This window comes from Sphingobacterium sp. ML3W, assembly GCF_000747525.1.
GTDB lineage: Bacteria > Bacteroidota > Bacteroidia > Sphingobacteriales > Sphingobacteriaceae > Sphingobacterium.
Window position 1 is genome coordinate 1209577 of record NZ_CP009278.1, and the last position, 230686, is coordinate 1440262.

The 230686-nt window shown below is 36.9% G+C and carries 182 protein-coding genes, 14 tRNA genes, 3 rRNA genes, 1 other RNA gene and 1 riboswitch (2 of these 201 running past the window's edge); of the genes, 119 read left to right on the forward strand and 81 right to left on the reverse strand.

Translation table 11 applies throughout. The features are described from left to right. On the reverse strand, positions 1–403 hold the 5' end (the start) of the coding sequence (locus KO02_RS05235) for an ankyrin repeat domain-containing protein (RefSeq protein WP_038696449.1). Its footprint begins 1106 nt before the window's first position; 403 of the gene's 1509 nt are visible here — the first part of the coding sequence; its start codon is at positions 401–403; the stop codon falls past the left edge of the window. A gap of 1726 nt (positions 404–2129) precedes the next feature. On the opposite strand from KO02_RS05235, the gene KO02_RS05240 reads away from it, so the two are divergent. The 11 genes from KO02_RS05240 (at position 2130) to KO02_RS05290 (ending at position 13508) form a co-directional block, all read left to right on the forward strand. After that, positions 2130–3659 (forward strand): 16S ribosomal RNA (locus KO02_RS05240). A gap of 121 nt (positions 3660–3780) precedes the next feature. Further along, positions 3781–3857 (forward strand) — tRNA-Ile (locus KO02_RS05245). An 11-nt stretch (positions 3858–3868) separates the two neighbouring features. After that, positions 3869–3942: transfer RNA gene (locus KO02_RS05250), tRNA-Ala, on the forward strand. A gap of 225 nt (positions 3943–4167) precedes the next feature. After that, positions 4168–7054 (forward strand): 23S ribosomal RNA (locus tag KO02_RS05255). Between the two features lie 112 nt (positions 7055–7166). Next, positions 7167–7278, forward strand: a 5S ribosomal RNA gene (gene rrf / locus KO02_RS05260). The 16S, 23S and 5S rRNA genes sit together here with 2 tRNA genes alongside, the layout of an rRNA operon. Before the next feature lie 465 nt (positions 7279–7743). Beyond that, complete coding sequence (gene ccoN, locus KO02_RS05265) at positions 7744–9882, forward strand: cytochrome-c oxidase, cbb3-type subunit I (protein WP_038696451.1); 2139 nt, start codon at positions 7744–7746, stop codon at positions 9880–9882. A 14-nt stretch (positions 9883–9896) separates the two neighbouring features. Then, complete coding sequence (locus KO02_RS05270) at positions 9897–10088, forward strand: hypothetical protein (protein WP_038696453.1); 192 nt, start codon at positions 9897–9899, stop codon at positions 10086–10088. Positions 10089–10090: 2 nt separating this feature from the next. Beyond that, positions 10091–10960, forward strand: coding sequence for a cbb3-type cytochrome c oxidase N-terminal domain-containing protein (locus KO02_RS05275; RefSeq protein ID WP_038696455.1), 870 nt, complete (start codon positions 10091–10093; stop codon positions 10958–10960). Between the two features lie 11 nt (positions 10961–10971). Beyond that, a complete protein-coding gene (gene ccoG, locus KO02_RS05280; RefSeq protein ID WP_038696457.1) occupies positions 10972–12354 on the forward strand; it encodes a cytochrome c oxidase accessory protein CcoG in 1383 nt (460 codons plus the stop codon). A gap of 31 nt (positions 12355–12385) precedes the next feature. Next, positions 12386–12808: a FixH family protein gene (locus KO02_RS05285; protein ID WP_038696459.1), complete on the forward strand. Its 423-nt coding sequence runs from the start codon at positions 12386–12388 to the stop codon at positions 12806–12808. 1 nt (position 12809) lies between these two features. Then, the gene (locus tag KO02_RS05290) at positions 12810–13508 is read left to right on the forward strand and encodes a sulfite exporter TauE/SafE family protein (RefSeq protein ID WP_038696461.1); all 699 of its coding nucleotides are present in this window, start codon (positions 12810–12812) and stop codon (positions 13506–13508) included. On the opposite strand, the gene KO02_RS05295 is transcribed toward KO02_RS05290, so the two are convergent. The 3 genes from KO02_RS05295 to KO02_RS05305 are packed head-to-tail and all read right to left on the reverse strand — an operon-like array spanning position 13501 to position 19315. Beyond that, complete coding sequence (locus KO02_RS05295; RefSeq protein WP_038696463.1) at positions 13501–14955, reverse strand: efflux transporter outer membrane subunit; 1455 nt, start codon at positions 14953–14955, stop codon at positions 13501–13503. The genes KO02_RS05290 and KO02_RS05295 overlap by 8 nt on opposite strands. Positions 14956–14964: 9 nt before the next feature. Next, positions 14965–18120, reverse strand: a complete 3156-nt coding sequence (locus tag KO02_RS05300) for an efflux RND transporter permease subunit (protein WP_038696465.1) — start codon at positions 18118–18120, stop codon at positions 14965–14967. A gap of 34 nt (positions 18121–18154) precedes the next feature. Then, positions 18155–19315 (reverse strand): efflux RND transporter periplasmic adaptor subunit, encoded by a 1161-nt coding sequence (locus KO02_RS05305; protein ID WP_038696467.1) that lies wholly within the window; start codon positions 19313–19315, stop codon positions 18155–18157. Positions 19316–19560: 245 nt separating this feature from the next. On the opposite strand from KO02_RS05305, the gene cls reads away from it, so the two are divergent. Both cls and KO02_RS05315 read left to right on the forward strand, forming a co-directional pair. Further along, positions 19561–21048 carry a cardiolipin synthase gene (gene cls, locus KO02_RS05310; protein WP_235212353.1) on the forward strand — a complete coding sequence of 496 codons (1488 nt, stop codon included), beginning with the start codon at positions 19561–19563 and terminating at the stop codon, positions 21046–21048. Between the two features lie 91 nt (positions 21049–21139). After that, positions 21140–23869 carry a hypothetical protein gene (locus tag KO02_RS05315; protein WP_038696469.1) on the forward strand — a complete coding sequence of 910 codons (2730 nt, stop codon included), beginning with the start codon at positions 21140–21142 and terminating at the stop codon, positions 23867–23869. A 58-nt stretch (positions 23870–23927) separates the two neighbouring features. On the opposite strand, the gene KO02_RS05320 is transcribed toward KO02_RS05315, so the two are convergent. Next, on the reverse strand, positions 23928–24929 hold the full coding sequence (locus KO02_RS05320) for a YihY/virulence factor BrkB family protein (RefSeq protein WP_038696471.1): 1002 nt from the start codon (positions 24927–24929) through the stop codon (positions 23928–23930). Between the two features lie 67 nt (positions 24930–24996). Then, positions 24997–26766, reverse strand: coding sequence for an AMP-dependent synthetase/ligase (locus KO02_RS05325; RefSeq protein ID WP_038696473.1), 1770 nt, complete (start codon positions 26764–26766; stop codon positions 24997–24999). 190 nt (positions 26767–26956) lie between these two features. Here KO02_RS05325 and KO02_RS05330 point away from each other — a divergent pair, with 190 nt between their 5' ends. Beyond that, on the forward strand, positions 26957–27457 hold the full coding sequence (locus KO02_RS05330; RefSeq protein WP_038696475.1) for a hypothetical protein: 501 nt from the start codon (positions 26957–26959) through the stop codon (positions 27455–27457). 57 nt (positions 27458–27514) lie between these two features. Here the strand turns inward: KO02_RS05330 and KO02_RS05335 are convergent, their stop codons facing one another. Beyond that, positions 27515–29248 carry a M61 family metallopeptidase gene (locus KO02_RS05335; RefSeq protein ID WP_038696477.1) on the reverse strand — a complete coding sequence of 578 codons (1734 nt, stop codon included), beginning with the start codon at positions 29246–29248 and terminating at the stop codon, positions 27515–27517. Between the two features lie 347 nt (positions 29249–29595). Here KO02_RS05335 and KO02_RS05340 point away from each other — a divergent pair, with 347 nt between their 5' ends. Together KO02_RS05340 and KO02_RS05345 are read left to right on the forward strand one after the other, a co-directional pair. Next, positions 29596–30462, forward strand: a complete 867-nt coding sequence (locus tag KO02_RS05340) for an N-acetylglucosamine kinase (protein ID WP_038696479.1) — start codon at positions 29596–29598, stop codon at positions 30460–30462. A gap of 10 nt (positions 30463–30472) precedes the next feature. Continuing rightward, positions 30473–30991, forward strand: coding sequence for a glutathione peroxidase (locus KO02_RS05345; RefSeq protein WP_038702166.1), 519 nt, complete (start codon positions 30473–30475; stop codon positions 30989–30991). Positions 30992–31200: 209 nt separating this feature from the next. On the opposite strand, the gene KO02_RS05350 is transcribed toward KO02_RS05345, so the two are convergent. After that, on the reverse strand, positions 31201–31785 hold the full coding sequence (locus tag KO02_RS05350; RefSeq protein WP_038696481.1) for a thymidine kinase: 585 nt from the start codon (positions 31783–31785) through the stop codon (positions 31201–31203). 238 nt (positions 31786–32023) lie between these two features. Here KO02_RS05350 and KO02_RS05355 point away from each other — a divergent pair, with 238 nt between their 5' ends. Then, positions 32024–33004, forward strand: a complete 981-nt coding sequence (locus KO02_RS05355) for a hypothetical protein (protein WP_038696483.1) — start codon at positions 32024–32026, stop codon at positions 33002–33004. Positions 33005–33112: 108 nt separating this feature from the next. Here KO02_RS05355 and KO02_RS05360 read toward each other — a convergent pair whose 3' ends face one another. Then, on the reverse strand, positions 33113–33739 hold the full coding sequence (locus KO02_RS05360) for a hypothetical protein (RefSeq protein ID WP_038696485.1): 627 nt from the start codon (positions 33737–33739) through the stop codon (positions 33113–33115). Positions 33740–33864: 125 nt separating this feature from the next. On the opposite strand from KO02_RS05360, the gene KO02_RS05365 reads away from it, so the two are divergent. Next, positions 33865–34170: a YbaB/EbfC family nucleoid-associated protein gene (locus KO02_RS05365; RefSeq protein WP_038696487.1), complete on the forward strand. Its 306-nt coding sequence runs from the start codon at positions 33865–33867 to the stop codon at positions 34168–34170. Between the two features lie 4 nt (positions 34171–34174). Further along, positions 34175–34858, forward strand: coding sequence for a metal-dependent hydrolase (locus KO02_RS05370; RefSeq protein WP_038696489.1), 684 nt, complete (start codon positions 34175–34177; stop codon positions 34856–34858). A 35-nt stretch (positions 34859–34893) separates the two neighbouring features. Here the strand turns inward: KO02_RS05370 and KO02_RS05375 are convergent, their stop codons facing one another. The 3 genes from KO02_RS05375 to KO02_RS05385 form a co-directional block, all read right to left on the reverse strand. Continuing rightward, entirely contained in the window at positions 34894–35712 is an 819-nt protein-coding gene (locus tag KO02_RS05375) for a UDP-2,3-diacylglucosamine diphosphatase (protein WP_038696491.1), read from the reverse strand. Positions 35713–35843: 131 nt separating this feature from the next. Continuing rightward, positions 35844–36698, reverse strand: a complete 855-nt coding sequence (locus KO02_RS05380) for an N-acetylglucosamine kinase (RefSeq protein WP_038696493.1) — start codon at positions 36696–36698, stop codon at positions 35844–35846. A 243-nt stretch (positions 36699–36941) separates the two neighbouring features. Beyond that, positions 36942–38669, reverse strand: coding sequence for a glucose transporter (locus KO02_RS05385; protein ID WP_038696495.1), 1728 nt, complete (start codon positions 38667–38669; stop codon positions 36942–36944). Positions 38670–39001: 332 nt separating this feature from the next. On the opposite strand from KO02_RS05385, the gene rho reads away from it, so the two are divergent. After that, positions 39002–40492 (forward strand): transcription termination factor Rho, encoded by a 1491-nt coding sequence (gene rho, locus KO02_RS05390; RefSeq protein WP_038696497.1) that lies wholly within the window; start codon positions 39002–39004, stop codon positions 40490–40492. 68 nt (positions 40493–40560) lie between these two features. Further along, complete coding sequence (locus tag KO02_RS05395; protein ID WP_038696499.1) at positions 40561–41238, forward strand: CDP-alcohol phosphatidyltransferase family protein; 678 nt, start codon at positions 40561–40563, stop codon at positions 41236–41238. 3 nt (positions 41239–41241) lie between these two features. Here the strand turns inward: KO02_RS05395 and KO02_RS05400 are convergent, their stop codons facing one another. Together KO02_RS05400 and folK are read right to left on the reverse strand one after the other, a co-directional pair. Next, a complete protein-coding gene (locus tag KO02_RS05400) occupies positions 41242–41589 on the reverse strand; it encodes an Hpt domain-containing protein (protein ID WP_051959766.1) in 348 nt (115 codons plus the stop codon). Then, positions 41582–42073 (reverse strand): 2-amino-4-hydroxy-6-hydroxymethyldihydropteridine diphosphokinase, encoded by a 492-nt coding sequence (gene folK / locus KO02_RS05405; protein ID WP_038696501.1) that lies wholly within the window; start codon positions 42071–42073, stop codon positions 41582–41584. Before folK ends, KO02_RS05400 begins: the two co-directional genes overlap by 8 nt. Before the next feature lie 111 nt (positions 42074–42184). On the opposite strand from folK, the gene sppA reads away from it, so the two are divergent. Together sppA and KO02_RS05415 are read left to right on the forward strand one after the other, a co-directional pair. Further along, positions 42185–43948, forward strand: a complete 1764-nt coding sequence (gene sppA / locus KO02_RS05410) for a signal peptide peptidase SppA (RefSeq protein WP_038696503.1) — start codon at positions 42185–42187, stop codon at positions 43946–43948. 112 nt (positions 43949–44060) lie between these two features. Further along, positions 44061–45251, forward strand: a complete 1191-nt coding sequence (locus KO02_RS05415; RefSeq protein ID WP_038696505.1) for a phosphoglycerate kinase — start codon at positions 44061–44063, stop codon at positions 45249–45251. 59 nt (positions 45252–45310) lie between these two features. Here KO02_RS05415 and KO02_RS05420 read toward each other — a convergent pair whose 3' ends face one another. Further along, positions 45311–48121 carry a TolB family protein gene (locus tag KO02_RS05420; RefSeq protein WP_038696507.1) on the reverse strand — a complete coding sequence of 937 codons (2811 nt, stop codon included), beginning with the start codon at positions 48119–48121 and terminating at the stop codon, positions 45311–45313. Between the two features lie 510 nt (positions 48122–48631). On the opposite strand from KO02_RS05420, the gene mgtE reads away from it, so the two are divergent. The 5 genes from mgtE (at position 48632) to KO02_RS05445 (ending at position 52097) form a co-directional block, all read left to right on the forward strand. Further along, the gene (gene mgtE / locus KO02_RS05425; protein WP_038696508.1) at positions 48632–50014 is read left to right on the forward strand and encodes a magnesium transporter; all 1383 of its coding nucleotides are present in this window, start codon (positions 48632–48634) and stop codon (positions 50012–50014) included. A gap of 133 nt (positions 50015–50147) precedes the next feature. Beyond that, a tRNA-Asn gene (locus KO02_RS05430) sits at positions 50148–50221 on the forward strand. A 120-nt stretch (positions 50222–50341) separates the two neighbouring features. Beyond that, positions 50342–50415, forward strand: a tRNA-Asn gene (locus KO02_RS05435). A 632-nt stretch (positions 50416–51047) separates the two neighbouring features. After that, a tRNA-Asn gene (locus tag KO02_RS05440) sits at positions 51048–51121 on the forward strand. A gap of 61 nt (positions 51122–51182) precedes the next feature. Further along, a complete protein-coding gene (locus tag KO02_RS05445; RefSeq protein WP_038696510.1) occupies positions 51183–52097 on the forward strand; it encodes a PfkB family carbohydrate kinase in 915 nt (304 codons plus the stop codon). Here KO02_RS05445 and KO02_RS05450 read toward each other — a convergent pair whose 3' ends face one another. The 3 genes from KO02_RS05450 to murB form a co-directional block, all read right to left on the reverse strand. Then, positions 52098–52343 (reverse strand): cytochrome b5 domain-containing protein, encoded by a 246-nt coding sequence (locus KO02_RS05450; RefSeq protein ID WP_038696512.1) that lies wholly within the window; start codon positions 52341–52343, stop codon positions 52098–52100. 18 nt (positions 52344–52361) lie between these two features. Next, positions 52362–52874: an RNA polymerase sigma factor gene (locus tag KO02_RS05455; protein WP_038696514.1), complete on the reverse strand. Its 513-nt coding sequence runs from the start codon at positions 52872–52874 to the stop codon at positions 52362–52364. Between the two features lie 259 nt (positions 52875–53133). Then, the gene (gene murB, locus KO02_RS05460; RefSeq protein WP_038696516.1) at positions 53134–54150 is read right to left on the reverse strand and encodes a UDP-N-acetylmuramate dehydrogenase; all 1017 of its coding nucleotides are present in this window, start codon (positions 54148–54150) and stop codon (positions 53134–53136) included. A 104-nt stretch (positions 54151–54254) separates the two neighbouring features. Here murB and KO02_RS05465 point away from each other — a divergent pair, with 104 nt between their 5' ends. Further along, positions 54255–54860 (forward strand): TetR/AcrR family transcriptional regulator, encoded by a 606-nt coding sequence (locus KO02_RS05465; RefSeq protein ID WP_038696518.1) that lies wholly within the window; start codon positions 54255–54257, stop codon positions 54858–54860. Here the strand turns inward: KO02_RS05465 and KO02_RS05470 are convergent. The 3 genes from KO02_RS05470 to KO02_RS05480 all read right to left on the reverse strand — a co-directional run bounded on the left by KO02_RS05470 (position 54849) and on the right by KO02_RS05480 (position 58554). Continuing rightward, positions 54849–55835, reverse strand: coding sequence for a YpdA family putative bacillithiol disulfide reductase (locus KO02_RS05470; RefSeq protein ID WP_038696520.1), 987 nt, complete (start codon positions 55833–55835; stop codon positions 54849–54851). The genes KO02_RS05465 and KO02_RS05470 overlap by 12 nt on opposite strands. 19 nt (positions 55836–55854) lie before the next feature. After that, positions 55855–58050, reverse strand: coding sequence for an FUSC family protein (locus KO02_RS05475; RefSeq protein ID WP_038696522.1), 2196 nt, complete (start codon positions 58048–58050; stop codon positions 55855–55857). A 93-nt stretch (positions 58051–58143) separates the two neighbouring features. Next, positions 58144–58554: an organic hydroperoxide resistance protein gene (locus tag KO02_RS05480; RefSeq protein WP_038696524.1), complete on the reverse strand. Its 411-nt coding sequence runs from the start codon at positions 58552–58554 to the stop codon at positions 58144–58146. Between the two features lie 191 nt (positions 58555–58745). Between KO02_RS05480 and KO02_RS05485 the strand changes: the two genes are divergently transcribed. From KO02_RS05485 to KO02_RS05505, 5 genes are all read left to right on the forward strand, one after another. Continuing rightward, complete coding sequence (locus KO02_RS05485; RefSeq protein ID WP_038696526.1) at positions 58746–61322, forward strand: phosphoenolpyruvate carboxylase; 2577 nt, start codon at positions 58746–58748, stop codon at positions 61320–61322. Positions 61323–61396: 74 nt separating this feature from the next. Then, positions 61397–61948 (forward strand): hypothetical protein, encoded by a 552-nt coding sequence (locus tag KO02_RS05490; protein ID WP_038696528.1) that lies wholly within the window; start codon positions 61397–61399, stop codon positions 61946–61948. A 15-nt stretch (positions 61949–61963) separates the two neighbouring features. Then, positions 61964–62989 (forward strand): Gfo/Idh/MocA family oxidoreductase, encoded by a 1026-nt coding sequence (locus KO02_RS05495; RefSeq protein WP_038696530.1) that lies wholly within the window; start codon positions 61964–61966, stop codon positions 62987–62989. 159 nt (positions 62990–63148) lie between these two features. After that, positions 63149–64027: an exopolyphosphatase gene (locus tag KO02_RS05500; RefSeq protein ID WP_038696532.1), complete on the forward strand. Its 879-nt coding sequence runs from the start codon at positions 63149–63151 to the stop codon at positions 64025–64027. An 88-nt stretch (positions 64028–64115) separates the two neighbouring features. After that, positions 64116–64199: transfer RNA gene (locus tag KO02_RS05505), tRNA-Leu, on the forward strand. A 45-nt stretch (positions 64200–64244) separates the two neighbouring features. Here KO02_RS05505 and KO02_RS05510 read toward each other — a convergent pair. The 8 genes from KO02_RS05510 to KO02_RS05545 all read right to left on the reverse strand — a co-directional run bounded on the left by KO02_RS05510 (position 64245) and on the right by KO02_RS05545 (position 73960). Continuing rightward, complete coding sequence (locus KO02_RS05510) at positions 64245–65039, reverse strand: (Fe-S)-binding protein (protein WP_038696534.1); 795 nt, start codon at positions 65037–65039, stop codon at positions 64245–64247. Between the two features lie 21 nt (positions 65040–65060). After that, entirely contained in the window at positions 65061–66359 is a 1299-nt protein-coding gene (locus KO02_RS05515) for a (Fe-S)-binding protein (protein WP_038696536.1), read from the reverse strand. Positions 66360–67241: 882 nt separating this feature from the next. Further along, positions 67242–67802 carry an OmpH family outer membrane protein gene (locus tag KO02_RS05520; RefSeq protein ID WP_038702170.1) on the reverse strand — a complete coding sequence of 187 codons (561 nt, stop codon included), beginning with the start codon at positions 67800–67802 and terminating at the stop codon, positions 67242–67244. 116 nt (positions 67803–67918) lie between these two features. After that, the gene (locus KO02_RS05525; protein ID WP_038696538.1) at positions 67919–68452 is read right to left on the reverse strand and encodes an OmpH family outer membrane protein; all 534 of its coding nucleotides are present in this window, start codon (positions 68450–68452) and stop codon (positions 67919–67921) included. Between the two features lie 77 nt (positions 68453–68529). Beyond that, entirely contained in the window at positions 68530–71097 is a 2568-nt protein-coding gene (gene bamA / locus KO02_RS05530) for an outer membrane protein assembly factor BamA (RefSeq protein ID WP_038696540.1), read from the reverse strand. Between the two features lie 121 nt (positions 71098–71218). Continuing rightward, positions 71219–71956 (reverse strand): isoprenyl transferase, encoded by a 738-nt coding sequence (locus tag KO02_RS05535; protein WP_038696542.1) that lies wholly within the window; start codon positions 71954–71956, stop codon positions 71219–71221. 380 nt (positions 71957–72336) lie between these two features. Beyond that, positions 72337–73224, reverse strand: a complete 888-nt coding sequence (locus tag KO02_RS05540; RefSeq protein ID WP_038696545.1) for an NAD kinase — start codon at positions 73222–73224, stop codon at positions 72337–72339. A gap of 73 nt (positions 73225–73297) precedes the next feature. Beyond that, positions 73298–73960, reverse strand: a complete 663-nt coding sequence (locus KO02_RS05545) for a CBS domain-containing protein (RefSeq protein WP_038696547.1) — start codon at positions 73958–73960, stop codon at positions 73298–73300. Positions 73961–74190: 230 nt separating this feature from the next. Here KO02_RS05545 and KO02_RS05550 point away from each other — a divergent pair, with 230 nt between their 5' ends. Beyond that, complete coding sequence (locus KO02_RS05550) at positions 74191–75024, forward strand: 1-acyl-sn-glycerol-3-phosphate acyltransferase (protein WP_038696549.1); 834 nt, start codon at positions 74191–74193, stop codon at positions 75022–75024. A gap of 4 nt (positions 75025–75028) precedes the next feature. Then, positions 75029–75988 carry a GNAT family N-acetyltransferase gene (locus KO02_RS05555; RefSeq protein WP_038696551.1) on the forward strand — a complete coding sequence of 320 codons (960 nt, stop codon included), beginning with the start codon at positions 75029–75031 and terminating at the stop codon, positions 75986–75988. Between the two features lie 30 nt (positions 75989–76018). Here KO02_RS05555 and KO02_RS05560 read toward each other — a convergent pair whose 3' ends face one another. Further along, on the reverse strand, positions 76019–77320 hold the full coding sequence (locus KO02_RS05560; RefSeq protein WP_038696553.1) for a DEAD/DEAH box helicase: 1302 nt from the start codon (positions 77318–77320) through the stop codon (positions 76019–76021). Positions 77321–77674: 354 nt separating this feature from the next. Then, entirely contained in the window at positions 77675–79066 is a 1392-nt protein-coding gene (locus KO02_RS05565; protein ID WP_038696556.1) for an arginine decarboxylase, read from the reverse strand. Between the two features lie 109 nt (positions 79067–79175). Between KO02_RS05565 and argS the strand changes: the two genes are divergently transcribed. The 5 genes from argS to KO02_RS05585 all read left to right on the forward strand — a co-directional run bounded on the left by argS (position 79176) and on the right by KO02_RS05585 (position 85178). Next, a complete protein-coding gene (gene argS, locus KO02_RS05570) occupies positions 79176–80960 on the forward strand; it encodes an arginine--tRNA ligase (protein WP_038696557.1) in 1785 nt (594 codons plus the stop codon). Positions 80961–80971: 11 nt separating this feature from the next. Further along, positions 80972–82051 (forward strand): oxidoreductase, encoded by a 1080-nt coding sequence (locus tag KO02_RS05575; RefSeq protein ID WP_038702171.1) that lies wholly within the window; start codon positions 80972–80974, stop codon positions 82049–82051. 11 nt (positions 82052–82062) lie between these two features. After that, complete coding sequence (locus tag KO02_RS05580) at positions 82063–83256, forward strand: NAD(P)/FAD-dependent oxidoreductase (RefSeq protein WP_038696559.1); 1194 nt, start codon at positions 82063–82065, stop codon at positions 83254–83256. Positions 83257–83324: 68 nt separating this feature from the next. Next, positions 83325–83705: RNase P RNA component class A (rnpB, locus tag KO02_RS23095), an RNA gene on the forward strand. A 57-nt stretch (positions 83706–83762) separates the two neighbouring features. Next, complete coding sequence (locus tag KO02_RS05585) at positions 83763–85178, forward strand: sigma-54-dependent transcriptional regulator (protein ID WP_038696561.1); 1416 nt, start codon at positions 83763–83765, stop codon at positions 85176–85178. A 15-nt stretch (positions 85179–85193) separates the two neighbouring features. Here the strand turns inward: KO02_RS05585 and KO02_RS05590 are convergent, their stop codons facing one another. From KO02_RS05590 to KO02_RS05600, 3 genes are all read right to left on the reverse strand, one after another. Next, entirely contained in the window at positions 85194–85862 is a 669-nt protein-coding gene (locus KO02_RS05590; RefSeq protein WP_038696563.1) for an HAD family hydrolase, read from the reverse strand. A gap of 76 nt (positions 85863–85938) precedes the next feature. After that, on the reverse strand, positions 85939–86943 hold the full coding sequence (locus tag KO02_RS05595; protein WP_158500265.1) for an acyltransferase family protein: 1005 nt from the start codon (positions 86941–86943) through the stop codon (positions 85939–85941). 159 nt (positions 86944–87102) lie between these two features. Then, a complete protein-coding gene (locus KO02_RS05600) occupies positions 87103–87477 on the reverse strand; it encodes a hypothetical protein (protein WP_038696567.1) in 375 nt (124 codons plus the stop codon). Positions 87478–87713: 236 nt separating this feature from the next. Between KO02_RS05600 and KO02_RS05605 the strand changes: the two genes are divergently transcribed. Together KO02_RS05605 and KO02_RS05610 are read left to right on the forward strand one after the other, a co-directional pair. Next, complete coding sequence (locus tag KO02_RS05605) at positions 87714–88211, forward strand: hypothetical protein (protein WP_038696569.1); 498 nt, start codon at positions 87714–87716, stop codon at positions 88209–88211. Positions 88212–88377: 166 nt separating this feature from the next. Then, positions 88378–89037 carry a sterol desaturase family protein gene (locus tag KO02_RS05610; protein WP_235212354.1) on the forward strand — a complete coding sequence of 220 codons (660 nt, stop codon included), beginning with the start codon at positions 88378–88380 and terminating at the stop codon, positions 89035–89037. A gap of 260 nt (positions 89038–89297) precedes the next feature. Here the strand turns inward: KO02_RS05610 and KO02_RS05615 are convergent. Beyond that, a tRNA-Ser gene (locus tag KO02_RS05615) sits at positions 89298–89385 on the reverse strand. A gap of 275 nt (positions 89386–89660) precedes the next feature. Here KO02_RS05615 and KO02_RS05620 point away from each other — a divergent pair. The 3 genes from KO02_RS05620 to trxA are packed head-to-tail and all read left to right on the forward strand — an operon-like array spanning position 89661 to position 91546. Further along, positions 89661–90515, forward strand: coding sequence for a glycoside hydrolase family 25 protein (locus KO02_RS05620; protein WP_038696573.1), 855 nt, complete (start codon positions 89661–89663; stop codon positions 90513–90515). Between the two features lie 3 nt (positions 90516–90518). After that, positions 90519–91250, forward strand: coding sequence for a rhodanese-like domain-containing protein (locus KO02_RS05625; RefSeq protein WP_051959767.1), 732 nt, complete (start codon positions 90519–90521; stop codon positions 91248–91250). After that, positions 91250–91546 carry a thioredoxin gene (trxA, locus tag KO02_RS05630; protein WP_038696576.1) on the forward strand — a complete coding sequence of 99 codons (297 nt, stop codon included), beginning with the start codon at positions 91250–91252 and terminating at the stop codon, positions 91544–91546. The genes KO02_RS05625 and trxA overlap by 1 nt, the downstream gene beginning before the upstream one ends. Positions 91547–91558: 12 nt before the next feature. Here trxA and KO02_RS05635 read toward each other — a convergent pair whose 3' ends face one another. Next, a complete protein-coding gene (locus KO02_RS05635; protein WP_038696577.1) occupies positions 91559–92857 on the reverse strand; it encodes a hemolysin family protein in 1299 nt (432 codons plus the stop codon). Between the two features lie 136 nt (positions 92858–92993). Then, a complete protein-coding gene (locus tag KO02_RS05640) occupies positions 92994–94337 on the reverse strand; it encodes a Gfo/Idh/MocA family protein (RefSeq protein ID WP_038696579.1) in 1344 nt (447 codons plus the stop codon). 252 nt (positions 94338–94589) lie between these two features. Between KO02_RS05640 and KO02_RS05645 the strand changes: the two genes are divergently transcribed. After that, the gene (locus KO02_RS05645) at positions 94590–95702 is read left to right on the forward strand and encodes a phosphotransferase enzyme family protein (RefSeq protein WP_038696581.1); all 1113 of its coding nucleotides are present in this window, start codon (positions 94590–94592) and stop codon (positions 95700–95702) included. A 62-nt stretch (positions 95703–95764) separates the two neighbouring features. Continuing rightward, positions 95765–96415 carry a carbohydrate-binding family 9-like protein gene (locus KO02_RS05650; protein ID WP_038696583.1) on the forward strand — a complete coding sequence of 217 codons (651 nt, stop codon included), beginning with the start codon at positions 95765–95767 and terminating at the stop codon, positions 96413–96415. Positions 96416–96438: 23 nt separating this feature from the next. Here KO02_RS05650 and KO02_RS05655 read toward each other — a convergent pair whose 3' ends face one another. Continuing rightward, positions 96439–96777 carry a DUF2853 family protein gene (locus tag KO02_RS05655; RefSeq protein ID WP_038696586.1) on the reverse strand — a complete coding sequence of 113 codons (339 nt, stop codon included), beginning with the start codon at positions 96775–96777 and terminating at the stop codon, positions 96439–96441. A 238-nt stretch (positions 96778–97015) separates the two neighbouring features. On the opposite strand from KO02_RS05655, the gene KO02_RS05660 reads away from it, so the two are divergent. The 6 genes from KO02_RS05660 to KO02_RS05685 all read left to right on the forward strand — a co-directional run bounded on the left by KO02_RS05660 (position 97016) and on the right by KO02_RS05685 (position 101967). After that, complete coding sequence (locus KO02_RS05660; protein WP_021189727.1) at positions 97016–97264, forward strand: type B 50S ribosomal protein L31; 249 nt, start codon at positions 97016–97018, stop codon at positions 97262–97264. A gap of 78 nt (positions 97265–97342) precedes the next feature. Then, positions 97343–98563: a putative sugar nucleotidyl transferase gene (locus tag KO02_RS05665; protein WP_051959768.1), complete on the forward strand. Its 1221-nt coding sequence runs from the start codon at positions 97343–97345 to the stop codon at positions 98561–98563. A 6-nt stretch (positions 98564–98569) separates the two neighbouring features. After that, positions 98570–99337 (forward strand): triose-phosphate isomerase, encoded by a 768-nt coding sequence (tpiA, locus tag KO02_RS05670; protein ID WP_038696590.1) that lies wholly within the window; start codon positions 98570–98572, stop codon positions 99335–99337. A 9-nt stretch (positions 99338–99346) separates the two neighbouring features. Further along, entirely contained in the window at positions 99347–100189 is an 843-nt protein-coding gene (gene prmA, locus KO02_RS05675) for a 50S ribosomal protein L11 methyltransferase (RefSeq protein ID WP_038696592.1), read from the forward strand. A 4-nt stretch (positions 100190–100193) separates the two neighbouring features. Next, a complete protein-coding gene (locus KO02_RS05680; protein WP_038696594.1) occupies positions 100194–101564 on the forward strand; it encodes a Mur ligase family protein in 1371 nt (456 codons plus the stop codon). A 73-nt stretch (positions 101565–101637) separates the two neighbouring features. Further along, positions 101638–101967 carry a helix-turn-helix domain-containing protein gene (locus KO02_RS05685; protein WP_038696596.1) on the forward strand — a complete coding sequence of 110 codons (330 nt, stop codon included), beginning with the start codon at positions 101638–101640 and terminating at the stop codon, positions 101965–101967. 110 nt (positions 101968–102077) lie between these two features. Here the strand turns inward: KO02_RS05685 and KO02_RS23730 are convergent, their stop codons facing one another. The 3 genes from KO02_RS23730 to KO02_RS05695 all read right to left on the reverse strand — a co-directional run bounded on the left by KO02_RS23730 (position 102078) and on the right by KO02_RS05695 (position 104094). After that, complete coding sequence (locus tag KO02_RS23730; protein ID WP_158500266.1) at positions 102078–102251, reverse strand: hypothetical protein; 174 nt, start codon at positions 102249–102251, stop codon at positions 102078–102080. A gap of 154 nt (positions 102252–102405) precedes the next feature. Further along, a complete protein-coding gene (gene scpB / locus KO02_RS05690) occupies positions 102406–102966 on the reverse strand; it encodes an SMC-Scp complex subunit ScpB (RefSeq protein ID WP_038696597.1) in 561 nt (186 codons plus the stop codon). A gap of 3 nt (positions 102967–102969) precedes the next feature. Then, positions 102970–104094 carry a CofH family radical SAM protein gene (locus KO02_RS05695; RefSeq protein WP_038696599.1) on the reverse strand — a complete coding sequence of 375 codons (1125 nt, stop codon included), beginning with the start codon at positions 104092–104094 and terminating at the stop codon, positions 102970–102972. 286 nt (positions 104095–104380) lie between these two features. Between KO02_RS05695 and KO02_RS05700 the strand changes: the two genes are divergently transcribed. From KO02_RS05700 to KO02_RS05735, 8 genes are all read left to right on the forward strand, one after another. Continuing rightward, entirely contained in the window at positions 104381–105697 is a 1317-nt protein-coding gene (locus KO02_RS05700) for a D-alanyl-D-alanine carboxypeptidase (protein WP_038696601.1), read from the forward strand. Positions 105698–105749: 52 nt separating this feature from the next. Next, positions 105750–107048 (forward strand): MFS transporter, encoded by a 1299-nt coding sequence (locus tag KO02_RS05705; protein ID WP_038696603.1) that lies wholly within the window; start codon positions 105750–105752, stop codon positions 107046–107048. Between the two features lie 24 nt (positions 107049–107072). Next, positions 107073–107801, forward strand: a complete 729-nt coding sequence (locus tag KO02_RS05710; protein WP_038696605.1) for a (Fe-S)-binding protein — start codon at positions 107073–107075, stop codon at positions 107799–107801. 30 nt (positions 107802–107831) lie between these two features. Beyond that, on the forward strand, positions 107832–108719 hold the full coding sequence (locus tag KO02_RS05715; RefSeq protein ID WP_038696607.1) for a sugar phosphate isomerase/epimerase family protein: 888 nt from the start codon (positions 107832–107834) through the stop codon (positions 108717–108719). Positions 108720–109074: 355 nt separating this feature from the next. Continuing rightward, the gene (locus tag KO02_RS05720) at positions 109075–110658 is read left to right on the forward strand and encodes a peptide MFS transporter (protein ID WP_081918310.1); all 1584 of its coding nucleotides are present in this window, start codon (positions 109075–109077) and stop codon (positions 110656–110658) included. Between the two features lie 59 nt (positions 110659–110717). Continuing rightward, positions 110718–112310, forward strand: coding sequence for a peptide MFS transporter (locus tag KO02_RS05725; protein WP_051959769.1), 1593 nt, complete (start codon positions 110718–110720; stop codon positions 112308–112310). Positions 112311–112493: 183 nt separating this feature from the next. Continuing rightward, positions 112494–114260: a peptide MFS transporter gene (locus tag KO02_RS05730; protein WP_038696609.1), complete on the forward strand. Its 1767-nt coding sequence runs from the start codon at positions 112494–112496 to the stop codon at positions 114258–114260. 52 nt (positions 114261–114312) lie between these two features. Continuing rightward, entirely contained in the window at positions 114313–115845 is a 1533-nt protein-coding gene (locus KO02_RS05735) for a peptide MFS transporter (protein WP_038696611.1), read from the forward strand. A 62-nt stretch (positions 115846–115907) separates the two neighbouring features. Here the strand turns inward: KO02_RS05735 and KO02_RS05740 are convergent, their stop codons facing one another. Continuing rightward, entirely contained in the window at positions 115908–116909 is a 1002-nt protein-coding gene (locus tag KO02_RS05740) for an acyl-ACP desaturase (RefSeq protein ID WP_038696613.1), read from the reverse strand. 183 nt (positions 116910–117092) lie between these two features. Between KO02_RS05740 and KO02_RS05745 the strand changes: the two genes are divergently transcribed. Next, on the forward strand, positions 117093–118331 hold the full coding sequence (locus KO02_RS05745) for a cysteine desulfurase (protein ID WP_051959770.1): 1239 nt from the start codon (positions 117093–117095) through the stop codon (positions 118329–118331). A 15-nt stretch (positions 118332–118346) separates the two neighbouring features. Further along, on the forward strand, positions 118347–118766 hold the full coding sequence (locus KO02_RS05750) for a SufE family protein (RefSeq protein WP_038696615.1): 420 nt from the start codon (positions 118347–118349) through the stop codon (positions 118764–118766). A 70-nt stretch (positions 118767–118836) separates the two neighbouring features. Here the strand turns inward: KO02_RS05750 and odhB are convergent, their stop codons facing one another. From odhB to KO02_RS05765, 3 genes are all read right to left on the reverse strand, one after another. Further along, positions 118837–120066, reverse strand: coding sequence for a 2-oxoglutarate dehydrogenase complex dihydrolipoyllysine-residue succinyltransferase (gene odhB, locus KO02_RS05755; RefSeq protein WP_038696617.1), 1230 nt, complete (start codon positions 120064–120066; stop codon positions 118837–118839). Between the two features lie 64 nt (positions 120067–120130). Further along, positions 120131–122869, reverse strand: a complete 2739-nt coding sequence (locus KO02_RS05760; protein ID WP_038696619.1) for a 2-oxoglutarate dehydrogenase E1 component — start codon at positions 122867–122869, stop codon at positions 120131–120133. Between the two features lie 173 nt (positions 122870–123042). Further along, positions 123043–124302, reverse strand: coding sequence for a deoxyribodipyrimidine photo-lyase (locus KO02_RS05765; RefSeq protein ID WP_038696621.1), 1260 nt, complete (start codon positions 124300–124302; stop codon positions 123043–123045). Positions 124303–124506: 204 nt separating this feature from the next. Between KO02_RS05765 and KO02_RS05770 the strand changes: the two genes are divergently transcribed. The 5 genes from KO02_RS05770 (at position 124507) to KO02_RS22695 (ending at position 131669) form a co-directional block, all read left to right on the forward strand. Further along, entirely contained in the window at positions 124507–125376 is an 870-nt protein-coding gene (locus KO02_RS05770) for a hypothetical protein (RefSeq protein ID WP_038696623.1), read from the forward strand. Between the two features lie 77 nt (positions 125377–125453). Beyond that, positions 125454–127292, forward strand: a complete 1839-nt coding sequence (locus KO02_RS05775) for a UbiD family decarboxylase (protein WP_038696625.1) — start codon at positions 125454–125456, stop codon at positions 127290–127292. 318 nt (positions 127293–127610) lie between these two features. Beyond that, positions 127611–128954: an alkaline phosphatase family protein gene (locus tag KO02_RS05780; RefSeq protein WP_038696627.1), complete on the forward strand. Its 1344-nt coding sequence runs from the start codon at positions 127611–127613 to the stop codon at positions 128952–128954. Between the two features lie 29 nt (positions 128955–128983). Beyond that, complete coding sequence (locus tag KO02_RS05785; RefSeq protein WP_038696629.1) at positions 128984–130837, forward strand: cytochrome-c peroxidase; 1854 nt, start codon at positions 128984–128986, stop codon at positions 130835–130837. A 160-nt stretch (positions 130838–130997) separates the two neighbouring features. Continuing rightward, positions 130998–131669, forward strand: coding sequence for a hypothetical protein (locus KO02_RS22695; protein WP_051959771.1), 672 nt, complete (start codon positions 130998–131000; stop codon positions 131667–131669). 139 nt (positions 131670–131808) lie between these two features. Here KO02_RS22695 and KO02_RS05795 read toward each other — a convergent pair whose 3' ends face one another. The 4 genes from KO02_RS05795 to KO02_RS05810 all read right to left on the reverse strand — a co-directional run bounded on the left by KO02_RS05795 (position 131809) and on the right by KO02_RS05810 (position 137920). Continuing rightward, on the reverse strand, positions 131809–132987 hold the full coding sequence (locus KO02_RS05795) for a TolC family protein (protein ID WP_038696631.1): 1179 nt from the start codon (positions 132985–132987) through the stop codon (positions 131809–131811). 10 nt (positions 132988–132997) lie between these two features. Next, positions 132998–136093 (reverse strand): efflux RND transporter permease subunit, encoded by a 3096-nt coding sequence (locus KO02_RS05800; protein WP_038696633.1) that lies wholly within the window; start codon positions 136091–136093, stop codon positions 132998–133000. Positions 136094–136109: 16 nt separating this feature from the next. Continuing rightward, positions 136110–137393: an efflux RND transporter periplasmic adaptor subunit gene (locus tag KO02_RS05805; RefSeq protein WP_081918311.1), complete on the reverse strand. Its 1284-nt coding sequence runs from the start codon at positions 137391–137393 to the stop codon at positions 136110–136112. 122 nt (positions 137394–137515) lie between these two features. Further along, positions 137516–137920, reverse strand: coding sequence for a hypothetical protein (locus tag KO02_RS05810; protein WP_038696635.1), 405 nt, complete (start codon positions 137918–137920; stop codon positions 137516–137518). A 372-nt stretch (positions 137921–138292) separates the two neighbouring features. Between KO02_RS05810 and KO02_RS05815 the strand changes: the two genes are divergently transcribed. After that, a complete protein-coding gene (locus KO02_RS05815; RefSeq protein ID WP_038696638.1) occupies positions 138293–138517 on the forward strand; it encodes a CDGSH iron-sulfur domain-containing protein in 225 nt (74 codons plus the stop codon). Between the two features lie 515 nt (positions 138518–139032). Beyond that, positions 139033–139821, forward strand: coding sequence for an NIPSNAP family protein (locus tag KO02_RS05820; protein WP_038696640.1), 789 nt, complete (start codon positions 139033–139035; stop codon positions 139819–139821). 580 nt (positions 139822–140401) lie between these two features. On the opposite strand, the gene KO02_RS05830 is transcribed toward KO02_RS05820, so the two are convergent. Continuing rightward, positions 140402–140489, reverse strand: a tRNA-Ser gene (locus KO02_RS05830). A 146-nt stretch (positions 140490–140635) separates the two neighbouring features. On the opposite strand from KO02_RS05830, the gene KO02_RS05835 reads away from it, so the two are divergent. The 4 genes from KO02_RS05835 to KO02_RS05850 all read left to right on the forward strand — a co-directional run bounded on the left by KO02_RS05835 (position 140636) and on the right by KO02_RS05850 (position 143740). After that, on the forward strand, positions 140636–141100 hold the full coding sequence (locus KO02_RS05835; RefSeq protein ID WP_235212355.1) for a GreA/GreB family elongation factor: 465 nt from the start codon (positions 140636–140638) through the stop codon (positions 141098–141100). Positions 141101–141188: 88 nt separating this feature from the next. Beyond that, positions 141189–141683: a BON domain-containing protein gene (locus KO02_RS05840; protein ID WP_038696644.1), complete on the forward strand. Its 495-nt coding sequence runs from the start codon at positions 141189–141191 to the stop codon at positions 141681–141683. A 20-nt stretch (positions 141684–141703) separates the two neighbouring features. Continuing rightward, positions 141704–142123, forward strand: a complete 420-nt coding sequence (locus KO02_RS05845) for an SH3 domain-containing protein (RefSeq protein ID WP_038696646.1) — start codon at positions 141704–141706, stop codon at positions 142121–142123. Positions 142124–142285: 162 nt separating this feature from the next. Beyond that, positions 142286–143740 carry a L,D-transpeptidase family protein gene (locus tag KO02_RS05850; RefSeq protein WP_038696648.1) on the forward strand — a complete coding sequence of 485 codons (1455 nt, stop codon included), beginning with the start codon at positions 142286–142288 and terminating at the stop codon, positions 143738–143740. A 50-nt stretch (positions 143741–143790) separates the two neighbouring features. Here the strand turns inward: KO02_RS05850 and KO02_RS05855 are convergent, their stop codons facing one another. Next, complete coding sequence (locus KO02_RS05855) at positions 143791–143982, reverse strand: hypothetical protein (protein ID WP_038696650.1); 192 nt, start codon at positions 143980–143982, stop codon at positions 143791–143793. 138 nt (positions 143983–144120) lie between these two features. Between KO02_RS05855 and KO02_RS05860 the strand changes: the two genes are divergently transcribed. The 10 genes from KO02_RS05860 (at position 144121) to KO02_RS05905 (ending at position 159262) form a co-directional block, all read left to right on the forward strand. Beyond that, on the forward strand, positions 144121–144495 hold the full coding sequence (locus KO02_RS05860; protein WP_051959773.1) for a YkvA family protein: 375 nt from the start codon (positions 144121–144123) through the stop codon (positions 144493–144495). A 264-nt stretch (positions 144496–144759) separates the two neighbouring features. After that, on the forward strand, positions 144760–146328 hold the full coding sequence (gene pckA / locus KO02_RS05865; protein ID WP_038696652.1) for a phosphoenolpyruvate carboxykinase (ATP): 1569 nt from the start codon (positions 144760–144762) through the stop codon (positions 146326–146328). 32 nt (positions 146329–146360) lie between these two features. Then, on the forward strand, positions 146361–147377 hold the full coding sequence (gene fbp, locus KO02_RS05870) for a class 1 fructose-bisphosphatase (RefSeq protein WP_038696653.1): 1017 nt from the start codon (positions 146361–146363) through the stop codon (positions 147375–147377). Between the two features lie 79 nt (positions 147378–147456). Continuing rightward, positions 147457–147954 (forward strand): thioredoxin family protein, encoded by a 498-nt coding sequence (locus KO02_RS05875; protein ID WP_038696655.1) that lies wholly within the window; start codon positions 147457–147459, stop codon positions 147952–147954. Between the two features lie 222 nt (positions 147955–148176). Further along, on the forward strand, positions 148177–149955 hold the full coding sequence (locus tag KO02_RS05880) for an AMP-dependent synthetase/ligase (RefSeq protein WP_038696657.1): 1779 nt from the start codon (positions 148177–148179) through the stop codon (positions 149953–149955). Between the two features lie 301 nt (positions 149956–150256). Next, positions 150257–150330: transfer RNA gene (locus tag KO02_RS05885), tRNA-His, on the forward strand. Positions 150331–150518: 188 nt separating this feature from the next. After that, positions 150519–151196, forward strand: coding sequence for a M15 family metallopeptidase (locus tag KO02_RS05890; RefSeq protein ID WP_038702197.1), 678 nt, complete (start codon positions 150519–150521; stop codon positions 151194–151196). 307 nt (positions 151197–151503) lie between these two features. Further along, complete coding sequence (locus KO02_RS05895) at positions 151504–153888, forward strand: mechanosensitive ion channel family protein (RefSeq protein WP_051959774.1); 2385 nt, start codon at positions 151504–151506, stop codon at positions 153886–153888. Between the two features lie 313 nt (positions 153889–154201). Continuing rightward, complete coding sequence (locus KO02_RS05900) at positions 154202–158044, forward strand: TIM-barrel domain-containing protein (RefSeq protein WP_038696659.1); 3843 nt, start codon at positions 154202–154204, stop codon at positions 158042–158044. A gap of 246 nt (positions 158045–158290) precedes the next feature. Then, positions 158291–159262, forward strand: a complete 972-nt coding sequence (locus tag KO02_RS05905) for an arginase (protein WP_038696661.1) — start codon at positions 158291–158293, stop codon at positions 159260–159262. 104 nt (positions 159263–159366) lie between these two features. Here the strand turns inward: KO02_RS05905 and KO02_RS05910 are convergent, their stop codons facing one another. From KO02_RS05910 to KO02_RS05920, 3 genes are all read right to left on the reverse strand, one after another. Next, positions 159367–159747, reverse strand: a complete 381-nt coding sequence (locus KO02_RS05910; protein ID WP_038696663.1) for a VOC family protein — start codon at positions 159745–159747, stop codon at positions 159367–159369. Beyond that, positions 159747–160190, reverse strand: coding sequence for a VOC family protein (locus KO02_RS05915; RefSeq protein WP_038696665.1), 444 nt, complete (start codon positions 160188–160190; stop codon positions 159747–159749). Before KO02_RS05915 ends, KO02_RS05910 begins: the two co-directional genes overlap by 1 nt. A gap of 219 nt (positions 160191–160409) precedes the next feature. Beyond that, on the reverse strand, positions 160410–160973 hold the full coding sequence (locus KO02_RS05920; RefSeq protein ID WP_038702201.1) for a Crp/Fnr family transcriptional regulator: 564 nt from the start codon (positions 160971–160973) through the stop codon (positions 160410–160412). Positions 160974–161267: 294 nt separating this feature from the next. On the opposite strand from KO02_RS05920, the gene asnB reads away from it, so the two are divergent. Further along, positions 161268–162956, forward strand: coding sequence for an asparagine synthase B (asnB, locus tag KO02_RS05925; protein WP_038696668.1), 1689 nt, complete (start codon positions 161268–161270; stop codon positions 162954–162956). Between the two features lie 234 nt (positions 162957–163190). Here the strand turns inward: asnB and murI are convergent, their stop codons facing one another. Both murI and KO02_RS05935 read right to left on the reverse strand, forming a co-directional pair. Continuing rightward, positions 163191–164024 (reverse strand): glutamate racemase, encoded by an 834-nt coding sequence (gene murI, locus KO02_RS05930; RefSeq protein WP_038696670.1) that lies wholly within the window; start codon positions 164022–164024, stop codon positions 163191–163193. Between the two features lie 53 nt (positions 164025–164077). Beyond that, positions 164078–165502, reverse strand: coding sequence for a glycoside hydrolase family 125 protein (locus KO02_RS05935; RefSeq protein ID WP_038696672.1), 1425 nt, complete (start codon positions 165500–165502; stop codon positions 164078–164080). 197 nt (positions 165503–165699) lie between these two features. Here KO02_RS05935 and KO02_RS05940 point away from each other — a divergent pair, with 197 nt between their 5' ends. Then, the gene (locus tag KO02_RS05940) at positions 165700–167346 is read left to right on the forward strand and encodes a hypothetical protein (protein WP_038696674.1); all 1647 of its coding nucleotides are present in this window, start codon (positions 165700–165702) and stop codon (positions 167344–167346) included. Positions 167347–167367: 21 nt separating this feature from the next. Beyond that, positions 167368–167790, forward strand: a complete 423-nt coding sequence (gene aroQ, locus KO02_RS05945) for a type II 3-dehydroquinate dehydratase (protein ID WP_038696676.1) — start codon at positions 167368–167370, stop codon at positions 167788–167790. 64 nt (positions 167791–167854) lie between these two features. On the opposite strand, the gene KO02_RS05950 is transcribed toward aroQ, so the two are convergent. Beyond that, on the reverse strand, positions 167855–170029 hold the full coding sequence (locus tag KO02_RS05950) for a S9 family peptidase (RefSeq protein WP_038696678.1): 2175 nt from the start codon (positions 170027–170029) through the stop codon (positions 167855–167857). Positions 170030–170298: 269 nt separating this feature from the next. Between KO02_RS05950 and KO02_RS05955 the strand changes: the two genes are divergently transcribed. Next, positions 170299–172491, forward strand: a complete 2193-nt coding sequence (locus KO02_RS05955; protein ID WP_038696681.1) for an FUSC family membrane protein — start codon at positions 170299–170301, stop codon at positions 172489–172491. A gap of 111 nt (positions 172492–172602) precedes the next feature. On the opposite strand, the gene KO02_RS05960 is transcribed toward KO02_RS05955, so the two are convergent. Beyond that, positions 172603–173157, reverse strand: coding sequence for a ferritin (locus KO02_RS05960; RefSeq protein ID WP_235212356.1), 555 nt, complete (start codon positions 173155–173157; stop codon positions 172603–172605). Positions 173158–173702: 545 nt separating this feature from the next. Between KO02_RS05960 and KO02_RS05965 the strand changes: the two genes are divergently transcribed. Further along, on the forward strand, positions 173703–174509 hold the full coding sequence (locus tag KO02_RS05965; RefSeq protein ID WP_038696683.1) for an alpha/beta hydrolase: 807 nt from the start codon (positions 173703–173705) through the stop codon (positions 174507–174509). A gap of 236 nt (positions 174510–174745) precedes the next feature. After that, a complete protein-coding gene (locus KO02_RS05970; protein WP_038696685.1) occupies positions 174746–175315 on the forward strand; it encodes a DapH/DapD/GlmU-related protein in 570 nt (189 codons plus the stop codon). A 117-nt stretch (positions 175316–175432) separates the two neighbouring features. Here KO02_RS05970 and KO02_RS05975 read toward each other — a convergent pair whose 3' ends face one another. The 3 genes from KO02_RS05975 to KO02_RS05985 all read right to left on the reverse strand — a co-directional run bounded on the left by KO02_RS05975 (position 175433) and on the right by KO02_RS05985 (position 178263). Continuing rightward, positions 175433–176302: a helix-turn-helix domain-containing protein gene (locus KO02_RS05975; protein ID WP_038702206.1), complete on the reverse strand. Its 870-nt coding sequence runs from the start codon at positions 176300–176302 to the stop codon at positions 175433–175435. Between the two features lie 197 nt (positions 176303–176499). Next, complete coding sequence (locus KO02_RS05980; RefSeq protein WP_038696687.1) at positions 176500–177252, reverse strand: LytR/AlgR family response regulator transcription factor; 753 nt, start codon at positions 177250–177252, stop codon at positions 176500–176502. A gap of 6 nt (positions 177253–177258) precedes the next feature. Continuing rightward, positions 177259–178263 carry a sensor histidine kinase gene (locus KO02_RS05985; RefSeq protein ID WP_038696689.1) on the reverse strand — a complete coding sequence of 335 codons (1005 nt, stop codon included), beginning with the start codon at positions 178261–178263 and terminating at the stop codon, positions 177259–177261. A 395-nt stretch (positions 178264–178658) separates the two neighbouring features. On the opposite strand from KO02_RS05985, the gene KO02_RS05990 reads away from it, so the two are divergent. The 8 genes from KO02_RS05990 to KO02_RS06025 all read left to right on the forward strand — a co-directional run bounded on the left by KO02_RS05990 (position 178659) and on the right by KO02_RS06025 (position 192777). Then, positions 178659–179642: an aldo/keto reductase gene (locus tag KO02_RS05990; protein WP_038696691.1), complete on the forward strand. Its 984-nt coding sequence runs from the start codon at positions 178659–178661 to the stop codon at positions 179640–179642. Between the two features lie 120 nt (positions 179643–179762). After that, complete coding sequence (locus KO02_RS05995; RefSeq protein WP_038696693.1) at positions 179763–180410, forward strand: flavodoxin family protein; 648 nt, start codon at positions 179763–179765, stop codon at positions 180408–180410. Between the two features lie 285 nt (positions 180411–180695). Then, entirely contained in the window at positions 180696–181520 is an 825-nt protein-coding gene (locus KO02_RS06000; protein ID WP_200878603.1) for a DUF5694 domain-containing protein, read from the forward strand. A gap of 288 nt (positions 181521–181808) precedes the next feature. Next, complete coding sequence (locus KO02_RS06005; RefSeq protein ID WP_144243263.1) at positions 181809–184328, forward strand: hypothetical protein; 2520 nt, start codon at positions 181809–181811, stop codon at positions 184326–184328. A gap of 312 nt (positions 184329–184640) precedes the next feature. Continuing rightward, positions 184641–187808, forward strand: coding sequence for a SusC/RagA family TonB-linked outer membrane protein (locus KO02_RS06010; protein ID WP_200878604.1), 3168 nt, complete (start codon positions 184641–184643; stop codon positions 187806–187808). 11 nt (positions 187809–187819) lie between these two features. After that, on the forward strand, positions 187820–189718 hold the full coding sequence (locus KO02_RS06015; protein ID WP_038696699.1) for a RagB/SusD family nutrient uptake outer membrane protein: 1899 nt from the start codon (positions 187820–187822) through the stop codon (positions 189716–189718). A 17-nt stretch (positions 189719–189735) separates the two neighbouring features. Then, a complete protein-coding gene (locus KO02_RS06020) occupies positions 189736–190437 on the forward strand; it encodes a DUF3823 domain-containing protein (RefSeq protein ID WP_038702209.1) in 702 nt (233 codons plus the stop codon). 78 nt (positions 190438–190515) lie between these two features. Continuing rightward, positions 190516–192777 (forward strand): GH92 family glycosyl hydrolase, encoded by a 2262-nt coding sequence (locus tag KO02_RS06025; protein ID WP_200878605.1) that lies wholly within the window; start codon positions 190516–190518, stop codon positions 192775–192777. Between the two features lie 141 nt (positions 192778–192918). Here KO02_RS06025 and KO02_RS06030 read toward each other — a convergent pair whose 3' ends face one another. Next, on the reverse strand, positions 192919–193866 hold the full coding sequence (locus KO02_RS06030) for a helix-turn-helix domain-containing protein (RefSeq protein WP_144243265.1): 948 nt from the start codon (positions 193864–193866) through the stop codon (positions 192919–192921). Between the two features lie 143 nt (positions 193867–194009). Between KO02_RS06030 and map the strand changes: the two genes are divergently transcribed. The 3 genes from map (at position 194010) to KO02_RS06045 (ending at position 196971) form a co-directional block, all read left to right on the forward strand. Next, entirely contained in the window at positions 194010–194807 is a 798-nt protein-coding gene (map, locus tag KO02_RS06035; protein WP_038696703.1) for a type I methionyl aminopeptidase, read from the forward strand. Between the two features lie 329 nt (positions 194808–195136). Further along, positions 195137–196204, forward strand: a complete 1068-nt coding sequence (locus KO02_RS06040) for a PCMD domain-containing protein (protein WP_158500267.1) — start codon at positions 195137–195139, stop codon at positions 196202–196204. Further along, the gene (locus KO02_RS06045; protein ID WP_081918312.1) at positions 196201–196971 is read left to right on the forward strand and encodes a porin family protein; all 771 of its coding nucleotides are present in this window, start codon (positions 196201–196203) and stop codon (positions 196969–196971) included. Before KO02_RS06040 ends, KO02_RS06045 begins: the two co-directional genes overlap by 4 nt. A 104-nt stretch (positions 196972–197075) precedes the next feature. Here KO02_RS06045 and KO02_RS06050 read toward each other — a convergent pair. Further along, positions 197076–197163: transfer RNA gene (locus KO02_RS06050), tRNA-Ser, on the reverse strand. A 122-nt stretch (positions 197164–197285) separates the two neighbouring features. On the opposite strand from KO02_RS06050, the gene KO02_RS06055 reads away from it, so the two are divergent. The 13 genes from KO02_RS06055 (at position 197286) to KO02_RS06115 (ending at position 211228) form a co-directional block, all read left to right on the forward strand. Continuing rightward, a complete protein-coding gene (locus KO02_RS06055) occupies positions 197286–199328 on the forward strand; it encodes a M13 family metallopeptidase (protein ID WP_235212357.1) in 2043 nt (680 codons plus the stop codon). Positions 199329–199424: 96 nt separating this feature from the next. After that, positions 199425–199736: a 50S ribosomal protein L21 gene (gene rplU, locus KO02_RS06060; protein ID WP_021189835.1), complete on the forward strand. Its 312-nt coding sequence runs from the start codon at positions 199425–199427 to the stop codon at positions 199734–199736. 43 nt (positions 199737–199779) lie between these two features. Further along, positions 199780–200043, forward strand: a complete 264-nt coding sequence (rpmA, locus tag KO02_RS06065; protein WP_038696711.1) for a 50S ribosomal protein L27 — start codon at positions 199780–199782, stop codon at positions 200041–200043. Positions 200044–200213: 170 nt separating this feature from the next. Further along, a complete protein-coding gene (locus KO02_RS06070) occupies positions 200214–200957 on the forward strand; it encodes a hypothetical protein (protein ID WP_038696714.1) in 744 nt (247 codons plus the stop codon). A 3-nt stretch (positions 200958–200960) separates the two neighbouring features. Then, a complete protein-coding gene (locus KO02_RS06075; protein ID WP_051959778.1) occupies positions 200961–201557 on the forward strand; it encodes a hypothetical protein in 597 nt (198 codons plus the stop codon). A gap of 206 nt (positions 201558–201763) precedes the next feature. Next, a complete protein-coding gene (locus tag KO02_RS06080; RefSeq protein ID WP_051959779.1) occupies positions 201764–202726 on the forward strand; it encodes a formylglycine-generating enzyme family protein in 963 nt (320 codons plus the stop codon). A 22-nt stretch (positions 202727–202748) separates the two neighbouring features. Then, positions 202749–204062 (forward strand): Gfo/Idh/MocA family oxidoreductase, encoded by a 1314-nt coding sequence (locus KO02_RS06085; RefSeq protein ID WP_038696716.1) that lies wholly within the window; start codon positions 202749–202751, stop codon positions 204060–204062. A 15-nt stretch (positions 204063–204077) separates the two neighbouring features. Further along, entirely contained in the window at positions 204078–205124 is a 1047-nt protein-coding gene (locus KO02_RS06090) for an FAD:protein FMN transferase (protein WP_038696718.1), read from the forward strand. 8 nt (positions 205125–205132) lie between these two features. Continuing rightward, positions 205133–206056, forward strand: coding sequence for a hydroxypyruvate isomerase family protein (locus KO02_RS06095; RefSeq protein ID WP_038696720.1), 924 nt, complete (start codon positions 205133–205135; stop codon positions 206054–206056). A 95-nt stretch (positions 206057–206151) separates the two neighbouring features. After that, positions 206152–207402, forward strand: a complete 1251-nt coding sequence (locus KO02_RS06100; RefSeq protein WP_038696722.1) for a nucleoside permease — start codon at positions 206152–206154, stop codon at positions 207400–207402. A 35-nt stretch (positions 207403–207437) separates the two neighbouring features. Next, entirely contained in the window at positions 207438–209126 is a 1689-nt protein-coding gene (locus KO02_RS06105) for a GMC oxidoreductase (protein WP_038696724.1), read from the forward strand. 19 nt (positions 209127–209145) lie between these two features. Further along, positions 209146–210576, forward strand: coding sequence for a Gfo/Idh/MocA family protein (locus KO02_RS06110; RefSeq protein WP_038696725.1), 1431 nt, complete (start codon positions 209146–209148; stop codon positions 210574–210576). Between the two features lie 19 nt (positions 210577–210595). After that, entirely contained in the window at positions 210596–211228 is a 633-nt protein-coding gene (locus KO02_RS06115) for a gluconate 2-dehydrogenase subunit 3 family protein (protein WP_038696728.1), read from the forward strand. A gap of 136 nt (positions 211229–211364) precedes the next feature. Here KO02_RS06115 and KO02_RS06120 read toward each other — a convergent pair whose 3' ends face one another. Continuing rightward, entirely contained in the window at positions 211365–212090 is a 726-nt protein-coding gene (locus KO02_RS06120) for an acyl-[acyl-carrier-protein] thioesterase (protein ID WP_038696730.1), read from the reverse strand. Between the two features lie 206 nt (positions 212091–212296). Here KO02_RS06120 and KO02_RS06125 point away from each other — a divergent pair, with 206 nt between their 5' ends. Continuing rightward, a complete protein-coding gene (locus KO02_RS06125) occupies positions 212297–212563 on the forward strand; it encodes a hypothetical protein (RefSeq protein ID WP_038696732.1) in 267 nt (88 codons plus the stop codon). A gap of 38 nt (positions 212564–212601) precedes the next feature. On the opposite strand, the gene KO02_RS06130 is transcribed toward KO02_RS06125, so the two are convergent. The 17 genes from KO02_RS06130 to thiS form a co-directional block, all read right to left on the reverse strand. Next, positions 212602–213651 carry an endonuclease/exonuclease/phosphatase family protein gene (locus KO02_RS06130; protein WP_038696734.1) on the reverse strand — a complete coding sequence of 350 codons (1050 nt, stop codon included), beginning with the start codon at positions 213649–213651 and terminating at the stop codon, positions 212602–212604. Between the two features lie 168 nt (positions 213652–213819). Further along, the gene (locus KO02_RS06135) at positions 213820–214038 is read right to left on the reverse strand and encodes a hypothetical protein (protein WP_144243266.1); all 219 of its coding nucleotides are present in this window, start codon (positions 214036–214038) and stop codon (positions 213820–213822) included. A gap of 11 nt (positions 214039–214049) precedes the next feature. After that, the gene (locus KO02_RS06140; protein ID WP_038696738.1) at positions 214050–216329 is read right to left on the reverse strand and encodes a cation:proton antiporter; all 2280 of its coding nucleotides are present in this window, start codon (positions 216327–216329) and stop codon (positions 214050–214052) included. Positions 216330–216423: 94 nt separating this feature from the next. Beyond that, positions 216424–217134 (reverse strand): LytR/AlgR family response regulator transcription factor, encoded by a 711-nt coding sequence (locus tag KO02_RS06145; RefSeq protein WP_038696740.1) that lies wholly within the window; start codon positions 217132–217134, stop codon positions 216424–216426. Beyond that, complete coding sequence (locus KO02_RS06150; protein WP_038696742.1) at positions 217127–217843, reverse strand: sensor histidine kinase; 717 nt, start codon at positions 217841–217843, stop codon at positions 217127–217129. The genes KO02_RS06145 and KO02_RS06150 overlap by 8 nt, the downstream gene beginning before the upstream one ends. Before the next feature lie 134 nt (positions 217844–217977). Beyond that, positions 217978–218062, reverse strand: a tRNA-Leu gene (locus KO02_RS06155). Positions 218063–218076: 14 nt separating this feature from the next. Next, positions 218077–218152, reverse strand: a tRNA-Gly gene (locus KO02_RS06160). Between the two features lie 378 nt (positions 218153–218530). Beyond that, positions 218531–218615: transfer RNA gene (locus KO02_RS06165), tRNA-Leu, on the reverse strand. Positions 218616–218628: 13 nt separating this feature from the next. Next, positions 218629–218704, reverse strand: a tRNA-Gly gene (locus KO02_RS06170). 194 nt (positions 218705–218898) lie between these two features. After that, on the reverse strand, positions 218899–219609 hold the full coding sequence (locus KO02_RS06175; RefSeq protein WP_038696744.1) for a HesA/MoeB/ThiF family protein: 711 nt from the start codon (positions 219607–219609) through the stop codon (positions 218899–218901). A 30-nt stretch (positions 219610–219639) separates the two neighbouring features. Continuing rightward, on the reverse strand, positions 219640–220758 hold the full coding sequence (gene thiH / locus KO02_RS06180; protein WP_038696745.1) for a 2-iminoacetate synthase ThiH: 1119 nt from the start codon (positions 220756–220758) through the stop codon (positions 219640–219642). 9 nt (positions 220759–220767) lie between these two features. Further along, positions 220768–221538, reverse strand: coding sequence for a thiazole synthase (locus tag KO02_RS06185; RefSeq protein ID WP_038696747.1), 771 nt, complete (start codon positions 221536–221538; stop codon positions 220768–220770). After that, complete coding sequence (thiE, locus tag KO02_RS06190; RefSeq protein WP_038696749.1) at positions 221526–222152, reverse strand: thiamine phosphate synthase; 627 nt, start codon at positions 222150–222152, stop codon at positions 221526–221528. Before thiE ends, KO02_RS06185 begins: the two co-directional genes overlap by 13 nt. After that, positions 222142–222888 carry a bifunctional hydroxymethylpyrimidine kinase/phosphomethylpyrimidine kinase gene (locus KO02_RS06195; RefSeq protein ID WP_038696751.1) on the reverse strand — a complete coding sequence of 249 codons (747 nt, stop codon included), beginning with the start codon at positions 222886–222888 and terminating at the stop codon, positions 222142–222144. Before KO02_RS06195 ends, thiE begins: the two co-directional genes overlap by 11 nt. Then, positions 222855–223451 (reverse strand): thiamine phosphate synthase, encoded by a 597-nt coding sequence (locus KO02_RS06200; protein WP_038696753.1) that lies wholly within the window; start codon positions 223449–223451, stop codon positions 222855–222857. The genes KO02_RS06195 and KO02_RS06200 overlap by 34 nt, the downstream gene beginning before the upstream one ends. Then, positions 223448–225262 carry a phosphomethylpyrimidine synthase ThiC gene (thiC, locus tag KO02_RS06205; RefSeq protein WP_038696755.1) on the reverse strand — a complete coding sequence of 605 codons (1815 nt, stop codon included), beginning with the start codon at positions 225260–225262 and terminating at the stop codon, positions 223448–223450. The genes KO02_RS06200 and thiC overlap by 4 nt, the downstream gene beginning before the upstream one ends. A 27-nt stretch (positions 225263–225289) precedes the next feature. Next, positions 225290–225496 (reverse strand): sulfur carrier protein ThiS, encoded by a 207-nt coding sequence (gene thiS / locus KO02_RS06210; RefSeq protein ID WP_038696757.1) that lies wholly within the window; start codon positions 225494–225496, stop codon positions 225290–225292. 65 nt (positions 225497–225561) lie between these two features. Then, positions 225562–225660, reverse strand: a riboswitch (TPP riboswitch). 250 nt (positions 225661–225910) lie between these two features. On the opposite strand from thiS, the gene KO02_RS06215 reads away from it, so the two are divergent. The 3 genes in view from KO02_RS06215 to KO02_RS06225 are tightly spaced (at most 16 nt apart) and all read left to right on the forward strand, a layout consistent with a single transcriptional unit that may run on beyond the window. After that, positions 225911–227026: an Sb-PDE family phosphodiesterase gene (locus KO02_RS06215; RefSeq protein ID WP_051959780.1), complete on the forward strand. Its 1116-nt coding sequence runs from the start codon at positions 225911–225913 to the stop codon at positions 227024–227026. 16 nt (positions 227027–227042) lie between these two features. Next, positions 227043–230282 (forward strand): SusC/RagA family TonB-linked outer membrane protein, encoded by a 3240-nt coding sequence (locus KO02_RS06220; protein WP_038696761.1) that lies wholly within the window; start codon positions 227043–227045, stop codon positions 230280–230282. 12 nt (positions 230283–230294) lie between these two features. After that, positions 230295–230686, forward strand: partial view of a RagB/SusD family nutrient uptake outer membrane protein gene (locus KO02_RS06225; protein WP_038696763.1) — the 5' end (the start) only. It continues 1357 nt past the right edge of the window; 392 of the gene's 1749 nt are visible here — the first part of the coding sequence; the start codon lies at positions 230295–230297; the stop codon falls past the right edge of the window.

The window sequence follows — 230686 nt, forward strand, 5'->3', positions numbered from 1 at the left end:
CTGTAGAAGCTGCATATGCCGCAATAGGGTAGCCATGGCTATCTTGGTAGTTGACATCAGAACCATGAGCTATTAGATATTTTACAAGTTCGATGTTTCCGGTTGATACTGCCCAGTGTAGATAACTACGGCTATGATGTGTTTTTTTAGTAACGCTGTTACCTTCTTGTTCAATTAAAAATTGAATAACATCATTTGGAGCTTTATTTAGAATAGCCATTGTTACGGGGTCAAATGACGCGGCATTTGGTTTAGAAGGACTATTTCCTTTTGATATTTCAGTTTTGACTGCTGCTAGTGTTGGAGCACCTTTCCAGAAGTCAGCGTTCATTAATGTATTGTTATTTTGGGCTTTCCCATATAGAGCAGAAAAAAGTAAAGCTGCTAAGAATATCTTTTTCATATTTTGAGTTGAATATTTTAAGTGTTGATTTTATTTATACTAAATCTAAATAGTAGGCAAATCTATAAAATATTATATGATTTCAAAAAAAAATAAAATTAAATTTAGAATTAATGGAGAGGATAGGTGCTGAATTTAAATAGCGAGAGATCTCCTTTTAGTTTAGGATAGCTTATTATATAAGGTGGGATCCATTGGTGTCAATCTAAAATCGGGTCCTATATATAAGTTGACTATAATGGGTTGAAGCTGTGCTTAAGATTTGAGAGTTGTTAGATTTCATAGGTTTCTTGTCATTGTTGAGAGATGGATCCAATTCTTATTCCGATTATAAGGAATAGGTTCATCTATCGTATGAACAGGCGAACCGTTAAGGACCCCTTTGTTTTTCTATATGATGTTTTGGGTAACAGTTGGTGTATTTTGGTTTATTGGGAGAGTTTAATGTGTTGTCCATAACGAATGGCAATTGAAATCCTTTAGGTGATTATTAAGGTCCGGAAATCAGCTTATTAATAAGTTGATATCAAATTAGTACCAACTTCATATTTAATAGTGTATTAAGAGTGGTATTATAGGGGGTTAGTAGAGGGTTAATAGGGGTATATCTCTATTAACCCCCTACTAATACTAAGGTATATCTAATCTATACCTATTTTAATACCGAAGTTGGTACCTAGTTCATATTACTCAGGTTATATCCAAGTAGGATCTGCATATTGAATATCTGCTGTTTTACTCAATAATCGGTCTTATTCTTCGCGGGCTATTGATAGTGACCTACACTTATCGATCGAACCCAAAGTATGCTATGATAAAGGGGGGCATCTCGTTCTACTATTGCGTATTCACACTTATTCTAATAAAGAGACAATAATGTACGCACGGTATACTATAGAAAAGGAAGTATTAATCATTTCTGTCTATTATTGTACATTTAGATTTATAGATAATCATCCATACTTATCTATAGTAGAACAATAAGTATCTATACTATATATAAGGAGCGATTGAACATTCTGTTCTATTGATAATCATCCATACTTATCTATAGTGGTACAATATGCGTTTACTATATACTATGTATAAGGAGCAATCTGGTCTTTCCGTCTATTATTGTGTATCCACACTTAATCTATAGCGCTGTAATAAGAAACATGCGATCGGCCATCATAAAGGAGCGATCGACCATAGCACCTGCTTTTTGGGCGATATCCAACCCTCAGTTCGGCTCTTTCAGAAATCAATCGTTCAATGATACAGCAAGTTAACCTCTTCCTCAATAAATAAGCAAGAAAACGTTTGGAAGTGAATATAAAAATGGTCTATCTTTGCACCACTCCGCAAGGGAGGAACGGTCTGTTCGAAAGGACGGACAATGAAAAAAAGAGGGTCTATGTTATTTAGACGCAGAAATCGAAAAGGTCTCCAAAAATAAATTTTCACATTTATTTTGGATATACCAAAAAGATCTCTACCTTTGCAGTCCCAACGGAAACGAAGGGAACCAAAACAAGATCGATAACGGCGCAATGCCGACATCATATAGCCGAAGCGAGATGCGGAAGCGGAAAAAGTTCTTTAAAAATATAATCATGTAACGTAACGAGTAGTGTTGAGAAACGACGAAAGTTAAAAAAAATCAACCTGTTCAATTTTAGAATCAGAAATAAAATACAAGACAATTCTATTTATTATAAATAGTCTTGATCTTACACTTCATTTTACAATGGAGAGTTTGATCCTGGCTCAGGATGAACGCTAGCGGCAGGCCTAATACATGCAAGTCGGACGGGATTCGGGGAGTAGCTTGCTACGAACCGATGAGAGTGGCGCACGGGTGCGTAACGCGTGAGCAACCTACCCATATCTGGGGGATAGCCTCTCGAAAGAGAGATTAACACCGCATAACATCATTGAGTGGCATCACTCGATGATCAAATATTCATAGGATATGGATGGGCTCGCGTGACATTAGCTAGTTGGAGAGGTAACGGCTCACCAAGGCTACGATGTCTAGGGGCTCTGAGAGGAGAATCCCCCACACTGGTACTGAGACACGGACCAGACTCCTACGGGAGGCAGCAGTAAGGAATATTGGTCAATGGAGGCAACTCTGAACCAGCCATGCCGCGTGCAGGATGACTGCCCTATGGGTTGTAAACTGCTTTTGTCAGGGAATAAACCTACTTACGTGTAAGTAGCTGAATGTACCTGAAGAATAAGGATCGGCTAACTCCGTGCCAGCAGCCGCGGTAATACGGAGGATCCAAGCGTTATCCGGATTTATTGGGTTTAAAGGGTGCGTAGGCGGTCCTATAAGTCAGTGGTGAAAGACGGCAGCTTAACTGTCGCAGTGCCTTTGATACTGTAGGACTTGAATCTATTTGAAGTGGGCGGAATAAGACAAGTAGCGGTGAAATGCATAGATATGTCTTAGAACTCCGATTGCGAAGGCAGCTCACTAAGTTAGCATTGACGCTGATGCACGAAAGCGTGGGGATCAAACAGGATTAGATACCCTGGTAGTCCACGCCCTAAACGATGATAACTCGATGTTTGCGATACACAGTAAGCGTCCAAGCGAAAGCGTTAAGTTATCCACCTGGGGAGTACGGTCGCAAGATTGAAACTCAAAGGAATTGACGGGGGCCCGCACAAGCGGAGGAGCATGTGGTTTAATTCGATGATACGCGAGGAACCTTACCCGGGCTTGAAAGTTAGTGAATGATCCAGAGACGGATCAGTCCTTCGGGACACGAAACTAGGTGCTGCATGGCTGTCGTCAGCTCGTGCCGTGAGGTGTTGGGTTAAGTCCCGCAACGAGCGCAACCCCTATGTTTAGTTGCCAGCGAGTTATGTCGGGGACTCTAAACAGACTGCCTGTGCAAACAGTGAGGAAGGTGGGGACGACGTCAAGTCATCATGGCCCTTACGTCCGGGGCTACACACGTGCTACAATGGATGGTACAGCGGGCAGCTACATAGCAATATGATGCTAATCTCTAAAAGCCATTCACAGTTCGGATTGAGGTCTGCAACTCGACCTCATGAAGTTGGATTCGCTAGTAATCGCGTATCAGCAATGACGCGGTGAATACGTTCCCGGGCCTTGTACACACCGCCCGTCAAGCCATGAAAGTTGGGGGTACCTAAAGCATGTAACCGCAAGGAGCGTGTTAGGGTAAAACCGATAATTGGGGCTAAGTCGTAACAAGGTAGCCGTACCGGAAGGTGCGGCTGGAATACCTCCTTTCTAGAGCATTCAAGATTGAAGCTCGTTACGTATACACATGATTTATATTAAGAAACAAAAAGAAACATTTGAAGAAATGTGCCCATCCCTGTAGGATGGTCCAGAGAGAGAATGATAAGCTAGTCCCGTAGCTCAGTTGGTTAGAGCACTACACTGATAATGTAGGGGTCAGCAGTTCAAATCTGCTCGGGACTACCATAAAACGATACGGGGAATTAGCTCAGCTGGCTAGAGCACCTGCCTTGCACGCAGGGGGTCATCGGTTCGACTCCGATATTCTCCACAGGTCTGCCCGAACACCAAGATATTGTGTTCATTATAAGGGCGACAAAGAGTTCTTTGACATATTGAAAGAAAAAAATTACAAGAGAAGACAACAGTAGAGACAATACTGTGATGTGTTCGATGTATTATGAAGACCCTCGGTCAAGGCCGAACGGATTAATGCGTAGCATCATGGTTATATATATCAAAAAGCAACCCATAGTAGCAAAAGGGCTATGAGGTGAAGAAAGTAAATAAGGGCACACGGGGGATGCCTAGGCTCTCAGAGGCGATGAAGGACGTGATAAGCTGCGATAAGCTTCGGGGATTAGCAAATGTGAGTTCGATCCGAAGATTTCCGAATGGGGCAACCTAGCATACTGAAGGTATGTTGTATAATACGCGAACGCGCTGAACTGAAACATCTAAGTAGGCGTAGGAGAAGAAAATAATAATGATTTCCCAAGTAGTGGCGAGCGAACGGGAAAGAGCCCAAACCATTGATGTTACGGCATCAGTGGGGTTGTAGGGCTGCGAAGTGGCATTAGCAAACAGAAGTGGAATGGGATGGGAAGCCCAGCTATAAACGGTGATAGCCCGGTACACGTATAGAATGCTAGCCTAGCAGTACCCTGAGTACCGCGGGGTCGGAGACGCCCTGTGGGAATCTGTCAGCACCATCTGATAAGGCTAAATACTCCTGAGAGACCGATAGTGAACTAGTACCGTGAGGGAAAGGTGAAAAGAACCTCGAACAGAGGAGTGAAAAGAACCTGAAACCGTGTGCTTACAAGCGGTCGGAGCTGCCAGGTGCAGTGACGGCGTGCCTTTTGCATAATGAGCCTACGAGTTACTCTTGTCTGGCAAGGTTAAGTGGTTCAGCCACGCAGCCGAAGCGAAAGCGAGTCTTAATAGGGCGCATAGTCAGATGAGGTAGACGCGAAACCTTGTGATCTACCCTTGGGCAGGTTGAAGTTGCAGTAACATGTAATGGAGGACCGAACCGATAAACGTTGAAAAGTTTTCGGATGACCTGAGGGTAGGGGTGAAAGGCTAATCAAACTGGGAAATAGCTCGTACTCCCCGAAATGTTTTTAGGAACAGCGTCGGCATAGAGTCTTATAGAGGTAGAGCTACCGATTGGGTGCGGGGGAGTCAAATCCTACCAAATCCAGACGAACTCCGAATGCTATAAGATATGGCCGGCAGTGAGGCTTTGGGTGCTAAGGTCCAAGGCCGAGAGGGAAAGAACCCAGACCATCAGCTAAGGTCCCTAAATATACGCTAAGTTGAACTAACGAGGTCCGGTTGCCTAGACAGCTAGGATGTTGGCTTGGAAGCAGCCATTCATTTAAAGAGTGCGTAACAGCTCACTAGTCGAGCGGCCGGGCGTGGATAATAAACGGGCATCAAGTGTATTACCGAAGCTATGGATTTGTATCATTAGATACATCTGGTAGGGGAGCATTCTATTTACGGTGAAGCGATCTGGTAATGGGTCGTGGAGTGCATAGAAAAGCAAATGTAGGCATAAGTAACGATAAGGCGGGTGAGAAACCCGCCCACCGAAAGACTAAGGTTTCCTGATCAACGCTAATCGGATCAGGGTTAGTCGGGGCCTAAGGCGCATCCGAAGGGAGCAAGCCGATGGACAACTGGTCAATATTCCAGTACTTTTTATAACTGCGATGTGGTGACGGAGTAGTGACACTGCCGCGAACTGACGGAATAGTTCGTTGAAAGGCGTAGGTATAGGGACGGTAGGCAAATCCGCCGACCCTGCTGAAACCCAATAGTACAGCAAAGCTTCGGCGGCGTTGATAGAGCAGGTAAACAGACTTCCAAGAAAACCCGCTAAGCTTCAGGTTATAAAAACCCGTACCGTAAACCGACACAGGTAGTCGAGGAGAGAATCCTAAGGTGCTCGAGTGAATCATGGCTAAGGAACTCGGCAAAATGGCCCTGTAACTTCGGGAGAAGGGGCGCTTCCTCCAGCAATGGAGAAGCCGCAGTGAAAAGGCCCAGGCGACTGTTTAACAAAAACATATGGCTTTGCAAAATCGAAAGATGAAGTATAAGGCCTGACACCTGCCCGGTGCTGGAAGGTTAAGAGGGGATGTCATCGTAAGAGAAGCATTGAATCGAAGCCCCAGTAAACGGCGGCCGTAACTATAACGGTCCTAAGGTAGCGAAATTCCTTGTCGGGTAAGTTCCGACCTGCACGAATGGTGTAACGATCTGGGCGCTGTCTCAGCCATGAGCTCGGTGAAATTGTGGTATCGGTGAAGACGCCGATTACCCGCAACGGGACGGAAAGACCCCATGCACCTTCACTATAGCTTAACATTGGAATTGGGTACAGGATGTGTAGGATAGGCGGGAGATGTTGAAGTGGCTTCGCTAGGAGTCATGGAATCAACCTTGAAATACCGCCCTTTCTGTATCCGGTTTCTAACTCGGTTATATCGAGGACATTGTTTGGTGGGTAGTTTGACTGGGGTGGTCGCCTCCAAAAAGGTAACGGAGGCTTTCAAAGGTAAGCTCAGTACGCTTGGTAACCGTACGAGGAGTGCAATGGCATAAGCTTGCTTGACTGTGAGACCAACAAGTCGAACAGGGTCGAAAGACGGACATAGTGATCCGGTGGTTCTGTATGGAAGGGCCATCGCTCAAAGGATAAAAGGTACGCTGGGGATAACAGGCTGATCTCCCCCAAGAGCTCATATCGACGGGGAGGTTTGGCACCTCGATGTCGGCTCGTCACATCCTGGGGCTGGAGAAGGTCCCAAGGGTTGGGCTGTTCGCCCATTAAAGTGGCACGCGAGCTGGGTTCAGAACGTCGCGAGACAGTTCGGTCCCTATCTGTTGTGGGCGTTGGAAGTTTGAGTGGATCTGTCCTTAGTACGAGAGGACCGGGATGGACTGACCGCTGGTAAACCAGTTATGCCGCCAGGTGTACGGCTGGGTAGCTACGTCGGGAATAGATAAGCGCTGAAAGCATCTAAGTGCGAAACTAGCCACGAGATGAGACTTCCTTATAGGGCCGTAGAAGACTACTACGTCGATAGGTTGCAGGTGTAAAGGTAGAGATACCATAGCTGAGCAATACTAATCACCCGAAGCTTTCTCAAGCAACGCAGACACTGTTGTCTTCCTCTTTTAGTTTTTCTTTCAATTGTCTATAGATCAGATGGTGACTTTTATCCATAATGGATAGTGTTGCTATATTCTGATAACCTTATTTTAGGTGCCTATATCGGCGGTGTCTACCTCTTCCCATTCCGAACAGAGAAGTCAAGCCCGCCAGAGCCGATGGTATTGCCGTAACAGGTGGGAGAGTAGGTCGGTGCCTTTTTTTATACGGAAGCCCTTGCATGACAGCAAGGGTTTTTTTGTGTTCCGGATTTTCTGGGGGACAGCACCGCCGGAGCGGAAATATCGCTAGAGCTGTTACCTGTTGAGAGCTAAGTTATTTTTATTTCTCCCTTTGTAACTTGTTTCCTTTATTCCGCTATCAACGGAAAATTAATGTCATATACATGAGATTCATCGTGTTTTTATTATTCTTTTTACGTCGAATTGAAGCTTCTGGTAACTGCTATAGCGATATTGAATCCTCAATATCATCTTTATAATTACTATATATTTCCTAAATAGAACCTTTGTTTTCAAATTTATATCCAATTTGAGCGTTTATTTTGCTCATATGTTACCATTTTCATATAAATATGTGACGAATGTTATTTTTTTTGGTCATCGTTATCATTTTAATGTCATAAAACTAGCTCTACTTTTGATTAAGAAATCAATATTATAAGTAATGCAGTTAGAGCAGTTTAATTATGACAATAAGATTGTCAGAAATTTCGGAATCGCTACCATAATTTGGGGGATAGTTGGTATGTCCATTGGACTACTTATAGCTACCCAATTGGTATGGCCGGCGATGAATTTTGGAATTCAATTTTCCACCTTTGGCCGTATTAGGCCTGTTCATACAAATGCAATAATCTTTGCATTTGTAGGTAATGCAATTTTCATGGGCGTATACTATTCTTTGCAACGGGTTCTTAGGGCACGGATGTTCAGTGATTTACTTGGTAAAATCCATTTTTGGGGTTGGCAATTAGTCATTGTAGCATCGGCAATTACCTTGCCTCTTGGATTGACGACTAGTCATGAATATGCAGAAATGGAATGGCCGATTGACTTGGGTATCACCTTAATCTGGGTGGTGTTTGGAGTCAATATGTTCGGTACAATTATCAAGCGTAGGGAGCGACATATGTATGTAGCGGTTTGGTTTTACATTGCTACTTTCGTTACTGTTGCTGTTTTACATATTGTCAATTCTATTCAGCTGCCGGTATCGGGCTGGAAAAGTTACTATGTATATTCTGGAGTACAGGATGCTTTAGTGCAATGGTGGTATGGTCATAATGCTGTAGCATTTTTCTTGACGACTCCTTTCTTAGGTATGATGTATTATTTTTTACCTAAAATGGCTAATCGTCCTGTGTATTCTTATAAGTTGAGTATTCTTCATTTCTGGTCTTTAATCTTCATTTACATTTGGGCAGGTCCTCATCACCTGCTATATACGGCACTACCTGGATGGGTTCAATCGTTAGGGGTTGCATTTTCCATTATGTTGATTGCTCCAAGTTGGGGAGGTATGATCAATGGTTTATTGACGCTCCGTGGTGCATGGGATAAAGTTAGAACTGAACCTGTTCTGAAATTTATGGTGGTTGCCTTGACATGTTATGGTATGGCAACGTTTGAAGGTCCTATGTTGTCTTTGAAACAGGTGAATGCAATTGCACACTTTACAGATTGGATAGTTGCACACGTACACGTTGGCGCTTTGGGCTGGAATGGTTTTATGACTTTTGCAATTTTATACTGGTTGATTCCTCGTATTTATAGAACGGAATTATATTCTAAAAAATTGGCATCTGCGCATTTTTGGATCGGTACATTGGGGATTTTATTTTATGCAATTCCCATGTATTGGGCAGCGGTTGTACAGGGCTTAATGTGGAAGGAATTTACACCTGAAGGTGTTTTGAAATATCCCAATTTTTTAGCGACAACATTGGAAATTATTCCGATGCATATGATGCGTGCTTTTGGTGGAGCTTTATATTTAGGTGGAGCTATATTGATGACCTACAACTTGGTAAAAACCATGCGACAAGGTAAATTGTTAGCTGATGAACCTGCTCAAGCGCCTGCTCTATTGCCCCTAACAACGAACGAAAAATCGACTCACCGTCGTCTGGAGCGTAAGCCTGTTATGTTTATGGTACTCGCATTGATCGCTATTCTAATAGGAGGTGTGGTAGAGATGATTCCCACTTTTACAATTTCATCTAATATACCAACGATAGCAAGTGTGAAACCATACACGGCTTTAGAAATCCAAGGACGCGACCTTTACATCCGGGAGGGTTGTGTGAATTGTCATACACAATCGATTCGTCCTTTTAGATCGGAGACCGCGCGTTATGGTGAATACAGTAAAGCAGGGGAATATGTGTACGATCATCCGTTCTTATGGGGGTCAAAACGGACTGGTCCTGATTTGCATCGTATCGGTGGTAAATATCCGAATAAATGGCACTTTGACCATCTGTTAGATCCTACTATTACTTCTCCAGGTAGTATCATGCCTGTGTATCCTTGGTTGATCGATCAAGAATTAGACAACTCGTTACTGACGGCTAAATTGAAAGCCATGCGTACTTTGGGTGTGCCTTATAGTGATCAAGAGATTGCTCATGCTCAAGCGGATTTGGATAAGCAAGCACAGGCTATTGTTGATGACTTGAAGAAAAATCAGGTTAATGTATTGGCTAATAGAGAGATCATTGCCATGATTGCCTACTTACAACGATTGGGAACAGATATTAAAGCTGAGCCGAAACAGGACGAAATCGTAGATGAACAAAATTAAAAAATAGCGGCATTATGTTCAAACAAATCACAAATTTAAATGGTAGCGAACTGTATCTGATCGCTTCATTATGGATATTTCTAGTATTCTTCATTATTGTCGGTATTATGTTGTTTAGAATGAATAAAGAGCATATTTCTTATATGAAGGATATTCCATTCCAAGAGGATGATAATAACAATAGTCAATCATCAGATAGTTTATAAATATGGGTTTATTTTTAAATACAACAATTTCTAATGTAGAAACCTGGACGTTGGGCTCAGGTAGTGTCTATCAGGATATTTTAATCATTGTGTTTGTTGTTACAATGATTGTTTTGCTGATATCAGCACTGACAGTTAATAAGGCAATGCGTTCGATCCTACGAATGACAATGCCACATATACTTGAAGAGGAGAAATCAGTGAAAATTAGAAGAAAGGAATCTCGAAAATCCTTTTGGAATAATTTATTGGGCTTACGTCCGATTTCTGAAGAAAAAGACCTGATGATCGATCATGAATATGATGGCATTACGGAACTGGATAATCCAATTCCAATATGGTTTAATGCTTTATTTTATTCGTCAATGGCTTTTGCGGTTGTTTATCTATTGATTTATCATGTGTTCAGTTGGGGAATGAATCAAGATCAAGAATATGTACAAGAGATGGGTAAAGCCGAAATTGCACGTCAGGAATATCTTGCTCAAGCAGCTAATTTGGTCGATGAATCCAATGTTATATATGATGCGTCTCAAGTAGCAGCTGGTAGTGCAATCTTTCAAGCCAATTGTGTCGCCTGTCATGGAGGAGCTGGTGAAGGAAGTATAGGACCCAATTTAGTGGATAGATATTGGCTACATGGAGGTGAAGTTAAAGATATTTTTAAAACGGTTAAGTATGGTATCCCAGATAAGGGTATGGTGCCTTGGGAGCAAACATTAACGCCAGCACAAATTGCCGAGGTGAGCAGCTATATCATTTCTATTCGAGATACTAAGCCTGCAAATCCAAAAGAACCGCAGGGTATTGAGGTGACCTATGTATCAGCAGATGAAAGTCCTGCAGGAGTTGATTCAACGATAGTTCGGTAAAAAGTAATATTATGAAAACAGGAGTAGCAAATTCACCCAGTAATCCAGCAATGAGCACAAAACGCAAGTGGGTATATGCGAAGAAACCTGCGGGAGACCTGTATAAATTGCGGCAATGGGTGGGGTATGGTTTGCTCTTGTTTTTATTTACTGCTCCTTTCATTAAGATTGGAGGAGCACCCATGCTGATGTTTAATATCATTGAACGTAAGTTCAGTATTATGGGTAGTATCTTTTACCCTCAGGATTTATACATTTTTGTATTCGGAATGTTGATCGTGATGGTTTGTGTAGTGCTTTTTACTGTTGTTTTTGGACGTATTTGGTGTGGTTGGGCTTGTCCTCAAACAATTTTTATGGAATTGATCTTTCGAAAAATTGAATATTGGATTGAAGGAGACTGGCAACAACAGAAAAAGTTGAATGCTGGTCCTGATACACATCAGAAAATCTTTAAAAAAGTATTAAAACATAGCCTGTTTTTATTGATTTCATTTTTTATCGCGAATATCTTTCTTTCCTATATAGTTGGTGTCGACGCTCTTTACAAGATAATAACAGATCCTATTGAACTGCATTTCGGAGGATTGTTTGCTATCTTCATTTTTACCTTGGTTTTTTATGGAGTTTTTGCCCACGTTAGAGAGATTGTTTGTACCACCATTTGTCCGTATGGCCGGTTGCAGGGGGTGCTGTTGGATGATCAAAGTATAACGGTTGCTTACGATCATCGTCGTGGCGAACCAAGAGGTAAGCATAAAGTCGCCTTAACGCAAACAAAGGGAGATTGTATTGACTGTCAATTGTGTGTACATGTTTGTCCCACTGGTATTGATATTCGAAATGGTCTGCAAATGGAATGCGTGAGCTGTACAGCTTGTATAGATGCTTGCGATGCTGTGATGGATAAAATCGGTAAGCCTAAAAAGCTAATTGGTTTTTATGCGATGGGAGAAATAGAAGGAACGATAGAAAAGCGTAATCATACAAGAGCTATCGCCTATTCGATTGTGTTAATAGCATTAATTTCTGTATTTGTACTTTTAATTAGTACCCGATCTGATGTAGGGGCTACGCTGCTCAGAGCAAAAGGTAGTTCGTATCAATTGCGTGATGATGGTATGATCAGTAATCTTTATGCTATTGAACTCACCAATAAAAGTGGAGATGAGATGCCTTTTACTTTGATTCCCGCGGATAAGAAATTACACATTCAAGTCGTCAACCCCATGCAAAGCTTAGCTAAAGATGGTCATGCCTCTTTAAGTTTCTTTCTTCTGATCAATAAAGATGAGGTCAAAAAATATAAAGAAGATGTAAAGGTTGAGATTTATTCAGGAGATAGAAAAGTGAAAACGTTAAACACAACTTTTATTGCTCCACCAGGGATGTAAGGGAGAATGGAAAGTTTAAAAACAATAGAAAATGAATTGGGGTAATAAAATATTTATTAGTTTAGGTGTATTCATGCTTGGGATCATATTGACAGGAATCTATATGGTCAGTCGTGATAGTGATAGTTTAGAGGATATGGATTATTACGAACAGGGTCTAAATTATAATCAGATTTATGATAAAAAGATAAATGCAATCGATCAACATGCAAAACCTAGCCTGAAAGTTGATCGTGATACTTTGTATATTAAATTTGTTAAGCCTGAAAATAAAGGAAAATTGTTATTTAAGAGGCCTTCTGATAGAAGTAAAGATCTAGAATTACCCTTTGAGACAAGGGCTAATGTATACCAGTTACCGCTTTCAAGTTTCAAAAAGGGGGCATGGAAATTAGAAATTATTTGGAGTAATGGTGGAATGGAATTCTTAACTGATCACCAAGTGCATTTATAATATGAGTTATCAATATTTTGCTTTCTTTATGGGGTTATTTGGCAGCATACACTGTGCAGTTATGTGTGGACCATTACTTCTTGCAATACAAGGAAGTCAAAAAATCAGCTGGCATATGGCCATCAATAAGCTTTTATATCAATTGGGACGATTGCTGACTTATGGTTTATATGGTATTGTTCTAGGGGCGATTGGTGCAATCGCAACGATACAGGGCTGGCAACAGGGGGCAAGTATTTTGACAGGTGTTTTGCTATTTACTATAGGTGCTTTTCAGATTTTCCAAATCAGATACAAACTTTTTATAAAATTACAGGGACGTCTTGTACAGCCTATTGCTAAACTTATGAGCTGTTGGTTGAATCGACCAGGGGGTAGTTTTGTCGCTGGTGTATTGAATGGAATTTTGCCTTGTGGAATGCTGTACATGGCAGCAGCGGCGGCTATGAATACCGAATCAAGTTTATCCAGTTTCTTCTTTATGATTATGTTTGGATTGGGGACTTTGCCCTTATTATTGGTTTTTTCTTTTTTTGGAAATGTTGTCCGAACTTATTTTCGAGTAAATTTTTCGAGATGGCTTCCCTTTCTTTATCTTTTAATGGGAATTTGGTTTTTGCTGCGTGGCGCAAATTTGGATATTCCCTATTTAAGTCCATTGCTCCATGTTGATGGAGCAATGGACTGTAATTTTACTTAGTGGCTGACCATCCACCACCCAGAGACTTATAAAGCTCCACGAATGAATCGAGCTGGGATTGTTTTATTGAAACTAAATTCAGTTCCGATGTCAAGGCATTGGATTGAGCAGTAATAACCTCCAGGTAGGTTGCGTATCCAGATTTAAATAGCAGACTGGCGTTCTTAACAGCTAAATGTGAATTGTCTACACGTGCTTCCGCCAATACCAATTGCTCCTTTAGCTTGGAAAGGGAAGTAAAGCTATTCGAAACTTCATTTACGGATCGTAGCACTGTTTTTTGTAATGCAATTTCTGCTTTTTCACTTTCCAATTTTGCGACTTCGTAATCTGTTTTTAATTTCTTATTCTTAAAAATAGGCATAGTCAAATTGCCTAATGCCGATCCGAGTAAGGAACCTGGTATGTTGAACCAATTTTCAGGTAACATCGAGTTGACACCTAAAGTTCCTCCCAAAGTCAATGAAGGATATCGCAATGACTGTTTGATGTTAATTTGAGCATTTGCAGCGATAAGGTCAAACTCCGCTTCTCGAATATCAGGTCGGTTGCGTATTAAATTCAATGGAGATCCCAGTGAAATCTTAGATTCATCAATAAGATATTTTAAACTTTTACCACGTTCGATTTTATCAGGCATACTTCCGGTTAATTCCAAAAGTGCATTTTCCTGAATTTGTATCTCTTGTTCTAATTGGGGTACTAATGAAGCCGCAAGGAGTCGTTGAGATTGCGTTTGTTGGATCGCTAATGAAGTAATTTCTCCGGCATCAAACTGTAATTGGATCATGCGGAGTGTACTATCATTCAACTGGACGTTTCGAAGGGCTACTTCTATTTGTGCATCGAGTTTCAACAAGTTAAAATAGCCAGTTGCGATGTTTGCAATCAAACTTGTCTGTATGGCATTTTTTGCTTCGGCTGTGCCCAAGTAGTTGGCCAATGCTTCCTCTTTTTGGGAGGATATTTTTCCCCAAATATCAATCTCCCAACTGAGGTTTAATTCGGACATGTATTGCGATTGATAACGGAAAAGATTATTGTTTGCTTCCTTTCCATCGTATATCTTGGAAGAGGGGCTTGAATAGAAATTATTGGAGCGCCATTGTTGATTGACACCAGCAATCTTTGCATCCAATTCCGGTAAGTAACCGGCCTTTGCTTGATTTAGCTGACGGTTTGCAATCTGAATATTCAGGATAGCAGTGCGCATATCGTAATTATTTGATAAGCCAGCATCTATTAATTTGACCAAACTTGAATCTGTAAAGAATTCACGCCAATTTACATACGCTAGATTTTCTAGGGTATCCGTACCGTTGGAATCTAAACGATAATTGTCGGGTAGGTTGTAGTTTGGTGCTTGATAGCGTTGACCGACTTTACATGCGGAAAATAAGAGCAAGATAGCCGCTAATAAGCAGATATGACGATTTATATTTTTCATATGTGACGACTAATTTGTTTTAAATTTATTTTTTAGACGTTCATCTAAAGTTTTGAATATAACATAGAGTACAGGGATAATAAAGATACCCAATATGACCCCAAATAGCATTCCTCCTGCAGCACCGAAACTTATGGAATGATTACCCTGAGCTGAAGGACCTGAAGACCACATAAGCGGTATTAGTCCAGCAACGAATGCGAAGGAAGTCATTAAGATCGGTCGTAATCGTAATTTTGCTCCTGCAATAGCCGAATCGTATATACTCAGTCCTTTATTACGTTCTTGTACGGCAAATTCAATAATCAGTATGGCATTTTTTGCGAGCAGTCCTATCAACATGATGACACCAACCTGTACATAGATATTGTTTTCTAAACCTACCATCAATATTGTTGCATATACGCCAACTAGTCCTACGGGGATAGATAGTAAAACTGCCCAAGGTAAGATGTAGCTTTCATACTGTGCTGATAATAGGAAGTATACAAAGACGATACTCATGATAAATATCAGTACGGTTTGCGAACCTGATTCTGCTTCTTCTAAACTCATCCCTGTCCACTCGTAGTCATAGTTTCCAGGTAATTTTTCAATCGCTAGTTTCTCGATCGCATTCATTGCATCACCCGTACTGTACCCTTCATTGGGGTTGGCATTAATGGTGATGGCATTGTACAGATTATAACGTGTTATGGTTTCTGGACCTACCACTTTTTTTAGGGTCAATAACGTACTGATAGGAACCATTTCGTTATTCTTGTTACGTACAAAAATTGATTTGAAAGACTCTGGGTCTGTTCGATAATCGTAATCTGCCTGAATATATACCCGATATTGTCGTCCGAAACGACTAAAATCACCTGCTTGTACGCGTCCATAATATGCGCGTATGGTTGACATTAATGATTTAATATCCACACCTAATGATTTTGCCTTAACAGCATCAATGTCCACTTCATATTGCGGGAAATTGGCTTTAAAGGAAGTATAGGCACTCTTAACTTCTGGTAATTGATTGATTTCATTGATGAAGTTGTCGGCAATCGTACTGAAATCCAAGATTTCTCCGCCTAACTTATCTTCCAACACCAATTGAATTCCGGCGAAATCTCCAAAACCTTGAACTGTAGGTCTCGGAAACACATTGAATGTCGCTTCATTGATGACCGAAAGATCTTGACGGATAGTATCCATGAAATGTTCAATGTTCTTTATTTTCTCTCTCTTGTCATAACTTTTTAGGTTAATGTAACCTACTGCATAAGCAGGGCTTGTACTGCCATCCAATGCATTGTAACCGGAGATTGTCGTCATTCCCGAAATGTCAGGATTACGTTTTTGAAGGATATTATCGGCACGTCTTAACACTTCAGTGGTTCTTGCCAACGAAGCTCCTGGTTGCATGGCTAAAGAATAAGTAACAAAACTATCATCTTCAGTAGGTATAAAACTTTTAGGTGCCAAGAGTAATAATGCGAATCCTAGACCTGAAATAACAACCAATCCTGTAATGGCAATTTTTTTGTTCCGGATTAAATACTTTACGCCTAAGATATAACGTGATGTTAAGCTATCAAACGAAGTATTGAACGCGGTAAAAAAACGTTTTTTATATGCCGTAAATTTATTTTTCTCTGGTTGAGTTGACTCTTCTCCATGTTCAGGAGCTTTTAAAATCAAGGCACATAGGGCCGGACTTAAAGTCAAAGCGGTAACTGCAGAAATTAAAATAGCGGTTGCTAATGTATATGCAAACTGCCTATAGAAAATACCAGCAGGACCTTCCATAAAGCCTACAGGAATGAATACGGCAGCCATAACTAGGGTAATCGATAGGATAGCTCCAGAAATTTCAGACATTGTGGAGAGTGTGGCTTCCCTGGCTTTCATGCCGGTCTCATGCATTTTTAAGTGAATGGCCTCTACCACGACAATGGCATCATCGACCACAATACCGATGGAAAGGACCAATGCAAACATGGTCAAGACATTGAGGGAGAAACCAAATAAATTCAGGAAGAAAAATGTACCTATTAAGGATACGGGTATGGCAATGGCTGGAATGAGCGTGGATCTAAAATCTTGTAAAAAGATAAAGACAATAATGAATACCAAGATAAAGGCTTCAAATAGGGTATGCTTCACTTGCGATATGGAAGAGTCAATTTGATCCCTTACCGAATAGGAAACTTCGTATTTGATTCCTTCTGGAAATGTCTTGGATAGCTCTTCTAATACTTTTCGTACTTCGATATCGATGTCATGGGCATTGGATCCTGAGGTCTGGGTAATATTCAGAGTTAAACCGGGATTACCATTTACCTTATTATCTGAGCCTAAATTTGATGAACCAAATTCTATTCGAGCTAAGTCCCGTAGGTATAATATGGAACCATCCTTATTTGTTTTGACGACGATATTCTCAAATTCTTCGGGTTGACTAAAACGGCCCTTATGCTTAATCACTGTTTCAAAAACCTCATCGGAAGTCTCTCCAAATTTTCCCGGAGCAATCTCAAAATTCTGATCTTTGATTGCGGCAATAACATCATCAGGGATGAGGTTGAACACCGCAAGTTTCTCTGGATTCAACCACATACGCATGGAGTAATCGCGAGCACCAACACGCGATACTTGGGCGATTCCATCTACGCGGAGTAGGGGACGGATGATGTTGATTTGCGAATATGCTTGTAAGAAAGTTTCATCAAACATACTCTCTTTGGTATCAGAAAATAAATTGATGGTCATAATCACACCGGATTGTCGGGGCATGACGGTGATACCTGCCTCATTAACTTCCGAGGGAATAGAGCCTATCGCTTTTGATATTCTCGTTTGAACATTTACAGAAGCAATGTCTGGGTTGATTCCCGTTTTAAAAAATACCTGTACCGAACCAGAACCAGAGTTGCTGGCGGTGGAACGGATATAGGTCATATCTTCGACGCCATTAATGGCTTCTTCTATAGGTAAAAGAACTGATTTCGCTACCGTTTCAGCGTTAGCACCAGGGTAGCTTAAAGAAACGACTACAGATGGGGGTGCTATTTCTGGAAATCGTGAAACGGGTAACATTTTTAACCCCACTGCTCCTAATACTACTAATAGCATGGAAACAACGGTAGCCAATACGGGTTTGTTAACAAATGTTTTTAGCATTTATATGGGTTTTTGTTGAAAATTATAAAAAAGATTATTGGGTTTTGTCAATCGGAATGATAGTTGCACCTTCCGATATTTTGTCGAAACCAGATAGTAAGATTCTTTCTCCAACGGCTAAGCCTTCAGAGATGATATAGTTTGAATTGGATTTACCCTCAATCTTGATGGCTCTGCGGTGAACCGTATTGTTCTTATCGACAACGTATACAAAAGTTTTATCTTGTAATTCTGAAGTAGATACTTGTGGTATTTGAATGACTCCTTTTTGTGTTTCTACAAATTTTAAAGTTCCTGTACTTCCTGTACGCAATATGTTTTGCATATTCGGGAATGTAGCACGCAAAGAGATTGCGCCAGTAGTCCTATTTACTTGTCCATTGACAGCATCTACTTTACCTTTTTGGCTATAAGCTTCGCCATCTGCCAATACTAAAGAGACTTCTGGAAAGGCAAGTTTTCGAATCTTTCCGCTGGGTGTATGAATGGAATCTTGTAAGTCTTGCTTTGCTTGTTTCTTAGTGAAATATAAGAAGTCGGATTCACTCATAGAGAAGTATACATATACTTCTTGGACATCGGATAGTACGGTTAGCGATTGCGCATCATTTTTTGTAGCCAAATTTCCTACCCGCTTAGGAATACGACCGATATAACCAGAAACAGGGGCTTTAATTGTTGTAAACTGTTTATTTATATCTGCAGAACGTACCGCTGCTGATGCTTGCTGTAGCGATGCTTTTGCAACGTCGAATTCCGATTGAGCAGATTTTAAACGTACTTCTGAAATGACTTCATTCTCCACAAGGGGACGTAATCTTTCAATCTCTAAACGGGCATTTTGTAGTTTTGCCTTGGCTACATTTTCCGTGGCAACCATATTATTAAAGATTTCATCGTATGCAGAGGCATTAATTTTAAATAATTTTTGACCTGCTTCGACAAAGTCACCTTCATCGACATAGATCTCTTCTAAAACTCCCTCCACTTGTGGACGGATTTCAACATTTACTTTACCCTCAATAGTTCCAATATAATCTTTGATGGTATTCGCAGAACTTGTATCAATTGAGTATATTGGTAGAGCGATAGCATTGTTTTTTTTGTCTAATTCTTTAGTTTTACCAGAATTGCAGCTGAAAAATAATATTCCGGAAGAGCAAAGTGCTAAGGTAAAGAGGCTGATTTTATTCATAAATATAAAATAGTTGTTAATTGATAATTAACATTTGATTTTTAAACTTTTGTGTAATGTAACATAAATGTTGCCAATTAAAACGTTATTGTTTAATTTAACGTTTGTTAACAACCTTCATTTATTCAAATGTATCAAACTTTTGAGGGTTATGCAATCCTATTGCGTGTATCTAATATGTTACAAATGTAAACGTTTGATCTGGACATTTGTTACTTATAAGGTTAAATTTAGTGGATTATTATATGGAAAACTTGATGAGTCAGATTGATATTGATTGGAATCAGTTATGGCAATGGCTATTAAATTGGTATTGGCTTCCGTTATTTATCCTTTATTTTGGGGTTATAAGTACCATTCTTATTGAGAATAGAAACCCAACGAAAACAATATCATGGGTAATGGTTATTGTTTTTTTACCTTTTATAGGTCTGATTCTTTATTATTTATTTGGTCAAAAGTTTAGGAAAGTAAGGAGATTGCAGCATATCAATCGAGAACAACATCCAAAATTAATGGCGGCATGGGAGGAAAGTCTCATTCGAATGGATGAACAATTGGAAACCATTTACAAAAGAATTGGAACTTTATCTCGTGTTTTTGATTACTTGAAGAATCAGAAATTAGCTTTTTTTTCCTTGAATAATCGGGTTGAACTGTTTATTAATGGGGAGGAAAAATTTCCTGTTCTACTCAGAAGACTGCGAGAGGCCAAGCATTCCATTCATATGGAATATTACATATTTGAATTGGACAATATTGGTACACAAGTGCTCGATATTTTAGAAGAAAAAGCTAAATCTGGTGTTCAGGTACGTTTGATATTGGACAGCTTTGGTTCTCCTGATGTCATCAAACATTTAAGTAAACATCCACCGAGTTACCAATTTGTAGCCTTTCTACCTGTTAACTTTACTTCTTTAGCAAATGGTAATTACCGTAACCATCGAAAAATAGTAGTCATAGATTGCCAATATGGTTTTGTTGGTGGCATTAATATCTCGGATCGGTATATCAATCATCCTCATCAAAGGGATTACTGGCGGGATACATCAATGTCAGTGGAAGGAATAGCGGTCAATAATTTGCAGATCCAATTTTGGAATAGTTGGAACCAAACTGAAGCAGAGCCATTTTTATTGAGTGAGGAATATCTGAATTTCAATATAGAGCATATGCCTGAGAAAGCTGCTGTTTCATTTTCGTCCAGTGATCCGGGTTCTTTGGGGCCTTTCAATATGGAAGCTATTATATTGGCCATCAATGAGGCTAAGGAAAGTATACAATTGTGTACGCCCTATTTTATACCAAGTGAGCAGCTGTCAACAGCTTTGGAGATCGCTGTTTCATCGGGAGTAAAGGTAGCGCTGATGTTGCCCGAGAAATCGGATTCTTATATTGTGCAACATGCCTCTTTTTCGTTTTTGAAACCCCTTTTACAACGCGGGGTTCAAGTCTACTTGTATAATAAAGGCTTTATCCATGCCAAGACCATCTGTATTGATGGGCAATTGGCGTTTGTAGGCACAGTAAATCTGGATATGCGCAGCTTCTACATCAATTATGAAATTGCGAGTGTGGTGTCGGACGAGTCTTATTGTAAACGTCTTGAGCATCAATTTGAAATCGATAAGGAAACGTCTGATTTAATAACGTTGTATACTTGGGCGCACCGTAAAAAATGGAAGCGTGGAATCGATTCTTTGTGTCGACTTTTGGCGCCATTGCTATAGCCTAAAAAATGTTAAAAATAGGGGATGTTTCCGATATGTAATTAAAATTGAATATATTTATCTATTCTATTTTAATTACCAGTAGTATTAGATGAAGTATATAAAATTATTGATGTTTTCGATGGGCGTTTGTGGCGCACAGCAGTTGGTTGCTCAGACCACTGACTCTACACTCCCTATCAATACAGTAGTCGAGCGCGTCCAAAAGTTGTTTCAAGTGTTTCCAGTTGAAAAATTGCATTTACATTTTGATAAACCTTACTATGCGGTAGGGGATACCCTTTGGTTTAACACCTATTTGTCTCGGAATCTTGCAGAATATGAACCCAGTAAAATTGCTTATGTGGAGGTACTCAATAGCCGAGATTCATTGATCCGAACTTTGCGGATTCCTTTGGATAAAGGTATGGGTGATGGTTATTTGGTATTGGATCCACAATATTTGAAACAAGAGAACTATCGCTTTCGGGCCTATACGAAATGGATGAGTAATTTTTCTACCGATTATTTTTATAATAAGGTAGTTCCTGTTGGCGATGTCATCAATAAAAAGCTCATCACAGACATTTCCTTTATCAATAACGATCAAAACGCTGCTAAAAGTCAAGCGGTCATTCAATTTAGAGATGCAGTTGGTAAACTTTTGGTTAATTCAAAAGTGAATTGGTCCTTGATTTCAGGATGGGAAACGATCTCAAATGGAAAGGGTGAAACCGATGGTTTGGGTAAACTTACGGTGAATTTGAGTGCCAAGGAAAGAGATATTTTGAAAAAATCATTCTTGGAGGTTTCGATTCAAGAAAATAGGAATGAAAAACCATTGACAAGTTCGTTCTCCTTGAAGAATTCGCTTTGGGATGCTGATGTGCAATTTTTTCCGGAGGGTGGTGATTTGTTAGCTGGAATCAGTAAAAATGTTGCTTTTAAAGCTGTATCTGCAGAAGGTAAAGGCGTTCCTGTGAAAGGTCGTATTCTGGATGGCAAAGGCAAACAAGTTGCTGAATTTTCAGATTTAGGACTGGGAATGGGTTATTTTCATTTGCTACCATTGGCAAATGAAAAGTACGAAGCAGTGGTTACATTTGCTAATGGTCAAGAAAAGAAATATAAATTACCAGCAGTCGTTCAGAATAAGGCAAATGTTGTTTACGTAAAACAAGATGAGACCAATTTAAATATGGCGATTGTGACGAGTGACGAGGATTATACTAAAAATCCAAATCAATCGTACTATGTATTGGTGCAATCCAATGGACATCTTGTTTATGCAGCTCAAGCGAATTTAAAAAGTTCGACAGCTTTAATCGTCATTCCAAAGGAGCGCCTTCCCAATGGTATTGCACAAGTCACTTTGATGACTCCCGATGGTAAAGTTGTGAGTGAACGGTTAACTTTTGTGAAAAGTGAAAAGCTATTGGATATTAATTTAGCTGTTAATAAGGAACAATTCAAAGCGAAAGAAAAAGTCAATCTGAAGCTTTCCGTATTGAATAATGGCAAGAAATATCCAGGAAGGTATTCAATCGCTGTTATTGATGAATCTAAAGTTCCTTATGATGATAATCAAGATCTTTCTATTGTAAGCAATTTTCTGGTGACATCTGAGCTAAAGGGCTACATTGAAAATCCGAATGCTTATTTCGATGAAAAAAATCCGAATCGGGATCAAGCTTTAGATGCATTATTGATGACTCAGGGATACCGTAGATTTGACTACCAAGATCTAATAGCAGAAAAATTTCCTACTTTAACATTTATTCCAGAGCAGGGAATTGAATTGGCTGGGACGCTGCGTTTAAATACTGGAAGAACGGTGTCCAATGGCGGTTTACTACTTTCTATTCCTTCACGCAGTATCCGTAAAGATGCTTATACGGATGATAAAGGAAGATTTTTCTTTAAGGATCTCGTTTTTGCCGATTCGTCTAAAGTGACTGTTAATGCGCGTGGAAATGATAACTACCGCAATATGGTCATTAATATGGATCAATCTTATTTTCCGGAGATTGATAAGGACAATGCTTATAAGAACAACTTTGTTATGAATATTGATCGAGCGATTGCCCCATATTTGGAAAATAGTAAAAAGGAATATCGAAAATCTATTCTATTGGATGAGGTAGCTGTTGTTGGCGTTCAGAAAAAAGTAATTACGAATAGAGATTTTCCAGCGATTTCGGGACTATCCATGCCTGAACATCGTATTGAACCTGAGCGTCTGGCAGGTTGTAACGTGTTAACGATGTGTCTGAGTACCTTGTTGACAGGGATAACCTACGACTCGCAAACTCAGAAATATTACGTTTCTCGAGATTATAATAGCGGTGGCCGTGTACCGGTCCAATTTTTCCTCAATGGAATGGCTATAGATGAACCTGGTCTTAATAGTATCAATGTTATCGATATCGAAGGAATTGAGATTTTCCTGAAAGATGATTTGGGAACTGTTTCAAGAATGTATCAAAATAATGGGGTTGTCTCAATTTATACTAAGAAAATAGAAGCTAAAAAACCTAGAATGTCTTTGGCGGAAATAGAAAAATTGTTACCAAAATCGAATGTCATCGACTTGTTTCCATTGGGTTATATAAAAGAAAGAAAATTTTATACACCAACCTACGAAACGCCAGAAAGCAAGGCTGTGAATGATTTAAGAACGACTGTGTATTGGAATCCGAAAGTAGAGGTTACGGAGACAGGAGAGACTGCTTTAGACTTTTATAATGCGGATGGCAATGGTCGATATAAAGTTATTGTAGAAGGAATGGATGATACAGGAAATATAGGCCGAAAAGTAATTTATTATGAAGTGAGATTATAGTAAAGACTACACGTTTAAAGTAATGATAATAAAGGAGCCGCTTATTAAGCGGCTCCTTTTATTTTATATTCTTCAAAACTTCTCCTTCTTTAGAGTCTGCATCATCGCCTACTTTCTTAATACGTTCTGTCTGTTCAATAACAACTGCAAAGGATCGGGGTTCGATACCTCCACCTAATTTTTGGGCGTAGAATTTAGTGAATTCAGCACCGAAGTATAAAATTGCAGCGGAGTAGTATATCCATAATAGCATGACAATAATGGAGCCTGCAGCACCGTAAAAACTCGCTGTCGAGGATAAGGTCAGATAGATGGATATGAAATACCTGCCTAGCATGAACAACAAGCCTGTGAAAATAGCTCCACCAAGGATATCTTTGAATTTTACTTTTGCATCGGGTAGAAATGAAAAGATGAAACCGAAAAGGGTTACAATGATCACAAAGGTGATACTTGTATTGATCCAATCAATCAATGTGATAGGAATAATAGGGAAGTACTGTATAACCAAATTCGTAATGGCCGCAATAACCCCGTTAATCATGAGGGAAGCTATAAGTAAAAAACCCAGTGCAATGATGATGGAAAAAGAGATCAGTCGATTGATGATTAATTTGAGCCATCCTTTTTTTGGCTTTGGTTTTACTTTCCATATATCATTTATGGAGTCTTGGATATCGACAAAGAGCGTGGTAGCGGTAATAATAAGTGTGACGATACCGATTGTAATTCCAATATTTGATTTGTTTTCAAAATTTATCTTTTGAATATAAGATTGGATTTGCAGGGTTACATCTTTACCAAACAAGACCATCAATTCATCAAAAACCTCCTTTTGTGCGGATGTTTCTTGACTTAGATGTTGACCGTAGAAGAAGCCAATACACCAGATGACGATCATGAGTAATGGACCGATAGAGAAAACGGTATAATAGGCTAAGGATGCACTTTTTTTCATGCAGTTGTCATCCATAAATCCATTAAAGGCATCATAAACTAATTTTAAAACTTGTTTCCAGTAGGTAAGCGTCAATAAATCTTTAAAGTATACTTCTTTCATAATGTGATGTGCAAATAAAACAAATTTTAAGAATAAATACCCCCTATTTTAGGTAGGGGGTATTTATTTAGCTAAGTTCTTGATACATTTCTTCAATTTTTTCGTCAAACTCTTTGAGTATAACTTTCCTTTTCAGACTTAGTTTTGGCGTTAATTGGCCATCGTCTATTGTCCATTCTTTGGGAAGTAATATGAATTTTTTTATTTTTTCCCAGTGACCAAATTCTGTTGATAAACGCTCGATCTCTTGGTTGTATTTTTCGATTACTTTTGGGTTTTTAATTGTTTCCTCTTTTGAAACAACAGCTATTCCCTTAAATTTCATCCATTTTTCGATTTCTTCAAATGCGGGTACAATTAATGCCGAAGGAAATTTTCTATTTTCTCCCAGTACCATAATCTGTGCAATAAGCGTGGATTCCATCAGCTTTGTTTCAATTGCTTGTGGAGCGATGTATTTTCCACCTGCGGTTTTAAACATCTCTTTTTTACGGTCCGTAATCTTTAAAAATCCATCGGATGATATTTCTCCTATATCTCCTGTTTTTAAAAATCCATTTTCATCAAATGTTTCTTTTGTGGCTTCATCATTTTTGTAATAACCAGAAGTGATGCTTGGCCCCTTAACAAGAATCTCCCCGTCTGGTGCTATTTTTACTTCTAGGTTTTTGAGTGGTCGCCCTACAGTTCCAAACTTGATACCTGTATCCATAAATGTATTGACTGCGATAACGGGAGAAGTTTCTGTAAGTCCGTAGCCTTCTAACACTTTCATATCTGCTGCCCAGAAAACACGTGCTAGTCTTTCTTGTAATGCTGCTCCTCCTGAAACGATTATTTTTATATTACCACCTAATGCTTCTTTCCATTTCGAAAAAATTAATTTGCGAGCGATAGCGAGTTGAAAATTGTACCAAGCACTATTTTTTGCTGGTTCTTGATAGCGCAGTCCTAGGTCAAGGGCCCACATGAATAATGATTTTTTGATTCCTGTTAAATCTTTCCCTTTGGAAACAATTTTATCATACACTTTTTCCAATACACGTGGTACTGTTGTAAAAAGATCTGGTTTGACATCATTGATATCGACGACTACATTATCCAGTGTTTCGCAAAAATAAATCTCTACACCTTTTGAGTAATACATATAGACGACCATACGTTCGAAAATATGGCATAAAGGTAAAAAGCTGATTGCTTTTTTGAAATCGGGTCTTATGAGGTGGTTACAAGCCTGTACATTACTTAAAATATTTTTATGGGATAGGTATACCCCTTTCGGTTTCCCTGTTGTTCCTGATGTATAGATCAATGTCAATAAATCATCCTCTTGGATGGCATCGTTGTATGGTTTTAAATCTGTGCTTAGTTTTTCACCGATTTCAAATAGGCTATCCAGGTCTTTATGATGCGCTGTGTAGTCGAAGGAATAGATCGGAATGGTCAGTTGATGGTCGTTCAGCGCAGTGTCAACACGCTCAGAAAGATCTGTATTGCTCACAAATATTAACTTAACTTCTGCATCGTTGACGATGTATGAAAGGTCTTGTGGTGCTAATGTTGGATATAGCGGCACAAGCGCAATCCCCAATTGATTACAGGCAAAATCCACGATACTCCATTCTGGTCGATTTCCTGACATGAGGGCTACACGATCACCTTTTTGCAATCCGATGTCCAATAATGCTTTACTAAGATTGTTTATTTTAGTAATAAATTCATCGGTTTGATAGGTTTGCCAATGTGCATTTTTATCGCGGCCAGCAATAATAGTTTTATTCGAATATTCGGATTTATAGTTGGTTAGGAGATCAAAAATTCTACTTTGTTGTGCCATAATGAAATATTTAAAATATTTACTTAATTGGTTTATTACTAAGTATTCAAATGTAATCTAATATATGAAAAATGTTTTGATGTACATTTTTTATATTTAAAATATTTTGATAACATTTTAGAATTTGCGTCGTTTAATTATTGATATTACCTTTGAAAATTAAATTGAATAAAAAACACTGACATTACGTATGAAAAAATTATCTTGGATCTTAGGAATGGCAATTGGCTTATCGGGATTATCAAATGAAGCTTTTGCACAGTTAGATTCAAAAGGGGCAATCGGAGCTCGTTTTGGCTCTGCCCAAGGGATTACCTATAAACACACACTTTCAAATGATCGCGCCTTAGAAGCGCTCCTAAGTATTCAGAGCAATTCAGACTATAGACGGTTTAGAGTAGTGGGGTTGTATGAATATTATAAACCTTTATCATCTGCTTTTAATTGGTATTATGGGTTTGGAGGTGGTTTTGGCTCTTATAAAGAGAAAGACAAAACAATCGATGGTAGCCGTGTTGAATATGATTCTGAGTTAGCACTTAGTATAGATGGGATTATAGGAGTAGAATATAATATTCCAGAAACTCCTTTTCAGGTTTCATTGGATGTAAAACCCTATTTAGATTTTCTGCAGTCTAGTAGCATCAAATTACTAGATCCAATTGGTTTTTCATTCCGTTATAGATTTTAGTAAATGATCTATGAAAAATAAATAAGGTCACTTGGGTGTAAAGTGACCTTATTTATTTTAAGATAGCCAGAATTGAGCTAATTTTTTCTGTTCTTCGGATTGTTCCTTCAAAGGTTGTATTCTGAATAATTTCTTACTATTTGGACGAATTTCTATTTTAAGATTTTTGATAATCCCATCTCGCGCTATCAAAACATCTAAAAGTTCTCCTGCTGTGCTATGCTGCATAAAATAGTCGTATTCTTTATCTTTCATATCCAACCTGATACCATTGATAGCGATCAATTCATCGCGGACATTTAAACCTCCATCCCAAGCACCAGAACCTCTTTCTACTGCCGTGACAGTTTGGATACCATCGTTTTTTTGATAACTAATCCCTATTCCTAAATTTTTGCTATCCGCATTAATGTCTATGATCTCATATCCAACAAGGTTGAAATAATGATTATAGGGTAATTCGCTATGTTCATAAGCTGCTTCAAAGATTTCTTTGACCGTAATACCGGTGACTTCTTCTACAAGCTGTTGGAACTCGAGTTCCTCAAAACCCCGGTTTTGTTGCAGATAAAAATGATTATAGGCTGCTTTTAGGACATCGTCGAGTTTTTTAGTACCGTTAGAAGAAGCAATTATCTTCAAATCTAACAGGACCGTCAACATCGCTCCTTTATTGTAGTAGGATATGCTCGAGTTTGGAGAGTTTTCATCCTGACGGTAGTATTTTACCCAAGAATCAAAGCTGGCTTCTGCTGCAGATTGAATGAGATGCCCCGGACGATTGAGGACAGTTGTAAAATCATTCGCTAATAGGTTTAGATATTCCTGCTCGGAAAAGAAATCACATCTTTTGAGTATCAGGTTGTCGTAGTATGAGGTAAAGCCTTCCATAATCCATAGACCTGTTGTATAGTTCTCTTGATCGTAGTTAAATGGCCCCAATGCTTTAGGACGAAGACGCTTTACATGCCATAAATGAAAGTACTCATGTGCGATTAGGTTGAGGTATGTCTTGTAGGAGGTTTCGTTGCTATATGCCGTTCTTGATGCTCCCAATACGGTGGAGTTGAGGTGTTCTAGTCCTCCTCCTCCAGATTGATAATTATGTGTGATGAATACATACCTTTTGTTGGGGTTGGACCCCCAAATACGGGTTTCTTCTTCAACAATTTTCTTTACATCGGCAGTTAACCTTTCTTTGTTATAGGTGCCGCCACCAACCATCGCAAACTCGTGCACCACGTTTGATGCTTGAATTGTCCATATATCCTGATTGCCAATTTCTATAGGTGAATCGTAAAGAATATCAAAGTCTGAAGCATAGAATGTGTTCTGTCCGATTTTTTCAAGACCTGTTGATATATTTTCCCATAGCTTATGGGGAAAGAATCGGATAGTTACGGGTTCGGCGATCCTTCCAGCTATATGTAAGAATGTAGCTGTTGGTACAATAAAAGCATGATCTGCATTGATGAAATTCGTACGTACCGAAGTCTCAAACCCATATACATGGTAATTGAGGGTTATTGAGCTTTTGTTATGGTTGTATATACGCCAGGTGTTTTTACTTATTTTTTCAAACTCCATCTGGTCTTCGACCGTAAAACGTTCAATCTGCTTTGAATACTCTCGTACTAAGTAAGATCCTGGGGACCATACAGGCATTTTGACATCAATAAAATCCGCTTGAATTTCGGTGATAGACATTTTTATATCTGCGTAATGTGCTTGAGGCTCACTAAAGGAAACATCAAAATGTATTTTTGATGTACAGTTTATTTTTTCGATCATTTTAAAAGATTAAATAACCGATACGAATATCAGTTCAAAATATATTTGTGGTATACAAAAGTACAGGGTTATGAGTGTTATACAAAATTATTTGGACTTCTGTTTTTTAGCATACTATTTTATTTTCAGTGCTATTTTTGATTATTATAAAATTAATAATTTGTATATTACCTCTAGATAGGGCTCTCAATGGGAGAGGATTGGAATAGAAGTTGTGCTGCATTCATGAAAGCAGTATAAAGCAATAAAACACGAATAATTTTACATTTATAGCAATGGAATTCTATTGTGAATCTAAGCAAATTTATCTAAGTTTATACGCTCGATAGAGCATAATCTTATTATTTATGATTTTAATAGTTGATAGCGGTTCATCCAAATCAGATTGGAAATTGGAACTTCCGGATAGCCCTCCTTTGTCTTTTTCTACAAATGGACTTAATCCGTTTTTCGTAAACGATAAAGAGATAACAAGGGTAATTAAAGAGATTCCGGAGATTATTCCATATGCTGATGAAATAACAGAGCTCTATTTCTATGGTGCGGGATGTATTTCTCCAGATCGTAGAGAAATGGTATCGAATGCATTGACTCCTCTGTTTGAGAATGCATTTATTTCCGTTGAAAATGATCTTGTGGGTAGTGCCTTGGCTACTTGTGGTAGAAACAAAGGGTATATTGCTACGCTAGGTACTGGATCTGATATTAGTTTTTTTGATGGCAATGAGGTACAGCCTTCCAATCATGGCAATGGTTATGTGCTAGGGGATGAGGGGTCTGGGGCCTGGTTTGGAAAAAAACTGATTACATTATTTTTATATGGTAGATTGCCTAAGGATTTAGCAGAGAATTTTGCTGAAAATTATCGGATCTCTAAAGAAATTGTAATCAAGAATGTGTACCAAAAGGAACGTCCTAATGCTTATTTAGCATCATTTGCCCCTTTTTTATCGGCCAATATTACACACCCGTTTATTGATGAGCTTGTGCGTTCGGGTTTTGAAGAGTATGTGCAGACTTGTATTTTAACTTATCAAGATTATCAGGATTATGAATGTCACTTTGTTGGATCTATCGCTTACTATCTCGATTTGATTTTACGCGATGTTTGTAATGGGTACCATATTCAAATTGGCAAAATACTGAAGTCGCCGATCAACGAATTGTTTGATTTTGTGATAGAGAGAGAGAAAAGTCCACTTGTAAATATTTAATAATAATATGATGATTTTATCAACAATAATCGCTTGTTTTTCCATAATTTTTGGAAACCCGAGCATCTATGACTACAGCTTTAAAACTTTAGAGGGTAAAGATGTTAAGATGTCTGATTTTAAAGGAAAGAAAATTTTAATTGTGAACACTGCTTCTAAGTGTGGTTTCACTAAGCAGTATAAAGATCTGCAAGAGTTATATTCGCTCTATGGTAAAGATTTAGTAATCATTGGATTCCCTGCCAACAATTTTGGTAATCAAGAACCTGGTACAAATGGAGATATACAGGAGTTTTGTGAACAGAATTATGGTGTTGAGTTTTTAATGGCAGAAAAGGTTGAGGTGAAGGGCGACCAAATAGATCCTTTATTTAAATATTTGATTGCTCAGAAAAATCCTGATTTTGAAGGGGAAATCAAATGGAACTTTGAAAAGTTTCTAATTGATGAGAATGGCAAGCTAATCCATCGTTATCGTTCGGCCGTCAATCCAATGGCAGATGAGATCGTCAATTGGGTAAAGAAATAAGAATTGAAAACCAGCAGGAATATCTTGTTGGTTTTTTTTATCATTACAATAAAAAAGAAAAGTCCACCTTGGGAGGGTGGACTTTAACTAACCAATTATAAACCTAAATTATGAAAAGTATTTTGTAGCTATTTCTAGCTGTTATTATCGTTGTTGTTATAAGTTATACAAAGGTAATGCCAAAAACCGATTTATACATTAAGATAATGTTAATTATTTGTTAAATTATAGTAACAACTCCTGCATCTTGCCTCATATGCATCTTTTTCGCCAAGAAGGACTGTTTTTGTGTCCGAAGACGTTCTAAATGAGTAGTTTGCAGGGGCTCCACATTGCATGCAAACGGCATGTACTTTTGTAACGTGCTCTGCAATAGCCATAATATTCGGTATAGGACCAAAAGGTTGTGCCATAAAATCCATATCAAGTCCTGCAACTATGACACGAATTCCTTTGTTTGCCAATTTGACACAAACTTCTGTCAGACCTTCATCAAAAAACTGCGCTTCATCAATGCCGACAACTTGTGTGTCTTGACTCAGCAGTAATATAGAAGAGGAATGGTCAACAGGGGTAGAAGGAATACTATTGCTGTCATGCGATACGACGAGATGATCATCATATCTTTTATCGACTGCAGGTTTGAAAATTTCTACATGTAGTCGGGCATACTGCGCACGTTTTAACCTTCTTATGAGCTCTTCGGTTTTACCGGAAAACATGGATCCACAAATAACTTCTATACTCCCGTATAGTGGTCCTCTTTGTGTGAAATTATGTTCAGAAAAAAGCATTTAAATGAATTAAAATCAATAAATTGGGTATTATTGGAAATCAGTGATGAATCTGATGTTTATAGAAAAATAATACCACATAAGTCCTGCTAATATCAGAATTTAATATTAAATTTGAGTCTATAAAGGCTAAATACTTAACAATAAAGTATAAATCAGTAAGTTGAAAATGAAGTTTAATTCCAATTGTAAAATTTAAGCTTTTTATTGGAAATAGGGAAAGGAAATGTAAAAATTTATGGCTACGAAACAAAATTTATTTGATAAAATAGGTGATTTATTGCAAGAGTTGAATGCTCAATACCTGGAGCTTTCGAATAATGGCTTTGAAAATAAAAAGACGGATTTAGCATTGTTAGAGGCCACGGCACAATATATAGCTGCTCAAGCGGGTGTTTTAAAAGCTCAAGATCTGTTGGATAAGGGGAATCAATTGGCTCGCGAGGATGAGTTGGCAGCACCAAAGGTGTCCATACATAGAGAAGAGGAAGAGAAATTGTCGTTCAACAATTACTTTACACCACCTTCTAACTTGTTTCAAGGTCGCCAGACCAAAGAGGAACAGGCATCGCCCATCGCAACTCCTGTAGAGAATGAGATTCATACACCTATTCAACCTGTTGTTCTCCAAGAGGAATCAGATACGAAACCGATAGCAGATAATCTTCCAAAGCCAACACCAGTTGAAATTGTAAAAGAGGAAGAGGTGGTTGATTTACCAGTTTCTGCTGAAAAAGAAGTAGAGCAGCCTGTTCAACAAGCACCTATTCAACCGGAAGTAGAAGAAGCAGCAGTTATTATTAATGAAGTGATAGAGGAACCGAAGGAGATTGTCATTGTAGAGGAGATTCTTCCTGTGACTCCTGTCCAAGAAGAGGCACCCGCTCGTCCACTCACTTTAAATGAAATTATTTCGCAACAGAAAAAGGCAGGTGTCCAAAATCGTGTTTATGAAATGAATGCAGCGGCAGGAGCTCCGGCACAGGTTAAGGATATCAAAGCCATCATTAATCTGAATGATAAATTGTTGTTTATTAAAGATCTATTTAATGGTTATAGCTTAGCTTACAGTGAAGCTGTTGAATTGCTGAATAGATGTAATGATTATGCGGAAGCAGACGCATTCTTACAAACTAATTACGCCGTAAAGAATAGATGGGTTGAGAAACCGCAATCGGTTGAAAAGCTTTATGCTTTGCTTCGTAAAAGATTTGCATAAAAAAAGCTGACTTTTGTCAGCTTTTTTTATGAATTCCTGTTGACAGAGTCGGCAGGGAATGCTTTCGGAAGAAGCTTTATGCTGTTGTTTATGGGACGTTCTGTCGGATTATTTTAATTGAAATTGTAACCAAGTATTACCTTCTAACCCATAAAAGAAGTATTTTGGTTGTAAAATTTCTGCTAATGTCTCTAGTTCTACACAATAGTTCTGGCCAGCTACTTTTCCAAATCCTTTTGTATTGATCAAAAAAACTTGGTTTAAATTTACTGCGTTACTATCTGCCCAATTTGGATCTGATAATAATGATGGTACCTGTGCTACTGTCATCTCTTCTGCATTGATGATAATAACTTTATCGGCATCTGCAATCGAATTTGTCGGTATTCCACCTGCAATAGTAATGCAGGATTGCAAATACTTACTGGTATTGATAATCGTTGGATTGATGTCATCTAAAATGATCACTTTGGGACGGTCATTTGCTGTAATAAATTTCAGCTTATGTGTGATAATATGTACGTCATCCTCCAAGACTTCCAAAAGCTCAGCTATTTTATCATCTTTATTGATTAATTGACCTACACATTTTGTGTAATTGATAATGTCATCACTTGTTACCAAATCAGCAGGGATCGCATAAATTTTATCTAAAATTTCTTGTGGTAAATGCGCTTGATCTACCTCATATTGATTTAGGATAGCTTCTACTAAAATTTCTTGATTGCTTTGCATGGCACAAATTTACAAAGGATGATTTGAACTTGCGAATTAAATGAAAGGTAATTTTGACATCTATGTTTTGATTTCAAATTTGTAAATTGCAATATATTTAGAATTTTTCATTTAGATTATACATTATGTTTGATAAATTATTCCAAGCGCAACAGAAGGCAGAAGAAATTAAACAAAGATTAAATCATATTTCTGTTTTTGGGGAGGCTGAGGGTGGATTGATAAAAGTCGTTGCCACAGCTAATAAAGAAATTAAAGAAATTACCATTGATCCTATCTTTTTGGGTAATGCTGATAAAGAGGAGTTGGAGGAACTACTTGTCGTAGCTTTGAATAAAGCACTGACACAAGCAGAACAGGTTAGTCAGGCTGAGATGTCGGCTGCGAGTCAGGATATGCTTGGTGGTTTAGGAGGTTTATTTAATCAGTAATCTTATGACAGCAACCTATTACGGACAATCGTGTGTAGCGTTTGATTTTGACGGGCACAATGTGCTATTGGATCCTTTTATCAGCTATAATCCGCTAGCCAAATCAATCGATGTAAACAGCCTCTTGCCTGAGTATATCTTTTTAAGTCATGGTCATCAAGATCATGTAGCTGATATGGCGCAGATTCAAAAGAATAGCCAGGCAACTGTTGCTGCAATTGTTGAAACTGCAGCGTGGGTAAGGAAGCAAGGTGTTCCAGATGATAAAGTAATCGAATTTAATCTCGGAGGGACTATTAAGACTACTTTTGGCACCGTTAAAATGGTATATGCATTGCATACCAACAGTACTCCTGATGGGCAGTATGGAGGTTTCCCTGTAGGCTTTATCTTGTATTCCGGCAATAAGAAAATCTATTTTGCTGGAGATACTGGCCTTACCATGGAGATGAAGCTTTTGGCAGGTCTGGGTCTTGATTGGGCTTTTTTACCAATAGGTGGCCATTATACCATGGATGTTGATGATGCGGTTAGAGCAGCTGAATTTATCAATTGTGATAAGATTGTAGGGATCCATTACGATACTTTTCCTCCTATCGTTATTGATAAAGAAAAGGCATTAGCGAAGTTCGCAAATTCTGGTAAGACACTTTATTTACCAGCAATTGGAGAATCAATCGAATTATAAATCAAAAGGGGGATAGGTTATTCCCCTTTTGATTGTTATATCGTTACTAATTTTTTTAAATCTTCTAAAGTGAATAGTGGTGTTTCGGTTAGTTTATTTTTCAGAATGGATTCTTTATAATCTTCGTAATGAAATAAGGTCCATTCACCATTATGATATTCTAAACTACTTAAATTCTCAACCCAATCACCTGAATTCATATAGGTGACAGTACCTTTTCTTGTGATGACTTCTTTTATCTGTGGTTGATGTATGTGCCCACAGATTACATAATCGTAATTCTTTTCGATAGCGAGCTCTGTTGCTGTCTCTTCAAAATCTGAGATGTATTTAACCGCTTTTTTGACACTATTCTTTATCTTTTTTGATAATGAATATTTCTCTTTCCCCATTTTCAATAGAAACCAATTGATACAATGATTCAATTGGATGAGTTTGTCATAACCCCATCCCCCTAATTTTGCTAACCATTTGGAATGATGAATGGAGGCATCAAATACATCTCCGTGGAAAATCCATGCTTTCTTGTTGTTGAGTGAAAGTAAGAGCTTGTTGGTCAATTTGATATTACCCAGTTTTAAGTCGGCAAATTTCCGAAGCATTTCATCGTGGTTTCCCGTAATGTAATAAACCTCCGTTCCATTAGCACTTAAATCAATTATTTTTTTGATAACATGTAGGTGTTCGGATGGAAAGTAGCTTTTTTTGAATTGCCAGATATCGATTATATCACCATTCAAAATCAGCATTTTTGGAGCGATGGACTCCAAGTAATAAAGTAACTCTTTAGCGTGACTTCCATGTGTTCCGAGATGAATGTCTGATAATACTACAATATCTAGGTTTCGTTTCATAACTTCCTTTTTTCAAAAGACGCATTTTAATATGATGTACATATAAATGCTCTGTTATGAAATTATTAATAATAAAGGGTGAAGATAACTATCTTCACCCTTTATTATTAATAATCGTAAATAGTTTGAGACTATTTTGTCGCTCTATTGATATGAAATTGAACTAAATCATCAATAGGAGAGCGTAATATTTTTCCAACTTTCATTCCATATTGCTGCGCTTTTTCTTCCAAAACATTGCGGAAATTGTAACCTACAGAGCCAATACAGTTAAATGTATAGTCTTGGTAATTTGGATATTTACTCACTAAGTTTCTGAAAAATGCTTCGAAAGCATCATCTACGATTGCGCGTGTGTATTCAATATTAACATTGTTGTCGTACACAAACTTGCTGAAGCTTGCGCAGAAACGATTGGCTAATGGTTTGGTATATACCGCGTCCATGATTTCATCAGGAGTGATTTTGTAAGTGTCATAAAATACTTTACGAACATCTTGAGGCATTAAGTCGCGGATATAATCCGTTAATAATTTTTTACCGATATAACTGCCACTTCCCTCATCTCCTAAGATGTATGCGCAAGAATCAATGTTATAGGTGATTTCATTTCCATCGTAAATACAAGAGTTGGTACCCGTTCCTAAGATAGCGGCAAATCCTGATTCTTTACCTAGTAAAGCTCTGGCTGCAGCTAATAAGTCGTGTCCAACTTCAACTTGGGCCTTTGGAAATACTTCCTGAATAGCTTTGACAACGATATCAGCTTTTTCTTTATTATGGACCCCCGCCCCATAATAGTTAACCTCTTTGATATCTTCAAGAGGTAAATCATTGGGTAGACCTTTTCTTAAAGAGTTAACGATGTATTCGCTATCTACAAAATATGGGTTGTACCCTTCTGTGTTGAAGTAAATTTTTTTGTTTGAATCATCCAACAAACACCAGTTTGTTTTCGTTGATCCTCCGTCAGCAATAATAATCATTATTGAGTAGTTTTAATTGAGTTTTTCGTTTTAAAATAGGATTATTTGAATCCGATTTCCGAAAATACATTTTTTTATTTATAATTTATGTATTCTGGCAATAGTAAAATGAAATATTATTTGAGCTAGGATTATTGGTATTCATAAAAAAGGCCTTAATTATAGAATTAAGGCCTTTTTTATGAATACTATCTGTTTGATTTGATAGTGTATTTTTTACAATTAGCTAACAGCTTATGGACCTTAATGGCCTCCCTCTGATTCGATATCATCAATATTAATTCCTTGTTTTTTCAACACGGACCTTACGGCAATGGCAAAAAATACAATGTAAACGAAACCGACCAATGGAAGTAAATAAGAATTGTGTATTCCTATTATATCTGCTAATTTTCCTTGGATAGGGGGGATGATACCTCCACCAAGAATCATCATTACTAAGAAGGCTGAACCTTGGGCTGTATATTTTCCAAGACCAACAATTGAAAGACTAAAGATAGATGACCACATAATAGAACAAGCTAATCCTCCGGCTAAGAAAGAATATATGGCTACAGTGCCAGTAGATAGAAGACCTACGACCATGGCAATGATTCCAAATAATCCAAAGATAATTAATGTTCTGGCAGGTTTTTCTTTACTCACGTAGAATGCGCCGATCTGGATAATGATACACACAACATAGTAATAAAGGTGAGACATTTCGAAACCTGCTAATGTGTTGACTCCTATGATAATGGAGAATGCGACTAATGGAACAATGATCAGTAAGATGTTCTTCGTTGATTTAGTCAGGTTAAATGCTGTGATGGCACCAGCCCATCGGCCTATCATCATACTTCCCCAATACATGGATACATAGGGTGTGATTTGAGATGATTGTAGACTTCCGAACTCCTTTAGGGTAAGTAGCTCACCTAAATTACTTCCGATGGCTACTTCGACTCCTACGTATAGGAATAACGCAATCATACCCAACACAAGTTGTGGGTATTTCATCGCGCCCCATCCTTCTGGATTTTTCTGTGCTTTTACGTTAGCAAAGATCAGACCCCCAATCACTACTATTAACGCTCCTGCTAACCACAACATGCGTTGTATCTCTAGGGGATGTGCGATTTCTTTTATATGAAGCTTTAATTCGTCAATGCTAACTTGGTCTGTTAGATTTTTCAATTGTCCTTGTAATTGTTCCAATTGAAGTGCTACATCACTTTTATAACTTAAAAAAACAGGTGCAAACATTGCGAAAAGCAAGATCGTCATGATGACTAGGGTATTTAACGCTTTATTCGCTTTTTCCATAGGTTCGTTACTTATTCCTGCAGGCACCTTTTTGCTAAAATAAAATAAACTAGCAGCCAACAAGAATAATAGACCGACACCTATGTATAGGTATACTACTTTATCTAAGGGTAAATTGGCAATTTCGGAGTCTGAAATTGTTTCGAAGGTTCCAAATAGTGCAAAACCGATTACCAATGGTCCAATGGTGGTTCCAAAAGAATTGATTCCACCACCTAAATTGACACGTGAAGAACCAGTTTTGGGATCTCCTAATAAGACTGCGAATGGATTGGCAGCTGTTTGTTGGAGAGAGAAGCCTAATGCAACCGTGAACAAGCCAAGTAGCATACCTACGTATACATTGACTTCTACAGCGACAATCATGGCTGCTGCTCCTAATGCGGAGAAAAGTAAGCCATAGACAATACTTTTTTTATACCCCCATCTACCTACTAAGTCTTTTCCAGAGAATGTACTGAAAATAAATAATAATAAGGCACCTAGATAATACGCGGTGTAAAAGGCAAAGTCAATCAACTGGGATTGAAATTGGTCTAAATGAAAGTAGTTTTTACAAAAAGGAATAAATACACTATTTCCTGCTGCAATGAAACCCCAAAAGAAAAATACAATAATTAATGTATATAGGGCTGGATAATTTGTTTTGATAAGTTTATTTTCCATCTAAATCGTTTGCTTTGTTTTTTTTCTCCGCTAACTTAAAAAAAAAATGTCAAAACTGAATATAATATTGACGTTAATAAGTGCGTTTGTTTTTTAGTAAAACGATTTAATTAAAAATAGTTTGTCATATGGATGATTTTTTTTGCAATAAATTTTGAAATGTGGTATTTGTTTTTTTTCTTTGTGCAGGTTCTCATAATTTATTCCGCTTCAGGTGTAAAGAAATCACTTAGTTCTTAAATCCCTTGGTTTGTTAATCATAAAGATTAATGGAGCGCAATAAATAGATTTCATTTTAAAATAAAATCCTAATATATCATAATAAAAATTTAATGGATATTAATGAATTAAATGCAAAACTCGTGTCTGAATTACGCGAAATTGCAAAATTAATAGGTATCGGTGACGCTGATAAGCTTAGAAAGCAAGAGCTAATTGAAAAAATTATCAGTACTGGTGATGAGTCCGAAAATACTTCTGAAGCAAAGGAAGAGAATCTTGATGAATCAACTGAGAGACCTAGAAAAAGAATAAGAACAGCAGCAGTAAAATCATCAGAGCCTGTTACTATTCGGAAAAAAGAAAACGAAGAAATAGATTCAGCTGATAGTCAAGTAGCCCCATCAGAATCTGAAGAAAATATAAAAACAACTCCAGTAATAAAATCAACACCTTCAAAAGTAGAATCAACTTCATCTAATGCAGATTTTGATAATGTTATTGTCAATGAAGGGGTATTGGAGATCATGCCTGATGGCTATGGTTTTTTACGTTCATCCGATTATAACTATTTAACTTCTCCTGATGATATCTATGTTTCTCAGTCACAAATCAAATTATTTGGTTTGAAAACTGGAGATACGGTTAGAGGTAGTATCAGACCTCCGAAAGAAGGTGAGAAATATTTCCCATTGGTACGCGTAGAAGCCATCAATGGTCAAAACCCTGCGGAAATTCGTGACCGTGTTCCTTTTGATTTCTTAACACCATTATTCCCTACTGAACGTTTGAATTTGGATTTGGGTACGAGTAACTATTCGACACGTATCATGGATCTGTTTACACCGATAGGTAAGGGACAACGTGGTCTTATCGTAGCTCAACCAAAAACGGGTAAAACAAATTTATTAAAAGAGGTTGCAAATGCGATCGCTAAAAATCATCCTGAAGTCTATTTAATTATTTTATTAATTGATGAAAGACCTGAGGAGGTTACAGATATGTCGAGAAGTGTGCGTGCTGAAGTTGTTTCATCTACTTTTGATGAACCAGCAGAACGTCACGTGAAAATCGCGAATATCGTTTTAGAGAAAGCAAAACGTATGGTTGAATGTGGCCATGATGTTGTGATTTTACTAGATTCTATTACACGTCTGGCTCGTGCTTATAACACGGTTGCTCCTGCATCGGGTAAAATCTTATCTGGTGGTGTGGATGCAAATGCTTTACATAAACCAAAACGTTTCTTCGGTGCTGCACGTAATATTGAGCATGGAGGTTCATTGACTATTTTAGCAACAGCGCTTACAGAGACTGGATCTAAAATGGACGAGGTTATTTTCGAAGAGTTTAAAGGTACTGGTAACATGGAGTTACAATTGGATCGTAAATTGGCGAACAAACGTATTTTCCCTGCTATCGATTTGACTGCTTCAAGTACGCGTCGTGATGATTTATTAATGGACAAAGAATCTATCCGTCGTCTGTGGGTATTACGTAATCACTTGGCAGATATGAATTCGAACGAAGCGATGGAATTTTTATTAGCGCAAATGCGTGGTACTAAGTCCAATGAAGAGTTTTTGATTAGTATGAATGGGTAATTCCATTTGAATTTAATAATTTAGCCATCATTTATTAAAATGATGGCTTTTTTATTTATATATAAAATATGAAAAAACATATTCCTAATACCATAACGTGCTTAAATCTACTGAGTGGATGTATCGGGGTTTTAATGGCACTTAAAGGTGATTATATGGCGACAGCTTATTGCGTATTGGCCTCCGGTATATTTGATTTTTTCGATGGTATGGTCGCTAGACTGTTGCATGTGAAATCGAATATTGGTAAAGAATTAGATTCGTTGGCTGATATGGTGAGTTTTGGTTTCTTGCCAGGAGCCATTCTTTATAAGCTGTTGGGGGATGTGTTTGTTAATGAGCCAGTATTTGCTTACTTAGGTTTTTTTGTGACTGTTTTTTCTGCAGTACGATTGGCGAAGTTTAATCTTGATGAGCGTCAAACTACAGATTTTATAGGATTAAATACACCGATGAATACTTTCTATGTTTTATCGTTGCCTTTTATCGCCGATAAGTACCCAGAAATCATCCTAAATCCCTATTTCCTTTTAATCAGTATAGCTGTTACAAGTTATTTATTGATCAGTGAAATCAAGTTGTTCTCCATGAAGCTATCTTCGCTGTCTTGGGCAGAGAATAAGTATAAGTTTATCTTTGTTATTTTGGCAGTTGTACTTTTTGCTATTTTTCAATTTCTAGCTTTGCCTATCATACTTATTGTTTACATTTTGCTATCATTTTTACATTTTCAGCGTTTGAAATAGGACTTATAAGGATGTTTCATACTGTTCCAACTCCATGAATAGTTCGGTGAAATGTGATTTTAATGTCTCAAATTCATTTTGAATAATACTGAATTCTTTATTCTCTTGGGCCAGCATTTCCATTTCTTGCAGGGCATCTTTGATATGGCTAGCACCAATATATTCCATTGTGGGTTTTATATGGTGTGCTGCATCACATATCTTTTGAAACTGCTGTTCAATAACTGCGATTTCTATTTTTTTGAAGTCTATGGGGGTTTGCGTTCTGTACAGCGCTATGAATTCTTTAATCATATCCTGATTGTTAAACATACTCTGTTGGATAATGGTTGGGCTTATGTGTTTATACATGATTCTGATAAATATTTACTTCCAATGAATCTTCGCACAGAGATAAGAGTTCTGTATTGCTCTTTTTTAAAATTGGATGTATATAATCTGGTGCGATTTCCACTAACGGAATTAGGGTAAATTTTCTTTCCTGAATGTAAGGATGGGGAATTTGTAGATTCGGTAAGTTTACGACATCATGCTCGTAGTATAAGATGTCAATATCAATGACTCGAGCTCCCCATTTTTCGGAACGTACTCTTCCCAATTTGTTTTCAATTGTTTGACATGTTTCTAATGCTTCTATGGGGTTGAGGAAGGTTTTGACCTCAATAATTTGATTTAAAAAACTAGGTTGATCTTCTACTCCCCAAGCTGCGGTTTCTACTATTGTAGAGGCCTTTGTAATTTTTCCGATTGAACTTTCAATGGCTTCGGAAGCACCTTTTAACTGCGCTATACGGTCACCAAGGTTTGCTCCTAATAAAATGTAGATGCTTTTCACCTTATAAATATAGAATTTTAGTTAATTAAATGAAAGATTTAAAAATTAATTTGTAACATTTGTAGTAATTTACGGACTAATGTAACAATCAAACTTTAGATTATTTATTTTATGAAATCATTTTTTAAATATGTACTTGCTACTGTCACTGGAATCGTGATTTCAACAGTAGTGTTATTTATTATAACATTAGGTATTATTGGTGCTATAGTAAGTTCTGCTTCTTCTGAGAAAGATGTGGTGGTGAAAGATAATTCTATTCTATATCTTTCCTTTAATCACTCGATTTCAGAACGGTCTGTCGAAAATCCTTTTGGTTCGCTTGATATTCCTGGATATAACACTAAAAACATAGGCTTAGATGATATTATCGCAAGGATAAAAAATGCAAAGGTGGATAGTAAAATAAAAGGTATTTATATGGATGCTAGTTCCATTGCTACTGGATTTGCTAGTCTAAAGGAAATTAGAGATGTCTTATTGGATTTTAAATCCTCGGGCAAGTTTATCGTTTCTTATAATGAGAGCTACTCTCAAAAAGCCTATTATATCGCGAGTGTTTCCGATAAGATATATGTGAATCCTGAAGGAGTTATTGACTTTAAAGGTTTAGCAAGTTCTACGATGTTTATGAAAGATGCCTTTGATAAACTGGGTGTCGATATGCAGGTTGTAAAAGTAGGAACTTTTAAAAGTGCAGTGGAGCCTTATTTTTTAAATGAAATGAGTGAGGCGAATCGTTTACAAGTTAATTCATATTTAGGTAGTATTTACCGAACTTTTATTGATGAAATTTCATCTTCTAGGGGAGTTTCAGCCGATTCGTTGGATATGATAGCACGTAATTATCTCGTTCGCAATGCTGATGATGCTGTGCGTTATAAATTGGCCGATGCTAAACTTTATAAAGATGAACTTATTACGGAGTTGAAGACTAGGATAAAGGTTGATGCGAAAGATGATTTGTCTACGGTTTCTTTATTAGATTATAAATTTAAAAATCCTAGTGCAGATGAATCGACACAAGTAGCTGTTCTATTTGCTGAAGGTGCTATTGTTGGTGGTGAGGGCCAAAAAGGTGAAATTGGTTCTGATAAAATCTCTAGAGAGCTACGTAAATTGCGTGAAGATGATAAAGTAAAGGCAGTTGTTTTTCGGGTGAATTCTCCAGGGGGCTCGGCTTTAGCTTCTGATGTTATTTGGAGAGAAGTTGAGTTGACGAAGAAGGTGAAACCAATCGTTGTTTCAATGGGTGATTATGCTGCATCTGGAGGGTATTATATCTCGGCGGCAGCGGATTCGATTTTTGCTGAAAATAATACTATTACGGGTTCAATCGGTGTTTTTGGTGTAATTCCAAATTTTAAAAATTTATTGAACACTAAGATTGGAATTCACTTTGATGGTGTTAAAACGGGCAAATTTTCGGATTTGGGCATGGTTCCAGATAGACCTTTAACAGCGGAGGAGCGTGATATCATCCAGATTGAGGTCGACCGTGTTTACCAAACTTTTATGAAGCGTGTTTCAGATGGTCGTAAAATAACAATTGCCCAGGTGGATAGTATCGGTCAGGGACGGGTGTGGACCGGACAACAGGCTTTAAAAATGGGTCTAGTGGATCGTATTGGTGGCATCGATGATGCAATTCAATCTGCTGCTAAAAAAGCAAAAATAGATTCGTATTCGATAAAGCAATATCCTGCTAAAGAGGATGCCTTGTCTATGTTCTTATCTACATCTAAAGAAAAAGTCCAGATTTGGATGGCTGAGCAGCAAATGGGTGAGTTTTATCAATATTTTAATGTTATAAAAAATGTTTCTGGTCAATCAGGTATTATGGCAAAACTGCCATATTCGATTGAAATTCATTAATTTTTTTTGAATTTATCAAAAAAAGCCTTTTATTATTCGGATAGTAAAAGGCTTTTTTTATATTTAGCTGTCCATTTGGATGGATAGGTAATACTTCATATAAACAATAGAGATGAAAACAGTAGATAATTTAAACTTCGCTAACAAAAAAGCGCTGATTCGTGTGGATTTTAATGTTCCTTTAGATGATAATTTTAATATTACAGATGACAATAGAATTCAAGGAGCTACTCCTACAATCAAAAAGGTATTAAATGATGGCGGGGCAGTTATCTTGATGTCGCATTTGGGAAGACCTAAGGATGGACCAACGGATAAGTATTCATTAAAACATATTGTATCACATTTATCTCAAGTTTTAGGAGTAGATGTTCAATTTGCCAATGATTGTATTGGTGAAGAAGCTGTTGAAAAGGCGAAAAACTTAAAACCTGGTCAAGTATTACTTTTAGAAAATCTTCGTTTTTATAAAGAAGAAGAAAAAGGCGATGTTGCTTTTGCAGAGAAATTATCGAAATTAGGTGATGTTTATGTTAATGATGCTTTTGGTACTGCACACCGTGCTCATGCTTCAACTGCTGTAGTTGCTCAGTTTTTCCCTGATGCAAAATACTTTGGTTATTTAATGGCTGCAGAAATTGGTAATGCGGAGAAAGTATTAAACAAAGCAGAACGTCCGTTTACTGCTATTATGGGTGGAGCTAAAGTTTCTGATAAATTGGAATTGATCGATGCTTTGTTGGATCGTGTCGATAATTTGATTATTGGTGGTGGTATGGCTTATACGTTTGTAAAAGCTCGCGGTGGAGAGATTGGAAAATCTTTAGTGGAATTAGATAAATTGGATTTAGCTAGAGAGCTTGTTAAAAAGGCTGCTGCTAAAGGCGTTAACTTAGTGTTGCCTACAGATGCTCAGATTGCGGATAAATTCTCTAACGATGCGAATGTATATGACGGACCTAATGATCAGATTCCTGCTGATCTAGAAGGTTTGGATATTGGTAAAGAGTCGGGTGAAGCTTTTGCTAAAATTATTGAATCATCTAAAACAATTCTATGGAATGGTCCTATGGGAGTTTTTGAATTTGATACTTTTGCTGTAGGAACGCGTGCTGTTGCTGATGCAGTGGTTAATGCAACTGAAAAAGGTGCTTTTTCATTGATTGGTGGAGGTGATTCTGCTGCTGCTGTTTCTAAATTTGGAATGACTGAAAAAGTAAGTTACGTATCCACTGGTGGTGGTGCTTTATTGGAATACATGGAAGGTAAGGTTTTACCAGGAGTGAAAGCAATCGAAGGATAATAACGCTTATGTAAATAATAAAAAAGGCATCGTGAGATGCCTTTTTTATTTAAAGGGCTTTAATAAGTATAATTTAAGCTGAATGTGGGAACAACTTTTTGTGTCGCTGTTATGTCATTGATATAGGTTAGTTTAAGAGCTGCTTCGAAATTGGGTAATGGGAATCGGAATGCGTTAAAATCAGCAGAAATTGCTAAACCAAAAGATTTTGGACTCGCATTGGATTGCTGATGGATATTTTGATAATCAGCAAACACACCACCTTTAATACGTTTAATATAAGTCAACCCTCCAATTGCCCAGTCTGGGTAGCTGATGGGGAACCTGTAGTTCAGCAATAACGTGTTTTTAATTTTCTCGTACTTGTAATATCCATATCCACTGATGGTGGGGATGTCATTGCTATATTGATACTGACCCGATGCTTTTTGATAGGCGAATCTCAGTTGAAAACCATGATTGCTTAAAAAACCAGGGGTATAGAAGCCCGTTCTGATTGAAAATATATTTCCTTGTAGCTGATCTTCAAAGGGAAGGTGCCGGTAGGTAATGCTAAAATTTTGTCCCCATTTTGGAGTTATATCCATTTTTGCCATCATCGCATTCCTATTCCAATAAAATTGATACGTTAACGGTAACAATACTTTTGAGGTAAAGTTATTGAGGTTTCTGATACTTATATTGTATCGTTGTAGGTATGATGTAGCAAAATTGAAACCTGTGCTGTAGCTATAGTTGCGTTTGTAATATCCTAGGGGTATTGCAATTTGTGCGGATACATCATGTTCTCTCCAGTCAAAGTTGAGCGTGCTATCCGCTTTATTGGCGATAGTAGCTGTCCCGATTTGCCCTTTGTTTTCATATTTTAGGGTGAATTTTGGGAGGTATTTATTGTAATTTAATGTCGCGGAATAGATTGATTTTTTGATATCTGTGTCATATTCATAACCCATTACTAATTGTGTTGTATTGAGTATATTATTTGATAGCCAGAAAATACCAGGTCTAAAATTGTCTAAGCTTTCAAAATTGGTGTTGCTTAATGAAAGGCTATGGAAGTTGAATGTTCTGGAAATACCTTTATAAGGACTCACGATATAGGCAGTCGAGCTATCGGTGGTGATTTCAATGTGTTTGTTGTTGAGTTCCTCGTTGCCGCGATAAGGTGTCGGTCGAGTTTCCTCGTTGCTTTGGTTGTTTAAGGTTATTTTGGATATTTTATATCCATTGTGCTGATAATTATTGAAAAGTATTTCATTATGCTCGGGGTTATAAGTCGGATTGAATGCTCCGAAAGGAGCGCGAGTTAATTTGGAGGTTATTTTTGACTGTTTATTATATTGGAATAAATTATCTTCACCGCCATATTGTGCTTTGAACAGGATGTTGTTCTCATCGATATATTGTGGTCTTTCAAACTGTTCGTTTCCCCAATCTTGGAGGAATGTCATTTGTGTGGAATCAAGTGGTATTTCCACTAAGTTAGTTCCTTTATTTGAGATTGCAATGGCAATGATTTTAGTACCATCTGCATTAAAACACGGTTGTTGTAAGAATATATCGGCATCCATTGGGATATTTTTCAATACTTTCTTCGTATTGATATCGATTATGCTAATGGATGTTTGGTTGCCTAAGTCTACTTCAATAGCTAATATTTCTTGCTTGAAAGGGTGAATTATCGGGTAATAATACCTGCTTTTGAAACTTATTTGTTCGTATTTTGCTGTCTTTAAATGGTAGATATTGATGACATTATAGGTCCTTTTTGTATAGCGTAAATCTCTTTTTTGTTCGTCCCAAGTAATCATGTTATTCCTGAAATCGTAATTTGGTGTGATTTGACTCCCAATGTTTATGAGTGTTGAAATACGGTTGTTGGTGTCTATTTTAACGATTTTGGAGGTGTTATTAGCTGATTGTAATAAGGCTAATAAGTTATTGTTTTCATCTCTTTTAGGTAAAAGCCAGTCTTGGTAGTTTTTGCTTGATTTGGGCTCTATTATCTCATAGAGGTCTTTCTCGCTTATATCTGTACGCCATTTATGATTGAGGTCGTTCATGGTTCTCGTGAATAAGCCACTATTGTTGTAGCCGGTCATTTTTTTTAGCGATCGGCTAAAATTGTAAGGTGTGAGTATATTTTTCTTAAGATTATCGTACAATTCCGGTTCAAAGTTTTCCTTGAAATTTTGTTTTAGATAATGGGTCATAAAATAACCTATTGTATAATAGCTTGGTACTTTGTCACGATATGAACCCAATAAGTATTTTTCAAATTTATATTTTTTATTAGCGCTTTCATTTGCTTTTAGAGGCATTTCAAAGGATGGTAGTTTTCCTCTTCCTCCTTTTGAATAGTGGGTTTCTGTCCATGTTGCATCCCCTTCGAAGTACCAAGAAGGGAGTGTGAGTCCATAAATCGCGAGTGCTAGTTGTTCTAGAAAAGGAGCTTTGAGCTTGCCTGTCAATTTATCGAACTGAACGACGTGTCTAAGTTCGTGTAGTGCGAGATTGGGAAGCCATTCTTGGTTGTCGGGTTCTGGTGTAGGGCTGCTATAGAGTTCGGATTTTCTAGGGGCAAGCTGAACAAAACCATTGGGTTGCAGCTGTGTGTTTTGTAGAATTAATGAAATCTTTCTTGGCGTTACTTGAAGGTCTCTACTACTAATTTTTAAATACGTTTCAATTTGATGCGCTAAGGTAATAGCACCATTTTTCATCTCGATGGGGAAGATAAGCCTAAATTCCTGACAGTCTATTTGATGCCATTTTTGAGACGGAGGTGCTTGACTATCTTCAAAAATTTGACAGATTCCGATATGAAAAGTTAAAATTGATAATAGAATTGTTAACCAGTATGTTTTCATGTATTTCAGTTGTGTGCTATATTTAATGCATCAAGTATATTTGCTTATAATTTGCGTTATCAGGTTTTTTAACGGAGTATATCACATAGGTGTGTTTATTGTGTTTTTTGTAATTCTGTCGGATTATTTATGCTAAAATAAGATAACTTTTTTATTTAAAATTACTCATTTTGCTATTGTTTTATCCCCTTGGGCGAAGTCAAAAATTATGGGCTATAAAAATCTTTTTTTTTGTGGTACATGCATGGGTTTGTTTTAGGCTAGTGGGCATTTTGAGTAAATCAATTTTCTGTTTATTTATAGCTGTTTTACAGTGAGTTGTTTTATTATCCTATCTTGCCTAAAGATAAGATAATGGTATTAAAAAGTGATTTTATCAGTTGTTTCCTTTTTGAGATTTAGTATTTTTAAATACTAAATCAAATAAATTCTTATATTATTCTAAAAAAGACGATTTTTGCATAAAATTTTAAATACACCGATGTAGCATATTAGTAAAGGAAGGGAATTATGGAAGAATTGGAAATGCAGGTAGAACAAATCGAACAGTTCATTGAGTCGAAGGATAATGATGGATTACAAGCATATTTAAATGAGCTAAATATTTCAGATGTAGAGGCGCTAATTGATGAGCTTCCTGAATATGGCCATATATTCATAGAGACCCTAAATTTGAACCGTGCGGTTAATGTGTTTCGTATCTTGGATTTCCCGACACAAGAACGTATTTTTAAAAAGCTTTCCGGTACTAAAATCAGTGAATTAATCAATGAAATGCCCCCCGATGATAGAACTTCCTTTTTTAGTGAGTTGAAGGATGGGGATGTAGTGAAGCAATTGATTATTCTACTGCCTCCACAAGATCGTAAAGAAGCCCTTTCTTTATTAGGTTATCCTGAAGATAGTGTTGGTCGTTTGATGACACCCGATTATATCACGGTGAAACCACATTGGAATATTATTCGCATTTTAGAGCATATCCGTAGGTATGGGAAGAATTCGGAGACGATTGATGTTTTGTATGTTATTGATGCAGCAGGTAAATTGATTGATGATATCCGGATTAAAGATGTACTCATGGCCGATCCAAATGTTGTTGTTGGTGAGCTTATTGATAATCGTCTCATTTCTTTAAATGCCAATGATCCCCAAGAAGAAGCCATTAATATTTTCCGGATGAACAATCGAGTGGCCTTGCCAGTAATCGATGAACAGGGGATTATGTTGGGAATTGTTACGATTGATGATATACTATGGGTGGCAAATGAGGAGTATACCGAGGATATGCAACGATTTGGGGGAACTGAAGCCTTGGACGAACCTTATCTGGATGTTTCAATAGTTAACTTGGTCAAAAAGCGTTCTGGCTGGTTGGTGGTATTATTTTTCGGACAACTACTCACGGCGACCGTTATTGAGCATTTTGAGCACCAATTGGCGAGTGCTATCATGTTATTTGCTTTAATGCCACTCATTATATCGAGCGGGGGTAATAGTGGCTCGCAGGCGTCTACATTGATTATTCAAGCAATGGCTCTAGGTGAGGTAACGATAGGGGATTGGTGGCGAGTCATGAAACGAGAACTTGTTTCTGGATTCTTACTCGGATTGATTCTTGGTGTCCTCGGATTTATCCGAATCATGACCTGGCAAGCTTTTTCACATGTTTACGGTGAACATTGGGTTTTGGTAGGACTTGTGGTGAGCTTGTCATTAGTAGGCGTTGTCCTATGGGGGTCGTTGATGGGATCGATGCTTCCTTTTATATTGAGGAGACTCGGAGCTGATCCCGCTAGCTCTTCCGCTCCATTTGTATCAACTTTGGTAGATGTAACCGGCCTGTTAATTTACTTTACATTTGCTGTTTTACTCTTAAAGGGTGTTTTGATCTAAATGCCATGAAATTTATTCTAGTTGGAAGCGAGGGAGTTGCGAAAAATGTTTTTAAAAGATTTGTAAGAGTGCAATAATCTTCCGATAATTGCATCACCGAAACGGATTTGACGCTTCGGAAAAGTAAAAGGATTCCTGAATAGCTCAGTTGGTTAGAGCATCTGACTGTTAATCAGAGGGTCGCTGGTTCGAGCCCAGCTTCAGGAGCAAAACGATTTTGAATAGTAAAATCGTCATTCAATCGAAAGTCTAGATTGAACGTATTAAGAGATAAGAATTTTAATTCTTAAATGACCAAAGAGTTATAGTAATATACTCTTGAATGATTCCTGAATAGCTCAGTTGGTTAGAGCATCTGACTGTTAATCAGAGGGTCGCTGGTTCGAGCCCAGCTTCAGGAGCAAAACAAAGCCTTTCCATTTTGGAGAGGCTTTTTGCTTTTGTTATGTTTTTTAAAATGTGCTGGCGAGCCTGAATGCTAAAGGAGGAAAATTGCTACTTTGCTATAGGTTGAAGTCTATCCCATTGCTCAAGTGTGATTCCCATGCCTTAATAACATACAGCTTCTAATAAAAAGAAAAAGTCTACTATTGTTCTCTGAGTAGATAAATATCAGATGTGATTATATTGGTGGGTTACTGGGGTAATATTGGACTAGATTTTGAAATGGCAAGTTGTAGTTGAAGCGTGAGGGGTGGTAAAGCTTTTCTTAATGCTGTAGGATTACTTGTAATATACTGCCTTTTGATGATTCTTACATGTTTTAAAGAGGTTCGATAGCTTAGAGAAGATAAATATTCTGGTATTCATTGCAGTATTTGTATTCATGTTGTGGTTTCGTATCCGAAAGAAATTAGCGTGGATGTATGTAATTGCTTTGTTATCAATCGATATCATGCGGTCTTCTGGATGAGGCTTATATTTCTAGCGATAAAAAATAAAAAATATTTAAAAAAGTTTGCAAATACGTTGAATTTAGCTATTTTTGTAGCGTCAAAAGGGAGGGATATTTAGTTGTCCTTCTTGAGAAGATTCCTGAATAGCTCAGTTGGTTAGAGCATCTGACTGTTAATCAGAGGGTCGCTGGTTCGAGCCCAGCTTCAGGAGCGTTAGGTGAAACCGGCTTTTAAGCCGGTTTTTTTTGTTTAAGTTATTTATTTATATACCTATGAGTTTAGTAGTAATGGGCACGGTAGCATTCGACGCTATCGAAACACCTTTTGGTAAAACAGATAAAATTGTTGGCGGAGCTGGTACTTTTGCAGCCCTTTCAGCATCTTTCTTATATGATAACGTCAAATTAGTAGGCGTAATTGGTGAAGATTTCGGAGATGATAACTTAAATATCATTACTAGTAAAGGTATAGTTGTTGAGGGGATTCAAATCATTGAAGGCGGAAAATCATTTTTCTGGGCTGGTAAGTATCATAATGATATGAATAGCCGTGATACCATCACGACAGAATTAAATGTATTGGCAGATTTTGACCCAATTATTCCTGAATCTTATCAAGATTGTGAATTCTTATTGTTGGGTAACGCTACTCCTCAAGTTCAAATGACGACTTTAAATCGCCTAAAAAACAAACCTAAATTGGTTGTTTTGGATACCATGAATTTCTGGATGGATATTGCAATGGATGATTTGAAAGCAGTATTGAACCATGTTGATGTATTAACGATCAATGATGGTGAAGCTCGTCAATTGTCAGGTGAATATTCGTTAGTGAAAGCTGCAGAAGTTATTTTACAAATGGGACCAAAATATCTAATCATCAAAAAAGGTGAGCACGGTGCATTATTATTTGGTGAAGGACAGATTTTCTCAGCGCCTGCATTACCATTGGCTGAGGTATTTGATCCAACTGGTGCTGGTGATGCATTTGCAGGTGGCTTTATTGGCTATTTAGCAAAAGTAAAAACAATCAACTTTACAAATATGAAGAATGCTACTATTTATGGGTCGGCATTAGCATCTTTCTGTGTTGAGAAATTCGGTACTGAGCGATTACAAACGTTGACTCAGGAAGAGATTGAAGCTAGATTGAAAGCATTTGTCGCGTTGGCTAAGTTTGAATTTTAATTATCCAATCTTTCCGATAATAGGAAATTTTATAAATACTTGATCTGAATGAGGAGCTTCTGCAAGCTCCTCAGTTAGGTCTTGACCTGCCCAATGTTCGTAATGTTTGCCTGCTCTCCACAGTCGACTATCGGTGACATCATATATTAATCCTCTAAATGCAACCCATATCTCAGGTCTATCTTGGCCATTTCTTAATGCTAATTTAGACTTCGAGTACACCGTAAGATTTTCATAATTATCCATGGCCGAAGTTAAAAAATCTTAATCGATAAGCTTATAGGTCGATAATGATTTTTTCATTACTTTTCGAGCAATATGTATTCGCGTTTTAACAGTGCCAATTGGTATGGATAAATGCTCTGATATTTCATGATACTTATATCCTTCGAAGTACATGCTAAATGGGATATAATAATCTTCAGAAAGTTTTGAAAGAGCCATGTGGATATCTTCCATAACAAATTTATTTTCTCCTTGATTTTTAGATGCAGATAAGATTAGATTTGCATTTGAAATCTCTTCTTCTTTGGTTATGAAGGAGTTTGTTTTAACAATTCGTCTATAATTGTTTATAAACGTGTTCTTCATAATGGTATATAACCATCCTTTGAGATTTGTCCCTTCTCTGAAATTGTTAAAGTAAGTAACAGCCTTTAGCAGTGTGTCCTGCACCAAATCGTTAGCGTCCTCGCTATCGTTCGTAAACTTTCTTGCGTAGTGTTTTAGAGAGTCTGATTGCTCTAATACTAATGAGTTGAATTCATACTTAGTCATATCACTGAATTTATATTCATATTTAAATGAATGGTTTACAAAACACTGAGTGAGAAATAATAATTCCCCAGCGATTCTAATACGGTTCAGTTGAGTATTTACAAATAGTATGCTAATTATTGACAATTGATATAAAATTAATAGATATTTAACAGTGGATTTCGTCTGTGGAAATGTTTTTTTTATGAAATCGCCTATTCAAATGCCTTTAATTCGCGTTTTTTTTATTCTTTCTCACTAATATTTATTTTATTATTAATCAAAAAATGTTTACTTCGCGTTCTAATTTTACATTGAATTTTTGATAAACATCGTTTATTATTTTAGACGATAGTTCAAAAATTTCATTTCCTGTAGCAGAATGTATATTTATTAGTACAAGAGCTTGATTCTTCCAGACACCAGCTTGTCCTACAACCTTACCCTTCCATTCACACTGTTCAATAAGCCACCCAGCAGCGAGCTTAATTTGATTGTTAGGCATGGTAAAACTAATTATATTCGGGAATAATTCTTTTAATCTGTTATATTGTTCTAAGGATATGATGGGGTTTTTGAAAAAACTTCCTGCATTTCCAACTGTGCTTGGGTCAGGTAATTTTTCTACACGGATAGCAGAGACAACTTCAGCGATATCTCGAATTGTAGGATTGGTGATATTTCTATTTTCTAATTCCTTACTTATTGCCCCATACGTAGTATTTATGGATGGTAAAGTATCTAGCTTATAGGTTACTTCAGTGATAATGTATCGTCCTTTTTGCTCGGATTTAAAGATACTATCTCTGTAAGAAAATTTGCAATCCTCATTGTGGAAAATTCGAAATACCCCTTCTAACGTATCAAAAGCTACGCAACTGTAGAAGATATTCATGAGTTCGGTTCCATAGGCTCCAATGTTTTGAACAGGGGAGGCGCCGACTGTACCAGGGATGAGTGCCATGTTTTCTAGGCCATTATAATTATTGTTTATACAGTACCATACCAGATCGTTCCATATTTCTCCTGCTGAAGCAGTAATAAAAATATCTTGCTTAAGTGTTGTCGCTTGTATTCCTCTAATATTTATTTTTATGATATAACCTTGGTATGGCTTGGTAAATAAAATATTACTTCCTCCTCCCAATGTTAGAAAATCCTTCTCGAATATACCTTCTTCAAATGCACTTAGTAGTTGTATGGGGTCGGTTATTTCAATGAAATTTGTAGCAATTTCCTCAATACCAAATGTATTATATTTTTTTAATGAAATAGCTGATTGTATATTTATATGCATTGTTGACTAGTTTTATCAAAAAATCAAAAAAATAAATTATCTTTATATATTAGTTAGTAAAGATAGTACAAAGCAGTTATTAAGGGTAATTAATTTTTGAATTGATGGCAAATGCAGATTTAAAAAGGATTAAGATATTGGAGGCGGCTACACGTCGTTTTGCTCATTTTGGTATGGCAAAAACGACTATGTCTGAGATTGCAACAGATTTGAATTTTTCAAAAGCACTTCTTTACTATTATTTTCCAGATAAAAACAGTCTATATTCAGCTGTATTTGAGTATGTAATAGATAAGATGGTTCAGGATATTAAATTGAAAATCGATACTTGTAACGACTTTGAAGAAATGCTGATGTATACCATTGACAAACGAGTTGAAATCATCAATCAATATTACAACTTATTTGAATATACGATCAATATGGTTAAGGAGCTTCCTGAAGAGTTGGAACGTGTATTCAAAGAATCTTTTGTTAGAGAAGTTGATCTTATTGGAGAAATTCTAACTTTAGGTGTAGAGAAAGATGAAATAGAAGTGGCTGATATTGAAGGTACAGCTCGGATTCTTCTCTATTCTCTATTAGGGATGAGGATGGGTATATTGAAGGATATAAAAAATATGCTTTTCCCAACTAAAGATGAATTTGATGTGATTTTAAGTCTACAAAAAAAGATGATGAAGATATTCTTAAAAGGTTTAAGAAAGTAGATTTTCTTCTTTCTGCTTAATATCAGTTAGAATTTGTTGTGCGTGAATGCGCGAATTCTCAATAAACCACAAGTGCGTATTTAATCCGCCGCAGACAACACCAGCTAGGTAAAGCCCATCTACATTGGTCTCCATAGTATCAGGGTCATGTTCAGGTTGACAAGGCGACTCGTTTGCGATGTTAATTCCTGCTGATTTAAGGAACTTAAAGTTAGGTTTATAGCCTGTTAGTGCCAAAACAAAATCGTTTTCTAAAATAACTTCACCATCTTGAGTCTGAATATGGGCATGGGACTCGCTTATCTCACTTAAACTGCTGTTATAAAATACACGAATCTCACCAGCTAAAATTCTGTTTTCAATATCAGGTTTGACCCAGTATTTTACTCTTGGACTTATTTCTTTACCCCGAATAACCAGTGTAACATCTGCACCTTTTCTAAATGTTTCAAGCGCTGCATCTATTGACGAGTTACTGGCACCTACTACAATAACTTTTTGGTTTGCATAATAGTGCGGATCTTGATAATAGTGTTTTACTTTATCAAGATTTTCACCTGGTATATTGAGTAGCATTGGGATATCGTAAAATCCGGTTGCTATAATGACGTATTTAGAGGTGTAAATATTTTTAGTGGTTTTTGTATTAAAAATATCATTATGCTTGTCGATAACGGTCACTTGTTCGAACAATTTAATGTTTAACTTGAATTTCTGTTGAATGCGACGATAATATTCTAGGGCTTCGGATCTCTTGGGCTTCGGAAGTGTGGTTACAAATGGAATGTCGCCAATCTCTAATCGATCCGATGAGGAAAAAAAAGTCATGTTTTGCGGGTAATGATACAACGAATTGACAAGGCATCCCTTTTCTAAGATTACATAGGAAAGGTTATTCAGAGAAGCTTCTAAAGCACAGGCAAGTCCAATTGGGCCTCCACCTACAATAATGATATCGTAATGATTATCTTGCATATTCGCTATTCATTTAAAATTAGTTGTCGTTATTGTTTAATGTCGGTTCAAGCTCTGCATCTGCCTTCTCCTTTAATTGCTGGACCAATTTAGCTATATCCGAAACAATTTTAGTGATAAATTGTAGTTGTTCGGTTAGTAAATTACTGTTTTCGTCCTCAAAATCATCTGCGGCTACTTGATTTTCTGGTATTTGAAAATCTACTGGGATGAATTTATTTTCTTCGTTAGAGCTGTTCAGTGCTCTAATTGCAGTTTCTAGCGCACTCAAAATCTTTCGAATTAACTTAACGTGGTTTTTTGTAATCGTATGGTTGGCTTTCGAAGAAGTAACTTGATTGTGAAGCGTAACAGCAAAAGAGGCAAGCACATGATTAAAAATAACAAACCTATTTACATCTTTAGTATACTTTTGCTTATTCTTGGGTTCTGTTAGCATGCGCTGGAAAGTTGAACCCATATTGGCCGTTTCTACGTACAGTTTTTTTCGTACTAATTTGTACTCTGTGATGGTCGGGTCATTTCCTGCAATCTCTTTCAATGTCAGTGCGATATAATGGTAGCTGGCAATCAATAGCTTTTGCATCGATTCTTTAATTTGAGTCGATTCCCAATTTGGGAAAATAACGTAGCTTGAAAGAAAAGCAATCATTCCTCCGATGAATGTGTCTAAAATACGTTCTTTCGTTACCTCCATTGTATTTGTACTCACAAAGCTTAGCATGATGAGGACATAGGGGGTCATGAAAATAACGGCAACGATATAATTTACTCGAAAAAGACTGTATGCACTTAAGAAGAAAAGTATCAATAAAATGAAACGAATCGTTTCATCATGCACCATATACAGTATGAAAGCACCAATAAGGCCGCCGATAATGGTTCCCATTAAGCGCTGTATATTCCTAGATTTTGTCAGCCCGAAGCCGGGTTTTAAAATCACCATGATGGTTAATAATATCCAGAATATATTTTCACTAATGTGGAACGATTTAGCAAGGAAGTATGTAGCAGACATTACTATAGCCATCCGTAAGGCATGCCTGAAATAAGTTGAATCTAGTGTTAAGTTTTCTCTAATCTTTTTAAAATCGATGATAGAGGGTTCGATGAATTTTTTTGCGTCATCTATTTCCAATTTGCTGACTTCTGTAGATTTCAAATGAGAGTAACTGTAGATATCGTTGATATGTCGAATGATATCCCGAACGTTGATCAAAATTTTTCTTAATGCTATGGTATTATAGTGAAATTCTTTTTCAATACTATCAATTTTTCGATGTAACAGATTGATTTCTTGGTCAAAATTATACATGGGAGTGGGTGTCCTATTGGCATTTAATTGGTATGCAATATGATCCAATTCATTTGTTAATTTTAAAATAATGTGCTTAAATTCATTTAAGATACCTGTATGTCCAAATTTTTCACTGACTGTATTGTAGTCATAATGTGTAGCCATACTTTGTTCAAAAAGATCAATGATATCATTGAATACGAATGTGAGATAACGACCTGTCTTGGTCGTATCTTTAATGGATCTTTTACTTTGAAACAGTAAATTTCTAACATTTTCTTGATGATTATTGACCTCTACTTGTTTCTCAATAAGCTTAAGATAGTTTTTATCATTATCAACATTAATATCGTAAAAATTGGCTTTTAAACGGAGGTAATCTGCTACATGACGTATTGATTCGGACAACTCCTGTTGTGTTAACCGGTATGGCCTTACTTGTGTAATGGATAAGCTCACGATCATGTACCAAAGGCAGCCAATGCTATAGTAAAACAAATAGGTGAGTGCAGCATATAGTGTAAATGGAGTATCTACATGGATGAGCATCATTAGCGTACACATCAAACCAACGTTAGAAGCTCTCGCATTCAACACAGCAAACATTGCAAAAATGAAACATAATATGGCTATCAATATCGTCACCAGGTAGACATTTGTATTGATAGATACCGTAAGTATAAATGTGATTATGGTGAAGATACTAGTAAAATACATTCCGATACGACGATGGGAAGGAGCCCCGGGGGTATCGGATAATCCCAGTAATAATGCACCAAAGGATACGAATGTTCCATTCATGAATTGCCCCATGGCAGCGAATATAATCACGGGCACAATGCAGCCGATAGTAATCCTGATACCATCGGCGAAATATTGGCTATAAAAAAAACTTTTTATTTCTTGTGTTTGCTTCATAATGTTGAATACAAACAAATATACAAGATCGAATAAGGAAAAGCTACGCTATTTCGATAAAAAGCGTAGCTTTTAAAAAACGGTACGTCGGTGTTAGATACCGCTAACTTTTGTTTGTACATTTCCTTTTGTTGCCTTGGAATAAGGACATACGAGATGTGCTTTTTCTGCTAATTTTTGAGCTTCTGCAATACTTAATGTAGGAACATGTAAGTCAATTTCTGCTGAAAGAAAGAAAGCATTATTTTCTTCGTTGAATGTCACTCGGACGGTAACTGTTGCATCGGTCATATCGACATGATTTTTCTCGCTCACAGCAGCCACGGCTCCTAAAAAGCAGGAGCTCCACGCGGCAGCAAATAACTGTTCCGGATTGGTTGCTTTACCCTCACCTCCCATTTCAGTAGGTTTTTTAACAATCAAGTCAATAATCCCATCGGAAGATTTTACTTCCCCGTTGCGTCCTCCTGTTGCAGTCACTGCTGCTGTATATAATTGTCCCATTACGTATATTATGATTGATGTAACTATCATAACAAATGAGAATTGAATTTGTTCTTAATAATATTGTAATGTTAAGATGTTATTGTTAGCTATTTTTCATTTATACCTTTATTAAGATATAAATTTTATATATTTGAATGTTTGAAAATATTTAAACATTCTCCAATAACTACAATTGTTTTTTCTATAATATGAAATTAAGTACAAAAGAAGCCGTTTTTCAAAACGAAGTTTTGACGCGATTTGAACTTTTCAAAAGTTTATTTTTAACACTACCGTTTCAGCAAGTAAAGGATACAGGTACCTTATTGCCATTTTTTGCAAAGCATTGTGAAAATGGTGTAGAGAAGCATCAGACACCTGAGGAAATTATCAATAGCTTTTTTGAACAACACGATATTTATTCGGATGAGGAGACTCAGATCGATTTATTGTTTCGTTTTGTGCAATATATAGAAAGGCAAGTTGTTTTGTTTGATGCGATTGAAGATTCGTCTTTTAAAGCAATAGGTAAGACTGATAATTCAGCGCAGCTTGGTTCTTTGATTAAATCAGCTGAAGCTAATCCGGAACTTAAAAGAAAAATCGTTGCGAAATTAAAGGATTTTTCTGTTCGTTTAGTATTGACCGCTCATCCAACTCAATTTTACCCGGGCTCCGTTTTATCGATCATCAATGATTTAATTAGTGCAATTAAAGAGAATGATATTCACAATATCCATTTATTATTGCAACAATTAGGGAAAACTCCTTTTATCAATAATAATAAACCAACTCCAGTAGATGAAGCTATTAGCTTAGCTTGGTTTCTGGAAAATGTATTTTATAAGGTTGCTTCAGAAATTCAGACCTATATCGATGATGAGTTAGGAATCGAGACTGCTGAAGTAAAACAGTTAATTGAGCTTGGTTTTTGGCCTGGAGGGGATCGCGATGGTAATCCAAATGTTAGTGCCGAAAGTACAAAAAAAGTTGCTACGTTGTTAAGAACAATTTTGTTCCGTTGTTATTATAGGGATTTCAGAGTTGTTAAGCGTCGTATTACTTTTAGAGGGGTTGAAAAATATATGGACAATCTACAGGAACTGTTTTATGAAAATAGTTTCAATCCTGTTGAAGCTCCTATCGATGAGACCGACAATATTATTGAAAACCTAAAAGCTATACAAAGGGTACTTCATGAAGATCACAATAATCTTTTTGTAGAGATTGTAGATGATTTATTGCGTAAAGTGATGACTTTCGGTTGTTTCTTTACAACGTTGGATATTCGCCAAGATAGTAGTATTCTGACACAGACCTTTGATTATATCACTAAGAAATATCCAGAAGAGACAGGTGTTGCATCAGGATTTGGATTGTTGTCTGAAGAAGATAAACAAAAAAATATCAATTTTAAGGAATTGAATCTGATTTTTGATGATGAGGCTACGGCATTGGAAAAAGATACCCTAGAAGTAATACGTTTATTAAAGAATATTCAAAAATCGGGTTCTGAGCGTGCCGCTCAACGATTTATTATTAGTAATTGTCAACAAGCAAGTGATATTTTAGGATTACGACAGTTGTTCCTATGGTCGGGCTGGACTAAAGATACCTTGACGATTGATTTTGTACCCTTATTTGAAACCGTTGATGACTTAACTCGCGCGGCCGATGTGATGAAATCATTGTATACCAATAAGGAATATGCAAAGCATCTTAAACTGAGAGGGAATAAGCAAACGATTATGCTTGGTTACTCTGATAGTACAAAAGATGGTGGTTATTTGATGGCCAATTGGTCTATTTATAGTGCTAAAATAGAATTGACAGCAATTGCGAGAGAATATGGTGTGGATCTCGTTTTCTTTGATGGTCGTGGAGGGCCGCCTGCAAGGGGAGGAGGTAAGACACAAAGATTCTATGCATCCATGGGACAGGAAATTGCAAATGATCATATACAATTGACCATTCAGGGACAGACCATCAGTAGTCAATACGGCTCATTAGATACGGCTAGGTTCAATATTGAGCAATTGCTACATGCTGGTATCATTTCTGATCTGAAACAAAAATCTGGTGATACATTGACTCCGCATCAAAAGGGCATAGTGGATCGTTTAGCAGATTTGAGTTACAATAAGTTTATGGATTTACGTCAAAATCCATTGTTCTTAAGTTATTTGGAGACCTTATCACCTTTGAAAGTACTTTCTTCGATCAATATCAGTAGTCGTCCTGTTAAAAGGAATTCAGATAAAGAATTGAAGCTTAAGGATTTGCGGGCCATTAGTTTTGTAACTGCTTGGAGTCAATTGAAACAAAATATTCCAGGTTTTTATGGAGTGGGTACGGCGCTTAAATGGGCAGAGCAAAACAACCTTTGGAAGGATGTACAGCAATTGTATCTGTCTTCAGGTTTTTTCCAGACGTTAATCGATAATTGTATGATGTCGATGACTAAATCGAACTTTGACATTACATCTTATATGCAGTTTGATGAAAAGTACGGCGAATTTTGGAAAATGCTACATGAGGAGTTTTTGGTTACCAAAGCATACTTGTTGAAGCTTAGCAATACATCAAAATTAATGGAGAATTACCCTATAGATCGTGAATCTATATTGGCGCGTGAAAATATCGTATTGCCTCTATTGATAATACAACATTATGCTATCAAATTAATTAATGAAGGCAAATTAGATGAAAAGAAAAGAGAAATCTATGCTAAATTAATTGCTAGAACCATCTATGGAGTAGTCAATGCTGGTAGAAATGTGGCATAAAGTTTCAACTCTTTTTTAATAAGAGTTTTGAAGCCCGTTTATTTTATTATTTTTGTGCTGTTAATATAATCGATATGAAATTTAATAAGTTATTTGTTGCGGTAGCAGTTTGTGGAAGTTCTTTATTAGCTTCTTGTAACTACCAAACAGGTTTGGATAAACAATATAAAAACTCACGAGCTTCTTTAGCTGATGGCGACGGATATGCTATGTTTAAATATGTTGGTGAGGAAGGAAATTATTTAGTGAATTTAGCAAAGTTCGCTGAGTCAAAATCGACATCAGCTGAGACGAAAGCTTTGTCATCTAAGATTCAAGAAGCGTATAGTACGATACTTCCACACTTGGACTCCTTGGCATTATCACTGCATGTGAATGATGCTATGAGAGGTGTTCCTGCTTTTGAAGTACCTGCTGCATTAGCTGCTGATAGTACGTCTGCATTCAATGATAAGGCGTATGCTGCTACAGTTTTAAAAATCCAAACTGAAGTAAATACGAAATTGACTAGAGAGTCAAAAAATACAAATGCGGATATTAACCACTTTTCAGAGGAAAGTTTAACAAAACTACAAGAGGTTTACAAACTTGCAGGTGGTAAAGTAGACGAGCACGCACATCACTAAATAAAAAATACTTTAATGACTGTAAATAAAATAGTTACAGGTGTTTTGTCGTATGGAATGTCCGGAAGGGTATTCCATACGCCATTTATAGCCAATAATGATCGGTTTGATTTACGAGCTGTGGTTGAACGATCTACTAAAAAAGCCCAATTGGACTATCCTTCGATTATCAGTTATGATAGTGTCGAACAATTACTGGCAGACGAAGCAATAGAGCTAGTGATCATCAATACACCTAATGATACACATGTTTCCTTTGCTAAGCAGGCTTTGTTAGCTGGAAAGCATGTGCTGATTGAAAAACCTTTTGCTCCTACTGTTTCTGAGGCGAAAGAGCTGTTCGATTTAGGAAGAAAGGTGGGTAAGTTTGTATTGCCCTATCACAATAGAAGATTTGATTCGGATTTCAATGCCTTAGCCTCTGTTCTACACTCTGGAAAGGTAGGAGAGCCTGTTGAGGTCCACTTGCGATTTGATCGCTTTAGAGCTGAGATTGGGCAGAAGGTTTTTAAAGAGACTAAGCGCCCTGGAGCTGGTATTTTATTTGATTTGGGCTCTCATCTATTGGATCAGGTAATATCTTTATTTGGTAAACCAATATCTGCCATAAAACGGACATCCATCCATCGCAAAGATTCTGAAGTGGATGATTTTGCAACGCTATTATTGACTTTTGATAAAGGACTTACGGTGTTCATTACTGTTAGTATGTTGGTTTTAGAATCTCAATATAGTTTTTTATTACATGGTACTGAAGGCACTTTTGTAAAAGGCCGTACGGATGTTCAAGAAAATCAACTGCTTGCCGGCATTAATCCGATTGAGGATCATTATGGGGAAGAAAATCAGCATGAAGAGGGTTTATTAACTTATTTGGACCAAGGCAATATGGTATCAGAAAGCGTAAAATCGATTAAAGGTGATTATATGCTGTTGTTTGATGCAGTATATGAGCAGATTAGGAATAATAAGGCTTATTTTGTAACTGAAGAACAGATTTATTGGCAATTGGAAATATTGCAACAACCGTCTTTGTGTTAAATTATTATCGTGTTCATAATAATTTAACATTAACATCATCTCGACTTCATTTATTATTTATAATTTCGAAACAATTAAGGAAGTCTTTTTGTGAGCGCTAATGGACGTGTTCGCAAAAGATAAACCAAAATCATTTTTATTTACTTTAAATGCTTTAATGTGAGATATGCTGCCATCGATATCGGCTCAAATGCGGTTAGACTTTTAATTGCTGATATTATTCAAGAAAAAGAAGGTTTTTCTTTTAAAAAGAATACACTATTAAGAGTTCCACTACGTCTTGGGGACGATGCTTTTATTCATCAAAAATTATCGCCTAAGAAAGCGGATAATCTAGTAAAGACAATGCGTGCATTCCGTGAATTGATGGATGTGTACAATGTCGAAGATTACATGGCATGTGCGACATCTGCAATGCGCGATGTGACCAATGGACCAGAAGTTGTTAAAAAAGTAAGTGAAATTGGCATTGATATCGCTATTATCGATGGAACTAAAGAAGCTGAGATTATTTACAATAGCCATTTGGAAGCAAAGATGGATATGGATAAGGTTTATTTGTATATCGATGTTGGTGGAGGAAGTACAGAGTTGTCTTTGTTTGCAAATGCTAAATTGGTGAATTCAAAATCCTTTAACCTAGGTACAATTCGTATTTTAGACAATAAGGATGAACAAGAGACTTGGGATGATTTAAAGGAATGGGTATCCCATAATACGAAAATGTATAAGCAGGTATATGGCATTGGTACTGGTGGAAATATTAACAAGCTCTCACGTTTAGCAAATGAAAAGGCTGATAAGCCAATTTCTTATGCTAAGCTAAAGGCTCTTTATCACTATTTGACATCGTATTCATTAAAAGAACGAATCACTTTATTGGGGCTGAATGAGGATCGTGCTGATGTCATTATTCCTGCAACGGAGATTTTTATGACCATTATGAAATATGGGCATCTGAAGCAAATTATGGTACCTCGTGTCGGTTTAGTTGATGGTGTGATCCATACATTGATCAAAAAGAACCTGCTAAAATAGTACCGATAAATAAAAATGAATATCTAAGCAGAAAAAGCTTGTAGAATTTAAAAAAACGTTTAAATTTGCGATACCATTTTAAAAATAGGCCCAGGTGGCGAAATTGGTAGACGCACCACCTTGAGGGGGTGGCGCCTGTATGGGTGTGGCAGTTCGAATCTGCTCCTGGGTACATCACGTTGATGATAAAAAAGGTCTGGATATTTCCAGACCTTTTTTATATTTGATTGGCTCTTACCGTTATTTCTGCGATATCCAGTACTTCGATTTCTTTTTCCTTGTCTTTAATTTTAACACCATCTTTTAACATGGTCATGCAAAATGGGCAAGCGGAAGCAACTACAGTAGCTTGACTATCGATTACCTCTTCTATGCGTTCTATATTAATATCTTTTGTACCCTTCTCTGGCTCCTTGAACATTTGTCCACCACCAGCGCCACAACAAAGGCCATTGCTCTTACATCTCTTTAATTCGATTAATTGGGCATCTAAGCTTTCCAGTACTTTCCTTGGAGCTTCATAGACTTCGTTTGCACGACCTAAATAGCAAGGGTCGTGATAGGTGATTTTTTTACCCTGAAAATCATGTCCATCTGCAGGTTTTAATTTTCCCTCATCAATGAGAGTTTGAATCAGTTGGGTATGATGTATAAGTTCGTAATTGCCTCCAAGTGCCGGATACTCGTTTTTAAGAGTATTGAAACAATGCGGACATGCTGTTACTATTTTTTTTACTTCATAGCCATCCAATACTTGAATGTTCATCATGGCTTGCATTTGGAATAAAAATTCATTACCAGCACGTTTTGCAGGATCACCCGTGCAACTTTCCTCTGTACCTAAAATGGCATATTTCAATCCGACATGTTGTAGGATACGACAAATATCCCTTGTTATTTTTTGAGCGCGTTCATCAAAACTTCCGGCGCAACCTACCCAAAATAGAATATCTGCGGTTTCACCTTTGGCCGTCAATTCTGCCATGGTCGGTACGTGTAATTCTTTTTCCATCATTATAGTTCTGTAAAAGGGTTATTGTTGAGAAGTCCAGTTTGCACGATCCATTTGCGAATATTTCCATGGAGCACCATTATTTTCGATATTCCCAAACATGGTATTGATGCTCGCTGGCGCTTGAGATTCTTCCATAACAGTATATCTTCGCAGCTCAACAATAATTTCTAAAGGATTTATGTTCACTGGGCATTGCTCTACGCAAGCATTACAGCTTGTACAGGCCCATAGTTCTTCACGTGTTATATATGTATCTAGTAAAGATTTTCCGTCGTCTACAAATGTTCCATTAGCCTTTATATTCTTTCCCACTTCCTCAAGACGATCGCGTGTATCCATCATGATTTTTCTCGGTGATAATAGTTTTCCTGTAATGTTGGCAGGACAGGATGATGTACACCGTCCACATTCGGTACATGTATAGGCGTCTAATAGGTTTTTCCAGGTTAAGTCTTGGACGTCTTTTGCTCCAAATCGTAGCGGTTGCTCTGAAAGGGGAGGGGTAAAACTAGGGTCCAACATTGCCTTCACCTCATTTGTTACGTTTTCCATATTCGTCAATTCACCCTTTGGTTTCAGGTTCGAGAAGTATGTGTTTGGAAATGCCAGTAGAATATGAAGGTGTTTTGAATAGGGCAGATAATTTAAGAATGCCAATACGCCCAAGATATGGAACCACCAAGATGTACGCTCAATTAGTACTAAACTACTTGGGTCATGAGGTAGAATGGATACTAAATATTGACTGATTGGAAAGGAGCCTACTGGGCTATAATGAGATCCTCCTAGGAGCTGTAGTTTTTGATCTGCCGCATTCATCAATAAAAAAGCTGTCATTAATAGGATTTCTACAATCAAAATAAGGTTAGCATCGGTTTTAGGCCAGTTCGCTAATTCAGCACTATTCAGGCGCTTTAAGTGAATGACATTTCTACGGATTAAGAAAATTATACAGCCTACTAATACGCCTAATGCAAGCCATTCAAATGAAGCAATGAGGATATCGTAAAAGCCTCCTAGAAAAGACAAAAAGCGATGGGTGCCAAACATCCCGTCTATGACGATTTCAATCATTTCAATATTGATGATACAAAAACCTATGTAAACGAAAAGATGTAGAATGGCAGGAGTAATTCTTTTGAACATTTTCTTTTGACCAAAGGCTACTAATAGCATAGTTTTAAGACGTTCTCCAGGTTTATCGTTTCTATTAAGCGCTCTGCCTAAATTAATATTTCTATATAGCTGTCTGGCATTTTTGGCAAACAGCAAGATGGCGCCAATAAAGCATAATGTAAATATAAGTTGGTTAATCATATTTTTTTATCACAGTATACACAAATATAATATAAATAATATATTATGCATGCATAATATATTATTTATAATTCTTAAAAATAAATGACATATATGGATAAGTGTAAGGTAAGGTAAGGTAAGGTAAGGTGTAAGGTAAGGTAAGGTAAGGTAAGGTAAGGTAAGGTAAGGTAAGGTAAGGTAAGGTAAGTAAGGTAAGGTAAGGTAAGGTAAGGTAAGGTAAGGTAAGGTAAGGTAAGGTAAGGTAAGGTAAGGTAAGGTAAGGTAAGGTAAGGTAAGGTAAGGTAAGGTAAGGGTAAGGTAAGGTAAGGGTAAGGTAAGGTAAGGTAAGGTAAGGTAAGGTAAGGTAAGGTAAGGTAAGGTAAGGTAAGGTAAGGGTAAGGTAAGGTAAGGTAAGGTAAGGTAAGGTAAGGGTAAGGTAAGGTAAGGTAAGGGTAAGGGTAAGGTAAGGTAAGGTAAGGTAAGGTAAGGTAAGGTAAGGTAAGGTAAGGTAAGGTAAGGTAAGGTAAGGTAAGGTAAGGTAAGGTAAGGTAAGGTAAGGTAAGTAAGGTAAGGTAAGGTAAGGTAAGGTAAGGTAAGGTAAGGTAAGGTAAGGTAAGGTAAGGTAAGGTAAGGTAAGGTAAGGTAAGGTAAGGGTAAGGGTAAGGGTAAGGTAAGGTAAGGTAAGGTAAGGTAAGGTAAGGTAAGGTAAGGTAAGGTAAGGTAAGGTAAGGGTAAGGTAAGGTAAGGTAAGGTAAGGTAAGGTAAGGTAAGGTAAGGGTAAGGTAAGGTAAGGTAAGGTAAGGTAAGGTAAGGTAAGGTAAGGTAAGGTAAAAAAACAGCAGCCCTTTTGGACTGCTGTTTTTTATGTAAACCTAAATTTTACTTCAGGGATGCATGAAATTATTTTTTTACAGGAGTAGCTGCAGTTGATGAGATACCCAATTTTGTTTTAACATCAGCAGTTAAATCATCACCACCTTGAAAGTAAGGAATGTTTGTGCTTGAAATATCAAATACATAAGCAAAACCTTTTTCTTTAGATACTAAAGTGATAGCATCTGTTACTTTTTTATGGATAGGAGAGATTAATTCTTCTTCTTTTTTGTTTAAATCTTCTTGAGCAACACGTTGGTTTTCGTTGATACGTGTTTCGATATCACGTAATTCATTACCTAATTTCTGTAATTCAAGATCAACTGTTTCTTTATTTGCTTCACTTCTGTTACGCGCTTTGTCATTTGCTTCTTTTTGCTTTGTTTGATACATCGCATACATGTCTTGAAGCTCTTTAGTCTTTCCATCGCTTAGAGTTTTCAATTGACCTTCAGCAGTTTTGAATTCTGGAGTTGATTGTATGATTTCCATCAAATTAAGATGCCCAATTTTTTGTTGTGCATGCGCTAACTGAGTAGCGAAAAAAACTGCTACAAATGCAATAGCACCTTTAAATAAATTTTTCATTCTTTTCATTTTAATCTTAAATCGTCCCTTTAAATATTATGAGACTAATTTTCGTGTTTCTAATTTAATACTTATTAATTCTCGTATTCCTTACCGCAATATTAATAAACTAATATTTAGTTTGCAAGTGCTGCATTAGGTTTTAATCCTAATTTAATAATGACGTCATTACTTTTATCTAGCTTTGGATTTGCGTAAAGGAAAGTAGTTTCTTGACCTTTATCCATTACGATATCCAATCCTTGTGCTTTAGCCAAATCCTGAATGGCTTTTGAAACACGTAGTTGAATGGGTTCTACCAATTGCTGACGCTGTTTGAACAACTCGCCTTCAAAACCAAATTTTTGCTTTTGAAAATCTTTAACATCTTTTTCTTTTTTTACGATTTCATCCTCACGGCGTCTACGCATGTCTTCGCTTAATAAAACTTGATCGTTTTGATACGCTTTATATAATTTTTCAATTTCAGCATATTGTTGATCAACTTCTAATTGCCATTTTTGAGAAAGATCATCTAATTGTTTTTGAGCTGATGTATATTCCGGAATATGTTTTAAAATGTATTCCGAATTAACATATGCAAAATTCTGTGCAAAAGTAGCTGATACCGTAACTACAACAAATGCTATTGCTAAAACTATTTTTTTCATGTTCTTCTTGTTATACTTCCACTAATATATGAATTCCTTTTATATGACATTTATTCGAGCAAAAAGTTTAAGCCGGATTAAAATCCGCCCATATTTTGCATGATACTAAATGTGAAGTTTTGTTTCCAAACGCTGCTTGTTAATCCTGGAATTGGATCAAATGCATGACCGTAATCAATTCCTAACATTCCGAAGATTGGTAAGAAAATACGTGCACCTACACCAGCAGAGCGTCTAACTTTAAATGGATTATATTCTGAAAAATTGTTCCAAGTATTACCTGCTTCAGCAAAGGCTAATACAAAGACAGTCGCTTGTTCATTCAACATCACAGGATGTCTCAATTCCATTTGATATTTTGTATAGATAGGACTTCCTGAACTTCTTGCCACACCTACATTTTGTGTTCCTTCTGGAATGATAACGCCGTTTGCATATCCACGCATAGCGATGATTTCAGAACCCTGTAAGAAGTCAAATCCTTGCATACCATCACCACCCACTTTGAATCGTTCAAAGGTTGAGATGCCAGTTTTATTAGAGTAGCTACCTAAGAAACCAAATTGTGCTTGTGCTTTGAAGACTAACTTACCAGCAATTTTTGCATACCATTGTGAATCAAATTTCCATTTGTGGTACTCTGTCCATTTATATCTAACTTCATCCGCAGCTGTTTGATAATTTATGTTATTAAATAACGAATATGGAGGCGTAACCTGTACCGAGAACTTAAGGTTGGATCCTGAGGTTGGGTAAATCGGCGCATCAATTGTATTACGGCTAATTTCCTGTGTTAAGTTAATATTATATGCTGTACCATTGTCAAATAAGAAATAGTTGGCATAATTTTGCAATTTATAGCGTTGGAAAGATAATGACGTATTTACTTGGAACCAATTATCTGGCCATTGTACACGTTTACCTAAGGTTGCGGTTATACCAGTCATCCAAATACGGTTTAACTCGGCATCTTTTACCATTTGCTCTCCAGTGTACATGTTGAAACCTCCATATGAAGAGCTTGATGTATAAGCACTTAATCCAAAGTAAATAGGTTTTTTACCACCTAACCATGGCTCTGAGAATGAGAAGCTATACGACTGGTAACGTTTACCTGAGGTTTGTCCACGAATACTTAGTTTTTGTCCGTCACCGCGTGGCAATGGTTTCCAAGAGCTTTTATTAAAAAGGTTACTTGTCGAGAAGTTATTGAATGTTAATCCTAAAGTACCGATAATCTGTCCGGCACCGTAACCACCTGATAACTCTACCTGATCCGAAGGTTTTTCAGCGACATTGTATATAAGGTCAACTGTTCCATCTGCATGATTAATATTTTCTGGAACTGGGTTTGTTTTCTGCTCATCAAAATTACCCAATTGTGCAATCTCACGAACAGATGTCATAATTAATTCCTTTGAAAATTTTTGACCAGGTTTAGTACGAATGGATCTCAATACAACGCGATCATTTGTAACATCATTACCTTTTACAATAATGTTGTTGATGGTGAATTGTGCACCTTCATAGACGCGTAAATTTAAGTCAATAGTGTCGTTGTATACTCTTGTTTGCTCAGGGTCAATAGAAAAGGTTAGATAACCATCGTTCATATATAATGAAGAAATATCATCACTGTTACGACCTCCACCTAATAATTTCGTTGTTAGCTTTTCTTCACTAAAGATATCACCTTTGCGCATCCCCAAAATACGATTTAAAACCGTATCGGTGTATTTCGCATTACCCGTCCATCTGATGTTACCAACATAATATTGGGGACCTTCATAAATGTCGATGTCTACCAATACATTTTTGTCATCAACTTTAATGACAGAGTCTTTCAGTATTTCAGCATCGCGGTAACCTTTATTGTGCATTTTGGAAACTAAAGTTTCCTTTGCTTCCTTGTACTTTTCGTCCTTAAATTTACCAGGTCCAAAAATACGGAACCAAGCTTTTTGCTTAACACCTTTTAAGTTTTTACGAAGTTGCTTTTGGCTAAAGTCTTTATTTCCAGTAAAGGTGATTTTTTTAACGCGAACTTTGCTTTTACGATCTACATCAGCCACTAAAATCTCATTGTTTACCTGTGCGGTATCCTTTAATGTACTGATTTTAATTTCTGGATACAAATAAGCTTTTTCTCTTAAAAAACGTTGAATTGTATTACGAGTAGTATTGATTAAATTTTCATTTACTACTTTTCCAGTATTATCGTTTAATCTTTTTCGTACTTCTTCAGTCTGGCTCTTACTTAAGCCATTGATGTCTATACGCGTTAAACGAGGTCTTTCAACGACACGGATGTCAAGAAAAATAGTTTCACCTTCAATTTTTTCAGCCCATAGCTGCACATCATCAAAAAGACCTTGTGCCATCATCACTTTTACTACACTTGATGTTTCCTCACTAGGAACTTGGATATATTGCCCAACAACTAGTTTTGATATCGTAATCAATACATTGTTGTCCAGGTGCTGCGTGCCCGAAACTGTGACACCACCAATGATATAATCTTTAGGGGATAAATAACTTATTTGGGAGGGGTCGTTCAGGTTAATAGCAGTTCCATTCACTTGTGCTTGTGCGAATTGTGGTTGGGTACATGCTAAAAATAATATAACAAATAGTATGCGCTTCATTTATAAATTTTTATTGATGCTAAAGTACATCAATCAGTTGTTAATTTTTGTTAATTAAGAAAAATTTAAGAACCAGCAAATGTGAAGGTTTAAAATCAGTCAGCAAAGTTACTAATAAAGATTAGATCTGTTCGCTAGTTTTTCCAAATCTTCTTTCCCTCTTTTGATAATCAAGAATGGCTTTAAATAGGTCTTCTTGCTCGAATTCAGGCCACATCTTATCTAAAAAACAAAATTCTGCATAAGCAATCTGCCATAAAAGAAAATTACTGATTCTATATTCACCACTTGTCCGTATGAGTAAATCTGGATTTGGTAAGTTTGCGGTATATAGATTTTGTTGAAATACCTCGGTGGTGATTTCATCGATATTTAACTCTCCTTTAACAACTTTTTCAGCTATTTCTCTTGTTGCTTGTACGATTTCTTCCTGAGAACCATAACTCAATGCTAAAGTAAGAACACATTTGGTATTGTTCGCTGTCAATTCCATTGTTTCTCGGAGCTTTTCTTGGCAATTTTTTGGTAATTTGGATAAATCTCCAATTGCATTCAAGCGAACGCCATTTTTTTGAAAAGTCTTGACTTCTTTTTTTAAGGAAGAAACCAGCAACTCCATGAGTGCTATAACCTCTAATCTAGGTCTATTCCAGTTTTCAGATGAGAATGCATATAAGGTAAGGTGTTTAACGCCGACTTGGATTGTGGCTTCTAGAGCTTCTCTTACTGCCTTAACACCACTCTGATGGCCAAAAATGCGTAATTTACCTTTTTCTTTTGCCCATCTTCCATTACCGTCCATAATGATGGCAATATGTTGGGGAAGATTGTTTTTGTCAATATGATCTATTGTGCTCATGTTCTATTTCTTTTCTTCTGCCTATCTCACGATTCGTACAAACATTTATATTAAAAAACTATCTTAAATTATGTATAGTTTAGTTATGCGTTCTAAATTAATTTCTCTTGCTTTTTATTACCATTGTTTTACTTATTCCTGCAGAGAATGGTTTTGAAGAGCGCATGTCACATCGGCTTATAATAGCGCTATAATGATGTGAGTACCTATACCCCAGTGTCTACAGTTTGTTAAATAATTGATCCACCTGGTCTATCACATATGCTGTAAATTAGCTGCTATTTCTGGCTAGGGAAACATATACGAATAAGCTAGTCTAAATATTTTTTGGTAAATATAAATCTTTTTGATGAATCGCAAATTAGAAATTTATGGTAATATCAATAATTCCTCACATCTAATCCCCAAAGTAATTTTTCTCGAAGGGTCTCAAAATAACTTTCTCCTTCTAATCGAATTAAATTAATGTAGAATGGTGCTTTAGTTATTTTTAGTTTTACATTACTCTCCACTGTTTCATTTTTAGAATCACAGCTCAATATATATTTTTCAGAGCGGCTCTCAATTTCTAGTTCTAATTCAAATTCAGAAGATATAACGACAGGTCGTACATTTAAATTGTGAGGAGAGATAGGGGTGATAACAAAATTACCACTACCCGGCATAATAATGGGACCACCACAGCTTAAGGAGTAAGCCGTCGATCCGGTTGGGGTTGCTATGATTAGGCCATCGGCCCAGTATGAATTTAATAGCTCGCCATTTAAATAAGCATTCACGGTAATCATTGCCGAGCTATCATATCTAAAAACTGTAATATCGTTAAGAGCATAATTACTGTTTCCCCCAAAAAGTTCCCTGTCCGGAGATTCCACAGCTAAAAGCGCCCTTTTTTGTATTTTATATGTTTTTGCGAAAATCTGATCAATGGATGTCTCAAAATCTGTTTTATTGATTGAAGCTAAAAAACCCAATCTTCCAAAGTTTATTCCAGCGATTGGGATTCCCGAATTGTGAATTAATGATACTGCAGATAACATTGTCCCATCTCCACCTAGACTGAGCATAAAATCAGTATCAATAGGTAGATCTCTGTTTGAGGTATAGGTCGGGAAAGTTTCCGGACACTCAAATTGTTTTTTTAGGAATTTATAAAAGCTGTCGTAAATCCAAATTTCGGCATTTTTACCCTTTAAGTATTCCATCAAATGGCTTACGTGCGGGATAACCGAAGGACTAAAATCTCTACCATAAATTGCTACTCTCATATTGTACAGTAATTTTTATCTAGGGGTAATGATTACATTATTTTGCCAAAGATGAGAAAAAAGTAGCGTAATGCTAAATATTGATGTAATTCATCAATTGTTGATAGCGATCGTCTAAATCATCAAATTCTTGTAAGGTATTGAAACTAGCAATCACCTTATAATTTTGACGGGCAAAAGAGGAAAGTAAACTGGAGATATTTGATTTATTCACTTTTATGATGACCTGTAATGAATCGTTTTCAGGAACCGCCTTTGTAGCACAATTTAATATCTGACAATTCTCGGCCTCGATAAGGTGTGCTATTTTTGATAATGAGAAATCATGAGTGCCAATTTCTAAAACGATAATGGCTCCTATATCATTGAGAGATTGCAGTACTGAAATTGTTTTTACAAGTTCTAATGAAGTTAACATTCCTTTAAATTTATTGTTTTCGTCCAGAACTGGCAAAGCATCGAGATGGTATGCAGTCATTAAACGAATCGCATCATATGGATGTTGATTTGCTTTGACGTATATAGGTTCGGTTTTTAAGTGTATCGTAGCAATAGAAAGTTGATCATCCAATGCATTCAGTAGATCATTTTGACCGATATAACCCAAATAGTCATCACCATCTACAACAGGTAGTAAATGAAATTGAAAATCTTCCATACGATCTAAGGCAAAAGCGACGGTATCGGTTTGCTTAATCGTTGTGTTTTGGGATAGGGGAATGTTTGCGATATACATATGAATTATTTATCTGTATACTAATGACCTTAAAATTACTAAAAAGTTTAGAAATAAAACTGTTTAGTGCTAAAAAAGCTTTATTACAGTAAAGGTCATTAAATTTTTACTTTAACTTTGCACAGTTTATATATTATTGATAATGTATTGCACAAATTTTATCTACTTTTACAAAAGTGCGATTTATATTTTATATATGTAAGTAAGTTAAATCATAGTACTGGAATTTTATGAGTGAGATCGCAAGTCGAAAATTTATTGAAGTAAGAGAAGTCATTCGGAACAAGAGTCCGAAATTAGCAAAATGGATTCCTTCTTTTTTGTTGAAATATTTAGAAAAGACGATTCACGAGGATGACATCAATGATATTATGACTCGTTTTTCAGATTTGAAAGGATTGGATTTTGTGGATGCATTGATTGAAGATCTAGGCGTCAATGTACAGTTAAAAGGTGTCGAGAATATTCCGGTTAATGAAAGTGTTATTTTTGCTTCCAATCATCCCTTAGGAGGTTTAGATGGAATTGCTTTTATGCATGCTATTGGTCGTCATCGCAAAGATGTTAAATTTTTGGTGAACGATATATTGATGAACGTTAGCAATCTCCAACCGCTATTTATTCCAGTTAATAAATTAGGTGGACAAGGGAAAAGTGGTATTGCGGCTATAGAGCAAGCCTATGCTTCGGATAGTGCTTTATTGGTCTTTCCGGCCGGTTTGGTTTCTCGAAAACAGCAAGGTGGAAGAATTGAAGATCTTGATTGGAAGAAAAGTTTTATAAATAAGGCGAAGAAATATAAAAAAGATGTAGTACCTGTCTATATTGACGGTAAAAACTCTAACTTTTTTTATAATTTTGCAAAGCTAAGACAGAAGATTGGCTTAAAGGTAAATTTGGAGATGCTTTATCTACCCGATGAAATGTTTTCTCAACGAAATCAAACTGTGACGATTGTCATTGGCAAAAAAATATCTTATACACATTTCGATCAATCTAAAAGCGAAAAAAAATGGGCTGAAGAAGTGAAGCGATTGGTTTACGGAATGTCTCAAGAAAAATAGAATTATGCAAGAAATTATTGCTCCTGTTGATAGAAACTTATTAAAGGCAGAATTAGGTAAGGATGCTTTTTTACGGTATACCAACAATGGAAATAACGAAATATATTTGATCAACTATCATAATGCACCAAATGTGATGCGTGAAATAGGAAGATTAAGAGAATTGACTTTTAGAGGTGCAGGTGGTGGTACTGGATTATCGATTGATATTGATGAAAATGATACCTGTGCAGACTGTTATGATCAATTAATTGCCTGGAATCCTGAAGAGGAGGAAATTGTAGCTGGTTACCGTGTGATTAAATGTGCTGATGCATCTTTGATAAATGGTGTTCCTAATTTATCAACAGCACATTATTTTGAATTTTCTGATCGGTTTAAAAGTGATTATTTACCTTACACGATTGAGTTAGGAAGGTCCTTTGTTCAGCCAAAATTTCAACCTGCCATTGATAATAGAAAGGGAATATTCTCTTTGGATAACTTATGGGATGGTCTAGGGGCTTTGGTTATGATTAATTCAGATATAAAGTATCTTTTTGGTAAGGTAACTATGTATCCTCATTATAATAAAGAAGCGCGTGATTTGCTGCTCTATTTTATGGAATACCACTTTCCAGATAAAGAAAATCTAGTTGTGCCAATACCTAATTTGAATTGCGAAAATGATTTTTCTAAATTTGAAGGTATGTTTGAAGGTTTGGACTATAAAGAGTCGTATAAATTATTAAACAGTAAGGTACGTGCCTTAGGGGAGAATATTCCGCCCTTAATCAATACCTACATGAACCTTTCACCTACTATGAAGTCATTTGGTACAGCCATGAACGGTGAGTTTGGTGAGGTTGAGGAGACTGGTATCTTGATAACGATTGATGATGTATACCCTGTCAAAAAGGAGAGACATATGAGTACTTTCGAGCGAGATCGTGAGTATGGTAATAAAAAACCAAAGAGAGGCTAAGCCTCTCTTTTTGTTTTATCTCTTTTCGGATTAAGAATCTCTTCTTCTTGAAGTGCTTCTATTTCGGCTGTCCGATCTTGGAGCAGAAGGTCTTCTTCTATTTCCGCTGGTACTAGACGAGCTTTGACCATTTCTGGAGGATGATGCCGGTTTGCCCGATTTTTTCGCTCCTGCCTTCTTAGGTGCTACCCCTGATATATGCATAGCATATGGATGTTGTTCGACCAAAGGAATCTCCATACGTATGGATTTTTGAATATCAAGTAGGAATGCATATTCTTCTTCATCACAGAATGAGATTGCCTTTCCATCTTTACCTGCTCTACCTGTACGGCCTATTCGGTGTACATATGACTCAGGGATATTTGGTAAATCGTAATTGATAACAAATGCCAATTCGTCGATATCAATACCACGAGCAGCAATATCTGTAGCAACTAGCACACGTAAAGTACGATCTTTGAAGTTTTTAAGCGCATTTTGACGTGCACTTTGTGATTTGTTACCGTGAATTGCAGCAGCTTGAATATTCTTTTTTTCAAGATCTTTAACGATGCGGTCTGCACCATGTTTTGTTTTAGAGAAAACTAATGCATGGCCTACGTTCTTTTCTTTTAAAATGTGGATCAATAAATCCTTCTTATCATTTTTCTTAACGTAATAAACCTCTTGTTGAATTTTTTCAGCTGTACTCGATTCTGGCGTGACCTCCACTTTAATAGGGTCAACTAGGATATGACTTGATAACTTTTGAATCTCAGGAGGCATAGTAGCTGAGAAAAATAATGTTTGCCTTTTTTCAGGTATTATTTTAATCAGTTTCTTTACATCATGGATAAATCCCATATCCAACATACGGTCAGCTTCATCCAGAACAAAAAATTCTAAATGTTTGAAATCAATATATCCCTGTCCATATAAATCTAAGAGACGACCTGGTGTTGCAATAAGTATATCGACACCCTTCTTTAAAGCATCGCGCTGAGGTTGTTGGCCAACACCACCAAAAATCACTAGATTTTTAATTGGAAGGTCTTTTGAATATTGATTGAAGTTTTCTTCAATTTGAATAGCTAATTCACGTGTAGGAGTTAAAACTAATGCGCGAATATTCTTTTTCGCAGTTTTAACTTTTGAATAGCTTAACATTTGAATTATAGGAATAGCAAAAGCTGCTGTTTTACCAGTTCCTGTCTGAGCGCAACCTAATAAATCATTTTTTCTAAAAATAATGGGAATCGCTTGTTCCTGAATCGGAGTGGGAGTAGTATATCCAACAGCATCCAACGCCTTAAGGATTGGTGCTATGAGTTTTAAATCTTGAAATTGCAATCTTATTTATGTATTTGTAAGTGACAAAGGTAACTTAATTTTGTGGATTGCTTTGTAATTTATTGAAACAATTGAGTTTTTTCTAGTTGCGGATTCTCTTTCTTTGTTCAGATCTTCAATTGAGACATTTATACACTATAAATTATATGTATTCTTAAAATACGTTATATAACCGGATAGTTGCCGTATAGGATTAAAGTATGACATCTAAAATTGGCTGTCTAGGATGAAATATTTTTTTCGACTAGTCCAGAGAATAAAAGTAGTAATCTGTTGCGGTTAATGTCAATAATTCACAAGAAAGGGGTTAGAATTTATAATTCTAACCCCTTTCTATAACATCTATTGATGAATTTATTGATATCCTAATAATTTCATAACCTGTTTCGAATTCTGTTCCTCGCCAAACACCTCGTAATTGAATGTTTCATCGCGGTTACGACGGATGATGACATGTTTTGGTGAAGGTAATAAACAATGGTGTATGCCTCCATAGCCACTTAATACATCTTGGTATGCGCCTGTATGGAAAAATCCTAAATATTGCAATTTTCGCGTCTTAGGCATAAATACAGAACTGGTATGAGCTTCTTGATTATAATAATCTTGCCCGTCGCAGGTAATACCACCTAAGTTCACACGCTCATACTCTGAATCCCAATTGTTGATTGGAAGTAGAATGTATTTTTGGTTTAAAGCCCAAACGTCTGGTAAATTAGTAATAAATGAACCATCGATCATAAACCATTTTTCACGATCATTTTGCAATTTACGACCTAATACCTTGTATAGGATACCTGAGGCCTCCGCAACCGTATATTTCCCAAACTCTGTAATAATATCAGGTTCCATCACCTCATGTTGTGCACAGATTTGTTTGATTCTATTCACAATTTCATTGACCATATACTCATAATCAAAATCGTGAACTAAAGAATCTTTGAAAGGCATGCCTCCTCCGATATCTAATGTATCTAAGTCTGGATTTACCTTTTTAAACTTACAGTACAATGTAACGTACTTTTCTAACTCATTCCAGTAATATGGCGTGTCCGATATTCCTGAATTAATAAAGAAGTGTAACAACTTTACCTTGAAATTAGGGTTGTTCGCAATCTTGTTGTTGTAGAATTCGATTACTTCTTCGATACGAATACCTAATCTCGATGTATAAAATTGAGAGTCGGGTTGTTCTTCCGATGCAATACGAATACCTAAAGCACATGGCTGCTCCAATTCAATTTCATCATCATAAAGATTAAATTCTTCTTTATTATCTAAGACAGGGATAATGTTAGTATACCCATCATGAATCATATCGATGATGTATTGTTTGTACTGATAGGTTTTAAAACCGTTACATATAACGGTGATGTCTTTTGTTACGGTACCCTGACGTTCCAAAGAGTCAATCATCGGCATATCGAATGCAGACGATGTTTCTAAGTGAATTTCATTCTTCAATGCCTCTTCAACGATATGTTTGAAGTGGGAAGATTTGGTGCAATAACAATATTTGTAAGACCCTCTGTAGTTGTGTTTCAAAATTGCGGTTTGAAACAAAATTTTCGCTTGTTGAATTTTTTTGCTGACGATTGGCAAGTAAGTAAAACGTAACGGCGTACCGTACGTTTCTATCATTTCCATTAAATTCAAATCGTGGAAATACAATTCGTCGTCGATGATTTCGAATCCGTCTTGCGGAAAACCAACACTTAGGTCAAGAAATTCCTGATAGCTCTGCATTTTTTATTATTTTTGCAAAGATATACTTTCAATATGAATACAAGAATAGGGAATGTGAATTATTTTTGTCTTCTATTTCAGGGAGTTGCATATTTTACTTAATCATTACATGGCGAATTCTATTCAAAACAGACTTATTGAAGTCACTGTTCAAGCTGTAAAACAGCTTTATAATGCAGATATTTCTGAAAATCAAATTGCTTTGCAAGAGACACGCAAAGAGTTTGAAGGACAAATTACAATCGTAACTTTTCCTGTTACCCGATTTTCTAAGAAATCTCCTGAGCAAACAGGTACGGAGATAGGTGAATATTTGAAAGCTCATATAACAGCGATAACTGATTTCAATGTCATCAAGGGTTTCCTTAATATTTGTCTTGCTGATCAATATTGGATCACGCTTTTAAATGAGACTATCGTTAAAAGTGATTTTGGAGTTTTTCCGTCGAATGGAAAAAGATTAATGGTGGAGTACTCTTCTCCTAATACCAATAAACCACTTCACTTAGGACATATTCGAAACAACTTATTAGGTTATTCTGTGGCAGAGCTTTTAAAGGCTTATGGTTATGAAGTGATAAAAGCTAACTTGGTCAATGATCGTGGTATTCACATTTGTAAATCTATGCTTGCATGGCAGAAGTTTGGAAATGGTGAAACTCCAGAGTCAACAGGTATGAAAGGCGACCACTTGGTGGGAAAATATTATGTTGTCTTTGACAAAGAATATAAAAAAGAAATAGAGGCACTAAAAGCTGAAGGTCAAACTGAAGAAGATGCCAAAAAGAATGCTCCTTTGATTAAAGAGGCGCAAGCAATGTTACAACAATGGGAGGCTGGTGATGAAGCAGTGATAGGCCTTTGGAAAACGATGAACAACTGGGTGTATGCAGGTTTCGAAAAAACGTATAATCAGTTGGGCGTTAACTTCGATAAATATTATTACGAGTCAAATACCTATTTGTTAGGAAAAGATATCATCCAAGAAGGTTTGGATAGTGGTGTCTTCTTTACGAAAGAAGATAATTCTGTTTGGATTGATTTGACTGCCGAAGGTTTAGATGAAAAGTTAGTATTACGCGGCGATGGAACTTCGGTTTATATCACTCAGGATTTGGGTACTGCACAATTGAAATATGATGAATTCAAGATGAATGATTCTATTTACGTAGTGGGAAATGAACAAGATTACCATTTCAAGGTGTTGTTTTTAATTTTGAAAAAATTAGGCAAACCTTGGGCCGATGGTTTATTACATCTATCTTATGGAATGGTGGATTTACCTTCTGGTAAAATGAAATCTCGCGAAGGAACTGTTGTTGATGCGGATGACTTGATGAAAGAGATGATCGAGACTGCGAAAGAGCGTACCGAGGAATTGGGTAAAACTGAAGGCTTTTCAGAAGAAAATAAAAATGTGCTTTATAATACCATCGGTATGGGAGCATTAAAATATTTCCTATTAAAGGTAGATCCAAAGAAACGTCTATTATTTGATCCTAAGGAGTCAGTTGACTTTCAAGGGAACACTGGCCCGTTTATCCAGTATACTTATGCTCGTATTAAGTCTGTGCTTTCTAAAGCAAATTTTGAGGAATGCTCTGCGGTCTCAACTCCTGCCTCTATATCAGCATATGAACGTGATTTGATTATGACTTTGGGGAATTTCCCGAGCGTAATCGCTATCTCAGCTCAAGAATTTAGTCCTGCTCAAATGTCCAATTACATTTATGATGTTGCAAAATTGTACAATAAATTTTATCATGAGGAGACTATTTTGAAGGCTGAAATTGAAGAAGTAAAAAACTTCCGTTTACATCTATCGGCTTCTGCTGCAAAAATTATTGCTAAAGGAATGAGTTTACTAGGAATTGAAGTTCCTGAACGTATGTAATTTATATGATTATGGATCAAAAAATTCGTGTTGGTTTAGTTGGGTTTGGTATTTCAGGGCAAGTCTTTCATGCCCCTGTTATGCGGTCTATTCCTGATTTGGAATTAGTAAAAGTAACTGCTCGAAAAGAAGAGCAAAAAGTAATTTTAAGAGAGCAATACCCTACGGCTATTGCTGTAGATCATATCGATTCGATATTAGAAGATGCGTCCATCGATTTGGTGGTCATAGCAACTTCGAATGATATGCACTATCCTTTTGCAAAGCAAGCATTGCTGGCAGGGAAGCATGTGGTTGTTGAAAAACCATTTTGCAATACATCTGAACAGGCTGATGAATTGATTGCTTTGGCAAAAGAAAAAGGTAAAATTTTATCTGTATATCATAACTTAAGGTTCAATTCGGATTTCAGAACCATTCGCGATGTGATCCACGATGAACGCCTAGGAAGCATTAAAAACTTTGAAGTTCGTTACGATCGTTTTCGTAATCACCTCAGACCAAATGCGTGGCGCGAAGATAATTTACCGGGATCTGGTATTTTTTATGATCTAGGTGCACACTTGATCGATCAGACATTACAACTATTCGGTAAACCCAATGGCGTATTTGCTGATTTGACAATTCAGAGACCAGGAGCAAAAGCGATTGATAATTTTGAATTGCTTTTGTACTATCCAGAAATGCGTGTTTCATTAAAGGGAGGGATGCTAGCAAAAGAACCTACGCCTCGGTACACGATTTTTGCACTGAATGGTAATTTTTTGAAAAATGGAGTAGATCCACAAGAAGCATTGTTGCGCGCAGGAGCATTTCCGGATGAGGATTCAAATTGGGGTGAGGAAGATCCATCTATTTATGGAAAGTTAAACTTACTCTGGAATGGTGAAGATGTAGAAGAGATCGTACCTTCAAAGCGTGGTAGCTATCCAGATTATTACCAAAATATAGCAGATGCTATTCTGGGAAGAGCTTCACTTATCGTTACTGCTGAGCAAGGTCGTGATGTAATTCGTATCATCGAACTCGGAATGCAGAGTCAAGAAGAACGTCGCGTTGTTTCATTAGATGACCAATTAATCGCTTATTAAAGAATAGGAATATGAAGCAGTATGATGCCATTATAGTGGGAGGGGGAGCGTGTGGGCTTATGTGTGCTGCTCAAGCTGGATTGTTAGGTAAACGTACCCTAGTAATTGAGCGAAATGAAAAAGTAGGTGCTAAAATTTTAATTTCAGGTGGAGGCAGATGTAATTACACCAATTTGGGCACCAACATTGATAATTTTGTTTCTGAAAATCCACAGTTTTTAAAGTCCGCTTTTAGCCAATGGACAGTCGAGGATACCTTGACTTTTTTTGAATCTCATGGTATCTATGGAGAGGAGAAAACCCTGGGACAATTATTTCCTTCAACTAATAAAGCAAAAGATGTGGTCGCAATATTCACTAAAATTTTGTTTGAAACCGATCAGGATATAATGTTAAATACTGTTGTTAAAGCAATAGATAAGTCAGATGACGGATTTGTTTTGACAATTGAAGGTGTGAAAGGTGAACAACAGTTAAGGACAAAAAAAGTGGTTATGGCAAGTGGTGGTTTACCTGTAGCTAAATTGGGAGCTTCGGACTTTGCCATTCGTACGGCAAAGAAATTTGATCTGTCAATCATACCAACAGCACCAGCTCTAGTCCCTTTAACGATTACTGGGAAAGAAGCGGAGTGGTATGCTTCTCTAGCAGGAAATTCGGTCTTTTCAAGAGTTTACAATCAAAAAATTAGTTTCGAAGAGAATATACTTTTTACCCATTGGGGATTAAGTGGTCCTGCTATTTTACAGATTTCGTCTTATTGGCGAGCTGGTGAAGAGCTTTACATCGACCTATTGCCCCAGTTTAAATTGGAGAAAATAATAAAAGAAGAACGTAATGAAGGTGGCAAGCGATTGGTGTCTAATATGCTGAATGATTACTTTACGAAGCGAATGGTAGAGGCATTAGGTAAGTTTTTACCCTTAGAAACTAAAATTGCGTCTTTAAGTAAGGCAGATGCAAAATTAATCATTGATACCATTCATAAGTTTAGAGTGAAACCTGCTGGTGATAAGGGTTACGATAAAGCAGAAGTGATGCGTGGGGGTGTGTCAACAGCTGAACTAAGTGCTAAGACTTTGGAGAGCAAGCAGGTCCCAGGTTTGTTTTTTGGAGGTGAAGCGGTGGATGTCACAGGCTGGTTAGGGGGCTATAATTTTCAATGGGCTTGGGCATCGGGTTATGCGATCGCACAGGCACTTTAATAAGAACTTGTATCTTTTCTTTATTTAAAGGTCCTATATTATCAATCTAAATCCTACCTTTGCAGAAGAAGCAAACTGGTTCTATCGCTGCTCCCTTGAGGAGGAGAGGAAAGTCCGGGCAACGCAGAGCAACACGCTTCCTAACGGGAAGGATGCTATTTAATAGTAGACAGAAAGTGCCACAGAAAATATACCGCTTTTCGGAGTAAGGGTGAAAATGTGAGGTAAGAGCTCACGGTCTTGCATGGCGACATGCATTGCGGTAAACCTCGTGTGTTGAAAGACCAAATAGGTTACGAAATTCGAAGGCTGCTCGTCTTCTTTTAGTTTAGGCTAAGATTCGTAATGGGTAGGTTGATGGAGCTAGTCAGTAATGACTAGCCTAGATAAATGATAGAAACTCCGATTTTTTCGGTTTACAGAACCCGGCTTATAAGGTTTGCTTCTTTTTTACTATATTACCAATAGTTTAGATAACCTTTAAAGAAGAGTAATAACACTTATTTATGAGTACAATATTAATTATTGATGACGAACGGGCAATCAGAAATTCACTAAGAGATATCTTAGAATATGAAGATTATCATATATTGGATGTAGATAATGGTATTGATGCCTTAGAAATCATTAAAAAGGAGAAAATTGATCTTGTTCTTTGCGATATAAAAATGAATAAGATGGATGGTATGGAGGTTTTGGCAACAGCTCAAAAAACAAATCCCGATCTTCCTTTTATTATGATTTCAGGTCATGGTACAATAGAAACTGCTGTCGAGGCTGCAAAAAAAGGTGCTTTTGACTTTTTAGAGAAACCACTTGATTTAAACCGTTTATTGATTACAGTAAGAAATGGTTTAGAAAAAGTCTCTTTAGTAACGGAAACCAAAGTTTTAAAGAAAAAGGTAACAAGTTATAAGACCAAGGAAATCCTAGGTAAATCTGACGCTATTACGCGAATCAAAGAAACAATCGACCGTGTTGCGCCAACTGATGCACGTGTGCTGATCACTGGGGCTAATGGAGCGGGTAAAGAATTGGTTGCAAGATGGCTACATGAGAAATCTAATCGTGCAGAAGGTCCTCTTGTGGAGGTTAACTGTGCTGCAATTCCTTCTGAACTTATAGAATCTGAGTTGTTTGGCCATGAAAAAGGGTCTTTTACTTCTGCTATAAAGCAACGTCTTGGTAAATTTGAATTAGCGACCAATGGTACCCTATTTTTGGATGAAATAGGCGATATGAGCCTTTCAGCTCAGGCGAAGGTGCTCCGGGCTTTGCAAGAACATAAGATTACAAGGGTAGGTGGTGATAAGGAAATCGAGGTCAATGTAAGAGTTGTTGCAGCTACAAATAAAAACTTACTTAAGGAAATTGATGCAGGAAATTTTAGAATGGATTTGTATCACCGTCTTTCTGTTATTCTTATTCACGTACCTTCTTTGACTGAACGAGTAGATGATATTCCTTTATTGTCGAAGAATTTTTGCGAAGAAATCTGTAATGAGTATGGCGTTCCGATTAAGGAAATTACTGCTGCCGCATTAAAGGAATTATGTAACTTGCCATGGACAGGTAATATTCGTGAATTACGTAACATGATCGAACGTTTGATTATTTTAAGTGATAAATCAATTACAGATAGAGATGTTATTGCATTCGCAAATCCTTCGAATACAGTTAATGCTATTTCTGCTCATGCGGATATCGAGAATGGATCTAACAATGGAAAGCAAAATGGAGGACAGGTCGATTTGGACCATTTCGCATCTTTTCAGGATTTTAAAGATTTCGCAGAAAAAGAATTTATCAAATATAAATTAGAAAAAAATACCTGGAATGTTTCCAAGACTGCTGATGACTTAGATATACAACGGAGTCATTTGTATAGCAAAATTGAAAAATTCGGTTTAAAAAGAGATTAAAAAAAGGGCTTGATTTTAGTAATCAAGCCCTTTTTTTAATTCTAATATTTTACTCACTGATATTTCTGTATAGTCATTGATATAGGCAGGGCAAGGAGGTAATTGCTGTTTAGTATGAGTAGATAATACTGCTACAACTGTCATTCCTGCATTAATTCCTGCTGTAATCCCTGAGAATGAATCTTCAAAAACGATACAGTTTTTTGGGTCTACCTGTAAATTGTCAGCTGATTTTAAATAAACTTCGGGGTGAGGTTTATGTAAAGTGACATCCTCACTACATAAAAGAGAACCCATTTTAGACCTAATATCAAGAGCATCCAAAATTAGATTCATATTTTGTCTTGGTGCTGAAGTCGCTACTCCGGTCTTAAAATCATTACTTTTTAACTCTTCCAAAAATTCTAAATAACCATTTATTGGAGAAATTTCATCTTTATAAATAGTTCTGAATAATGCTTCTTTTTCTGATTCTAAATCAATTAGCTCTTTAGGTGATATAGGTCTTTTGAAAAAATGTTGCATGATGTAGCTATTATGCTTTCCATACATGTGCTCTTCAAACTCTCTTTCATTACTTTCAATATTGTATTTTTTGAAAAAAGCTTCAAAAGCTTTTGCGTGATAGGGATTGGTGTGACATATTACTCCATCCATATCAAAAATGACGGCATACTTATTCATACAGCTAAGTTACATCTTTGGTGCCAGAATCAATAACAGACATGGTTAATGTTATGTCATCTCTGCATGAAATAATCTATGAACAAAAGATGATGCGAATATGTTTAGCATGCTTATTGGATATTCTAAACCTCATTATGACTTTTTCAACTGTTTTTTGTTGTAGGAATGTTGTTACTATAGAAAGAGATAGGATCATTATGCCATTTATATACCACAGGTCAAAATTTATTAGAAGTAGAAATAAGATATGCCACAAATAAATCCAAATCGTTGAGGACCCAATGAAATTTAATATGGGCACATTCATTTTTTGAATAATTGGTTTGAACCAAAAGATAAGGCAAAAAATTGTAATGGCATAAGAGATATAGAAAGAGCGTGGGGGGTATTTGAGCGCACCTATATCAAACGGCTCAGTTAAGCACCATATAGAATGGCTTAGGCCAATGATACTAATGAGTGCTGAGGCAATAAACAGTATAAATTTTGTCTTTTTGGTATATCCTTTATATTGTGTTCCTAACATGAAAAAAATCAGAAAACCTAGACTGTATGTCCCGAATTGATCAATATATTTTTGTGTACTTGATTCAAAGAGTTGTGCCGAATAATAAATAATGATTTCATAGGTAATGTAGTATAACAATAATTGCCATTGGTTCTTTATGATACGACTACACAATGGCCCTAGAATAGCAATCATTAAAAAAACACGTATAATCCAAACATAGCCAAATCCATCCATCAGCATATAACTGGATATCATAATGTCTGGAAAATCTGTGTAATTAATCTTGAATAGAAAAGGAAATGCATATTGAATGCTGTAAAATACCGATAGAAATAACCAAACAGGAATCACAAGACGTACAAAACGTTTCCACAGGTATGAGCTGAAATCATTCAGAGAATTGAAAGTTTGATTCTTATCACCAAATAAATAGCCCGAAATGAAAATCATCAAGGGAACATCAAAATTACGGATTTGAAAGATTGTAAATGGTGGATTGATATGTGCCAGTATAATGCAGATTAGACCTATACTGCGAATAATATCAATTGATTTATCTCTTTCCACCACCATCTTTTTTTTGCGAAGATAGTAAATAGGTTAACTTTCGAAATATACAAAATGCTCTTATTTTCGAAAATAAAATTTATCAGGCTGAAAAATAAGTTGATATGATGATTAACTATTCAATCACATCGTAAGTTTAAAGGCATTTATGACTTTGAATCACTCTGGTTTTTTTAATAAATTATGAATAGTAGCTGTAATTGTTTCCGGATCTTCACCATCTTCGAGAAGTGAAAAAGCAATATAGGTTGCATAAATTTCAATATTAAATCTTTCATGTTTATCTGCAATGAATTGATCAATTTGTTGCTCAGAGCAATCAAAGCCGATTTGTTGTAATTCATTGAATAGATTTGTTGAAATTGTTGCATGTTCTTCACCGCAAGCAAATGCCACAAGTACATGGAATAAAAATTTATCTATAATTTCACTATCAGTGTTTTTAAATAGGGATAAAATATGATTGTAGTCAAACCTTGTTTTGGCACTATTAACAATACTATCCCAAATTTCATATTCTACAGATGCTTCCATAGTTCAGCTGTTTTTTTTATATAATCGGTTATATAAATATAAGTAAAAACAATTAGTAATCAAATTTTGTTTTTATTTATTTTAGAACTTAATAAGAAGCTATTTGTATGACTTCTATACGGATATGGTATGATAATTGAATATGTTAAATGATTTTTTGAAATTAAAAGTAATTTTTCACTAGTTTTAAGAGAGCTAGAATATAGACTTATTTTATTCATTTAAACGCGACAATTATGGCAGTAAAGATTCTGATATTTTTTTTAATGATTTCATCACAGGTTTCTGCTCAGGATTTAAACCTTCTTAAGATTCGTAAAGAATATTCATTAGCAGTAAAAGATGAAGATATCTGTGAAAATAATTTGAATGTACTGCGAGCGAAAGCTAAAGCCACTACGGATAAGGGGTATTTAGCCGTGTATGAAATGGTATATGCAAAACATATTGGCAATCCATTTAAGAAGGTTGGTCAATTTAAGAAAGGGAAAAATTTATTAGAAAGCTTAATTAAGCAAGATCCGAATAATGTGGAATTGCGTTTTATAAGGTGGAGCGTACAGATACATGCACCATCTATCTTAAATTATAGTGGCGACATCAATGAAGATAAAAAATATATTGTAGCTAATCTTTATACGCTCCAACCTCATGATGCAAAGGAGATTATATATAAATATATAAAAGGAGCAAATTGTTTCAGTGATGCCGAACTAAAAGAGATGTTGAGGTAATATTTTACATGTTTTACCTAAAATGTTTTTTATTCGTCAATTTAACTTTTTATTATGAAAAGTCAGTAATTTGACTTTAACTTGATGAATCGAGGTTTATATATTTTTTTTAATTATTATTTTTGCAGGAGTTAATCTATAACTGTTGTATTCATAATTTGATAGTATGGCTAAGCGTAATTTTGTTTCGAATTCGACCGACTCTTCGAGAATGTTTAAAAATGATTTTTTAGAGTCATTGACAAAAGTTCATTGGAGCGTTCCTCTTATATTCTATTTACCTGTGATTGGTTATTTTACATGGAAAGCAATAGGTCCCGGTGATCTCAGTATTCTGAGTTATATGCAGTATTTTGTGTTTGGACTTGCCTTCTGGACATTATTTGAATATGCTTTGCACCGTTGGATTTTTCATTATCATCCGACGAGTCAATGGGGTAAGAGAATTGCATTTATTTTCCATGGTGTTCACCATGATTATCCTAAGGATAGGCTAAGATTGGTTATGCCTTTATCTGCTAGTATTCCACTAGCTGCATTGGTATATTATTTATTTACGTTCTTTTTTAGTTCGGATATTATATTAGCAGCTTTTTTCTCTGGCTTTATGATTGGTTACTTAATATATGATGAATGTCATTATGCGATGCACCATGCGAATTTTAAAAGTGGAATTTTCAAGCGTATTAAACAGCATCATATGTTACATCATTATTCTGATCCAGAACATGGATTTGGTGTTAGCTCTGCCTTGTGGGATGAAGTGATGCGTTCGGGCTTTCCAAAAGAGAAGGAACATAGCGATAAAGTGCAGACAGATAAATAAAGGTTCGTAAAAATGAAATATGAACCTTAAACGGAGAAGTCTTAAAAGAATAAAGCTCAACTTTACCAGTTGGGCTTTATTCTTTGTTGGCGGAGAGCGAGGGATTAATACTTGAGCCCTAAATGGGGAAGGCTTCATCAAAAAATAAAGCCACTCGCTTCGCTCATTCTTTTTTGTTGTATATAGATTTTGTTTAAGCAAGCTTGCAAAACCCGATATACAACAAAAGCCCAACTTTACAGTTGGGCTTTATTTTTTGTTGGCGGAGAGCGAGGGATTCGAACCCCCGGACCTATGACAGTCAACAGTTTTCAAGACTGCCGCATTCGACCACTCTGCCAGCTCTCCGCCACAAAAGTAGAAAAATTTATTTAGTCACCAAAACTTATTTTTTACTCCATTGAAAATGAGGTAGATTAATTTTTGTGATGTTTTTTTTAGCATAAAAAATGCTAAAAAGGGCATTATAATCTATGAAAATGGCTTTTGAAAAATGGAAATATTTGGATTATTGAGTTTTTATTGACGATTTATTTATTTGGATTTTATGTTAGACTGAAGATCATTTGATTTAAAATATTTATTTTGATTTTTTGTGAAACAAAGGTTAAATTCATTGCCGAATGGTAAAGAAAAAAACGCAAGGTCAAAAAACGAATCGTCTGACAGGTTTTAAAACCAAAAAATGGCATTACATCGTATGTTTAGGCATATTTGTACTGTTGATTCTTTTGATTTTTTCTTGGCATTATCGTGCTGGTATTCGTTATTATATAGGTTCATGGAAGGGGAAACATGGGATTGTTGATAAGGAAGCGAAATACGATATTCGGAATGTGGAGATTATGAATAGACATTCAGATAAAGTTTTTGGTATTGATATTTCGCAATATCAAGGCGAAATAAAGTGGATCGAAGTGAATACAATAAATGATCAATTTCCTATAGATTTTGTATTTATGAGGGCGACGATGGGCGAGGTTAATAAAGATGAACGGTTTGATGATAATTGGAATGCCGCCGCTACGCGAGCAAATCTGAGGGGAGCATACCATTATTTCAGACCCAACGAGAATTCTGTCAAACAGGCTAAGAATTTTATAAAGACTGTTAAGCTTGAGCCAGGCGACTTGCCACCCGTTTTAGATATAGAGGAAATGCCTAAAGGACAATCCATGGATAGTTTAAAAGTCGGTTTAAAACGCTGGTTAGATGAAGTCGAGGTGCATTATAAAGTTAAGCCTATTTTGTATTCTGGAGATAAATATTTCAGTGATTTTTTACAGCAAGAATTTAGTAATTACGTTTTGTGGATTGCGAATTATAATTTTTGGGTAGAGGATTTAAGGGATCATTGGAATTTTTGGCAATTTTCAGAAAAAGGAACAGTGACTGGAATTAGAGGAAATGTAGATTTAAATATCTTTAATGGTTCTATTGGAGAGTTGGAAGCATTAACAATCCCTTTTAAAAATTAGAAAATGAAAAATACTTATATAAAAATTAGCACATTATTGGTTTTAGTTACAGTAGCTAATCTACAGGTTAGTTACGCTAAACCCAATTCCTTAAATATAGCTTGTGCCTTACCCATAGACAGCATTCCGCTAGCTCGTTTAGATGTAGATGAATTCAAAGATTTGGTCGCATCAGGTGCAATAGTTTTGGATACGCGTTCAACAGGAGAATTTGCAGCAGGTCATGTACCAAATTCTATTTATGTAGGATGGAATGGACCATTTAAAGCTTGGGTATCAAAAGTATTTCCGAATAAGGATCAATCACTTGTTTTGATTTCTGATCAAGCAGGGCTTGCTCAGGTAACTGCTACACTTTTAGAATTGGGCTATAGCCATGTTTTAGGATATCTTGCTGAAGGGGTTGAAGCTTATAAACTTGAAAATAAACTTGATTCGATTGTCGAAGTTTCCGCAAAAGCTTATTATGATTTATCAACCTCAGGTCAAATAATAGACGTTAGATCCGAAAAAGAGTTTATAAATGAGCATATTGACAATGCGATGAATTTTCCCTTAAAAGATTTGTATAACTTTAATGTTGATATACCTCATGATAAAAATTATTATGTTCAATGTCTTTCCGGATATCGCAGTATGATTGCCATATCCATATTAAAAGCAAAGGGTGTTGAAAATGTAATTAATGTCCAAGGAGGGTATCAAGCATTGAAAAAAATAAAGGAGGATAAATAATGGCTACATTCGATGAGATAATTAAATCTAATGAGGTTGTATTGGTAGACTTTTTCGCAACTTGGTGTGGTCCATGTCAGACGATGGCGCCAATTTTACAAGATGTAAAAGAGTTTTATGATGAAGGTTTGTCAATTATTAAAATTGACGTGGACAAAAACCCTAAGATTGCTTCTATCTATAAGGTTAGTGGAGTTCCGACATTCGTATTGTTCAAAAATGGTGAACAAATATGGAGGCAAAGTGGAATGATTACTAAAGCTGATCTGCATAAACTTATTGATTCACACAAATAACAAAGGAGATGTTTAAACATCTCCTTTTATTCTGAATGAAATTTTGTCAATTCGATTGCCATCCATATCCAGCACTTCGAATTCTATATTTTTATAATTAACCTGCTCGCCTTCAAGAGGTACATGGTCAAGTAGTAAAAAGACCAATCCACCCAATGTGGTGATGTTATTTATTTCATCTTCATCCTCTTCAGAAAGGCCTATTTCAAACTTTTCTAAAAAATCATCCAACTGGTATTGTCCATCTGCAATATATGAGCCATCCTCACGCTTTCTAATACGTGGCCTATCCTTCGATTGATCTTCAGGAAGATTACCAACAAGGTCCGAGAGAATATCTCGAAGCGTAATAATCCCTTGTGGAGACCCATATTCATCAATAACAATTGCTTGATGAATATGCGAAGCCCTAAGAGCGGTTAAAATACTATAAGCAGAACTATGCTCATTTACAAACTTTATCGGTTCTACCAATTGATTCAGATCGATAGGTTTTTCTTTCAAGTATTGCGATAGTAATTTTTTGACATGTACCACACCTATGATGTTATCTAAGTTCCCTTTGCAAACAGGATACATCGTATGTTCGGTATTCATGATAATATGACGATTTTCCTCGAAGCTATCTTCTAAATCCAAGAAAGCGATATTGCTCCTATGCGTCATCAGATTCATAGCCTTTTTATCACCTAGGCTTAAAAGACGGTCTACAATGTCATGTTCGATTCCTTCAATAGCTCCACTGTCCACTCCTTCATCTACCAAAGCTTTGATTTCTTCCTCAGTTACTGCATTGTGTGTTATTTTAATATTCAATAATTTGACGATAAAGTCTGTTGCAATACTGAGCAGCCATACAAATGGACGAACAATTTTGCTCAGAAGATTCATTGGGTAAGCAATGATCATCGCATATTTTTCGGGAATAGACATACCAATTCTTTTCGGCACGAGTTCTCCTAGTACCAATGAAAAGAAAGTAATAATGAACACCACGATTATAACAGAAAGTTGTTCGCTATAGGGTGCTAATAAAGGTATTTGACTAAATATTTCCTTAAGGTAAACGGCAACACTTCCCCCGCTAAAGAAACCCGTTAGAATACCGATTAATGTTATCCCGATTTGGACGGTTGATAAAAAGTTATTAGGAGATTCTTTGAGGGCCAGGGCTATTTTTGCAGCCGGATTGTTTTTGTCAGATTCTGCTTGTAATCTCGCTTTTCTGCTGGAAACGATAGCAATTTCGGATGCCGATAATACTCCGTTAAGGATAATAAGAGCTAATATAATAAGTACTTCTGTGAGCATGTTTTTTTTCTACTTAGGCTAAATATAGTGATTTTTAGGAAGTTTAACCGTAAAAAAAATAAGAGGCTTTGTTTTAAGCACATTAACGCTCTTGGGGAAACAAAAAAGGCTTCTAATTTAGAAGCCTTTTTTGTGTTTATAAACCGCTATCATCTAGCATAAAGGTGTTTTTCTTTGTTTTCCATTTTCCTGATGTGAAATCAGGGAATTCAACAGTTTTATTACCTTGTTTGATTGATTCAGTAGATAATGGGAATACGGCACTCATTGTAACAGAGTCATACACATCAAAAGGAGTTTGTTTTCCTAATTTAGTCGCTTGGATGAAGGAGTTGAATACAAACCAATCCATGCCACCGTGTCCAGAACCCGTTGCTAACTCTTCATACTTTTTCCAGATAGGGTGGTCGTATTTATCTACCCATTCTTTTGCTGGATCCCAAGTATGTGGTTTTGATTTTCCTTCAATATGGATACCTTGAGCCACATCCATCCAGATACCTTCTGTACCCTGTACACGGAAACCGATTGAGTAAGGTCTTGGTAAATGCGTATCGTGTGTCAATAAAATCGTTTCACCATTTTGACATTGAATCATAGTTTGGGTGATATCTCCATTTTTATAATTCAATTTTGCATTCGGGTGGCCTGGAGATTGTTTTTCTACGTAAGATGCCAAACCTCTAGCTTTACTTGAGTAAGAAGTTAAATGTGTAAAACGATTTCCTGCATTGATGTCAATAAAAGGAAGGATAGGACCTAAACCATGTGTAGGGTATAAATCACCGTCTTGTTCAACATTATATTTTGTACGCCATTGCGCTTCCGAAATTGTTTGCGGACCAAACTCAACACCTTTTCCGTAATAGCTTTTACCATCATTGAAAAGTACTTCGCGTAAATCATGTTGGTAACCACCTTCTAAATGAAGTAATTCACCAAATAAGCCTTGACGGTGCATATTTAGAACAGCAAGGACATCACGACGGTAAGCAACATTCTCTAAAGTCATGTAAGGCTTTCCTGTTTCTTCAGACGCTTTTACAACATCCCAGTGGTCCTGTACTGTTAAACCTGCTATTACTTCGCAACCAACATATAATCCAGCTTTCATAGAATCAATTGCTTGATCTTTATGAAATTCCCATGGCGTAGCAATGATGACAGCATCAAGTTTTTCTTTGCTTAGCATTTTTTTGTAAGCATCGATACCACCAGTATATTCTTTAGGAAGTTTAGTTCCTTTTTTATCAAATTGCTTGCGGCACTGTGATAAAGACTCTTCTTGTGTGTCGCAAATTGCAACAATTTCTACATCTTCACGATTTAATGCGATAGCAACATGGTTACGCCCCCTAAGACCCACACCTATAAATGCTAATCTTACCTTACCACCTTTTGCAAATAAATCTGTACTGGAAAGGATACCCAATCCAGCAGTTGTAAGTGCTGTAGATTTTATGAAATTTCTTCTGTCCATAATTTTTGTACTTTATAATCAGGGTATTAAATTGCCCCGTTTAATTACTTTATGAGTTTAGTGCGATATAACTTAATTCGCTATTAAACAAATATATAAAAATGGTAATAGAAACTTAACATGCAAACGTTTGTCTAAAATGAAAAAAAAGAACAAACGTTTGTGTTGATATTTAATTAGCACTTTTCACAACTATTTGGGATATTGCAATCCAGTTAAAAACTTAATTATTTATAGTTAGTATAATTTTTAATGTCAAATTCGAATCAAATAAATGGTCTGAGAGCTGCAACTGCGTTTTCTTTAGGTGAAGATATCATTAGTGTAGATGCTTTTGGTTCAGGACATATCAACGATACATATCGTGTAACAACAAAAAATACAATTGGTAAATCCTTTCTGTTACAAAGGATTAATCATCATATTTTTCAAAATGTGGAAGGGCTTATGCTAAATATTAAGCATGTGACCGACCATTTAAAAACAAAAATTGCCCATTTGCCGGTTGAAATTCAAGAATCGAAGGTGCTAACCATTATTCCCACAAAATCCAATGATTTATATTTTTTGGATGAGGATGGAAATTATTGGCGTATGTTTATTCTTATAGATGGTACAAAAAGCTACGATGTTGTTGAAACAACAACGCAAGCCTCTGAAGGGGGAAAAGCATTTGGTGATTTTCAATTAAAGTTGGCAGATTTAGATGCCACTAAAATTGTTGAAGTATTGCCTAATTTTCATAATATCCAGTTTCGATTGGATAATTTGAAACGTGCAATTGCTGCAGACTCACAGGGACGGGTTAAGGAAGTCACAGAAATTTTAGACTTCATATTTACGAGAGAAGAACGGATGAAAACGATCCTTACTCTTGCGTCCAAAGGAGAACTTCCGTTGCGTATTACGCATAACGATACTAAATTTAACAATGTGCTGTTAGATCAAAATGATCAGGCGCAATGTGTAATTGATTTAGATACGGTTATGCCAGGATATGTGGCTTATGATTTTGGTGATGCCATCAGAACGATTATCAATCCGGTAGAGGAGGATGAAAAAGACCTGGCTAAGATTGTATTGAATATACCTTTGTATGCGGCTTATGCTGAAGGTTATTTAAATGAAGCTAAGGAGTTTTTGACCGATGTAGAAGTGGAATCTTTGTTAGAAGGGGTATTTTTGCTGCCTTATATGCAAGCGGTACGTTTTTTAACCGATTACCTAGAGGGAGATCATTATTTTAAAACAAAGTATGATGACCATAACCTTGTTAGAACAAAAACACAACTTAAACTAGTTGAGGAAATGGAAAAACAGGAAGAGGAGCTGAAGACAGCTATCAGCAATGTTCTACAAGATTAACTAAATAAAGAGAGCAGCATTTACCTCTGCTCTCTTTTTGTTTATATTTAGTATTATTGTATATGACAAAATCAATCAGTATTCGATCGGTCGATCATCAGGATAATTTAAGAAGCTATCAATCATTAAATGGGTTGTTATCATCAGTCTCTTGGAATAATATAGAGGTTGCCAATTGGAAAGAGGATTATCCTTATTTCCCGCAAGCCAAGTTTAAAATAGCTTATGATGATAGGGGAGTTATTATTCAGTATGAAATAGAAGAAGAGGTCATAAAAGCCCAATATCATCGCCATAATGATAATATTTGGGAAGACAGCTGTGTAGAATTCTTTGTTTCTTTTGACAGCAAAAACCACTACTACAACTTTGAGTTTAACCCTATAGGTGCAGGCTTGATTGGCTATGGTACAAATAATAAGGCTGAGCGCTCTAGATTGACCGAAGAGGAGATAGACGTCGTAGAAGTTTTTACATGTATTGAACGGGGTCATTTAGCGTCAAAATGGAGTATGATTCAATATATACCCTTTGAAGCTTTTATACACGATAAAATTACGTCTGCATTTTTGAAAGAAAATACGATTTTCGCTAATTTTTATAAATGTGGGGATCATTTACCTCATCCACATTTTTTATCTTGGAATAAAATAAATCATCCAACTCCAAATTTTCATTTACCCGAATTCTTTGGTGAATTAGTATTTGAATAAGAGTTGGATGACTCTTATTCAAGTTATTTATAGCTACTTTCTTTCTTGAATTTTTTCACAAGCAAGGCGTATACCAGTGCCCTGTACTTGTTTCGATTTGATTTTCCCATCTGATTTAGGACTTCTTCAATTGCTGCGTCCAACTTCGCGTTGTCAGGTAAGCCTAATTTTTTGATTAGAAAATTAGATTTCAATCTCTTGATTTCTTCGGGGTCGGAGGCGGCGATGGTTTCAGCGTCCGCTTTGTAGATGGAGGGCCCTAATCCTTTCGTAACCGACTCGATGAGCGAGTCTTCCAAAGGTAAATTTAGTTTTTTTGCTTCTGCAATATATGCAGCGATTTTTTCATCTAATTTGCTCATAATGTGGTGATGTTAAAATTTACGGTTTCTAATTCATGTTCAAATTAAACAATATTCCTCAAATAAGAAACAAAAATTATCTTTTTTAATGCGAAATTACCTATCTTTGCAGTAGGCGTGGAGGATAAAAAATAAATAACTTATTTAGAATATTTGTTACGGAATATTCTTGCAAATAAGGTTTTAATAAATTATCTTTGCACCTCAATTATTGAATATACGTAATCATAAGATAAAAATGAAAAAAGATTTGCATCCTTCAAATTACAGATTAGTTGTGTTTAAAGATATGTCAAATGACTATTCTTTCATCACAAAATCATGTGTTGATACAAAAGAGACAATCACTTGGGAAGATGGTAATGAATATCCGGTTGTGAAACTAGAGATTTCTCATACTTCACACCCTTTCTATACTGGTAAAATGAAATTGGTTGATACGGCTGGTCGTATTGATAAATTCCGTAGCCGTTATAACAAAAAATAATTTTTGTTATCCTAAGGATGTCACAATATTAAAACTCGATAATGCTCATTATCGAGTTTTTTTTGTTATTTTTATAGGGTGATAGTTGTATTATTTGATCAATCTACAGAGTCATGTTATCTGCAAGGTTTTAATGGATCCAAAAATCTATTTAACGCAGAGACTTTGTGGCCATTTACTTGTGTAAAACCCACTGCCTTACTTCGTGTGGGCATTTTATCTTTATTGGATAAATGGGAACGGGCATTAGATGCCGATTTTTTATATGACTCCATATGGAGCAAATTGACGATCGACGAACAGATTGTATTATCCTCAGATAAAGCTGACAGACTTTATTTCGTTTCTGCCAATATCATTCCTTCCGAATCTTTTATTGAAAAATTAGCATCGCTGTCTAAGGGTCAATCTCTTCAATCTGGCGAAGATTTGCTCGCGCTAAGAGTAGATTTTGAAAACCCCTCCAATGGACTGGTGGAAAAAGTGCCCTATGGGCAAGATCTGAATCGTTTACAGTTCATCGAAGATCTGTATTTAAACATTGGTGCGGAAATTTCAAAAGATTATGAAGACTTATGTCGGGAGCGTCTCTCCGAAGCCTACTCAGACAGTAATACGGTTTTGGGTGATCAGCTTTATGTAGGAAAATCTGTTGAGATGGAATGCGTAACTTTAAATACGAAGACAGGACCGATCTATATTGATGAAGGTGCCAATATTATGGAAGGAGCTCATCTAAGAGGGCCTTTATATATTGGCCGAAATGCAGTCGTCAAAATGGGGGCAACGATCTATGGGAATGTTTCTATAGGTGAGGGGGCTGTTGTGGGAGGAGAAGTCGCAAATTCGAGTATAGGTGACTTTAGTGCAAAGGGACATTATGGGTATTTAGGCTGTTCGGTTATCGGTGATTGGTGCAATCTAGGAGCTGGAACAACAAATTCAAATTTGAAAAATAACCTATCGTCGGTTCAACTGTTTGATTATAGTTTGGGTACTGTGCGAGATACCGGGTTGATGAAATGCGGATTGTTTATGGGCGACTTTAGTCGATCGGGTATACAGTCTGTTTTTAATACAGGAACGGTGGTAGGTATGGGCTGTATGTTATCTGAAACAGATTTTTATCCAAAATTTGTTCCTTCATTTAGCTGGCTCTATCAGAAAGGAAAACAAGCATATCAAATTCAAAAGTTTGTTTCTGATTTAGAAGTTGTATTTTTATCAAAAAATAGGAAATTAGACGAAAAGCTAATTGAAAGAATTATAGAAATTAATCAATCAACATTTAAAAACTAAACTATTATGCGTAAAAAAATTGTAGCAGGAAATTGGAAAATGAATTTGGATTATCAAGATGGAATTAGCTTATTCTCTGAAGTAGTGAATATGGCTAAGGATGAAATCGTTGGTGATCAACAATTGATTGTTTGTAGCCCATTCATTCATTTACATAGTATTGCACAATTGGCAAAAACAGCATCTCATGTTGCCGTTGGTGCTCAAAATATTCACCAAGCTGAATCAGGAGCTTATACAGGTGAAATTTCTGCAAGTCAAATTAAATCTATCGGTGTTGAGTATGCTATTTTAGGGCATTCAGAACGTAGAGCTTATTTCGGAGAAACAAATGCGATCTTAAGCGAGAAGGTAGATGCTGCATTGAAGCATGGTCTGTTACCGATTTTTTGTATTGGTGAGACAAAAGAAGAAAGAGAGTCTGGAAAGTTTTTTGACGTTATAAAAACACAATTAGAAGAAGCTGTGTTTCACCTGTCAAAAGAAGAGTTCTCAAAAGTAATCTTGGCTTATGAACCTGTGTGGGCAATTGGTACTGGTTTAACGGCTTCTCCTGAACAAGCTCAAGAAGTACATGCATTTATCCGTGCAACTGTTTCGGCGCACTACGGACAAGCTATTGCAGATGCAACGAGTATTCTATACGGTGGTAGCTGTAACCCTAAAAATGCAGGTGAGCTATTTGCTCAAGCTGATATTGATGGTGGCTTAATTGGTGGTGCATCTCTAAAATCAAGAGATTTCTTAGACATTGCTAAAGTTTTTAATAAGTAAAAATCTATTATGAAATACAGTGAGGTAATATTCACAAGAATAGCAGGAGAAGAGTGGCAACAGGATCTGTTTATTGCCGAGCTAGCTGATATAGGTTTTGATACTTTTGAAGATAGAGAATCGGGGTTTGCAGGGTTCATACCTACTGCAAACCTTGATCTTCAAGCTTTGGAAACAGTTATCTTGAAACAAAAAGATGGTTTTGAGGTTCGCTATGCGGTGAAAGACATTGAAGAACAGAATTGGAATAAGCTATGGGAAAGTAATTTTAATCCTATAATGATCGATGATCAGTGTTACGTTAGAGCTACTTTCCATGATCCCAAACCAGAAATACCACATGAAATCGTTATTGACCCCAAAATGTCCTTTGGAACAGGACATCATCAAACGACGACAATGATGCTTCGCTATATTCTTGAAAATGAATTTCAAGGCAAGGAAGTGTTGGATATGGGGTGTGGTACAGGTATATTAGCTATATTAGCAGCGCAGAAAAAAGCAAAAGAAATATTTGCGGTGGATTTTGACGATGTTTGTGTTGCAAGTGTCGAGGAAAACAAAGTCCTGAACAACATCACAAATATTGAAGCAAAATTAGGATCTTATGAAACTATTGTTGGACGCGAGTTCGATGCCATTTTGGCCAACATTAATCGTAATATTCTAATGGAACAATTTCCTCAATATAGCAAGTCTTTACGATTAAATGGGGAGTTGTATATTAGTGGATTTTTCGAAGGAGAAGATTTATCAATTTTGAAAGAACGTGCAGAATCCATCGGTTTTGAACTTATTTCTAATAAAATTTTGGACAATTGGTGTTCTGCTAAATTCGTGAAAGTAAAATAATAATATGCGCATACATTTCATTGCGATAGGAGGAAGTATCATGCACAACCTTGCGATCTCTCTGGAGAGGCAAGGTCATCAGGTTTCAGGGTCTGATGATCAAATTGTAGAACCTTCCCGTAGCCACCTTATTGATGCAGGTTTACTACCTGAACAATTAGGATGGTTTGAAGAAAAAATTACGGATGATATAGATGCTGTTATTTTAGGGGCTCATGCTCTTGTGAATAATCCAGAACTATTAAAGGCCCAAGAATTGGACCTCAAGATCTATTCATTTCCGGAGTTTATTCAAGAGCTTTCTCAAGATAAGACACGTGTAGTCATTGCCGGTAGTTATGGGAAAACCACAATTATGAGCATGATTATGCATGTGTTAAAAACTTTTGAAAGACCTTTTGATTATTTAGTGGGTGCGCAGTTGGAGGGTTTTGATAATTTAATCGAAATAACAAAGACAAATAAGATTATTTTAATTGAAGGCGATGAAAATGTAGCTTCCAGTTTGAGTAGCAAGTCAAAATTTATGTTTTACAAACCTAATATTGCACTTATTAGTGGCATTAATTGGAATGAATACAGTACTACGATAACCTTTGATAACTACTTAAAACAATTTGAAGATTTTATCAATACCATAGAATCAAAAGGGACATTGATCTATAATAAAGAAGATAAATACATTCAGAAAATCATCAATGATACAAAATCCTGTAAAATTAATCGACATGGTTATCAAATACCTGAATATACGATAAATAAGGGAACAACATTTATAAAAGCTACTAAAGGTGATATCCCATTACAGGTTTTTGGAAAATATAACCTGTCGAATATTGCTGGTGCATATACCGTATGTGAGTGGCTTGGGATTAAGAAAGATGATTTTTTTGAAGCCATTAAGACTTTCAAGAGTTCCATCCGTTATTTGGAGTTTGTAGCAAGTTTTGAAGGTTCCGTGGTGTACCAAGACTTTGATCATACACCCAAAAAGCTGAAGGCAAGTATTCATGCAATCAAAGAGCAATTTCCAAGTCAAAAATTGGTTGCTATCATTGAATTGAACGCTTACGACAGTCTGGATGAGAAGTTTGTCAACCAGTATAAGGATACGATGAACGAAGCTGATCTCCCTGTTGTATTTGTCAATATGGAGTCAATTAAAGAGGTTAATAAGTGTACGACACATTTGCTAGAAGATATTAGAATCGCCTTTAATCGGTCAGATTTGGACATTGTAACGAATATAAAAGACCTGTACGAATTCCTTGAGAATTTTAAATCAAAAGGCAATAATTTATTGCTGATGAGTTCGGGCAATTACAGTGGGGTTAATTTGACCGAACTCGCGGATCATTTTTTTAAGAATTATTAATAAAGTTGCGTAAGCTATTTGATTGGGAATTATTTTATATTATATTTGTTTTGTAAATAAAAAAATCTACCAAATGAATGCATTAGGAAAAAAAATCAGATTACTGCGCCATCAAAAAGGATGGAGCCAAGAAGATGTAGCGAAAAGACTAGATATTTCTATTCCAGCTTTTTCAAAAATTGAAACAGGAATTACAGATGTTAATCTTTCTCGTTTAAACCAGATTTCAAAATTATTTAATTTGTCAGTAGTTCAACTATTATCGACTTCCGATATGGAAGAAGATAAAGAAGCGTTGAATGAGTTGGCTGAATTAACTAAAAAAGTGCAGATGCGTGAGACCGAAGTTATTGACTTGCAAAAGAAAGTAATCGATCTTTACGAGCAATTACACAAAAAATAAGGTTTATTCACCTTTGGGATAATTAAAGGCTTGCAGATCATCTCTGCAAGCCTTCTTACTTTTTGATTGACAACGTTAAGTTGTTTTTCTATACGTGGGATTGATTTACGTTAAAAGTCGTCTTCGTCTCCGAAATCGTCAAATCCACCAATAGAATCAATGTCCTCTAAATTAAAGTCATCTTCTAAGATGTCGTCAGAATCATCATCAGGTCCATTAAATGAACCAAATTTCTCATCATCTACTACAGTCATAGATTCACTTTTCATCATTGCCGTGTTCATAAAAATATACTTTATTTTTGCTTATTTAATAATGTAAAATTATGTAACAAAATTCGAACTTTAAACTTTTTTTTAAAAAAAATAATCAACGTAAAATGTTGATTATTAATATTGTTAAGGTATTTGTATATGAAATAAAAAATGACTATTGTCGTTATTCGACCACCTCGCCAATCTCATTCTCTACAGTTACGATATCTTTTAGTTGCGGTAAGTCTCGTACACCATTTATTCCGAAGTGATTCATAAATTGTGCGCTTGTGCTGTACAATAATGGTTTTCCAATTGAATCAGCCTTCCCAGCAATTTGAATCAGCTTCTTCTCTAAAAGACGTTGAATCGTATAATCACAGCTGACACCCCTTATTTGTTCAACTTCCAATTTGGTAATAGGTTGTCTATAGGCAATGATAGCCAAAGTTTCGAGCGCTGCTTGGCTGAGCTTTTTCTTGTCACGATGAATCTGCAATTGATTGATTGTATCATGATAAATAGCTTTTGTCAAAAATTGGTAGGCATTATTAATGACCTTTAATTCCAATACCTCATCCTCACTTGCATGTTTCTCAACAACTTTATCGATTAAGTTTTGCAATTCCTCTTTAGAAATTTCAATCGCTAACGCTTCTTGAAGCACATGCTTAATGTCCTGCAATGCAATTCCGTCTTCCGAAGCATATATAATAGCTTCTATGTTGCGTATAATATCCTTCACCGATTAATAATTGATAACTTGTTCAACCATATGTTCAGGAAGTTCGCGAAACTCATAACGTTGCGTTCTAAGTTGCGGTTCAAAACCAGCTTCTTTTATTGCTTGTTGAATTGAATTAGCCGTAAATCGATGTGGGGCACCAGCTGCAGAAACAACATTTTCCTCAATCATAATCGAACCAAAATCATTAGCCCCAGCATGTAGACATAGTTGAGCAGTTCTTTTTCCAACGGTCAACCAAGAAGCTTGAATATTCTTGATATTAGGAAGCATGATTCTACTTAAAGCTATCATACGGATATATTCTTCCCCAGTCACATCATTTGTAATTCCTCGGAGTCTTTTTAATAAAGTACCATCATCTTGAAATGGCCAAGGAATAAATGCCGTAAAACCGAAGTGTCCTTCTGGCTTCTCAGCTTGCACTTCTCTTACCCAAACAAAGTGTTCAAAACGCTCTTCGATAGTTTCGATATGGCCAAACATCATGGTCGCAGAAGTAGGAAGATCTATTTGATGTGCTGCACGCATAACATCTAACCATTCTTTACCACCACATTTTCCTTTTGAAATCAAACGTCTTACGCGATCGTTTAAGATTTCAGCTCCAGCACCAGGTAGTGAATCCAAGCCAGCTTCTTTCATTGCTGTTAAAACTTCAATGTGGGACAAGTTCTCTAATTTAGCGACATGGGCTATTTCCGGAGGGCCTAAGGAATGTAGTTTCAGCGTAGGGTAAAGGTCTTTTAATTGCTTGAAAAGATCGGTATAGAACGCCAAACCTAGATCTGGATGATGTCCACCCTGTAACAATAATTGATCTCCACCATATAAGAAGGTTTCCTCAATTTTTTGTTTATAGGTTTCAATATCTGTGATGTAACTATCCTCATGACCAGGGCGACGAAAGAAATTACAGAATTTACAGTTTGCAATACACACATTTGTAGTATTTACATTACGGTCGATTTGCCAAGTAACTTTACCATGTGGCACTTGTATCTTGCGTAATTCATTAGCAACATAAGTTAAGTCTGCCGTAGCTGCATGATGATATAAATACATGCCTTCTTCTTTGGTTAAGAACTCAAATTTTAAGGCTTTTTCTAATAAATTGTTTACATTCATTAAGAACAAATATAAGCACCTTTTGCATTATATTTATTGATTGGCTGTAAGTTTTCAGTAATAGTGATCGGAATAATCAAAAAGTCTCTGTCTTTTTTACGATAACGCTCGTTTACCTAAGTTAACGATTTTTATTTAGCTTATTTTCTTACGAATCATGAATAGCAAAATAGGCTATGAGCTACTCATGATTCGGGACTCATTTTTCCAATTTTAAACGGTTAAGTAGAACAATACAAAATCTGTTAGACTATTTTTATGTTCCAATTTTTGTATTTTTACAGAGATGATAGGATTCAAGAAAGTAGTAACTATTCTTATTTTAATTATAAATAGTTACGGTGTTTATGCTCAGGACTTTGCTGATGTTTATGAGAAGTTGCAACAGTCTAAGATATTGAACGATCATTTTTTTGGTTTCTCACTCTATGATTTGGATGAAAATCAATTTCTGGTCGATGTGAACGGGCATAAATATTTTACACCAGCTTCTAACACTAAGATTTTCACACTTTATACTGCATTAGAAATGCTTGGCGATTCTATACCAGGTATTCAGTACATTGAAAAAGGAGATTCGCTTTTGTTTTGGGGAACTGGTGATCCTACATTTTTACATAGTAAAATGGATTCCCATATTGTATACAACTTTTTGAAAAACTCAAATAAGAAGCTTTTTTATGTACCAACCAAGATGCAGAATAAGTTTTTTGCAGCGGGTTGGGCCATGGATGATTTTGATGCCTATTACCAACCAGAGATTGCCACACTTCCCATTTACGGGAATGTAGTTACCTTTCGAGGTACCGCTAATAATCAAATGCGTGTAGTCCCTACTCATTTTCAAGATATGCTGCACACTGAAGAATCGCTTGATAAAGGTAAATTTTCAATGAGTAGGTCGTTTACTGAAAATAGATTTTTAAAATCGAGAGAAACGGTGCCGAATAAATATGTCAACGAAGTCCCTTTTAAATCCTCAGCATCTTTAGTGGTTAAATTATTGTCAGATACATTGGGGAAAATGGTAGAGATTATAGACTATAATAAGCCAGTTACGGTAAAAACAATTTATTCCAATGCTACAAGCTATGTTCTGCGCGAAATGATGCTACCCAGCGATAATTATTTGGCGGAACAAATCCTGATGATGGCCTCCCTGCAAAAGTTTGAAAAATTTGATACGTATCTAGTTCGAGATTGGATGAAGCAAAATTATTATAAGCGTTTTGCTGATGAAGTTGTCTTGCATGATGGTTCAGGTCTGTCGTGCTATAATAAAGTCACACCTAAAAGTATGATTGAGCTTTTGATAGCTGTGAAACAAAAAGTTCCAGATGAATCGAATCGGTTTAAGCTGTTTTCAGCAGGAGGTGTCGATGGAACGTTGAAAAGGGCATATAGCACAGACAGAGGTGTCCCATTTGTATTCGCGAAGTCGGGTACGATCACTTCTGTTTATTGTCAGAGTGGATATCTCATCACCAGATCAGGTAAGAAGCTGGCCTTCTCGTTCTTAAATAATAATTTTATCGACGAAAAGAACAGTGAAATACGCCAGGAAATGGTCGCTATCATGACCTATATAAGACAAAATTATTAATATTTCAATTTGCAAAGCTTAATTCTTACTTTTATTTTTCTAAACCTTGAATATGTCGATTGTACAAAAAAACAATAAAAAATTAATTCGTTCATGGGCGATGTTCGATTGGGCCAACTCGGCCTATAATTTGGTGATTACATCGACAATTTTTCCAGTTTATTATACAACGATTACCAATACAAAAGAGCATGGGGATGTGGTTCACTTTTTTGGGATAGAATTCGTCAATACCGCCCTCTCCAATTTTGCATTAGCGATTGCTTATTTGTTGATGGCATTGACGTTACCATTCATTTCTTCCTATGCCGATGCAAATGGCAAGAAAAAGCAAATCATGAAATTATTTACCGTGATTGGCGCTATTGCCTGTATGGGATTATTCTTCTTTAAGTTAGAAACATTAGAAATAGGCATTATCTGCTTTGTGATAGCTGCTATGGGCTATATTGGGGGCGTTCTTTTTAACAATTCGTATCTCCCACTTATCGCAACCGTCGATCAGCAAGATAAAGTCAGTGCACAGGGTTTTTCATATGGTTATGTTGGCTGTGTTACCCTACAGATTTTATGCTTTATAATTGTATTGAAACCCGAATGGTTTGGTATATCCGATCCATCTCTACCCGCAAGGATATCATTTTTAATGGTTGGTCTTTGGTGGTTAGGATTTTCTCTTATTCCTTTTAAGTATCTTCCCAATATTCCAGCAACAAGTAAAGGATTGGGATTGTCTTTATTGGGAAAAGTAAAGTCTGAGATCCTATCGGTATGGGGACATATTCAGCATATAGCAGAGATAAAAAAGTTTTTACCAGCCTATTTTTTTTACAGTATAGGGGTTCAAACTCTGATGATCGTAGCATCAGCTTTTGGAGAAAAGATATTACACTTGGGAGCTACGAAATTGATCGGTACGATTCTGCTCATTCAACTGGTTGCGATTGCGGGGGCCTATCTGATGTCAGCACTGTCCGCGCGGATTGGCAATATTAAAGTATTGATGTTGGTGGTCGTTATCTGGATTGGAATCTGCGTTTCGGCATATTTTCTAAAAACCGAGTTGCAATTTTACATATTAGCGGCCTTAGTTGGATTGGTAATGGGAGGTATTCAATCACTTTCGAGATCGACATTTTCAAAATTGATTCCTGAAGATATACAAGACACCACCGCTTTTTTCTCGTTTTACGATGTAACAGAGAAATTAGCAATTGTAGTGGGGTTATTCTCATTTGCGTTGATCGAACAAATCACGCATAACATCAGATATTCGGCATTATCCTTATCTTTATTTTTTGTAATTGGATTGTTACTGTTAATGCGTCTATTGAGGTACAATAAATCCTAATTTTAAATTTTAGAAAAATAAAATATGAAAGTTGAACTTTTTGTTCCTTGTTTTATCGATCAATTGTATCCGGAAACGGCTTTTAATACCATACGATTGTTAGAGAAAGCAGGATGTGAAGTTTCTTATAACGCAGCGCAAACTTGTTGTGGACAACCTGCTTACAATGCCGGTTTCTGGGATGACGCAAAAGTCGTAGGTCAGAAATTTTTAAAAGATTTTAGTGCCGAACATTATATTGTATCACCCTCAGCATCTTGCACAGGGATGGTCAAATACAGCTATAATGATTTATTTAAGAGCTCCATCGAGCAGTCACATTGTAAAGCAATACAACGAAATATATTTGAAATTTCCGACTTTTTGGTGAATGTAGCTAAGAAAGATTATTTTGGAGCAGAATTAGAAGGAATTGCTGTTTACCATGATGCTTGTTCTGCATTGCGAGAATGTAAAATAAAAGATGAACCCAGACATCTGTTGAGCAAAGTGCTCGGCTTGGAAATGGTCGAAGTAAAAGATAGTGAAGTTTGTTGTGGATTTGGGGGAACTTTTTCGGTTAAATTTGAAGGAATATCATCAGCAATGGCAGAGCAGAAAGTGCAAAATGCCCTGGATATGAATGCCGATTATATTATTTCGACGGATGCCTCTTGTTTACTTCAATTGCAAGCTTATATCGATCAACATAGATTACCAATCAAGACCATTCATCTTGTCGATGTTTTAACAACTGGTTGGGGAAATATTTAAAAATAGAAACTTAAACTAAATACTAAAATTATGAATTCAAGAAGAGATTTTTTGAAAAACTTAGGATTGACAGCTGCAGGAGTAGCTTTAATGCCAAGCCTAGATTTGTTTGCTGCGCCAAAGAATTGGTTTGATATTTCATTAGCAGAATGGTCATTGCACCAAACATTATTTAAAGGTGATTTGAAAAATATCGACTTCCCTGAGTTAGCAGCTAAAAAGTTCGGAATTTATGGAGTTGAATATGTCAATGCTTTCTTTAAAGATAAAGCACAGGACATGACCTATTTGAAAGACTTAAACAACCGCGCCAAAGACAATGGGGTACGCAACGTGCTTATCATGATTGATGGTGAAGGTAATTTAGGAGACGAAGATCCAGCGAAACGTAAACAAGCTGTTGAAAACCATTATAAATGGATTGATGCAGCTAATTTCTTAGGTTGTCATGCCGTACGTGTAAACGCTGCAGGTAAAGGAACACCAGAAGAAGTGAAAAAGGCAGTTGTAGAAAGTTTATCAACGTTAGCGGATTATGGTAAAAAAGGAAAAATTAGCGTTATCGTTGAAAATCATGGTGGTATTTCATCACACGGTGATTGGTTAGCAGATACGCTAAAGACTGTTGGTAAAAAGAATTGTGGAAGTTTACCTGATTTAGGAAACTTCTATGAGTATGACCGTTATCAAGGGGTTACTGATTTAATGCCGTATGCAAAAGGTGTGAGTGCAAAAACACACGATTTTGATGCAGAGGGTAATGAAACTCAAATTGATTACACACGTATGCTTAAAATCGTTAAAGAAGCTAAGTTTAAAGGTTACATCGGTATCGAATACGAAGGAAGTAAACTGAGTGAAGTAGATGGTATTATCGCATCCAAAAAATTATTAGAGCGTTTGCGCCCTACAATTTAATCTTTTGATGCCAACCATCAACTCTATAATTGTTGATACTACCCCCCTAAACGATGCGCCAGCATAATTTAGGGGGGTATGTTTTATCACCTTCTTGTTTTTCTCCATTCTCCATATCCGTGTGCCAGATTTACTATTCGGTCTGATCTGCCCAAGTTCCAAATTTAAAAGTTCTATTTTCTGATAAAGAAGCTGGCAATCTCTTTTCCTATGAATCGTTATGTTCATCCACTTTCTATGCAGGTTATCGTTCGATGTAGGAATAATTATATGGTTTGATTGGGCATCTGAAATAAATTAGTAATTTGCAGCTCCTTTTTAAAGAACAGTAATCAATATCGTAACAAACCCAAATATGAGTCAGTTAAAAGATGAGGCACTTGCTTCACATTTGCAGGAATTACAAATAGAAAATATTTTAGTCAAGGGACACCCTGCAGGACTATTCGTACTGTTTTTTACCGAGATGTGGGAGCGATTCAGCTACTACGGCATGCGTGCTTTATTGACGATTTTTTTAATCAGTGAGATTACAAATGGAGGGTGGGGGTGGACCAATGCGGAAGCCATGAAATTGTATGGCCTCTATACCGGATTTGTATTTTTCACTCCGCTTATTGGAGGAGTGATAGCAGATCGCTTGACGGGGTATAAAAAAGCAATATTAATAGGGGCTTTTATTATGACGATGGGCCATTTAGCGATGGCATTAGAAGGATTACATGCCAATTTTTTCTTCCTTGGTTTGATTTTGATGATTTTAGGAAATGGACTGTTCAAACCCAATATTGCATCCATGGTAGGTAAGTTATATCCTGATTCCAGTAGTAAGAAGGATGCGGGTTATACTATTTTCTATATGGGTATTAACGGTGGAGCATTTTTAGGAATGATGCTTTGTGGTTATATCGGAGAGAAGGTAGGCTGGCACTTTGGATTCGGTCTGGCGGGTATATTTATGTTTCTAGGCATGTTGCAATTTTATTTTGCTCAAAAAATATTTGGCATCATAGGTGATTCACCTCATGTTGGCGAAGAGATGAAGGTAGTAGAGGCGACTAACCCAAATGAATCAAAAACACCTTCACATGTGACGCGAGACCGTCTCCTAGTCATCGGTATATTTATGTTTGCAAGTATTATCTTCCATTTGGCTTTTGAACAAGCAGGAGGTTCGATGACTATTTTCGCGAAAAATTATACGCAACGGATGCTGGAGGGGCAGAACGCAATAATCTTTAAATGGGTAGATGCAGCATTGACCATATTTCCCATCCTTGTTGTTTCGACTGTTTTATTTGCTTTAGCCAAGAAAATATGGTCCAAGTACCCCTTTATTGTTATTTGTTCAGCTTTATCATTTCTGATCATTTGGATTCTTTGCGGGTGGAAATTATTTCGCGAATACCATGCTTTAAGTTCTGAAATCACAGTCTCCTGGTTTCCTATGTTGAATTCTTTTTTCATCATCACATTAGCCACTTCTTTTAGTCGCATTTGGGAAAAGGTATGGAACCCATCGGGCCCAATTAAATTAGCCTTAGGCCTGGCTATTGTCGGTTTAAGCTTTGCTGTCCTATCTTACGGCAGTTTAACTATTCCACAAGGAGCTAAAACAGCTTCAGTAAGCATGATCTGGCTCGTATTGGCCTATTTCCTACAAACTGTTGGTGAGCTATGCTTATCACCTGTAGGCCTATCTTATGTAAGTAAACTATCTCCTAAAAAAGTGATAGGTCTTTTATTCGGACTCTGGTACTGTGGAAATGCAATTGCCAATTTTATAGGAGGTTTTATAGGTTCTTACATAGATGATATAACGGCTACACATTCTATGTCTTATTTCTTTGGGATGTTTACGGTTGTTTCTTTTATATTTGCCCTAGTTTTGGTTGCATGTAATACTGGTATCAAGAAAATGATGCACGGAATTCATTAATCCATATCTTTTTATTATTTTGTTAAAATTTTATCTTAGATAACCCTATAAATAAATATATGTATCAAGAAAGAGATGAAGCTCTTGTTATCCATTTGAAAAAACAAGGTGTGGACGATAAGATGGTAATTGGACATCCTGCGGGATTATTTGTCCTATTTTTTACCGAAATGTGGGAACGGTTTAGTTATTACGGCATGCGTGCCTTATTAACATTGTTCTTAATCAGTTCCCTTGCTGACAACGGATGGGGTTGGAGTAATGAAGAGGCCATGAAGTTATATGGTCTTTATACTGGATTGGTATACCTGACACCATTGATCGGTGGAATGATTGCCGATAAATTGACAGGATTCAAAAAAGCCATTCTCATAGGTGCTTTAATCATGACAATGGGTCATTTATCAATGGCCTTTGAAGGAATAAATCCAAATTTCTTTTATATCGGCCTTGGTTTAATGATTCTTGGTAATGGAATGTTCAAACCTAATATTTCCTCCATGGTTGGTAATCTTTATCCAGATGCCAGCGTTAAGAAAGATGCAGGCTACACCATATTCTATATGGGAATCAATGCAGGTTCATTCTTAGGCATGTTATTATGTGGTTACATCGGGGAGAAAGTTGGCTGGCACTTTGGTTTTGGATTAGCAGGTGTATTCATGTTCTTTGGTATGTTACAGTTTTACTTTGCGCAACGGATTTTTGGCGTTATCGGGGAATCTCCAAAAGCAACCAAAGCTTTCCATGACGAGAAAATAAAAAATCATGAGGAAGAAGCAGAAGAGGTGATTCCTGCAAATGTTGTTAGAGATCGTTTGATCGTTATCGCTGTTTTGATGATTGCTAGTATTGTATTCTTTTTAGCATTTGAACAAGCAGGTGGATCGATGTCTATTTTTGCCAAAGATTATACACAACGTGTACTTTCAGGAAGTGCAGCAACAACTTTTAAATGGATCGATACCATTTTGACAATTGCACCTATGGTGATTGTGAGTATTGTTTTATATGCCTTGGCAAAAAAGATCTATAAGCTATATCCTTTAACGATCATCTTTACAGCAATATCATTTGCTGTGATTTGGTGCTTGGGCCTATGGAAAGTCTTTAGAGAGTTTGGAGCAACGGAAACCGAAGTAGCGGCTTCTTGGTTTCAAATCTTAAATGCCTTTTTTATTATCTCATTAGCAAACTCCTTCAGTAAATTCTGGGAAAAAGTATGGAACCCATCAGGACCAGTGAAATTTGCCCTTGGACTTGTTATGGTTGGTATTGGTTTTGCAGCTTTAGCCTATGGAGCTAGTGAGGTCCCACAGGGAGCTAAGACAGCTACTGTGAGTATGCTTTGGTTAGTTATTGCTTACTTCTTTCACTCTACTGGCGAACTTTGTTTATCACCAGTTGGATTGTCTTACGTGAGCAAATTATCACCTAAGAAATTGTTAGGATTATTATTCGGATTTTGGTTCTGTGCATCAGCAATTGCCAATTTTATTGGAGGTTACTTAGGCTCATATATTGATCGAATTACTGCAGAACACTCTATGTCTTATTTCTTTATGATTTTTGCCATTGTTCCAGCAGCAACTGCTTTAATATTACTTATTCTAAATCCTAAATTGAAGAAAATGATGCACGGGATTAATTAACTTGCGTTGCATTTATATCGTATTAAAAAGGCGTTCCATCTGGAACGCCTTTTTTTGATTCAAAAATGTGGTCTTATAATAGATATAATACAATTATTCCCTAAAAAATGCGATTGTTTTTTGTTTCTTTGTAGACTATTAATTCAATATTTTTAATACATATAATTAGATTAAAATATAAATATGAGTCAAGCATCTAAGGCTTCATTTTCAGGAGGGACGAATACGGATTTTTATAAATCAAATGTTTTAGGACAGCGGTCGGGGTTATTTGTATTATTTTTCACCGAAATGTGGGAACGTTTTTCGTTCTATGGTATGCGGGTACTATTGATCCAATTTCTAACAGCTGCGGTCATAAAAGGAGGATGGGCATGGAGTGCAGAACAGGCAGGTGCATTATATGGTACTTACGCGATGATGCTTTATTTGACGCCGATATTAGGTGGAATTATTGCTGATAAATATATTGGATCTCGAAAAGCAGTCATTATCGGGTCGATTATCATGACAATAGGACACGCTGCGATGGCATTTGATACCCAGGTTATGTTCTTTATAGGCTTAGCTTGTCTTGTTATCGGAACAGGTTTCTTCAAACCGAATATGCCTTCTATTTTAGGAGAAATGTACAAAGACTTACCAGAAAAGAAAGACGGTGCTTACACGATTTTTTATATGGGAGTCAATGCTGGTGCATTCTTTGGTATGATGCTTTGTGGTTATATCGCAGAAACGCAAGGCTGGCATTGGGGTTTTGGACTAGCAGGTATTTTTATGCTTTTAGGCACATTACAGTTTGTATTTGCTAAGCCTCTGATGGGTAATTTAGGAGTCCTAGATACCTCAAAAGAATTGAGCAACGAAGAGCAGTTACTAGCAGATTCTGACAAGAGAAACCCTTTTACTTCCCTTGATTATATTTTAATTTCCATCGTTTCAATTATCGGTTTTCTATATGCTTTCAATGATCCATTATCTAAAAATGGAATTATAGATATGTTCAGTGCATTGGATCTGCCATTTTTAAGAGGGCAGTACCTCATGATCATTGTGGCGTTAATTCTTTTCATCTATCTGATTGCTTCCCGTATCGGACGCTATGATAAAATAGTGAGAGATCGAATGATTGCTGTGGTCTTCTTAGCGTTCTTTTTGATATTTTTCTTTATGAGTTTTGAACAAGGTGCTACATCTTTAGTCATTGTTGCTCGCGACTATATTGATCGGAGTTTAACAGGAACCGCTTTAGCGACATTCAATATTATCAATGCTTTGTTGACAATCGTACCTTTAGCATTGATCTCATGGGTTTTGCTCAAGTTAGCCAAAGCAACATGGAACAAGATTGCTTTATCAAATATCATTTTGATTCTTTGTTTTGTGTTAATATGGGGTGCAGCTATCTGGATGTTGAAAAACGAATTCTCTAAAGAAGCATCAGAAATAACAGTTTCTTGGTTCTCTACCTTAAATTCATTCTTTATCATTGCGCTGGCTTCTACTGTTTCTAAGTTGTGGGAATCTAAATACAACCCATCTGCTGCGATGAAGTACGGTTATGGTTTAATTTTAGTTGCCATAGGATTCTTGGTAATCGGTTTAGGTTCTTGGGGAATAGGAGAGGGAGTTAAGATTTCCATGATTTTTTTAATACTAACTTATTTATTCCATACATTGGGCGAGCTGTTCATTTCGCCTGTAGGTCTTTCCTATGTGTCGAAATTGGTTCCAGCACGTATGTTAGCCTTTATGTTTGGAATTTGGTATTTAGCGATTGCCATCGCACAGAAAGTGGCCGCCGTATTAGGGGGGCAAGTAGAGACGATCCAACAGGAATATTCGTTGAGCCATTTCTTCTTTTTGTTCACAGCAATTCCAGCTGCCGCAGGTCTATTAGTAATGGTATTCAATCCCATTATTAAAAAATTAATGCACGGCGTTAAATAATAAAATGTGTTAGAGCTTCCTGTTAAGGAAGCTCTTTTTAATAATAATAGAAATGTCAAAACAAGGACAACAAACTTTAGAACAGGTTCAACATTTTGAAGGTAAATATCCGAAACAGATTTGGAGTTTATTTTTCTCGGAAATGTGGGAACGATTTTGCTTTTATGGCATGAGAGGTATGCTGGTTTTCTTTATGATTACCCAGCTTAATTTCGCAGAAAAAGAGGCAAACTTGCAGTATGGCGCGACACAAGCGTTTGTATATGCTTTTACTTTTATCGGCGGTCTATTTGCGGATAAAATATTGGGATTTAGAAAGTCGCTCTTCTGGGGAGGTAGCTTGATGATAATAGGAAGTGCTTTGTTAGCAACAGATCCACATCAGTTTTTCTTCTTTGGACTCGCATTTATTATTATTGGTACTGGGTTTTTCAAACCTAATATTTCAACGATGGTAGGGGAGTTGTACCGTTCGGATGACAACCGTCGTGACGCAGGTTTCTCTTTATTCTATGCCGGAATAAACTTGGGAGCATTCCTTGGTGGTTATATCTGTGTGGCGATTGGAAAAGGGTATATGTTGACCTCCATCATTGATGAAGCACATCGCTGGAACGTAGCTTTTGGTTTAGCTGCTGTCGGTATGTTTGTCAGTTTAATCAATTTTCAATTTACGAAACGTCATCTAGGACCTATTGGTTTACAACCTGGACATCCAGATGCAATCATAAAAGCCAAAAAATTACCTAAATGGGCTGAGTATGTCGTTTATATCAGTACTTTGCTCATGATTCCTCTTGTTCAGGTGATGGTTTCTAAAACGGAATATACAGATTATTTTATGTACCTAATAGGTCCATTAACATTGATCTATCTGTTTTATGAAATGACAAAGCTCTCTAAAGTCGAAAGAAATAAATTGATTGCGGCGTTAGTCTTCATCTTATTTTCCATTATCTTTTGGGGTATTTACGAACAAAGTGGAGGTTCTTTGAGCATTTTTGCTGCTAAGAATCTGAATGATTCCATGATGGGAGGATTGGTTCATTTGGATCCAAATGGAGTCAATAATTCTGGAGGAGCGTTCTTTATCATTATTTTAGCACCAATTTTTGGATTATTATGGATTTGGTTATCAAAAAGAAAGATGGAACCAAATACGATCATTAAATTTGGATTAGGTTTTATTTTTCTTGGATTAGGCTATTATGTGTTATTTGGCACCAAGTTTTTCGCACAGGATGGCATTGCTTCTTTGGACATCTTTACTTTAGCTCTTCTTGTTATCACTGTCGGCGAATTATGCTTGTCGCCTATCGGTTTATCCATAATGACTAAGTTGTCTCCAGGGAGGCTTCAAGGCATCATGATGGGGATGTGGTTTTTAGCAAGTGCATATGGACAATATGTTGCGGGCTTAATTGGTGCACATATGGCAGAAGCCAGAGAGGGAGATTCCTTGGCAGATAAATTGGTAACCTATACCGATAGTTATAAGCAGCTCGGACTTTACTCCTTGATTGCAGGTATTGTATTAATCGCACTTTCCCCATTCGTGAAGAAATTAATGGGAGGAGTGAAATAATCAGATCATGACAGATTATTAAACATAAAAAAAAGCTCGATAATTAAATATCGAGCTTTTTTTTATTTCTGATCGTAGATCCATTTAAATTTATATTCTTTTTCAGGTATTTTTATGCGATCTGCCAACCGTAATAAACGGTCCGGAAGTTTCATTAAATAATCCCTTGCTTTTTCACCTTGTTCGTTTAAACCAGTTACCTGGTCTATTTTCCAATCCGTATTCAATTCTTTTAAAATATCAACATAATCGAGGGCAGTATAAATACCAAGACGTTGCGCTGCATCAGAGAAGTGTGCAAATGCTTCACCTTGTGGCTCACCCGATTCTCTTAAGAACTGCGCAGGCATCACAATTTTCTTACGCATCATATCCTCAAAAGCAATCATAACTTCACTTGGGTCTACCGTAAAAGCTTTCGATATAAAAGACATATAGGCTTTTGCATGACGCGCTTCATCTGCAGCAATCACACCACACATCTTCGCCAGTAATTTATCGCCATTCTTTTTAGAAAGTCCAGCGACACGACGATGAGAAACATTGGTCGCAATCTCTTGAAAGGAAGTATAGATAAAGTTACGATACGGATCGGCACCAGTACCGATATCAAAACCATCCTTAATTAAATATTGAGTAGATATTTCAAATTGACGCATGTCAATTCTTCCAGATAAATATAGATACTTATTCAAAAGATCACCGTGACGGTTTTCTTCAGCAGTCCAAGCACGTACCCATCTCATCCAGCCACCTTGCTCGTTTTTCTCTACATCGTCAACCATCGTTAACCAAGATTCATATGTAGGTAAAGCTTCCTCTGTAATGGTATCTCCAACTAGAACAGCAACTAAATCGTATGGAAGTTCTCTTGCACTCTCTTGTAAATCTCTAATTTCGTCAAAAAATGTATCCCTAGAAGCATCAGGTAGAAAATCTGCAGGTTGCCACATTTCATCTACAGGCTTTAAGTACTCGCTCATCTCATTTAGCATGAACGGTTCCAAATAGCTCATAACTTCTCTTCGTGAGCCTTCGGGTAAATTTAGAGGTAATTCTTGCATATCAATACAAAGATAATTAAATCGGTTCAATATAAATTGTATTAAAAGAAAGATTATACGTTTATATGATAAAAAGCAAGAATCCACCTTTCTTAAAAAATGCTGTAGAAATCTCAATCTATATTTAAAAAGTAGATAATGAAGACATTTTTTCGCTAAATTACTGTTAACTTTGTTTATATCATGGAGCAAAAAAAATTGAAAGATTTCGATGTAAATAAGATTAGGGCTGATTTTCCAATCTTGAAAAGAGAGGTCAATGGAAAGCCTTTAGTTTATTTGGATAATGGAGCGACTACTCAAAAACCGCAGTCTGTTATTGATGCGATTACGCATTATTATTCCCAGATGAATAGTAATGTCCATAGAGGAGTTCATTATTTAAGCCAAATTTCTACCGATGCATTTGAAGTGACAAGACGTAGTATTCAAGCTTTCATCAATGCAAAGCATGAACACGAAATCATCATTACTACCGGTACTACCCATAGTATAAATATTATTGCCACCTGTTTTGGCAAGGTGAATATTTCTGCTGGCGATGAGATTATTATTTCCGCTATGGAACACCATTCTAATATCGTCCCATGGCAGATGATCTGCGAAGAAAAGGGAGCTATTTTGAAAGTGATCCCCATGAATGAAAAAGGAGAACTAGATTTAGATGCCTATAAAGCACTTTTTTCGGATAGAACTAAAATTGCTTCTTTCACTTACGTTTCCAATTCGTTAGGAACCATCAATCCTGTAAAGGAGATGATTGCTATAGCACATGAGCATCAAGTCCCTGTTTTATTGGATGCAGCTCAAGCTATCCAACATATTAAATTGGACGTTCAAGATTTGGATGTCGATTTTCTTGTGTTCTCAGGACATAAAATGTATGGACCTACAGGTATTGGAGTCTTATATGGAAAAGAAGCAGCTTTAAATGCAATTCCACCTTACCAAGGTGGAGGAGATATGATTAAAGAAGTGACCTTTGAAAAGACTACTTACAATGAATTGCCTTTTAAATTTGAAGCTGGTACACCCAATATCGAAGCCGGAATTTGTTTGAATGCTGCAATTGAATATATCAATGCGATCGGCATTGAGCAAATTGCTGCCTATGAAGAAGCGTTATTATCTTACGGACAAGAGCAGTTAGCAACGGTACCAGGTATACGTTTTATTGGTACTGCAGCACAGAAAAGTTCAGTCATTTCATTTTTGATTGACGGTACACATCCTTATGATGTAGGCGTTATCCTCGATAAATTAGGTATTGCTGTTAGAACCGGACATCATTGTGCACAGCCTGTGATGGATCAATTTGGAATCCCAGGCACCATACGCGCTTCTTTTGCATTGTATAATACGAAAGAAGAAGTAGATATCTTAGTCGCTGGCTTGAAAAGGGCAGCAAGTATGTTGGTTTAAAAATTATAGATAGTAATGACTATTAGCGAAATACAAAATGAATTAATTGATGATTTTTCTTTTTTTACAGATTGGATGGAAAAATATGAATACATCATCCAGTTAGGAAAAGAAGTTCCATTAATAAGTGAAGAACATAAAAAAGATGATTTTATCATCAAAGGCTGTCAGTCAAAAGTATGGTTGTTTCCAGAAGTAAAGGATGGAAAGGTTTACTTCACAGCAGATAGTGATGCTATTATTACAAAAGGATTGGTCAGTTTGATGGTGAAAGTACTTTCAGGACATACTGCAAAGGAAATTGTGGATGCTGACTTATATTTTATAGATCAGATAGGCCTTAAGGAACATCTTTCCCCAACGCGCGCAAATGGATTATTATCCATGGTGAAGCAAATGAAATTATACGCTTTAGCGCTACAAGCTAGAGGTTAAGTTAGTTATAAAATAAAAGGCCCATCTGAATTAGTCAGATGGGCCTTTTATTTTATAATGCTATTTATTATTATACTTGTAATAATAAACGAGCTGGATCTTCTAATAATTGTTTAACACGTACTAAGAAGCTTACAGACTCACGACCGTCAATTACACGGTGATCATAAGATAACGCGATGTACATCATCGGACGGATAACTACTTGACCATTTTCAGCAACTGGGCGTTGAATGATGTTGTGCATACCTAAGATTGCCGATTGTGGAGCATTGATGATTGGAGTAGACATCATTGATCCAAAAACACCACCATTGGTGATTGTAAATGTACCACCAGTCATTTCATCAATCGTTAATTTATTGTCACGTGCTTTTACAGCTAACGCACCAATTCCTTTTTCGATTTCTTGCAAAGACATCGATTCAGCATTTCTAAGCACAGGAACTACTAATCCTTTAGGAGCAGAAACTGCGATTGAGATATCTGCGAAATCAGAATATACCAATTCATTGTTTTCAATTCTCGCATTTACAGCAGGCCATTCTTGCAATGCAGTTGTTACCGCTTTAGTGAAGAATGACATAAACCCAAGGCCTACACCATGTTTCTCTTTGAAAGAATCTTTGTATTTAGCACGTAAGTCCATGATAGGCTGCATGTTCACTTCATTGAAAGTAGTCAACATAGCAGTTTCATTTTTCACTGAAACTAAACGTTTAGCAATAGTTTTACGCAATGAAGTCATTTTCTCACGACGTTCGTTACGAGCACCAGCTACAGCAACTGGAGCAGCAGCTTTAGGAGCTTCTTTTGCAGGTGCAGCAGCTTTAGGAGCTAAAATTGCTTTCTCAGCATCCTCTTTAGTAATACGACCTTCTTTTCCTGTACCTTTAATCGTAGCAGGATCAATTCCCTTTTCTCTTAAAATTTTTGCAGCAGCAGGAGAAGCAGTACCAGCAGCATAAGAATCTGGATTCTCATCAGCAACGTTAGTTGTAGCTGGTGTACTTGCTTTTTCTTCAGAAGCAGCAGCTGCAGGTTTTGAATCACCAGTAGGAGCACCACCTTCTTCGATAGTACAAACTAGCGCACCAATTTCTAAAGTATCACCTTCTTGAGCAATAATTCTTAAGATACCTGCCTTTTCAGCTGGTAATTCAAAAGTTGCTTTATCAGATTCCAATTCTGCGATGTTTTCGTCCATTTCAACGTAATCGCCATCTTGTTTCAACCACTGTGACAAGGTTACCTCAGTAATGGATTCACCTACGGTTGGTACTTTAATTTCTAAGCTCATATATAATGTTCTTTACAGACAATTGCGTCTTTTGATAAAAGACGCAATTGGATAAAAATTGTTTTTATTCGAATGATTTATTTAAAATTTTAGCTTGTTGCGCTATGTGTTGTTTCATGTAGCCAGTAGCTGTACTGCCACTTTCTTTACGTGCTACAAATCCAGTAAACGCAATTTCTGTATTCATTAGTTTACGGCAATAGTAAGACCAAGCGCCCATATTTTCGTTTTCTTCTTGAACCCAAACAAATTCTGATGCTTTATTGTATTTTTTACGGATTGCTTTCAATTGCTCCTCAGGAATAGGGAATAATTGTTCCAATCTTACAATAGCGACATCTTTACGTTTGTCAACTTCTTGTTTTTCTAATAAATCGTAGTATATTTTACCTGAACAGAATAATACACGTTTTACATCTTTCGCAGTTACATTTACGTCGTCGATCACTTCTTGGAAAGTATTTGAAGTAAAATCTTTCAAAGGAGAAACAACTTTTGGATGACGCAACAACGATTTTGGTGTAAATACAACCAATGGTTTACGGAATTCGCGAACCTGTTGGCGACGTAATAAGTGGAAATAGTTAGCAGGTGTAGTACAGTTTGCCAATATTAAATTCTCATCAGCACAAAGTTCTAAGAATCTTTCGATACGACCAGAAGAGTGTTCTGGGCCTTGACCTTCCATACCGTGAGGTAATAACATGACCAAGCCATTTGAACGTTTCCATTTCGTTTCAGCAGAAGATAAATACTGATCAACTATGATTTGTGCACCGTTGTAGAAATCTCCAAATTGAGCTTCCCATATTGTTAAAGCATGTGGGTTAGCAGAAGCATAACCATACTCGAAACCTAATACTGCATACTCAGAAAGTAGTGAGTTGTAGATCGAGAATTTATCTCCACCATTAATATTTGCTAATGGCGTATATGTTTCTTCAGAATTTTCTAAAGTCAATACGGCATGTCTGTGTGAAAATGTACCACGTTGTACATCTTGACCAGAAATACGTACACGACTTCCTTCATTTAACAAAGTAGCATAAGCCATCAACTCACCCATTGCCCAATCGTAAGAATCTTTTTCAATCATCTTAGCACGATCTTCGAATAAACGAGAGATTTTGCGGAAGAAGCTCTTATTAGTAGGAAGTGTTGTGATTTCTTTCGCTAACTGTACAAATGTTTTATCCGAAACATTTGTTTTAACAGTTTCGAAAGATTCACCTTTTTTAGCAGGACGAAGGCCTTTCCAAGCTCCGGAGAACATCGGTGTTTCTTCTGTTAAATTGACAACTTCTTTCGATTCTTCTAATTTCTCTTGTAATATAGCTTTGAAATCTTTTTCGATTTTTTTCGCATAAGACTCATCGATGCTACCTTCTTCGATTAATTTTTTTGCATAAACTTCCTTTGGATTAGGATGTTTTTCAATCAATTTGTATAGTAATGGTTGTGTGAACTTCGGTTCATCAGCCTCATTATGACCAAATCTTCTGTAGCATAATAAATCAATGAAAACGTCAGTTTTATATTTTTGACGGTATTCAACGGCTAATTTAATCGCATATACTAATGCTTCAGCATCGTCACCATTCACATGGAACACAGGTGAAGAAGTGATTTTTGCAACATCGGTACAATAAGTACCCGAACGTGCATCTTTATAGTTTGTTGTAAAACCAATTTGGTTGTTGATCACAATGTGGATCGTACCACCAGTTTTGTAACCATCCAATTTGGACATTTGCGTTACTTCATACACAACACCTTGTCCTGCAATAGCAGCATCACCGTGAATAGCGATAGGAGCGATTTTTGAAGAATCGCCTTCATATTTCATATCAATTTTAGAACGTACCAAACCTTCAACAATTGGATCTACTGTTTCCAAGTGAGACGGGTTTGGAGCTAAACTTAAGTGAATTGTTTTGCCATCATCTGTTTTGACATCTGTAGAATAACCTAAGTGATACTTAACGTCACCACCAAAGTTAACTTCTGGATCTTCCGCATAAGTTTTACCTTCAAATTCTGAAAATACAGTTTTATAAGGTTTACCCATGATATTTGTCAATACATTTAAACGGCCACGGTGAGCCATTCCGATAACAAATTCTTGAATACCCAACTCAGATCCTTTTTCGATAACAGCATCTAAAGCAGGAATTAAACTTTCAGCACCTTCAAGAGAGAAACGTTTTTGACCTAAGAATTTTGTTCCTAAGAAACTTTCAAAAGCAACTGCGTGGTTTAATTTATCTAAGATTCTTTTTTTGATATCTAAAGAATAGGTTGGTTTGTTGCGGTCAGCTTCCATACGGTCCTGCAACCATTTGATTTTCTCAGGGTTACGGATGTATTTGAACTCAGCACCAATAGAACGACAATAAGTGTCTTCAATTAATTGCCTAATATCTTTTAATTTGGCAGGGCCTAAGCCAACTTCAACACCAGCATTAAAGATCGTGTTCATGTCTGCTTCAGAAAGACCAAATGTCTCTAATTCTTTTCCAGGATAATATTTGCGACGCTCACGTACAGGATTTGTTTGCGTAAATAAATGACCACGGTCTCTGTAGCCATTGATCATGTTCAATACATTTATTTCCTTTAAAACATGATCTGGTGTTGCATCCGCAGTAGCACCAACACTTTCGCCCGCATTTTGACCAAAATCAAAACCTTCAAAAAATTTTTGCCAGCCAAAATCTACAGATTCTGGATCTTGTGTGTACGCTTGATATAAGCCGTCGATGTAGCTCGAGTCAGCGTTACTCAAATATGTAAGTTTGTCCATCTATTTGAAAAAATATGAATGTGTCAAAGTTAGGAATAAAAATAGAGTTTTAGGCACTGTGATTGATTATTTTAGTGACGAAATTCAATTTATTCTTGTTTTTATTAAGCTTTAAAAAATGACCTTATATCATCTATGGTCTTTTTAGTTATCCAAAAAAGACATTTCGTTATTTAGTCCGTGTAATCCTCAGGTACTTGAATACCTTTCGGGTAATGTGCATTAATTAATTTACGCCAATCTATCGGGTTGTTATCTTTATCGCTCGTTCCCACACCAGCGATATGGGACCACGTACCATAGTTAGTTGCAGGTGTGTAATCGAAAATATTTTGTTCAAACCAATAGGCCCCTTTTAACCAGTTGATATTATATTCCTGTACTAGAAAACTAGCCACAATAATTCTGGCAAAATAAGGCAAATACCCCGTTTTTTGCAATAGAATCATACTTTGATTCACAAAATCATTTTCTGTTTCACCAAATCTCCATTTATCAAATAGCAATTGGTCGTTGGTGCTGCTGGTCAGTACCTTTTTAAATCCTTTTTCTTTGAAGAAAACGTTAGGATATTTTTTTAGCATAAATCTAAAATAGTCTCTCCAGAGTAACATATCGACGATGCGGTCAAATCTTTTATTTTTCTTTCCGTTATCTCGTTTTTTAATTTCATGAAATAGACTTATTGGAGATAACGAACCCTGTGCAATGAAAGGAGATAATAAGGTATAGTCATTTTCCGACCCCTTTGGGTCATTCAATACCGTTTGCATCAATTCAAGAGCGAGATCTTCTCCACCTATTATCAATTTATTTTTGACCAGTGCTATTTCCTCAATACTGTATCCCAAATCTTCCAGTGTTGGGAGTGTTGTTTTTTCAAGATGCGGGGCGGTCATAAAATTGGAAGGGAATTCGGCCGTCGGTCTGACAAAACTTTCACGCTCTATTTTCTTTTTGAACGTCGCAAATGAATTCGGAATATCGCGTATAGGAAATGGTAGATCCTCTTTATGATAGAGTGTGTGACCGATAATATGCTTTAAATTAATTTTACATTTCCAAAGTTCCTCTTCCACTTTTTCAGAGATTGATGTTTCTCTGAAAGCTACTTCACGATGGTGATAAACCTCATCCACTTCATACTTTTGGGCGATACGCGGTATGATATCTTCCGGATAGCCAACAAAAGTTATTAAATCACTACCTAAAGATTGAAGTTTTTCTTTTAGTGCTTTTACTGTTTCAAGCTGAAACGCTGCTCGAATTACATTTGTGTTTAGAAAGTCGTATTGGTTTTTAGCATAATATCTGGGGTCAAAACAAAAGATAGGGATGATGAAGGAACTTTTTGAGGATGCTTCTAAAAACACTTCATTATCATGAAGCCTCAAATCATTTCTAAACCAAATCAAAGCAGCCCTTTTTTCCATACAGATATAATTTTTTTATATTATTTTCCTCAAAAAAGCATATAGGAAGTACAAATATATAAGGTTATTGTTTGTTTTAGGGACAATATTTAGATATTTACAATAAAAGGACAAAGAAAAAGGGGAATAAAAAGCAGGGCAAATTAAACCTTCGTGTATTTTATTTGTTTAATCTTTAATTAACGAAATTTGAATGTTTCATTCATGGAAGTATTAATTACAGGATTAAATACATATTTGGGAAGAAGGGCTGTCAGCCATCTAAATTCTGATGAATTTAGAGTCACTGGATTGGTCAGGAATTTACCCCTTTTTAATAAACGCATACTGGAACCGGTAACCGCAAAGTTGCTGGAGATTGATTTGTTCAAAACGCATCGTACTCCCATGAATTTCTCTATAAAGAAATTACAACTGGGAGTTTATTTTACCCAAGTACCGGGATTGAACGATGCATTGAATATGCAGATGGAGCTTATTTCTCTTCGCAATTTTATTCAGTTATGCCAGGATAATGGATGTGATCGCGTGATCTATATTGCGCGCTTAATGGATTCGAGCTATATTGATGCTATCCAAAATCTATTTAAAGAGTATAGGGTGAAATATACCGTTGTTTTACAAAGTAGCGCAGTTGGTAAAGAAACCATTTTAAGTGATATTTTTGGAAAACTATCCAAAAGTAAATATATCCCTTATTGGGGATTGATTGCTAATCTCAGATTTAGACCTATTCCCTTATTAGATGTGTATCGCTGGATAAGGACCATGCCATGGGAACAACATTTCATAGGTGAAGTCATCTATTTGGGAGGAGAGGAGTCGCTGAGTTGTAAGCAGCTTTTTTTAAGATATATGCAGATTAATCATCCAAACAGTGGTTACCAGATTATTGCTATTAGCAAATGGATGGCTAAGTTGGTCTATACACGTTTTTTTAAGATTCATAAAGAAAACTTTGATGAATTTAGACGCGTTATGCGTTACGAGTCGGAAGTGGATAACAGCACTTGGTCTAAAACAGCTCCTTTTACATTTACACCCATGAATCAAACCATGTTGGTAGATCAATAAAACTGATTATAACGTTTAAAACTTTTTCATGCCGATTATTCTACTAATTTTGTATTAGAACAATAGAATGCAGCTATATGGGGTATAAAAGTTTAGCGGAATGTGTTGTCGATCTAGAGCAGCATGGACATTTAATCCGAATAAAAGAAGAGGTTGATCCTTATTTAGAAATGGCAGCCATACATATGCGTGTATTCGACGCAGAAGGGCCTGCCTTATATTTTGAAAACATCAAGGGTTCTGAATTTCCTGCCGTCTCTAATTTATTTGGAACTCTGGATCGCTCTAAATTTATGTTTAGAGATACATTAGACCATATCAAAAAATTGGTCGATGTTAAAATGGACCCTACCGCAGTTTTAAAAAATCCTTTTAAATATTTAAGTTCCTCTGCAGTTGCATTGGGGGCCTTACCATGGAAAAAGAAGGCTAATGCGCCTATATTATATGGTAAGACCGAAATAAGCAAGTTACCGCAGATTGTCAACTGGCCTATGGATGGTGGTGCATTTGTCACCATGCCTCAGGTATATACAGAAGACATCACAAAGCCGGGGATCATGCAGGCAAACCTAGGAATGTACCGCATACAACTTTCGGGTAATGATTATATTCAAGATAAAGAGATTGGTTTACATTATCAGTTGCATCGTGGCATTGGTATCCATCAGCAGAAAGCAAATCAATTAGGGAGACCTTTAAAAGTCAGCGTATTTATAGGAGGACCTCCTTCACATCCATTGTCAGCAGTTATGCCATTACCCGAGGGCTTATCTGAGATGATATTTGCAGGAGCATTGGGAAATCGTCGTTTTCGATATTTTTATGATAACGAAGGTTTTTGTATCTCAGCAGACGCAGATTTTGTAATTACAGGCACTGTTTATCCGAATGAGAATAAGCCTGAAGGACCATTTGGAGATCATATCGGTTACTATAGTTTGACGCATCCTTTTCCTTTGATGAAGGTGCACAATGTATACCATAAGAAAAATCCCATTTGGTCTTTTACTGTCGTTGGTAGACCTCCACAGGAAGATACGAGTTTCGGCAATTTGATTCATGAGATTACAGGAGCAGCAATTCCGAAGGAGATAAATGGTCTTCAAGCCGTTCATGCTGTGGATGCAGCAGGTGTGCACCCCCTGTTGTTTGCTATCGGTAGAGAAAGCTATACACCTTACCAAGAGGTGGATCGTCCCCAAGAAATTTTGACAATCGCCAATCAAGCATTGGGTAAGAATCAATTGAGTTTGGCTAAATATTTATTTATTGCCGCTATTGAAGATGATCCCAAATTGGATATATATGATGTCTCCGGATTTTTTAAACATATGTTAGAGCGGATCGATCTTTCCAGAGACTTGCATTTTCACACCAATACAACCATCGATACATTGGATTATTCTGGCGATGGTCTGAATGCAGGGTCGAAAGTGGTATTTGCAGCAGCAGGTAGCAAGAAAAGGACATTAAAGACTGAAATTCCAGTAGGATTGGACATCCCAAGACCATTTAACAACGTTAAAATGGCTATACCTGGTATTCTTGTTGTCGATGGTGCGGCATTTACGACCTATGAGCAAGAAGAAATCGTCATGAGAAATTGGTGTGAAGCGATGAAGGATATCGATTTTGAAGGTATCCAAATGATTGTACTGGCAGATGATGCGAACTTTACAGCGGCAAATGAGAATAATTTTGTTTGGGTGACTTTTACGAGATCAAATCCAGCTTATGATATCTATGGAGTCAATAGCTTTACAAAATACAAGCACTGGGGCTGTCACGGACCGTTTATTATTGATGCCAGACGTAAACCACATCATGCACCAGATTTAATCAAAGACCCAGCTGTTGAAAAAAAGGTTGATGCTCTGGGTGCAAAAGGCGGCTCATTATATGGTATTATATAATATGTAGCGGAGTTATTGATTGTTAAAAACATGAAAAAACGGGTATTTGCAGTAAAGCGAATACCCGTTTTTTAGTTTAATTCTTTTATTATTTAGATAGAAATTAAAGGGAATTTAATAGGTTGTTTTTTAACTTTTGTCAGTAAAATGATACATAAAATATTAACCATATGCTAGTTGTGAGACTTGGTGATAAAATATAATACTGTATGTTTGTAATACAAAACGGGGATTTCGAGGACTATTAATAGCATTTGAAAATCCAATAATTTGTGTTAAACTAATTTTTTATAATCGATTCATCTAAAATAAAACGGAATGCCTTTACAACGATTTTTTTATATGCTTTTTATTCTTTTGCTCATCAGCAGTTGCGCTAGTAAAAAAGCCCAACATCAGGAAACCTCATTTGATGAAGGTATCGGGCAGATTAAGCATCTGGTAGTTATTTATATGGAAAACCGTAGTTTTGATAATCTATATGGAGAGTTTAAAGGAGCGAACGGTATTAAAAATGCTAGAAAAGGCAATTTTGCACAGGTTGACGAGAATGGTAAACCATATCAGTATCTTCCTGAAATTCCTCGAAACAATTCCTTTCCGACCAATCTCCCCAACGCACTTTTTAATATAGATCAGTATGTTCCTTCAGACAAAGCAACACCTGATGTTACACATCGGTTTTTTCATAACAAGATGCAAATCAACGGTGGAAAGATGGACAAGTTTGCGTTATATAACGACACCAAAGGATTAGCGATGGGTTATTATAACACGAAAAAAATACCGTTATATCCGATTGCTCAAAAATACACACTGTGTGACAATTTTTTTCAAAGCGTATTTGGAGGTTCTTATTTTAACCATGTATATATGATAGCAGCTGCAGCGCCAGTTTGGCCGGATGCTCCAGAATCATTAATAGCGAAATTCGATGCTGATGGCAAGATGATAAAAGACGGTGCTGTTACTTCTGATGGTTATGTTGTCAACCATATTCTTTCACGAAATGCCCCTTATCCAGCAAAATCGGACACTTCCAAATTATTGCCATCCCAGACGATGCCGACTATTGGAGATCGTTTGAGCGAAAAAGATATCTCTTGGGCTTGGTATTCTGAGGGTTGGGATGATGCGGTGGCAGGAAGGAAAAATAATTTTGCTTATAACCATGAACCCTTCCTTTATTTTGCCAATTATGAAGAGGGAACAGCAGGTCGAAAACATATGAAGGATCAAAATGATTTCATAAAAGCAGCGAAAGAAGGTACTCTTCCCAGCGTTTCCTTTGTGAAACCAGGCGGTGGGAATGACGAACATCCAGGTGGTTCTGCAGTATATTCATCAGAAGAACTTGCCGTGAATCTGATCAACGCAGTTTTAGACGGTCCAAACGCAAAGGATGCATTGGTTATCTTAACCTATGATGAATTTGGTGGATTTTTTGACCATGTTGCGCCACCTGTTATCGATAGATGGGGGCCTGGGAGCCGTATTCCAGCAATTGTTATTGGGCCATTTGCCAAAAAAGGTGTAGTCGATCACACGCAATATGAGACCGTCAGCATTCTTTCTTTTATAGAGCATCGTTGGGGGATAGAACCACTTGCTGAACGAGATAAAAATGCAAATCCATTTAGGAATGCTTTGATATTTAACTAATCATTATTGGCCAGGAAGAGGAATATGTTATGTGTAAGAAGGCCGGAATAGTAGCGCTTCTGTTTATCGTAATCTTTATTGTAAGTTTTACTTCTATTAATTCGAAAGATACAGAACAATCACATGTCAGTTCACGTGAGCGAAAAATTCAAAACGAAGTTTTCAACCAACTTGTATCCTTCCATGATTATGTAAGAGATACGCTTTTGGTGGAGGTTGGCAAAAATCAGGTTGATGAACAAAATGTTCGGCAAGCATTTTTAAAGTCTAGATTGTTGTTCAAAAAATTTGAATGGGCATCAGAATATTTTTCTGCAGACTTGAGTAAGCGATTAAATGGCCCACCCGTAGAGGAGATTGAGAACGCTGATTTATTAGACCCTTCTTTAGCACGTGCTATTGATCCAATGGGCTTACAGGTGATTGAGGAGTTTATTTACCCAAATTACGATACATCAAGAAAAGAAGAGCTCATCAGTGAAGTTAGGCATTTAGTATCCAATACAGCATTTCTGATTTCTTATTTCCATGATCAGCAGCTAGCCGATTGGCGAATATTGGATGCAAGTAAGTTAGAGGTTTTTAGGATAATTGCTTTAGGTATCACTGGATTTGATAATGCACTTTCTTTGAACAGTATGCAAGAGTGTTCGGAATCCTTAAAAAGTCTTCGTGATATCCTTTCTCTTTATATCAATAAAAAGAGAAAAACTTCCTTACTACAAGATCTAGATGCCTCGATTGCTTATCTTTCACAGCACCCTGATTTTAACTCCTTCGACAGAGCTTTTTTTATTACACGCTTTGGAAATAAGGTCAGTACTGGGATAGCGCAACTGGAGCAGGATCTACCGGGGCGTAAAATTAAATACAATCGAATGCTTAGGCAGGAGGCAAGAACAATGTTTGATTCCGATGCATTCAATGTAGATGCATTTACTCCCGGTCCTGAATTTCATATGACAGATGCAAAAGTGGAGTTGGGAGAAAAGCTTTTTTATGATGTCGCATTATCGGGTACAGGTACGAGAAGCTGTGCTTCCTGTCATAATCCAGGTTTAGCATTTACAGACGGACTCGTTAAAAACACCAATATTCATAATCCATCGAAACTGTTGACAAGAAACACACCTACATTACTCAACGCAGCTTTACAATCAAATTACTTTTACGACATGAGAGCGTTAACGTTGGAGGATCAGGTGCGTGATGTAATCGGTAACAAACACGAGATGGATGGCGCGATGGAGGCGGTCATAAAATATGTTTCTGCAGATAGGTCATACCGATCTTTATTCGCAAAGACTTTTTCTACCACGTCAGAAAATGGAATCAGTTCGGATCAAGTAACCAATGCCCTAGCTTCTTATATCCGTAGTTTGACTACGCTGAACAGTCGGTTTGATGCTTATATGCGTGGTAATGATGATGCGTTATCAATACAGGAATTGAACGGTTTTAATTTATTTATGGGGAAAGCGAAATGCGCCACCTGTCATTTCGTTCCTTTGTTTAATGGTGCTACCCCTCCAAAATACGTTTCGAGCGAAACAGAAGTATTGGGTGTTCCAATCTCTTTGGCAGACTCCACGCTGGACGCTGATTTAGGCTATTATAGTGTGATTGGTATTGATTCCTATAAAAATGCATTTAAAATACCTACTGTTCGGAATGTCAAAAAAACAGCACCATATATGCACAATGGTGTTTATGAAACGTTAGACCAAGTAATGGAATTTTATAATAACGCGGGAGGGGTAGGGTTAGGAATGAATCTTTCGAATCAAACGCTTCCTCAAGAAAATCTGCAACTTACTGAAAAAGAAATAAAGGATGTTATTGCGTTTATGGAGAGTTTGGAAAGTACACATGTCGTGTTCTAACACCGGTAAGGTCTATTTTTTCATTCCTTTCATCAGCCATTTGATTCTAGTCTTTAATTTTCTATTTATTATTTCTTGTCCTATGGCAATTTAATTGTTGATAAGGATAGCGAGTTTAGGGCCATATTTAAATTACTGTACTTTAAATTCAAGATAAAACATGAATAGTATTCTTTTTTTAGGTTTAACACTTCTTTTTATATTGATTTTCTACTTTGCAAATGGACGGAATAAACAAGTCTTGCTTCTGAATATAGCTTGGGCATTAATGATAGGTTCATTGGCTTTTTTAGGTGTTTTTATTTCTAATCCAAAGTTATTTATCATTGGTTTGATTGGCACTATTCTTTTAAATGCCCTGCTACTTAGAAAAATAAAGGATACCCGATTAAACATCCAGCTCTTGTTGGTCATTCAGTCTTTAAGGGTGATTGTTGAGTTATTCCTATATGCGTTATACCTCGAAAAGATGATTCCTAAATTGATGACTTTTAAAGGGATGAATTTTGATATTTTAATAGGGTTTTCTAGTATCTTGTTCCTATTCGTTTACCTATTTCAGTATGATGTTTTAAAGAGTTGGGTATTTGGATTATGGAATTATCTTGGAATTTTATCTTTGATTGTCGTTGTTTCAATTGGTGTGCTATCTTCACCTGTGCCCATTCAGCAATTTGGTTTTGATCAACCAAATGTGGCGGTACTTGTTTATCCCTATGCCTTACTACCAACGATTATTGTTCCTATTGCTATACTTGCGCATGTGCTTTTGCTAATAATGTGGAGAGGCCAAAGAGGTGGTACTATATCAACTTCTAAAGGAAGAGTTTGAGGCTAAGTCTGATGATTGGTTAGCATTTTTGAATAACGAAAATAGCATGCTACCATTGCTATAGCATTTAGGGGAAATGAAGACTGGAGGCCTATCACGTTAAGATGATGAGCCTCCAGTTCATTTAAGGACTTATTTATTACAATAAAAATTCGTGTAATTTTGCCAGTGCAAGCTGATAGTTTTGCTGTGCTTCTACCGATTTTCTGTAATTTTCGTAATAGATATTCTGTTCTACGGTATACTCCAAAAGGGTGATTTCGCCAGCATCAAGTGCTTTTTTCAACAATCGGTTCGTACTGCTATTATCGATGGAACTACGGTATATTTCCATTGTTTTTTTATCGTTATTTGCTTTCTGATATAAGGATTGTAATTGCGTAAACGCTTGTGTTTGAAAATCCTTTAGTCTTTCCTCGGAAGCTATTTTTGCTAATCTAGCATGTTTTACCTTGTTCTTATTTTGCCATAACGGTATTGATACGCCTAAAGTAACCCCTTTAAAATCTTCGTCAATTATCTTTTCTCGGGCGAAACCAGCACTGATCGTTGGAAGATTAGCCGATTTCTGTACAGCAATATGCTGATCATCGACGATAATTTCTTGTTGAAGCGATTGCAATATCGGACTGCGTTTTATGACTTCAGCATACCAAGTTTCAAAATGGGTAGGTAATGCTTCTAAAGGATACTCGGTTTCCAGTATTGCTACTTCAACACCACCATTTTGTTGCTTTAAATCCCCTAATGTACGCTCTCGTTCGGTGTGGATCTGTGCAATCTGTCCTTGTATATTGGCTAAATTTACTTTAGATCGGTTGAACTCTATAATGGTAGCATCGCCAAGAGCGAGCTTTTTCTTATAGAGGGCGGAAATCTCTTGAGCATGTTGTTGTTGCGTTTCGAGTTGTGCGATTAAATTGTTGTAATAAATAACCGTAATGATGTTTTCCTTTGCCGTTTGTAGGATTTGGATCCGTTGGGTATCGTAATCCAACTCCACCAATTTGTTTTGGCTATTGGCAAGCGTTTTCCTTTTGCCAGTAAGCGTAGCGATATCAAATTCCTGTGTTATGCTCAGGTCTTGTTGCTTGCCCAAATCACTTGGTTTCCCCCAGAGGTAGCTGTATGCTACTTCTGGGTTATTCAGGTAAATGCCTGTCAAGTTCTGTACTTTGAGGGCATCGATTTGCGTATTTAAAGCACGCAAGCTTGTATTGTTTTGATCTATATCCTGTAGTATGCGCTCATAGACAGTTTGTGCAAATGAGGGTGAATAGCTCAGAGATAAGATGAATATGAAAACTAAATATTTCATGTCTTCCGAATTAATCTAATGTTATTGTATTTTTTTCTTTTTTGCCCATCATGGTGTACACAATCGGTACAATAAAAGCATTGAGCAGTGTAGAGGTTATCAATCCGCCAAGTAGTACCTGTGCCATGGGGCTTTGGATCTCATTACCGGGTAGACTTCCGCCCATTGCTAGCGGTATCAAGGCAAGTGCCGAGGTGAAAGCTGTCATGAGGATAGGAGCTAAACGGTCCGTCGAACCGTGAATGACACTGTCGATGACGCTCATACCTTGTTGTTGCAGATCATTGAATCGTGATACCAGTAGCATACCGTTCCGAGTAGCGATACCAAATAGCGATATAAATCCGATGATGGCAGGGATACTCAAATCATTACCTGTAAAGAATAGCGTCAAAATGCCGCCAATTAATGCTAAAGGAAGATTGACCAAAATTAAAAACGATTGTTTAGCACTCTTAAATTCATTATAAAGCAGCAAATAAATGACTGCAATGGAGAATATCGAAGTGAGAAGTAGAATACGCGAGGCAGCCTGTTCACTTTCAAATTGCCCACCATATTCAATACTATATCCTTCTGGTAAGGGTACATCTGTTTTGATTTTTTCTTGTATATCATTAACGACACCTCTTAAATCGCGTCCTTCAACATTGGCAGAGACGACAATCTTGCGGGACACATTTTCTCTATTGATGGTGTTAGGACCAGTAGAAGAAGTGATGTCCACGACATGCTCCAATGGGATTTTCTGGCCATTGGCATCTATCATCAGGTTTTTTATGGATTCCATATTGGTACGATGGTCCGGGTTCACTTTTACGGTCAGGTCATAAACCTGATTCCCTTCGTATACACTGGATACTTCCGTTCCTGCGAGTAGCACTTCGATTTGCTCTGAAAGTTGCGGCAGCGTAATGCCGTATTTGGCCAAAAGAGCACGCTTTGGTTTTATCTTCAACTGCGGTCTGTCGATCTGTTGTTCTACATTCAGATCGACAAGTCCATCAACGCCACCGATTGAGCCTTTAATCTTATTGGCAATTTCATAGAGTTGATGCAAATCTGACCCAAATATTTTTATCGCGATATTAGCTTGCGTCCCTGATAGCATGGCATCGATGCGGTGCGATATCGGTTGACCGATCTCCAGGCTAACTCCAGGGATAAGATTCAACTGTTCGCGAACATCAGCAACAAATTCTTCACGTGTCCGGTCCGAAAGCTCGTATGGAGCTTCAATCTCCGAAACATTCACCCCTAAAGCATGTTCGTCTAGTTCTGCACGCCCCGTCTTTCGTCCTGTTGTTTTTATTTCAGGAATAGACAACAATATTTTCTCCGCCAGATTACCGATTTTATCCGATTCTTCAAGAGATACACCCGGTAATGTATTGACATTGACGGTCAGAGAACCCTCGTTGAAAGAAGGAAGAAAACTTCTTCCAAGCGTAAAGAATAAACCCAACGATACCATAAAGATAACGACGGTCACGGCTATGATACTTTTTTTGTATTTCAAACTCCAGAGCAAACATTTTTCATATACTCTTTTTAGATGAAAAGTTACCCAAGGTTCTTTTTTCGAACTTTCAGATTTTGAGTTGAGTAAAAAGCTACACAATACGGGGGTAAGAGTCAGCGCCACAACTGTCGAGGCAGCAAGTGCGATGATAAAAGCTATACCCAATGGTGCCAACATACGTCCCTCCATCCCAGAAAGGAAAAATAAGGGTACAAAACTAGCAATGATAATGAGTGTCGAGTTTAAGATCGGCATGCGCACTTCTCGTGAAGCTTCGTAAATGACCTTCAGTAGAGGGGACTGCTGTTGAATAGGCAATAGCCTGTTTTCTCGAAGGCGTTTGAAGACATTTTCGACATCGACAATGGCATCATCCACAAGCGAGCCGATAGCAATAGCCATACCGCCCAGACTCATGGTGTTGATCGTAAGTCCCATTCCTTTAAGTGCCAGTATGGAAGCTACGAGCGATAGGGGAATGGTAACTAGAGAAATCAAGGTCGTACGTACATTCATCAAAAAGATGAATAGAATAATGACGACAAATATACCGCCTTCAATCAGCGCGCTATTGACATTATTTATCGAACTGTCGATAAAACGCGATTGACGGAAGATATCCGATGAGATTTGTATATCATCAGGTAGATTTCGCTTTAAATCTTCCAACGCCATATCTATTTTTTCGGTCAGTTCGATCGTACCTGTATTCGGTTGTTTCGTGACGGTGATCAATACCGCAGGTTTTCCCTTCACCGAGGCTAAACCTATTTTAGGCTCCTTGTTTCCGATACGTACTTCGGCAACTTGAGATAATAAAATAGGTGTATTGTTAATCGATTTGATGACCGAAAGACTGATTTCTTCTAAGTTATTGGTGGAGATAATCCCCTGAACCAAGTATTCGTTACCATATTCGTAAAGTACTCCACCCGTTGCGTTTTGATTCATTGACTTTACAGCATCCATTACTTCGGACATGGATACTTCATAATGTTTCATCTTTTCGGGATGGAGAAGAATTTGGTACTCTTTGATATCACCCCCCAATACGGCGACTTGTGCGACTCCACCCGTAGCTAATAGACGAGGACGTATTGTCCAATCGGCCAATGCTCTCAACTCTTGGAGCGAGGTACTGTCGGATTGAAGCCCAATGATCATGACCTCTCCCAATATAGAGGACTGTGGACCTAATGTGGGATTCTCCACATTATCTGGTAAGTCATTTTGAACAACCGTCAATTTTTCGGATACGATCTGTCTGGCCTTAAAAATATCGGTTCCCCATTCAAATTCTACCCACACTACGGAGAATCCTGTGGTAGAACTGGAGCGAACACGACGTACGTCTGTTGCACCATTAATGGCGGTTTCCACAGGGAAAGTAACCAATCGTTCAACCTCCTCTGGTACCATACCCTTAGCCTCAGTCATGATAACGACGGTTGGCGCATTTAAATCTGGGAAAACGTCGACCTCCATGTTTTTTGCAGTATATACACCCGCAATCATCAATAAGACAGACGCCACTAGCACAACTAATCTGTTGTTCAGTGAAAATTTAATTATTTTATCTAACATCTTGTTGATTCCTTAATTAATGTACATGACCTTCAGGAATCAACGATGCATTTGCTGCGATCTTGACCTGATAAACACCATTTGTTACGATTTCTTCGCCCTTGTTTAGCCCTGAAGTAATCAAAACACGTTCTCCATCACTATGACCTATTTTGACCTCCTGTCTGCTAAATACTTCTTTTCCTTTTTTTAGATATATAAAGTATACGCCCTGATCTTCGGTTAATGCAGATACTGGTACGGTGAGCGCCTGCGGAATAGGGTGTGCAATGAGCGATATATCGACATATGCACCCGGAAGAACGGTGCCCACATTATCAAATTCAAATAACATGGGTATGTAAAATGAATTTTTCTCGATGCCTTTACCATAGGAGACGAGTCGTCCATTGAGTTGTTCTAATTTCAGTGTTTTGTTATCGTAAGAAGTACGGAAATATGCGGTTTTGATGCTATGCATATCGCTGAAGTATTTTTCTGCTACATCTGCTCGAAGCTGCAGCTTTTTGTTTTTCGTAATCGTAGCAATTGGCTGTCCTACGGTTACGTAGTCACCGTCTTGGATCAATTTGTTTTTAACAAATCCGGCAATCGGTGCTTTCACAAGCACACCATTGCTGCTGCGGTTTGCAGATAATGCATTGAAGGTTGTTTTTGCATTCTCAAAGCGCAATTTAGCATCTTGATAATTTTTTTGTGAAATCAATTGATCTTCTATTAGGCTCTGTGCTCTTTCCCATTCATTTTTAGCACTTTCGTATTCGGCACTTGCTTTGTTGGTTGGGTCACCTTCAAGTAGGTTTTTAGAGGAAATGGCCAATAGATTTTCGCCCGATTTGATGGCACTACCTGCTGTAAAGTTTGACTTGCTAAAGGATACCACACCATTGGTGGTCGCCACTACGGTGACATCATCGCCAACTGCATTTTCGATCTGACCACTGGTACGGATGACACGGTGGAAATCACGTAATTCAATTACTTCTGTTTTTAATTGTGCTGTTTTTGCCTGTGCTTCTGTGAAAATGATTTCACCGTCGGAATGGCCTTCTTCACTACTATGGTCATGACCAGTGTGGTTATCCTTAGCGACTTTCTCTCCGTCGTCATGGCTGTGGTTATGTCCTTCATGATCGTGACCTTCGTGTCCTTCATGGCTATGGTCGTGTTCAGCATGGTCATGTCCATCCTGTTTAATACTTTGTTTTTCTGTTTTTTTTGCTTCTGTGCTTTGGCAAGACGACAGAACGAAGATAGTTCCAGCCATAAAAAGGCAGAAAGCATATAACTTAATACGCATTTTTGTATAGATATAGGAAGATACGCGACGCTCTATGAGGTCGATGTATCAAAAATAAAATCGATAATAAAGTGAATTAACAACCGCTATATGAGCACGTTGTTCGTTTTTGTTCGGATTGTTTAAGAATAAGCTGGGGGAGCTCGTAAACCCATGCTAAGGGAATACAATCTATAGTAAATTGGATATTGATAAGCATATAACCCCCCATTTTCTGTAGCGGAGAGATTGTCTTGCTGGTTATAATATTCCTGAAAAAAATAAGCTACGAAAAAATTCAGCTGCTTGTAAAAATCCCAATCAGATAATTTAAATTCAAGATCCTGATTGTTGTTTGTGGTTAGAAATTCCTTTTCAAGGACACAAGGTTCGGTTTCTTGTGAATCGCGATTTTCAGCTACGGAATCGATGCATTCTTCTACAGTAAAGCAAGTCGCAAGCCCATGGTGGTGATGGGGCATGATGATACTTAATAATAAGAGTATCGTCGCTATTGTTGTACTGAATAAGTGCCTTTTGAATTTCATAAATATTTCCAAACTTAGATAAATTTATCTTAATTACAGTTTTAATTGTGTCACATCAAGTAAATTTATTCGTTTGAGTCTTTTTATTTAGGACTCATGAATGCTATGCAATTACCGATTTCTCCTCTTCCATCAAGGAATGATTTTTACTGGAAATATAGGTAATTATTTACTGTTTTACGGTTTGGTCATATAGATGTTGCAAACTTATGATCATTGCGGTATGTGCCGCATGCTGGTTTATCCAAAAGTTACTGTAGGAAAAACTAAACATGTTTCCGCTTGTTAAAAGGAACGCTTCTAAATAGGAACGAGATTGTGTAAAGTCATTTCATTATCCCTAGTTTTGTATAGAATATTAATTAAATAGCTATGTCGAAGACGAAACTTACCATTAACAATAATGGATCGGTAAAAATAGAAGGCGATTTCGAAATCGTTGATAGAAATGGTGATGCATATGGTTTGCAGGGCAGAACAGTACTTTCAATCTGTCGTTGTGGATTATCTAAAAACAAACCTTTTTGTGATGGTGCCCATAATGGTCACTTTGAACATGAAGCGATTGCTTTTGACCTTCCTCCAAAGAAAGTATAAGCATGCTGTGTAATCTATTTTGATTACGAGTCATTATTATAAATATACGATACCCATCTGCACAATGTTAAGCGTTGCAGATGGGTGTTTTTTTTTCAAACCATGAGTTAGAGATTTTCTAAGATAGTTGGTTACCTTTTTGAAACTCTATTTTGATAGGTGATTAAGAGAATGCTGGAAAAGTATTGACCTTATCAAGTTAAATCCTGATTCGGAAATGCTTTCCTTTTAACAGTGGGTAAATACAGTAATAATAGAGGGTTTCTAGAGGGTTCATAGAGGTAAAACACTATAAAACCTCTATTATATCTCTATTGTAACTCACTAATTATTTAATTAATCTAGTAGCTGGTATCCTTCAGGTCCCTTTAAGATTAGAATTTAATGGAAGATGATCTGAAGAAATTATAGTGAGGCTGATTTCTTTAGTATGATTAATACTTTTGAGTAACACATTAAGAAAGGTATTTATTAACTTTAATCTTTATTCACATACAAACCAAATATTAAACCATATGTTAAAGAAAGTATTACTGTTATTTTCTATGCTGCTTGCTGTACTGGTACCACAGATTTCAAAGGCAGCTGCAAAGCTTGATTTTTACCAGATTAAAATCTATCACCTGAAGACTGCTGAGCAGGAGAGTCGAGTGGACCAGTTTTTAAAGGATGCTTATCTTCCGGCCTTGCACAGGGCGGGTATATCCAGTGTTGGTGTATTTAAGCCCATTGTTGACGACAATAAGACGGTTGAAGAGAAGCTGATCTATGTACTGATTCCGTTTACCTCACATGATGATTTTTTTAAGCTGGATGCAAAACTAAACAAAGATCAGAAATATCAGCAGAATGGTGCCGACTATCTAGATGCCAAACATAATGATCCTCCGTACAACAGATTGGAGACAATCCTGCTGAATGCATTTGAAAAGAACCCGAAGTTCGGTCTTCCGAATCTAAGTGCGGTAAAAAAGGATAGAGTTTATGAGCTGAGGAGTTATGAAGGTCCGACAGAGAACATCTCGGCCAATAAGATTGATATGTTTAATTCAGGTGATGAGGTTGGGTTGTTTAAGCGTTTGGGTTTTAATGCTGTATTTTATGGACAGGTGGTTGCAGGCAGTTCTATGCCGAACCTGATGTATATGACTACTTTTGAGAACCGTGCTGATCGTGACAAGCACTGGGATGCATTTGGAAAGGACGATTATTGGAAAAAGCTTTCTGCAATGCCCGAGTATCAGAATAATGTCTCTAAAGGGAATACCTGGTTTCTGTATCCAACCGATTATTCGGATATATAAGATACCCCGATAACGATTGCTGTGTAAGCCGTATTGTCACTGGCAGTGCGGCTTTTGCAATTGGGATAGGCTCAAAGTAGAATTTCATGCCTTAATTTCGTTGACTAAAGGTGCTATTCAAAAAAAATAAAGCCATTCACTTCGCTCATTTTTTTGTTGCTTATAGCTTTTGTTTAAGCAAGCTTACAAAATCTTATAAACAACAAAAGCCCAACTTTGCTTTGGGCTTTGTTTTTTGTTGGCGGAGAGCGAGGGATTATTCTATGAACCCTAAATGGGGGAGGCTTCATCAAAAAATAAAGCCATTTACTTCGCTCATTTTTTTGTTGCTTATAGCTTTTGTTTAAGCAAGCTTACAAAATCTTATAAACAACAAAAGCCCAACTTTGCTTTGGGCTTTGTTTTTTGTTGGCGGAGAGCGAGGGATTATTCTATGAACCCTAAATGGGGGAGGCTTCATCAAAAAATAAAGCCATTCACTTCGCTCATTTTTTTGTTGCTTATAGCTTTTGTTTAAGCAAGCTTACAAAATCTTATAAACAACAAAAGCCCAACTTTGCAGTTGGGCTTTATTTTTTGTTGGCGGAGAGCGAGGGATTCGAACCCCCGGACCTATGACAGTCAACAGTTTTCAAGACTGCCGCATTCGACCACTCTGCCAGCTCTCCGCGACAAAAGTACAAATTTTAACGGTGCTACCAAATTTATTTTAACATTTATGGCCTTTTTAATCCATTTTAAGCCGTATCTTATTGTTTTAAAGTCACTTTAATTTTGATTTTTTTCTTTAAATCTTTATCCCTAGTTTGCAAACATGGAGAAGGATTATACTTTATTACGATCATCGTTAATGGCAGCATGTAAATTGCATGTTGAAGATCGGATTGCGAATTTAGAACTGGCATTAAAATCAGCTCATGAGGCAAGTACTGATGATACGAAAAGTAGTGCGGGCGATAAATACGAAACAACTCGGGAAATGATGCAACAGGATATCGCGAGATGTCAAATGCAATTAGCAGAAGCTAAAAAAGATGAATCTATTTTGAATGGATTGTCGCAACCTAAGCCCTTAGGTTTTGTTCAGAATGGTAGTATTGTCAATACAAATTTGGGGGTTTATTTTATTGCGATTAGCATAGGGGTAGTGCCTATTGATAAGGAGAAAGTGTTTGTTATCTCAAATCTTTCACCAATCGGTAAATTGCTTCTAAAAAAGAAAATTGGGGAATCTTTTTCTTTTAATAATGTAGAACAGCATGTACTTGCTATAAATTAATCTGGAAATAAAACTATTTGCAGCTTTAATTGTTTTATCAAGGTGTCTATTTAATATTTAGGCTTTTGACAAAATAAAAACTGTGATTATGGAATTAAAAAGAGTATTTCCAATGTTAATGTTGGCGGGCACTTTAGTTGTTGCAATGCCCTCGTGTAAATCAAAAATTTCTGACGCTGATCTGAAGGCTAAGGTGGAAACAGTAATAAGCGGACATCAAGGTATTACAACTTCAGTTAAGGATGCGGTCGTAACGCTAGAAGGTTTTGCATCTTCAGAGTCCGAGAAATCACAAATTGAGACAGATGTTAAAACAGCTGATAAATCAATCAAGTCTGTGGTTAATAATATTATAGTTCAAGTAACTGCGCCAGCAGAAATTTCTGTTAATACAGTGGATGAATCCTTGGCAAAAGGTATCGTTGATGCAACAAAAGATTTTCCAACTGTAAAAGCTACTGTTAAAGATGGTGTAATATCGGTAACTGGAAGCATTGAAAAAGCTAAGTTAGTAACACTTAAACAAGCTTTAGATAATTTACATCCGAAGAGAGTGGATTTGAGTGCTGTTACTACTAATTAATCATTTCAAAATTGAATATTATGGCTTTAGAAGAAAAATATAAAGTATTATTAGATACTGCGAAATCATCAGGAATTAATGACTTGAATTTTGCTGAAAGAGATGGTGTTTTACAGATTAGAGGAACAGCGCCTACTGCAGAAGTGAAAAATAAATTGTGGGAAATATATGGCGATATAGATCCTAATTTTGCTACTGGAGATGTCGTAATGGATGTTGAAGTGGCAACTGAAGTCCCAGGCAGCCAAGTTAAGGTCATTACCGATAGCTCAAATTTGAATATTCGTAAAGGCCCGGGTACTGACCAACAAATTGTTGGAAAAGCCGCTAAAGACGAGATAATAACCCTTATTAGCAAGGCGAATGACCAATGGTGGCTTGTTCGCACAAAGGATAATGAAGAAGGATATTGTTATGCGCAGTATTTGCAGACTGTGTAAGTTAATTATATGTGTTTACAGAGCCTAAAATTTTTATTTTAGGCTTTGTTGTTTTTTAGGCTGTAGCGGAACCACCACAATTGTTGCTCCCTATAGAACTAATTTCAAAATCATTTGAAACATTGTTATCTTTGATTTTTTGAGCAATATCTTAATTATATTATGCGAAATCTTGTATTTGGATGTCTTTTAATTTTACTGTCTTTTAGTTCTTGTCAAACAAAACCGCCTACTTTCGGCGATATTTTGGCATCATCTTATGACCAAAAACTATTTAAAGATTTTGATAGTACAGCGTACTTTACTGCTGTACAAAGGGAATTAAAAAACGAAAAGATTCGTTTTTTTAATCCAAAATGGATGAGTGAAATCGCGGATTCAACTAAAGGATTTACTTGGATACATGGCCAATTGCTTACTGGTGGTACGGATACTTTGCTATATTATTTGAATAGGGCAGATGAACATGGTATTAGATCATCCATTTTTCATACAGAAGAAATTCAAAATGCACTGCATAAGTTGAAAAAGAACAATATAGCAGACTTGGATGAGGCTTATACCGTATTGGCAAAAATTGAATTGCTATCTTCTGATGCGTTAGTTGCTTACGTTAACATGCTGGAGAATGGTATTGTTAACCCCAAAAGGCTTTACGGAAGATACTTTGTTGAGCATAGTCGCTATTCTTTAAATAAAGCAAAACAATTATTGGATAGTAATCTCATTGTTTCGGAAGTAATCCATGAAGCTCAGCCAACGAACGCTTATTATAAGAAATTTCAACAACTATTAACCGAGGGAAATGTTCGTTCTGAGGACTATAATGATGTTTTGATGACGATGGAAAGATTGCGCTGGATGGGGCAGGACTTTCCTGAGAAATATGTGTTTGTCAATATTCCTGAAATGAAGCTACAGATGATTGATGACGGGGCCATGCAGCAGATCATGAATGTATGTGTAGGTGAAACGGAGAATAAAGCTTATGCTAAAACAGGTGAAAACCATGAAACACCGATCATGAGTGGTACATTGGACCGAATGCAGGTGAATCCTGTTTGGAATATACCGAGCAGTATTGTTAAAAAAGAGTTATTAAGAAGTGTTAGAGCCAACCCTAGTTATCTTGAAAGCCGAAATATGGTTGTTTATAATCTGAAGGGACAGCTTGTAGACCCATATAACGTCAACTGGCAAGCAGATTCTGTTGAAAATTTTAAGTTTAAACAAAATCCTGGTTTTGACAATTCATTGGGAAATATCAAATTTATCTTTGCTAATCCTTATGCGATTTATTTGCATGATACTCCTGCAAAACAGAAGTTTAAAGTTAGTAACCGTGCTTTAAGCCATGGCTGTGTTCGGGTTGAAGATCCTACTAGTTTGGCGTCTTTTTTGGTTAATAATGAAAAAGAGGCTTCTAAGATTGCGACTGAAATAAAAGATTCTGTAAACAACTCAAGATGGGTTAAAATGAAACAAGGGGTTCCGGTTTATTTATCTTATTATACCACTTGGTTGGACGGAGATAATAAAATTCAGCACTTCCCAGATATTTATGGTTATGATGAAAGGTTAAGAGTTGCGCTGAATAAATATGTAATTAAAGAGTAAAGCGATAAAATAAAATCCCCTTTACGTTTTGATATAAAGGGGATTTTATTTTATTCAGATTTGCTTTTAGTCGCTTTTTTAGTTTTCTTTTCAGCTCTTTTTTCTTTTAGCGTCTTTTCAGCTTTCTTTTTATCATTCTTTACCGCATTTTGTTCTTTAGCCATAACAGTTATGTTTAAGTGAATAATAATATTTCTTACTAAAGCTACTAATAATAAATAAGAATCTGTCTCTATTGACATGTTTTTAATTGTTTAGTAACCTTTTTGTATTTTACTGAAAATAAATAATATAAGTAATGATGTCTAAATGCAGGAGTTAAGATTAAACTTTTTTGCATTATAAACGTCTTAGTATTTTGAACTTTATAATTTCAACAGATGAAGAAACGATTTTTAAGTAAAGCCTTAACTTTATTTGAAGTATTTAAAACACATAAAATTACAGCAAGAGATCTCGAAAATGCTGAGGTAAAAGCTCAAAATTTAGATGCGCGAAAAGAAGATTTTCGACTTTTGATTGCCATGTGTAAAGACACATTTTCGGGGCGTTATAAAATGGATAAATGGAATTTATCGGTTATTGTGGCTACAATAGCCTATGTGGTGTCGCCTTTAGATGCTATACCGGACGTAATTCCGGTATTGGGATGGGTAGATGATATTACCATAATCGGATATGCTATAACAAAATTATCGGAAGAAATATCAAAATATAAGCTGTTTAAAAAGCAGGTTTTACCTGCAGAAAATTAATGTGTTAACTCGAAAATAGATAGCAAAAAAGCCCTTGTTGAAATCATTCAGCAAGGGCTTTTTTTTAACCGCTATTGTTGCGTTTTATTTTAGCATGTTTTAATATTTTATTTTAGCTTTTTAAAAAAGTTTCAATTTTATTTTAAATCATAATCGTTTGATTTAAAGCATCTTTGAGATGTGTAGATTAAACAATAAGCTAAATTTTGTTTTTATCTATCTATTATATTTAGCTAGATTTGGTCAATATTTTAAAACAAAAGTATGACTTTATCAAAGATTAAACAGTTAGCTGCTTTAGGTATCCACCAGCCTAAGGAAGTATTTTGTCAATTGGATAGAACTGCACTCACGGCATATGCTATTCAAAAAGGAGAAGCTTCTCTAGCCGAGAATGGAGCTTTGAATATTTTGACAGGAAAATTTACAGGAAGATCGCCTAAGGATCGCTATCTCGTAAAGGATGAAATCACCGAAAATAGAGTTTTTTGGAATGATGTTAATCAAGCGATATCCAAAGATGTTTTTAATAAATTGTATGATCTGACCACTGCTTATTTATCCGCAAAAGAGCTTTTTGTAAGAGATTGTCAAGTGGTGTCGAGTGATGACCTGGCCAAACACATTTTAGTAGTATCGACAAAAGCGACCCAAGATCTTTTTGCTTCCAACATGTTTATTGAAGCAGCAGGTATAGAAAATTCGGAAGTGGATTGGACAGTACTCGTAGCTTCAGATCTGCAGGTCTCGGATTTTCAACAACTGGGCCTCAATGCCTCAAATTGTGTGGCTATAGATTTTAGCCGACATGTCGTTTTGATCATTGGCACGGGTTATACTGGAGAGATTAAGAAAAGTATTTTTTCAATTTTAAATTTTATACTACCTGTTGAAGATGGTGTTTTATCCATGCACTGCTCGGCTAACGTGGGTAAAGATGGAGATACGGCCTTGTTTTTTGGTCTTTCTGGTACAGGAAAAACTACGCTATCTGCCGATGTAAATCGTTATTTAGTAGGTGATGATGAGCACGGATGGTCCGATAAAGGAATATTTAATTTTGAAGGGGGCTGTTATGCGAAATGCTTAGGGCTGGACCCTCAGCATGAACCCGAAATCTGTGGCGCAATCAAGTCGGGGTCTTTACTGGAAAATGTTAAATTTCATGAGGGTACAGCAATACCTAATTTTCAGGATTCAGAGATAACCGAAAATATGCGTGTTTCTTATCCTTTGTCTTATATATCATCTTATCGCGATGTCAAGCTCGTGAGTGCACCTAATAATATATTCTTTTTGTCGGCTGATGCGTTTGGTGTTCTTCCGCCAATATCTAGATTAACGGTGGAGCAAGCCATGTATTATTTTATCAACGGTTATACGGCAAAGGTAGCGGGGACAGAAATGGGTGTTTCAAAGCCGACTGCTACATTTTCAGCATGCTTTGGACAGGCTTTCATGCCTTTGCATCCTATGGAATATGCCGAACTCTTGCGCGATAAATTAAAGCACAACCCCAAAACTAAAGTTTGGTTAGTGAATACCGGTTGGATCGGTGGACCATATGGTGTTGGTAGAAGAATTAAGTTATCCTATACACGTAGTTTGATCCAAGCGGCCTTATCAGGCGAATTGGAAGAATTTCCAATGGATGTGCATCCGGTATTTGAATTGAAATACCCGACATTTTGCGAAGCTGTTCCTAAGCAGGTTTTAGATGCCAAGCAGCTCTGGGGAAATGATGAGGCTTATGACGAACAGGCTAAATCTTTAAAAGTACTTTTTGAAAATAATTTCAAAAAATACCAAGATACCTACTTTACAACTGTTTAATATCAGCCGTTATTAAATCAATAATTTGATATATGAAGACGTTAGGTCAATTTATAATTGAAAAGCAAGCAGATTTTCCATTTGCAAAGGGGGAGTTATCCCGTTTATTAAGAGATATTGCCATAGCAGCAAAATTAGTAAACCGTGAAGTCAATAAAGCAGGGTTAGCAGATCTGCTCGGTGCTTGTGGTGATATGAATATACAAGGTGAAGATCAGCAAAAATTGGATGTATATGCCGATGTTCAATTCATATCGGCTCTTCAACAGGGGGGAGAGTGCTGCTATGTAGCCTCGGAGGAGCATGAATTTGGAATCGACTTATCAAAAGGTGATGTCTCCAAAAACGCAAAGTATATAGTCTGTATTGATCCCTTGGATGGTTCCTCAAACATTGACGTGAATGTTTCTGTTGGTACTATTTTTTCAATCTATAGAAGAGCAAGTACAGAACAGGTAACAATGGCTGATGATCTGCTGCAAAAAGGTGAAAAACAAATAGCTGCCGGATATATTATTTATGGTTCTTCGACCATGCTTGTTTATACAACCGGAAATGGCGTAAATGGCTTTACTTTGGACCCTTCTATAGGGGAGTTTTGTTTGTCTCATCCAAATATGAAAATACCGGAAAATGGACAGATTTACTCTATCAACGAAGGAAATTATATAAAATTCCCACAAGCAATCAAAAACTATATTAAATATTGTCAGATTGAAGATTCGGCTTCAAAACGTCCTTATACGTCACGTTATATCGGCTCTATGGTGGCAGATGTGCATCGTAATCTAATCCGTGGAGGGGTGTTTATTTATCCTGAAACTTTATCTTTTCCCAATGGGAAGCTGCGGTTGATGTACGAGTGCAATCCGATGGCTTTTATAATTGAACAGGCAGGGGGGAAGGCCACTACTGGTAGCGATCGTATCTTAACTATTCAACCAACAGCATTACATCAGCGTATCCCCATAGTCATCGGGAGTAGGAAAATGGTGGAGCAGGTTGAATATTTCTATAGTATGGAACTTGAATCATCATTAAATGTGTAAATAAACTGGGCTAAGTTGTTCCTTATTTAGATATCCTTTGCTTAAATTTGATTTTATATTTCATTCGAATCATTATTATATGAAAAAGGTTATAGGGATTATCATGCTGTGCTTGGTTTGTTTTAGTGTCCAAAAGGCAGCAGCACAAGTCAATTCAATCGTGGAGAAGGATACATTGAATTATCCATATCATCCAGAAGCTAATGCAGAGGAAGATCTACAAAAGTTAATTGCGAAAGCTGGTCAAGAGTCTAAGCATATCGTTATTCAAGCAGGTGGCAATTGGTGCATCTGGTGTTTGCGCTTCAATGATTATATTCATAAAACACCAGAAATCAATCAGTATCTGCAAGATAATTATTTGTATTATCATCTCAATTACTCGAAAGAGAACAAAAATGAAGATGTGTTCAAAAAATATGTTCCTGATTCGTTAAAATTAGGTTATCCATTTTTTATCGTGCTGGATAGCAACGGTAAGGTGTTGAAAATACAGGAAAGTGGCGGCTTTGAAGACGGTAAAAGTTATGATAAGACGAAAGTGATGCAGTTTTTCACAACTTGGGCTAAAAAATAAATAAAATACAGCAATAAAAGGGCTTTAGGATATATTCTAAAGCCCTTTTTGTTTTTTTGTAGATTCATTTTGTATAGGTCATGGAATAGCGATTAGGACGATATCGTATTTGGAGATTATATTTCTATTAACAATTGGTTAGTTTTGTAAACTTATTCTCTTGACATGTTGTTTAAGAGATATTCTTGCAGGGTTTCGCAAGTGTTTTTAGGAAAAGTAATCATGGAAGAAAAATTGAGAATATTTGATTTGGCAGAAAGGCAGTTGGAGTTATATCCGGATCTGACCATGTTTTCGAATAAGATAAATGGGGAATGGGAGACGATTACGACTCAAGAATTTTTAGATAAAGTCCAAGCGATAGCAAAGGGGTTAATAACATTAGGTGTTAAGCCCAATGAAAAGGTCGGATTGATAGCGGAAAGTAGCGTGGAATGGCACATCATAGATTTTGCAATCCAACAAATTGGAGCAGTAGTAGTCGCAATCTATCCCAATATTACAGATGCTGATTATCAGTATATCTTTAATGATGCAGAGATTAGAGTTGCTATTGTTAGTACTAAAAGTCTTTACCAAAGAATCGTGAATCTCAAAGATTCAATTTACACCTTAAAGTATATCTTTTGTATTGCTTCGCACGACCAAGTGCGTAATTGGGATGAAATGGTACAGATTGGTGCACAAGTGGAGGATGGACATGTACAAGAACTGAAGAATCAAGTGAAGTCTTCAGACCTCGCCACCTTGATATACACCTCTGGTACTACAGGGAAGCCAAAGGGAGTGATGTTGTCTCATGATAACATCATCGCAAATGTGAGGTCTGCAGAAGAGATCACGCCCTGTAAAGCATACGATAGAGGCTTAACATTCTTACCTCCTTGTCATGCTTATGAAAGGATGGTAATCTACACCTATTTGTATATTGGTATTACCGTATATATTGCAGAATCTTTTGATAAGATTGGTCAAAATTTAATGGAAGTAAAGCCCAATATCATGACCGCGGTTCCTAGGATATTGGAAAAAGTATATGAAAAGATTATCAAAAAGGGGCATGATCTGCATGGTGTAAAACGTAAAATATTTGACTGGGCAGTATCGGTAGGGGAAAAGTATGATCCGAATCCAGCAAAAAGAAGTTTCGTCTATGACCTCAAATTAAACCTTGCTCGAAAACTGGTACTGAATAAATGGTATGAAGGTCTTGGTGGGGCATTACAAACAGTTGCATCTGGTAGTGCATCATTACAAAGTAAATTGACTCGTGTGTTTTTGGCCGCTGGAATTCCCATTTATGAGGGCTATGGTTTGACAGAGGCTTCGCCACTTATTTCGGTAAATCATTATTTGAAAGGTATCCGTGTGGGCACAGTGGGGTTAGCAGTAAAAAATGTTCAGATAAAATTAGCGGAGGATGGGGAAATTTTAGTCAAAGGTCCAAATGTGATGATGGGGTATTATAAAAACCCAGAAGAAACCAATAAGACCATTATTGACGGATGGTTGTATACTGGTGATATTGGGGCTTGGGAAGATGGTATATTTTTAAAAATCATCGATCGTAAAAAAGAGCTTTTTAAGATATCGGGCGGAAAGTATGTCACGCCTCAACCTATTGAGAAAAAACTGGTAGAATCTAAGTTTATCGAACAAGCAATGGTCGTGGGTGATGGAATGAAATTTGCCTCTGCTTTTATCGTTCCTAGTTATGCACACCTCATGGATTGGGCTAAGTCGGAAGAACCGGGTCTTGTACATTTATCTAAACAAGAATTTTTGAAGCAAGATAAAATCATAAAGAAAATAAATCAAGAGGTTCGAATTGCAAACCAACACTTCGGTAATTGGGAACAAATAAAAAGACCCATGATTATTGCAGATGAATTTACAATTGATGGGGGTGAATTGACACCGACACTCAAACTAAAGCGAAAGGTAATCTTAAAGAAATATAAGCAAGAGTACGATCAGCTATATCAAAACTCGGACGATTAAATTTCAAAAAATAGTCATATCCTTAGGTTAGATTTGGGATATTTTTTTGATTTAAAATACCTGTTCAGTCATTTTTAAATGGATTATTTAATGTTATAATTTAAATTTAGGTGCTGAGTACTTCCATTTAGTTTCATTTTTGTGGTCCAAATTCGTGAAATAGTACCTGTAAATTGAGGTGATTAATTTTTAAATGAAATTTAAAATCTTAATTATGAACGATGTAATAATTTATTGTTAAAAAATATGATAAACAGTTTTTAAATACCAATAAATGTACTACTTTTGTAGCACAAACATGGTAGATGTAGCTCAGTTGGTTAGAGCATCGGTTTGTGGTACCGAGGGTCGTGGGTTCGAGCCCCATCATTTACCCGAAGCCAGTACGAAAGTACTGGCTTTTGTTTTTTATACGATTTCAAATCCCATATTCCTTCATCATTAGCCTACTTTTTTATTCGTTTTAAGTATTATACCTTTTGCATCATCATGTGCATATTGCTCGCAAATGTTGGTACATATATTGATGATAGCTCACTGGTCTTGAGAAACAATTTATGCTGATGAAAACACATTTCTATCTTCTTTTGGTTTTAATAGTGGGGTTTGAACCTGTATCTGCACAGCAGCAGCTACCGAAGGGCTTTAGTTATGTTAAGGAAGTCATACCTCATATACATACTGATTTGCGGTATTATGGTTCGCATAACTTTGTCGGTAGAAAAGTTGACGGATATAATGCTCCTGTACTTATCTTAAGTACTAAGGCGACCTATGCATTAAAGAAAATAGAGGCGGAGTTGAATAAGCAAGGTTTGGCGTTGAAAATATTTGACGGTTACCGGCCGCAGAAAGCAGTCTCACATTTTCAAAAATGGGCAGTACAAATTGACGATACGCTAGGGAAAAGAGAGTTTTATCCGCATATCGATAAGCGCAATTTATTCAAGTTGGGCTTTATTGCAAATAAATCTGGACATAGTCGTGGAAGTACTGTCGACCTGACTATTATGGAACTTGAAAATGGCAAGGAGTTGGATATGGGGGGAGCATTTGATTTTTTTGGAGCTGTTTCACATTTCAATAGCCCGGCAATCAATAGTACTCAAAAGAAAAATAGATTGTTATTGAAAAATGTCATGTCGAAATATGGGTTTAAAGGATATATTAAGGAATGGTGGCATTATACACTGGTCGATGAGCCTTATCAAAAAACGTATTTTGATTTCGATGTTAAATAACGATAAACAGACTTTCGCTTGAAGTCTTGAGACTGTATGCGATTCACCTTATCTATCTTATTTTTAAGGATGATCAGATGCTTACGGAAATTTTCCATCTGTTAATCCGCTTTAATCGGACATAATTAATTATTTTCCCTCTAAAAATTCTCTTGATGGAACAGGAGAAATGGATAACTTTGCTTTACATAGGACACCACTAAAATGGTAAATAAAACAAATTTATCTCAGCTTGAAAACCAGAACTCGTTTTAATGTGTTAGTCCTGAATACGTTTATATTACATTTTTTTTATTGAAATTATTGCATGAAACTATCTAAATATATATTGATTTTATTTTTACTGTTGTCCTTTTGTGAGAAGAGCCCGGCTCAGGTAGCAGTTGATACCCTTCATGCGAAGCAAGAGAGCGCTTTAGGTAGTCATTCGCGCAATCGCAATAATTTGAATCGGCGAGAAAATAAATCCCGTCGCAATAATAGCGATACTACTCTTGTACAGAAGGATGTGGCTGCTGATAGTTTGCGTACAGATCTATCAAAAATTAATGTAAAATATATTGCTAATATCCATGCTGGAGCATTGGAAAAAGAGGCTATGCATAAACGCGACCTCCGCATTCAATTCGTTGACAAGGTGCATGCCTTTAAAGAGGTCTTACCAGCAGATTCGGTCACTGCATGGGCAACTTATATAAAAACTCAAATAGCAGACTTAAACGCCTTTCAAAGCAGCTTAGCGAGCTACAATCAAAGTCTTGAACTGACCTTAAGTCAATTGAAAGATTTCCGAACGAAATATAGTCAAAGTGAATCGAATGAACGATTAAATCAATATTTGACGACGTCTGAGCAACAGGTGCAAAGTAAAATAGACTCTGTGAAAGTTTCTGTAGACATGACTTATGATGATTTGAGAGCTTACAGTAGTGTTTCGAATCATGTTAAAGAAACTGTTGCAAAAAATATAAATAAGAAACGTGCTGATTCCTCCACGGTGAAAAGCTCCTTGTGGAAAGCTGGTGGCGCGACAGTTACAAAGGAGAAAATCTTAAATAACTTAAAAAATAACTATAGTAAGAGCAAGTCTCTAGATACTTATGTGAATAAAACTACCTGGACAAGCAGGGTTTTATTGGTTATGCTCGTGCTCGCTTATCTATACTGGATTGCTTCTACAGCTTATGTTTTAAATAAAAATAATAATACAAAGTTAGATACAAAATTGCCCTTTAATCCGTGGGTCCAGATTGGAAAGGCGTTGGTTTTATTATTAACGCTTTTGCCTATTGTTGCTATTGTGACGCCAACATTAGTTATTCAGGGCACCCAATTTCTGATTATTGCCCTGTTTGGGATTTTGTTGAAGAATAAAATTACTTTAAAACACCGCAAGATTGTTGGTTTTTTACTCCTTTTTTATATCTGCGATGTACTTGTCAACTCTGTCGTCAGTGGTGACCTCATCTTGCGTATCGTATGTATTGTATTTAATATTGCAGCCTTATACATTGGTTTCTATTTAAAGAAAAATATCAAAGATAGTGCTGCTGCTGGATACATTCAACTTCCTGTTTTTATTGTATTTGCTATTTTAAATGGTTGTGCTATTCTTTTGAATATTTTAGGGTATGTAGACCATTCGCGTAGTTTTAGTATTGCTGGTGTGGTTGGTTTGGCGCAATCTTTTACGTTGACATTTTTTATGCAAATGATAAAAGATGATGTCAGGAATCAATTTGCGAGAAATAGGATTAAAAAGGGTTTTTGGTTACGGTTTAGTGAGGAACGTGCTTTGAAAACTACAGGCGATGTACTGAAGTTTGTATGTTTACTGCTGGCCATCATTGTATTGGCGAATAACTTACAGTTTGCAGCTTCATTGGCATCTTCTGTCTCCAATTTTTTAAGCAATAACCATCAATTGGGTGGTATCAGTTTTACATTTGGTAATTTGGTATTGGCTGTTATCATACTAAGTGCTGCAAACTGGTTTCAAAAGAACTTGAATCTACTTTTGATCGGAGGTGAAAATGGTACAATAAGTAAAGATTACGATCAAAAGATGACCTTATTTCCGCTATTTAGGTTGATTATTATCGTTGTTGGATTTTTCATAGCGATATCGGCATTGGGAGTAAGTTTAGATAAGTTAACGGTAATCGTGGGGGCACTGAGTGTTGGTATTGGACTTGGGATGCAGAACATCATCAATAATTTTGTGTCTGGAATTATCTTGGCTTTTGATAAGCCTTTTCGGGTTGGCGATCGTATCGAACTGGCTGACAAAAAGGGGCGCGTCAAAGAAATCGGTATTCGTGCGAGTGTCTTGAATACGGGTGATGGTGCTGAGGTTATTATTCCCAATGGAGATCTGTTATCCGGTCGTGTTGTCAATTGGACTTTATCTAATGATGATGCAAAAACTAGTTTTGTGGTGCAGGTAGATCGTTCTGCCGATCTTGAGACATTAAAATCATGGATTAAAAAAGCGGTTGAAAATAGCAAATACAGTAAACCTGAGTTGGGAACGGGAATCAGTGTTCAGGACATCAGTGAGGGGATGATTTATTTAAGCATTAGTTGTTGGATTGATAATTCGGGTAACGCTGGTGGTTTTAAAAATGATGTATTGATCGAATTGGATGATCGCTTCAAAAAGGAAGGATTGAAATTTTTCAGTATTGCTTAATTATCGAAATAGCTGAATATATAGCATCACATACAAGGCCATAACGAAGCAGTTATGGCCTTTTTCATTTTTGAGCTCTTTGCTATGCTTCAAAACTATTTTCTATAATCGGAGATTATCGTGCAAGTATTCTGGTACGTATTACGGTATATCGTATCCGTTATAGGTGGTAACGTGTATTTTAATGGATACAATCTATTATTTTCAATTCTGTTTCCTACATTTACACACCTAAAAACAGTTTTAAAACAAATTATTATTTAACGTCTAAACAGCTATAAATAAAATAAGAAAAACACAAAATTGTTATATAATGTATAAACAACACAGGAAGGTGATGTTCGCTTTAACATTGCCTCTAATGGTGAGTATTGCTCCAGCGCAAGCCAATTTTAGGTCTGAAGCTATTCAACAGGAAACAAACCCTGCACTAACTATTGTAAGTGCAAAAAAAATAAATGCGTCGACTATTGAGGTGCTATTCTCCGATAATCAACGTTTGACTTTCGACTTTTATGGAGGTCATATTTTTCGGTTATTTCAGGATAATGCAGGCGGTATCATTCGTAATCCCGAGGCGAAGCCAGCAGCTGAAATATTAGTTTCAAATCCAAGAAGACCCATCCAGCAGTTAGACCTTAGCGACGCTAATAATCAGATAACTATTACAACAGGTGAAATTACTGTTCTGATTGATAAAACAACCAATTTACTGAAAGTCATCAATCAGAAAAGCAAGGGAGAGGCCATTGTTTTTACGAAGCCAATTCAGTTTGAAAAAGGAAAAGTAACCTTAAGTCTTCAAGAAAATCCGGAGGAATATTTTTATGGTGGCGGTGTCCAGAATGGACGATTCTCTCATAAAGGGAAAATTATTTCGATTGAAAATCAAAATAGTTGGACGGATGGCGGTGTCGCTTCTCCTACTCCTTATTATTGGTCTTCGAAAGGATATGGATTTATGTGGCACACCTTTAAGCCTGGTAAATATGATTTTGGGGCTAAGGAGAAAGGACAGGTTCAGTTAGCACATGATAGCGAATATTTGGATGTTTTCTTTATGGTCAATGAGGGAGCTGTGCCCTTATTGAATGATTTTTATCAATTGACAGGAAATCCTATTTTACTGCCGAAGTTTGGCTTTTATCAGGGACATTTGAATGCTTATAATCGTGATTATTGGAAGGAAGATGAAAAGGGGATTCTGTTTGAAGATGGAAAACGCTATAAAGAAAGTCAAAAGGAAAATGGCGGTGTCAAGGAATCATTGAATGGTGAGTTGAATAATTATCAATTCTCGGCTCGTGCCGTTATTGATCGTTATAAGAAGCATGATATGCCATTTGGCTGGTTATTGCCCAACGATGGTTACGGAGCTGGATATGGACAGACAGAAACTTTGGATGGTAATATTGCCAATCTAAAGAGTTTAGGCGACTATGCGCGTAAAAATGGTGTTGAGATTGGATTGTGGACACAGTCTGACTTACATCCGAAATCTGAAATCAGTGCACTGTTGCAACGTGATATTGTGAAGGAAGTGAGAGATGCGGGTGTACGTGTATTGAAAACTGATGTGGCTTGGGTAGGTGCTGGTTATTCTTTTGGATTGAATGGCGTAGCCGATGTTGGTCATATCATCCCTTATTATGGGAATGATGCTAGACCGTTTACAATATCATTAGACGGCTGGGCAGGTACGCAACGCTATGCAGGAATTTGGTCTGGAGATCAGACTGGTGGTGTTTGGGAGTATATTCGGTTTCATATCCCAACATATCTGGGGTCTGGCTTGTCTGGACAGCCAAATATCACTTCTGATATGGATGGTATTTTTGGTGGAAAAAATAACGCTGTCAATATCCGTGACTTCCAATGGAAAACATTTACGCCTATGGAATTGAATATGGATGGTTGGGGTTCGAATGAAAAGTATCCGCAAGCATTGGGCGAACCTGTTACTTCTATCAATCGAAATTATTTGAAGTTGAAGTCAGAATTGATGCCCTATGCTTATAGTATTGCGAAAGAAGCGGTAGATGGCTTGCCCATGATACGGGCATTATTTTTAGAATATCCTAATGCCTATACGCAAGGGACAGCTACTCAATATGAATACCTTTATGGACCTTCATTATTAGTGGCGCCAATCTATCAAGCTACAAAATCTGATGATAAAGGGAATGATATCCGCAATGGAATCTATTTACCAGCAGGAACTTGGGTTGATTATTTTTCAGGTGATCAATTTGATGGTAATGTTATCCTCAATAATTTTGATGCTCCAATATGGAAATTGCCTGTTTTTGTGAAAAGAGGTGCTATTATCCCGATGACAAATCCGAATAATAATGTGCATGAGATAAACCAGGGTCGTCGGATCTATGAAATTTATCCGGCAGGAAAAACTTCGTTTACTGAATATGATGATGATGGTATTTCTGAGGCTTATAAATTAGGAAAAGGAACTTCAACGTTGATTGAATCTACTTTAGATAACAAAAAACGTGTTTTTGTTACTGTAAAACCTACTGTAGGTGATTTTGATGGATTCATTAAGGATAAGCAAACGGAATTTAGAATAAACGTAACCGCAAAACCTGAAAAATTAACGGCTTCAATCGGGAAACGAAAGTTGAAATTAGTTGAAGTAAAATCTTTGGAAGAATTGGAAAACCAAGAGAACGTGTATTTTTATGAGGCTATGCCGAATATGAACAAATTCTCGACGAAAGGCAGTGAATTTGAAAAGCAGGTCATTACTAAAAATGCACTTGTCCATATTAAATTAGCAGCTACAGATATTACGGTCAATGAAGTGAACTTGTCGGTCGAAGGATTTCAATTTACACCTCCGGATCGTTTCCGTATGACCACAGGTGATTTAGTAGCGCCGCAAAATGCGGTGGTTACCGAAGAGCATAAAGCAGCATATACATTGACTCCTTCTTGGGATAAGGTGAATCTTGCCGATTATTATGAAATCGAATTTAATGACATGCTTTACACTACCATTAAAGATAATACATTGTTATTTGATGGATTAAAAGCAGAGACGGAATATACGTTTAAATTACGCGCAGTCAATAAACAGACGAAATCAGATTGGACTGAAATCAAAGCAGTAACCAAATCTAATCCATTGGAATTTGCGATTCAGAATATTAAGGGAGAAACGACTGCCGAAAATCAAGAAGGTTCAGGTATCGATAAGCTGCTTGATTTTGATGAAAGCAATATGTGGCATACCGTATGGGGTAAAAATTCGTTACCATTTGATATGGTCTTGGATCTGAAATCTGTGAACCAACTGGATAAATTTCATTATTTATCAAGAAAAGGTAATGGAAGCCTGTTGAAAGGAAAGGTGTACTCGAGCGCAGATAAAGACAATTGGACGGAAGCTGGTGCATTTGAATGGAAAAGCAGTGATGAAGTGAAGGTTTTCAATTTTAAAGATCATCCAACAGCTCGTTATGTCAAATTGGCGATTACTGAAGGTGTAGGTGGCTTTGGTTCAGGTCGCGAGCTTTATGTTTTTAAAGTACCTGGAACGGAAAGTTACATCCCTGGAGATATTAATAATGACCGACTTATTGATCGAAATGATTTAACATCTTATACAAATTACACCGGATTGAAAAGGGGTGATGCTGATTTTGAAGGGTATGTGAGTAATGGTGATATCAATAAAAATGATGTGATCGACGCTTATGATATTTCGATCGTGGCTACCCAATTGGATGGCGGAGTTAACGATGCTAAGCTAGATAAAGTGGCTGGTCAAATCAGCCTGACAACAGCAAAACAAAGTTATAAAAAGGGAGAGATCATTGAAGTTACGGTAAAAGGTAAAGATTTGAAATCTGTGAATGCTATTAGTTTTGGATTACCTTATCAGTCTCAGGATTATGAGTTTGTATCTGTTCAAGCATTGGCAGTTCAGGATATGGACAACCTGACTAATGACCGTCTACATACAAGTGGAGAAAAAGTGTTGTACCCGACTTTTGTAAACATTGGCGATAAGAAAGCAATAAATGGAAATGAAGATCTCTTCATCTTGAAATTAAGAGCGAAAAAAGATGTTCTTTATAATTTGAAAGCTGTTCAAGGGTTTTTAGTTGATAAATATCTAAACACAGTCAAATTCTAATTTTATTAATTTTTTTGATTTGCAAAAGGGGCTGAGAAAGAGATTTCTTAGCCCTTTTTTTATGCTAATTTTAGACTTAAAATTGGCATGTAAACGAGCTTTGTTCAGGTAAAATATATATCTTTATAACTAACTATGATAGTTACACTCCTCTTTTGAACACGAATTATACTTGGGGTATTTGACAGACAAGCATATCATATTGGTTTTGTGTATCATCAATAGCTTGGCATTTACATTTGTAATATGAAAAGATCCATTAAAATCATCAAGAATAGGTCGGATATTGGGGCCGGTACCAGAGGCTCCGACTTAGGCATAGATGCAATTGAAATTGCGGCAATTAATAAAGGAAGTCAATATTTTCATGATTATCCTTTTGTTGATGTTAAAACCCGTAACGATGCTATATACGATCGTACATTGTATCCATTCGCCAAAAGAATTAAACAAGTTTTAAAACAATGTCGTGAGGTGGCATCCGTTGTTGAAAAAACGTTGGAGGATGACCATTTTCCACTTGTTTTCTCCGGTGACCATTCTTCTGCCATTGGGACTATTTCTGGAATAAAGGCTGCATTTCCTCATAAGACTTTAGGCATCATTTGGATCGATGCACATGCTGATATACATTCTCCCTATACAACACCTTCAGGTAATATGCATGGGATGCCTTTGGCTGCAACTATGGATGAAGACAACCTATCATGTGCGGTGAATGCTATTGACGAGGACACAAAGAAATATTGGCATAAGTTAAAAGAGATTGGGGGAAAGGTAGGGAAGTTTAAATCCAAAAATCTCGTTTATTTTGGTGTTCGCGATACCGAAGAACCAGAGGATATTTTGATGCGTGAACTGGAAGTGAAAAATTATACGGTAGATGAGGTACGAAATAAAACAGTGAGCTGTTGTGTAATCGAAGTATTGCAGAAACTAGAAAATTGCGATATGATCTATGTTTCTTTTGATGTGGATAGCATGGATAGCGAACTGATCTCTAATGGAACCGGTACACCTGTGCCCAAGGGTTTCTTTCCAACAGAAATTGTGGCTCTTCTTGAAGGGATTTTAAGTGCTAAAAAAGTCGTTTGTTTTGAAATAGTAGAGGTTAATCCGCTATTGGACAATAAAGGGAATAAGGCTGCTGAGGTTGCTTTTGATATTTTGGAAAAAGTAACAAAATCAATCGAACGAACGGTAAAACTGGTACATTAAATATGTTTGGAAAACAATTTACAGGTATCGCTCACTTATGATTCGAGTATTTATAAATAGATGAAAAAAAGGATGAATACTTATTATTCATCCTTTTTTATGTACTAATGTGCCTGACTATCTACTTCAAATATTCCAAAAACGTTGTTATCGGTATCGATAAAATAACCCTGATAGCATCGTCCCGGTATCGCAAATTTAGGAAGCGCAACCTGTCCGCCCTTTTTTAAGATTAGAGCCGCTATTTTATCAAAATTTTCAACTTCCATGGAACAGGTAAATGCATTGGTTCCACAATGTGTCGGGGGAATAGCGGCTGGTCGTTGTAACAACCCGCCCATCATTCCTGCAGTTTCTATGCGATAGTATACAATTGGTAAATTTTCTTCTTTTGAAAACTTCCAGTCGAAAACTTGGGCATAAAATTCAATTAGTTTTTCCGGTTCCGTCGCTTGGATTTCAAAGTAAACAACAGTGTTTTTCATTACTGCATTTTTTTATTTCCTTCAAAGTGAACCATCCAAGAGATACCATATTTATCTTGAAATGATGCATATAATTCTGCCCAAAATTGTTCGCCTAAAGGCATTTCAATATTTTGGGCGCCAGCAGTAAGTTTAGCATATAAATCTTTCGCTTCTTCAGCTGTTTGAGTATCCAACATCAGATAAGCGTTGGTACCAGTTGTTGCCTTGTGTCCGAAACCTTCAATACAATCAGACCCCATCAGCATGACCGTATCATTGATTTTGATTGCCGTATGCATTACTTTATTAGCAGCATCGGCAGGTGTAGGGAAATTGGGGTCGGCAGGCATATCTCCAAAACGATATACGCCTAATGAAGGTGCATTGAAGACAGATTGGTAAAATTCGAATGCTTCTTCGCAATTACCATTAAAGTTTAGATAAGCATGTAAAATAGCCATAATTTTATTTTTTATATTTAAGTTAAATCAAAAGTAATCGTTCTATTGACAACTGTATGTCAGGAGGTAAATGAAGGGAGACATTTATTTACATTCGTGAATCTCCCTTAGAATAGCGTTCCAAATAGCTGAGTTTAATATGCTATCTCTTTCAAATTTAAGGTAATATATAGCCAAAACACTTCGCATATGACAAGAAATGCAGGTGATGAAAAATCATTAAAAATCCTTTCTTATTCGACTTAAAGAGGTATCAGTTATGCCAAGATAGGAGGCGATGTATTTTAGTGCAGCTTGCTTGATTATTTGGGGTTTGTTACTGATTAGATTATGATAACGCTCGGAAGCAGAAAGTGAAACCATATCAATAAAGCGTTTTTTATTAATATGTAAAGCATAGGTCATCCAGGAGCGTCCCCATTCATTAAATGCAGGAATCGTATGATATAACGCTTGAAAAGTATTAAAATCGATTTTCCACAGGGTACAATCTGTTAAACATTGTAGATTTTCAGGCGATGGGAATTGGAGGAAAAGGGAAGTGACTTCGATGACGATATCATGGTCTCCAAAAAAATCTGTTGTAATTTCATTACCATTATAATCATGGATAAAGGAACGTATCAAACCACCTTCTAAGATATAGTATTCATGGGCTTTATCATCTTTACGAAGCAAATATTCATTTTTAGAAAAATGAACAAGTTCATGTCCCATTATAATTTTTTTAAGGTCACTTGGTTTGATATTAAGATTTTCATAATGATGGAGTAAAGCTTTCATAATCGGTTGTTTATCGTGCGTTTCTTGATATGAATTTATGTAAAAAATGGCGAAAATTATTAAAAAAATGAAAAGGATTATTTTAATATCATGACAGATAGGGGATAGGGGGGAGCCGTTGTTTTTTAATTTAAATATTGATTTAGTCATTTTGATGTATAAATGATAAGTAATCTAATGTTTTAATGTTAAATTTTTAATAAAATTTAAAAAACATTATGAATTTAATTATTATTTGTTTTAATTTGTGCCAATAGTTCAACTAAAGGATAGAAACAATAAAAAAATAATAATATGTGTGGTATCATTGGAGCATTTGATTTGAAAGATTCTGTTGAAGTCGTAAGACCTCAAGTTTTAGAAATGTCTAAACGTATACGTCACCGTGGACCAGATTGGTCAGGTATCTATAGCTCAGAACAGGCAATATTGGCGCATGAGCGTTTAGCTATTGTAGATCCAAAATCCGGAAGTCAACCGCTATATAGTCCCGATGGACAGGTTGTGTTGGCGGTAAATGGAGAAATTTACAATCATCAAGAATTGCGTGCCAGTTTGCCCGACTATGATTTTGCGACTGAATCAGATTCTGAGGTTATATTAGCGATGTATTTGCAAAAAGGTCCTCAGTTTATAGAAGAGCTAAACGGAATTTTTGGTTTTGCTTTATACGATGCCCGCGACGGTTCTTTTTTAATAGCTCGCGATCATATGGGCATCATACCGCTTTACTATGGTTCTGAAGAAAAAGGACAGTTTTTTGTGGCATCGGAATTAAAATCGTTGGAAGGATTCTGTACCACGATGGATCAATTTCCTCCAGGACATTATATGTATAGTATCGAGAGTAAGGAACCGAAAAGATGGTATTCAAGGGAATGGGAGTCTTACGATGTGGTCAAAGATGCGGAAACTGATATCGTCAGGCTGCGCGAGTCTTTGGAGGCTGCTGTACACCGTCAATTGATGTCCGATGTACCTTATGGCGTATTGCTATCAGGTGGATTAGATTCGTCTGTTATAGCTGCTATTACAAAGAAGTTTGCTTCAAAACGTATCGAATCTGGCGATGAGGACGAGGCATGGTATCCGCAACTACATTCTTTTGCAGTTGGCTTAAAAGGTGCTCCAGATTTAATTGCAGCCAAAAAAGCAGCTGATCATATTGGTACGATCCATCATGAAGTCAACTTTACGATTCAAGAAGGTCTCGATGCCATCCGTGATGTCATTTACCATTTAGAAACTTATGATGTGACCACGATCAGGGCTTCGACACCGATGTACCTATTGTCTCGCGTCATTAAATCGATGGGAATAAAAATGGTGTTATCTGGAGAAGGTTCTGATGAGTTGTTTGGGGGATATCTATATTTTCATAAGGCACCGAATGCGAAGGAATTTCATGAAGAAACAGTTCGGAAATTAAAGAAGTTGTATTTATATGATTGTCTACGTGCCAACAAATCTTTGGCGGCATGGGGTGTTGAGGGACGAGTACCATTTTTAGATAAGGAATTTATGGATGTAGCCATGACCATGAATCCAACGGATAAAATGATTAAAGATGGGCGTATGGAGAAATGGGTGTTACGTAAAGCTTTTGAGGATTACCTGCCAGAAAGTATCGCTTGGAGACAAAAGGAACAATTTTCTGATGGTGTTGGATACAGTTGGATCGATACCCTCAAAGAACAGGCTGAGCGTAAAGTAAGCGATGTTGCATTTGCAGGTGCAGCAGATAGATTTCCAATCAATACACCTAAAAATAAAGAAGAATTTTTATATCGCAGCATATTTGAGTCTCATTTTCCATCAGAAGCTGCTTCGAGAACGGTACCATCGGTTAAGTCAGTTGCTTGCAGCACCCCAGAAGCATTGCTATGGGATGCTTCCTTCCAAAACTTAAATGATCCATCGGGAAGAGCAGTTGCGGCTGTGCATCTTGATAGTTATGCGAAAAAAGAAGTGTTAATGGATTAAAAGCCGTCAATGTTTCTTTATCCAGTTTCAAATATGCAGCCCTCGAAAAGTCATGTAAAATAAACGCGTGGTTAACTAAAAGAAACAGCGCTAAGGATGTGTCGCACATTTTCTAGGAATAGCGCTGTATTTAGCGAAAAAGGAGTGGAATTCTATAATTCTACTCCTTTTTACTTAAAAGACCAGTGTGGTGAGCGTCAGGAATGGTCTTGTTTCCTTATTCCTTTGGTTACCTTACAAAGATACTTTGATATGATTGGCCTTGATTTTTTCTCCGAAAAATATTTCTGCTTTTGATTCAAAATTTCGAGGATCATCTGTTGTGAAAAACTGTAATGTTCCCTTTTTGGAACTATTGTTCTCAATTACTGAATGTGTTTGCAGGTATGTTTTTAAGCTCTTGGCAACGAGTGGGCCTTGCGAAATGATGCTGATGTGCTTGGGCACGAATTGCGTGATCACAGGTAGCAACAATGGGTAATGGGTACAAGCTAAGATAATCGTATCGATATCGGGCGATTGTTTTAATAATTCCTTGATATCTTTTCCAACGAAATATTTAGCCCCCTCGGTATCGATTTCATTGTTTTCAACTAAGGGAACCCAAAAAGGACAATCGTGCTGAAAAACTTGAATTTCAGGATTGAACTTATTGATTTCAATTTTATAAGACTCTGATTTTACGGTGCCTGTTGTTGCCAAAATACCGACTTGATTGGTTTTTGTAAATTCTTTTACAATTTCTGTTGTAGGGCGTATGACCCCCAATACTCTTTTTCCGGGAGGAAGGTCGTGCTGTTGAATAGAGCGTAGTGCTTTTGCTGAAGCTGTATTGCAGGCTAAGATAACCAGATTGCATCCAAGTTCAAATAACTTAAAAACACATTGTTTAGTAAATTCATATACCGTTTCAAATGAGCGTGTACCGTAGGGTACGCGAGCATTATCGCCTAGGTAGATATAATCGTATTGTGGTAGTTGTTTTTTGATTTCCTTGAATACCGATAAACCACCGTATCCAGAATCAAAAATCCCTATTGGACCAATATGCTGTTTTTCTTGCTCCATAAAAAAAGTGCTATAAGAATTACCTTATAGCACTTTGGTTACTATAAGGTAAACTATATTTGTTTAAGCAAAGATGGTTTTTCTTTGTATATTTTCCATATTAATTCTCCAAATAAAGTGTTTTGCCATGCAAACCATTTACGGGTGAAGTTTTTGGGATCATCTTTATGAAATGATTCGTGCATAAAACCTGTATCTCCATGTGTAGCAATCAGCATTTTAACACAATCTACGATTTCTTGATCATTAATTGATGTAAAAGCACGCATCATGATGGACATTGGCCAAATGAAGTCACGACCGATATGTGGTCCTCCAATACCTTCTCCAGCAGTACCTTTGAAGAAAAAGGGATTGTTGTCTGATAAGATATATTGACGTGTGCGTTGATAGATTGGATCTTCTGCTTTAACAGCATCCAGGTAAGGTAACGAAAGTAAGCTAGGTACATTGGCATCATCCATCATCAAAAATGAACCGAAGCCATCAACTTCAAAAGCATATACTTGACCAAATTGTGGATGGTTTACTATTCCGTATTTTTGAACAGCCGTCTCTACCTCATTAGCTAAAGCTTCCATTTTGGCGGCTAAAGTCGTATTATTTTTTACTTTTCTTAAAATCTCTGCAGATTGTCTTAAACTGACTACGGCAAAAAGGTTAGAAGGAATCAAGAAAGAAAATACAGTAGAATCATCTGAAGGTCTGAAGCTGGAACAAATTAGGCCAACAGGTTTAACAGGGTATCCATATCCATCCACTTGTAGGGTATCCGATCCACGAGGTGTGTCGCGCATAAATTTGTATGGACCTAAATTTTCTTTACGCTGCTGCTCTACAAATGTTTTATAAATTTTTTCTTGTGCTGCTTCCCACTCCTCATTAAAGGGATTATCATCGTTTGTTTCTTTCCAATAGTGATAAGCAAGTCTAATTGGGTAACAAAGAGAATCGATTTCCCATTTGCGCTCATGAATCCCTGGTTTCATGTCCGTATGGTCGCTGAACCATTCTCCTTTTTTTGTTGGATCATTATAGAACGCATTTGCATAAGGGTCGATGTTGATGCACTTGCTTTGTTTATGAATTAAACCCGAAATCAGATTTTTGAGACTTTTATCATCTTTCATAAAAGCCAGGTACGGCCACACTTGAGAACTACTATCTCGTAACCACATGGCGTCTATGTCACCTGTAATTACATAGGTGTAATTACGGCCATTTTCGACGTATGGAAATACAGTCGTATCTAAAGTGTTTGGAAGACAGTTCCCGAAAAGCCATGCCAATTCTTTGTTTGTAGTCGCTTTACCAAATGTTGCAATTGTATTTTCAATAGCTTTACTGGAGAATAGACGCTTACCTAGGGGAGTACGCACCGTGGGGAATGAAGTCTGCATCGTTGCAAAAGATACTTTGCTCGCAAATAATCCAGCACCCAATGCGGCTGAATTTTGAATGAATGTTCTGCGTTTCATTGTTAAATATCAATAAGGTTATTTATTATCATACTGGTTCTATACTAAAGGCAAGGTAATAAAAAAACGTTAAAAGAGAAAGCAAATACGTTTTAGGATGATTATTTTATATTTAGTAATTGTTATAAGTTTAAAAAACCGTTATTTTGTTTTTAGGAATGGATTTTGCTGTTCTTTTTAATGTTTAAAAAAATCTCATGAAAGAAAAAGGGTCATTAAAATATTTAGCAATAGCTGGAGTGATCTCGCTTGGAATGTTGTCTCAAGATGAAGTGCATGCACAAATTAAGAATCAGCCCTATTCCTATCAATTTTCTCAAAAAATGAATGATGTTTTGTATTCGCCAAATACGCGATTACATACCTCTTCTAAACCATTTCTATTTAAGGATGAATTATTGGTAAAGTTCGACTCTATTCAATCGAATCAGCCGGTAGCCTCAGATAATTGGTTTATGCGTAAGCTATTTAATGAACATCTAATCGAAGTGGCGAAAGAAGATTATACTTTTTATGCCGATTTATTGCCCGATATGATCATCGGGAAAGACGGACTAGGGGATAAGCGCAATACTTGGATGAACTCAAGAGGTTTTCAAGCTGGTGTTACGTTAGGCGATAAATTTACATTCTATACGAGTGCAACTGAGAACCAAGCTGTTTTTCCGGAATACCTATCGGAATATATCGATGATAGAAAAGTGATACCGGGTGAGGGAAATACTAAACACCAGTCGAACAATAAGAAAGATTGGATGAATGCTACTGCTAGTATGACTTATGATTTTAGCAAGCATTTTCAGGCAACTGTAGCGTATGATAAGAACTTCATCGGTGACGGTTATCGTTCGATGTTATTATCTGATTTTTCTTCGAACTACACGCATTTGAAATTTACGGGAACAATCGGGAATGTTCAATATACTTCGGTATGGGCCTATATGAACGATCCGACCAATAAAAGAGCGGATGATATGGGAGCAACAGAGCGTTATGGTGATGGAAAGAAATGGGGTGTTTTTCAATACATTGACTACAATGTGACAAACAGATTTTCGGTAGGTTTCTTTCAGTCGATCACTTGGGCTAACCAAGATGCTGCTGGAAAAAGAGGCTTTGATTTCACCTATATCAATCCAGTGATGTTCTTACGCCCTGTGGAGTCAAATAACTCCTCTTCGCCTGATAAGATGTTTTTGGGATTGAATTCTAAATATAAAGTACTTAAAAATGTAACTGCTTATGGACAATTCTTACTAGGAGAATTTACAGCAAAGGAGTTTTTTGCAGGAAAAGGTTATGTGCATAACAAATGGGGAGCACAGTTGGGTGTAAGGGGCTATGATATTTTTGACGTTAAAAACTTAAACTTTTTAGTTGAATATAATACAGCGAGACCTTATACCTATGCGCATTTTGATTCGGGTTCAAATTACAGTAATAATGCTGAGCCATTGGCGCATCCTTTAGGAGCCAACTTTAGAGAAGTGGTCGGTATCGCGAATTATGCTTGGAAAAGATTTGATTTTTCGGCGCAACTCAACTATAATGAAAAAGGCTTGGATTTAGAGGACGGCTCGAATATGGGCGGTGATATTTTTCAATCTTATCGTACTTTTGCAAATAAATATGGTAATCATATTGGGCAAGGACTCAAAAGTCAAGTCGTCTATGCGGATGCAAAAGCAGCTTATGTGTTGAATCCTAAATATAACTTGAGATTTGAACTTGGCTATACGCAACGTTATCAAAAAATTGAATATGAAACTCCAGTTACAAATAAATCTGGTGTGTTTAGTATTGGTCTTCGTTCGAGCTTTAGATCGATGTACAGAGATTTTTAAGGTTTGAAAAATATATAATTGATGAAAAAAATATTAATCCTCAATGGTCCTAATCTCAACTTATTAGGCGTACGCGAAAAGTCGATTTATGGAGCGCAAGATTTTGAAAGCTATTTTTCAACGTTAAAAAGTAAGTATGAATCTGTCGCACTGCATTATTTTCAAAGTAATACAGAAGGATTTATTATTGATAAATTGCATGAAGTAGGTTTTGAATTTGATGGCATTGTACTCAATGCAGGGGCTTACACACATACTTCTGTCGCAATAGCAGATGCCATTGCTGCTATCAATACTCCCGTTGTAGAGGTGCATATTTCTAATGTCCATACTAGGGAAGCTTTTAGGCACCATTCCTATCTTGCAAAAAATTGTGTAGGGGTGATTTGTGGCTTTGGGCTAGATAGCTATCGATTAGGCTTAGAAGCGCTATTAGCACGTTGATATATTGTGAAATAAAAAAACCTCTTGATAACTAAATCAAGAGGTTTTTTTATGCGATTGTCTTTTACTTTTTAAGATGAATATCAAAATATTTGGCTATTTTCTCGTACATATGAATACGATCTTTACCTGAAACATTATGCTCATGGGTAGGGTATAGGAAATAATCAACTTGTTTCCCCGCTTTGATACAAGCTTCTACAAACTCCATGCTGTGCTGCTGCAATACAACCGGATCTTGTGCACCATGGATAATCAAAAGATCGCCCTTCAATTGGTCGGCTTTATTGATAAGCGATGTCAACTGATAACCTTCTGGGTTTTCCTGAGGCATATCCATATAACGTTCTCCATACATGATTTCATAGTATTTCCAATCCATGACCGGACCTCCAGCAACAGCGGCTTTGAAGATGTCGTTGTGATGGATCATAAATGAAGTTGTCATAAATCCCCCAAAGCTCCATCCGAAAATACCCATTTTTTCTTGGTCTACAAATGACTTCGATTTTAGGTATTCAATACCTTTCATCTGATCGGCCATTTCTGCTTGTCCCAATTGGCGATGTGTTGCGGTTGCAAATGCACGCCCCCTTGCATCGGTACCTCTATTGTCCATAGTAAATACGATATAGCCCTGTTGTGCCATATACATATCGAAGTAACCAGCACCACCTAACCATTTATTGGTTACCAGTTGCGAATGAGAACCTCCGTATAGGTAGTACATGACGGGGTACTTTTTAGCAGGGTCGAAATCATTTGGATAAATGATACGTCCTGTTAAGGGAGTAGCACCATCTGCAGAAGTCAATGTCACAAATTCGATTTTAGGCGGATTGACTTTTCCTAAAAATGGATTAGGGGAAGAGATTACTTGATCAACTTTACCTGTCTTTATACCTTTTACTTGTACAATGTTGGGTGTTGTTAGGTTGCTGTATTGATCCAATACATACGTACCATCACTATTTAATTTCGCATTATGCGTCCCTCTATCTTGGGTCAACTGTGTCGTTTTTCCCGTTTTGATATCCAGTTCAAATAGTTGACGGTCTAGACCATCATTGGTAACACCGGTATACGAAATCTTATCTCCCTTTGGTGAAAATTCACCTAATTGCTGTACGATAAGATTTTCATGACCTAGTTTTTTTATCAATTTACCGTCTGTATTATACAGGTACAATTGATTGAACCCTTCTCTATCAGACTGATAAAGAAACTGTTTTGGGTTATTGGGTAAAAATAGAAGATCATTTTGTGGTTCGACCCAAGTGGAAGCCGTTTCTTCGAATAATGTTTTGATAAAACGACCATCTTGAGCACTGTATTGGTTCAGCTTCAGATGATTTTGTTCGCGGTTCAGTACACCAACGTAGATACTTTGTCCAGAGGGATCCCATGTTACTGCTGTTAAAAAATGATCACGTGGTTCACCTATCGCCAGGGTTACTTTTTCAGCTGTCTTTGTGTTATATATTACTAAAGTAACTTCTTCATTTTTCATTCCTGCCATAGGATAACGAATATCTTTGACAGAAGCCACACGTGTATCCCATTGGATCAATGGATACTTGCTCACCATGGTTTCATCTTTGCGATAGTATAGCAACTTGTCATTTTGCGAATTCCACCACATACCTTTTTTTATGCCAAACTCTTGTCTATGTGTATTGTCGCTACCATTGACTATGCCATCGGTGGTGTCTGTTGTTACTGCCGTTAATTTGCCATCAGCAGTTTTTAAGTTGATGTTATTCCCAATTAAGAAGGCAACTTTACTGTAATTAGCAGCATATTCTTGGTTGCTACCTGCTTGGTCAGACTGTAGTGCATGAACGACTTGTTTATTTTTAACATCATAAGCGATGTGATACAAGGATAGTTTTGTGCGCAGTGTAAAATTAATGGTATTGGAGTCTTCCCACTGGTAATCACTTGGGAAAGTTTGCAAATTAATTTGCTCTGTTGGAAGCTTTGCTTTTAAAGCAGATTGTAAATCATCTTTACTTATTATAATTGTTTCGGTACCATTGCCATTGGCGCTTTTTTGCACCAAATTTTGATAGCTCTTGTCTAAATAGCTAAAGTTATTGCTATTTGGAATCCAATTACTGCTAACAAGGGCAGTAGGTGCATATGTACGGGGTCCGAAGACCGTCTCTTCTATGTTCAAGTTGCGCTGGCCGTAAGCCATTGAACTTGCTAATAATAAAAGTAGCGTGAGTTTTTTCATGCTTATAAAAATTTTTAGTGCCTAAAATTATTGTTTTCTTTTGACTATTTATCATATTCCAGATAAAACACAACTTTTTTACAGGGAGTAAGATATTGAATTTCGATTAAAAACAATATTATATATATGTTTTACCTCTATTTATAAACTATCTGCCAAATGATAATTTCTTTTTGTAATATTTAATTTGGTACTTTTGCGAAAGTAAAACGATTAACATGTGTTTAGTCTTTTATCGCTTAATATCCACTTTAATAAGATAACCTACATTGCGTGAACGTATAGAAAAAGTATGGCAAAAGACTCGGTTTTTCATCAATAGCCAACCGTTTCATGAAGGATTAAAAATTACCATTGCTGTCCTAATTCCTGTTCTTATATGTACTTGTTTTGGTCAATTGCATTATGGTGTAACGTTAGGCATAGGTAGTATCATTGCGAGTACACCAGATTTGGTAGGTCCCTACCGAGAACGTCGTAAATCTTTGCTTATCACTGTTGTTGTCGTGTTTTGTATGAGTTTGCTCACTCGTATTCTCCCGTTTTCAGATTTGTTTTTAGGGTTATTTATTACTTTTTTCTCTTTTGCTGCTTGCATGCTAACGGTTTTTGGAATTAGGGCAATGGGGATAGGTGCTTCTTGTTTACTGGCGCTATTCTTTAGTTTGACACTTACGCATGAAAGTAGTCATCCGATTACGGAAGCTTTACTGTTGACAGCTGGTGCAATTTGGTATATGTTGTTTGTATTGTTGGTGCGTTACTTAAGACCTTATCGGGTCAGTCAGCAGGTTTTGGCTGAATGTGCATACCGAATCGGTCTCTTATTAAGGGTTAAAGCTGATTTTTTTGATGCTACTACTGCCATTGCAAAGACACACAAACGTGTTATTCAGGTGAATGTTATCCTTAATCAACGTCAAGAAAATGTACGGGAGCTCTTGTTCTCTGCGGCTACAGAGAAACAATTTGCCAGTGATCAGTATAAGCAACTCACTTTTATTTTCGCTACGTTGATGGAATTATTCGAACGAATAAATGCCTCACATCATGATTATTATCAGATTCGTGAAAAATATGGACATACAAAGGTCTATCAAATGGTTCCGGATCTGTTGGTAAGTTGTGCTCAGGAATTGGAGCTGCTCTCTACCGCTATAAGTTTACTAAAATCACCAAAATATCCGATACAATTTACAGGACAATGGGATAAAGCTTATGAGGAAATTGTTGCATTGGAAAATCAGGAGCAGAGTACGACAATCGTCCTGAAGAAAATTCTCGTCAATATCCGTTATGTAATGCAGAAAATTAGGGAAATACATCGCATACTATCTAAATCGGGAGATGTGGATGATCATTCTAAATTACTGTTACATAAGGAAAGATTTTTTAAACAACGTACGTTTTCTTGGCCAGCTTTACAGGCTCATTTGAATATCAAGTCTCCAATTTTTAGACATTCACTACGTGTCGCTATAGTGATGTTAATCGCATTTGTGATTACAAATGCACTTCCGGTTTATTTTCCGGCTTACCTTGCTTTAACACAGCATAGTTTTTGGATTTATATCACCATTATTGTTATTTTACGACCTGGGTTTAGTTTAAGTAAGCAAAGAAGTATCGATCGACTGAAAGGTTCTTTCTTAGGAGGGATCTTAGGGTTGTTAAGCATCTATTTTATAACTAATGCCTTTATGTTATTGGCTGTGATGTTGGTCTATATGCTGCTGACATTTACTTTTTTGCGCAGTAAGTACTTCTATGGATCATTTTTTCTGACCGCTTTTTTTCTGATTGCGTATTACTTTTTTACGGGAGTAAATGATTTTGGGGTGCTCTTATTAAAAGAACGTTTGATAGATACTGTTATAGGATGTGTGCTTTCTTTTTTAGCTTTTCATCTGATTCTTCCTACGTGGGAGAGCGATTCTGTTCATATTTATTTGAAGAAGGCAATACACGCTAATTTACATTTCTTATCTGTTAGCTTTAGAACGTTTTCTGGTGATGGGATAGACCTTGCAGATTATAAGTTTGCCCGTAAAGAAGTGTACTTAAGTTTAGCAGAATTAAATGCCTTGAATGAAAGAATAGTGAATGAACCGAGTTATCAACGTCCTTTTACTAAAGAATTGAACGACTTTTCGATTTTTACGCATCAATTGATTTCATATGCGATGGCCTTTACCAATATGTTAGACCATAAATCTGGCTTGAGTTTTCAGGATGAACATGAAAGGTTGATGAATAAGATTCTTTCGAAATTAAAGAAATCATATGCATTGTTTGCAACAGATACTTGGGATGGTATGGGGTTGAAGTCTAACCGGTTAAAACCTGATCATGATGATGTAGGTGAGGGTATATTGGTCAGGGAGCAGTTGGAGTTGATGCTGGATCTAGTTGAAAAATTGTATCATACCTCTCTGGATATATCATTATTGTCGAAGCGATAAATTTAGATTTTCTGAAAAATTAAAAATAAAGGTAGCGGGATATTTAGATGGATCAAAAAAAGCTATTTGTTCGGTCTACTTTTCAAGCTACCTTTATTGTGTTTTGTATCGCTATGCGAGTGGATTGATATGATCGGCTACAGGAAATTCTTGTCCGGTATTGCCAATTAGTTTGTTCAACTCAAAGCGTGCATTGTCTGTCATGTCTTTGCCTCCGGCAAGTTTTGCTTTATCCAATAATTCCAATGCTAATTTTTCTTCTTCACGTTGCTCATTGACTAGCCATTGTAGGAAGTTCCAAGTTGCCCAATCACCCTCCTTCATACTCATATTTACGATTTTGTAAATCGATTCGGTATTCTCAATCTCTTGTTGCAAAACCATTTCAAAGCATTCCAAGGTGTTTTTAGGCTCTGGTTCTGGTTTTTTGATTGCATCAATCTTCACCGAGCTTCCCCTTTCTTGTACATACTCGATGATTTTCGCCATGTGTACGCGCTCTTCCTGAGAGTGTTTCATCATAAAGGATTTGACGCCGTCAAGCATGTTGTCGTCAGCCCAACAGGCTAACATTAAATATACTTGTGCTGAATAGGCTTCCAGTGTGATTTGTTCATTTAAAGCTTTACAAAGTGTTTTTGATAATCGATCTGTTTTAATTGCCATTATTGTAAGATTTAGTACCTCAAATTTACCGTGTAAATCCAGGTGAAATGTTAAAGAAATATAACCTCAATAAAGCATGAAAGTTAGAAATTCAGGCTCTTTATCAAGTAACAATTGGATAGTATAAATGTTTTTAGCAATTATTGATTCCCATTGTTTAATAAAATCAATAAATATGATTCGTGTTCTTTTGTCTACAATTTTGAGCAACTTTTAACAGCATTTTTTATCCCTTCAGACTGCTTTATAGAAGCTTTACTTTATTTTAAAATTTTTCCATCAGATTGTTTTGATAGTTCACATTCGATTGGTTTTAATTATCTATCGATTTGTTTATCTCCTTTGCTTTTTAGCGTAAATATCTGCGGAATATTAATCTGAAGAACAGGGAACATATTCTTACTTTAGGAGTCTTAATGTGCTGATATAAAAACATTTTTTCCGCTAACGTTAGAAATACTGAAATAATAGTCTCTATGAAAATTTACTGATCTGTTTTTATTTTTTTGGTATCTTAGCATATAACCTTACTAAATTAAAACCAAATGCTACATAAGACTATTGTAATTCTCTTTTTAATCTTCGCACAATTTTCTGCTTCAGCGCAGGAGTATACCTTGATAAAGGATATATCCTACCGAGAAAAAAATGAAAATGATGCGTATAAAAAAGAGCGATGTAAACTCGATCTTTATCTTCCGCAGGATAAACCCAATTTTGCTACCATTGTGTGGTTTCATGGTGGAGGACTAGAAGGAGGGGAGAAATTCATTCCATTGGAGCTTAAAGAAAAAGGAGTAGCGGTTATCGCTGTTAATTATAGACTAAGTCCGAAAGTACAGGGGCCGGCTTATATTGACGATGCTGCGGCAGCTGTTGCTTGGGCTTTTAATCATATTGCATCTCATGGGGGTGACCCTTCAAAAATCTATGTTTCAGGTCATTCTGCTGGTGGGTATTTGGCATTGATGGTTGGTTTGGATAAAGCATACCTTAAACAGTATAATATAGATGCTAATCGCATTAAGGGACTGGCTCCGGTCAGTGGGCAAACCAATACGCATTATACCATTAAGAAAGAACGAGGACAATCGATGGAAATTCCAATTATCGATCAGTATGCCCCATTGACCTTTGCTAGGAAAGATGCACCACCGATTCTATTGATTACTGGAGATCCAAAGTTGGAATTGCCTGCGAGATATGAAGAGAATGCCCATCTGGCTGCTGTATTAGAAAATTTAAAACACCCTAATATACAATTGTATCAATTGCAAGGTTTTGATCATGGAGGCGTTTATGCGCCTGGCTGTCTGTTAATGCTTAATTGGATTGAAAAGCAATCAAAATAACTAGCTGTAGAAAGAGCTGCGTTGCTGAAATCAAAATTCTTCGGAATCTTCTTGTAATAAATCAAACGATGTTTATATCAGATTGATGTTGCGTTGAACCCGATATCAGTTGGTAAACTTTGTTTTTTTAATATCGAATTCAGAAATATACGGTTTCTAATACTGCTTTGTTGTGTTTTACTGTCCATATGCCGTTTAATTGTTAACTTTATTATATCTATAAATTAAACATAAGCATGACATCCAAAAGAGACATTCTTGACAGACTTAAAGCTGGGGAACAAGTAAGCCTAAGTGATCCTGATTACTATAAAATCTATGCGGTTGTTGATAACACAATCAGGTTATCTCAAAAACTTAATAGTTCAGCAGATACCAATGAATTACGCAATTGCTTGAGTGAAATAATCGGGACAAAAGTAGCCGATAGCACCATTATATTTCCTCCATTTTATACTAATTTTGGACGATTTATCTCGATTGGGGAACATGTTTTTATTAACCATGCCTGTTCCTTCTTAGATATGGGGGGTATAACGATTGAGGACGGAGCATTAATTGGTCCTAAAGTAAATCTCATTACAGAAAACCACCCTTTAAATCCAGCTGACAGAAGCGCTTTAGTTACAAAACCTATCCTCATCAAGCGTAAAGCCTGGATAGGGGCGGGGGCTACAATATTGCCTGGAGTAACAGTTGGGGAAAATTCGGTGGTTGCTGCGGGGGCAGTTGTTTCAAAGGATGTACCAGATAATGTGGTAGTCGGTGGTATACCTGCTAAATTTATAAAAAAGATTACCGAATGATTGCCTTATCCTTATGCAGGAAGACTTTCTCAAGCTGATGAATGCTGGCTGTTTTACTTGCGGATAAATAGTACGTTCATTTTTCTTATTTGCAGATGAACGTACAAGTTTTATGATTTAGTAATCCGACCCTGCAGTTCTAAATTCATTTGGACTGATTCCAACATTTTTTTTAAAAAATCGCGAAAAATGTTGTGGGTATTTGAAGCCTAATTCGTAAGCAATCTCATTGATCGTTTTACTTCGGTCATGTATCTTATTTATTGCTTCAGCTACGATTTTTTTTTGGATATATTCCTGGGCACATTTTCCCGCTTCTTTTTTTATCCGATCTCCAAAATAATTCGCTGATATATTCAGTTTTTCGGCAAAATAGGCAACGGAAGGTATTCCGACTTCGATGAGATCTTCAGATGAGAAATATTGGTTAAGCAAATCATTGAAATTTTTCACCATACCTTGATTCAGACTTTCTTGCGTAATGAATTGACGATCGTAAAAACGTTCACAGTAATTTAGGAACAGTTCAATATTCGAAGTCAGTAATTTTTTACTGTGCTTATCTATTGATTGACTCAATTCATATTCGATTTTAGAAAAGCAGTCGGCAACAGTTTTTGTTTCCCATTCTGATAATTGTATGATCTGATGACAGTCTTTATGGAAAAAGTAGTAAACGCTCAGTTTTTCTGCAAGAGACGTTTCTTTTATTAAGTCGTGGTGGAATACAAGTGCATGTCCTTTACCTTTAATTTCAGCAGTATTATGCTCTATTCCGATAACTTGTCCAGGAGCAATAAACGCTAATTGCCCTTCATGATTGTCAAGAACAGATAGTGCGATACAATATAGATTTAAATGCACAGTACTGTCACGACGTACTATCGCCTTAGACCAGTCTACGATATTGACGAGTGGATGACGAGTTTCAAATTGATTGAAAGTATTGAATGCAGAAACGGTGTTTAGATGAGTGAGTGTTTTCATGTTACTGACATTTACTATTTGATTAATTTTTGCCATTTGAGATTGATATCTAATCTCCATAGCTATTCGATCCTAGTGTGGAAGTTGACAAGACCTATAATAAGCTATCCCGATAGATATCAACAAACATCAGGAAATTAGTTTAGGTCAATATATGGAAGGGGAGGAAAACGAAAAATTGGTTACTGAAAACGATTTTATCCACTAACTATCCACTCTTTGAAATCCGATGCTTTGTTTTTACTGATATAAATACGTTCGGGAGTATCTATGTCAAGTGTGATAAGGAGACGATTATCAAACCAGATCGTGATGCTCTGAACTGAACTTCTGGCAATAATAAATTGTTTATTGGCACGGTAAAATTTTGTCGGATTTAAAGTCGTATAGATATAATCGAGTGTTCTCGAATAGCGATAATTGTTGCCATCTTTTATATAAATGCTGGTGTTCTTATCCGTCGTATAAAAAAAAGCAACAGTTTGTAAATTAATAGGAAGTAGCTTGTCCTGGACGGAAATAAGGAGTTTGTCTTTGTACTGCGAAGAAGGAGCCAATTGTGTGATCTTTGTGATATAAGAAACCAGATCATTTTGGGAAAACCGTTTAAATTTGAGAAGCGCTCGCTCGAGATCACTTGATTTTATGGGCTTGAGTAAGTAGTCGATGCTGCTGACTTTAAATGCATCGATGGCATATTCATCATAAGCTGTTGTAAATATGATGGGTACTTCGACTTGGATATGATCAAATATCAAAAATGCAGATCCGTCGGATAGGTGGATGTCCATTAAAATGAGATCGGGTGCTGGATGTGTATTTAACCAATTGATGGTTTGGCTTACACTCTCTGTATTTCCTAAAACTTGTATCGAAGGGTCGATTTCTTTTAATATTTCAACTAAGCTTTCGTAAGCTGCAGTTTCATCTTCTACAATCAATACCTGCATAAATAATTACTTTAAGGGTAAATAAACGGTGAATGTCTTTCCATCATCTTCTACCCGGATTGACTTTTCTAACAATAATAAAAATCGGTTCTCTAGATTTTTGAGTCCTGTACCATTGGTATTGGCTATTGTTAATTTAGGATAAATCGGATTGGAGATAACCAATTCATTATTCTCGTTCAAGTAGATGTCAATAACCATTTTATGGTCGCTGTCTATTGTGTTGTGAACAACAATATTATCCAGCAGGGGAAGGATGGAGAGGACCGGGAGTGTGTAATCCAATACGTTTTGGTCAATATGGATATGGTATGCCAGCTTATTGGCAAAACGGACTTCCATCATATACTTGAAGGCATCTACAAATGCTAGTTCTTCCCTTAAGGTAACAAGCCCTTTTTTATCACTCTGTAGGATGTATCGGAATACATCGGATAACTTGTTGACATAGGTCAATGTGACTTCATCATTCTTTTTTCGTATCAAAGAGGTTAAACCATTGAGCGAATTGAAAAAGAAATGGGGGTTGATCTGATTGGTAAGTGCGTCATAGCGGCTTTCCAGATTTTTGACTGTAAGTTCTTCAATCTGCTGTTCTTTTTTCCTCCTTTCGATATACAGTTGTATAATATGTCCCATCAATGAACTTAATATGGAAACAACAAAGAATTGGAAAAGGACAAGACTTCCGAAATGCCTCACCTTGGTAAAGAGTAACACTGAAATACCTCCATAAACAACGTACGCAATAGCAGCAATCAAGAGGCTATATCCAAATCTTTTTTTGAAAGAGGAGGTTTTAAGATTTGCTAAATTGGTTTTGATCAGTAAAAAAATCAATGACACAAAGAATGCATAACGAAACAGAAAAAAAATGATATGAGCCATTTTTCTTGATTCGTCAAGATTTTTTAATTCAAAGGGCAACCAGGTGATATCTGGATATATAACAAATATAGCAGCAGCGACACTTATTAGCAGTAATTGCCATGAGTTGTATTTTGTTAACAATGTTTATTCGATTTTGTACAACAATAAAATAGTACCTAAGATAAAGGTACGATCTTCTTTTTCTAAAAGGAATACTCGATCGAACTAAAGCGAAAAATATAGTATGAAAGCGAAATCTAATCGAAGTATACCGTGTACCCTAATCAATAGTGGTGTGGTTATTAGCTTGGTCCATGCATTTTTTTCTGAAACAAAAAAATGCATAATGATGTAAGTATAATATTAAGTGGCTTGTAGTCAGTAATAATGGTAAGGGAAACCGTAATCTGTATACAGGAGTAGTGAAAAGCATATTCGAACTTTGTATCATAAAATCTATTCAAGTGATAGATAACAGGTAATTATAAAAATGTAGTGAAAGAAAATGAATCTTTCATGTATAAAAAAATAGAAACATGGAAAAAAGACAATTAGGACTTAGCGGACTTGAAGTTTCGGCTTTGGGACTGGGATGTATGGGGTTGAGCTTCGGCTATGGACCTGCTACGGATAAGCAGCAAGCTATTCATTTGATTCAGAAAGCGTATGATGAAGGGGTCACTTTTTTCGACACAGCCGAGTGTTACGGTCCTTTTACGAATGAAGAATTGCTAGGAGAGGCTTTAATTCCTTTTCGGGATAAGGTAGTGATTGCGACCAAATTTGGGTTTCAGGATGGCGACTCTAAAAAAGAATTGGATAGTAGTCCTGCACGGATAAGAGCCGTGGTAGAAGCGTCCATGAAGAGGCTCAAAACAGATTATATTGATTTGTTTTATCAACATCGTGTGGACCCTAAAGTACCCATTGAAGTTGTTGCAGGAACGATTCGAGATCTTATAGATGAAGGGAAAATAAGACATTGGGGATTGTCGGAAGCAGGAGCAGAGACGATCCGTATTGCCCATGCAGTGCAACCTTTAGCTGCCTTACAGAGTGAATATTCGTTATTCTTTCGCGAAGCGGAAAGAGAAATTATTCCGACGCTGGAAGAGCTTGGGATTGGTTTTGTTCCGTTCAGTCCCTTAGGTAAAGGTTTTCTGACAGGAGCGATTAATGAAACCACACAATTTGATCCTACTGATTTCAGGAATATAGTACCTCGCTTTTCGCCAGAGAATAGAAAAGCGAATCAGGCCTTGGTCGACTTATTGAAAGCAATTGCTATCGATAAGGAAGCAACACCTGCACAGATTGCATTAGCTTGGTTATTGGCACAAAAACCATGGATCGTACCTATCCCTGGAACGACAAAAATACACCGTTTGCAGGAAAATATCGGTTCTGCTTTCATCAGACTGTCAACAGCAGATCTTGAGCAGATTAAATTGGCAGCATCAAAAATTTCTATTCAGGGAGCAAGGTATCCTGAGGCTCTGCAAAATAGGGTAGGGAAATAGGAAGGAAGATTGGCGACGGATTAGGGGTTTAGATAAGGAATAATGGTAGTAACTTCAGTAAAGGGTATACTAACCTTTAGGTTGATTGTAGGGATATTTGTTTATTAAAATAAGTTAAAGATGAAAGCAATAACACAGTATGGTCTACTAATATGTATAAGTTTATTCCTGATGATGGCTTGTACTCATGCAAATGATACCGTAAACGATCGATCTAAACCGCATGCCAAAAAGGATAAATGGAAGCAAAGTAAGAAGATATTGATTGTTTATTTATCTCGTACTAATAACACTAAGGCCGTTGCAAAGATGATTCATCAAGAAGTTGAAGGTGATCTTGTGGCTGTCGAATTGATAAAAGATTACCCCCTGGACTATCAAACTACGGTAGATCAGGTTGCCCGAGAAAACGAAAGTGGTTATTTGCCTCCTTTGAAAACTATAATTTCCGATATAACACAATATGATATTGTCTTTATTGGATTTCCGACCTGGGGAATGCAGTTGCCTCCACCTATAAAAAGTTTTTTGAACCAATATGATTTAAGCGGAAAAACTGTCGTCACATTTAATACCAATGCTGGTTATGGTATTGGGAATAGTTTTGAAATGGTAAAGAAATTATGCCCTAATAGCACCATTTTGGAAGGATTTTCTACAAAAGGGGGCAAAGAAAAAGAAGGGTTATTTATGGTGATGAAGGGGGATAAAGAATTGGAGGTTCAGGCTAATATTAAAAAATGGTTAATGAAAATAGGCATAAATTAGAGGACACAACGTATAGTTATATCATATAGAAAAAGTATTAAGAGGATATGATGCGCTCGATATCATATTCAAGCTCTATTTTGAATAAGCAGGAAATATTTCCTGCTTTTTTAATCATTGAAATTTTTGAAAATTTCATTCTATGCTGTTGTAATATCTACATCTAGACTACGATTTGATTTTTATAAAAAATAGTCATTAATTTTATTGACACGCTTTAGCGATTCACATTATTTCTTTAACTTGAGCCTATACAAAAACTGGTGCCATCTTTAATCCTAAATTATGACCAAGCTAACGCTAATAATCAACTTTGTGCTATTGTCAACAATGATTTTAGCACAGGAAAAATTGAATGTAAAATTTAAAGATGCTATACCTGTTCTTAATTTGGGGACTTTCCATATGGGGGAAACTACGGATGCAAGCAAAGTTGAATTTGATGAGCATAACGAGGATAATGTTAAAGAAATCCATGAGATAGCAAAGAAATTGGCTGCTTTTAAACCTACAATTCTTATTGTCGAATCACTTTTGAAAAATCAGGATAATTTGGAGCAATCGTACCAGAAGTATCTTCATCAACCTGATATGAAATTTGAGAGACCTGACGAAATTGAATTGTTAGCATTTGAAATAGGTCGATTGGCAGGAACGCAACGCATCTATGGCATAGATTATAAAGAAGAATACAATTACGATCTGTTTAATTCTTTAAAAAATAAGGTGGACGCAACAACTTTCCCAGCTTATTATAAAATGATGCAAAATCATGAGACAGAGTATATTGAAAAACTAGGTAGAAAACCGACTATTCAGGATATGTTGATAGGAACTAACCAGCCTGAATATTTGGATTTCCTAATCAATGCCAATGCAGATCTGCTTACCTATGTCTCGACCAAAGGTAAGGCTGAGGGGGCGGATGAGGCCGCCAAGTTTTACCATCGAAATTTAGTTATTTTTTCCAATCTGAATCAAATTGAAGTAACTGAAAACGATCGAATATTCATTTTAATGGGAGCTACGCACACGGCATTTCTAAAAGAATTGATGAAAAGAAGCCCTAAATATATTTTGTATGATGTTTTTGATTATTTAAAGGATTAGACATATCTGATGCTAATATCAATACAATTATATTGTGTATCTAAGCAAAATTATCTAAGTTTAAAGACTATTAAAATGGAATATAAAATACAGTATCCAGATAAGAAGGGAGCTCTGTAATTGAACCAATTGTCATCAAATTCATTTTATTTATAGCTTTTAATTTGATATTCGAGTTGTCTAGGATAGGATAGCTATTTTTCGCTTAAAAGTTATATTGTGTGGGTATATAAGTCGGAATGATTTGAAGGGAAGCTGAACGAAGTTGGAGAGGGAGTCTATAAAAATATGAAGAGTATAGTAATATCGTTGTTATGTATTTGGATGCTGGGTATCGGTACAATATCTAGTTATGCTCAGGGTTTGTATTTTGTAAGTCATGAAGAGGTACAGAATAAACGAACTGGACTTGAATTATTTGGCGAAAATGTGCTTTCCATACAGGATCAATTTGATATGAAGTTTGCATTGAAGTACCGTCCAGGTCAGGAGACTTATTTTGGTTACGTATTTCGGATTATCCTTAACGATCAATATAATATAGACTTAATCAGCCGTGACTATAGTACGCAAAATAGAAAGTTAAGTCTAGTGGTTGGTGATCAAGAGTATACGATTGCATTGAAAAATAATACACTTGATCCCTATCAATGGCTCAATGTGCATATTATGTTGGATTTGAAATCAGGAAATTTGCACTTTAGCATTGGTGAACAACAAGTTGATATTCCTCTGTCGTTTCCTAAACAGGTTGCAGCTCGGATTTCCTTTGGTGCGAACAATATGACAAGGTACTCTACTACTGATGTACCACCAATCTATGTAAAAGATATTCAATTGTATCAAGGGGGAAAAGAGCGCTATAAATGGACACTCCTAGAAGAAGGAAATCTTTTAGATACACTGCGAAATGAAAAGGCGATTGCTATAAACCCAGTATGGGTACAGTCTTTACATCGTAAATGGTTAGCTTCGAATACACTTTATGCGAGCCCAGCTGCAAGTGTATGTTTTGATCAGGAAAGGGAAATCCTTTATATTGTGGGCAATGAATACATCACTAAATATGCTATAGCAACAGGTAAACAGGAACGTATAATATATGCTGATGGACCATTGGGTCTCTTGCCAGGCAATCAATCTCTTTATGTTGGTAAGGGGAACCAGGTCTTTAATTATTTCCCAGACCAACAGTTACTGACTTCCTTTGATGAGAAAACTCGAACCTGGAGCAAAAGATATACAACTGGACAAACGACTGCTTATTGGCATTCCAATAAATTTTTTAGTAAGTCTGATTCCGCAATTTATGTCTTAGGTGGTTATGGATATTTTACCTATAAGAATCAGCTTTCCAAGATTTCAATGAAAGATGGTCAATGGCAGGAAGTAATATTGAAGGAGTCTGCTTATACACCTCGATATTTGTCTAGCCTAGGTGTAACTGATAAAGGTGCTTATATTTTGGGTGGATATGGTAATAAGTCAGGTAAGCAGGAGTTGAATCCACATTATTATTATGATTTGCTCTATTTTGATCCTGTAAAAGCCACAATCCGTAAAGTTGCAAACCTTCCTATGACTGACGAAGAATATATTTTTGGTAATTCTATGGTCATCGTTGGTCAGCAATTCTATAGCCTGATGCATACGAAAAATGTATTCGACACCAGTATCCGACTTTTAGGTGGTGGATTAGATGGTACAGATATTAAAGTGCTTGAGGATAGTATACCGTATAAATTTAGTGATATTAAGTCTTATTCGGATCTCTTTTTTGCCTCTCGTTCTCAAAAACTCTTGGCGGTTACTTTGTTTGATAATGGTGAACAAACGGAGGTGAAAATATATAGTCTTAATTTTCCTCCCCAGTTTTTAGATCGTGTTTCTATCAGTGGTAGTTCATTCATGAGTAAAGGTGTGATATTTCTCCTATTGCTTTTGAGTGGAGTAATAATTTCAATGGCATTCTTGTGGAGAATTAGAAAAAAGATACCAAGTAGATTGGATACTCCTGTTAAGAAAGAAATGATTTCACCCCTAAAAATAGAACCAGAATTACATGTTGAGCCACAAGTAGTCAATCACATCTATTTTTTTGGCCCGTTTCGCGTGTTTGATCACATGGGATTGGAGGTGACTCGTCAATTCACTCCTGTTCTTAGACAATTATTTCTCAGTATTTGCTTATATACTTTTTCATCTAAAAAGGGTATTAGCTCCGAGCGTTTATATGAATTGTTGTGGTCGGATAAATCTACTAAAAGTGCGCGAAATAATCTATTGGTCAATATGGGTAAGTTAAAAACGCTTCTTTCGGATGTTGTTGGACTCGAGATCTCTAAAGAAACGGGTTATTGGGTGATAAAACTGGGTGAGGATAACGCTTATATCGATTATGCCTATTTTAAAGCAGTGTCGAAAAATACAAGATTAGACTTTCGTGAAAAAATGATGGTCATCGCAGATATCGTTCAAAAAGGAAGCTTTTTAGAGGATATGAATTACGAATGGATGGATGAATATAAAAGCGAGGTATCGACAATTGTGACGGAGGTCTACACCGGCTATCAGGAAGTGATGGATGCAGGAAACGAAAAAGAAGATGTGCAGCTCATGATTGCTAATAAGATTATGCAATTTAATCCGATGAATGAAGAAGCGATGTCTGTAGGTTGTCTGTTGATGTCTAAATCAGGTATGCATCAGGAAGCTCGAATAACTTATGAAAGCTTTGCACAAGAATACCTTAAGCTTTATGGAGAAGTCTATCCTATATCCCTTAAAGAAATTTTAAAACGTTCCTAAAACGTTTATCAAGGCCACTAGTGTGGTCTATTTTATTAAAATATTAATCTGACAATCAGCTTGTTGTATTATTAATTTGTGCGGGTGTTTCAAATTAATATAAAATTAAGTCAAAATTAAGCTCTTCCAGTTTCATTTGTATAACCAATTAAAAACAGGAGGACTTTATGATATGATGACCTATTTTATTGCGTCTTGATGATCACGTATTAATAGTGAAATATGCAGGATTAATAGCCCTTGATTTGGTCGTTTAACGAATCTAATCAGATGGGGCACTTATCTATAACCAAAGTAAAACCTATAAATCATATGAATAATTTGGAAAGTAATCGAAAATTATGGACTACGGGGAGTGTATTATTCAGGTGGACGAAGCAGATGTCGGGATGTGCTTTGCTCATCGGAACGGTTATTATGCCGTTTGAAGGATCTTCCATACCATTAAATAAAAACAACAGATTTGTTGTTATGCAACAGCAAGTGCGTGGTAAGGTAACTGATGTCAGTGGTATACCGATTGGCGGTGCTAGCATCAAAGTTGTTGGAACAAATCGACAAGTGGCTGCTGATGCGAAAGGAGTATTTAGTATCCAAGCAAACAATGGGGATATATTGCAGGTGACCTATGTCGGTTATGCGACAAAAAGTGCAGTCATCAATGGCGAAAATATCAATATCCAATTGGAAGTGAATCAAACCGGATTGGAGGAAGTTGTAGTAGTCGGTTTTGGAACTCAAAAGAAAGGGAATGTAACAGCTGCGATCTCCACCATACAGGCTAAAGATATCAATACCACGACCAGTTCAAGTTTAACCCAAAGTCTACAAGGAAAAATACCAGGGTTGCAAATTAGGCAGCAGAGTTCAGAACCAGGAGCATTTAGGTCCAGTATCAATATTAGAGGTTTTGGTGAACCTCTTTATGTCATTGATGGTATCGTGCGTGATGGGGGAGTTGAATTTCAACAGTTAAATCCAAATGATATCGAAAGTATATCGATCCTAAAGGATGCTTCAGCAGCTATTTACGGATTGAATGCTGCTAATGGCGTAATCCTGGTGACGACAAAAAAAGGTGTTAATGGAAAACCTGCTTTTAATTATATTGGAACAGTAGGACTGCAGCAACCGACCAATGTGCCTAAGATGGCGAATGCTGCCCAATATTTGGAAATGTACGATAATGCGATATCCTTTAGGGATGGTGTTCATAATATAACTGAGGAAGAATTGAATAAATGGCGTGAAGGTGGACCAGGTTATGAGAGTACCAATTGGTATAAGGAGACTTTTAAGAATACAGCACCGCAGCATCAACATGATTTTTCGGTAAGGGGTGGTACCGACGCTATTAATTATTTTACAAGTGTTGGCTATTTTAACGAAGGTGGACTCTTCAAAAGTGGTGATATGGGCTATGATCGTTATACATTTAGAAGCAATCTTTCAGCTAAACTCAGTGACAGACTTAAGGCGGATGTCATGGTATCTGGTCGTCGATCTAAACGTGAATTTCCTGGAGGAGATGGTTTTATCTGGATGTATAAGGGAGCCATCATCAGTCATCCAACTGAAAGTCCTTTTATCAATGGAGATACAAATTATCCGGCAAATATCTATAATCAACAAAATGCCGTCATCATGTCTCAGAAGGACTATGCTGGCTACACGGAAGATCGGAATAAAAGTTTCCAATCGTCCATCGCACTTACTTATGATGTGCCTGGAATTGACGGTTTAAAGGCTATTGGTACTGTTTCTTACGATAGTTATAATGTTTACAATAAGAACGTATGGAAGAACTATAGAATCTATAATGAGGACCTCACTTCCATGGTCTTTAATAATCCAAGGATTGCTAATAATATTGATGATGCCGAACGTCTTGTGTTTCAGGGGCAACTTAATTATGACCGTACTTTTGCAGAGCACCATAACCTAAGCGCAACTGGTGTATTTGAAATGAAGCAGTATACCAAAAAACATAGTTACCTGTGGCGTGAGTATGATTTTTATACCACTGATGTCATGGATTATGCTTCGGGAAGGCAGACCAATAATGGTGATGAAATTGAGGAACGGAACATGTCATACATCGGTCGTGTTAATTATGATTTCAAAGGGAAGTACTTATTGGGCGCTTCTTTTCGATACGATGGTTCTTATCGTTATGCCCCAGGAGAAAGATGGGGTTTCTTTCCCAATATTTCGGCCGGATGGCGATTGTCTGAAGAAGCATTTATGAAAGATAATCTCCCTTTTGTAAATAATCTAAAGATTAGAGCTTCACATGGGATGATTGGTGAGAACCAAGGAAATGCATTTCAACATATTTTAGGTTTTTCTCCACGACCAAAGGAGGGGGCTGAATTTGTGAATGGTTCCTATGTAGGTGGTCTGGGAGCTCCAGGAGTAATCAATCCGAATTTTACCTGGATCAAATCCAAGATTACCGATGTTGGTATAGAAGGAGCATTGTTTGGTGGGAAAATAGCTTTTGAGGCCGATTACTATCAACGTGAAAAAACTGGGAAATTAATTCAGAGAAGCGGAGGACTACCAAATACATTTGGGGGTGATATGCCTATCGAAAATTTTGAAAGTGAGCTGACTCGCGGATTTGATTTCGTCATCTCACATCAAAATCAGGTCAATGATTTTAAGTATGGTATTAGTATTAATATGAATCTAGCACGTACTAAACACTTGATTGTAGATAAACCTGAAGCGAATAGCAGTTATGAGCGTTGGCGAAATGGATATACTGACCGTTGGAATGATTTGGAGTGGGGATTTAATAACACGGGTCAATTTCAAAATATGGAACAAATTTATCAGTCTATTGTCTATGGTGGTGATCGTGGCAATACACAAATCCTGCCCGGTGATTTCACGTATGAGGATGTTAATGGAGACGGCGTTATCGATGATAAAGACTTAATGCCTATTTTCAGGAATCGTGATCCGAAGATGTTCTATGGATTTACCTTGAATGCGGAATGGAAGAATATAGATTTGAATATGGTGATGCAAGGAGCATCATTATATACCATGCGCTATAACGAAGTGTTTTCACAGATGTTTTTCAATAACGGTAATCTTCCTGAGTATTTCTATGACAGATGGCATCTGGCAGATCCCTATGATGCAAATAGTGAGTGGATAGCAGGGAAGTGGCCAGCTAACCGATTCTCTGAATATATGGGTTCATCTTATAGAGAGAGTGATGCTTGGCGTATGAAGGCCAATTATCTCCGTATGAAAAGTATAGAGCTCGGTTATACCGTTCCTTTAAGCGAAGCGAATAAACGATTTATCAAAAAGATAAGGGTTTATGGAAATGCTCATAACCTATTCACTTTTGCAGATTCATTTATCAAGCAGTTTGATCCAGAGCGTTTTGAGGGGGATTACAATGCAGGCTATAACTATCCGCTGATCAAGAGTTACAACTTAGGGGTTAATCTTACATTTTAATATTTAGAATTATGAAATATCATCATATATCCAGCATATTTTGTGGAGCATTATTGGCTTTTTCGACTTCATGTTCCGATTTTTTAGATGTTACGCCGCGTAATAAGATACCTGGAGATGCGGTCTTATCGGATCCCAACGGTGTGAAAGCTTTCTTAGCCAATTTATATTATCAAGCACCAATCGAGGATCATGTTTATTTCCCTAGAGAAGGATTCAATGCCAGAGGTAATACGGGTTTTCTTTCTCTTGCACAGTATGGTATGGAAGCGATCCACTCGGAGTGGCCAAATTGGAATGAATATAAAAATGACTGGTGGGAGAAGGGCTATAAGCTGAATAGAAGTATCAATATTCTTATCCAATCTATACCGACGTTGAATATGGCGGATAAAGAAAAGCAGGTACTGGCAGGTGAAGCCGCATTTTTAAGAGCGTATACCTATTTTGCACTTGCTAAACGTTATGGCGGAGTACCTCTAATTTTGGATAACCAGGATTTTACCAATGATTTTGAAATGTTGAAAGTACCTCGAAGTACTGAAAAGGAAACATGGGATCTGGTTTTAAGTGAATGTGATCGCGCGATAGAGTTGCTTCCTGAGGAGCATGCTAATGGCGATGAAAGTAAGCGTCGAGCAACCAAATGGGCTGCTTATGCCCTTAAATCGCGAGCAGCATTACATGCAGCATCGGTAGCTAAGTATTGGAATAATGCTCCTTTGTCTGGAGAAGCGGTCTCATTGAAATTTGTAGGCATGGAGGCTTCGCAAGCAGCAGCTTATTATAAGGCCTGTATAGACGCATCAATGGCGTTGATTAGTTCAGGTAGGTTCAGTTTGTATAAAGCAAGTCCTGCTAACCCAGCTGAAGCCATCAAAAACTATCAGGAGATGTTTGTCGACCCCAGTATTGCCTCATCAGAAGCGATATTAATTAAAGGCTATGCACAGGTCGGTAATGATCTTTCGCACGATCTTGATGGTTGGAATGGGCCGAATCAGACTGGGGAGGGTTTTCCACATCGTGGACGTACTAATCCAATCCTTGAGATGGTCGATTTATACGAAAGTTATGATAACCCAGGTCATGCTTCACCGGTTGTGACGACAGCTGATGGTCAAGTTTCATCGGCTGAGGGGTACAAAGAAGGGGTTGCTTATCGCCATTTCGATTCACCAGATGAAATCTTTAAAAATAAGGATGCGCGATTCTTTGCGTCGATTATTTATCCGAATGCCACTTGGAAAAACCAAACTATTGTGATCAATGGTGGAATAGTTAAACCAGACGGCTCTTTGATCGATAGTCGAACTTCTTTTGAACATGAAGGCATTACTTATTTTACATATGGTAAGGAACAACCTAATCAGTATTCGGGCTTTGATGGCTCTGCGGATATGACAAGAACTGGATTCTTGATGCGTAAGTTCTTGAATGAAAATATGCGGTTCACGACATGGCTACAGTCCACTACGGACTACATGGATATGCGCTATGCAGAAGTGTTGCTCAATTTTGCCGAAGCGGTAGTGGAAAGCGGATACACCCAGGAAAATGCTGTTAGTTTGGCGACAAAAGCGATTAATGATATCCGATTTCGAGCTGGACATACGGTAGCGATAACACTTAATTTAGAAAATGTGCTTCGAGAACGTACGGTGGAACTCGCATTTGAGAATAAAAACTTTTGGGATTTGATACGCAGGAGAACATTCCATACCACGTTTAAAAATAAGATAAAAGAGGCACTGGTTCCTTTAATCGACTTGAGAGGAAATAAACCACAGTATATTTATGTCCGTAAAAATGTGGCAGGATCCAATAGTCAGAATTTTCCAGAAAAGGACTATTATAGACACATTCCAAATGTCGCTGGAAATGGCGTAGTCCAAAATCCACAACAATAACACCTAAAATGAAAGCTATGAAAAGAATATTGTATCTATCCTTCGTCTCGCTGCAGCTTGCGTTGTTTACAGGTTGCGGTCTCAGTGATATTGACAATTATGAAGGACCAAATGCCACGATATCAGGTGGCCTATATGATGTGGAGACTGGTGAGCTTATCCAGCAAGATATCATTAGAGGTTCGCAGATCGAATATATTGAACTCGGATTTAAAAATCCACAGACGCAGTACATTGTCGTAAAAAATGACGGTACTTACCGTAATAACATCATGTTTGCAAATCGCTATACGGTACAACCTGTAAGAGGAAATTTTGTACCAATCGAAAAACAGGAGATTGCGGTAGCTGGTAATACAGTCCTGGATTTTAAGGTGCAACCTTATATCCGTATCAAAGATGCTGTAATTAAGCAAGTCGGAGATCAGGTAGTGGCCACCTTTAAGGTGCAGCAAACAGTAGCGAACGCTGTAAAACGTATCGGACTATTTGCACATCAAGAGATTAATGTTGGTGAACCTTTGAATATTGTGAATAAGCAAGAGGATATCAATGGGCAATTGGATGAAAGTCAGGTTTATCAATTGGAAATAGACTTAGTGGCTAACAACACTAAACTAGTCAAAGGAAAATCGTACTATTTTAGGGTTGGTGCACTGATTGATGCGAGTGAAGCAAAGTATAATTATGCTTCTACGATTCAATTGACTGTCCTGTAGTGCCTAAATGTTTTAAGTTAATTTAATGGAGGTTGCCAAAGTATGTATGCTTTGCGCAACCTCTTTATGAGAAAGTATATGATAGCAATATTAAAAAGAGGACGTTTATATGTATTGGCGATGCTTTGCGTGGGCTGTGCAACGAATAAAAAAATTGATTCGCCAGTAGATCAGGTCAATCCTTATATGGGCAATATCAGCCACCTGTTGGTGCCCACATATCCGACGATACATCTACCTAATAGTATGCTTCGGGTATATCCGGAAAGACAAGATTTCACCACAGATCAACTCTATGGTTTACCTATGATTGTGACCAGTCATCGGGGACGGTCTGCTTTTAACCTGAGCCCGCTAGATAGAACTGCGAAAACACAATTTAATAATGTATATGCCTTAGACTATGATAATGAGGTGATAAAGCCCTATTTATACACGTCAAATCTGCAGAACGGGGATATGGATGTCAAATATGCACCATCCCATCAGTCGGCATTGTATGAAATCAGATTTAGGGAACGCTATGCACCTTCACTAATCCTAAATACCCAATCTGGAACAATATCAGTGAGTGGAAATAAGATTAAAGCTTCTCAGAACTTGGATAATAAGACAATTGTCTATCTATATGCTGAGGTAGACCAGCAGCCAATTAAAATAGGGACATTAAATGGCGAAGGGCAGTTGGATGATCAAGTGACTTCCAAATCGGGTGATCAGGTCGCTGCTATTCTTCATTTTGAACCCGGATTGGAGTTGTTGAAAATACGATATGGTATATCATTCATCAGCGAGGAGCAGGCGGAGTTAAATCTAAGACGTGAAATAAAGGATTATGATTTGGAAGTGCTTGCTAATAAGGGGCGTGATATATGGAATAATGCTTTGGGTAAAATTCAAGTGAAAGGATTATCTCCAGATGATGAGGCTTTGTTTTACAGCTCGGCGTATCGCTGTTATGAAAGACCGGTTAATATAACTGAAGATAGTCGTTATTTCAGTGCATTTGATGGTCAGGTGCATGCGGATGAACGACCTTTTTATACCGATGATTGGATTTGGGATACGTATCGTGCTACGCATCCGTTACGGTTATTAATCGATCAGTATGTTGAGTCTGATATGATTCAATCCTTTGTTAGGATGGCAGAGCAGATGGACCAGTTTTGGTTACCTACTTTTCCTGAGATTACCGGCGATTCGCGCCGTATGAATTCTAACCATGGTGTGGCGACTATAGCTGATGCCTATTCCAAAGGATTGCGTTCATTCGATGTGGAGAAAGCATATCAAAGTGCTAAAGGAGCAATTGAAGATAAAACATTAGCACCTTGGTCGGCACAACCTGCGGGTTGGTTGGATGATTTTTATAAAACTCATGGATACATCCCTGCATTGAAACCTGGAGAGGTAGAGACAGTACCTGAAGTGCATCATTTTGAAAAACGTCAACCCATTGCTGTGACCTTGGGTACATCATACGATGAGTGGTGTTTGGCCCAGTTGGCAATGCAATTGGGTAAAAAGGAAGATCATGAAAAGTATAGTAAACGTGCGCTCAACTATAGAAATGTTTTTAATGCCAAAACGGGCTTTTTTCATCCTAAAGATAAAGATGGAAAATTTATAGAACCATTTGATTACCGGTATGATGGAGGGCAGGGAGCGCGCGAGTATTATGGAGAAAATAATGGCTGGGTATACCGATGGGATGTGCCGCACCATATTGCAGATCTGATCGATCTGATGGGAGGGCGGAATAAATTCATTGAAAATCTGGATCAGACGTTCAGAGAACCTCTGGGGAAAAGTAAGTTTGAGTTTTACAGTCAACTTCCCGATCATACGGGTAATGTTGGACAGTTTTCGATGGCAAATGAGCCCAGTCTACATGTTCCTTATTTGTACAACTATGTGGGTCAGCCTTGGAAATCTCAAAAAAGGATTCATCAATTGGTACATCAATGGTTTAGAAATGACCTAATGGGTATGCCCGGTGATGAAGATGGTGGTGGTATGTCGGCATTTGTTGTGTTTACCATGTTGGGGTTCTACCCCGTGACTCCAGGTATGCCTATATATGTAATCGGAACTCCTTTCTTTAAGGAGGCGCAGATTACATTATCAGGAGGTAAAAAATTGATGATCAAAGCTGAAAATCTATCGAAACAACATAAGTATATCCAGTCTGCTAAAATCAATGGAAAGGAATGGAATAGGGCTTGGTTTGCGCATGATGATATCGTAAACGGTGGCTTAATTGAATTTGTAATGGGACAATACCCCAATAAGGAATGGGGGGCGAAAATGGAAGATGCACCCCCTTCCTTTAAATACTAGCGTTGCTATTGATGATTGCGTCAAAGTAGATAAAGCCCAATAACATCATTGGGCTTTATCTGTGTTGGCACTATACTCCTTAATTTTTTATAATTTTTGCTTAGTTATTAAACTGGTGAAGAAAACGTTACTTTAATTTGCTTACTCCCAGTTGTATTTTGTTGGAGAGACGCCAATATATTGTTTAAATTCTTTTAAAAAATGATTATAGTCGTAGTATCCTGATAAAAAAGTATTGTCTATTATTTCCTTTTGGGACTTGTTTTGACAATGGCCGAACATAAATATAAAGCGTTGTAAAGAGATGTATTTTTTAGGTGAAATACCGATATATTTCACAAAACTTCTTTGCAACCATTTGCGGTTAACTTTTCCACCAAGATCATGAATTAATTCTGATACAGTTATATTGCCTTTGTTGTAATCAATTTTTTCTAAAGCAGCCTGCAATAGATAGGGGCGGTTTTCAATTACAGTGTAGGTGCTAAGGGTCTCTTTCAATAGTTCGAACTGGTCAGAGATAGTTTCCTTTTGATACAATTGATCGATGATCTGAATCCAACGATTACTCATGATTTCACTTAGACTACAGTACGGTCTTGTAAGAAAGAATGCTGGCTCCACATTAAAAATTTCATAAAATGATGAAGGTTTAAAGCGTAGAACGATTATATACGGCAAGTCTTCAGGTAATTGCCAGTAGGTGTTTTCTATAACACCACAACAGACCCATGCTGCATTTAACTTAATTTCTACATCGGCCTTTTTAAGATGAACGACATTGGTTTTCTCGGGCATAAAAATTAGGGTGGGAAGACCATCGTTAAATAAGGGCTGGCTGCTTTGTAAATCCTTACATGAAAATACATAAGCACCTAAGATATGCTCAGATTTAAAAAATAAATCTGAAACCGTCAGGTGATCTATCGTTCCCATATCAAGGGAGCCTGATAATTTAATATTTCCTAAAAAATTGATGGGCATACCTTGCAAAATTACATAAAATAATGTCAATATCATGTTGAAATATTGTCCAATTTTTACTTTTTGGCTCCTCGGTATATTACTATTTTTGTTTAGAATGATCATTGAGTCAGTTGGTTACATGTGGCGTGGGTATTTGCCTATGTGCAAATTTTCGTCATGTAATACAAACGACAAAGAATAATTATTCTTCAGGTCATTTTCAAATAACAAGGAGAAAATTTAAATGAATATTTAGAAAGAATCACATGATTTATAAAACAGACGACGAAATCGAATTAATGGAAATAAGTGCCAAATTGACGAGCGGCACCTTGGCTGCTATAGCCGCGATCATCAAACCGGGTATGTCAACCCTTGATATTGATAGATATGCGAATGAATTTATTCGTGACCATGGAGCGCTTCCTTCCTTTCATAACTTTGGCGGATTCCCTTTCCATATTTGTGCTTCTGTCAATGATGCCATTGTACATGGCTTTCCAAATCATCAGCCCTTAAAAGAAGGTGATATCGTTTCCATAGATGTAGGGGCTTATAAAAATGGATTTCATGGTGATCAGGCTTATACATTTATCATTGGTGACGTTGCTGAAGAGTTAATCCAATTGGTTAAGATAACAAAGGAATCATTGGCAAAAGGAATTGCGCAAGCTATACATGGTAATAGAATAGGGGATATAGGCTATGCTATCGAATCTCATATTGTTCCTTATGGATATGGTTTAGTTAGGGAACTGGTTGGTCATGGCTTAGGTCGTGAATTGCATGAAGGACCTGATATCCCTAACTATGGACAGCGAGGTAAAGGTAAAATGTTGAAGGAAAATCTGGTGATCGCTATTGAACCGATGATTAATTTAGGAACGGAAGATAATTATACTGATGAAGATGGCTGGACTATTCGAACTGCCGATGGTAAACCTTCCGTTCATTTTGAACAGGACGTATGCATAAAGAAAAATGTACCCATGATCTTAACAGATATCGAAATTATTGAAAAATCCGAAAAAGCTAATGATAATTTGAATTCTTCTTACTACTAATAACACCCATATGTTCTGTTGAAGTCTAAAATTGATGTTAACTTTTAAGAACAGGAATTACCAATATCCTTTTTTTGATTTGTGCTGATTTCATTTTTTGTAGTAGTATAGGTATACTTTATTAAGGCGCTCATGTATCAGTTGTTAATCTGTTGAGAACACATGAATTAACAGTGAAAAACTTGAATATAAATTGTTAGATTTGAATAGGAACTAACACTGAACCGTTATTGCTCTCATACTTTATGAGACCCAATTACTGAATAAGGCCTATACTAAGTTTTACTATGGATGCATATGCTAATGTGATTATTACTACTAATCGAGGAATGATGAGAAATTGGCTATTCGCCTCCCTGTTTTTATATGGTCTGATGCTACAGGGATGTATTAAGGATGCTCCACTAAATCCGGAAGCAGATATCGAAACCGTTGTAGTTGATCCACATTTGTTGACAGGTAATATCTTTGTCGATCAGGTAAATCGGACAATAACTCTTAATCTAACCAACGAAGCTTATGAGTCGGGCATATCGCCACTATTGATTTTATCTAAGGGAGCATCTGTAAAACCTGCTAGTGGTACCCTAATCAAGTTTGATGCTGATCAAGATGTTGTATATGATGTCACATCCGAGTCGGGTGAAAATACGAAACGTTATACGGTTAAAGTCGTAAACATCGGGCATTGGGATTTTGCCTTTGAAAATTGGAAAAGTCACTCAACCGATAAATATGAATATCCTGTAGATGAGGATGGGTTACAGCTTTGGTCTTCGGGTAATGCTGGAGTTGCCCTTTCTGGAGTACCTGCACGTAGTGATGCGTATCCTACGCGATCGACAACGGATGGTTATCTGGGTACAAAAGCAGCCGAGTTGGTCACTATCAAAGGAACTCCATTGTCGGAGCTCATTGGTATACGATTGTACGCTGGGTCCTTATTTTTAGGGAATTTCAATGCCTCACAAGCAATGCTCAACCCCCTTAAAGCGACAGAATTTGGAGTACCCTATAAAGGTTTACCTAAATCGTTTACGGGGTACTATAAATATAGTGCTGGACCAGATTTTATCAATAAAGCGGGACAGATACAACCAGGTGTTAAAGATAAATGTGCTATATATGCTGTTTTGTTCAATGGTCCGGATAGACTCAATGCCACTAATATCATGACCTCTGATCAGGTGATTGCAATGGCCGAGCTTCGGGATGGTTCTGATAAAGCAAATTTTACACGATTTGATATTCCTTTTGTTTATAAACAGCAGGCTGTTATTAGTAAAAATTTGATGATGGCGATTGTGACGTCTTCCAGTGCTGAAGGTGATCAATATAGAGGAGCTATAGGATCTCGACTGGTTGTGGATAGTTTAAGTATTGTACCTCTATTATGAAGAAATATATAGCAATATCCATGTTTTGTTGTTCAATAGCATTTTCAAGTATGCTAAATGCACAGGAAATACAACCGAAATTTAAATATAATAATATTAAACATGCCTTTACTTTAGGATATAATATTGGCGCTACAGCTCCTTTTTCCTTACCGAATACGATTCGGGAAATCAAGAGCTATGCTCCGTTATTCACACCATCTTTTGGCTACCAAGCAACCTATGATCTTTCTTCAAAGTGGTTGATGGGAGTAGGATTTCGGGTGGATGTTAAAGGCATGAAAGTTACAGATAGTGTTCAGTATTTTCATACCATCATTTCTGTGGATAATGGAAATGGTGAACTTGGGTCATTCGAAGGTGATTTTACTGGGACAAATGCGACAATATCTAGAAATGTATATTTAACCTTACCTATTTTTGCAGGTTATCGTCAAGGAGAATGGGATTTTAAGTTCGGAATGTATTTCGCTTACTTATTGTCTGCTGAATTTAAAGGAACGGTCTCTGAAGGTTATATTAGGAAAGGAAACTCATTAGGTGAAAAAGTTTTGATTGAGCGTGCAGACTTTGATTTTTCGCGTGAGGTAAGGTCATTTGATCTTGGTGCTCATGTTGGTGTTTCGAGACATTTTGGCAAACGTTGGGAGGCTGATTTGACTGGACAGCTAGGTTTCAATCCTGTTTTTCCTTCATCTTTTCGAGGAGTAGGTTATAATTTACATAATATGTACTTAACGCTTGGGGTGGCCTATCAGATTTGGTAAGTGATAAACAGGTGGAGTAAGGAGTCAATGTGCTTATTTTAAACAAGTTTACAAACCCTATAAACGAATAAAGCCCAACTTTTCAGTTGGGCTTTATTATTTGTTGGCGGAGAGAGAGGGATTCGAACCCTCGGTACCGTTAAGTACACACGCTTTCCAAGCGTGCTCGATCGACCACTCTGACATCTCTCCGTAGTCTGTTGGCAAAAATAGAAGTATAATTCTATTTTCCAAAACAATTTTCATTAAAATGTGTTATTTCCGCATTAATAAAAAAAACTACCTTTACTCAAGGTGTTTGAAATTAGAAAATTATGGTCAACAAAAAATTATGGTCAATATTGCCGATTGCCAGTCTAGTGTTTGGTTGTCAATCCAATAATAGTTCGGTTCAACATAAAACAGATCGAACAGTATTCTTAGATGTATCTGGTATGGATACGACTGTACATCCTGGAGATAACTTCTTTATGTATGCTAATGGACAATGGTTGAATAAAACAGTCATTCCTCCTTCGGAGTCCGGTTGGGGGTCATTTTATACTTTGAATGATGAGAATTTACAAAAACTTCATGGTATTTTAGAAAAGGCTGCGCAATCCAATAGCAAGAAAGGTACAGACCAACAAAAAGTAGGTGATTTCTATACCAGTGGAATGGATACGCTTACAATAGAAAAATTAGGTGTTTCACCTATTGCAGCGTTATTGGAAAAGATTGATGGATTAAAATCAATCGAGGAGCTGATTGCTTATAGTGCTGATGGGTTTAGAGATGGGGACGGGGATTTATTCTCTTTTTATATCGCTGCAGATGAGCGGATGAGTAATAAGAATGCTGCGACTTTTGTGCAGGGGGGGCTTAATCTTCCTGAAGCAAGCTATTATCTAGATCAGGATGATAAAGCAAAGAAAATACGCGAAGCATATATGAATTACCTGAGTAAATTATTTGCTTTGGCAGGTAAACAGGCTACTGCCAAAGCTGATGCTGAGTCTGTCTTGAAGATAGAAACTGCAATTGCTAAATCTCATTTGAGCCCAGTGGAGTTACGAGATCCCATTAAGAACTACAATAAAGTTGCAGTAACGACTTTTCAAAAAGAAACTCCAAATCTCAATTGGAGCGATATTCTGAAAAGATTATCTATTAAAACAGATACCTTACTGGTGCAACAACCTAAATTTTATGTAGCCCTTAATAATTTATTGAAATCCGAACCATTGGATACTTGGAAGCTTAAGTTGAAGGCTGATTTACTAAACTCTTCTGCATCAGCATTGACAAAAGATTTCCGTGATGCTCGATTTGAACTGTATGGTAAAACTTTACAGGGACAAAAGGAGCAAAAAGAACGGTGGAAACTCATGGTGAGTACGGTGGATAATAACTTAGGTGAAGTAATCGGGAAATTATTTACTGAGGAATATTTTAAACCCGAGGCTAAGAAAAGAATGCTTGAGTTGGTCAATAATCTTGAAATCTCCTATCGTGACCGTATTGAAAAGTTAGATTGGATGACTGCAGAAACAAAGAAAAAGGCGATAGAAAAACTGCAAGCTTTCACGAAAAAAATTGGATATCCCGATAAGTGGAAAGATTATTCTGATGTAGAGGTCAATAAAGATACCTACTATGCTAACTTACAATCAGCTTCCCGTCATGCATATAAGGAGATGATTGACAAAATGGGTAAACCTGTAGATAAGACAGAGTGGTTGATGACAACACCGACTGTCAATGCCTACTATAATCCGCCATATAATGAAATCGTATTTCCTGCCGGAATACTTCAGTTCCCATTCTTCGATGCCAATGCAGATGATGCCATTAATTATGGCGCTATTGGGGCAGTGATAGGGCATGAAATGACGCACGGTTTTGATGATCAAGGTCGTCAATACGATAAAGAGGGAAATCTTAAAGATTGGTGGACACCAGAAGATGCGACAAAGTTCACAACAAAAGCTAATCAAGTTGCAGCGTTATATAATAGTTTTACTTTGCTTGATAATCAACATGTCAATGGGCAACTGACCCTAGGTGAAAATTTAGCTGATATTGGTGGTTTGAGTATCGCATTCGATGCTTTTAAAAAGACAAAGCAAGGGCAGGAGTTAAATAAAATAGATGGTTTTACACCTGATCAGCGTTTCTTTTTGAGTTTTGCACAAGTTTGGCGGATTAAAAATAGTGATGAAAGAATGCAAATGCGCTTGAAGGTGGATCCACATAGTCCCGAAGAGTTTCGTGTGAACGGTCCGGTGTATAATATGGATGCTTTTTATCAAGCATTTAATATTCCTAATACGGCTAAAATGTATGTAGCACCTGAGAAACGCGTTTCAGTTTGGTAGTGGTAAAATAAAAGTGTAATATATTTTAAAAAGTGAATAATAATTGCTATTTTTGCCGTTCATTAACAATAAACACATTTAATTAATTTATTAACAATGTACGCAATAGTAAATATAGCAGGACAGCAATTCAAGGTTGCAAAAGACCAATTTCTTTTTGTGCACCGCTTACAAGGAGAAGAAGGCGCTAGTATTGAATTTGACAATGTATTGTTAGCAGAAGATGGTGGTAAGTTCACAATCGGTACTCCGAACGTGGCTGGTGCTAAAATTTCGGCTAAAATTTTGTCTCATTTAAAAGGTGATAAAGTTATCGTTTTCAAGAAAAAACGTCGTAAAGGCTACAAAAAGAAAAACGGTCACCGTCAACAATTCACTAAAATCCAGATTACTGGTATTACATTATAATTGAATTTTTAATCAGACATTAGTCTTAAATTGAGATAAAAAAATGGCACATAAAAAAGGTGCGGGTAGTTCCAAGAACGGCCGTGAGTCACATTCGAAACGTTTGGGTATCAAAATCTTCGGTGGTCAAGCTGCTATCGCAGGTAACATCATTGTTCGCCAGCGTGGTACTAAACACAATCCTGACTTAAATGTTGGTATTGGTAAAGATCATACGTTGTTCGCTTTAATTGATGGTAAAGTAGTTTTCCGTAAAAAAGCAAACAACAAATCTTATGTTTCTGTAGTTCCTGCAGAGCAAGCGTAAGTTTTGCTACACAATATTTGTAAAGGCGTTAAGTTTACTTAACGCCTTTTTTTGTTTTAAACCTTAAGTATAAGCTCATTATTATTCTTTATCGTAATTATTTGTGCGAGAATACGAGTTTGGTACAATTTTATACGCTAATAACAGTTTATAGATTATATTAAACGTTCATGATATCGAAAAGTCTATCCTATAGTATTCCAGCAGTCGTACTCTTGCTATTATCATCTTGTAGTTCTATGTATATGCCTAATGTACCAGCAGCGCCAATGTTTAAAGATGCGGGTGAAGTATATGTTTCTGGGAATATCAATTTGAAAGGTAATGTCTCGGCCAGTGGAGGTGTGGCCCTTTCCGATCATATTGGGATTATTGCAAATGGTTCTTACATTGATAGGAAAGATAGTCCAACAGATTTTTCTCAAAAAATGGGAGAGTTTGGGATTGGTTATTTCAAGAGTTTTGGACAACACCGCAATCGTGTTTTTGAAGTATATGCTGGTTATGGTTTAGGAGTTGCCAATGAAGTGGACACGCGAACCTCAACTGCAGGGCCTGCAGTAATTGAAAGGCGCGATATGGATTTTGATAAAATATTCGTCCAAGTCAATTACTCTTCTACAAAACGAGAGAAAATTCGTTTATTTGGCGGAGATCGTGCGCTGAATTATGGTACTATTTTAAGATTGTCGCATGTAAATATGACCGATTTTAAAATTGATCAACTAGATGCTCATAGAGAACGTAATGTCTTGATAGAGCCTGTTTTTTATACACGTATGGAAGTTGGACGTGGCTGGCAGATCCAATACATGACAGGTATGAACTTTGGCTTGATGAGTAATGATTATTTAAAGGCAGGGCATCCCATCAATAGTTTGGGGATTCTTTATAAATTTGGAGGGAAAAATTAAATCATGATAAACGTATTGAAAAAGAATTGGCTATACGCATTGATGAGTATAGCATTATTGAGCAGTTGTGACATTAGTCGGCAAAAAGCTCAAATTGAAAATCTTGGTAAATGTAAATTCGATATACAATCTGTTGATAGTATTCGTGTGGCGGGTACCTCTATTCAAAAAATAGTTAAGGCCGATGGTATTGACTTGTCAGCATTGCCAAGTGTCGCTTTAGGTATGTTACGCAAAAACATCCCTTTAGATGCGGTCATTCGTTTGAAAATCGAGAATCCAACGTTAAAAAAAGCTGCTATTAATCAATTTCAATATATTATTCTTTTTGAGAAAAAACAATTGGCAGAAGGGATTGTCAATCAGTCGATTTCATTAGAGCCGGGAGAATCTACAATAGCTTCGGTACGATTGAATACCAATATATATGAATTAATCAATAATGGTGATTTAGCAGGTTTTATTGGTTCCAGTTCAAACACTAAAAAGGGATTATTCACGATAAAGATAAAACCATCTATTAATATTGCGGGTAAGTCGATTTTTTATCCGGGTTATATTACTATTGATAAAGAAGTGAGTCGCAATATTTTACTGTAACCAACAAAAGCATTATATAAACAAGGCTTGTAAAACTTTGTTTTACAAGCCTTGTTTTTTTTGTAAAACGGTAATATTCATCTTTTGTAATAAAAAAGTTATGATACTTATTGTTTAAAATACACAATCAAATTAATATCTTAGACAAATAATATGACTGGATTAGTGATGGTGGGAAGACCAATTATTTATAGAAAAAAATAGAAATGCGTAAAAGTTTACTTGCTCTTATCTTGTTAGGATTCTCTAGCACGTCGTTTGCACAGCAAAAAGTGGAAAGCTATGTACAAGAAATAAAGGGTACAAAATTGAAATTTGACATGATTGCAATTCCAGCAGGCGTGTATAAGCAAGGCGGTACTGTTAAAGCGGATGAAGCACCCATTCATGATGTTAAAATAGCTCCCTTTTGGATGGGTAAATATGAAGTTACCTGGAATTTGTTTGAACCATTCCTATATAAAGATTATGAGGTTACGCAAAGTTTAGATGGGAAGATCACACCTGAAGTAGATGCAGTCACGCGTCCTACAAAACCATATTTGGACATGACATTTGGCATGGGTAAAGAGGGGCACCCTGCTTTGGCGATGACACATTATAATGCGATTCAGTTTTGCAAATGGTTGTACGTTCGTACCGGTGAGTTTTATAGACTTCCAACAGAGGCTGAGTGGGAATATGCTTGTCGTGCTGGAAGCGATAAGGCTTATGGTTTTGGAGATGATGCTGCACAACTGGACCAATATGCATGGCATAAAGGAAATAGTGAGGGGGCTACACACTTAGTTGGTACCAAGAAACCCAATGCATGGGGATTGTTTGATATGCATGGAAATGTATCTGAATGGACATTCGATCAATATATAGAAGATTATTACAAACAGTTTGATGGCAAAGTGGCGGATAATCCTGTTGCAGTACCTACGACATTATATCCAAACAGTGTAAGAGGAGGTTCTTTTGACAGTGAAGCTGTAGATTTACGAAGTGCTGCACGATTGGCTTCAGATCCGTATTGGAAACAGTTAGATCCGCAAATCCCTAAAAGCAACTGGTGGTTTCCTGAAGCACCATTCGTGGGTATGCGTTTAGTAAGACCCGTTACTCCTCCTTCGCATGAGGAAATTATGGCCTATTATGATAAGGCCCCAATTAAAGATTACTAATTATAACCTTAATACCTAAAATATGGAAAAATTTGAACGTCGTGATTTTTTAAAAACGACAGCAGCTATCGCAGGCGGAACAGTTTTAAGTTCAATGCCTTTAGCAGGAGCATTCGCAGCAGGAAGTGATGTGATCAAAGTCGCATTGATCGGTTGTGGTGGTCGTGGTACAGGGGCTACATTTGATGCCTTAAATTCGGGTTTCAATATTAAAGTAGTGGCATTAGCCGATGCTTTCAAAGATAATTTGGATAGCACTTATAAAACATTAAAAGATAAATGGCAGGATAAGATCGATGTGCCTGAACAACATAAGTTCGTTGGATTTGATGCTTATAAAGAAGCAATTAAATTGGCCGATGTCGTTATTTTAACAACGCCTCCAGGTTTCCGTCCTATTCATTTTGAAGAAGCTGTACGTCAAGGAAAGCATGTTTTTATGGAAAAAGCAGTTGCAGTAGACGTACCGGGTGTTCGTCGTATATTAGCGGCAGCAGAAATCGCAAAGCAAAAAAAGTTAAATGTTGTCGTTGGACTTCAAAGAAGGTACCAATTCAATTATAAAGAAGGGATTCAACGCATCCATGATGGTGCTATCGGTGATGTAGTCGCGGGACAAGTTTACTGGAATAGTGGTGGCGTATGGGTGAGACCACGTAAACCAGGGCAAACCGAAATGGAATATCAGATGCGTAACTGGTATTATTTTAATTGGTTATGTGGTGACCATATCGTAGAGCAACACGTTCATAATATTGATATTGCCAATTGGGTGAAAGGTGCATATCCCATCCGTATCCAAGGTACAGGAAGCCGTGCGCATAGAACAGGTAAAGAATATGGTGAAATCTACGATAATTTTGCATTGGAGCTTACTTATGCAGACAACTCGGTGGTCTATAGTCAGTGTGCCCATTTTGAAGGAGTAACAAATCGTGTTGACGAGCAGTTTCAGGCAACTAAAGGCAGAGCATATTTTTCGGCAAATGGTCAAGCGGTATTATGGGATGCAAAAGGGAATGAAGTTTATAGACATGATCCTAAAGGAAATCCAAATCCTTACCAACAAGAGCATAAAGAATTATTTGAAGCAGTATCAAAAGGTGAATACAAATTTGCTAATGCAGAATATGGTGCTTATAGTTCTTTGACGGGTATTCTAGGACGTATTGCCTGTTATACAGGTAAAGTTGTCAAATGGGATGCTGCAATCAAATCTGAAATAGATTTGATGCCGACAAATTATGCATGGGATGCTTTACCGAAGATATTACCAAATGAAGAAGGTTTCTACCCAGTAGCTATACCAGGTCAGAATACAAATTTATACATTTAATAAGAGGATACATTCATGTATTTCAAATCATGGATACTGCTCTCAATTAGTTTTTTTGGTTTGTGCAGCTTAACTGCTGCACGAACTGAACAAACTTCTTATTCTCCAAAATCTCTCCAAAAAATTATCTTATCAGGACCTGCACAGGGGACATCTTATCATATTACTTACTTTGACTACAGCGAAACAGTTTCGAAAAGTGATATTGATAGTATCTTGAAATCTATTGATTTATCGATGTCGATTTACCATAGAGAGTCGACAATCAATAAATTCAATAATCACAATGGCGGCCCTATAAAACTTGATCCTCATTTTCAAAAAGTAATGCAGGCATCTATTTATTATAACCGGATTACGAATGGTATTTTCGACATTACTGTAGCTCCTCTTGTTCAATTGTGGGGGTTTGGCCCTAAGCAAATAAAAAAGTTTCCCGATTCTACTGAAATAGCGACGACTTTGCTGTCCGTCGGGATGGATAAATTGATATGGAAGGCTCCTTACCTAGACAAAAATAACTCAACTGTCAGTATTGATGTCAATGGCATCGCACAAGGTTATTCGGTAGATGTTTTAGCCGAATTTTTAGAACGTAAGGATATTAAAAATTACATCGTTGAGTTGGGAGGGGAAATGCGCATAAAAGGAAAGAATTTAGAGGGTGATTATTTTAAAATCGGTATTGAAAGACCGACTTCAGATGATAATCAACATTTGAAAACTGAGGTGGTATCGATTAAATCTGGGGCATTGACCACAGCAGGGAATTTTGAGAAGTTCATGATGAATGGACAACAGAAAATCAGTCACCATGTTAATCCGTTGACAGGATATATGTTTTCAAGCCCAATAGTCAGTGTCACTGTTTATGCTAAAACCGCAATGGAAGCTGATGCACTTGATAATTATTTTATGGCATTGACAGCAGATGAGATTATTCATTTTGTGGAAAAGAAGAAGAATTTAGAAGTTTATATTATATTTAAAAATGATAAAGGAGAAATAGAAGAAAGGTATTCGAAAGGATTTTCCGCTTTTTTTCTCAATAAAACAAGATAATAGACATTATGAAAAGGTCAGAGTTTTTAAAAAATACATTATTAGTAGCGGGTTCTGCCGTTAGCTTAACTGCTTTAGGTGGTGAAGCTTCACAAACTCAAAAAAATAAAGCAGGTGCATTATTTAATTTAGACTATGCCCCACATCAAGGGATGTTCAGTGCTAGTGCTGGCAAAAGTTTCGTAGATGAAATCAAATACATGCATGAATTGGGCTTCAGAAGCATAGAGGACAATGGAATGCCAGGTCGAAGCATTGATGAACAAAAGAAAATTGGCGAAACGTTAGCAGCTCTTGGAATGCGAATGGGAGTATTTGTTGTACCAAAAGGTGGTAATGGTGCAAATACATTAGCTGCAGGAAAGCAAGATTTTGTAGATATCTTTTTAAAAGGATGTAAAGAATCTGTGGAAGTTGCTAAACGTGTAAATGCTAAATGGGTAACAGTTGTTCCTGGTGATTACGAACGTAATTTATCCATTGGTGTGCAAACTGGGAATGTAATTGAAGCCTTGAAAAGAGGCGCTGAGATATTTGAACCACATGGTATAACAATGGTCTTGGAACCCTTAAGTGATAGCCCTGACCTGTTTTTGAGATATTCCGACCAGACGTATGAAATCTGTAAAGGAGTGGGGAGTCCTTCTTGTAAATTATTGTATGATGCTTATCATATGCAAAAGAACGAAGGTAATCTGATTCATAAAATGAATGAATGTTGGAATGAAATTGCCTACGTCCAAGTTGGAGATAACCCCGGTAGAAGAGAACCCACAACTGGTGAAATAAATTACAAAAATGTTTTTAAATGGCTTCATGAGAAGGGATTTAAAGGCGTAGTAGGTATGGAGCATGGTATGTCCAAAGGCGGCAAGGTAGGTGAAGAAGCGTTAGTGAATGCATACCGAGAAGTAGATAATTTCTTAGTGTAACTTGTACATTTGTTTTTTTTATCCTAAATTGTCATTATATAATCCAATTATTGATAGAATTCTCTTAAAAAAAATTAAAATAATCCAAACTTATAATGTCTACATCTATTAGATTTAAATTGTCGTTCATGATGTTCCTAGAGTTTTTTATCTGGGGCGCATGGTTCGTTACATTAGGTACATACCTAAGTAAAAATTTACAAGCACAACCGCTCGAAATCGCGAATGTCTTTTCTACACAATCTTTAGGAGCGATTATCGCACCTTTTATCATTGGTATGATTGCCGATCGTTACTTCAATGCCGAGCGTATATTGGGAGTCTTACATATTATTGGTGCTGTTTTGATGTATCAAATGTATACCGCGACAGAGATATCTACATTTTATCCATATGTATTGGCTTACATGGTACTTTACATGCCGACGTTATCTTTAGTGAATTCAGTTTCTTTTAGACAATTAAGCAATCCAGAAAAGCAATTCTCAAATATCCGTATCTGGGGAACTATTGGTTGGATTATAGCAGGTCTTTCGATCAGTTACCTATTCAAATGGGACGCTGCGGAAGCATCTTCTGCAGGAGCCTTGAAAAATACGTTTTTAATGGGAGCTGTAGCTTCATTAGTTTTGGGTCTATTCTCATTTACTTTACCTAAAACTCCTCCAATTAAAATCGAATCTGATCAGAAGCCTTCTTTTGCATCCATTATCGGTTTGGATGCCATCAAATTGTTGAAAGATCGAAACTTCTTGATTTTCTTTATTTCTTCTATTTTAATCTGTATTCCTTTGGCATTTTATTATCAAAATGCGAATCCGTTTTTAGATCAAATAGGGATGGAAAACCCAACCGGTAAAATGACTATTGGTCAGATTTCAGAAGTGTTATTTTTATTAGCATTACCAGTTTTCTTTAGCAAATTTGGTTTCAAGAAAACGATATTGGTGGGTATGCTTGCTTGGGCGTTGAGATATGTCTTATTCGCATATGGTAACGCTGGAGATCTTTCATTCATGTTGATTCTAGGTATTGCATTACACGGTATCTGTTATGATTTCTTTTTCGTTTCGGGACAGATTTATACAGACAGTAAAGCTGGAATTAAATATAAAAGTGCTGCACAAGGTTTGATTACATTGGCGACATATGGAGTTGGTCAGTTAATTGGATTCTGGGTTGCAGGTTTTATCGGAGAGAAATATGCCTATTTACAAGAATCTAATGTGGCAGATTTCTGGAAACAAACATGGATTATTCCAGCAGGAATTGCATGCGTAGTATTTGTTATTTTCTTAGTTGCTTTTAAAGATGAGAAAGTAGAAAATAAAGTTGTTTCCGAGTAATAATTAAAAAAACTAAAACTAAACATAAATTTAAAATGGCTGAAAATAACACTTATGATGCTATTGTCATTGGTTCAGGAATCAGTGGTGGATGGGCAGCAAAGGAATTAACAGAAAAGGGTTTAAAAACCCTTATGTTAGAACGTGGTCGTAATATTGAACACGTGAAAGATTATCCTGCAGCAAATAAAAATCCTTGGGATTTTCCACATGCTGGGGGCCGAACGCAAGAGATGATTAAAGAACGTCCAGTTTTAAGTAGAGATTATCCACTCAATGAAAAAAACTTGGACTTTTGGGTTAACGAAGAAGAGAGTCCTTATACCGAAACAAAACGTTTTGATTGGTATAGAGGTTACCACGTAGGTGGTCGTTCATTGATGTGGGGCAGACAGTCTTATCGTCTTGGCGATTTAGACTTTGAAGCAAATTTAAAAGATGGACACGGCGCAGATTGGCCGATTCGTTATAAAGATATCGCTCCTTGGTATAGTTATGCAGAGAAATTTGCAGGTATCAGTGGTAATCGTGATGGTTTAGATGTATTGCCAGATGGTGATTTTATGCCGGCTATGGCGATGAATATCGTAGAGAAAGATTTAGCAGCTCGTTTGAAGAAAGAATATAGTGGGAATCGCCATTTTATTATGGGAAGAACAGCTAATATTACTGTTCCTCATCACAATCGTGTTAACTGTCAATATCAAAATCAATGTTGGTTAGGTTGTAATTTTGGTGCTTATTTCAGCACACAATCGGCAACGTTGCCAGCAGCAGTAGCAACAGGTAATTTGACATTACGTCCTTTCTCAATCGTAACGAAGATCATCTATGATAAGAATACAAAGAAAGCTACAGGGGTTGAGATTATCGATGCTGAAACGAATCAAACATATGAGTTTTATGCTAAAGTTATCTTTGTGAATGCTTCGGCATTTAACTCTACTTGGGTATTGATGAATTCAGCTACTGATGTATGGGAAGGTGGACTTGGAAGTAGCAGCGGCGAATTAGGTCATAATGCAATGGATCATCACTTCCGTTGTGGTGCAGGTGGACGCGTTGAAGGTTACCTAGACAGCTATGTATTTGGTCGTAGACCAACAGGATTATATGTACCTCGCTTTGTTAACGTTGCTGGTGATGATAAAAAACGTGATTACGTACGTGGTTTCGGTTATCAAGGTGCCGCAAGTCGTGGACGTTGGTCAGGTGAAGTAGCAGAAATGAGCGTAGGTGGCGCATGGAAAGATGCGATTACTGAGGCAGGTGATTGGGGAGTAGGTTTTACAGCCTTCGGGGAGATTCTACCATATCATGAAAATAAAATTAGCCTAGATAAAACGAAAAAGGATAAATGGGGCCTTCCTGTTTTAGCCATGGACGTTGAAATCAAAGACAATGAATTGAAGATGCGTGGCGACATGCAGAACGAGATGAAGGAAATGTTGGAGAAAATTGGTGTTAAAGACGCGTATACTTATGATAATGTATATGGTTTTGGCCAAGGTATTCATGAGATGGGAACTGCTCGTATGGGTAGAGATCCAAAATCATCTGTATTAAATGGTAATAACCAAGTATGGGATGCACTCAATGTTTTTGTAACGGATGGAGCAGCGATGGCTTCTGGAGGTTGCGTAAACCCTTCATTGACCTACATGGCATTAACTGCTAGGGCGGTTGATTTTGCAGTAAGCGAACTGAAAAAAGGTAACCTATAATCATCAATAAATCTAAATTATGGAAAAGAACAATTCGTCAAGAAGAGACTTTCTAAAAAAAGCAGCCCTATTTGGTGCTGGAGTAACCATTTTACCTCGCCATGTTTTAGGTGGTGCTGGGTTTACCGCACCTAGTGATATGCTGAACGTAGCATCGGTAGGAGTCGGTGGTATGGGAGCAGGAGATATATCGAGATTTGCATCGAGTGGAAAAGCAAATATTGCTTTTCTGTGTGATGTGGATACCCGTCGTGCAGCGGATACAGTGAAGAAGTTCCCTAAAGCAAAATTTTATAAAGACTACCGTGAAATGCTCGATAAAGAGCATAAACATATTGATGCTGTTTCCGTATCAACACCAGATCACCAACATGCCATTGTTGCGTTAGCAGCCATGCAATTGGGGAAACATGTTTACGTACAAAAGCCATTGGCTCATGATGTTTGGGAAGCTCGTGCTTTGACACATGCGGCTAAGAAATACAAAGTTGTTACGCAAATGGGGAACCAAGGTTCATCAGGTGATGGTGTAAGACAGATGAGAGAATGGGTTGATGCCGGCATGATAGGTGACCTTAAAGAAATCTACTGTTGGACAGATCGTCCAGTATGGCCTCAAGGCATCCAATGGCCTACTCAAAAAGCAGAAGTGCCAAAAGAGTTGGACTGGGATCTTTGGTTGGGTACTGCTCCGAAAAAGGATTATGTTGAAAAATTGATTCCCTTCAACTGGAGAGGTTGGTGGGATTATGGAACGGGAGCACTTGGTGATATGGGTTGCCATAATATGGAAGCTCCGTTCAGTATCTACGGACTTCAATATGTGAAAGACGTACAAGCTACTGTAGGTTCGGTATATGTAGATGAATTTAAAAGAGGATACTTCCCAGAAAGTTGCCCACCGTCAAGTTATGCGGTGATGACATTTCCGAAAACAGATAAGACGACCGGAGATGTTAAATTGCACTGGATGGATGGTGGAATCCAACCGCCGAGACCAGAGGAATTAGGCGCAAATGAAGCGTTTGGCGACGGTGGTAACGGTATTTTATTTATTGGAACCAAAGGTAAAATATTAGCAGATACTTATGCAGCTAATCCTAGATTATTACCTACTTCCACTAACTATCCAACACCAAAACAAACCTATGCCCGCGTTAAAGGTGGTGCAGATGGTCACTGGGCACAATGGGTAGAGGGCTGTATTGCCGGATACGGTAAGATGGAAATGTCTTCTCCATTTGAAATTGCAGGACCTTTAACTGAGGCTTTATTGATGGCTAATTTGGCAATCCGTGGATCGGATTTAAAAGTGAATAATGATTATCCTGGAAGAAATTTACGTCTATTATGGGATAATGATAATATGCGTGTCACTAATTTTGATGAAGTAAACCAGTTCGTAAAACGAAATTATCGTCCAGGCTGGGAAGTAAATTATACATTTTAAGTATTAAAAGAGATTGATTATGAATAGAAGAGAAGCAATTCGACGTGCTGCCATGTTGATGGGAGGGGTGGTCATTGGTTCAAGCCTTTTTCTTGAAGGGTGTTCACGTTCTGCTACTAAACAGATTGAATCCTTATTTGAGCCTAAGACAACAGATTTATTAGGTGATTTAGCAGAGGCTATTTTACCTCAAACTTCTACGCCAGGAGCTAAGGAAGCAGGTGTAGGAAGCTTTATCCCAGTAATGGTAAGAGATTGTTATACCAATGAACAACAAAAAGTGTTCATGGATGGTATCAATAATTTAGATAAAAAAGCACAAGAGTTAACGAAGAAAAATTTCTTGGATCTATCTGCTGAAGAACGTACAAATTTTGTGAATCTATTAGACAAAGAAGCTAATGAGTTTAATAACAAGCAAAATGAGGAAACGAAAGAGGAACGTGAAAAGAATGCTGTTAAACAAAATGAATTATATAGGGAAGTTGAAAGCAAACCACCTCATTGGTTCACGATGTTTAAGCAATTGACTTTAACAGGATATTTCAACTCAGAACTGGGCTTGACAAAAGCATTACGTTACGTGAAGATTCCTGGAAAGTTTGACGGTAATTATCCTTATAAAAAAGGGGATAAAGCTTTTGCTGGTTAATAAAACCTTGTTGGTTAACGATAAAAAAAAGGAGTATTTCAACTGAAATACTCTTTTTTTTTTGTTAGGTATTATTAACAATATTACTCCAATAATGAACACTATATAGAAAGTAAAAAACCGTTCTAAGCTGGTTTTACCTTGTTTCTATTTCTAAAGCGAATGAAATTCGTTCTTGTTTAGTGACTGTCATAAAATAACCTTTTTCTGTTGAGTTTCCGCTGATTTCGACGGTATCATTGTAACGTAGTTCTTTCAAATAATTCATTTCTATTGACACGATTTGGTTGGTTAATACCAGTTCCATCGGCAATAGATCCATGCACCAGTCGAGATATTTGACATTATTGGCATGGTTGACAATATCTAAATCAGATATTTTAACAGTATAATTCCCTATTGGTTTAACAACCTGTGTTAGGTTTAATCTTGAAAAAGGTTTTTGCGTACTGGAGCGGTCTGAAAATGTTTTAAAATCACCAATTGGAACGGCCAATTCTTCAGGAGCCCTCTTGACAGTGTTGATTACTGCCCAATAGCTTGTCGCTGTTACATACAATTGATCATTGACATAGATTTCAAAATTACGAGTCGATTTAGAACCCTCCAAGTTTTGTATCCATGTTTTGATCCTGACAACATCCATCCATTTGGGCAAACGATTAATCTCGAATCGGATACGACTTAAAACCCAAGATTGGTTGTTTTTAGCCATTTCCTTAAAACCAAAACCAGCAATAGTCGCATGTTCCCCAGCAGTGAGCTGTAGTAAATTAGAAAGATCAGAATAGCGGATTCTGGCATTTGAATAGCATTGCGTAAAATTGATTTCCCAGTTTTTTTCAAATGTTGAAATGTCCATTTTTGATAAGTTTTAACAAAAATACTTAATATTATGAAGTCGCTTGTTCTGATTTGTAAAATATATGTTAAAATCTAAATAGTATTGCTATTATATCGAGTAATGCCTATATTTAAATAAGGTTAAGCATACGTTATAGCAGGTAGAAACGTTATAAATAAAATGTCTTATTTAATCAGAATTGTCAATTATAAATTATTAGTAGTATGATCGGAGAATTGATAGAAAAAGAGCAAATCTCTTCATTCAAAATTGTCGCGGCGAATGAAGATAGAAGTCTAACGTTTTTAGAAACATTAAAAGGAGCTTTAAGATTAGGTAATGAATTTAAATCCAAGACGACGATAGCCTTTCAGACAGAGGCTGGTCCAAAAAAAGTTGAAACAACGGTTTGGTCGTTAACAGATAAGTATCTTCAAATTAAAAGCGGGGTATTGATTCCTCTGAGGTCCATATTGGCAATAGAATATTAAATGCAAATAATTACTTAAAAAAGAAAGGTGCTGAATTTTCAGCACCTTTCTTTTTTCTCTTTGGCAAGATCTATATCTTCTTGATTTAGTTCAAGAGTATGATCTATTTGCTCTAAATTTGCGGATTTTTCATATTGAAGTTGAATGAGGATTGGAAAATGATCGGAATTGTAATGATGCAATCTTTTCATTTTTTTCAATTTGAAGTCAGTACTACAAAAAATATGATCTAACGGAAATCGCATAAAAAAATGATGGGCATGGAAAGTGTTTAGAAAAAAGCGTCCTCTTCTAGGGTCCAGCAATTGGCTTGTTTTTAAAAATAAATCGGTGGTGTAACTCCAAGCCACATCATTTAAATCGCCACATACGATTACAGGAATTTTTGACTTACTTGCTTTATCAGCGATTATTAATAGTTCTTTATCACGTTCCGTAGACCTTGGATTTTCACCAGGTACAGGGGGAGTAGGGTGAACGGCGTATACTTGAATGACCTGACCACTGGGTAATATAACTTTTGTATGGATTGAAGGGATATCATGCTCTACTAAAAACTTGATTTCACTATCTTTTAACTCATATTTAGAATAAAGCAGCATACCGTAAGTATTGTCAATTGGTTGCTCTACGCGATAAGGAAAAGCATTCGTAGCCTCTTTTATTTTATGCATCCACTCATGACTAGTTTCCAATAACAGGAGAAGATCTGGGTTGGCTTTCTTTATTTCCTCAATACATCCTGAATAGTTGTCGTTATCTTCAAATACATTCGATATCATGATACTTATTTTTTGATCAGGTATATCTTTTTTAGTTCGTAGAACCTGTTTTTTCCCAAGTGCTGTAAATGGCAGAATCTGTCTCAGGAGATACAGGATTGTCCCAGATAGTAGACTGATGTAGATATAGAATGCCGTTGTTCTGGAGCAATAAACCACCAGTAAAAAAAGCGCCAATGAGGTTAATACGAGCTTTTGTAATCTGGGGTATTCAAAGACACGGAAGGTCCAATAATCATTCCTAATCAAAGGAATAAAGCTTATAACGATAAGTAAGGAGGAGAAAATGTAAATAGCTGTATCCATATTCTATTTTTTTTATTCCGTTAAAAATAGAAAAATAATTGAAAATAGATGGAAAAATTGCTAAAACAAAAATTGATTTTATTTCTTAAGTATGTTGGTAATAAGAAGTAATAAATCATTTAGGAGAACGACGTGATGAAGACTCCTAAATGATTTAAATAACTATAGTTACTCTTCGTATAAACGTTCCACCGAAAAACCGTTTTGCTTTAGGTTTAACGCTATTTCAAAAGCTTGGATATTTAGCGCTTCTAGTTTTAGAATCAGTCCGTTACTTAAACGGTTAATTTTAATAGTAACGATATTGGGGATTTTCTTTAAAGTCTCCTCTAATTGAATGATTTTGTCATCATTAATTAGCATAGTTTCAAAAATGTATTTTTCCATAACATTAAATATTAAGGTTTTAAAATCAAAGTACTGGGTATTATCTTTGTCCATTGTTCTTTTTCAAAAGAAATTTGTTTCCACGCCACGAAACTGATGAGCATGATGTCGAATTGTGCGTAGTCTATAGTGTGCGTGTTAACTTCATCAATTACAGTAATATGATTCGGTGCGGCATAGTCTAGCGAACGAATTGCCTCTTTAAGCTCTACCGAATTTTTAATAATATGATCATCGTCTAAGAAGGTGATATTTACGGCACTGTTTTGGACTAATTTATGTACGTAAATTAAAATAAAGCTGTCACTAACCGATTTGATGGGTACAAGTATATTTTTAACTATTTTGGGAAGACCTTTATCTACCAAAATCCCACATGGAATTTCAATCGATTTTAAAAGTGCAGTGGTATTATCTTCAAAACCACTGTGATTAAATAAGTTTTCTTTACCAGTTAAAGAACCTAATAATCTTTCTGGATTTACGACTTTACTTGTAAAACCAATAATACTACCAAGTACTGATCCCTCATAGACCGATTGACCAATACCCGTTAACAATAGGTCGAAATCTTCTTCGTTAGCCATTTTAGCTATATCTTCGTTGATGTTGTCAGTTCCTCTAAAAATTGCGGTATAGGGCTGATCTAATCTTTCACTTTCATCATTTAATAAGGAGAAATTATCCCTTTCGTATTCTATCGAATTATAAGTGTTCAATTCATTTCCAATGGAGAGGTGTAAAGCTGTTACCGTACTGTTTTCCTGCGATTTTTTTGTTAGCATATTTGCTATACGTAAAAGAGTTTTCCCAGAATTTGGATTACCAAATGAAATCAAAATGTTGTATTTATTCTTTTTAGAAATAAGGTCTGCATTATTTTCAATTTCGGGTTTAAAAAACTTATTGATGAGGTCCAATGCAGGGCCTGTCATAAATGTTGTGATCAGGGCCATCAATACTAGTATCGCGAACATTTCATCGGTAAGCACTCCAAGGTCATATCCAATATTCAGAGCAATCAATTCCATTAATCCCCTCGTATTCATTAAAGCTCCAATAGTTAGACTACTGTGCCAATTTTGGCCGACAAATCTCGCTGATAAAGCACTTCCAATAAATTTACCGACTACGGCAATGGTAACTACCCAGAAACAGGTTTGCCAATGTTCAGCTTCATTAAGTAATCCAATCTGTGTACGAAGGCCTGTGTATACAAAAAACAATGGCAGAAGAAGCACCTGTGCAACGTCTTCAACTTTTTCAATGAAGATGCTTCTAAAACTCGTGTTAGTAGGCATGATCACACCAGCCATAAAAGCTCCGAATAGAGCATGTATGCCAATGACTTCCGAGGTCCATGAAGAGATGAGTAATGTGAGAAAAAATACGCCTACAATAGATTTTCCCAATCGTTCTTTAGTAGTATGAAGATCGCCGATACGTTGTAGAAATGGTTTCACAAGTCGAACCATCACTAGCACATAAGCTACAGCAAAAGCAATCGTATAAATTGCACTCACAACAGATCCCGCTTTTACTACCGCAATCACAGCTGCCAAAAGACACCATGCTGTGATGTCGTCAGCGGCTGCACATGTGATGGCGATTGATCCTAAACGAGTCTTGCTCATACCTCTTTCCTGTACTATTCTTGCCAATACAGGAAAAGCAGTGATACTCATGGATATCCCGATAAATAAGGCATAAGATAAAAATGAAATACCTTCCGGTGCGGTGGACTGAAAGATAACATACGCTAAACCCATTCCAAGTAGAAAGGGAAAAATAATACTAACATGACTGATAACAATGGCATCTTGCGCTTTGTTTTTTAAGATTTTTAGATCTAACTCCATGCCTACCACGAACATAAAAAGTACAAGTCCTATTTGGCTGAGCACCCCCAAATTACCTAGTGAACTCGCAGGAAAAAGGAATAAGGATAGTTCTGGAAAATAATTTCCCAAGAGAGATGGACCTAGTGCAATACCGGCTACAATTTCCCCAATTACCGAAGGTTGTCCTATTTTTTTAAATAAGATTCCAAAAATTCGGGCTACAAATATGATGGTTATTATCTGCAACATCAGGATAGCTAAAGGGTAGGAGAGATTTTCCTTTAGGTGATTTATAAAATGAGACCAAGCAGAATGTGCAGGGGTTTGATTATTGATATCAGTTCGGATTTCGAAGAGTGTTCCTTGCTGTACAATAAAATAACCTAAGGATATCCCTAAGATTAAAATTATCAGGTAAAAAAAAGTGGATCTATACTTGCCTTTTAACATATTTTTGTCTGCTTGTAAGCAACAAGTATAACCGCTAAAAGATTCTCTACAAACTTAATTCGTAAATTTTGTACCGAACGAAGATAAAAATGTACTAAACAGTCAGGCTACTCATAAAATGGGCTTTGTATGGTGCAGAGAGAATAAGTTGTACCTCTGGAGGTACACCCTTTATTTTACAGATGACATATTGTGCGGTATAGGAAGTCACCGCAGCTAATGAAACGACATTTCGCCGATTAATTTGACAGAATTTTCCTGTAGGAAGAAGCGTTATAAGCTCTTCGAGACTTATGTTTTTTGCTAGAATATGCTGTCCGTCTGTCATATTTATATATTTATCCCTTCTATCGTGATCAGCAACCTCAATATAAGAAATTAGAGCTGCGTTAATCCTAGTTTTACCTTGGTTACTATTCAACTCGATTATATCCAAGCTTGACTCTTCAAAAAATTGGAGCCATTTTACGGCTTTATCGAAAGCAATCTGTAACCTATCCGCTTGATAAGGTTTACGTAAATAATCGACAGCATGTAAATCAAATGCATCAGCTGCATACTCTTTGTAAGCTGTTGAAAATATAATCGCTTTATCGGGTAATCGCTTTGCTATATCGAGACCATTCATACCAGGCATATGGATATCGAGAATACAAGTGTTGAAATCTAGGTTGTTGCTCTGTTCTAAAAATTTATAGGGATTATTGAAACTTTTGACGATTTCAACACCCTTAAAATCTTGACATACCGCTTGCAGGTAGCTCAGGGAAGGAAGTTCATCATCCAACAGGATACATTTAATCATTTTTGTATAATTTTATTTTTACCGTTACCGTATAGATACCTTCTTTTTGCTCTGTGTTAAGATGATAATCAGAACCATATATTTTTTTCAATCGCTGAGCAAAGGTTTTATTACCCAATCCCCCTAAGTTTGACGTTGTAAACTGTTTAGGTTGAATTCGGTTAGATACGATGAGGATAAATTGATCATCCATCACTTCAAATACAACTGAAATGAAGCTGTTTTCATTTTGAACATCAGCATGTTTAAATGCATTTTCTATTGGATTGATGGTCATAAACGGAGCGATAAACAATTCCCCGGCTTCAGGACTGATTTTTTTACGAATGTGAAGGTCAAATAGTGGACTTATTTTAAGTTTATTGATCTCAATCAGGTTCTGAGCGAATGCAATCTCATCTTTCAGTTTGACAAATTTTCCATCTGTTTCGTAAAGAATGTAATCCAATACATTGGATAGTTTGTCTAGTGCATGATAACTTTGGTAAGCGTGTGATTGGATTGCATTTAATGCATTTTTTAGCAAATGTGGATCTAATTTATAATCAATTGATTCATCTGGAAATGCGACACTGCTGATTTCACGACTCTGTCTTATCAATAACTCGTTTTGACGTTTTAAGTTACGCGTTTTCCAATAGAGATAGCCAATTAATAGGATAGCAGCTATAATTCCGATAATCAATAAACAATAATAAAAAGGGGACATACTATTCTATTTTATTCTAATATAGCAATTTTCTAAAAAGACTTGGTGCTTTTAGGGTTGCTCTTTTGTGAAAACGCAGATTTAATCAGTTATTCTTAAACAAGAAAAGCTCATCTTTTGGATGAGCTTTCTTGTACCTAGGGCGGGAATCGAACCCGCACTTCCTTAACGGAAACAGGATTTTAAGTCCTGCGTGTCTACCAGTTCCACCACCTAGGCAGGTGATATTAATGTGGAGCGAAAGACGAGATTCGAACTCGCGACCCCAACCTTGGCAAGGTTGTGCTCTACCAGCTGAGCTACTTTCGCATTGTTAACAGTCAACAGTTGTTTTCTGTTTTGGTGATGCAAATATACGGCGATTTTTCAAAATTCAAAATTTAAATAAGCACTTTTTTATATATTCGATGTAATCCCCTCAGACTAAGTATATTTGTTTTGTAGGATATTCATGAATGCTTCAACATTACTGGTTTCTCTACCATTAAAAATTCATTTATAACCGAAATAGTGCATTTTATTATCTCATGTTGCGTATAGAGGGAGTATTGAAGTAGGGGATCATGAATACTTTTGATTTCGCTATGTTATGCGCTATAGCTATTCATTAATAGTAAAGAAAAATTAATATTAAAATCGATAACAGCTTTAAAACAAAAAAGCTCATCTTTTGGATGAGCTTTTTTGTACCTAGGGCGGGAATCGAACCCGCACTTCCTTAACGGAAACAGGATTTTAAGTCCTGCGTGTCTACCAGTTCCACCACCTAGGCAAGGTGTATTTAGTGGAGCGAAAAACGAGATTCGAACTCGCGACCCCAACCTTGGCAAGGTTGTGCTCTACCAGCTGAGCTATTTTCGCTTTTGATACTGCAAATATAGGCAGATTATAGATACTACAAAATGTTTTTTTACTGTTAAAACGTAATTCCCTCAAATGAAGCGAGATAATTTTTAAGATATCAGAAATCTAGTACAATTACACGTGAATTGTGCTCGAATTGCGGTACAGCTAAGTAAGAGCTACGATTATCGTAGGGTAGTTTTTTTTAAAAGCTAAAAACTAATCGTATTGAACCGCCAGTGGTACGCATCGACAAGTGTAAGCTTGTTGCTATCGACCGGAAGTTCGGTTATGATTTTCAGAACCTGCATGGCCATCATACTACCGATGATACCTGGGAGCGGACCCAATACCCCATATTGTTCACAAGTAGGGGCATCTTCCGGACGAGGTGCCTCGGGATATAAATCCCGAAGTTGTTTACTCCCCTTATAATTGAAAACAGCCATTTGCCCTTCAAAGGCGAAAATACTACCATAAACCAATACTTTGTTTGTCCGAACACAGGCATCATTGACGATGTACCGCGTATTGAAATTATCGGAACCATCTACAACGATGTCATAATCTTGAATGATAGATTCTGCATTCTCAATGTTTATTTTTATAAATAGGCAATCGATGTTGACAGATGAATTCAGCTCTTGGATAAATGTCGATGCACTATATACTTTTTCCTGCTGTACCCGTTTTTCATTGTGGATAATCTGTCGATTGAGATTATGGATTTCTACATGATCAAAATCTATAATCCCTAAATTGCCAACTCCTGCAGCTGCCAGATACTGAAGTACTGGTGAACCCAGTCCTCCAGCCCCAATAACCAAGACTTTCGCAGCCATTATTTTTTGCTGCCCTTCAATGCCAATTTCGTTAATGAAGATTTGACGGGAATACCGATCAAAAGCATCGTGTGGTTGCATATATAAATGAATTTTTCGTTTTATTTGATATTAATTTCCAGAATAACTTACCTCCCAATCTTTCATGATAGGGTCATACCCAGCTTGTCTAATGACATCCTGCATGGTTTCCATACTACGTTCATCGCTGATTTCAAATTGTTCGAGCGATTGTGGGTCCACAACATAACCACCTGGGTTAGTTTTGGAAGCGGCACTCATACTCGTGACACCGATTGGAATAATATGGTCTCTAAATTTTTCACGTTCACGTGTCGATATGGAAATTTCCAAATGCTCATTCCATAGCCGATATGCGCAGATCAATTGGAGTAGATCGCGGTCTTCCATAATAAAATTTGGTGTTGACACTCCTTCAGCCGGACGTAATCTTGGAAACGAAACTGAATATTTTGTGCGCCAATAGTGTTTTTCTAAGTAATCAATATGTAATGCATTGAAAAAGCTGTCCACCCGCCAGTCTTCAAGGCCTAAAAGAACCCCTAATCCGATCTTATGGATACCCGCTTGACCGATCCGGTCGGGTGTATCCAAACGATATTCAAAATTTGATTTCTTGCCTTTCGGATGGTATGTTTTATATACTTCTTGATGGTAGGTTTCTTGATATACTAACACAGCATGGACACCCTCTTCTTGTAAGATGTGATATTCTTCCAATTGTAAAGGTTGTACCTCAATTGATATTTGAGAAAAATGGGGTTTCAATAAGGTGATGGCATTTCTGAAGTAATTGATATCTACCGTTTTATTGGCCTCGCCACTGACCAATAGAACGTGGCTGATACCCATTGCTTTCAATGCCATGGCTTCCAGCAGTAATTCGCCGTTTGAAAGTGTCTTTCGCTTGATCTTATTGTCCATACTAAAACCGCAATAAGTACAGATATTCTGACATTCATTACTCAGGTATAATGGTGCATACAATTGAATGGTTTTACCAAATCTTTGCTGCGTTATACGCTGCGTCATCTGTGCCATTTTTTCCAATTCGGTCGCTGCTGCAGGAGATAAGAAAGTGAGGAAATCGTTTAGGTTTCTTTTTTCCTTATGTAGGCTTCTTCTTACATCCTCAACTGTTGTGTTATATATCTTTCGCTTGATATCTTGCCATTCATATTGCGCAAATAGTTCCTGAAAAGCTTGCATAGTTATATTTTAATCAATTAAAAATGAGGTTAAAGGACTGGATGCTATAGCCCGATTTTCCGATACGCCCAGACCCGCTTGATAAGCTTTTCGACCCGCTATTACGGCTTCTTTAAATGCTTCGGCCATCTGTATGGGATATTGCGCTGACGCAATGGCGGTGTTGACCAATACCGCATCTGCACCAATTTCCATCGCTTTCGCAGCATCCGAAGGTGCACCAATACCGGCATCAATGATCACCGGAACATGACTTTGGACAATGATCATTTCTAAGAAATCCAACGTGCGCAAACCTTTATTACTCCCAATTGGTGCAGCTAAAGGCATCACTGCAGCTGTCCCGACATCTTCGAGTCTTTTACATAGAACGGGGTCGGCATGTATATATGGAAGTACGATAAAACCCAGTTTTGCGAGTTGTTCAGTGGCGAGCAACGTTTCAATTGGATCAGGCATGAGGTAACGGGAATCTGGATGAATTTCCAGTTTTATCCAATCTGTTTCCAAAGCTTCACGCGCAAGCTGTGCCGCTAAAATGGCTTCTTTTGCATTACGAACACCAGAAGTATTGGGTAATAAGTGTACATGAGGAATTTGTAAAGCCTCTAAAAATGTGTCCGAAGAAGATTGATGATCTAAACGTTTTAGAGCCATCGTCACCAATTCAGATCCAGACGCTTTAATAGCATCATGCATTTGGTTGAGATGACCAAACTTCCCTGTTCCTAAGAAAAGTCTGGATTGGAATATACGATCGGCTATTATTAAATTGTCCATTGTAGTTTGTTTTTGAGTTCTTGAATGAGGTCAGGTTGTTCGGATAGTAGACTAGAAACAGCTACCCCATACAATCCAGTTTCCTGTAGTTGTATAATATCCTCTTGCGAGATACCACCTATGGCATAAATAGGCGGGTAGGTAATGACCTCATTTTTTAATTGTTGCATGATCTGTTGGTATCCATTAAGGCCTAAAATTGGACTTAGTTTTTCTTTGGTTGTCGTGAAGCGCAATGGCCCAAGACCGATATAATCGCAATTTTCTACGATGCGTTGTTTTACGTCAGTCAAGTTATTGGCTGTACCACCGATCATTTTGTCTGGGCCAAGCAATTCCCGAACTTTCTGTATGCTTGTATCCGTTAACCCCAAATGGACGCCGTCAGCATCAATCGTTTTGGCAATGCCAATATGATCATTGATGATAAGGGTAGCACCGTACTGTATGCATTTTTTTTGCACCCGAATTGCTAAGGCTAATAATTGTACTTCATCGCCTTGTTTCCAACGAAGTTGAATCCAATCGGCACCATACTTGAGCACGTTGTTAATGTTTTTTTCCTGCTCTATGGCGGTTTTCCCTTGCGATATATATTGAATTTTACTGAACATGGTGTTGACCGAGTAAGCTGTCATGACTATTTAAAAATTGTTCGACATAAATTTTCCCCAAGCGGCACGCTGTCCTTAAATCATGACCTAAGGCTATATAAGCTGCGATTGCAGACGACAATACACATCCAGAACCATGCTTCTCCCAAACCTGTGTTCCCGATGGAGGCAAGTGAAATTGTTGGTTTTGTGTATGTAAGATATCTGTTCCTTTAAACTCGCGTTGATGTCCTCCTTTTTGCAAGATGGCAACTTGCGTCGTTTGAATGAAGTCGAGTAGCCCATTTTCCTGAAAATATTCATATTCAAACTGGTTGGGCGTTATCAATTGCAGTTGATTCAGGATAGCTGGAAAACCAGTACAGGGCTGTAGATTGAAAAAATTAAAACCAGAAGTACTGCTGATGACAGGATCCCAAATGATAAACGCATCTTTACAATGCTTTCGGATGGCGTATACTATTTTTACCAAAAATGATGGATTGGGTATAATGCCGATCTTAACTACTGTTATCGGATATTTGACAAGAAGTGTTTCGATAGCAAATAATATATCATGCAGCGCAAACCATTCCAATTGGAAAAGTTTATCAGCAGATTGTAAGGTATTGGCAGTTAATACAGCCATACCCTGAACATGTAGCTGTTCCATTGTTTTGCTATCTGCAAGTACCCCTGCACCTCCGCAGGGGTCAAATCCAGCTATGCTGAGTACGTAAGGTCTTTCTGTAGGCATTTTTTTAAACTGATTAAAGGTTGTTCATTTTTCCAGATTGTACCCAGTAGCGCCACACCATCTACGCCAGCCGCATATAGTGTCCCCATGTTTTCGGCATGGATACCTGCAAGTCCAATTAATTGGACTTGCAGGTTGTTTCGAGACGCCAGTTCGTGCTTCACTGAATCGGTTTTTCCATGATTAGGCTTCGAAATACTTAAAAACATAGGACTGAACAGAGCATAAGACCACTGGCTATCCAGCGTATTGAAATCGTCGATGCTATGAACAGATGTCGACCGGATGATATCCTGATCGTATTGGTCCTGTTTATTTGACTTTCGATCATTTTCGTTGAAATGTAGCCTGTTTATCCCCAAGTCTTCAGCAAGATGATGATGACTATGCAAGACAAGGCGATTTCGGTAAGGAAGAGCAATTTCCTGTACAAATAGGGACATTTCCTTATCCGAGAAGGCATATTTTCTGATGTGCAATAATTTCAATCCGGCCTCAAACATCAGATTTATCCAGTACGATTCATGATATACATGCTGTTCAGCAGTGATCACAATGATCATAAATACAATTCTTTACCTTGTTCTATAAATTCTTTGGACATGTCCATCATTCCTTGTTCGGCAGCATCACGAATCTCTTGCGTAATCTTCATGGAGCAGAATTTAGGACCGCACATGGAACAGAAGTGTGCTACTTTAGCGCCATCTGCAGGTAGTGTCTCATCATGAAATTCTCGTGCGGTATCCGGGTCTAAAGAAAGATTGAACTGGTCTTCCCAACGGAATTCAAATCTTGCTTTGCTCAAGGCATTGTCACGATATTGAGCACCAGGATGGCCTTTAGCAAGATCGGCAGCATGCGCGGCCAATTTATAGGTGATCACACCATCTTTCACATCTTTTCTATTGGGTAGACCCAGGTGTTCTTTGGGAGTCACATAACATAACATGGCACAACCAAACCAACCGATCATAGCTGCACCTATAGCCGATGTGATATGGTCATAACCAGGAGCAATATCTGTCGTCAATGGACCTAATGTATAGAATGGAGCCTCATCACATACTTCCAGTTGTTTGTCCATATTCTCCTTGATCATATGCATCGGTACGTGGCCAGGTCCTTCAACCATGATCTGTACATCATGTTTCCAAGCAATTTTCGTTAATTCACCTAAAGTCTCCAATTCAGCAAATTGTGCAGCATCATTGGCATCGGCAATAGAGCCTGGGCGAAGTCCATCCCCTAACGAAAAGGCAACATCGTACTGTTTCATGATCTGACAGATGTCTTCAAAATGAGTGTATAGGAAATTTTCTTTATGATGAAACAAACACCATTTTGCCATGATAGAACCCCCACGAGATACAATGCCGGTAACACGCTGTGCTGTTAAATGGATATAACGTAAAAGAACACCCGCATGTATGGTGAAGTAGGAGACTCCTTGTTCGGCCTGTTCGATTAGGGTATCCCTGAATATTTCCCAAGTAAGATCTTCCGCTACACCTTTTACTTTTTCTAAAGCTTGGTAGATGGGAACTGTTCCGATTGGAACTGGCGAATTGCGGATAATCCATTCACGTGTTTCATGAATATTTTTACCCGTTGAAAGGTCCATAATCGTATCAGCACCCCAACGACAAGCCCATACCGCTTTGTCTACCTCTTCTTCAATACTGGAAGTAACTGCGCTATTGCCAATATTGGCATTGATTTTAACCAAGAAATTTCGTCCGATGATCATCGGTTCACTTTCTGGGTGGTTGATGTTATTTGGGATGATGGCTCTACCAGCCGCAATTTCCTCACGGACAAACTCTGGTGTAATAGATTTTTTTGGTGTACGAGCTCCAAAACTGTGTCCAGCATGTTGATGTTCCATACCTTTTGTTGCAGCCTGTATCTGTTCAATACGCTGGTTTTCACGGATGGCTACATACTCCATTTCGGGCGTTATGATTCCCTTTCTGGCATAATGCAATTGGCTAACATTTTTGCCATCCAATGCTTTTTTAGGTTTATGGCTGTATTCAAAACGAAGTTGATCCAATTCGATATCTGCTAATCTTTCTTTACCGTAGTCCGAACTGATCTGGGGTAAAATCTGAACATCATTTCTATCCAATATCCAATTTTCCCGCGTTCGAGGTAACCCTTTTCGAATATCGATTTGTGCATGATCATCTGTATAAGGACCTGATGTATCATAAATAGTGACTGGTGGATTGATTTCTACTCCGCCTTTGCTCAATTTGGTTGGACTTAACGTGATTTCACGCATGGCAACTCGAATTGGAAAAAGTTGTCCTGAGATATAGACCTTTTTCGAATTTGGAAAAGGAGTCTGGGTAATGTTCTGTTCTAACATAATGGTATATTTTAGGTATAAGTGTATTTATCCGCCTTGTGTTGCAGTGATAATGAGAATTGTGTCTTGATTTTTTAGTTGGGTGGTAGACCAAGCTTTTTTAGGAATAACTTGGTTGTTCAGGGCTACAGCAATGCCCTTGCTTTTTTCTGGAAATTCCAAAAGCATCAATCCTTCCAAAGAGGAGGGAGGCTGTGCGAAAAAACGTTGTTGGTGGTTGATTGTGAGTTCCATTCCTTTTAATTTTTTTAATGTAAAAAACTTTAGGAATGGCCACAGTTATGCAGGTATATGCACAATGAAGACATCTTACTTTTCCCTACGCCAGTATGATCCGGATCAGGTTCTAAGGGTAAAATCTCAGCCTGCAAATCTTGCAGACACCCCTAAAGTTTTCACTAAACTAGGGAAAATATTCTAATAAACGAAAAGAAGAAAAAAGTAATCACCATTTTCATCTTGGATATGGTAGTAACCGTGTTCCTGCATATGTAGTGAAAATTAAATCTGTATTAATAATTAATGGGATAATCAAATCTTTGTTAATACAATAGTAATAGCCTGTTAATATGTGTGTTAAAATGAAGGTCTACATTTGAGGAATTTTAAAATCTACCTATAATTAAAAAGAAATCAAGTTTATTTGCTTTGATAGCTGTAGCTTCTTCGTCGGTATTCGCGCAACAAGACGATACTGTAGTACAGCTACAAGAATTTAGAAACCCTAAGAAAAGAGAAGTTATTAATATTCCAAATGTTAATAATTATCAAGTGTTAAAATGTGACTTTCATATGCATACTGTTTTTACAGATGGACATGTTTGGCCTAATGTTCGTGTGCAAGAAGCTTGGAAGGAAGGACTGGATGCAATTTCTTTTACCGAACATGTCGAGTATACACCACATAAAGACGATGTGAAACCAGGTAATTTGAGATCTTATGAATTGGCGAAAAATATAGCTGCCGAGAGTAATATTTTACTTATCAAGGGTACAGAAATCACACGAGGTACGCCTCCAGGACATTTTAATGCTTTATTCATTCAAGATGATAAAAACCTTGTAGTTGACAACTCGCCGAGTTTGGATGAAAAGGCTATTCAGGCAGCTGTAGATCAGAATGCATTTATTTTTTGGAATCACCCAGGATGGAAGGCGACTACAATCAAAGGGTCTTACGATTGGGTTCCATTTGTTGAGAAAATGTATGCCGAAAAGAAGTTAAATGGTATTGAAGTTGTCAATGGTTTTGGTTTTCATAAAAAGGCTTTAGATTGGGCTTTAGACCGTAACCTTACGGTTATCGGAAATACGGATGTCCATAATCTCATTGCGCATGATTATGATATCTCCCGAGCTGGTGTACACCGTACGATGACTTTAGTGATGTCCAAAGACCGTTCTGCCGCATCTATCCGAGAGGCTTTGGAGCAAGGTCGTACGATAGCTTGGTCTAGCAATTATCTTTTTGGTAAGGAAGAGCATGTTCGCGATTTATTTCATGCATGTGTTTCTTTAAGTCCTGCATACCACAAGACTGCTTCTGCGAAAAAAGGTGATGTAAATTATTATGAATTAACAAACAATAGTGATTTATATTTTGAGTTAGAGCTTAAGGATGGCAATGCGACGCAAAAACTGACTTTATACCCTGAATCGACACAGGTCTTGACGGCTTCTGCTGGTCAAAGTGCTTTAACTTATGAAGTAGTATCAACATATGTTCGAAGTGATAAGCATCTTCAAATTAAATTAAGCCTATAATTTCCCCTATTAAATCATGAATAAATTTATACCAATATTTCTATTGGCAGGAATTTCTTTTGCTAATAATTTGCAAGCGAGGTCTAGTTTTGCTATTGAAACGGTGCTCTTGCAAGAACAAGGGAAAGTGACAGGAAAGGTCGTTGATGGACGAGGAAATGCTATTTCGGGCGCTACTGTGGCGATTAAAGGGACGACAAATGTGATTGCAACAAATGATCGTGGTGAGTTTGATTTCTCCGTATCGCAAACAAAATCGTTTACGTTAACAGTTTCCTGTGTAGGTTTCTCTACCAAGGATTTTCAGATTGAACCTAACCAGCAAATTGTAATCACTTTAGATAATAAAAACGATTTGGAAGAAGTCGTGGTCGTTGGTTACGGGACACAAAAAAAATCAAATTTAACAGGAGCTGTTTCTCAGATTACTTCAGAAGTGCTGGAAAATAGACCTGCACCAAATCTTTCACGCATGTTGCAAGGTACACTTCCAAACTTAAATCTTAGGATGGTCGATGGTAGCCCTACACGGGGTGCAACTTTTAATGTTCGTGGAACAACATCTATTGGTGCTGGTGGTGCTGCTTTAGTCCTTATTGATGGGGTCGAAGGTGATGCAAATATGGTTAACCCAAATGATATCGCATCTGTAACGGTTCTGAAAGATGCCTCTTCGGCAGCTATTTATGGTTCTAGAGCGGCGTTTGGGGTGGTTTTGATTACGACTAAAACACCAGTTAAAGGAAAGACAAAAATTGATTTTAATACAAGTTATTCTTTTAATAAACGTACCGTAGAACCAAAATTGGTTACGAATGGCTATGAATGGGCTAAGAATTTTAATGATGGCTTCAACGCTTGGTATGATTATAAATCTACACCAATTTCGGTTAATAATATTTACCCTTTTTCCCTTGAATACCTTGAGGCTTTAAAGCAACATAATGAAAATCCAACTGGTGAGGATGTGGTTTTTAATGAAGCAAAAAACAGATATGAATATTTCGGAAATACAGATTGGTATAACGAAATCTATAAAGATGTCATGCCAGCAACTGAGCAAGCATTGAGTATTTCTGGCGGAGGTGAAAAGGCTTCATATTTATTGTCTGGTCGGTATTACCATCAGGATGGTATTTTTAAATATAATCCAGACAAGTTTAATAAATATAACATGCGTGGGAAGGGAGAGGTTAAGATCAACGATTGGTTAACTTTTCAAAATAATACAGAGATCAGTACCTATGATTATCGCTACCCCATGTTTGCTGATGGTGATGGCAATATCTGGAGACAATTTGAGCATCAAGGTTACCCCATGGCAGTTATGAAAAATCCCGATGGAACGTATACGCATACAGCTGTATATACAGGGGTTGCTTCTTACATGGAAGGGAACAATAAGTCGGATTTAAATAACACCTATTTGCGTAATACTGCAGGTGTAATTATCAAACCTATTGCGGATCTGACTGTGAAAGGTGATTTTACTTATTCTAGAACTTGGGAAAATGAAACGCGCACGAATAATTATTTGAATTATAGTAATGCTCCAGGTGAAATGGCTCGTTTCGGACGAAGTATGCTTCGCGAATGGAATGAAAACACGCGCTACTTGGCTGGAAATATTACAGCAAATTATGTGAAGACGTTTAATGATAAGCATGATTTTAATGGCTTAGTGGGTTATAATGTCGAATCTTCAACCACAAAGGCGTTACGTGCTCAGCGTGATGGTATTCTTTTGGAGAGTAAACCTGACTTCAATTTGATGGATGGATTGAATTATAATATTTCAGGAGGTGGTAAAGAATGGGCATATTTGGGTTTATTTTACCGATTTAACTATGCGTATGATAATAAATATCTGATCGAGTTGAATGGTCGTTACGACGGTTCATCAAAATTTCCTGAAAATCAACGTTTTGGTTTTTTTCCTTCCATATCAGCAGGTTGGGTGCTGTCGCAGGAGAAGTTCTTTGCACCGGTTAAAGCGGTCGTTAATAATTTAAAATTCCGTGCTTCTTATGGTTCTTTGGGTAATGGAAATGTTGATCCATATCGTTACTTAGAACAGATGAACGTGAGTAAAACTTCTGTGGTCCTCAATGGTGTGCAGACAAGTTATACGAGGTTACCAGGAGTAATTCCAGATGGATTGACATGGGAACGTTCAACGACTTTTAATATCGGAGCAGATGTTGGATTTTTCAACAATAATCTAAACTTCACTTTTGATTGGTACAACCGGAATACTTACGATATGTTTACCGTAGGGCAGCCATTACCAAATGTTTTTGGTGCTACAGTTCCTTATGGAAATTATGCCGATATGTCGACCAAGGGTTGGGAGTTGACCGCTAATTTTAACAGCCAGTTTGAGTTGGGAGGAAAACCTTTTAATTGGGGAATAAATGGTTCACTTTGGGATAGTAAATCTACAATTGAACGATTTAATAACCCGAACAATCTCTTGAGTACTTATTATGTAGGGCAGCAGGTAGGGGAAATCTGGGGATATGAGACAGAAGGATTCTTTACATCGCTAGATGATGTTAAAAATCATGCAAATCAGAGTTTTATTAAAAACTCAAATAATAATATCTGGTTACCAGGCGATCTTAAATTTGCCGATTTGAATGATGATGGTGTCATCAACCAAGGTGACAATACCTTGGATAACCCAGGTGACCGTAAGATTATAGGAAATAATGAACCCCGATATCAATACGGATTTACACTTTCAGGAAACTGGAACGGTTTTGGACTTTCTGCATTTTTCCAAGGGATTGGAAAACGTGATTGGTATTTTGCTTCTGAGGCAGGTTTATTCTGGGGACCTTATAATAGACCTTATGGATATCAACCCGAGAAAATGATGAATGATATCTGGAGTGAAGAAAATACAGATGGTTATTTCCCTCGCTACCGTGGCTATACAGCTCTTGGGGCTGACCGTTCTTTAGGCGCTCCGCAGACACGTTACTTACAAGATGTTTCTTACTTGCGATTGAAAACATTGACAGTAGATTATACCCTTCCGAAAAGTTGGGTCAATCGTTTGAAGATTTCAAATGCTCAAATTTATATGTCAGCGCAGAATTTATTTACTTTTTCAGGACTATTCAAACATTCGGAGAACTTCGATCCCGAAGTAATGGAAACCCCTATTGGCGAATTGACGAATGGATCGGGACAAGGGTATGCTTACCCAATGTTAAAAACGACAACTATTGGTCTAAACTTAACTTTTTAATACGTGATTGTCATGAAGACTAAAAATATAATTTTATTATTACTTGTCGGTTTATTTACAACTTCTTGTAGTAAAGAGTTCTTAGATAAAGAGCCTTTTGATAAGCTTGTTCCAAATTCATATTTTACGACCGAAGCTGATTTAGCTTTGTTTTCTAATTCTTTCTATCAAGACTTTATTCCGACAGGCTTGAGTATTGTTCAAGCGGATGAAATGGGTGACTATACCTCCAAGAATAATTCACCGACTTTTATTGCGGGAAATTTTTCGTCAGTAGATCAGGGCTCTTGGAATTGGACAAAACTTAGAAATATTAATTATTTTCTTGAAAAGTACAATAACCCTAATATCTCTCAAGAGGCTAGAAATCATTATGCTGGTGTAGCTCGTTTTTTTAGAGCTTA

Excerpts from the sequence above, each read along its gene's own strand:
- ccoN (WP_038696451.1), top strand. The coding sequence starts at position 7,744 with ATGCAGTTAGAGCAGTTTAATTATGACAATAAGATTGTCAGAAATTTC.
- KO02_RS05270 (WP_038696453.1), top strand. The coding sequence starts at position 9,897 with ATGTTCAAACAAATCACAAATTTAAATGGTAGCGAACTGTATCTGATC.
- KO02_RS05275 (WP_038696455.1), top strand. The coding sequence starts at position 10,091 with ATGGGTTTATTTTTAAATACAACAATTTCTAATGTAGAAACCTGGACG.
- ccoG (WP_038696457.1), top strand. The coding sequence starts at position 10,972 with ATGAAAACAGGAGTAGCAAATTCACCCAGTAATCCAGCAATGAGCACA.
- KO02_RS05285 (WP_038696459.1), top strand. The coding sequence starts at position 12,386 with ATGAATTGGGGTAATAAAATATTTATTAGTTTAGGTGTATTCATGCTT.
- KO02_RS05290 (WP_038696461.1), top strand. The coding sequence starts at position 12,810 with ATGAGTTATCAATATTTTGCTTTCTTTATGGGGTTATTTGGCAGCATA.
- KO02_RS05295 (WP_038696463.1), bottom strand. The coding sequence starts at position 14,955 with ATGAAAAATATAAATCGTCATATCTGCTTATTAGCGGCTATCTTGCTC.
- KO02_RS05300 (WP_038696465.1), bottom strand. The coding sequence starts at position 18,120 with ATGCTAAAAACATTTGTTAACAAACCCGTATTGGCTACCGTTGTTTCC.
- KO02_RS05305 (WP_038696467.1), bottom strand. The coding sequence starts at position 19,315 with ATGAATAAAATCAGCCTCTTTACCTTAGCACTTTGCTCTTCCGGAATA.
- cls (WP_235212353.1), top strand. The coding sequence starts at position 19,561 with ATGGAAAACTTGATGAGTCAGATTGATATTGATTGGAATCAGTTATGG.
- KO02_RS05315 (WP_038696469.1), top strand. The coding sequence starts at position 21,140 with ATGAAGTATATAAAATTATTGATGTTTTCGATGGGCGTTTGTGGCGCA.
- KO02_RS05320 (WP_038696471.1), bottom strand. The coding sequence starts at position 24,929 with ATGAAAGAAGTATACTTTAAAGATTTATTGACGCTTACCTACTGGAAA.
- KO02_RS05325 (WP_038696473.1), bottom strand. The coding sequence starts at position 26,766 with ATGGCACAACAAAGTAGAATTTTTGATCTCCTAACCAACTATAAATCC.
- KO02_RS05330 (WP_038696475.1), top strand. The coding sequence starts at position 26,957 with ATGAAAAAATTATCTTGGATCTTAGGAATGGCAATTGGCTTATCGGGA.
- KO02_RS05335 (WP_038696477.1), bottom strand. The coding sequence starts at position 29,248 with ATGATCGAAAAAATAAACTGTACATCAAAAATACATTTTGATGTTTCC.
- KO02_RS05340 (WP_038696479.1), top strand. The coding sequence starts at position 29,596 with ATGATTTTAATAGTTGATAGCGGTTCATCCAAATCAGATTGGAAATTG.
- KO02_RS05345 (WP_038702166.1), top strand. The coding sequence starts at position 30,473 with ATGATTTTATCAACAATAATCGCTTGTTTTTCCATAATTTTTGGAAAC.
- KO02_RS05350 (WP_038696481.1), bottom strand. The coding sequence starts at position 31,785 with ATGCTTTTTTCTGAACATAATTTCACACAAAGAGGACCACTATACGGG.
- KO02_RS05355 (WP_038696483.1), top strand. The coding sequence starts at position 32,024 with ATGGCTACGAAACAAAATTTATTTGATAAAATAGGTGATTTATTGCAA.
- KO02_RS05360 (WP_038696485.1), bottom strand. The coding sequence starts at position 33,739 with ATGCAAAGCAATCAAGAAATTTTAGTAGAAGCTATCCTAAATCAATAT.
- KO02_RS05365 (WP_038696487.1), top strand. The coding sequence starts at position 33,865 with ATGTTTGATAAATTATTCCAAGCGCAACAGAAGGCAGAAGAAATTAAA.
- KO02_RS05370 (WP_038696489.1), top strand. The coding sequence starts at position 34,175 with ATGACAGCAACCTATTACGGACAATCGTGTGTAGCGTTTGATTTTGAC.
- KO02_RS05375 (WP_038696491.1), bottom strand. The coding sequence starts at position 35,712 with ATGAAACGAAACCTAGATATTGTAGTATTATCAGACATTCATCTCGGA.
- KO02_RS05380 (WP_038696493.1), bottom strand. The coding sequence starts at position 36,698 with ATGATTATTATTGCTGACGGAGGATCAACGAAAACAAACTGGTGTTTG.
- KO02_RS05385 (WP_038696495.1), bottom strand. The coding sequence starts at position 38,669 with ATGGAAAATAAACTTATCAAAACAAATTATCCAGCCCTATATACATTA.
- rho (WP_038696497.1), top strand. The coding sequence starts at position 39,002 with ATGGATATTAATGAATTAAATGCAAAACTCGTGTCTGAATTACGCGAA.
- KO02_RS05395 (WP_038696499.1), top strand. The coding sequence starts at position 40,561 with ATGAAAAAACATATTCCTAATACCATAACGTGCTTAAATCTACTGAGT.
- KO02_RS05400 (WP_051959766.1), bottom strand. The coding sequence starts at position 41,589 with ATGTATAAACACATAAGCCCAACCATTATCCAACAGAGTATGTTTAAC.
- sppA (WP_038696503.1), top strand. The coding sequence starts at position 42,185 with ATGAAATCATTTTTTAAATATGTACTTGCTACTGTCACTGGAATCGTG.
- KO02_RS05415 (WP_038696505.1), top strand. The coding sequence starts at position 44,061 with ATGAAAACAGTAGATAATTTAAACTTCGCTAACAAAAAAGCGCTGATT.
- KO02_RS05420 (WP_038696507.1), bottom strand. The coding sequence starts at position 48,121 with ATGAAAACATACTGGTTAACAATTCTATTATCAATTTTAACTTTTCAT.
- mgtE (WP_038696508.1), top strand. The coding sequence starts at position 48,632 with ATGGAAGAATTGGAAATGCAGGTAGAACAAATCGAACAGTTCATTGAG.
- KO02_RS05445 (WP_038696510.1), top strand. The coding sequence starts at position 51,183 with ATGAGTTTAGTAGTAATGGGCACGGTAGCATTCGACGCTATCGAAACA.
- KO02_RS05450 (WP_038696512.1), bottom strand. The coding sequence starts at position 52,343 with ATGGATAATTATGAAAATCTTACGGTGTACTCGAAGTCTAAATTAGCA.
- KO02_RS05455 (WP_038696514.1), bottom strand. The coding sequence starts at position 52,874 with ATGACTAAGTATGAATTCAACTCATTAGTATTAGAGCAATCAGACTCT.
- murB (WP_038696516.1), bottom strand. The coding sequence starts at position 54,150 with ATGCATATAAATATACAATCAGCTATTTCATTAAAAAAATATAATACA.
- KO02_RS05465 (WP_038696518.1), top strand. The coding sequence starts at position 54,255 with ATGGCAAATGCAGATTTAAAAAGGATTAAGATATTGGAGGCGGCTACA.
- KO02_RS05470 (WP_038696520.1), bottom strand. The coding sequence starts at position 55,835 with ATGCAAGATAATCATTACGATATCATTATTGTAGGTGGAGGCCCAATT.
- KO02_RS05475 (WP_038696522.1), bottom strand. The coding sequence starts at position 58,050 with ATGAAGCAAACACAAGAAATAAAAAGTTTTTTTTATAGCCAATATTTC.
- KO02_RS05480 (WP_038696524.1), bottom strand. The coding sequence starts at position 58,554 with ATGGGACAATTATATACAGCAGCAGTGACTGCAACAGGAGGACGCAAC.
- KO02_RS05485 (WP_038696526.1), top strand. The coding sequence starts at position 58,746 with ATGAAATTAAGTACAAAAGAAGCCGTTTTTCAAAACGAAGTTTTGACG.
- KO02_RS05490 (WP_038696528.1), top strand. The coding sequence starts at position 61,397 with ATGAAATTTAATAAGTTATTTGTTGCGGTAGCAGTTTGTGGAAGTTCT.
- KO02_RS05495 (WP_038696530.1), top strand. The coding sequence starts at position 61,964 with ATGACTGTAAATAAAATAGTTACAGGTGTTTTGTCGTATGGAATGTCC.
- KO02_RS05510 (WP_038696534.1), bottom strand. The coding sequence starts at position 65,039 with ATGGAAAAAGAATTACACGTACCGACCATGGCAGAATTGACGGCCAAA.
- KO02_RS05515 (WP_038696536.1), bottom strand. The coding sequence starts at position 66,359 with ATGATTAACCAACTTATATTTACATTATGCTTTATTGGCGCCATCTTG.
- KO02_RS05520 (WP_038702170.1), bottom strand. The coding sequence starts at position 67,802 with ATGAAAAATTTATTTAAAGGTGCTATTGCATTTGTAGCAGTTTTTTTC.
- KO02_RS05525 (WP_038696538.1), bottom strand. The coding sequence starts at position 68,452 with ATGAAAAAAATAGTTTTAGCAATAGCATTTGTTGTAGTTACGGTATCA.
- bamA (WP_038696540.1), bottom strand. The coding sequence starts at position 71,097 with ATGAAGCGCATACTATTTGTTATATTATTTTTAGCATGTACCCAACCA.
- KO02_RS05535 (WP_038696542.1), bottom strand. The coding sequence starts at position 71,956 with ATGAGCACAATAGATCATATTGACAAAAACAATCTTCCCCAACATATT.
- KO02_RS05540 (WP_038696545.1), bottom strand. The coding sequence starts at position 73,224 with ATGAGAGTAGCAATTTATGGTAGAGATTTTAGTCCTTCGGTTATCCCG.
- KO02_RS05545 (WP_038696547.1), bottom strand. The coding sequence starts at position 73,960 with ATGTATATCGCAAACATTCCCCTATCCCAAAACACAACGATTAAGCAA.
- KO02_RS05550 (WP_038696549.1), top strand. The coding sequence starts at position 74,191 with ATGAGTGAGATCGCAAGTCGAAAATTTATTGAAGTAAGAGAAGTCATT.
- KO02_RS05555 (WP_038696551.1), top strand. The coding sequence starts at position 75,029 with ATGCAAGAAATTATTGCTCCTGTTGATAGAAACTTATTAAAGGCAGAA.
- KO02_RS05565 (WP_038696556.1), bottom strand. The coding sequence starts at position 79,066 with ATGCAGAGCTATCAGGAATTTCTTGACCTAAGTGTTGGTTTTCCGCAA.
- argS (WP_038696557.1), top strand. The coding sequence starts at position 79,176 with ATGGCGAATTCTATTCAAAACAGACTTATTGAAGTCACTGTTCAAGCT.
- KO02_RS05575 (WP_038702171.1), top strand. The coding sequence starts at position 80,972 with ATGGATCAAAAAATTCGTGTTGGTTTAGTTGGGTTTGGTATTTCAGGG.
- KO02_RS05580 (WP_038696559.1), top strand. The coding sequence starts at position 82,063 with ATGAAGCAGTATGATGCCATTATAGTGGGAGGGGGAGCGTGTGGGCTT.
- KO02_RS05585 (WP_038696561.1), top strand. The coding sequence starts at position 83,763 with ATGAGTACAATATTAATTATTGATGACGAACGGGCAATCAGAAATTCA.
- KO02_RS05590 (WP_038696563.1), bottom strand. The coding sequence starts at position 85,862 with ATGAATAAGTATGCCGTCATTTTTGATATGGATGGAGTAATATGTCAC.
- KO02_RS05600 (WP_038696567.1), bottom strand. The coding sequence starts at position 87,477 with ATGGAAGCATCTGTAGAATATGAAATTTGGGATAGTATTGTTAATAGT.
- KO02_RS05605 (WP_038696569.1), top strand. The coding sequence starts at position 87,714 with ATGGCAGTAAAGATTCTGATATTTTTTTTAATGATTTCATCACAGGTT.
- KO02_RS05610 (WP_235212354.1), top strand. The coding sequence starts at position 88,378 with ATGGCTAAGCGTAATTTTGTTTCGAATTCGACCGACTCTTCGAGAATG.
- KO02_RS05620 (WP_038696573.1), top strand. The coding sequence starts at position 89,661 with ATGGTAAAGAAAAAAACGCAAGGTCAAAAAACGAATCGTCTGACAGGT.
- KO02_RS05625 (WP_051959767.1), top strand. The coding sequence starts at position 90,519 with ATGAAAAATACTTATATAAAAATTAGCACATTATTGGTTTTAGTTACA.
- trxA (WP_038696576.1), top strand. The coding sequence starts at position 91,250 with ATGGCTACATTCGATGAGATAATTAAATCTAATGAGGTTGTATTGGTA.
- KO02_RS05635 (WP_038696577.1), bottom strand. The coding sequence starts at position 92,857 with ATGCTCACAGAAGTACTTATTATATTAGCTCTTATTATCCTTAACGGA.
- KO02_RS05640 (WP_038696579.1), bottom strand. The coding sequence starts at position 94,337 with ATGGACAGAAGAAATTTCATAAAATCTACAGCACTTACAACTGCTGGA.
- KO02_RS05645 (WP_038696581.1), top strand. The coding sequence starts at position 94,590 with ATGTCAAATTCGAATCAAATAAATGGTCTGAGAGCTGCAACTGCGTTT.
- KO02_RS05650 (WP_038696583.1), top strand. The coding sequence starts at position 95,765 with ATGACAAAATCAATCAGTATTCGATCGGTCGATCATCAGGATAATTTA.
- KO02_RS05655 (WP_038696586.1), bottom strand. The coding sequence starts at position 96,777 with ATGAGCAAATTAGATGAAAAAATCGCTGCATATATTGCAGAAGCAAAA.
- KO02_RS05660 (WP_021189727.1), top strand. The coding sequence starts at position 97,016 with ATGAAAAAAGATTTGCATCCTTCAAATTACAGATTAGTTGTGTTTAAA.
- tpiA (WP_038696590.1), top strand. The coding sequence starts at position 98,570 with ATGCGTAAAAAAATTGTAGCAGGAAATTGGAAAATGAATTTGGATTAT.
- prmA (WP_038696592.1), top strand. The coding sequence starts at position 99,347 with ATGAAATACAGTGAGGTAATATTCACAAGAATAGCAGGAGAAGAGTGG.
- KO02_RS05680 (WP_038696594.1), top strand. The coding sequence starts at position 100,194 with ATGCGCATACATTTCATTGCGATAGGAGGAAGTATCATGCACAACCTT.
- KO02_RS05685 (WP_038696596.1), top strand. The coding sequence starts at position 101,638 with ATGAATGCATTAGGAAAAAAAATCAGATTACTGCGCCATCAAAAAGGA.
- KO02_RS23730 (WP_158500266.1), bottom strand. The coding sequence starts at position 102,251 with ATGAACACGGCAATGATGAAAAGTGAATCTATGACTGTAGTAGATGAT.
- KO02_RS05695 (WP_038696599.1), bottom strand. The coding sequence starts at position 104,094 with ATGAATGTAAACAATTTATTAGAAAAAGCCTTAAAATTTGAGTTCTTA.
- KO02_RS05700 (WP_038696601.1), top strand. The coding sequence starts at position 104,381 with ATGATAGGATTCAAGAAAGTAGTAACTATTCTTATTTTAATTATAAAT.
- KO02_RS05705 (WP_038696603.1), top strand. The coding sequence starts at position 105,750 with ATGTCGATTGTACAAAAAAACAATAAAAAATTAATTCGTTCATGGGCG.
- KO02_RS05710 (WP_038696605.1), top strand. The coding sequence starts at position 107,073 with ATGAAAGTTGAACTTTTTGTTCCTTGTTTTATCGATCAATTGTATCCG.
- KO02_RS05715 (WP_038696607.1), top strand. The coding sequence starts at position 107,832 with ATGAATTCAAGAAGAGATTTTTTGAAAAACTTAGGATTGACAGCTGCA.
- KO02_RS05720 (WP_081918310.1), top strand. The coding sequence starts at position 109,075 with ATGAGTCAGTTAAAAGATGAGGCACTTGCTTCACATTTGCAGGAATTA.
- KO02_RS05725 (WP_051959769.1), top strand. The coding sequence starts at position 110,718 with ATGTATCAAGAAAGAGATGAAGCTCTTGTTATCCATTTGAAAAAACAA.
- KO02_RS05730 (WP_038696609.1), top strand. The coding sequence starts at position 112,494 with ATGAGTCAAGCATCTAAGGCTTCATTTTCAGGAGGGACGAATACGGAT.
- KO02_RS05735 (WP_038696611.1), top strand. The coding sequence starts at position 114,313 with ATGTCAAAACAAGGACAACAAACTTTAGAACAGGTTCAACATTTTGAA.
- KO02_RS05740 (WP_038696613.1), bottom strand. The coding sequence starts at position 116,909 with ATGCAAGAATTACCTCTAAATTTACCCGAAGGCTCACGAAGAGAAGTT.
- KO02_RS05745 (WP_051959770.1), top strand. The coding sequence starts at position 117,093 with ATGGAGCAAAAAAAATTGAAAGATTTCGATGTAAATAAGATTAGGGCT.
- KO02_RS05750 (WP_038696615.1), top strand. The coding sequence starts at position 118,347 with ATGACTATTAGCGAAATACAAAATGAATTAATTGATGATTTTTCTTTT.
- odhB (WP_038696617.1), bottom strand. The coding sequence starts at position 120,066 with ATGAGCTTAGAAATTAAAGTACCAACCGTAGGTGAATCCATTACTGAG.
- KO02_RS05760 (WP_038696619.1), bottom strand. The coding sequence starts at position 122,869 with ATGGACAAACTTACATATTTGAGTAACGCTGACTCGAGCTACATCGAC.
- KO02_RS05765 (WP_038696621.1), bottom strand. The coding sequence starts at position 124,302 with ATGGAAAAAAGGGCTGCTTTGATTTGGTTTAGAAATGATTTGAGGCTT.
- KO02_RS05770 (WP_038696623.1), top strand. The coding sequence starts at position 124,507 with ATGGAAGTATTAATTACAGGATTAAATACATATTTGGGAAGAAGGGCT.
- KO02_RS05775 (WP_038696625.1), top strand. The coding sequence starts at position 125,454 with ATGGGGTATAAAAGTTTAGCGGAATGTGTTGTCGATCTAGAGCAGCAT.
- KO02_RS05780 (WP_038696627.1), top strand. The coding sequence starts at position 127,611 with ATGCCTTTACAACGATTTTTTTATATGCTTTTTATTCTTTTGCTCATC.
- KO02_RS05785 (WP_038696629.1), top strand. The coding sequence starts at position 128,984 with ATGTGTAAGAAGGCCGGAATAGTAGCGCTTCTGTTTATCGTAATCTTT.
- KO02_RS22695 (WP_051959771.1), top strand. The coding sequence starts at position 130,998 with ATGAATAGTATTCTTTTTTTAGGTTTAACACTTCTTTTTATATTGATT.
- KO02_RS05795 (WP_038696631.1), bottom strand. The coding sequence starts at position 132,987 with ATGAAATATTTAGTTTTCATATTCATCTTATCTCTGAGCTATTCACCC.
- KO02_RS05800 (WP_038696633.1), bottom strand. The coding sequence starts at position 136,093 with ATGTTAGATAAAATAATTAAATTTTCACTGAACAACAGATTAGTTGTG.
- KO02_RS05805 (WP_081918311.1), bottom strand. The coding sequence starts at position 137,393 with ATGCGTATTAAGTTATATGCTTTCTGCCTTTTTATGGCTGGAACTATC.
- KO02_RS05810 (WP_038696635.1), bottom strand. The coding sequence starts at position 137,920 with ATGAAATTCAAAAGGCACTTATTCAGTACAACAATAGCGACGATACTC.
- KO02_RS05815 (WP_038696638.1), top strand. The coding sequence starts at position 138,293 with ATGTCGAAGACGAAACTTACCATTAACAATAATGGATCGGTAAAAATA.
- KO02_RS05820 (WP_038696640.1), top strand. The coding sequence starts at position 139,033 with ATGTTAAAGAAAGTATTACTGTTATTTTCTATGCTGCTTGCTGTACTG.
- KO02_RS05835 (WP_235212355.1), top strand. The coding sequence starts at position 140,636 with ATGGAGAAGGATTATACTTTATTACGATCATCGTTAATGGCAGCATGT.
- KO02_RS05840 (WP_038696644.1), top strand. The coding sequence starts at position 141,189 with ATGGAATTAAAAAGAGTATTTCCAATGTTAATGTTGGCGGGCACTTTA.
- KO02_RS05845 (WP_038696646.1), top strand. The coding sequence starts at position 141,704 with ATGGCTTTAGAAGAAAAATATAAAGTATTATTAGATACTGCGAAATCA.
- KO02_RS05850 (WP_038696648.1), top strand. The coding sequence starts at position 142,286 with ATGCGAAATCTTGTATTTGGATGTCTTTTAATTTTACTGTCTTTTAGT.
- KO02_RS05855 (WP_038696650.1), bottom strand. The coding sequence starts at position 143,982 with ATGTCAATAGAGACAGATTCTTATTTATTATTAGTAGCTTTAGTAAGA.
- KO02_RS05860 (WP_051959773.1), top strand. The coding sequence starts at position 144,121 with ATGAAGAAACGATTTTTAAGTAAAGCCTTAACTTTATTTGAAGTATTT.
- pckA (WP_038696652.1), top strand. The coding sequence starts at position 144,760 with ATGACTTTATCAAAGATTAAACAGTTAGCTGCTTTAGGTATCCACCAG.
- fbp (WP_038696653.1), top strand. The coding sequence starts at position 146,361 with ATGAAGACGTTAGGTCAATTTATAATTGAAAAGCAAGCAGATTTTCCA.
- KO02_RS05875 (WP_038696655.1), top strand. The coding sequence starts at position 147,457 with ATGAAAAAGGTTATAGGGATTATCATGCTGTGCTTGGTTTGTTTTAGT.
- KO02_RS05880 (WP_038696657.1), top strand. The coding sequence starts at position 148,177 with ATGGAAGAAAAATTGAGAATATTTGATTTGGCAGAAAGGCAGTTGGAG.
- KO02_RS05890 (WP_038702197.1), top strand. The coding sequence starts at position 150,519 with ATGAAAACACATTTCTATCTTCTTTTGGTTTTAATAGTGGGGTTTGAA.
- KO02_RS05895 (WP_051959774.1), top strand. The coding sequence starts at position 151,504 with ATGAAACTATCTAAATATATATTGATTTTATTTTTACTGTTGTCCTTT.
- KO02_RS05900 (WP_038696659.1), top strand. The coding sequence starts at position 154,202 with ATGTATAAACAACACAGGAAGGTGATGTTCGCTTTAACATTGCCTCTA.
- KO02_RS05905 (WP_038696661.1), top strand. The coding sequence starts at position 158,291 with ATGAAAAGATCCATTAAAATCATCAAGAATAGGTCGGATATTGGGGCC.
- KO02_RS05910 (WP_038696663.1), bottom strand. The coding sequence starts at position 159,747 with ATGAAAAACACTGTTGTTTACTTTGAAATCCAAGCGACGGAACCGGAA.
- KO02_RS05915 (WP_038696665.1), bottom strand. The coding sequence starts at position 160,190 with ATGGCTATTTTACATGCTTATCTAAACTTTAATGGTAATTGCGAAGAA.
- KO02_RS05920 (WP_038702201.1), bottom strand. The coding sequence starts at position 160,973 with ATGAAAGCTTTACTCCATCATTATGAAAATCTTAATATCAAACCAAGT.
- asnB (WP_038696668.1), top strand. The coding sequence starts at position 161,268 with ATGTGTGGTATCATTGGAGCATTTGATTTGAAAGATTCTGTTGAAGTC.
- murI (WP_038696670.1), bottom strand. The coding sequence starts at position 164,024 with ATGGAGCAAGAAAAACAGCATATTGGTCCAATAGGGATTTTTGATTCT.
- KO02_RS05935 (WP_038696672.1), bottom strand. The coding sequence starts at position 165,502 with ATGAAACGCAGAACATTCATTCAAAATTCAGCCGCATTGGGTGCTGGA.
- KO02_RS05940 (WP_038696674.1), top strand. The coding sequence starts at position 165,700 with ATGAAAGAAAAAGGGTCATTAAAATATTTAGCAATAGCTGGAGTGATC.
- aroQ (WP_038696676.1), top strand. The coding sequence starts at position 167,368 with ATGAAAAAAATATTAATCCTCAATGGTCCTAATCTCAACTTATTAGGC.
- KO02_RS05950 (WP_038696678.1), bottom strand. The coding sequence starts at position 170,029 with ATGAAAAAACTCACGCTACTTTTATTATTAGCAAGTTCAATGGCTTAC.
- KO02_RS05960 (WP_235212356.1), bottom strand. The coding sequence starts at position 173,157 with ATGGCAATTAAAACAGATCGATTATCAAAAACACTTTGTAAAGCTTTA.
- KO02_RS05965 (WP_038696683.1), top strand. The coding sequence starts at position 173,703 with ATGCTACATAAGACTATTGTAATTCTCTTTTTAATCTTCGCACAATTT.
- KO02_RS05970 (WP_038696685.1), top strand. The coding sequence starts at position 174,746 with ATGACATCCAAAAGAGACATTCTTGACAGACTTAAAGCTGGGGAACAA.
- KO02_RS05975 (WP_038702206.1), bottom strand. The coding sequence starts at position 176,302 with ATGAAAACACTCACTCATCTAAACACCGTTTCTGCATTCAATACTTTC.
- KO02_RS05980 (WP_038696687.1), bottom strand. The coding sequence starts at position 177,252 with ATGCAGGTATTGATTGTAGAAGATGAAACTGCAGCTTACGAAAGCTTA.
- KO02_RS05990 (WP_038696691.1), top strand. The coding sequence starts at position 178,659 with ATGGAAAAAAGACAATTAGGACTTAGCGGACTTGAAGTTTCGGCTTTG.
- KO02_RS05995 (WP_038696693.1), top strand. The coding sequence starts at position 179,763 with ATGAAAGCAATAACACAGTATGGTCTACTAATATGTATAAGTTTATTC.
- KO02_RS06000 (WP_200878603.1), top strand. The coding sequence starts at position 180,696 with ATGACCAAGCTAACGCTAATAATCAACTTTGTGCTATTGTCAACAATG.
- KO02_RS06005 (WP_144243263.1), top strand. The coding sequence starts at position 181,809 with ATGAAGAGTATAGTAATATCGTTGTTATGTATTTGGATGCTGGGTATC.
- KO02_RS06010 (WP_200878604.1), top strand. The coding sequence starts at position 184,641 with ATGAATAATTTGGAAAGTAATCGAAAATTATGGACTACGGGGAGTGTA.
- KO02_RS06015 (WP_038696699.1), top strand. The coding sequence starts at position 187,820 with ATGAAATATCATCATATATCCAGCATATTTTGTGGAGCATTATTGGCT.
- KO02_RS06020 (WP_038702209.1), top strand. The coding sequence starts at position 189,736 with ATGAAAAGAATATTGTATCTATCCTTCGTCTCGCTGCAGCTTGCGTTG.
- KO02_RS06025 (WP_200878605.1), top strand. The coding sequence starts at position 190,516 with ATGATAGCAATATTAAAAAGAGGACGTTTATATGTATTGGCGATGCTT.
- KO02_RS06030 (WP_144243265.1), bottom strand. The coding sequence starts at position 193,866 with ATGATCATTCTAAACAAAAATAGTAATATACCGAGGAGCCAAAAAGTA.
- map (WP_038696703.1), top strand. The coding sequence starts at position 194,010 with ATGATTTATAAAACAGACGACGAAATCGAATTAATGGAAATAAGTGCC.
- KO02_RS06040 (WP_158500267.1), top strand. The coding sequence starts at position 195,137 with ATGATGAGAAATTGGCTATTCGCCTCCCTGTTTTTATATGGTCTGATG.
- KO02_RS06045 (WP_081918312.1), top strand. The coding sequence starts at position 196,201 with ATGAAGAAATATATAGCAATATCCATGTTTTGTTGTTCAATAGCATTT.
- KO02_RS06055 (WP_235212357.1), top strand. The coding sequence starts at position 197,286 with ATGGTCAACAAAAAATTATGGTCAATATTGCCGATTGCCAGTCTAGTG.
- rplU (WP_021189835.1), top strand. The coding sequence starts at position 199,425 with ATGTACGCAATAGTAAATATAGCAGGACAGCAATTCAAGGTTGCAAAA.
- rpmA (WP_038696711.1), top strand. The coding sequence starts at position 199,780 with ATGGCACATAAAAAAGGTGCGGGTAGTTCCAAGAACGGCCGTGAGTCA.
- KO02_RS06070 (WP_038696714.1), top strand. The coding sequence starts at position 200,214 with ATGATATCGAAAAGTCTATCCTATAGTATTCCAGCAGTCGTACTCTTG.
- KO02_RS06075 (WP_051959778.1), top strand. The coding sequence starts at position 200,961 with ATGATAAACGTATTGAAAAAGAATTGGCTATACGCATTGATGAGTATA.
- KO02_RS06080 (WP_051959779.1), top strand. The coding sequence starts at position 201,764 with ATGCGTAAAAGTTTACTTGCTCTTATCTTGTTAGGATTCTCTAGCACG.
- KO02_RS06085 (WP_038696716.1), top strand. The coding sequence starts at position 202,749 with ATGGAAAAATTTGAACGTCGTGATTTTTTAAAAACGACAGCAGCTATC.
- KO02_RS06090 (WP_038696718.1), top strand. The coding sequence starts at position 204,078 with ATGTATTTCAAATCATGGATACTGCTCTCAATTAGTTTTTTTGGTTTG.
- KO02_RS06095 (WP_038696720.1), top strand. The coding sequence starts at position 205,133 with ATGAAAAGGTCAGAGTTTTTAAAAAATACATTATTAGTAGCGGGTTCT.
- KO02_RS06100 (WP_038696722.1), top strand. The coding sequence starts at position 206,152 with ATGTCTACATCTATTAGATTTAAATTGTCGTTCATGATGTTCCTAGAG.
- KO02_RS06105 (WP_038696724.1), top strand. The coding sequence starts at position 207,438 with ATGGCTGAAAATAACACTTATGATGCTATTGTCATTGGTTCAGGAATC.
- KO02_RS06110 (WP_038696725.1), top strand. The coding sequence starts at position 209,146 with ATGGAAAAGAACAATTCGTCAAGAAGAGACTTTCTAAAAAAAGCAGCC.
- KO02_RS06115 (WP_038696728.1), top strand. The coding sequence starts at position 210,596 with ATGAATAGAAGAGAAGCAATTCGACGTGCTGCCATGTTGATGGGAGGG.
- KO02_RS06120 (WP_038696730.1), bottom strand. The coding sequence starts at position 212,090 with ATGGACATTTCAACATTTGAAAAAAACTGGGAAATCAATTTTACGCAA.
- KO02_RS06125 (WP_038696732.1), top strand. The coding sequence starts at position 212,297 with ATGATCGGAGAATTGATAGAAAAAGAGCAAATCTCTTCATTCAAAATT.
- KO02_RS06130 (WP_038696734.1), bottom strand. The coding sequence starts at position 213,651 with ATGGATACAGCTATTTACATTTTCTCCTCCTTACTTATCGTTATAAGC.
- KO02_RS06135 (WP_144243266.1), bottom strand. The coding sequence starts at position 214,038 with ATGGAAAAATACATTTTTGAAACTATGCTAATTAATGATGACAAAATC.
- KO02_RS06140 (WP_038696738.1), bottom strand. The coding sequence starts at position 216,329 with ATGTTAAAAGGCAAGTATAGATCCACTTTTTTTTACCTGATAATTTTA.
- KO02_RS06145 (WP_038696740.1), bottom strand. The coding sequence starts at position 217,134 with ATGATTAAATGTATCCTGTTGGATGATGAACTTCCTTCCCTGAGCTAC.
- KO02_RS06150 (WP_038696742.1), bottom strand. The coding sequence starts at position 217,843 with ATGTCCCCTTTTTATTATTGTTTATTGATTATCGGAATTATAGCTGCT.
- KO02_RS06175 (WP_038696744.1), bottom strand. The coding sequence starts at position 219,609 with ATGCAACCACACGATGCTTTTGATCGGTATTCCCGTCAAATCTTCATT.
- thiH (WP_038696745.1), bottom strand. The coding sequence starts at position 220,758 with ATGCAAGCTTTTCAGGAACTATTTGCGCAATATGAATGGCAAGATATC.
- KO02_RS06185 (WP_038696747.1), bottom strand. The coding sequence starts at position 221,538 with ATGGACAATTTAATAATAGCCGATCGTATATTCCAATCCAGACTTTTC.
- thiE (WP_038696749.1), bottom strand. The coding sequence starts at position 222,152 with ATGTTCAGTAAAATTCAATATATATCGCAAGGGAAAACCGCCATAGAG.
- KO02_RS06195 (WP_038696751.1), bottom strand. The coding sequence starts at position 222,888 with ATGCCTACAGAAAGACCTTACGTACTCAGCATAGCTGGATTTGACCCC.
- KO02_RS06200 (WP_038696753.1), bottom strand. The coding sequence starts at position 223,451 with ATGATCATTGTGATCACTGCTGAACAGCATGTATATCATGAATCGTAC.
- thiC (WP_038696755.1), bottom strand. The coding sequence starts at position 225,262 with ATGTTAGAACAGAACATTACCCAGACTCCTTTTCCAAATTCGAAAAAG.
- thiS (WP_038696757.1), bottom strand. The coding sequence starts at position 225,496 with ATGGAACTCACAATCAACCACCAACAACGTTTTTTCGCACAGCCTCCC.
- KO02_RS06220 (WP_038696761.1), top strand. The coding sequence starts at position 227,043 with ATGAATAAATTTATACCAATATTTCTATTGGCAGGAATTTCTTTTGCT.